This window comes from Oceanicaulis sp. (genome assembly GCF_965249665.1).
Classification (GTDB): Bacteria; Pseudomonadota; Alphaproteobacteria; order Caulobacterales; family Maricaulaceae; genus Oceanicaulis.
Genome location: NZ_OZ252247.1, coordinates 15,001 through 238,280, shown reverse-complemented (window position 1 = coordinate 238,280; position 223,280 = coordinate 15,001). Strand labels below are relative to the sequence as shown.

Annotated in this window: 229 protein-coding genes, 3 tRNA genes and 1 riboswitch (2 of these 233 only partly in view); of the genes, 144 read left to right on the top strand and 88 right to left on the bottom strand. The window is 62.7% G+C overall.

Features of this window, described 5'->3' with window-relative positions:
- Positions 1–1,022: the 3' portion of an EAL domain-containing protein gene (locus tag ACP154_RS01230; RefSeq protein ID WP_421857560.1), read on the top strand. 139 nt of this gene lie to the left of the window's left edge; only the last 1,022 of its 1,161 coding nucleotides appear in the window; its start codon lies off the left edge, out of view; its stop codon occupies positions 1,020–1,022.
- A gap of 251 nt (positions 1,023–1,273) precedes the next feature.
- Here ACP154_RS01230 and ACP154_RS01225 read toward each other — a convergent pair whose 3' ends face one another.
- Positions 1,274–1,858, bottom strand: a complete 585-nt coding sequence (locus ACP154_RS01225; protein WP_107711305.1) for a YqgE/AlgH family protein — start codon at positions 1,856–1,858, stop codon at positions 1,274–1,276.
- Positions 1,859–1,980: 122 nt separating this feature from the next.
- On the opposite strand from ACP154_RS01225, the gene ACP154_RS01220 reads away from it, so the two are divergent.
- Positions 1,981–2,463 carry a peroxiredoxin gene (locus ACP154_RS01220; RefSeq protein ID WP_421857562.1) on the top strand — a complete coding sequence of 161 codons (483 nt, stop codon included), beginning with the start codon at positions 1,981–1,983 and terminating at the stop codon, positions 2,461–2,463.
- A 50-nt stretch (positions 2,464–2,513) separates the two neighbouring features.
- Here ACP154_RS01220 and rnhA read toward each other — a convergent pair whose 3' ends face one another.
- Genes rnhA through ispH form a run of 3 tightly spaced genes read right to left on the bottom strand, consistent with a single transcriptional unit; the run spans position 2,514 to position 4,371 of the window.
- On the bottom strand, positions 2,514–2,960 hold the full coding sequence (gene rnhA / locus ACP154_RS01215) for a ribonuclease HI (RefSeq protein WP_421857564.1): 447 nt from the start codon (positions 2,958–2,960) through the stop codon (positions 2,514–2,516).
- A 16-nt stretch (positions 2,961–2,976) separates the two neighbouring features.
- The gene (locus ACP154_RS01210; protein WP_421857566.1) at positions 2,977–3,405 is read right to left on the bottom strand and encodes a DUF1801 domain-containing protein; all 429 of its coding nucleotides are present in this window, start codon (positions 3,403–3,405) and stop codon (positions 2,977–2,979) included.
- A gap of 21 nt (positions 3,406–3,426) precedes the next feature.
- A complete protein-coding gene (gene ispH / locus ACP154_RS01205; protein WP_421857568.1) occupies positions 3,427–4,371 on the bottom strand; it encodes a 4-hydroxy-3-methylbut-2-enyl diphosphate reductase in 945 nt (314 codons plus the stop codon).
- A 99-nt stretch (positions 4,372–4,470) separates the two neighbouring features.
- Between ispH and ACP154_RS01200 the strand changes: the two genes are divergently transcribed.
- Positions 4,471–5,094, top strand: a complete 624-nt coding sequence (locus ACP154_RS01200) for a hypothetical protein (protein WP_107711300.1) — start codon at positions 4,471–4,473, stop codon at positions 5,092–5,094.
- Positions 5,095–5,109: 15 nt separating this feature from the next.
- Positions 5,110–6,873: an arginine--tRNA ligase gene (gene argS, locus ACP154_RS01195; protein WP_421857570.1), complete on the top strand. Its 1,764-nt coding sequence runs from the start codon at positions 5,110–5,112 to the stop codon at positions 6,871–6,873.
- A 7-nt stretch (positions 6,874–6,880) separates the two neighbouring features.
- Here argS and ACP154_RS01190 read toward each other — a convergent pair whose 3' ends face one another.
- Entirely contained in the window at positions 6,881–8,914 is a 2,034-nt protein-coding gene (locus ACP154_RS01190) for a winged helix-turn-helix domain-containing protein (protein WP_421857573.1), read from the bottom strand.
- Between the two features lie 230 nt (positions 8,915–9,144).
- Between ACP154_RS01190 and ACP154_RS01185 the strand changes: the two genes are divergently transcribed.
- From ACP154_RS01185 to ACP154_RS01150, 8 genes are all read left to right on the top strand, one after another.
- Entirely contained in the window at positions 9,145–9,468 is a 324-nt protein-coding gene (locus ACP154_RS01185) for a UrcA family protein (RefSeq protein WP_107711297.1), read from the top strand.
- Positions 9,469–9,791: 323 nt separating this feature from the next.
- A riboswitch (glycine riboswitch) is annotated at positions 9,792–9,882 on the top strand.
- A 173-nt stretch (positions 9,883–10,055) separates the two neighbouring features.
- Positions 10,056–11,150: a glycine cleavage system aminomethyltransferase GcvT gene (gene gcvT / locus ACP154_RS01180; protein WP_421857576.1), complete on the top strand. Its 1,095-nt coding sequence runs from the start codon at positions 10,056–10,058 to the stop codon at positions 11,148–11,150.
- A gap of 33 nt (positions 11,151–11,183) precedes the next feature.
- Positions 11,184–11,549, top strand: coding sequence for a glycine cleavage system protein GcvH (gene gcvH, locus ACP154_RS01175; RefSeq protein ID WP_107711295.1), 366 nt, complete (start codon positions 11,184–11,186; stop codon positions 11,547–11,549).
- A 9-nt stretch (positions 11,550–11,558) separates the two neighbouring features.
- Entirely contained in the window at positions 11,559–12,206 is a 648-nt protein-coding gene (locus ACP154_RS01170; protein WP_421857579.1) for an FMN-binding negative transcriptional regulator, read from the top strand.
- Between the two features lie 4 nt (positions 12,207–12,210).
- Entirely contained in the window at positions 12,211–13,557 is a 1,347-nt protein-coding gene (gene gcvPA / locus ACP154_RS01165) for an aminomethyl-transferring glycine dehydrogenase subunit GcvPA (protein WP_421857581.1), read from the top strand.
- 2 nt (positions 13,558–13,559) lie between these two features.
- Positions 13,560–15,140, top strand: a complete 1,581-nt coding sequence (gene gcvPB / locus ACP154_RS01160; RefSeq protein ID WP_421857584.1) for an aminomethyl-transferring glycine dehydrogenase subunit GcvPB — start codon at positions 13,560–13,562, stop codon at positions 15,138–15,140.
- 142 nt (positions 15,141–15,282) lie between these two features.
- On the top strand, positions 15,283–15,606 hold the full coding sequence (locus ACP154_RS01155) for a hypothetical protein (protein ID WP_133723753.1): 324 nt from the start codon (positions 15,283–15,285) through the stop codon (positions 15,604–15,606).
- Between the two features lie 5 nt (positions 15,607–15,611).
- Complete coding sequence (locus ACP154_RS01150) at positions 15,612–16,079, top strand: GNAT family N-acetyltransferase (RefSeq protein ID WP_421857587.1); 468 nt, start codon at positions 15,612–15,614, stop codon at positions 16,077–16,079.
- Between the two features lie 26 nt (positions 16,080–16,105).
- Here ACP154_RS01150 and ACP154_RS01145 read toward each other — a convergent pair whose 3' ends face one another.
- From ACP154_RS01145 to ACP154_RS01100, 10 genes are all read right to left on the bottom strand, one after another.
- Positions 16,106–16,909 carry a carbon-nitrogen hydrolase family protein gene (locus ACP154_RS01145; RefSeq protein ID WP_107711289.1) on the bottom strand — a complete coding sequence of 268 codons (804 nt, stop codon included), beginning with the start codon at positions 16,907–16,909 and terminating at the stop codon, positions 16,106–16,108.
- Between the two features lie 82 nt (positions 16,910–16,991).
- Positions 16,992–17,486 carry a F0F1 ATP synthase subunit B gene (locus tag ACP154_RS01140; RefSeq protein ID WP_107711288.1) on the bottom strand — a complete coding sequence of 165 codons (495 nt, stop codon included), beginning with the start codon at positions 17,484–17,486 and terminating at the stop codon, positions 16,992–16,994.
- 3 nt (positions 17,487–17,489) lie between these two features.
- Positions 17,490–18,035, bottom strand: a complete 546-nt coding sequence (locus ACP154_RS01135) for a F0F1 ATP synthase subunit B' (protein ID WP_107711287.1) — start codon at positions 18,033–18,035, stop codon at positions 17,490–17,492.
- A 138-nt stretch (positions 18,036–18,173) separates the two neighbouring features.
- A complete protein-coding gene (locus ACP154_RS01130; protein ID WP_009803216.1) occupies positions 18,174–18,401 on the bottom strand; it encodes a F0F1 ATP synthase subunit C in 228 nt (75 codons plus the stop codon).
- 58 nt (positions 18,402–18,459) lie between these two features.
- Positions 18,460–19,236 carry a F0F1 ATP synthase subunit A gene (locus ACP154_RS01125; protein ID WP_107711286.1) on the bottom strand — a complete coding sequence of 259 codons (777 nt, stop codon included), beginning with the start codon at positions 19,234–19,236 and terminating at the stop codon, positions 18,460–18,462.
- A gap of 65 nt (positions 19,237–19,301) precedes the next feature.
- Positions 19,302–19,619 (bottom strand): AtpZ/AtpI family protein, encoded by a 318-nt coding sequence (locus ACP154_RS01120; protein WP_421857592.1) that lies wholly within the window; start codon positions 19,617–19,619, stop codon positions 19,302–19,304.
- Positions 19,620–19,739: 120 nt separating this feature from the next.
- Positions 19,740–23,177: a chromosome segregation protein SMC gene (gene smc, locus ACP154_RS01115; RefSeq protein WP_421857595.1), complete on the bottom strand. Its 3,438-nt coding sequence runs from the start codon at positions 23,175–23,177 to the stop codon at positions 19,740–19,742.
- Between the two features lie 137 nt (positions 23,178–23,314).
- Positions 23,315–24,037, bottom strand: coding sequence for a thioredoxin domain-containing protein (locus ACP154_RS01110; protein ID WP_421857597.1), 723 nt, complete (start codon positions 24,035–24,037; stop codon positions 23,315–23,317).
- 75 nt (positions 24,038–24,112) lie between these two features.
- On the bottom strand, positions 24,113–24,820 hold the full coding sequence (locus ACP154_RS01105; RefSeq protein WP_421861425.1) for a thioredoxin domain-containing protein: 708 nt from the start codon (positions 24,818–24,820) through the stop codon (positions 24,113–24,115).
- 27 nt (positions 24,821–24,847) lie between these two features.
- Positions 24,848–25,420 carry a DciA family protein gene (locus ACP154_RS01100; RefSeq protein WP_421857599.1) on the bottom strand — a complete coding sequence of 191 codons (573 nt, stop codon included), beginning with the start codon at positions 25,418–25,420 and terminating at the stop codon, positions 24,848–24,850.
- A 92-nt stretch (positions 25,421–25,512) separates the two neighbouring features.
- On the opposite strand from ACP154_RS01100, the gene mutY reads away from it, so the two are divergent.
- Positions 25,513–26,565: an A/G-specific adenine glycosylase gene (gene mutY, locus ACP154_RS01095; protein WP_421861428.1), complete on the top strand. Its 1,053-nt coding sequence runs from the start codon at positions 25,513–25,515 to the stop codon at positions 26,563–26,565.
- 109 nt (positions 26,566–26,674) lie between these two features.
- On the opposite strand, the gene ACP154_RS01090 is transcribed toward mutY, so the two are convergent.
- The 3 genes from ACP154_RS01090 to ACP154_RS01080 all read right to left on the bottom strand — a co-directional run bounded on the left by ACP154_RS01090 (position 26,675) and on the right by ACP154_RS01080 (position 29,605).
- Entirely contained in the window at positions 26,675–27,703 is a 1,029-nt protein-coding gene (locus ACP154_RS01090) for a site-specific DNA-methyltransferase (RefSeq protein ID WP_421861430.1), read from the bottom strand.
- Positions 27,704–27,852: 149 nt separating this feature from the next.
- Positions 27,853–28,449 carry a ribonuclease HII gene (locus ACP154_RS01085; protein ID WP_421857601.1) on the bottom strand — a complete coding sequence of 199 codons (597 nt, stop codon included), beginning with the start codon at positions 28,447–28,449 and terminating at the stop codon, positions 27,853–27,855.
- 16 nt (positions 28,450–28,465) lie between these two features.
- Positions 28,466–29,605 (bottom strand): PA0069 family radical SAM protein, encoded by a 1,140-nt coding sequence (locus ACP154_RS01080; RefSeq protein WP_421857604.1) that lies wholly within the window; start codon positions 29,603–29,605, stop codon positions 28,466–28,468.
- A 53-nt stretch (positions 29,606–29,658) separates the two neighbouring features.
- On the opposite strand from ACP154_RS01080, the gene ACP154_RS01075 reads away from it, so the two are divergent.
- The 4 genes from ACP154_RS01075 to ACP154_RS01060 all read left to right on the top strand — a co-directional run bounded on the left by ACP154_RS01075 (position 29,659) and on the right by ACP154_RS01060 (position 31,631).
- On the top strand, positions 29,659–30,360 hold the full coding sequence (locus ACP154_RS01075; protein WP_421857606.1) for a glycosyltransferase: 702 nt from the start codon (positions 29,659–29,661) through the stop codon (positions 30,358–30,360).
- A complete protein-coding gene (locus tag ACP154_RS01070) occupies positions 30,357–30,944 on the top strand; it encodes a TIGR04282 family arsenosugar biosynthesis glycosyltransferase (protein WP_421857608.1) in 588 nt (195 codons plus the stop codon). The genes ACP154_RS01075 and ACP154_RS01070 overlap by 4 nt, the downstream gene beginning before the upstream one ends.
- Before the next feature lie 99 nt (positions 30,945–31,043).
- The gene (locus tag ACP154_RS01065) at positions 31,044–31,232 is read left to right on the top strand and encodes a type II toxin-antitoxin system HicA family toxin (protein WP_421861433.1); all 189 of its coding nucleotides are present in this window, start codon (positions 31,044–31,046) and stop codon (positions 31,230–31,232) included.
- A 9-nt stretch (positions 31,233–31,241) separates the two neighbouring features.
- Positions 31,242–31,631, top strand: a complete 390-nt coding sequence (locus ACP154_RS01060) for a type II toxin-antitoxin system HicB family antitoxin (RefSeq protein ID WP_421857611.1) — start codon at positions 31,242–31,244, stop codon at positions 31,629–31,631.
- Positions 31,632–31,637: 6 nt separating this feature from the next.
- Here ACP154_RS01060 and ACP154_RS01055 read toward each other — a convergent pair whose 3' ends face one another.
- Complete coding sequence (locus ACP154_RS01055) at positions 31,638–32,435, bottom strand: uracil-DNA glycosylase (protein ID WP_421857613.1); 798 nt, start codon at positions 32,433–32,435, stop codon at positions 31,638–31,640.
- Positions 32,436–32,564: 129 nt separating this feature from the next.
- On the opposite strand from ACP154_RS01055, the gene ACP154_RS01050 reads away from it, so the two are divergent.
- From ACP154_RS01050 to ACP154_RS01035, 4 genes are read left to right on the top strand one after another with little or no spacing between them, the layout of a single operon-like run.
- Positions 32,565–34,238 (top strand): electron transfer flavoprotein-ubiquinone oxidoreductase, encoded by a 1,674-nt coding sequence (locus tag ACP154_RS01050; RefSeq protein WP_421857615.1) that lies wholly within the window; start codon positions 32,565–32,567, stop codon positions 34,236–34,238.
- A 22-nt stretch (positions 34,239–34,260) separates the two neighbouring features.
- On the top strand, positions 34,261–35,955 hold the full coding sequence (locus ACP154_RS01045) for a tetratricopeptide repeat protein (RefSeq protein WP_421857618.1): 1,695 nt from the start codon (positions 34,261–34,263) through the stop codon (positions 35,953–35,955).
- Positions 35,956–35,965: 10 nt separating this feature from the next.
- On the top strand, positions 35,966–36,844 hold the full coding sequence (locus tag ACP154_RS01040) for a 4-(cytidine 5'-diphospho)-2-C-methyl-D-erythritol kinase (protein ID WP_421857620.1): 879 nt from the start codon (positions 35,966–35,968) through the stop codon (positions 36,842–36,844).
- The gene (locus tag ACP154_RS01035) at positions 36,841–37,851 is read left to right on the top strand and encodes a hypothetical protein (RefSeq protein WP_421857623.1); all 1,011 of its coding nucleotides are present in this window, start codon (positions 36,841–36,843) and stop codon (positions 37,849–37,851) included. Before ACP154_RS01040 ends, ACP154_RS01035 begins: the two co-directional genes overlap by 4 nt.
- Before the next feature lie 138 nt (positions 37,852–37,989).
- On the opposite strand, the gene ACP154_RS01030 is transcribed toward ACP154_RS01035, so the two are convergent.
- Positions 37,990–39,114, bottom strand: a complete 1,125-nt coding sequence (locus ACP154_RS01030) for a M14 family metallopeptidase (RefSeq protein ID WP_421857625.1) — start codon at positions 39,112–39,114, stop codon at positions 37,990–37,992.
- Positions 39,115–39,171: 57 nt separating this feature from the next.
- On the bottom strand, positions 39,172–40,107 hold the full coding sequence (locus tag ACP154_RS01025) for a polyprenyl synthetase family protein (protein WP_421861435.1): 936 nt from the start codon (positions 40,105–40,107) through the stop codon (positions 39,172–39,174).
- 214 nt (positions 40,108–40,321) lie between these two features.
- Between ACP154_RS01025 and ACP154_RS01020 the strand changes: the two genes are divergently transcribed.
- From ACP154_RS01020 to ACP154_RS00985, 8 genes are all read left to right on the top strand, one after another.
- A complete protein-coding gene (locus ACP154_RS01020) occupies positions 40,322–40,543 on the top strand; it encodes a DUF2007 domain-containing protein (protein WP_421857627.1) in 222 nt (73 codons plus the stop codon).
- Positions 40,540–41,271, top strand: a complete 732-nt coding sequence (locus ACP154_RS01015; protein ID WP_421857629.1) for a tRNA1(Val) (adenine(37)-N6)-methyltransferase — start codon at positions 40,540–40,542, stop codon at positions 41,269–41,271. The genes ACP154_RS01020 and ACP154_RS01015 overlap by 4 nt, the downstream gene beginning before the upstream one ends.
- A gap of 39 nt (positions 41,272–41,310) precedes the next feature.
- Positions 41,311–42,156, top strand: a complete 846-nt coding sequence (locus ACP154_RS01010; protein ID WP_421857632.1) for a S49 family peptidase — start codon at positions 41,311–41,313, stop codon at positions 42,154–42,156.
- 404 nt (positions 42,157–42,560) lie between these two features.
- The gene (locus tag ACP154_RS01005) at positions 42,561–43,451 is read left to right on the top strand and encodes a glycine--tRNA ligase subunit alpha (protein WP_421857635.1); all 891 of its coding nucleotides are present in this window, start codon (positions 42,561–42,563) and stop codon (positions 43,449–43,451) included.
- Positions 43,448–44,050, top strand: coding sequence for a glutathione S-transferase family protein (locus tag ACP154_RS01000; RefSeq protein WP_421857638.1), 603 nt, complete (start codon positions 43,448–43,450; stop codon positions 44,048–44,050). The genes ACP154_RS01005 and ACP154_RS01000 overlap by 4 nt, the downstream gene beginning before the upstream one ends.
- 27 nt (positions 44,051–44,077) lie before the next feature.
- On the top strand, positions 44,078–46,366 hold the full coding sequence (glyS, locus tag ACP154_RS00995) for a glycine--tRNA ligase subunit beta (RefSeq protein ID WP_421857641.1): 2,289 nt from the start codon (positions 44,078–44,080) through the stop codon (positions 46,364–46,366).
- A gap of 53 nt (positions 46,367–46,419) precedes the next feature.
- Positions 46,420–49,086 (top strand): pyruvate, phosphate dikinase, encoded by a 2,667-nt coding sequence (gene ppdK / locus ACP154_RS00990; RefSeq protein WP_421857643.1) that lies wholly within the window; start codon positions 46,420–46,422, stop codon positions 49,084–49,086.
- 190 nt (positions 49,087–49,276) lie between these two features.
- On the top strand, positions 49,277–50,056 hold the full coding sequence (locus ACP154_RS00985; protein WP_421857646.1) for a cell wall hydrolase: 780 nt from the start codon (positions 49,277–49,279) through the stop codon (positions 50,054–50,056).
- 54 nt (positions 50,057–50,110) lie between these two features.
- Here ACP154_RS00985 and nadC read toward each other — a convergent pair whose 3' ends face one another.
- The 6 genes from nadC to ACP154_RS00955 form a co-directional block, all read right to left on the bottom strand.
- Positions 50,111–50,956 carry a carboxylating nicotinate-nucleotide diphosphorylase gene (gene nadC / locus ACP154_RS00980; RefSeq protein ID WP_421857648.1) on the bottom strand — a complete coding sequence of 282 codons (846 nt, stop codon included), beginning with the start codon at positions 50,954–50,956 and terminating at the stop codon, positions 50,111–50,113.
- A 3-nt stretch (positions 50,957–50,959) separates the two neighbouring features.
- Entirely contained in the window at positions 50,960–52,492 is a 1,533-nt protein-coding gene (locus tag ACP154_RS00975) for an L-aspartate oxidase (RefSeq protein WP_421857650.1), read from the bottom strand.
- Positions 52,480–53,505, bottom strand: a complete 1,026-nt coding sequence (locus ACP154_RS00970) for a hypothetical protein (RefSeq protein WP_421857652.1) — start codon at positions 53,503–53,505, stop codon at positions 52,480–52,482. Before ACP154_RS00970 ends, ACP154_RS00975 begins: the two co-directional genes overlap by 13 nt.
- 54 nt (positions 53,506–53,559) lie before the next feature.
- Positions 53,560–54,693, bottom strand: a complete 1,134-nt coding sequence (gene nadA, locus ACP154_RS00965; protein WP_421857655.1) for a quinolinate synthase NadA — start codon at positions 54,691–54,693, stop codon at positions 53,560–53,562.
- Positions 54,694–54,906: 213 nt separating this feature from the next.
- Positions 54,907–55,890 (bottom strand): NrtR DNA-binding winged helix domain-containing protein, encoded by a 984-nt coding sequence (locus ACP154_RS00960; protein WP_107711259.1) that lies wholly within the window; start codon positions 55,888–55,890, stop codon positions 54,907–54,909.
- The gene (locus ACP154_RS00955; RefSeq protein WP_421857658.1) at positions 55,887–56,462 is read right to left on the bottom strand and encodes a YfbR-like 5'-deoxynucleotidase; all 576 of its coding nucleotides are present in this window, start codon (positions 56,460–56,462) and stop codon (positions 55,887–55,889) included. Before ACP154_RS00955 ends, ACP154_RS00960 begins: the two co-directional genes overlap by 4 nt.
- A gap of 177 nt (positions 56,463–56,639) precedes the next feature.
- On the opposite strand from ACP154_RS00955, the gene ACP154_RS00950 reads away from it, so the two are divergent.
- From ACP154_RS00950 to ACP154_RS00940, 3 genes are all read left to right on the top strand, one after another.
- Positions 56,640–57,473, top strand: coding sequence for a universal stress protein (locus ACP154_RS00950; protein ID WP_421857660.1), 834 nt, complete (start codon positions 56,640–56,642; stop codon positions 57,471–57,473).
- A 33-nt stretch (positions 57,474–57,506) separates the two neighbouring features.
- Complete coding sequence (locus ACP154_RS00945; protein ID WP_421857663.1) at positions 57,507–57,887, top strand: hypothetical protein; 381 nt, start codon at positions 57,507–57,509, stop codon at positions 57,885–57,887.
- 219 nt (positions 57,888–58,106) lie between these two features.
- A complete protein-coding gene (locus ACP154_RS00940; protein ID WP_421857666.1) occupies positions 58,107–59,318 on the top strand; it encodes an ammonium transporter in 1,212 nt (403 codons plus the stop codon).
- Positions 59,319–59,411: 93 nt separating this feature from the next.
- Here ACP154_RS00940 and ACP154_RS00935 read toward each other — a convergent pair whose 3' ends face one another.
- From ACP154_RS00935 to ACP154_RS00920, 4 genes are all read right to left on the bottom strand, one after another.
- Positions 59,412–60,473, bottom strand: a complete 1,062-nt coding sequence (locus tag ACP154_RS00935; RefSeq protein WP_421857669.1) for a hypothetical protein — start codon at positions 60,471–60,473, stop codon at positions 59,412–59,414.
- 1 nt (position 60,474) lies between these two features.
- Positions 60,475–61,620, bottom strand: coding sequence for a beta-ketoacyl-ACP synthase III (locus ACP154_RS00930; protein ID WP_424993761.1), 1,146 nt, complete (start codon positions 61,618–61,620; stop codon positions 60,475–60,477).
- A gap of 91 nt (positions 61,621–61,711) precedes the next feature.
- Complete coding sequence (locus ACP154_RS00925; protein WP_421857675.1) at positions 61,712–62,278, bottom strand: DNA-3-methyladenine glycosylase I; 567 nt, start codon at positions 62,276–62,278, stop codon at positions 61,712–61,714.
- Positions 62,279–62,313: 35 nt separating this feature from the next.
- Positions 62,314–63,144 carry a YgfZ/GcvT domain-containing protein gene (locus ACP154_RS00920; RefSeq protein ID WP_421857677.1) on the bottom strand — a complete coding sequence of 277 codons (831 nt, stop codon included), beginning with the start codon at positions 63,142–63,144 and terminating at the stop codon, positions 62,314–62,316.
- Between the two features lie 89 nt (positions 63,145–63,233).
- Between ACP154_RS00920 and ACP154_RS00915 the strand changes: the two genes are divergently transcribed.
- The gene (locus ACP154_RS00915; RefSeq protein WP_421857680.1) at positions 63,234–64,196 is read left to right on the top strand and encodes a glycosyltransferase family 9 protein; all 963 of its coding nucleotides are present in this window, start codon (positions 63,234–63,236) and stop codon (positions 64,194–64,196) included.
- A gap of 6 nt (positions 64,197–64,202) precedes the next feature.
- Here ACP154_RS00915 and ACP154_RS00910 read toward each other — a convergent pair whose 3' ends face one another.
- The 3 genes from ACP154_RS00910 to ACP154_RS00900 form a co-directional block, all read right to left on the bottom strand.
- A complete protein-coding gene (locus tag ACP154_RS00910; protein ID WP_421857683.1) occupies positions 64,203–64,595 on the bottom strand; it encodes a TIGR02301 family protein in 393 nt (130 codons plus the stop codon).
- 50 nt (positions 64,596–64,645) lie between these two features.
- The gene (locus ACP154_RS00905; RefSeq protein WP_424993760.1) at positions 64,646–66,325 is read right to left on the bottom strand and encodes a methyl-accepting chemotaxis protein; all 1,680 of its coding nucleotides are present in this window, start codon (positions 66,323–66,325) and stop codon (positions 64,646–64,648) included.
- Between the two features lie 680 nt (positions 66,326–67,005).
- Positions 67,006–67,416: an NUDIX hydrolase gene (locus ACP154_RS00900; RefSeq protein ID WP_421857689.1), complete on the bottom strand. Its 411-nt coding sequence runs from the start codon at positions 67,414–67,416 to the stop codon at positions 67,006–67,008.
- 36 nt (positions 67,417–67,452) lie between these two features.
- On the opposite strand from ACP154_RS00900, the gene ACP154_RS00895 reads away from it, so the two are divergent.
- A complete protein-coding gene (locus ACP154_RS00895) occupies positions 67,453–68,109 on the top strand; it encodes an SOS response-associated peptidase (RefSeq protein WP_421857692.1) in 657 nt (218 codons plus the stop codon).
- Positions 68,110–68,111: 2 nt separating this feature from the next.
- On the opposite strand, the gene ACP154_RS00890 is transcribed toward ACP154_RS00895, so the two are convergent.
- From ACP154_RS00890 to ACP154_RS00850, 9 genes are all read right to left on the bottom strand, one after another.
- Positions 68,112–69,146, bottom strand: a complete 1,035-nt coding sequence (locus ACP154_RS00890; protein ID WP_421857694.1) for a patatin-like phospholipase family protein — start codon at positions 69,144–69,146, stop codon at positions 68,112–68,114.
- A gap of 2 nt (positions 69,147–69,148) precedes the next feature.
- Positions 69,149–69,949 (bottom strand): 3-hydroxybutyrate dehydrogenase, encoded by an 801-nt coding sequence (locus ACP154_RS00885; RefSeq protein ID WP_421857696.1) that lies wholly within the window; start codon positions 69,947–69,949, stop codon positions 69,149–69,151.
- Positions 69,950–70,059: 110 nt separating this feature from the next.
- Positions 70,060–70,833 carry a peroxide stress protein YaaA gene (gene yaaA, locus ACP154_RS00880; protein WP_421857699.1) on the bottom strand — a complete coding sequence of 258 codons (774 nt, stop codon included), beginning with the start codon at positions 70,831–70,833 and terminating at the stop codon, positions 70,060–70,062.
- Positions 70,834–70,915: 82 nt separating this feature from the next.
- Positions 70,916–72,316: an FAD-binding oxidoreductase gene (locus ACP154_RS00875; protein WP_421857701.1), complete on the bottom strand. Its 1,401-nt coding sequence runs from the start codon at positions 72,314–72,316 to the stop codon at positions 70,916–70,918.
- A 59-nt stretch (positions 72,317–72,375) separates the two neighbouring features.
- The gene (locus ACP154_RS00870) at positions 72,376–72,699 is read right to left on the bottom strand and encodes a GrlR family regulatory protein (RefSeq protein ID WP_107711242.1); all 324 of its coding nucleotides are present in this window, start codon (positions 72,697–72,699) and stop codon (positions 72,376–72,378) included.
- Between the two features lie 49 nt (positions 72,700–72,748).
- Positions 72,749–73,732: an L-threonylcarbamoyladenylate synthase gene (locus tag ACP154_RS00865; RefSeq protein ID WP_421857704.1), complete on the bottom strand. Its 984-nt coding sequence runs from the start codon at positions 73,730–73,732 to the stop codon at positions 72,749–72,751.
- A gap of 40 nt (positions 73,733–73,772) precedes the next feature.
- Positions 73,773–74,324, bottom strand: a complete 552-nt coding sequence (locus ACP154_RS00860) for a YceI family protein (RefSeq protein WP_421857706.1) — start codon at positions 74,322–74,324, stop codon at positions 73,773–73,775.
- 105 nt (positions 74,325–74,429) lie between these two features.
- Entirely contained in the window at positions 74,430–75,035 is a 606-nt protein-coding gene (locus tag ACP154_RS00855) for a cytochrome b (RefSeq protein ID WP_421857708.1), read from the bottom strand.
- A gap of 3 nt (positions 75,036–75,038) precedes the next feature.
- Positions 75,039–75,653: a YceI family protein gene (locus ACP154_RS00850; RefSeq protein WP_421857711.1), complete on the bottom strand. Its 615-nt coding sequence runs from the start codon at positions 75,651–75,653 to the stop codon at positions 75,039–75,041.
- A gap of 144 nt (positions 75,654–75,797) precedes the next feature.
- Here ACP154_RS00850 and ACP154_RS00845 point away from each other — a divergent pair, with 144 nt between their 5' ends.
- Positions 75,798–77,582 carry an acyl-CoA dehydrogenase gene (locus ACP154_RS00845; protein ID WP_421857713.1) on the top strand — a complete coding sequence of 595 codons (1,785 nt, stop codon included), beginning with the start codon at positions 75,798–75,800 and terminating at the stop codon, positions 77,580–77,582.
- A 3-nt stretch (positions 77,583–77,585) separates the two neighbouring features.
- On the opposite strand, the gene ACP154_RS00840 is transcribed toward ACP154_RS00845, so the two are convergent.
- The gene (locus tag ACP154_RS00840) at positions 77,586–77,963 is read right to left on the bottom strand and encodes a DUF4870 family protein (protein ID WP_421857715.1); all 378 of its coding nucleotides are present in this window, start codon (positions 77,961–77,963) and stop codon (positions 77,586–77,588) included.
- Positions 77,964–78,180: 217 nt separating this feature from the next.
- On the opposite strand from ACP154_RS00840, the gene ACP154_RS00835 reads away from it, so the two are divergent.
- The 8 genes from ACP154_RS00835 to dxs all read left to right on the top strand — a co-directional run bounded on the left by ACP154_RS00835 (position 78,181) and on the right by dxs (position 84,667).
- Entirely contained in the window at positions 78,181–78,534 is a 354-nt protein-coding gene (locus ACP154_RS00835) for a YbjQ family protein (protein WP_022701742.1), read from the top strand.
- Positions 78,531–79,286 carry a signal peptidase I gene (lepB, locus tag ACP154_RS00830; protein WP_107711236.1) on the top strand — a complete coding sequence of 252 codons (756 nt, stop codon included), beginning with the start codon at positions 78,531–78,533 and terminating at the stop codon, positions 79,284–79,286. Before ACP154_RS00835 ends, lepB begins: the two co-directional genes overlap by 4 nt.
- A 91-nt stretch (positions 79,287–79,377) precedes the next feature.
- A complete protein-coding gene (locus ACP154_RS00825) occupies positions 79,378–80,250 on the top strand; it encodes an SDR family oxidoreductase (protein WP_421857718.1) in 873 nt (290 codons plus the stop codon).
- Positions 80,251–80,562: 312 nt separating this feature from the next.
- Entirely contained in the window at positions 80,563–81,150 is a 588-nt protein-coding gene (locus ACP154_RS00820) for a histidine phosphatase family protein (protein WP_421857720.1), read from the top strand.
- Between the two features lie 75 nt (positions 81,151–81,225).
- Positions 81,226–81,474, top strand: a complete 249-nt coding sequence (locus ACP154_RS00815; protein ID WP_421857723.1) for an exodeoxyribonuclease VII small subunit — start codon at positions 81,226–81,228, stop codon at positions 81,472–81,474.
- A gap of 4 nt (positions 81,475–81,478) precedes the next feature.
- A complete protein-coding gene (locus ACP154_RS00810; RefSeq protein ID WP_133723699.1) occupies positions 81,479–81,835 on the top strand; it encodes a tRNA-binding protein in 357 nt (118 codons plus the stop codon).
- The gene (locus ACP154_RS00805; RefSeq protein WP_133723698.1) at positions 81,832–82,722 is read left to right on the top strand and encodes a polyprenyl synthetase family protein; all 891 of its coding nucleotides are present in this window, start codon (positions 81,832–81,834) and stop codon (positions 82,720–82,722) included. The genes ACP154_RS00810 and ACP154_RS00805 overlap by 4 nt, the downstream gene beginning before the upstream one ends.
- A 37-nt stretch (positions 82,723–82,759) precedes the next feature.
- Positions 82,760–84,667, top strand: coding sequence for a 1-deoxy-D-xylulose-5-phosphate synthase (gene dxs, locus ACP154_RS00800; protein WP_421857727.1), 1,908 nt, complete (start codon positions 82,760–82,762; stop codon positions 84,665–84,667).
- Here the strand turns inward: dxs and ACP154_RS00795 are convergent.
- Together ACP154_RS00795 and ACP154_RS00790 are read right to left on the bottom strand one after the other, a co-directional pair.
- Positions 84,664–86,049 (bottom strand): S41 family peptidase, encoded by a 1,386-nt coding sequence (locus ACP154_RS00795; RefSeq protein WP_421857730.1) that lies wholly within the window; start codon positions 86,047–86,049, stop codon positions 84,664–84,666. The genes dxs and ACP154_RS00795 overlap by 4 nt on opposite strands.
- Before the next feature lie 62 nt (positions 86,050–86,111).
- Positions 86,112–86,699 (bottom strand): TetR/AcrR family transcriptional regulator, encoded by a 588-nt coding sequence (locus ACP154_RS00790; protein WP_421857732.1) that lies wholly within the window; start codon positions 86,697–86,699, stop codon positions 86,112–86,114.
- Between the two features lie 101 nt (positions 86,700–86,800).
- On the opposite strand from ACP154_RS00790, the gene ACP154_RS00785 reads away from it, so the two are divergent.
- On the top strand, positions 86,801–87,538 hold the full coding sequence (locus ACP154_RS00785; RefSeq protein ID WP_421857735.1) for a TlyA family RNA methyltransferase: 738 nt from the start codon (positions 86,801–86,803) through the stop codon (positions 87,536–87,538).
- Here ACP154_RS00785 and ACP154_RS00780 read toward each other — a convergent pair.
- On the bottom strand, positions 87,532–88,347 hold the full coding sequence (locus ACP154_RS00780) for a hypothetical protein (RefSeq protein WP_421857738.1): 816 nt from the start codon (positions 88,345–88,347) through the stop codon (positions 87,532–87,534). The two genes, ACP154_RS00785 and ACP154_RS00780, sit on opposite strands and share 7 nt — an antisense overlap.
- 283 nt (positions 88,348–88,630) lie before the next feature.
- Positions 88,631–89,758, bottom strand: a complete 1,128-nt coding sequence (locus ACP154_RS00775; protein ID WP_421857740.1) for a hypothetical protein — start codon at positions 89,756–89,758, stop codon at positions 88,631–88,633.
- A 164-nt stretch (positions 89,759–89,922) separates the two neighbouring features.
- Between ACP154_RS00775 and ACP154_RS00770 the strand changes: the two genes are divergently transcribed.
- Positions 89,923–91,194: a class I SAM-dependent RNA methyltransferase gene (locus ACP154_RS00770; RefSeq protein ID WP_421857743.1), complete on the top strand. Its 1,272-nt coding sequence runs from the start codon at positions 89,923–89,925 to the stop codon at positions 91,192–91,194.
- A 57-nt stretch (positions 91,195–91,251) separates the two neighbouring features.
- Here ACP154_RS00770 and aroC read toward each other — a convergent pair whose 3' ends face one another.
- Together aroC and ACP154_RS00760 are read right to left on the bottom strand one after the other, a co-directional pair.
- Positions 91,252–92,394, bottom strand: coding sequence for a chorismate synthase (gene aroC, locus ACP154_RS00765; RefSeq protein ID WP_421857746.1), 1,143 nt, complete (start codon positions 92,392–92,394; stop codon positions 91,252–91,254).
- Positions 92,395–92,455: 61 nt separating this feature from the next.
- Entirely contained in the window at positions 92,456–93,049 is a 594-nt protein-coding gene (locus ACP154_RS00760) for a DnaJ domain-containing protein (RefSeq protein WP_421857749.1), read from the bottom strand.
- A 103-nt stretch (positions 93,050–93,152) separates the two neighbouring features.
- Between ACP154_RS00760 and pdxH the strand changes: the two genes are divergently transcribed.
- Together pdxH and ACP154_RS00750 are read left to right on the top strand one after the other, a co-directional pair.
- Positions 93,153–93,821 (top strand): pyridoxamine 5'-phosphate oxidase, encoded by a 669-nt coding sequence (pdxH, locus tag ACP154_RS00755; RefSeq protein ID WP_421857752.1) that lies wholly within the window; start codon positions 93,153–93,155, stop codon positions 93,819–93,821.
- 63 nt (positions 93,822–93,884) lie between these two features.
- Entirely contained in the window at positions 93,885–94,706 is an 822-nt protein-coding gene (locus tag ACP154_RS00750; protein ID WP_421857754.1) for a DUF1499 domain-containing protein, read from the top strand.
- Between the two features lie 12 nt (positions 94,707–94,718).
- Here ACP154_RS00750 and ACP154_RS00745 read toward each other — a convergent pair whose 3' ends face one another.
- Positions 94,719–95,618 carry an MBL fold metallo-hydrolase gene (locus ACP154_RS00745; protein ID WP_421857757.1) on the bottom strand — a complete coding sequence of 300 codons (900 nt, stop codon included), beginning with the start codon at positions 95,616–95,618 and terminating at the stop codon, positions 94,719–94,721.
- The gene (locus tag ACP154_RS00740; RefSeq protein ID WP_421857759.1) at positions 95,615–96,550 is read right to left on the bottom strand and encodes a hypothetical protein; all 936 of its coding nucleotides are present in this window, start codon (positions 96,548–96,550) and stop codon (positions 95,615–95,617) included. Before ACP154_RS00740 ends, ACP154_RS00745 begins: the two co-directional genes overlap by 4 nt.
- Positions 96,551–96,672: 122 nt before the next feature.
- Between ACP154_RS00740 and ACP154_RS00735 the strand changes: the two genes are divergently transcribed.
- The 3 genes from ACP154_RS00735 (at position 96,673) to ACP154_RS00725 (ending at position 98,854) form a co-directional block, all read left to right on the top strand.
- Positions 96,673–96,885 (top strand): hypothetical protein, encoded by a 213-nt coding sequence (locus ACP154_RS00735; RefSeq protein WP_421857762.1) that lies wholly within the window; start codon positions 96,673–96,675, stop codon positions 96,883–96,885.
- A 131-nt stretch (positions 96,886–97,016) separates the two neighbouring features.
- A complete protein-coding gene (locus ACP154_RS00730; RefSeq protein WP_107711218.1) occupies positions 97,017–97,949 on the top strand; it encodes an ABC transporter permease subunit in 933 nt (310 codons plus the stop codon).
- Positions 97,949–98,854, top strand: a complete 906-nt coding sequence (locus ACP154_RS00725; RefSeq protein ID WP_107711217.1) for an ABC transporter permease subunit — start codon at positions 97,949–97,951, stop codon at positions 98,852–98,854. Before ACP154_RS00730 ends, ACP154_RS00725 begins: the two co-directional genes overlap by 1 nt.
- Positions 98,855–98,922: 68 nt before the next feature.
- On the opposite strand, the gene ACP154_RS00720 is transcribed toward ACP154_RS00725, so the two are convergent.
- Positions 98,923–99,540 carry a hypothetical protein gene (locus tag ACP154_RS00720; protein ID WP_421857767.1) on the bottom strand — a complete coding sequence of 206 codons (618 nt, stop codon included), beginning with the start codon at positions 99,538–99,540 and terminating at the stop codon, positions 98,923–98,925.
- A gap of 198 nt (positions 99,541–99,738) precedes the next feature.
- Between ACP154_RS00720 and ACP154_RS00715 the strand changes: the two genes are divergently transcribed.
- Positions 99,739–101,358, top strand: a complete 1,620-nt coding sequence (locus ACP154_RS00715; protein ID WP_421857770.1) for a peptide ABC transporter substrate-binding protein — start codon at positions 99,739–99,741, stop codon at positions 101,356–101,358.
- A 24-nt stretch (positions 101,359–101,382) separates the two neighbouring features.
- Positions 101,383–102,744: a DUF3667 domain-containing protein gene (locus ACP154_RS00710; RefSeq protein ID WP_421857772.1), complete on the top strand. Its 1,362-nt coding sequence runs from the start codon at positions 101,383–101,385 to the stop codon at positions 102,742–102,744.
- Here ACP154_RS00710 and ACP154_RS00705 read toward each other — a convergent pair.
- Together ACP154_RS00705 and ACP154_RS00700 are read right to left on the bottom strand one after the other, a co-directional pair.
- Positions 102,741–104,531 (bottom strand): S49 family peptidase, encoded by a 1,791-nt coding sequence (locus ACP154_RS00705; protein ID WP_421857775.1) that lies wholly within the window; start codon positions 104,529–104,531, stop codon positions 102,741–102,743. The two genes, ACP154_RS00710 and ACP154_RS00705, sit on opposite strands and share 4 nt — an antisense overlap.
- Positions 104,532–104,737: 206 nt before the next feature.
- A tRNA-Pro gene (locus ACP154_RS00700) sits at positions 104,738–104,814 on the bottom strand.
- Positions 104,815–104,966: 152 nt separating this feature from the next.
- Between ACP154_RS00700 and ACP154_RS00695 the strand changes: the two genes are divergently transcribed.
- The 9 genes from ACP154_RS00695 (at position 104,967) to ACP154_RS00655 (ending at position 112,259) form a co-directional block, all read left to right on the top strand.
- Positions 104,967–105,041: transfer RNA gene (locus ACP154_RS00695), tRNA-Gln, on the top strand.
- A gap of 572 nt (positions 105,042–105,613) precedes the next feature.
- Positions 105,614–106,375 carry a DUF3450 domain-containing protein gene (locus ACP154_RS00690; protein ID WP_421857778.1) on the top strand — a complete coding sequence of 254 codons (762 nt, stop codon included), beginning with the start codon at positions 105,614–105,616 and terminating at the stop codon, positions 106,373–106,375.
- Between the two features lie 22 nt (positions 106,376–106,397).
- A complete protein-coding gene (locus ACP154_RS00685; RefSeq protein ID WP_421857780.1) occupies positions 106,398–107,795 on the top strand; it encodes a MotA/TolQ/ExbB proton channel family protein in 1,398 nt (465 codons plus the stop codon).
- A gap of 12 nt (positions 107,796–107,807) precedes the next feature.
- Positions 107,808–108,329: a MotA/TolQ/ExbB proton channel family protein gene (locus ACP154_RS00680; protein WP_133723682.1), complete on the top strand. Its 522-nt coding sequence runs from the start codon at positions 107,808–107,810 to the stop codon at positions 108,327–108,329.
- Positions 108,330–108,332: 3 nt separating this feature from the next.
- Entirely contained in the window at positions 108,333–108,743 is a 411-nt protein-coding gene (locus tag ACP154_RS00675; protein ID WP_107711210.1) for an ExbD/TolR family protein, read from the top strand.
- Positions 108,744–108,767: 24 nt separating this feature from the next.
- Positions 108,768–109,172 carry an ExbD/TolR family protein gene (locus ACP154_RS00670; protein WP_107711209.1) on the top strand — a complete coding sequence of 135 codons (405 nt, stop codon included), beginning with the start codon at positions 108,768–108,770 and terminating at the stop codon, positions 109,170–109,172.
- A 9-nt stretch (positions 109,173–109,181) separates the two neighbouring features.
- Positions 109,182–109,799: an energy transducer TonB gene (locus ACP154_RS00665; protein WP_421857784.1), complete on the top strand. Its 618-nt coding sequence runs from the start codon at positions 109,182–109,184 to the stop codon at positions 109,797–109,799.
- Positions 109,800–109,859: 60 nt separating this feature from the next.
- A complete protein-coding gene (locus ACP154_RS00660) occupies positions 109,860–111,389 on the top strand; it encodes a tetratricopeptide repeat protein (protein ID WP_421857787.1) in 1,530 nt (509 codons plus the stop codon).
- Between the two features lie 210 nt (positions 111,390–111,599).
- Complete coding sequence (locus ACP154_RS00655; protein ID WP_421857790.1) at positions 111,600–112,259, top strand: TonB family protein; 660 nt, start codon at positions 111,600–111,602, stop codon at positions 112,257–112,259.
- A gap of 90 nt (positions 112,260–112,349) precedes the next feature.
- Here ACP154_RS00655 and ACP154_RS00650 read toward each other — a convergent pair whose 3' ends face one another.
- Complete coding sequence (locus ACP154_RS00650) at positions 112,350–114,647, bottom strand: S9 family peptidase (RefSeq protein ID WP_421857793.1); 2,298 nt, start codon at positions 114,645–114,647, stop codon at positions 112,350–112,352.
- Between the two features lie 117 nt (positions 114,648–114,764).
- The gene (locus ACP154_RS00645) at positions 114,765–116,021 is read right to left on the bottom strand and encodes an MFS transporter (protein WP_421857796.1); all 1,257 of its coding nucleotides are present in this window, start codon (positions 116,019–116,021) and stop codon (positions 114,765–114,767) included.
- A 210-nt stretch (positions 116,022–116,231) separates the two neighbouring features.
- Here ACP154_RS00645 and ACP154_RS00640 point away from each other — a divergent pair, with 210 nt between their 5' ends.
- The 16 genes from ACP154_RS00640 to ACP154_RS00565 all read left to right on the top strand — a co-directional run bounded on the left by ACP154_RS00640 (position 116,232) and on the right by ACP154_RS00565 (position 128,136).
- Positions 116,232–117,326, top strand: coding sequence for a DUF2336 domain-containing protein (locus tag ACP154_RS00640; RefSeq protein WP_133723676.1), 1,095 nt, complete (start codon positions 116,232–116,234; stop codon positions 117,324–117,326).
- Between the two features lie 75 nt (positions 117,327–117,401).
- Positions 117,402–118,382, top strand: a complete 981-nt coding sequence (locus ACP154_RS00635) for a sodium-dependent bicarbonate transport family permease (protein ID WP_421857799.1) — start codon at positions 117,402–117,404, stop codon at positions 118,380–118,382.
- A 3-nt stretch (positions 118,383–118,385) separates the two neighbouring features.
- Entirely contained in the window at positions 118,386–118,694 is a 309-nt protein-coding gene (locus ACP154_RS00630) for a DUF190 domain-containing protein (protein WP_028284779.1), read from the top strand.
- A gap of 109 nt (positions 118,695–118,803) precedes the next feature.
- Complete coding sequence (locus ACP154_RS00625) at positions 118,804–119,331, top strand: Na+/H+ antiporter subunit E (protein ID WP_421857801.1); 528 nt, start codon at positions 118,804–118,806, stop codon at positions 119,329–119,331.
- Positions 119,328–119,651, top strand: coding sequence for a monovalent cation/H+ antiporter complex subunit F (locus ACP154_RS00620; RefSeq protein WP_107711202.1), 324 nt, complete (start codon positions 119,328–119,330; stop codon positions 119,649–119,651). Before ACP154_RS00625 ends, ACP154_RS00620 begins: the two co-directional genes overlap by 4 nt.
- A complete protein-coding gene (gene mnhG, locus ACP154_RS00615; RefSeq protein WP_107711201.1) occupies positions 119,651–120,013 on the top strand; it encodes a monovalent cation/H(+) antiporter subunit G in 363 nt (120 codons plus the stop codon). The genes ACP154_RS00620 and mnhG overlap by 1 nt, the downstream gene beginning before the upstream one ends.
- The gene (locus tag ACP154_RS00610; RefSeq protein WP_421857804.1) at positions 120,010–120,567 is read left to right on the top strand and encodes a DUF4040 domain-containing protein; all 558 of its coding nucleotides are present in this window, start codon (positions 120,010–120,012) and stop codon (positions 120,565–120,567) included. Before mnhG ends, ACP154_RS00610 begins: the two co-directional genes overlap by 4 nt.
- Positions 120,568–120,571: 4 nt before the next feature.
- Positions 120,572–121,018: a Na(+)/H(+) antiporter subunit B gene (locus ACP154_RS00605; RefSeq protein ID WP_107711199.1), complete on the top strand. Its 447-nt coding sequence runs from the start codon at positions 120,572–120,574 to the stop codon at positions 121,016–121,018.
- A 3-nt stretch (positions 121,019–121,021) separates the two neighbouring features.
- Positions 121,022–121,426, top strand: a complete 405-nt coding sequence (locus tag ACP154_RS00600; protein ID WP_421857807.1) for a cation:proton antiporter subunit C — start codon at positions 121,022–121,024, stop codon at positions 121,424–121,426.
- Positions 121,427–121,429: 3 nt separating this feature from the next.
- On the top strand, positions 121,430–122,956 hold the full coding sequence (locus ACP154_RS00595; RefSeq protein WP_421857810.1) for a monovalent cation/H+ antiporter subunit D family protein: 1,527 nt from the start codon (positions 121,430–121,432) through the stop codon (positions 122,954–122,956).
- Positions 122,953–124,422 carry a proton-conducting transporter membrane subunit gene (locus ACP154_RS00590; protein ID WP_107711196.1) on the top strand — a complete coding sequence of 490 codons (1,470 nt, stop codon included), beginning with the start codon at positions 122,953–122,955 and terminating at the stop codon, positions 124,420–124,422. The genes ACP154_RS00595 and ACP154_RS00590 overlap by 4 nt, the downstream gene beginning before the upstream one ends.
- Complete coding sequence (locus ACP154_RS00585; protein ID WP_421857813.1) at positions 124,419–124,736, top strand: hypothetical protein; 318 nt, start codon at positions 124,419–124,421, stop codon at positions 124,734–124,736. The genes ACP154_RS00590 and ACP154_RS00585 overlap by 4 nt, the downstream gene beginning before the upstream one ends.
- Complete coding sequence (locus ACP154_RS00580; protein WP_421857815.1) at positions 124,729–126,453, top strand: Na(+)/H(+) antiporter subunit D; 1,725 nt, start codon at positions 124,729–124,731, stop codon at positions 126,451–126,453. The genes ACP154_RS00585 and ACP154_RS00580 overlap by 8 nt, the downstream gene beginning before the upstream one ends.
- Positions 126,454–126,582: 129 nt before the next feature.
- Positions 126,583–126,933, top strand: a complete 351-nt coding sequence (locus ACP154_RS00575; RefSeq protein ID WP_022701794.1) for a helix-turn-helix domain-containing protein — start codon at positions 126,583–126,585, stop codon at positions 126,931–126,933.
- Complete coding sequence (locus ACP154_RS00570; RefSeq protein WP_421857818.1) at positions 126,930–127,703, top strand: DUF6456 domain-containing protein; 774 nt, start codon at positions 126,930–126,932, stop codon at positions 127,701–127,703. The genes ACP154_RS00575 and ACP154_RS00570 overlap by 4 nt, the downstream gene beginning before the upstream one ends.
- Positions 127,704–127,737: 34 nt before the next feature.
- The gene (locus ACP154_RS00565; protein ID WP_421857821.1) at positions 127,738–128,136 is read left to right on the top strand and encodes a VOC family protein; all 399 of its coding nucleotides are present in this window, start codon (positions 127,738–127,740) and stop codon (positions 128,134–128,136) included.
- Here ACP154_RS00565 and ACP154_RS00560 read toward each other — a convergent pair.
- The 3 genes from ACP154_RS00560 to ACP154_RS00550 form a co-directional block, all read right to left on the bottom strand.
- Complete coding sequence (locus ACP154_RS00560) at positions 128,133–128,552, bottom strand: SufE family protein (protein ID WP_421857824.1); 420 nt, start codon at positions 128,550–128,552, stop codon at positions 128,133–128,135. The genes ACP154_RS00565 and ACP154_RS00560 overlap by 4 nt on opposite strands.
- A 50-nt stretch (positions 128,553–128,602) precedes the next feature.
- Positions 128,603–129,004 (bottom strand): hypothetical protein, encoded by a 402-nt coding sequence (locus tag ACP154_RS00555; protein WP_421857827.1) that lies wholly within the window; start codon positions 129,002–129,004, stop codon positions 128,603–128,605.
- A gap of 155 nt (positions 129,005–129,159) precedes the next feature.
- Positions 129,160–130,158 carry a hypothetical protein gene (locus ACP154_RS00550; RefSeq protein ID WP_421857830.1) on the bottom strand — a complete coding sequence of 333 codons (999 nt, stop codon included), beginning with the start codon at positions 130,156–130,158 and terminating at the stop codon, positions 129,160–129,162.
- A 156-nt stretch (positions 130,159–130,314) separates the two neighbouring features.
- On the opposite strand from ACP154_RS00550, the gene ACP154_RS00545 reads away from it, so the two are divergent.
- Complete coding sequence (locus tag ACP154_RS00545) at positions 130,315–132,081, top strand: sensor histidine kinase (protein WP_421857833.1); 1,767 nt, start codon at positions 130,315–130,317, stop codon at positions 132,079–132,081.
- A 36-nt stretch (positions 132,082–132,117) separates the two neighbouring features.
- Here ACP154_RS00545 and ACP154_RS00540 read toward each other — a convergent pair whose 3' ends face one another.
- Entirely contained in the window at positions 132,118–133,032 is a 915-nt protein-coding gene (locus ACP154_RS00540; RefSeq protein WP_421857835.1) for a hypothetical protein, read from the bottom strand.
- 9 nt (positions 133,033–133,041) lie between these two features.
- Positions 133,042–134,571: a cellulose biosynthesis cyclic di-GMP-binding regulatory protein BcsB gene (locus ACP154_RS00535; RefSeq protein WP_146160012.1), complete on the bottom strand. Its 1,530-nt coding sequence runs from the start codon at positions 134,569–134,571 to the stop codon at positions 133,042–133,044.
- Between the two features lie 106 nt (positions 134,572–134,677).
- On the opposite strand from ACP154_RS00535, the gene ACP154_RS00530 reads away from it, so the two are divergent.
- The 5 genes from ACP154_RS00530 (at position 134,678) to ACP154_RS00510 (ending at position 140,469) form a co-directional block, all read left to right on the top strand.
- Positions 134,678–135,016, top strand: coding sequence for a DUF1491 family protein (locus ACP154_RS00530; RefSeq protein ID WP_421857837.1), 339 nt, complete (start codon positions 134,678–134,680; stop codon positions 135,014–135,016).
- 64 nt (positions 135,017–135,080) lie between these two features.
- Complete coding sequence (locus tag ACP154_RS00525; RefSeq protein WP_146160011.1) at positions 135,081–135,485, top strand: hypothetical protein; 405 nt, start codon at positions 135,081–135,083, stop codon at positions 135,483–135,485.
- Positions 135,486–135,550: 65 nt separating this feature from the next.
- The gene (locus ACP154_RS00520; protein WP_421857839.1) at positions 135,551–137,149 is read left to right on the top strand and encodes a peptide chain release factor 3; all 1,599 of its coding nucleotides are present in this window, start codon (positions 135,551–135,553) and stop codon (positions 137,147–137,149) included.
- Positions 137,149–138,402 carry a mechanosensitive ion channel family protein gene (locus ACP154_RS00515; RefSeq protein WP_421857841.1) on the top strand — a complete coding sequence of 418 codons (1,254 nt, stop codon included), beginning with the start codon at positions 137,149–137,151 and terminating at the stop codon, positions 138,400–138,402. The genes ACP154_RS00520 and ACP154_RS00515 overlap by 1 nt, the downstream gene beginning before the upstream one ends.
- Positions 138,403–138,519: 117 nt before the next feature.
- On the top strand, positions 138,520–140,469 hold the full coding sequence (locus tag ACP154_RS00510) for a calcineurin-like phosphoesterase C-terminal domain-containing protein (RefSeq protein ID WP_421857844.1): 1,950 nt from the start codon (positions 138,520–138,522) through the stop codon (positions 140,467–140,469).
- 28 nt (positions 140,470–140,497) lie between these two features.
- On the opposite strand, the gene ACP154_RS00505 is transcribed toward ACP154_RS00510, so the two are convergent.
- Positions 140,498–141,583 (bottom strand): DUF2336 domain-containing protein, encoded by a 1,086-nt coding sequence (locus tag ACP154_RS00505; RefSeq protein WP_107711180.1) that lies wholly within the window; start codon positions 141,581–141,583, stop codon positions 140,498–140,500.
- A gap of 91 nt (positions 141,584–141,674) precedes the next feature.
- Positions 141,675–142,082, bottom strand: a complete 408-nt coding sequence (locus tag ACP154_RS00500) for a PAN domain-containing protein (RefSeq protein ID WP_421857847.1) — start codon at positions 142,080–142,082, stop codon at positions 141,675–141,677.
- A 94-nt stretch (positions 142,083–142,176) separates the two neighbouring features.
- Here ACP154_RS00500 and ACP154_RS00495 point away from each other — a divergent pair, with 94 nt between their 5' ends.
- Positions 142,177–143,055 (top strand): ion transporter, encoded by an 879-nt coding sequence (locus tag ACP154_RS00495; RefSeq protein WP_421857849.1) that lies wholly within the window; start codon positions 142,177–142,179, stop codon positions 143,053–143,055.
- Here ACP154_RS00495 and ACP154_RS00490 read toward each other — a convergent pair.
- Complete coding sequence (locus ACP154_RS00490) at positions 143,001–144,926, bottom strand: transglycosylase domain-containing protein (RefSeq protein ID WP_421857852.1); 1,926 nt, start codon at positions 144,924–144,926, stop codon at positions 143,001–143,003. The genes ACP154_RS00495 and ACP154_RS00490 overlap by 55 nt on opposite strands.
- 116 nt (positions 144,927–145,042) lie before the next feature.
- On the opposite strand from ACP154_RS00490, the gene ACP154_RS00485 reads away from it, so the two are divergent.
- The 11 genes from ACP154_RS00485 (at position 145,043) to ACP154_RS00435 (ending at position 153,224) form a co-directional block, all read left to right on the top strand.
- Positions 145,043–145,504 (top strand): YcgN family cysteine cluster protein, encoded by a 462-nt coding sequence (locus ACP154_RS00485; protein ID WP_133723655.1) that lies wholly within the window; start codon positions 145,043–145,045, stop codon positions 145,502–145,504.
- A 119-nt stretch (positions 145,505–145,623) separates the two neighbouring features.
- Positions 145,624–146,139 (top strand): hypothetical protein, encoded by a 516-nt coding sequence (locus tag ACP154_RS00480; protein ID WP_421857855.1) that lies wholly within the window; start codon positions 145,624–145,626, stop codon positions 146,137–146,139.
- On the top strand, positions 146,048–147,328 hold the full coding sequence (locus ACP154_RS00475) for a DNA-packaging protein (RefSeq protein ID WP_421861438.1): 1,281 nt from the start codon (positions 146,048–146,050) through the stop codon (positions 147,326–147,328). The genes ACP154_RS00480 and ACP154_RS00475 overlap by 92 nt, the downstream gene beginning before the upstream one ends.
- 18 nt (positions 147,329–147,346) lie before the next feature.
- The gene (locus ACP154_RS00470) at positions 147,347–148,498 is read left to right on the top strand and encodes a phage portal protein (RefSeq protein WP_421857858.1); all 1,152 of its coding nucleotides are present in this window, start codon (positions 147,347–147,349) and stop codon (positions 148,496–148,498) included.
- Positions 148,495–148,749: a hypothetical protein gene (locus tag ACP154_RS00465; protein ID WP_107711174.1), complete on the top strand. Its 255-nt coding sequence runs from the start codon at positions 148,495–148,497 to the stop codon at positions 148,747–148,749. The genes ACP154_RS00470 and ACP154_RS00465 overlap by 4 nt, the downstream gene beginning before the upstream one ends.
- A gap of 35 nt (positions 148,750–148,784) precedes the next feature.
- Positions 148,785–149,252 (top strand): HK97 family phage prohead protease, encoded by a 468-nt coding sequence (locus ACP154_RS00460; RefSeq protein WP_421857861.1) that lies wholly within the window; start codon positions 148,785–148,787, stop codon positions 149,250–149,252.
- Between the two features lie 55 nt (positions 149,253–149,307).
- Complete coding sequence (locus ACP154_RS00455) at positions 149,308–150,495, top strand: phage major capsid protein (RefSeq protein WP_421857864.1); 1,188 nt, start codon at positions 149,308–149,310, stop codon at positions 150,493–150,495.
- A gap of 75 nt (positions 150,496–150,570) precedes the next feature.
- Positions 150,571–151,158, top strand: coding sequence for a head-tail connector protein (locus ACP154_RS00450; protein WP_421857867.1), 588 nt, complete (start codon positions 150,571–150,573; stop codon positions 151,156–151,158).
- Positions 151,155–151,559: a DUF3168 domain-containing protein gene (locus ACP154_RS00445; protein ID WP_421857869.1), complete on the top strand. Its 405-nt coding sequence runs from the start codon at positions 151,155–151,157 to the stop codon at positions 151,557–151,559. The genes ACP154_RS00450 and ACP154_RS00445 overlap by 4 nt, the downstream gene beginning before the upstream one ends.
- A 520-nt stretch (positions 151,560–152,079) precedes the next feature.
- Positions 152,080–152,712 (top strand): DUF4760 domain-containing protein, encoded by a 633-nt coding sequence (locus ACP154_RS00440; protein ID WP_421857873.1) that lies wholly within the window; start codon positions 152,080–152,082, stop codon positions 152,710–152,712.
- Between the two features lie 95 nt (positions 152,713–152,807).
- Entirely contained in the window at positions 152,808–153,224 is a 417-nt protein-coding gene (locus ACP154_RS00435) for a phage major tail protein, TP901-1 family (RefSeq protein WP_421857875.1), read from the top strand.
- On the opposite strand, the gene ACP154_RS00430 is transcribed toward ACP154_RS00435, so the two are convergent.
- A complete protein-coding gene (locus ACP154_RS00430) occupies positions 153,213–153,416 on the bottom strand; it encodes a hypothetical protein (RefSeq protein ID WP_421857878.1) in 204 nt (67 codons plus the stop codon). The genes ACP154_RS00435 and ACP154_RS00430 overlap by 12 nt on opposite strands.
- A gap of 57 nt (positions 153,417–153,473) precedes the next feature.
- Here ACP154_RS00430 and ACP154_RS00425 point away from each other — a divergent pair, with 57 nt between their 5' ends.
- From ACP154_RS00425 to ACP154_RS00320, 22 genes are all read left to right on the top strand, one after another.
- Positions 153,474–153,761 carry a GTA-gp10 family protein gene (locus ACP154_RS00425; protein WP_421857880.1) on the top strand — a complete coding sequence of 96 codons (288 nt, stop codon included), beginning with the start codon at positions 153,474–153,476 and terminating at the stop codon, positions 153,759–153,761.
- Positions 153,758–153,952, top strand: a complete 195-nt coding sequence (locus ACP154_RS00420; RefSeq protein WP_421857882.1) for a phage tail assembly chaperone — start codon at positions 153,758–153,760, stop codon at positions 153,950–153,952. Before ACP154_RS00425 ends, ACP154_RS00420 begins: the two co-directional genes overlap by 4 nt.
- Positions 153,949–154,494 (top strand): phage tail tape measure C-terminal domain-containing protein, encoded by a 546-nt coding sequence (locus ACP154_RS00415; RefSeq protein ID WP_421857884.1) that lies wholly within the window; start codon positions 153,949–153,951, stop codon positions 154,492–154,494. The genes ACP154_RS00420 and ACP154_RS00415 overlap by 4 nt, the downstream gene beginning before the upstream one ends.
- A complete protein-coding gene (locus ACP154_RS00410) occupies positions 154,491–155,108 on the top strand; it encodes a phage distal tail protein, Rcc01695 family (RefSeq protein WP_421857887.1) in 618 nt (205 codons plus the stop codon). Before ACP154_RS00415 ends, ACP154_RS00410 begins: the two co-directional genes overlap by 4 nt.
- Positions 155,109–155,166: 58 nt before the next feature.
- Positions 155,167–155,718, top strand: a complete 552-nt coding sequence (locus tag ACP154_RS00405; protein ID WP_421857890.1) for an SRPBCC domain-containing protein — start codon at positions 155,167–155,169, stop codon at positions 155,716–155,718.
- Positions 155,719–155,784: 66 nt separating this feature from the next.
- Positions 155,785–156,654, top strand: a complete 870-nt coding sequence (locus ACP154_RS00400) for a DUF2163 domain-containing protein (protein WP_421857893.1) — start codon at positions 155,785–155,787, stop codon at positions 156,652–156,654.
- Positions 156,647–157,084 (top strand): NlpC/P60 family protein, encoded by a 438-nt coding sequence (locus ACP154_RS00395; protein ID WP_421857896.1) that lies wholly within the window; start codon positions 156,647–156,649, stop codon positions 157,082–157,084. The genes ACP154_RS00400 and ACP154_RS00395 overlap by 8 nt, the downstream gene beginning before the upstream one ends.
- Positions 157,085–157,096: 12 nt before the next feature.
- Entirely contained in the window at positions 157,097–160,906 is a 3,810-nt protein-coding gene (locus ACP154_RS00390; RefSeq protein ID WP_421857898.1) for a baseplate multidomain protein megatron, read from the top strand.
- A gap of 79 nt (positions 160,907–160,985) precedes the next feature.
- Positions 160,986–161,885, top strand: coding sequence for a DnaJ C-terminal domain-containing protein (locus ACP154_RS00385; protein ID WP_421857900.1), 900 nt, complete (start codon positions 160,986–160,988; stop codon positions 161,883–161,885).
- Between the two features lie 68 nt (positions 161,886–161,953).
- Complete coding sequence (locus tag ACP154_RS00380; protein ID WP_421857903.1) at positions 161,954–162,241, top strand: PepSY domain-containing protein; 288 nt, start codon at positions 161,954–161,956, stop codon at positions 162,239–162,241.
- A gap of 15 nt (positions 162,242–162,256) precedes the next feature.
- Positions 162,257–162,943, top strand: coding sequence for a response regulator transcription factor (locus ACP154_RS00375; protein WP_107711158.1), 687 nt, complete (start codon positions 162,257–162,259; stop codon positions 162,941–162,943).
- Positions 162,940–164,340 carry a sensor histidine kinase gene (locus tag ACP154_RS00370; protein ID WP_421857906.1) on the top strand — a complete coding sequence of 467 codons (1,401 nt, stop codon included), beginning with the start codon at positions 162,940–162,942 and terminating at the stop codon, positions 164,338–164,340. Before ACP154_RS00375 ends, ACP154_RS00370 begins: the two co-directional genes overlap by 4 nt.
- 107 nt (positions 164,341–164,447) lie before the next feature.
- Positions 164,448–165,728 carry a hypothetical protein gene (locus tag ACP154_RS00365; protein WP_421857909.1) on the top strand — a complete coding sequence of 427 codons (1,281 nt, stop codon included), beginning with the start codon at positions 164,448–164,450 and terminating at the stop codon, positions 165,726–165,728.
- Positions 165,729–165,770: 42 nt separating this feature from the next.
- The gene (locus tag ACP154_RS00360; protein ID WP_421857912.1) at positions 165,771–166,421 is read left to right on the top strand and encodes a DUF938 domain-containing protein; all 651 of its coding nucleotides are present in this window, start codon (positions 165,771–165,773) and stop codon (positions 166,419–166,421) included.
- Positions 166,418–167,377 (top strand): hypothetical protein, encoded by a 960-nt coding sequence (locus tag ACP154_RS00355; protein WP_421857915.1) that lies wholly within the window; start codon positions 166,418–166,420, stop codon positions 167,375–167,377. Before ACP154_RS00360 ends, ACP154_RS00355 begins: the two co-directional genes overlap by 4 nt.
- Positions 167,374–167,874: a cytochrome c maturation protein CcmE gene (ccmE, locus tag ACP154_RS00350; protein WP_107711153.1), complete on the top strand. Its 501-nt coding sequence runs from the start codon at positions 167,374–167,376 to the stop codon at positions 167,872–167,874. Before ACP154_RS00355 ends, ccmE begins: the two co-directional genes overlap by 4 nt.
- Positions 167,871–169,838 (top strand): heme lyase CcmF/NrfE family subunit, encoded by a 1,968-nt coding sequence (locus tag ACP154_RS00345; RefSeq protein WP_421857917.1) that lies wholly within the window; start codon positions 167,871–167,873, stop codon positions 169,836–169,838. The genes ccmE and ACP154_RS00345 overlap by 4 nt, the downstream gene beginning before the upstream one ends.
- Positions 169,838–170,209: a cytochrome c-type biogenesis protein gene (locus ACP154_RS00340; protein WP_421857920.1), complete on the top strand. Its 372-nt coding sequence runs from the start codon at positions 169,838–169,840 to the stop codon at positions 170,207–170,209. Before ACP154_RS00345 ends, ACP154_RS00340 begins: the two co-directional genes overlap by 1 nt.
- A gap of 71 nt (positions 170,210–170,280) precedes the next feature.
- Positions 170,281–171,486, top strand: coding sequence for an alpha/beta fold hydrolase (locus ACP154_RS00335; RefSeq protein ID WP_421857922.1), 1,206 nt, complete (start codon positions 170,281–170,283; stop codon positions 171,484–171,486).
- 135 nt (positions 171,487–171,621) lie between these two features.
- Complete coding sequence (locus ACP154_RS00330; protein WP_421857925.1) at positions 171,622–173,100, top strand: Do family serine endopeptidase; 1,479 nt, start codon at positions 171,622–171,624, stop codon at positions 173,098–173,100.
- 59 nt (positions 173,101–173,159) lie between these two features.
- Complete coding sequence (locus tag ACP154_RS00325) at positions 173,160–173,831, top strand: response regulator transcription factor (protein ID WP_107713545.1); 672 nt, start codon at positions 173,160–173,162, stop codon at positions 173,829–173,831.
- 167 nt (positions 173,832–173,998) lie between these two features.
- Positions 173,999–175,285, top strand: a complete 1,287-nt coding sequence (locus ACP154_RS00320; protein ID WP_107711148.1) for a sensor histidine kinase — start codon at positions 173,999–174,001, stop codon at positions 175,283–175,285.
- Here ACP154_RS00320 and ACP154_RS00315 read toward each other — a convergent pair.
- Positions 175,251–175,823 carry a hypothetical protein gene (locus ACP154_RS00315; RefSeq protein ID WP_421857928.1) on the bottom strand — a complete coding sequence of 191 codons (573 nt, stop codon included), beginning with the start codon at positions 175,821–175,823 and terminating at the stop codon, positions 175,251–175,253. The two genes, ACP154_RS00320 and ACP154_RS00315, sit on opposite strands and share 35 nt — an antisense overlap.
- 90 nt (positions 175,824–175,913) lie before the next feature.
- On the opposite strand from ACP154_RS00315, the gene ACP154_RS00310 reads away from it, so the two are divergent.
- The 5 genes from ACP154_RS00310 to ACP154_RS00290 all read left to right on the top strand — a co-directional run bounded on the left by ACP154_RS00310 (position 175,914) and on the right by ACP154_RS00290 (position 181,117).
- Positions 175,914–178,793: a bifunctional [glutamine synthetase] adenylyltransferase/[glutamine synthetase]-adenylyl-L-tyrosine phosphorylase gene (locus tag ACP154_RS00310; protein ID WP_421857931.1), complete on the top strand. Its 2,880-nt coding sequence runs from the start codon at positions 175,914–175,916 to the stop codon at positions 178,791–178,793.
- A 73-nt stretch (positions 178,794–178,866) separates the two neighbouring features.
- Complete coding sequence (locus ACP154_RS00305; RefSeq protein WP_421857933.1) at positions 178,867–179,451, top strand: EF-hand domain-containing protein; 585 nt, start codon at positions 178,867–178,869, stop codon at positions 179,449–179,451.
- Between the two features lie 24 nt (positions 179,452–179,475).
- The gene (locus ACP154_RS00300; RefSeq protein ID WP_424993759.1) at positions 179,476–180,129 is read left to right on the top strand and encodes an RNA polymerase sigma factor; all 654 of its coding nucleotides are present in this window, start codon (positions 179,476–179,478) and stop codon (positions 180,127–180,129) included.
- Positions 180,126–180,545, top strand: coding sequence for a hypothetical protein (locus ACP154_RS00295; RefSeq protein WP_421857936.1), 420 nt, complete (start codon positions 180,126–180,128; stop codon positions 180,543–180,545). The genes ACP154_RS00300 and ACP154_RS00295 overlap by 4 nt, the downstream gene beginning before the upstream one ends.
- Positions 180,542–181,117: a periplasmic heavy metal sensor gene (locus ACP154_RS00290; RefSeq protein ID WP_421857938.1), complete on the top strand. Its 576-nt coding sequence runs from the start codon at positions 180,542–180,544 to the stop codon at positions 181,115–181,117. The genes ACP154_RS00295 and ACP154_RS00290 overlap by 4 nt, the downstream gene beginning before the upstream one ends.
- 25 nt (positions 181,118–181,142) lie before the next feature.
- On the opposite strand, the gene ACP154_RS00285 is transcribed toward ACP154_RS00290, so the two are convergent.
- The 4 genes from ACP154_RS00285 to ACP154_RS00270 form a co-directional block, all read right to left on the bottom strand.
- On the bottom strand, positions 181,143–183,656 hold the full coding sequence (locus tag ACP154_RS00285; RefSeq protein ID WP_107711142.1) for an ATP-binding protein: 2,514 nt from the start codon (positions 183,654–183,656) through the stop codon (positions 181,143–181,145).
- A gap of 76 nt (positions 183,657–183,732) precedes the next feature.
- Positions 183,733–184,305 carry a response regulator gene (locus ACP154_RS00280; RefSeq protein WP_421857940.1) on the bottom strand — a complete coding sequence of 191 codons (573 nt, stop codon included), beginning with the start codon at positions 184,303–184,305 and terminating at the stop codon, positions 183,733–183,735.
- A 73-nt stretch (positions 184,306–184,378) separates the two neighbouring features.
- Complete coding sequence (locus ACP154_RS00275) at positions 184,379–184,927, bottom strand: hypothetical protein (protein WP_421857942.1); 549 nt, start codon at positions 184,925–184,927, stop codon at positions 184,379–184,381.
- 61 nt (positions 184,928–184,988) lie between these two features.
- Positions 184,989–185,138: a hypothetical protein gene (locus tag ACP154_RS00270; RefSeq protein WP_421857945.1), complete on the bottom strand. Its 150-nt coding sequence runs from the start codon at positions 185,136–185,138 to the stop codon at positions 184,989–184,991.
- A 23-nt stretch (positions 185,139–185,161) separates the two neighbouring features.
- On the opposite strand from ACP154_RS00270, the gene pyrC reads away from it, so the two are divergent.
- Positions 185,162–186,205, top strand: coding sequence for a dihydroorotase (gene pyrC, locus ACP154_RS00265; protein WP_421857948.1), 1,044 nt, complete (start codon positions 185,162–185,164; stop codon positions 186,203–186,205).
- 84 nt (positions 186,206–186,289) lie between these two features.
- Here pyrC and ACP154_RS00260 read toward each other — a convergent pair whose 3' ends face one another.
- Together ACP154_RS00260 and ACP154_RS00255 are read right to left on the bottom strand one after the other, a co-directional pair.
- Complete coding sequence (locus tag ACP154_RS00260; RefSeq protein ID WP_107711138.1) at positions 186,290–187,345, bottom strand: NAD(P)-dependent alcohol dehydrogenase; 1,056 nt, start codon at positions 187,343–187,345, stop codon at positions 186,290–186,292.
- 123 nt (positions 187,346–187,468) lie between these two features.
- The gene (locus ACP154_RS00255) at positions 187,469–188,935 is read right to left on the bottom strand and encodes an aldehyde dehydrogenase family protein (RefSeq protein WP_421857952.1); all 1,467 of its coding nucleotides are present in this window, start codon (positions 188,933–188,935) and stop codon (positions 187,469–187,471) included.
- 197 nt (positions 188,936–189,132) lie between these two features.
- On the opposite strand from ACP154_RS00255, the gene dusA reads away from it, so the two are divergent.
- Complete coding sequence (gene dusA / locus ACP154_RS00250; protein WP_421857955.1) at positions 189,133–190,131, top strand: tRNA dihydrouridine(20/20a) synthase DusA; 999 nt, start codon at positions 189,133–189,135, stop codon at positions 190,129–190,131.
- An 86-nt stretch (positions 190,132–190,217) separates the two neighbouring features.
- Positions 190,218–191,036, top strand: a complete 819-nt coding sequence (locus tag ACP154_RS00245) for a sulfite exporter TauE/SafE family protein (protein WP_421857957.1) — start codon at positions 190,218–190,220, stop codon at positions 191,034–191,036.
- On the opposite strand, the gene ACP154_RS00240 is transcribed toward ACP154_RS00245, so the two are convergent.
- Entirely contained in the window at positions 191,037–191,276 is a 240-nt protein-coding gene (locus ACP154_RS00240) for a DUF1289 domain-containing protein (RefSeq protein WP_421857960.1), read from the bottom strand.
- 88 nt (positions 191,277–191,364) lie between these two features.
- Here ACP154_RS00240 and ACP154_RS00235 point away from each other — a divergent pair, with 88 nt between their 5' ends.
- Positions 191,365–192,645 (top strand): NupC/NupG family nucleoside CNT transporter, encoded by a 1,281-nt coding sequence (locus tag ACP154_RS00235; protein WP_421857963.1) that lies wholly within the window; start codon positions 191,365–191,367, stop codon positions 192,643–192,645.
- Positions 192,646–192,719: 74 nt separating this feature from the next.
- Here the strand turns inward: ACP154_RS00235 and ACP154_RS00230 are convergent, their stop codons facing one another.
- Complete coding sequence (locus tag ACP154_RS00230; protein ID WP_421857966.1) at positions 192,720–193,442, bottom strand: acyltransferase; 723 nt, start codon at positions 193,440–193,442, stop codon at positions 192,720–192,722.
- A gap of 23 nt (positions 193,443–193,465) precedes the next feature.
- Here ACP154_RS00230 and ACP154_RS00225 point away from each other — a divergent pair, with 23 nt between their 5' ends.
- The 4 genes from ACP154_RS00225 to ACP154_RS00210 all read left to right on the top strand — a co-directional run bounded on the left by ACP154_RS00225 (position 193,466) and on the right by ACP154_RS00210 (position 197,284).
- Complete coding sequence (locus tag ACP154_RS00225; RefSeq protein WP_107711133.1) at positions 193,466–193,738, top strand: DUF3253 domain-containing protein; 273 nt, start codon at positions 193,466–193,468, stop codon at positions 193,736–193,738.
- Positions 193,731–194,327, top strand: coding sequence for a uracil-DNA glycosylase family protein (locus tag ACP154_RS00220; RefSeq protein WP_421857969.1), 597 nt, complete (start codon positions 193,731–193,733; stop codon positions 194,325–194,327). The genes ACP154_RS00225 and ACP154_RS00220 overlap by 8 nt, the downstream gene beginning before the upstream one ends.
- A gap of 161 nt (positions 194,328–194,488) precedes the next feature.
- On the top strand, positions 194,489–195,556 hold the full coding sequence (locus tag ACP154_RS00215; protein ID WP_107711131.1) for a Glu/Leu/Phe/Val dehydrogenase dimerization domain-containing protein: 1,068 nt from the start codon (positions 194,489–194,491) through the stop codon (positions 195,554–195,556).
- 138 nt (positions 195,557–195,694) lie between these two features.
- Positions 195,695–197,284, top strand: a complete 1,590-nt coding sequence (locus tag ACP154_RS00210) for an ABC-F family ATP-binding cassette domain-containing protein (protein ID WP_421857972.1) — start codon at positions 195,695–195,697, stop codon at positions 197,282–197,284.
- On the opposite strand, the gene ACP154_RS00205 is transcribed toward ACP154_RS00210, so the two are convergent.
- The 4 genes from ACP154_RS00205 to ACP154_RS00190 all read right to left on the bottom strand — a co-directional run bounded on the left by ACP154_RS00205 (position 197,259) and on the right by ACP154_RS00190 (position 201,240).
- Positions 197,259–198,353, bottom strand: coding sequence for an ABC transporter ATP-binding protein (locus ACP154_RS00205; RefSeq protein WP_421857975.1), 1,095 nt, complete (start codon positions 198,351–198,353; stop codon positions 197,259–197,261). The two genes, ACP154_RS00210 and ACP154_RS00205, sit on opposite strands and share 26 nt — an antisense overlap.
- Entirely contained in the window at positions 198,350–199,939 is a 1,590-nt protein-coding gene (locus ACP154_RS00200; protein WP_421857978.1) for an ABC transporter permease, read from the bottom strand. The genes ACP154_RS00205 and ACP154_RS00200 overlap by 4 nt, the downstream gene beginning before the upstream one ends.
- Positions 199,936–200,985 (bottom strand): extracellular solute-binding protein, encoded by a 1,050-nt coding sequence (locus ACP154_RS00195; RefSeq protein WP_421857981.1) that lies wholly within the window; start codon positions 200,983–200,985, stop codon positions 199,936–199,938. The genes ACP154_RS00200 and ACP154_RS00195 overlap by 4 nt, the downstream gene beginning before the upstream one ends.
- Positions 200,986–201,165: 180 nt before the next feature.
- Positions 201,166–201,240: transfer RNA gene (locus tag ACP154_RS00190), tRNA-Val, on the bottom strand.
- A gap of 293 nt (positions 201,241–201,533) precedes the next feature.
- Between ACP154_RS00190 and ACP154_RS00185 the strand changes: the two genes are divergently transcribed.
- Positions 201,534–201,752: a phosphoglycolate phosphatase gene (locus tag ACP154_RS00185; RefSeq protein WP_022701867.1), complete on the top strand. Its 219-nt coding sequence runs from the start codon at positions 201,534–201,536 to the stop codon at positions 201,750–201,752.
- On the opposite strand, the gene ACP154_RS00180 is transcribed toward ACP154_RS00185, so the two are convergent.
- Positions 201,749–202,444 carry an HAD hydrolase-like protein gene (locus ACP154_RS00180; protein ID WP_421857984.1) on the bottom strand — a complete coding sequence of 232 codons (696 nt, stop codon included), beginning with the start codon at positions 202,442–202,444 and terminating at the stop codon, positions 201,749–201,751. The genes ACP154_RS00185 and ACP154_RS00180 overlap by 4 nt on opposite strands.
- A 148-nt stretch (positions 202,445–202,592) precedes the next feature.
- Between ACP154_RS00180 and glmU the strand changes: the two genes are divergently transcribed.
- From glmU to rpiA, 3 genes are read left to right on the top strand one after another with little or no spacing between them, the layout of a single operon-like run.
- Positions 202,593–203,951 (top strand): bifunctional UDP-N-acetylglucosamine diphosphorylase/glucosamine-1-phosphate N-acetyltransferase GlmU, encoded by a 1,359-nt coding sequence (gene glmU / locus ACP154_RS00175; protein WP_421857986.1) that lies wholly within the window; start codon positions 202,593–202,595, stop codon positions 203,949–203,951.
- Between the two features lie 2 nt (positions 203,952–203,953).
- The gene (locus ACP154_RS00170) at positions 203,954–205,429 is read left to right on the top strand and encodes an NAD-dependent succinate-semialdehyde dehydrogenase (protein WP_133723603.1); all 1,476 of its coding nucleotides are present in this window, start codon (positions 203,954–203,956) and stop codon (positions 205,427–205,429) included.
- Positions 205,426–206,133 carry a ribose-5-phosphate isomerase RpiA gene (rpiA, locus tag ACP154_RS00165; protein ID WP_421857989.1) on the top strand — a complete coding sequence of 236 codons (708 nt, stop codon included), beginning with the start codon at positions 205,426–205,428 and terminating at the stop codon, positions 206,131–206,133. The genes ACP154_RS00170 and rpiA overlap by 4 nt, the downstream gene beginning before the upstream one ends.
- A 4-nt stretch (positions 206,134–206,137) precedes the next feature.
- Here the strand turns inward: rpiA and ACP154_RS00160 are convergent, their stop codons facing one another.
- Entirely contained in the window at positions 206,138–206,764 is a 627-nt protein-coding gene (locus ACP154_RS00160; RefSeq protein ID WP_421857991.1) for a nitroreductase family protein, read from the bottom strand.
- Positions 206,765–206,889: 125 nt separating this feature from the next.
- Here ACP154_RS00160 and ACP154_RS00155 point away from each other — a divergent pair, with 125 nt between their 5' ends.
- From ACP154_RS00155 to ACP154_RS00120, 8 genes are all read left to right on the top strand, one after another.
- A complete protein-coding gene (locus tag ACP154_RS00155) occupies positions 206,890–207,624 on the top strand; it encodes a TetR/AcrR family transcriptional regulator (RefSeq protein WP_107711122.1) in 735 nt (244 codons plus the stop codon).
- A gap of 97 nt (positions 207,625–207,721) precedes the next feature.
- Positions 207,722–208,858 carry an efflux RND transporter periplasmic adaptor subunit gene (locus tag ACP154_RS00150; protein ID WP_421857994.1) on the top strand — a complete coding sequence of 379 codons (1,137 nt, stop codon included), beginning with the start codon at positions 207,722–207,724 and terminating at the stop codon, positions 208,856–208,858.
- A 4-nt stretch (positions 208,859–208,862) separates the two neighbouring features.
- Complete coding sequence (locus tag ACP154_RS00145; RefSeq protein WP_421857996.1) at positions 208,863–211,967, top strand: efflux RND transporter permease subunit; 3,105 nt, start codon at positions 208,863–208,865, stop codon at positions 211,965–211,967.
- Positions 211,964–212,572, top strand: a complete 609-nt coding sequence (locus ACP154_RS00140) for an NUDIX domain-containing protein (protein WP_421857998.1) — start codon at positions 211,964–211,966, stop codon at positions 212,570–212,572. Before ACP154_RS00145 ends, ACP154_RS00140 begins: the two co-directional genes overlap by 4 nt.
- A gap of 34 nt (positions 212,573–212,606) precedes the next feature.
- Positions 212,607–213,434 (top strand): serine O-acetyltransferase, encoded by an 828-nt coding sequence (cysE, locus tag ACP154_RS00135; protein WP_107711118.1) that lies wholly within the window; start codon positions 212,607–212,609, stop codon positions 213,432–213,434.
- Between the two features lie 82 nt (positions 213,435–213,516).
- The gene (locus ACP154_RS00130) at positions 213,517–213,744 is read left to right on the top strand and encodes a DUF3126 family protein (protein WP_421858002.1); all 228 of its coding nucleotides are present in this window, start codon (positions 213,517–213,519) and stop codon (positions 213,742–213,744) included.
- A gap of 31 nt (positions 213,745–213,775) precedes the next feature.
- Positions 213,776–214,558 carry an ATP-binding cassette domain-containing protein gene (locus ACP154_RS00125; protein ID WP_421858004.1) on the top strand — a complete coding sequence of 261 codons (783 nt, stop codon included), beginning with the start codon at positions 213,776–213,778 and terminating at the stop codon, positions 214,556–214,558.
- Positions 214,551–216,107 (top strand): ABC transporter permease/substrate-binding protein, encoded by a 1,557-nt coding sequence (locus ACP154_RS00120; RefSeq protein ID WP_421858006.1) that lies wholly within the window; start codon positions 214,551–214,553, stop codon positions 216,105–216,107. Before ACP154_RS00125 ends, ACP154_RS00120 begins: the two co-directional genes overlap by 8 nt.
- Before the next feature lie 56 nt (positions 216,108–216,163).
- Here the strand turns inward: ACP154_RS00120 and ACP154_RS00115 are convergent, their stop codons facing one another.
- A complete protein-coding gene (locus tag ACP154_RS00115) occupies positions 216,164–216,919 on the bottom strand; it encodes a PhoH family protein (protein WP_421858008.1) in 756 nt (251 codons plus the stop codon).
- Positions 216,920–217,250: 331 nt separating this feature from the next.
- On the opposite strand from ACP154_RS00115, the gene ACP154_RS00110 reads away from it, so the two are divergent.
- Entirely contained in the window at positions 217,251–217,778 is a 528-nt protein-coding gene (locus ACP154_RS00110) for a gamma carbonic anhydrase family protein (RefSeq protein ID WP_421858010.1), read from the top strand.
- A gap of 81 nt (positions 217,779–217,859) precedes the next feature.
- Here the strand turns inward: ACP154_RS00110 and ACP154_RS00105 are convergent, their stop codons facing one another.
- From ACP154_RS00105 to ACP154_RS00095, 3 genes are all read right to left on the bottom strand, one after another.
- Entirely contained in the window at positions 217,860–218,384 is a 525-nt protein-coding gene (locus tag ACP154_RS00105; RefSeq protein WP_107711113.1) for a DUF4339 domain-containing protein, read from the bottom strand.
- A 138-nt stretch (positions 218,385–218,522) separates the two neighbouring features.
- Complete coding sequence (locus tag ACP154_RS00100; RefSeq protein WP_107711112.1) at positions 218,523–219,137, bottom strand: PilZ domain-containing protein; 615 nt, start codon at positions 219,135–219,137, stop codon at positions 218,523–218,525.
- Positions 219,138–219,192: 55 nt separating this feature from the next.
- On the bottom strand, positions 219,193–219,777 hold the full coding sequence (locus ACP154_RS00095) for a PAS domain-containing protein (protein WP_421858013.1): 585 nt from the start codon (positions 219,775–219,777) through the stop codon (positions 219,193–219,195).
- Between the two features lie 172 nt (positions 219,778–219,949).
- On the opposite strand from ACP154_RS00095, the gene ACP154_RS00090 reads away from it, so the two are divergent.
- Positions 219,950–220,852 (top strand): hypothetical protein, encoded by a 903-nt coding sequence (locus ACP154_RS00090; RefSeq protein WP_421858015.1) that lies wholly within the window; start codon positions 219,950–219,952, stop codon positions 220,850–220,852.
- Positions 220,853–220,996: 144 nt separating this feature from the next.
- Here the strand turns inward: ACP154_RS00090 and hfaD are convergent, their stop codons facing one another.
- The 3 genes in view from hfaD to hfaA are tightly spaced (each overlapping or abutting the next) and all read right to left on the bottom strand, a layout consistent with a single transcriptional unit that may run on beyond the window.
- Entirely contained in the window at positions 220,997–222,235 is a 1,239-nt protein-coding gene (hfaD, locus tag ACP154_RS00085; protein WP_421858017.1) for a holdfast anchor protein HfaD, read from the bottom strand.
- Positions 222,150–223,139, bottom strand: coding sequence for a holdfast anchoring protein HfaB (hfaB, locus tag ACP154_RS00080; protein WP_107711109.1), 990 nt, complete (start codon positions 223,137–223,139; stop codon positions 222,150–222,152). The genes hfaD and hfaB overlap by 86 nt, the downstream gene beginning before the upstream one ends.
- Positions 223,129–223,280 carry the 3' end of a holdfast anchoring protein HfaA gene (hfaA, locus tag ACP154_RS00075; RefSeq protein WP_421858020.1) on the bottom strand. Its footprint extends 316 nt past the window's final position, so only the last 152 of its 468 coding nucleotides appear in the window; its start codon lies off the right edge, out of view; its stop codon occupies positions 223,129–223,131. Before hfaA ends, hfaB begins: the two co-directional genes overlap by 11 nt.

The following is a 223,280-nucleotide window of genomic DNA, read 5'->3' as shown; positions in this document are numbered from 1 at the left end:
CCGAGGGCGGCTTCCACCAGCTTCGAAACAGATTGGCGCCGGCGGACCAGCCGCGCCTCGATATTCTTAGGCGCGCCGGCCCCTGTGATGTGCGCCTGCGATTGCTCGGGGATGATCATCAGGTGCGCTATGTGCGGCTGATCGGGCAGGGCGATGGGTTGAACTGGCGGGGTCTGATGCTGCCGGCGGGCGGCTCGGCGGGGGTTCGCGCTGACTTGGATATGGAGACCGCATTGGCGGAGGCGCTGCAGGCCGGAGAGGTCTGCGCCTTTTACCAGCCTGTGGTCGACCTCACGACGCGCGCCTTGGCGGGGTTTGAAGCGCTCGCGCGCTGGGACCGCCCCGGCGTGGGCATATTGGGCGCTGAAGAGTTCATGCCGCTGGCGCAAGCGCATGGCTATATCGAAGCGGTGGGAGAGAGCGTTCGCGCCCTGGCGGCGCTGGATCTGTCCGCCTGGCATGCCGCCTATAGCGGCGCTCTGGACCTGTTCGTCACCGCCAACGCCACCGCGGCGGAAGTCAGCGCGCCTGATTTCGCGGATCGTCTGTTGGAGGCGGTGAACGCGGCGCAATTGCCTGCGGGCGGCTTCAAGCTTGAAGTCAGTGAAACCGATGTGATGGTGGATCCCGACGCCGCCGAACGCACGCTGAACGCTGTGCGCGAGCAGGGGGTGCCGATTGTTCTGGATGATTTCGGGACCGGATATTCATCGCTGGCGCGGCTCGACCGGTTCGCCTTTGACGTGGTCAAACTCGACCAGTATTTCATCCGCGCTGCGCTGACGGACGGCTCCGCCCGGTCCATCATCTCATCGGTGGTCCGGATTGCGGACAGTTATGGCATGCTGGTGGTCGCGGAAGGCGTGGAGAGCGAAGCGGCTCAGGCGCTCTGTCGTGATCTGGGCTGTGATTACGGTCAGGGGTTCTTGTACGCTCAGGCGCTCGCCCCGCAAGATGCGGCTCAGGCTGTCACAGAAGGGCTGAAAACCCGCTTTCATCCCGCCCGAAGCCTGCAAGGCTGAGCGTCTAGAAATGCCACAGCGCCCCGACAGAGCCTGAGGTCAGGGAGAGCGGAAACAACACCACGGCCAAGCCCAGGACACCCAGCACAAAGGCTTTGGCAACAGTATTGCGAGCCCGGGTGAAGCGAATATATCGCTTGCGGTGTCTTTGCAGGGACATGCGATAACCAAAACACGTCAGAGGGGAATTATTCGCCCATTGAAGGCTATTCCGCCATCAAGTCAACGGTGAATATGGCGATGAGCGATGATTACGCGTTGCCGCTGGTCGCGGTCAGAAATTCCGGTGTCACGCCCAATTTGCTGAGCGCGCGCGCCCATTTGTCTTCGGGCGTGTCGTCGAAGATCAGGCTGTGGTCTGCATCCGCCACCAGCCAGGCGTTCAGGCTGATTTCGTCTTCAAGCTGGCCCGCGGCCCAGCCCGCATAGCCGAGCGCCATCAAGGCCCGCGCCGGCGCGGCGTCAGAGGCCAGGGCGTTGAGAATCTCTTGGGTGGCGGTCAGCCCCAGATTGTCGCCCACCTGCTCGGTCGCGGGTCCGCAAGCCACATCCAGCGTATGCAGAACGAACCCGCGATCACGGTCCACAGGCCCGCCTTCCAGGACAGGGGCGTCGGTCGCCTGCGCGCCGCCCGCAACGTCCAGCTGGTCGAGAAGATCCGGCAGGCGGAACCCGGTCATCGGGCGATTGAGGATAATCCCCATAGCGGTCTCAGAATCATGCGCGCACATATAGATCACTGTGCGGTCAAACCGGGGATCGCCGATCAAAGGGCTGGCGATCAACAGCTTTCCGCCCAGATATCCAGATTGGGTATGAGGCTGTGGCGCGTCCATGGACATAGCTTTTCCCCAAGTGAGGCGATTGTCCAGCCCTGGCCGCGCTCGCGCTGTCTTGTCGCGAGGCGGGGGGCGGCTTAAGTCTTGCCAGTGTTCACAGTCCTTTTCGGAGCCTCCCCATGACCCTCAAAGTCGGCGACACCCTGCCTGACGTCACCTTCATGACCATGACCGCAGACGGCCCTCAGCCGATGAGCACGGATGACGTGTTCGCTGGCAAGCGTGTGGCGCTGTTCGCCGTGCCGGGCGCTTACACCCCGACCTGTTCCGCCAAACACCTGCCGGGCTTCATCGAGAAAGCGTCCGAGCTTCAGGGCAAGGGCGTTGACCGGATCGCCTGCACGTCGGTCAATGACGTTTTCGTCATGGGGGCCTGGGGCAAGGATCAGGGCGCGGGCGACTCTGTGCTGATGCTCGCAGACGGCAATGGCGATTTTGCTTCGGCGCTCGGTCTTGAGATGGACGGTTCGGCGTTCGGCATGGGAAAGCGCTCCCAACGCTATGCGCTGGTGGTCAACGACAAGGTGATTGAACACCTCTTCGTGGACGAGCCGGGCAATTTCGAAGTGTCATCCGCCGAGCACGTGCTGAGCGCGCTTTAAGGCAATCAGTTTTTCAAACCCCGGCCGGCGCAGCGCCAGGCCGGGTTTTGTTAGTCTGACAGGGTCGAGATTGCGTCGCGCGCCAGTTGATCGGCGCGTTCGTTCTCGGGATGGCCCGCATGCCCCTTCACCCACTCCCATTGCACGTCATGTTTTGAGGCGATGGCGTCGAGCCGTTTCCACAGATCATCATTCTTGACCGGTTTCTTGGCGGCGGTTTTCCAGCCATTGCGTTTCCAGCCATGTATCCATTTGGTTACCCCGTCGCGCACATAGGTGCTGTCGGTGACCAGCCGCACTCTGGACGGGGCTTTCTTCAGCGCCTCGAGCGACGCGATCGCCGCCATCAGCTCCATGCGATTATTGGTGGTGTCGGCTTCCGCGCCTGACAATTCCTTCTCATGGCCGTTCCAGTGCAGGATCGCGCCCCAGCCGCCGGGGCCGGGATTGCCTGAACAGGCGCCGTCGGTATGGATGAGAATGGTGTTGTCGACCAAGGCGTCCTCGCGAACTCTAGCTGGGCGTGACGGGCCATGTGCGGCCCAGATCCTCTAGCCCGGCTTGAATGAGTTCGCTCAGAACGTCCAGATCAACATCGCCAAGCTTTGACACATACAGACAGCTTTTGCCCATCTTGTGTTTGCCCAGCCGGTTCAGCAGGGATGCGTAATCGGCATAGCCGGGCATGATGTAGATGGAGAGGTTCGCCTTGCGCGGGCTGAAGCCTGTGGCGAGGAAATCGCCTTCGCGACCGCTGTCATAGCGATAATGATAAGACCCATAGCCGATCATGCTCGGCCCCCACATCACCGGCGACCAGCCGGTGACGCGTTGGAACAGGGCGTTAAGCGCGCGTCCGTCCTCACGGCGACGTTCTGGCTCCACAGCGCCGAGAAATGCATCGACGTCAGCGGAGGTGGGCTGGGTCTTGTTCTGGGTCATCTGCGCCTCCAGGCGGAGAGCTTACGCCACTTCCTTGGGCAGTTTGAAGACCACGTTTTCCTCCGCCACCCGGACCTCGCGGATATGCAAGGTGTAGCGGCGGGCGAGGGCTGACAGCAAACCCTCTACAAGCTCCTCGGGCGCGCTGGCCCCGGCGGAGACGCCCAGGCGCTCCACGCCGTCGAGCCAGGTCCAGTCGATCTCTTCAGCTTTCTGAACCAGATGGGCGGCTTTTGCGCCAGCGCGTTCGGCCACTTCCACCAACCGCACCGAGTTGGATGAGTTGGGCGCCCCGACGACCAGCACCAGATCCGCGCCTTCGCCGATCGCCTTCACCGCCGCCTGGCGGTTGGTGGTGGCGTAGCAGATGTCTTCCCTGTGCGGCGCGGCGATCTTCGGGAAGCGCTTTTGCAAGGCGGCGACAATTTCGGCGGTGTCGTCGACCGACAATGTGGTCTGGGTGACGAAGGCGATATTGTCTGGGTCTTTCGGCTCGAAGCGTTCGGCGTCTTCCACGGTCTCGATCAAATGCATCACGCCTTCGGGCAGCTGGCCCATGGTGCCGATCACCTCGGGGTGGCCGGCATGGCCGATCAGCAGGATTTCCTGACCGGATTTGTGGTGACGCTGCGCCTCCACATGCACCTTGCTGACCAGCGGACAGGTGGCGTCCACATACAGCATCTCGCGGCGAGCCGCCTCGGCCGGGACGCGTTGGGGCACGCCATGCGCTGAAAACACGACGGGGCGGTCATCGGGGCATTCATCGAGTTCCTTGACGAACACCGCGCCCATGGCCTCCAACCGGTTGACCACATGTTTGTTGTGAACAATCTCATGGCGCACGAAAACCGGGGCGCCATAACGCTCGAGCGCTTTCTCCACAATCTGAATCGCCCGGTCCACACCGGCGCAAAAACCGCGGGGAGAGGCCAGCTGGACGGTCAAAACGGGTTTGTCGATCATGGATTTCCTCTGCGGGGAAAGGCGGCGGGGCGTTGCCCTGTCCGCGCGCGCGTCGTACAGACTGCTCTAGCAGACACCGTGCGCCCCGCGAAGGGGGGCATGCCGTCCTCTGAGATGGTTCGCCATCCGAACGCCTTGAGGTTATTCATGCGCCTGTCCGTTCTGAGCCTGTCCGTCGCTGCTCTGGTCCTGTCCGGGTGCTCCACCCTGCGTGACACCATTGCGGAGCCGGACCCCAATCCGGGGCCCTGCCCGAACGCGCTGGCGCTGTATGACGCCCACCGACTGGTGGAGATCAATGGCGAAACAGCCATTTTTGAGAATGTGGGGTTCACGGGCGAAATTCTCAATGTTGCGAGCAATTGCCGCTACACCGACCGCAATGCTGACCCGATCGAGATGGAAATGGCGGTTCGTCTGGGCTTCGGACGCGGTCCTGCGGCCCAGGGCATGACCCACACTTATGAAATGTTCGTCGCCGTCACCCGAACCGACCGCGTCGTGATCGATCGTCAGGTCTATCCGATCACCGTGACCTTCGAGCCGGGCGAGGATCGGGTGGAAGTGATCGAGGAGTTCAATTCCATCTCCATTCCGCGCGTGTCGCCGACCACGTCAGGCTCCAACTTCGAAATTCTGGTGGGGTTTGAACTCACTGACGAACAGCTGGACTTCAATCGCAGCGGCTTGCGCTTCCGTGTCCGGGCCGGGCAAGACGACTAACATATTCGAGACGTTATGACTTCGATTGTCGAACAATTGACCAGCGCCGTTGGCGCTGCGTTCGAGGCCGTTGGCCTTTCAGCCGATCTGGGAACGGTGTTTGAATCCGACCGCCCCGATCTTGCCCCCTATCAGTGCAATGGCGCCATGGCGGCGGCCAAGCAGGCCCGGAAAGCGCCGCGCGCCGTCGCAGAAGACGTGAAAGCTGAGCTCGACGCCCAGCACCCGGAGCTTGAGATTGAGATCGCCGGGCCGGGCTTTCTCAACATCACGCCGGCAAGCCCTGTCTACGCGATCCGCGCCAATGGACTGGCTGAGGATGAGCGTGTGGGTGGTCGTCAGAGCGCAGCCCCCAAGCGGGTGATGATTGATTTCGGCGGTCCCAATGTGGCCAAGCCCATGCATGTGGGCCATTTGCGGTCATCGGTGATCGGCGACAGCCTGCAACGCCTGATGCGCTTTCGTGGTCATGACGTCACCTCCGATATTCACCTTGGCGACTGGGGCCTGCAGATGGGCCATCTGGTCACGGAGTTGCAGGACGAGCAGCCCGGCCTTGTCTATTACGACGCCGAGTTCACGGGTCCATATCCCGATGAGCCGCCGGTGACGATTGATGATCTGGCGCGTCTCTATCCGCAAGCCTCCGCCAAGGCCAAGGACGACCCTGAACGCAATGCGCGCTCGCGCAAGGCGACTGCAGAATTGCAGGCCGGGCGTCCGGGCTATCGGGCTTTGCTGCGCCATTTCATTACGGTGTCGATTGCGGCGCTGAAAGAGGATTTCGGCGCGCTGGGCGTGCATTTCGACCTGTGGAAGGGCGAAAGCGACGTCAATGACCTGATTTCGGGTCTGGTTGAAGACTTCAAGGCGCGCGGCGTGGCTGAAGAGAGCGACGGCGCCTGGATTGTGCGCGTCGCCCGTGAAGACGACAAGAAAGAGCTGGCCCCGCTGATCCTGGTCTCCAGCCAGGGTTCGGCGCTGTATGCGACAACCGACCTCGCAACCATTCTGGACCGCAAGCAACAGCACAATCCCCAGCTGACGCTTTACGTCGTCGATCTGGGCCAGTCTGACCATTTCGAGCAGGTTTTTCGCGCCGCTTACAAGGCCGGCCTCGCGGAAGAAGGCGCGCTGGAGCATGTGAAGTTCGGCACGGTGAACGGGACAGACGGCAAGCGTCTGCGCACCCGGGCAGGCGGTACATTCCGTTTGGCGGACCTTATCGGTGAAGCGCGCGAGCGGGCGCGGGCGCGTCTTAACGAGGCCGGGCTGGGCGCGCAGCTGACCGAAGACGAATTTGAAGCCGTGGCGCGCGCCGTCGGCAACGCCGCGATCAAGTTCTCTGATCTGCAGAATGTGCGCACCACCAATTATATCTTTGATCTCGATCGCTTTGTCAGCTTCGAAGGCAAAACCGGGCCCTATCTTCAGTACCAGGCCGTGCGGATCAAATCGCTGTTGAAGAAGGCGGGCGAGCAGGGGGTTGAACCTGGTGCTGTGACGATCTCGGACCCCGCCGAGGCGGCGCTGATCCGGCGTCTGGACGCGTTTGACAGCGCACTTGGCCGGGCCGAACGCGACCGGGCGCCGAACGTCTTGTGTGAGCACGCTTTTGGTCTGGCGCAGGCGTTTTCAGGCTTTTACGCCGCCTGTCCGATCCTGCCGGAAAAGGACGAAGCCATTCGCGCGTCGCGGCTGACGCTCGCGGGAACCACGCTCAAACAGCTCGAGATCGTTCTGGGCTTGATCGGGATCGACGTGCCCGAGCGGATGTAAAAGCACGTCAGGCCGGCGGGCATCGTACAGCGGGCGGTGAGGGTTGCGTCAGTCGTCCGCCAGCCTCCACCAGAGCTGCGGACAGGTGCTCAAAGCGCGCCGGGTCAAAAGACGGATCGTTCAATAACAGGGTGCGCAATCTCGCTGGCGGCGAACCGGGGGCGTCGAGTTCAAGCAAGCGGTCATAGGCGGCGTCGTCATCGCCCAAGGCGCGGTAAGCGTGCCAAGCTATGATGAATGAGCGGGGATGGTTCGTCATTTCCGCGGCGATCGGGAGGGCGTCCTCACGATTTCCATCCGCGCAGAGCTGATTGAGCCGTATGCCCATCTGGGCGATCCGGCCAACCTGGCTGGTTTCAAGCCGAGCCGCGACTTCCCGCGCCTCATCGACCGCGTCGACATAAAGGAACGCCCAATGGGCCTCCACCAAAGCGACGCCAAAGAAGGGGTGGTTGGCCAGGGTTTCGCGCGCAAGGGTCGCCGCAAATTCGAAGTCACGCGATTTGCGAGCATGCTGGATCAGCAGGCTTCGGTTTTGCGCATCTTCAACTGGGATAATCTGTGCCAGTCGTCGTATGACCTGTTGCGCTTCTTCGTGTCGGCCCAGCATCACAAGCGTGTTGCTGTGCTGGAAGTTGGCGTCAATATCGTACGGGCGTTCTGTCAGATAGGTATCAAGCGCCTCTCGCGCAGCATCCAGTTCAAACAATTCAAGATCTCGCGATGCCCGATAGGACGCCGCTTCAATCGGGTCGCGAGCGGCTGCGATGGCGGCATCCATACGCGCCGCATATTCCTGTCTGTAAGCCTCTCCGCTCAGGGCGTCTTCGCGCATCACCAGAGACGGTGTATTGGAATATTTGAACACGAGCGCAGAGGCTGCATGGGCCTGAGCGAAGTCCGGATCGATGGACCGCGCCCGGTCGAGCAAAGGCTGCGCCCGGGCCCAGGACTCAGAGCGCCCGGTCTGCCAGAACTCCGCCATAAGGGCCTTCCCGCGCATATACGCTTCGTAGGCGGCGATGGATTCCGTCCCCACTGAGGCCATGCGCACCAGCGTATCGGGATCAAGCGCCGTATCGAGCGTGTTCGCCACGGCTGTCGCGATATCAGACTGAAGGCTGAGTAGATGATTGAAGTCGCGGTCATAGCTCTGGGACCAGACCCGGGCTCCGTCATCCGCGCTGACAAGCGAGACCGTGACGCGGACCTGATCGCCTGCAATGCGCACTGTGCCTTCCAGAATGTTCGCTACACCCAGATGATGGGCGATGTCTTGCAGGTCTTCGCTGTCCTGGGTCGCAGAAATCGTCGCACGCCTTGAGGCGACACGCAGGTCTGAAACTCGGGTCAGGGCGCCGGTCAGTTCTTCTGACAAGGCGTCTGCGAACCAGGCTGTGTCATCTTCTGCGCTCAGGTTTTCAAACTCGAGCACCGCTACCGAGCGGTTGGCCGCGAGTGCCGTCGGCTCGCGCTCGCTCACCAGGAGCATCGTTGACACGAGGATTACAAGGCCGAGGCCGATCAGTCCCAAAACGGGGAGCACTGCTGTCTGGAACCGCCAGTGCGGTCGGTCATAAACGGGCGGATCCGTCTCCGCGCTGGCCGCGTCTGGGTTTGGCGCTCTCAGGTGTGCGCTGCTCGTGCGAGGTAGAGTTGACCCGACATCCTGTGGGACGTCTGTCAGCACATCTGAGATAAAGCGATAGCCCCGCCCATGTTCGGTTTTGATCCAGAGCGGGCGTTTTGCGTTGTCGTCCAGCGCCAGCCTCAAATCGCGGACAGCCGTCGTGAGCACCGCGTCTGAAACTGCGCGGCCCTCCCAGACCAATTCGATCAGTTTGTCCTTGGACAGGAGCTGCATGGGATGGCGCATGAGCGTGTGAAGCAGGGTGAAACTGCGACCGCCGAGCTCGAGCCTCTCGCCCTCAAGCTCGACCTCCATGCGCACAGGATCAAGACGCAGACGTCCATCGCCTGCCAGAAGCACGCCGGAGTTCGGATCGCTGCTGGTCAAATCCGTGTCTGAAGTCTCGTTCACCGTCGGCCCCCTCTGACAAGCCTGGTGTGATTGTACCGGATCTTTACGCTATTGCACCCGTATTCCGCTTCAGAAAATCAAAAAATATTCAATTAAAACAGCCTCCTATTCTTTTTCATGAATGGCTCAGAAACGGCTCAGGATTTGGGTTCGGGCTCGGCGCAATCTGTCTGTCGTTAGCCCGGCCATCCGCTGGCTCCGTTCAGGTCTTCATCTTAGGAGAGATCAAAATGACCGCACTTAAAACGCTTGTCGCCGCCGCCGCCGCTGCTTGCGCGTTCTCGGCCGCCTCTCACGCCCAGACCTTCAACTTTGACTATGATCGTTGGATGCTGTCTTCGCCGGAAGGCCGCGAAATGGTTCTGGACCGGCTCGCAAATCAGGTCGAGCGCTACTGTAATGCGCACGACGCTCGCGGGCTTCTGGCTGTCCGGATCGCCCGCGATTGCCAGATGCGCACTACGGCTCAGGCGCTTGAGCAAATGAATGATCCGCGCGTTTTCGCCCTGCATCAGGAGCGGATGCGTCGTCAGCACGTGATCGAACGGACCTAGTCCAGACGCGCTTTCAGCGCGTCCGGTCTCCCCGCGACGCGTTGCGTGGGCCGCAGCTCCTCTCTTCAAAGACCCGCCCTTAGGTCAGAGGAGGTGTGGCCCACTTTCGGCTCCTGCAGGGCCTGTCTGCCCCCGATTGGAAAGACGTAAGGTCAAGCCAAACCATGAATTGCGGCCCGCCCCATGGCGGGCCGTTTCATATGCAGCCGCCCGAGCCCATGCCATGCTGCAGCGCGCAATCGTGATTGACTCATTTTCGTCAAACGCTAGGTTTGCGCGTCGGTGCAGACCCGCCGGGAGGCGCGCTGCAGCGGGGATACATGAGGTCACTTGCGGGAGAGACCGGCCGAAGACGCCGGCGCCGAAGGCGCAACCGCCCCGGAAACGCTCAGGCTAACGGACCGCAAGCCTAAGACCTAACGCTGGAAAGCGGGCGCTGAGCACCAGGCGTCCCACCGAAGGAGCAATGCGCGCGCCTGCCTGCCCTGGCGCGACGCGGGAATCTCTCAGGTCTTCAAGACAGCGGGGGCGATTCGGAGCCGGCATGAGCCGCGCGACGCCCGCAACCCGCATGCTTGAGGCCAGACATGACCGACACGCTCAACCGCACGCCGCTTTATGATCTTCACATCGAACTGGGCGCCAAAATGGTGCCGTTCGCGGGCTATGAGATGCCGGTCCAATATGACGGTGTCATGGCCGAGCATAATCATACGCGCGAAGCGGCGGGCCTGTTTGACGTCTCTCACATGGGTCAGGCGCGCCTGATCGGTGACGAGGCCGCGCTCGAAGCGCTGATCACCGCCGACCTCTCCGCCCTGCAACCGGGCGAGCAGAAATACACGCTGCTTCTGAACGCTGAAGGCGGCGTGAAGGATGACCTGATGGTCTCTCGCCCGGATGGCGAAGGGCTGTTTCTGGTGGTGAACGCCGCGTGCAAACGCTCTGATTTTGACTACATCATCGACGCGACCAAAGGCGTCGCCGAGCTCGTTGAGCTAGATGGCCGCGCGCTTCTGGCGCTGCAGGGGCCGCAGGCCGGCGCCGTGATGGCGGATCTGTGCCCGGACGCCGCAAAACTGGTCTTCATGCAGGCGGGCTGGTTTGAAATAGACGGTCTGCGCCTGATGATCTCACGCTCGGGTTATACGGGCGAAGACGGGTTTGAAATCTCCGTCGCCAACGAACACGCCAGCGATTTCGCCCGCAAGCTCCTCAGTGATGAGCGCGTGAAGCCCATTGGCCTGGGCGCGCGTGATTCCCTGCGTCTGGAAGCGGGCCTATGCCTTTACGGCCATGACATGGATGAGACCACCTCGCCCATCGAGGCGGGCCTGATTTGGGCGGTCGCCAAGTCGCGGCGCGAACGCGCTGACTTTCCTGGCGCCGCGCGTATTCTCAAGGATATCGCCGATAAACCCGCCAAAAAACGCGTGGGCCTGGCGCTGAAAGATCGCGCCCCGGCGCGCGAAGGCACCGAGATCGCTGTCAATGGCGAGATTGTCGGCGTGGTGACCTCGGGCGGGTTTGGCCCGACCGTCGGCGCGCCCATCGCCATGGGTTTTGTGCGCACCGATCTGTCGGCGCCCGGCACACAGGTTGATTTGATGGTGCGCGGCAAGGCGCGCCCGGCCGAAGTGGTGAAAACGCCCTTCGCGCCGCATCGTTTTTATCGCGGTTGATCCCGCACGATTTCGCTCTGGAGGAGACGTCTGATGAGCACCCGATTTACCAAAGACCATGAATGGATCCGCGTTGACGGCGAAGAGGGCGTGGTGGGCATCACCGCTTACGCTGCTGAACAGCTGGGCGATGTGGTGTTTGTCGAGCTGCCCGAAGTGGGGAAGACCGTGTCCGCCGGCGATGAACTGGCCGTGGTGGAGAGCGTGAAAGCCGCATCCGAAGTCTATGCGCCGGTGTCGGGCGAGGTCATCGCCGTCAACGACGTGCTGGAGGGCGAGCCCGCCAAGGTCAATGAAGCGCCGGACGGTGAAGGCTGGTTTGTGAAGCTCAAGCTGTCTGACAAAGCCCAGCTGGACGCCATGATGGATGACGCGGCCTACGCCGAACACATCAGTTAAGGACGGCGGATGCACCCGGCTCAGGCTTTCAAGATCGCAACGCAGGACCGGGCGCTGGACTATGTTCGCGCTTATCCCTTCTCGGTTCTGACGGTCTGGGACGGCGGACGCCTTTGGACAGCGCAGTTGCCTCTGATCCCGGTCAGCGGTGAGGGGGGCGAGCTGATCGCCTTTGAAGGGCATATCGCGCGGTCCAATGTCCTGGCGCAGTCTCTGTCAGGACGCACTGAAGCCGCGCCAGGCCAGGCTGTGTTTTGCGGACCGGACGCCTATGTTTCTCCAAACGCATACCCGTCAAAGGCCAGTGATGGCCGGGCGGTGCCGACTTGGAACTATATCGCCGTGGAGGCGGAGGGGACGTTAAGGCTGAAAGCTCCCTCTCAGACCCGCGCCATTCTGGAGCGTCAGACAGAGGTGTTCGAGGCAGGCGAGGCGAAGCCTTGGTCTCTGGGCGAAGCGGATGCGGCGTATCTGGATCGGCTGGAAGCGGCGATCATCGGGCTGAGACTGGATGTGACGCGCTTTGAAGGCACGGAAAAGCTCAGTCAGGACAAGGCTGAGATGGATTTTGGCGGCGTACTGAGCGCGCTTGAAGCGCGTCAGGAGCCGGGCGCGGCCGCCCTGGCCGCTCGGATGAAGACACTGGATAGAGGCTAACGCCATGCGATACCTGCCCCTGACCGATGAAGACCGGGCGACAATGCTCGAGACGATCGGTGTGGATTCTGTCGACGCCCTGTTTGAAGACGTGCCCCAGAAGGTGCGCCTGGACGGGCCGGTCGATCTGCCGCTCCACAAGAGCGAGATGGAGGTCGAGCGCCTTCTGACAAAGATGTCGCGCAAGAATATCGCGGCCTCCGAAGCGCCGTTCTTTGTCGGCGCAGGCGCGTACAAGCACCATATTCCCGCCAGCGTCGATCATCTGATCCAACGCTCTGAATATCTCACCAGCTACACGCCGTATCAGCCCGAAATCAGCCAGGGCACGCTGCAGACCCTGTTTGAGTTCCAGACCCAGGTTGCGCTTCTGACGGGCATGGAGGTGGCGAACGCCTCCATGTATGACGGCTCGACCGCGTGCGGCGAAGCGGTGCTGATGGCCTGCCGGATCACCAAGCGCTCCAAGGCGATCCTCAGCGGCAATCTGCATCCTCACTATGCGGCTGCGACCCATACGCTGGCCAAGTATATGGATATCGAGATCCGCGATGATGCGGCCAAGCCCGGCGGGCTCGATGATATCGCCGCCGATATTACCGATGATGTGGCGTGCGTGGTGGTGCAGAACCCCGACGTGTTCGGCCAGGTCCATGATCTTGAGCCCATCGCCAAGGCGGCTCATGAAAAGGGCGCGCTGCTGATTGCGGTGTTCACCGAAGCCGTGTCGCTGGGCCTGATGAAAACGCCCGGCGCCATGGGCGCGGACATCGTGGTCGGCGAAGGCCAGTCCATTGGCGTCGGCCTGCAGTTCGGCGGCCCGCATGTGGGCCTGTTCGCCTGCCGCGGCGATCGCAATTTCATCCGCAACCTGCCCGGCCGTCTGGCGGGGGAAACCGTGGATGCGGACGGACGCCGGGGCTATGTGCTGACGCTGTCCACGCGCGAACAGCATATCCGCCGCGACAAGGCGACGTCGAACATCTGCACCAATTCCGGCCTGATGACCCTGGCCTGGACGATCCATATGTCGCTTCTGGGCGATACCGGGCTTCGCACCATGGCGCAGCTCAGCCATGAGAAAGCGTGTGAGCTGGCCGATCGGTTGAGCGCGATGTCCGGCGTGGAGCTGGTCACGGACGCCTTCTTCAACGAGTTCACCCTCCGCCTGCCCAAAAACGCAGCCGAGGTTGTGGAAGCGCTGGCGGAGAAGGGCGTGCTGGGCGGAGTGCCCGCCAGCCGGCTCTATCCGGGCAAAGGCTATGACGATCTGCTGATCGTCGCAGCCACTGAAACCAACACCGATAGCGATCTCGACGCATTCGAAGCGGCTCTGAAAGAGGTGCTGTAATCATGGCGATGAATACTCAAGGCCGTCCCTCCCGTCCGCTGCACACGCCTGATCCAGGCGCGTATGACGACACGTTCTCAGGCTCCAAAGGGCTCGATCAGGCCGAACCGCTGATCTTCGAGCGGCAAACCTATGACAAGACCGGCGTCGATTTCGAGACGCCCAAGGGCAAGCCGTCGCGTCTGGGCGCGCTGGAGCGCAAGGACGATCTGGGGCTTCCGGGCCTCTCCGAGCCTGAAGCCATGCGCCATTATGTGCGCCTGAGCCGGAAGAATTACGCCATCGATATCGGGCTCTATCCGCTGGGTTCGTGCACGATGAAGCACAATCCGCGTCTGAACGAGAAGCTGGCCCGCCTTCCGGGGTTCTCCGACATTCACCCGCTGCAGCCGCAATCCACCGTGCAAGGCGCGTTCGAGCTGATTGGTGATCTCGCCCATTGGCTGATGACGCTGACCAACATGCCCACCGTCGCGATGAGCCCGAAAGCGGGCGCCCATGGCGAGCTGTGCGGCATGATGGCGATCCGCGCGGCGCTGGACGCGCGCGGCGAAAGCCATCGCCGGCGCGTGCTGGTGCCTGAGAGCGCACACGGCACCAATCCGGCCACGGCTGTGCAGTGCGGCTTTCACGTGGACGAGATCCCGGCCAATGCGACCGGCCGCGTGGACATGGAGGCGTTCAAGGCCAAGCTCGGGGATGATGTGGCGGCGATCATGCTGACCAATCCCAATACGTGTGGCCTGTTTGAAAGCGATATTCGCGAGATCGCCGACCTGATGCATGAGGCGGGCGGCTATTTCTATTGTGACGGCGCGAACTTCAACGCCATTTCTGGCCGGGTGCGCCCGGGCGATCTGGGCGTCGACGCCATGCACTTCAACCTGCACAAGACCTATTCCACGCCCCATGGCGGCGGCGGTCCGGGGTCCGGTCCGACCGTTTTGTCTGAAGCGCTGGCGAAATTCGCGCCGCTGCCCTTCGTCATCAAGGATGGCGATGGCTGGCGCATGGTCGAGGACGAAGAAGACGCCAAGGCCCAGGGCGCAGACCCGTTCGGCCGCATGGTCGCCTTCCATGGCCAGATGGGCATGTTCACCCGCGCCATGAGCTATATCCTCAGCCATGGCGCAGATGGCCTGAAAATGGCCAGCGAGGATGCGGTGCTGAACGCCAACTACGTGCTGGCGCGTCTCAAGAACGTCATGACGCCGTCCTATGACGGTCTGTGCATGCACGAAGCGCTGTTTGACGATCGCTTCCTGAAAGACACTGGCGTCACCACGCTCGACTTTGCGAAAGCCATGATCGATGAGGGCTATCACCCCATGACCATGTATTTCCCGCTGGTCGTGCATGGCGCCATGCTGATTGAGCCCACCGAGTCTGAATCCAAGGCGAGCGTGGACCGGTTCTGCGACACGCTGGAAGCGCTGGCCGGCGCCGCCAAGGCGGGGGAAACCGAGCGTTTCACCGCCGCGCCGCGGTTTGCGCCCGCCAAGCGCCTAGATGAAACCCGGGCGGCTCGTCAGCCCGTCCTGCGCTGGACGCCGCCCTCTCCAGACGCGCAAGCGGCGGAGTAAAGGGGACGGCGATATGAGGGCATTGCGCCACACTGCCCTGAAATCGTCACGTCCAGCTGCAAGAATATGAGGGTCGCCATCCGGTATGGGTTGAACCGGATGGCGGCCGCCTCGACATTAGCGTACGAGGTATGGATTGAGCGTGGAAAACGACAAGGTAAAACCCAAGGTGGCGATGAACGACACTCCGAATGGCTGGGCGCGGAACGGCGTCAATGGTGTGACCAGCGTGCTGCTGGTTGTGCTGAGAGCCATTGCGGTCGCCTTGGCCATCTTCTTGCTGGCGATTTCCATCCCGCTGTTTTTCCTGCCCATTCCGCTTGGTCTGCCGCTGGCGATCATTGGTTTGATCCTGTTGGCGATGACGTCAAAGCGCGCGCATGCCTTCATCACCGACTGGCTGAAACGCCATCCGGGCGTGTGGGAACGGGTCAAGCACATCTTCGATCGGTTCCACAAGGATTAGAACCGATGGGCTTTACCGGCTTGCGGCTGGTGAGGTCGCTAGACGATTTTCCAGTGTCCCCCAAGGCCGCGCCTGACCTCGTCATACGGCCTCTCGATTTTGATACCGAAACCAACGCCGCCAGAGCCTTGCTCAATCATGCCTATCGCGGCGGCGAGGGGGAGCGTCTGGACGCGGACGACTGGCGTCAGTCGATCCAGAGCGACGCAGAATTTGATCCTGACCTTTGCCTGCAGGCGCGCGACGCACGCTCCGAAGCGCTCGTGGGCGTCATACAGGCGTGGTCAACCGGATTCATCAAGGATCTGGCAGTTGATGACGCCTGGCGCGCACAGGGCGTGGGTGCAGCGTTACTGGCCGAGATCAGCGTGCGATTGCGGGCGAGGGGGATCAAACAGGTCAGCCTCAAGGTCGTACCGGGCAATCTGGGCGCTATCGCCTTCTACGAAGCCTTGGGGTTTGAACGCGGCTGACGCCAAGTCCTGACCGCGTCCACTAGTCAGCCTGACCCTGAACCAGGTTCCACTTTCATCATACCTGTTATCAGATCAGTGCGGGCCTGATCGATCACCCAGTTTGAAACCTCGCTGAGATTAATCGAGGCCGTGGCCACGCCGATCTCCTCAGGGTGCGTCTGCGCTATTACACCCCCTTTCGGCGAGAGGATCGCTGAGGGGCAGAGTTGTGTATCTGAAGCCGCATTGGCACCCAGTACGAAGCGTTGGGTCTCCGCCGCGCGGCTGATCAAATGTGCCCGCCAGACGGCGTCTCCCGTCGAGCTATCAATGGCGTTATTGGGATAGGCGATAATCTGGGCGCCTTTCGTGGCCAGTATACGCCATTGTTCTGGATAGCGGATTTCCCGACACATCTGGATGCCAAGCCGTATGGCTCCAGCCCTTGTCTGTACGTCAAATACGGGCAAGGCTTCACCGGACTTGAAAATGCCTTGCTCGCTGACCGCCAGATTGACTTTGTCGTAATGCTGAGAGGGCTTGTTCGGCTGAAGGAGAAAACTGCGATTACGCCAGTGACCCTCGTCTTGCACGCAAGCCCCTACGACCAGAGAGACGCCCGTTCGATCTACAATCCGTTGAGTGTTCTCTAAGGCGCATTGCGTCGCTTCAGAGTTCAGGCGTTTGATCAAGCTTGGTGCGTTGACATAGCCTGACAAAGTCCCCTCGGGTGCGACGGCGAGACCGCCTTCAGGCAGGCGCTCCATCATATCCCTGAGGCGCTTGACCGTGGCTTCAAGGTCGAAACCGGTGTTGAGTTGAATGATCGCGCAAGACAGCTGGGACATGTCGTGATCCTAGCGGATCATCAGACACAAAAAAGCCCGCGAGATCCTCGCGGGCTTTTGTCATTCGATCTGCCGAGGCTGACTAGTTCAGCTGGTCCTTAAGAGCGGCCGTATCGGCTTTCAGAAGAGCGTTGCGCTGGGTCTTGGTCAGCTTCTTGGAGAGGAGCTGCTGCGCGGCCTCGATCGCCAGATCGGCGGCCAGGGCTTTGACTTCCTTGGCGGCCTGGGCTTCAGCCTGAGCGATGCGCTGTTCCGCCATGGCGGTGCGGCGCTCGACGCGCTGGGCGATCTCGGTCTTGGCGTTGTCGCGCAGATAGTCCGCTTCCGCCTTGGCCTGCTTGATGATCGCTTCAGCTTCAGCCGCAGCTTCCGTCTGCTTGCGCTCATAGGTGGCCATCAGCTCCTGCGCTTCTTCACGCAGGCGACGCGCTTCATCGAGTTCCTTGCGGATCAGATCGGCGCGGTCATCGAGCGCTTTGCCGATCATTTTCGGCGCGCCCACAAAGATGATCACGACGAAGAACAGGATCAGGCCGACAAACGCCCAGAAGCTGGTGTCAGACAGGAGGTAGTTCATCACTTACTCCTTCACCGCTGCGACGGCTTTGGCGGCGTCGTCTTCAGACACCTCAAGGCCGGCCAGGTGTTCGACGGCGACCGCAGCGGCCCCGGCCGCAATGGAGCGCACTTCGCCAAGAGCCGCGTCGCGAGAGGCGCGAATGCGGGTCTCGGACTCATCAAGCTTGGCGTCCAGCTCAGCGTCCGCCTTGCGAATGGCGTCAGCGACTTCAGCGTCAGCGGAGGCTTTCGCCTCGGCCGCCACTGCATGCGCCTTGGCGCGAGCGTCCGCCAGGGATTTTTCATAGGCGCGAACGGTCTCGTCAGCCTGCGCTTTAAGCTGCGCGGCGGTGTCGAGATCGTCAGCAATGCGATCGCGGCGTTCTTCAATCGCCCCGCCGATACGGGGCAGGACAAAGCGGCTCAGCAGGACGTACAGGACGAAAAAGCTGATCGCCAGCCAGAACAGCTGCGATGCGAAATAGGTCGGGTCGAAGGGCGGGAACGCGGCTTCCGCTGCGGCTCCGGCGCCTTCGGCGTATTCAGATTGGGACTCCGGCGCCAGCACGGCGGCCTCCCTTGCGCAAAGGCTAAACTAGCCCGAGCTTACCGTAAGCTCGTAGCCTGTAAAACGCTCCAAGCCGGAATGACGCAACGATGTATCGTGCGCCTTCCGGCCGGAACGAGGACTGCTTGGTCTGTGGTCTTAGACCACGAACAGCAGCAGCAGCGCGATGAGCAGCGAGAAGATGCCCAGCGCTTCAGTCACGGCGAAGCCAAAGATCAGGTTACCGAACTGGCCTTGCGCGGCGGACGGGTTGCGCAGGGCGCCAGCCAGGAAGCTGGAGAAGATGTTGCCCACGCCCAGAGCGGCGCCCAGCATGCCGAAGGTGGCCAGGCCAGCGCCAATGTATTTCGCGGCTTCCGCTTCCATGTTGATACTCCTCGTAGGTGGTCGGTGCGGATGGATAGGTAAGGTCTTGTCGAACGCCCTAGTGACCAGGGTGCAATGCGTCCGAAAGGTAGATGCAGGTCAGAACGGCGAACACATAGGCCTGGAGGAACGCCACCAGGAATTCCAACGCGGTCAACGCCACGACCATGATCAGCGGAGCGACAGCGCCAAGAATGCCCAGCGCACCCACAGATCCCAGCATGATGATAAAGCCGGCGAACACTTTCAGCAGAATGTGTCCAGCCAGCATGTTGGCGAACAGACGAACCCCGAGAGTCACCGGACGCGACAGGAACGAGATGATCTCGATCGGGGTCAGAAGAATGTAAAGCGGCCACGGCACGCCGGAGGGGAAGAACAGCGAGAAGAATTTCAGGCCGTGCTTGAAGACGCCATAGCCGATCACGATCGCCATCACCACGAGCGCCAGCGCGAAGGTGACGATGATGTGGGAGGTGAAGGTGAAGCCGTGGAAGCCCGGAGCCGGGAAGTAAGGCAGCATGCCCAGCATGTTGCCCATCAGGATGAAGGCGAACAGGGTGAACACGAAGGGGAAGAATTTCAGGCCCGCATCGCCCGCCGTGGAGCGGATCATCCCGGCCACGAATTCATAGAGCAGCTCGGCGACCGATTGAGACCGGCCCGGCACCAGTGCGCGCTTTGACATGGCCAAAGACAAAAGCCCGGCCACCATCACCACGGACACAACCATGAAGTAGCTGGAGTTCGTGAATGAGAGATTCCAGCCACCGATGGAGAAATCGGCGATTGAATGGATCTCGAACTGTTTGATCGGGTTCGTCGCGTCAGCCACACCCGGCCCCTTGTGCTACGGCGCGCGCGCCGCGTTTCTAACTTCAAACCCGTGCGCCGGAGGCCTCAGGACGAGGCGTCGTCGCTCTGGTTCATGCTCTGCGCAGCGCGAACTACATTTAAAGTGCCCGCTGCGAAACCCAATATTACACCTGTCAGCAGGCCCCAAGGGGTCCAGTTGAAGAACTGATCGGTCAAATAACCCAGACCAGCCCCCACGAGAACCCCTCCTGCGAACTCCGTTCCGTAGCGAACGCCCTGACCCCAGCCGGAGGCTTTGGTCTCAGCTTCCTTCACCCGACGCGCCTCAAGCTTCGCGTTCAAACGCTGCTCAAAGTCGTGGGGATCGGGTGCGTTCTGGTTCGGTTCGTCTCGATGAGCCATGATGACAGACGGCTGCCAGAAGGTAGTCCCGGCAGGCGCGCGCACCCTATAAGCGGTCCCAGACCCTGTCAAGCAAGGTTGCGGACAAGTTAACGCGCTGATTTTTAAGAGGCTTCGCTATTATTCCGCAGCCAGCATCTCTTCAGCCGAGCTCAGATTGACCGAGACGAGCTGTGAGACGCCCCTTTCGCCCATGGTGACGCCGAACAGACGGTTCATCCGGCTCATGGTCACCGCATTGTGGGTGATGACCAGAAAGCGCGTTTCGGTCATGGTCCGCATCTGTTCGAGCATGGCGCAATAGCGATCCACATTGGCGTCGTCGAGCGGCGCATCCACCTCATCGAGCACGCAGACGGGCGCCGGGCTCACCAGGAAAACGGCAAAGATCAGCGCGGTGGCGGTCAGCGCCTGCTCGCCGCCGCTCATCAGGCTCATCGTCTCCATTTTCTTGCCGGGCGGGCAGGCGAAAATCTCAAGCCCGGCTTCCAAAGGATCATCGTTCTCTGTCAGTCGCAGCTCCGCCGCGCCGCCGCCGAACAGGGTCTCAAAGAGCGTGCGGAAATGCCCGTCGACCACTTCAAAGGCGTCCAGTAACCGCGCCCGGCCTTCGCGCGACAGGGTGTCGACCGCTTTACGCAGACGCGCGACCGCTTCCAGCAAATCGTCGCGTTCCCTGGACAGACGCGTGCGTTCAGCATCCAGCTCGCGCGCTTCTTCATCCGCGCGCAAATTGACCGCGCCCAGACGCTCGCGCGTCAGCCGGGCCTCATCCAGGCGCCGCTCCAGCTCATCAGACGACAGCTCTGCAAATTCACTGCCCGACGCGCGACGCTCCAGTACGGCTGGTGCTTCGCCGGTGGCGTCTTCAAGGCGCTCTACGGTTTCGGTCAGTCGTTCTTCGGCGGCGGTCAGACGGGCGGCGGCGGCGGCGCGGGCTTCACGGGCGTTCGCGCTGATCTTTTCCGCCTCCCGTAAGGCGGCGTCGGCTTCGCGCTGTAATGATTCGGCGTTCAGAACCGCGTCGCGCGCGGTTGCGGCTTTTGATTCCGCTTCAGTCAACGCCTCCAGAATGGCGTCGCGCTGGCCTTCCAGCGTTTCAGGTTGGCTGGAGGCGGTTTCAAGCGCGGCTTCTGTGTCGGCGATCTGGGTTTTCAGCGCCTCGACCTGGTCAGACGACCGGGTATGGCGACGATCCCAGTCGGCGGCTTCCCGCTCCAGAGAGGCGATGCGGTGCCGACGCCCTTGCGCTTCGCGTTTCACTGATTCGAGCGCCGCGCGGGCATCGGCGGCTTTGCCGCGGGCGCGATCAGCGCGCGCGCGAGCTGCGGTTAGCGCCTCTTGGCCGTCATCCACCTGCGCACTCTCGGCCTGGGCGTGCTGGGCTGTGAGATGCAGCTTACGGGCGGTTTCAAGTCGGCTTTGCGCGCGCCCGACCGATTCTACCAGGCCGGCGCGCCGCGCTTCGGCGCGCGCCGCCTGGGCGCGGGCGGCGGACAGAGCCTGCTCGGCGTCCCGGCGCTGGTTTTCAGCCTGTTTGAGGGTGGTGCGCGCCGCGTTCAAGGCTGCATCCGCGTTCAGACGGGCTTGCTGCGCCTCTTCAGCGAGGGTTTGAGAGCGTTCAGCGCCCCGGCGCGCGGTCTCAAGCTGGGGCGTCAGTTCAGAGAGCCGGTTGCGGGTTTCCAGACGGACAGCAGCGGCGGACGGCGCACCCGCCTCGCTGGCGAAGCCGTCCCAGCGGCGCAGGGCGCCCTCCAGCGTCACCAGCCTTTGTCCGGGCGACAGCCGAGCCGCCATCACATCCAGCGCTTGAGGTTCAACGACGCCCACGGCTTTCAGGCGCGGCTGCAAGGCTGCGGGGGCCTCCACATGATCAAGCAAGGGCGATGCGCCTTCAGGCAGGGCGGACGGGTCAATATCCGCGCCTTGCCAACGCCGGGCGGCGCTGGCGCTCAGGCTCGCTTCCAGATCGTCGCCGAGCGCAGCCGCCAGCGCTTGTTCATAGCCCGCCGCTGCGCGCACCTGATTGAGCGCCCGGTCTTCAGCGTCTGTTGTGTCCAGAAGGCGCTCAAGTCCTGTAATTTCGCGCTCAAGCGCTCGCGCATCAGCCTGGGCCAGCTGCACCTTTTCGCGCGCGATCTGGGCGCTTTCGCGCGCTGACTCCGCCTGCGCTTCAAGCTCGGTGATCTGGTCGGCCAAGGCTTCCACGTCGCCGATCGCGTGATCCACAGCGCCCTGAAGGCCCTCAAGATCAGGACCCACCGCCTCATCAAACCGGTCAAGCGTGGCTTTGGCGTTATCCGCTTCAGCTTCCAGCGTCCGGACCTGGCGTTCCGCCTGGTCCAGCTCGCGCTGAGCGCCGTCACGCTTGGCTTTGATCTGGGCGACCGTGCTGGCGGCGGCGTCGAGCGCGTGTTCCGCCTTGGCGCGGTCCTTGTCCGCATCATTCAGCACCGCTTCGGCGCGGGTCTGGGCGTCCGCGTCATGGGCGGCCTGGTCGCGCGCCTGTTTGAGCTGGCCGTGAAGGCGCTCGCGGGCGGTGCGCGCTTCATCCAGCAGCTCGGCTTCGCGGCTCTGGGTCTGTCTCAGTTCCACAAGGCGCGCCTGGTTACGCTCAATGGCGGCACGGGCGGCCTCGATATCACGGTCCAGCTGGTCACGCGCGCGTTCGGTATGACGCAAGGCTGCTGCGGCTTCGGCCTCAGCCTCGCGCAGGGGCTGAACCGCGCTTTGCGCTTTTTCAGCTTCCACCATCGCGCCCGCAGATGCACGCAAGGCCAACTCGGCCTCGGCGTCGGTGTCTTTCAGGCGAGCGCGTGCGGTTTCGACCGCTTCGCCTGCTTCTTTCCAGCGCCGCATCCACAAGAGCGCTTCAAAATTGCGGATGGTCTGGGACAGGTCGCGATAGCGGCCTGCCTGCTTGGCCTGACGCTGAAGCGCAGAATGGCGGCTGTCGAGATCCTCGACGATCTCCAGCAGACGGTCGAGATTGGTTTCGGCGGCGTTCAGCTTGAGTTGCGCTTCACGGCGACGGGCGCGGAGACCGGCGACACCTGCGGCTTCTTCGAGCACGCGGCGGCGGTTTTCGGGTTTGGCGTTGATCAGCTCGCTGATCTGACCTTGCCGGACCAGGGCGGGCGAGTTTGCGCCTGTACCGGCGTCGGCGAACAGAAGCTGGACGTCCTTCGCGCGGACGTCCTCGTCATTGATCGTATAGCCCGAGCCCTTTCCCCGCGTGATCCGCCGAACGACCTCCAGCGTGTCATGCTCGTTAAAGCGAGCGGGGGCGCGCCGGTCGGAATTGTCGACGACCAGGGTGACTTCAGCGTGGTTGCGGGCGGGGCGGCTGTCGGTGCCGGAGAAGATCACATCTTCCATACCGCCGCCGCGCAGAGATTTCGCCGATGTGGCGCCCATCACCCAGCGCAGGGCTTCAAGCAGGTTGGACTTGCCGCAGCCATTGGGACCGATAATACCGGTCAGCCCGGCGTCGATCCGCAGCTCGGTCGGGTCAACAAACGATTTGAAGCCGGCCAGGCGCAGCTGGGTGAACTTCAACCTCAGACCTCCACTGGCGCTGGACGCCGGTTTTCCGGTCTGTCAGTCGCCGCCATCCCTGCCGAAACCTGTTTCGGCTCAAACCCTTCGCAGGCGATCTGAGGGGAGACCGCCTGCAAAAGGTCTGCGCGGGAAGGCTAGCCTTCCGCACGCGCCTTGAATAGGGCGATGATTCGGTCCCAGGTGTCTCGATCAATCTGAGCGGGGATTTCGCCCTGATCATCGGTCAGGATTTCGCCGTCGACGGCGTAGACCTGGCCTTCAGCGCCGCTCTGAATGTCAAGCGTCTGACCGTTGACGATAAAAGAGGGCGTTGACGTGATGCCGTCGCGGACGGCCTGCATATTGGCCTCTTCCACGGCTTCAAGGTTTTCCTGATTGGTCATGCAGGCTCGAAATTCCTCGTCCGAGAATCCGGCTGTGCGAGCGATGGTCTGGAACTGACCTTGCGCATTGCCTTGCTGCATGGCGCTGAACAAAGCGCGTTGCTGTTCAAACAACAAATCGATCACGTCCAGATACTGATCTTCGGGCGCGCAGCGGGCCAGCATGAAGCCGGCGCGCGCCAGATTGGGCTGACCGGTGATCATTTCGCGGAAGACAAAGCGCACATCACCGCGCTCCACCCCGTCGTCAATGGCGGCCTTGCCCTGTTCATGAAACGCGCCGCAGCCCCCGCAAGACGTCGAGGCGTATTCGATGATCGTGACCGGCGCATCGGCCGCCCCGACGGCGCGATCGCCTTCGCGTTCAAAAGAGGAGCGCCCATCCGGGGCGTCGCCGCCCGAGCAAGCGGTCAGCATCACAGCGCCGGCGACAGCGGCGGCGAGGGTGAGGGCGCGGCGGGTGATAGTCGTCACGGGCATAACTCCAATCGGTGTGTCTGGCCGGGCCCTTAGGGCGCCGGGGTCTGCGTTGGCGGCAGGTTAGCGGTCTCAGCCGCCTTTATACAGGGCGATGATGCGGCGGAAGGTGTCGGTCGCAAGATTGGCCGGGATTTCGCCCTCGGAATCCGTCAGCGGCGCGCCGTTCACTGTGTAGACATAACCGGCTTCGCCTTGCTCGGCGATCAACCGGTCGCCATTGATGATGAAATACGGGGTGGAGCGCACACCGTCTTCCGCCGCGATGCGGTTGGCGGTCTGCACGGACGCGATCGCCTCTTCATTGGAGAAGCAGGCGCTGACATCCTCCGGGCTGAATCCAAACCCGGCGGCGATCTCTTCATAGCGCGTCTGGGCCGTCCCCTCCTGCATGGCGGCGAAAATCGATCCCATATTGGCGAACAGGGTGTCGATCACCTCAAAATATTGCTCATCCGGCGCACAATAGGCCAATGCAAAGCCCGCCACGGCGATATTGGGCTGGCCGGTGATCACTTCGCGGAAGACAAAGCGCACATCGCCCGCCTCAATCGCGTCTCGGACAGCGGTGAACCCAGCCTGCTGAAAATCGGCGCAATGGCCGCAGGCGACCGAGCCGTATTCGATGAAGGTGATGGGGGCGTCCGCGTCACCCTTTACATGGTCGGTGTCTCGCACCTGACCGGCTTGTGCTTCGGTGAGGGAGGTGGCGTTCTGCGCCATTGCGCCCCCGGAGAAGAGCAGGGCGGCGGCGAGCGCGGTCAGGCCGCGGCGGGTCATGGACAACACAGGCGTCTCCAATTCGCATCAGTCGCTAGAGGATGTAGGCGGCAAGCGCACGCCTTCACGGCGTTCAATCTCTTTGCGCCAGTTTTCCAGCGTTTCATCAAGGGTCAGCGCCCGTTTTGACTCAGCTTTGACCTTCACAATCCGGTCAGGCCGGGATTTGGGCTTTTTGGGTTCGGGGTTGAGCGGCCCCTGGATGATCTTGAGCTTTTGCGGTTTCTTGCCCGAATACGTCGCCACCCGCGCCAGGATTTGCGCCGATTGCGCCTCGACCAGCGCCGCCGCCGGTCCGCGCGCGCGGATCACCAGGGCGCCGGCCTGGTATTTTTCAGGCCGGGTGAACTGGGCCAGCTGCGGGCCGACAATCTCGCTCCATTGCGCGTCAAGCTCGTGCCGGGTGGGGCCGGAAAACTGTTTCGCCAGCGGTTTGATCAGCGCATTCACGGCGCGGCCGGCGGTGGGCGGCGGCTTGATGGCGGCGCGCCCGCGATGGGCTTTCATCCACTCCGTCGCCTCCGCTTCGTCGCGCGGATCGCCGGTGCGACGGGCGATGAGATGCCGGTTAGGCGTTGACGTGCGGGGCGGTCGCTTCATGGTGCGCACCATCGCGCCCGCAGCCGCCGCTGGCAAGCATGAGAGAACACGCCGTGCCCGAGTTTGAAATCCCGGACCTGCCCGCAGCGCCCATGCGGGCCGCCTTGCTGGACTGGTATGACCGTGAAGGCCGCAGCCTGCCCTGGCGCATCCGGCCTGAAGACCGGGCGGCGGGCGCTGCCGCCGACCCTTATGCGATCTGGCTATCAGAAATCATGCTGCAGCAGACCACCGTGCCGCACGCCACGCCCTATTGGGAGCGGTTCCTGAAGCGCTGGCCCCAGGTGAGCGATCTGGCGGCCGCCCCGCGCGAGGAGGTGCTGGCGGCCTGGGCGGGGCTTGGCTATTACGCCCGCGCCCGCAATCTTCACGCCTGCGCTCAAGTCGTCGCGTTCGAGCTGGATGGCGCATTTCCCTCTGACCTGAAGGCGTTGATGGCGCTGCCCGGCGTGGGGGATTACACCGCCAACGCCATTCGCGCGGCCGCCTTTGACCAACCCGCCAGCGTCGTGGACGGCAATGTGGAGCGGGTGCTCACACGTTTGGTGCGGATGCAAACGCCGCTGCCGAAAGCCAAGCCTCAGATCAAGGCGATCGCCGCAGCGCTGGCTTCGCCCGAACGCCCCGGCGATTACGCCCAGGCGATCATGGATCTGGGGGCGACGGTGTGTTCGCCGAAATCGCCGGACTGCGCCGCCTGTCCCTGGTCGGGCTGTTGCGCCGCACGGGCCGAAGGCGACCAGACGCGCTATCCGCTGAAAGAGAAGAAAAAGCCCAAGCCCGTGCGTCGCGGCGCCTGTTTTCATGTGCTGCGCGACGGCGCCCTCTGGCTGCGTCGCCGACCCGAAACCGGGCTTTTAGGCGCCATGATGGAAGTGCCGGGGACGGGCTGGAGCGACACTGCGCCGTCAGACGCGGAGCTAGAGAGCTTTGCTCCCTTCAAATCGGACTGGCGAAACGCCGGACAGGTGCGCCATGTCTTCACCCATTTCGCGCTGGAGCTTGATGTGCTGTGCGCCAGTGCGCCTGACGGCTGGGATCCGGCTGAGGGCGTCTGGTCGCCGGTGCGCGATCTTAAAGACGCAGGGCTGCCCTCAGTGATGATGAAGGCGGCGAAGCTGGGGCTGGAGACGCGGCTGTTATAGCGCTTGAGAGCTCTGGGTCCCCGGGTCAAGCCCGAGGACCGAAACGCAAGTGCTCAACCTCTCAGCCTTCGGCCTTCGGACTTGATCCGGAGGCCCATTACGTTGCGCCCTAAACCTGCAGCTCCGCGCGGATGCGGGCGCGCAGCACGTCGATCGGAGCGAGGGCGCCGCCCTGGCGCACATGCCAGAAGGTCCAGCCATTGCACGACGGCGCACCCTGCACATGGGCGCCCATCTGGTGGATCGAACCGGCCTGACCGCCCGCGATCACCGTGCCGTCGGCGCGCACTTGCGCGGTGCGTCGACCTTGCGAGCAGTAGAGCGTATCGCCGGGCTTCAGAAGGCCGGCCTCGACCAGGGATCCAAACGCAATTCGCGGCAAGGCGCGCTTGGACTGGGTGACTTGCAGCGCGTCTTCGCTGGTCGGGTTGATCGCCGCGATCCGCTTGCGCGCCACGTCGGCATAGGTCTGGTCCGCTTCAATGCCGATATAATGACGGCCGAGTTTCTTCGCGACCGCACCCGTGGTGCCGGTGCCGAAGAAAGGATCAAGCACCAGATCGCCGGGATTGGAGGTGGCCAGCAGCACCCGGTGCAGCAGGCTTTCAGGCTTCTGGGTCGGATGGGCTTTCTTGCCCTCCTTGTTTTTCAAGCGTTCACCGCCTGCGCAGATCGGCAAGGTCCAGTCAGAGCGCATCTGCACGCCGTCATTCAGCGCCTTCATCGCGGCGTAGTTGAAGGTCGGCTTGGCGTCCTTGGTCTTGGACGCCCAGATCAGGGTTTCATGGGCGTTCGTGAAGCGCGTGCCCTTGAAGTTCGGCATCGGGTTGGATTTGCGCCAGATCACGTCATTGCGGATCCAGAAGCCCATATCCTGCAAGAAGGACCCGACGCGGAAAATATTGTGATAGCTGCCGATGGTCCACATGGCGCCATTGGGTTTCAAGACCCGTCGGGCTTCTTCCAGCCAGGCGCAGGAGAACAGATCATAGGCGTCAAAATCGCCGATCTGGTCCCAGTCATTGTCGACCGCATCCACCTTGGAGTTATCGGGCCGGTGCAGATCACCGCCCAGCTGCAGATTGTAGGGCGGATCAGCGAAGATCAGATCCACGCTCTCGTCAGGGAGCGTCTTCATCACGTCGGCGCAATCGCCTTCCAGGATGGTATCGACAGGAATTTTGTTATTTGGAATGACTGACACCTCAATCGCCCTTCTGTTCGCAACAGCGCTGATTCCCTGAGGGGTGAATCGTTTCGGCTTACCCGATGGTTAAGGCCGATTCATTATGTGCCGCGCCAAACGCCGCGCGCCTGTCTGGCCGACTGTACAGGGGCATAGCTTAACCGATGGATGGGCGTGGGTCCCAGATTTTCGAGCGCGGCTTTATGACTTGGGCTGGGATAGCCTTTGTGTCCCGCCAAGCCAAAGCCGGGAAAGCGGTTTTCTGATTCGATCAGAATTTGGTCGCGCAAGGTCTTGGCGATGATCGAGGCTGCGCCGATGCACGCCTCAAGGCCGTCGCCGCCCACAATCGCCCGCGCCGGAGATTTTAATCCGTCCGGCACGCGATTTCCGTCGATCAGGATTTCATCGGGGATAACATTGAGGCCCTCAACCGCGCGGACCATGGCCGCCATTGTGGCGTGCAACACATTCAGCCGGTCAATCTCGACCGGTTCAGCAATCCCCACACCTACCAGCGCTTCGGCGCGTATGATCGCGGCCAGGGCGGTGCGGCGCTTCTCCGAGAGCTTTTTGGAATCGTCGAGCTGATCCATCGCGGAGAAATCATCAGGCAGGATCACGGCCGCGCACACCACCGGTCCCGCCAGAGGCCCGCGTCCGGCTTCATCGACGCCGGCGATAAGGGGGAGGGGCATTCTGTTTTCACTCCACTCAGAACAGGCTGAGCTGATCTTCGGTGTCGAGGGGGCGCTCGAACAGGTCGCAGCGCAGTTTGACCCGGTCTTTCTCAAGACCATAGCGGCGCACCCCGGCGCGGAAGCGTTTGGAGATCATGTCCGCGATCGGGCCTTCGCCGCGCCCCCGGATATGAAAGTCAGAACTGTAATCAGCGCCGCCGCGCGTATCGCGCACCATATTCATGACCTTCTCGGCCGCGTCGGGTTTGATTTTCTTGAGCCAGTCATAAAACAGATCGCGCACCTCCAGCGGCAAGCGCAACAGCACATAGCCTGCGGTTTGCGCGCCAGCGCTTGCGGAGGCCTTCAAAAGCGCTTCGATCTCGTGATCGGTGAGGCCGGGAATGACCGGCGCGGTCATCACCGTCATGGGCACGCCGGCCTTTGACAAGGCTTCCATCGCTTCAAGGCGGCGTTTGGGGGTTGCGGCCCGCGGCTCCATCGCGCGGGCGAGCTTGTGATCGAGCGTGGTGAGGGAAATGGCCGCTTTGACCAGCCCCAGTTCCGCCAGCTCGGACAGGATGTCGAGATCGCGGGTGATGGCGGCGGATTTGGTAATCAGGCTGACGGGATGCTTGAAGCGCCGGCAGACTTCAAGGATCGAACGCGTCAGACGCAATTGCCGTTCGATCGGTTGGTAAGCATCTGTGTTCGCGCCGATCACAATGGGTTCAACCTGGTAGCCGGGCTTGCGAAATTGCTGGTCTAACAGACGTGCGGCGCCCGCCTTGAAAAACAGCACGCTTTCAAAATCGACGCCGGCGGAATACCCCCAATAGGCGTGGCTGGGCCGCGCATAGCAATAGATGCAACCATGCTCGCACCCCCTGTACGGATTGATCGACCGGTTGAACGAGATGTCCGGGCTGTCATTGGTGGCGATGATGGTGCGGCTATTGTCCTTGATCAGCGTCGTGCGGATTTGCTTGGGAGCGGGGTCGGCCTCGCTCCAGCCATCATCAAAGGGTTCGCGGGTGTCGCGCTCGAACCGCCCCGATGCATTGGAGGTTGCGGCGCGGCCGCGCGGTTGCAGCGGCTCGGGAAGGGGGCTCATGCCCCGGGCGGGAACAAAGCGTGCGGTCATGGACTGACGGTGACCCATGAAACGGAACATAGCAAGAACATTTTCATGTTGACTCAAACCGCCCGTCGGAGTTTCTCACCCTCATGAGTCAGATCATCACCATCCTCCCCGCCTTGAACGCCGCCGCCCCTCTTGAGCGCACGCTGCAGAGCCTGACCGAGGCCGAACGCGCGGGGCTGTCGGCGGGGTGGGTGCTGGCCGATGGCGGATCGGTGGACGGCACGGTGCAGCTCGCCCGCCGCGCCGGATGCCAGGTGGTGACGGGCGCCAAAGGCCGCGGCGCGCAGCTGGCGCAGGGCGCAGCTTTGGCGCGGCGTCAGATCGGGCCGTCGGACTGGATGCTCTTTTTGCACGCCGACACCCGCTTGTCGCCGGGCTGGTCTACTGAAGTCGAGAGCTTCATGGCGGCCAACGCGCACCGCGACCGGGCGGCGTATTGTCGTTTTACACTTGATGACATGTCCCATCGCGCCCGGCGGCTCGAGCGCGCGGTCAGCTGGCGGTGCAAGACGTTCGGCCTGCCCTATGGCGATCAGGGGCTTTTGATCCGCGCTGATTTTTATGACCGCCTGGGCGGATACAAGCCCTGGCCCCTGTTTGAAGACGTGGATCTGGTGCGGCGGATCGGCAAGCACAGGCTCTGGCCGCTCACCGCGCGAGCGGAGACCAGCGCCGAGAAGTTCCGGGCGGAGGGGTATCGCCGCCGCTCCTTGAAAAATCTTGTTTTGCTGGCGCGGTATTATCTGGGCGCGAAGCCTGCTGATCTTGCGAGAGCCTATCGATGACGCTGCGTCCCGTTTTGGTGGTTTTCGTGAAGGCGCCGGTGATCGGCGGCGCCAAGACCCGCCTCGCCAAAGGCATTGGCAAGGTGGAGGCCTGGCGTCGGCATCGGGCGATGAGTGCAGCTGTGTTGCACAGCTTGCAGGATCCGCGCTGGGAGACCGTCATCACGCTTAGCCCCGATCGCGCGCTCACGCGTCGTTATCCTGCTGTCTGGCCTGATCATCTCCCCCGCGCTGTGCAGGGCGGCGGCGATCTTGGCGCGCGTCAGGCGCGGGTCTTCGCCCGCCGGGCGCCGGTCTGTGTCATCGGGTCGGATGCGCCGCAAATCACCCGCGCCGACATCGCCGCGGCTTTCTCAGGGCTGAAACGCCATGACGCCGTGATCGGCCCGGCGGAGGATGGCGGCTATTGGCTGCTGGCGCTGAACGGCCCGGCGCCGGACGGGCTGTTTGATGGCATGCGCTGGTCCCATGAAGAGACGCGCAGCGATCTGGTGCGGCAGTTGGAGCTCCATGGGCTCTTGCGTGTCAGAATGCTCAGACCCCTGCGCGATGTGGACGAGGCGTCGGATTTACAAAGAGCCTGAATACCGGAGATCAGACGAAGTCTTTGTTGGGGCGCATAATAATGCGCCATTGAGTTGACTGAGCGGGAGTGGGCGCATTATTATGCGCTTGTAGTGGATATGGATCTTGAGCGGGACAGCAGAAAGATCATTAGGCGTCTTGAACAAGACGGTTTTGAGCGAATAGGCGCCAAGGGATCGCATGCCAAATATCGCAAAGGCGATCGCACCGTGATTGTTCCGCACCCGAAAAAAGATCTGCCGCTTGGAACTGTGCGCTCGATTTACCGACAGGCCGGCTGGTTATAGGAGGCTGTGATGCGTTACTTCATTGGCGTCGTGCAAAAGGACCCAGATAGCGCATACGGGATCGAGTTTCCCGATGTGCCGGGCTGCTTCTCTGCTGCGGACGATCTCGATGATTTATCACGTAACGCCAGCGAAGCATTGGCTTTCTGGTTCGAGGACGCTCCCATGGCCGAACCGCGGGATCTGGACGCTTTGCGGCAAGATCCTGACGTAGCTCAAGCCATGGCGTCTGGGGCGTTCTTGCTGGCGGTGCCGTTGATTGCGATGACAGGGCGCACGGTGAAGGCGAATGTGACCCTTGATGCAGGGTTATTGAAAGCCATTGACGCGGTCGCCAAAAGTCGCCGTGTGACCCGGTCGGCTCTTATCGCGGACGCCTTGCGACGTGAGCTGGTTTAGCGCGACCTACAAAGACGCTAGCTTCGCCTTCAGGCTCAGCAGATCCTGCCAGCTTTTCGCTTTCTCCTGCGGGCGGCGCAGCAGGAAGGCGGGGTGATACATGGGCAGGGCCGGAATCACCGTGCCGTCGCCGAGCGTGTAATCATGCCAGCGCCCGCGCAGCGTCATGATGCCATCTTTGCACCGCAGCAGGCTTTGTGCGGCGATGCCGCCGGCAAAGACCAAGGCTTTGGGCTTCACCAGTTCGATATGGCGCTCGGTAAAGGGACGGCAGACCTCGATCTCGGAATCGGTGGGTTTGCGATTGCCCGGCGGTCGCCAATACACCACATTGGTGATGCAGGCGCGGGCTTCATCCAGCCCGATGGCTTTGAGCATCTTGTCGAGCAAATGACCGGCCGGCCCTGTAAAGGGAACGCCGTCGCGATCCTCCTCCCGGCCCGGCGCTTCGCCGATCACCATGATCTCGCCTTCGGGGTTGCCGCGAGCGAACACCAGCTGGGTGGCGGTGGCTTTCAGCGGGCAGCCGTCAAAGGTCTCAAGCGCCTGTTTAAGCGCGTCCACGGACTGCGCCGCTTGCGCCAGGGCGCGACCATCCTGGGTCGGCGCCGCGCCAAAGCCCGCCTGACGCGCCTGGGCGCCGGTGGCGCGCGCTTCAGGCGCGGCGGGCGGCGGCGCAATAGAGGAGGACGCAGCCGCTTTGGGCGCGGGCAGCGGAGGCAACGCCTCGACGCCCGACTGCTCCCACCATCCGATCAGGCTCTGCAGAGCACGGACGTCTTCGGGGGAGAGGGGCGCGGTCATTGAACGTGATTTTCCAGTATGGACTGTGTGAGGCTTCACCCTAGCTCATAACGCAAGCCTGGGTTAAGACGAAAGAGAATGCGGCGCCAGCGAATGAGCGTTGCAGGGGCTGAGACTTGAGGAGACGACATGGCCGACGGGTCGATTGAGCGCGAATCCATGGAATACGATGTGGTCATCGCAGGGGCTGGCCCAGCCGGTCTTGCGGCGGCGATTCGTTTGAAACAACGCTGCGAAGAAACCGGACAGGATCTGTCCATCGCCGTCCTTGAAAAAGGATCGGAAGTCGGCGCGCACATCCTCTCAGGCGTCGTGTTTGACCCCAAGGCGCTTGATGAGCTGCTGCCAGACTGGCGCGATGACCCAAGCCAGCCGTTTGACACGGAAGTCACCGAAGACGTCTTCATGGCGCTGGGCGAGGCGGGTTCCGCCACGATTCCCGGTTTCGGCATGCCGCCCTTCATGCACAATCATGGCTGCTATGTGGGCTCTTTGGCCAATATGTGCCGCTGGCTGGCTGAAAAAGCGGAAGCCATGGGCGTCGAAATCTATCCCGGCTTCCCCGCTGACAAGTTCATCGAGGAAGATGGCGTCGTCAAAGGCGTGATCACCGGCGATATGGGCGTGGCGCGCGATGGCGGTCACAAGGACATGTACCAGCCCGGCATGGAGCTGCGCGGCAAGTACACCTTGATTGGCGAAGGCGCGCGCGGTTCGTTGTCCAAGCAGCTGATCGAGAAGTATGGCCTGAGCGAAGATCGCGACCCGCAGAAATTCGGCATCGGCATGAAAGAGCTCTGGCGCGTCAAGCCGGAGAACTTCCGCAAAGGCCGGGTGCAGCACACCATGGGCTGGCCGCTGGACAATTCCACGGGCGGCGGCTCCTTCCTCTATCATTTCGGCGACAATCTGGTGTCGGTCGGCTTCGTGGTTCACCTGAACTACAAGAACCCGCATCTGTTCCCGTTCGGCGAATTCCAGCGCTTCAAGACCCATCCCGATATTGCGCCGATCTTTGAAGGCGCGGAGCGTCTGTCCTATGGCGCACGGGCGATCACCGAGGGCGGCTATCAGTCCGTGCCCAAGCTGACCTTCCCGGGCGGCGCGCTGATCGGCTGTTCAGCCGGTTTCGTGAACGTGCCGCGCATCAAGGGCAGCCATAACGCCATGAAGACCGGCATGATGGCCGCCGAAGCCGCGTTCGACGCGCTGGCCGAAGGTCGGCAAGGCGATGAGCTTACCGCTTATGCTGACGCGTACGATGCATCCTGGGTGAAAAAAGAGCTCAAGACCGTTCGCAACGCCAAACCGCTCTGGACGAAGTTCGGTACGGTTCTCGGTGTGGCGCTGGGCGGCCTGGACATGTGGACGAACTATCTGTTCGGCTTTTCGATCTTTGGCACGCTGAGCCATGGCGGCACCGACGCGGAAGCGACCAAACCCGCTGATAAATGTAAGACAATCGATTATCCGAAGCCCGATGGCGTTCTGACCTTTGATCGTCTGTCTTCGGTGTTCATCTCAAACACCAACCATGAGGAGGATCAGCCGATCCACCTCAAAGTGAAGGATCCGGCGCTGCAAAAATCGTCAGAGTATGATGTGTATGGCGGCCCGTCTGCACGTTACTGCCCGGCGGCGGTCTATGAATGGGTGACCCCGGATGGCGGTGGCGAGCCGACCTTCGTGATCAATGCGCAGAACTGCGTCCACTGCAAAACCTGCGACATCAAGGATCCGAACCAGAACATCAACTGGACCACGCCCGAAGGCGGCGGCGGTCCCAACTATCCGAACATGTAAGGGCGGGGCGAAGATGCGCCCCATGACCGGCTCTCGCGCCGCGTTGACCTCGTTCCTGGCCTTGGGCCTGGGATTGAGTGTGAGCGCGTGCGCCAGCCTGCCGCATGCCGGCTTTGGTCAGGAGGAGCGCTCGGTTTACGGCTCCTATCTGGCGGCGCGCTATGCCGGATCGGCGCGTGATCTGGAAGCGTCGTCAGAGCTTTACGCCCAGGCGCTGAACAAGGCGCCGGACTCCTCCCTGATCTCGCAGCGTGCCTTTTTCGCCGCCCTGGTGGCGGGAGATTTCGAACGCGCCGATCAGGTGGCCGAACAGGCCGCCACTGACCCCGAGACCGCGCAGATCGCCGACCTCTATTGGCGCGCGCTGACCTTGGGGCGCGGTCGCGAAGCGGTTGAGCTGGAGACCAATGTCGTCGGTGTGTTTTCAAACCTCGTGACGACTATTTTGCAAGACTGGGACGCTATCGCGCGTGGCGAGGACGTGTCTTGGGCGCAAAGCGAGATGCGTCTGAACGCGTCGCAAAGTCCTTCTGCCGAGCACTGGCTGCACCGCGCTCTGGTTCTGGAGCGTCTGGGTCAGGCGCATGCGGCGGACGCGGCTTATCAGAACGCCCGCGCCGGCATGCCGGGTCTGATCTCGTTCAATACTTTGATGTATGGGGCGTTTCTGGAGCGGCAGGGACGTTCGGAAGAAGCGCGCGCGCTGTACGAGAGCGCCCTGGAGGTCCGATCTGTCGAGCGTCCTGATGTCGAAGCGGCTCTGGCGCGGGTGGATCGCGGGGGTCGTCCGCCCCGTATGCTGCGCCCGCGTGAAGCGGCCGCACGGGCGCTATTCCCGCCAGCCTCAATCGTCAGCAATCGCGCGGGCGGCGAATTCACCGTGATGTTCCTGCGGGTGATCCAGCGTCTGGACCCCGCTTTTCACTATAACACCCTGACCATCGCGCAAATGCTCGACAGCCTCGACCTGCAAGAGGCGGCCTTGGCTGAATACGCCAAAATCCAGGACGGCCCGTTATCTGAAGGCGTTCAGATGAACCGCATTTGGCTGCAATTCCGGATGCAGGAGGATGAGAGCCTGGTCGATGAGGCGCGTGCGCTTGTCGAGCAGAGCCCGTCCATTCCACACCAGCTCTTGCTGGCGGATATGTTGCGGGTGACCGATCGCTGCAGCGACGCCATACCCATTTACGCGAATGTGATCGAGCAGGCGCGCGAAGAGCGTGGCGAGGCGGATTGGCGATATCTGTTCTATCAGGCGGCCTGCACCGAAATCGTTGAGGGTTGGGACCGGGCGGAGCCTTTGTTCGAGCGCACGCTGGAGCGCGCGCCGGACGAACCGCTGGTGCTCAACCATCTGGGCTATAATCTGATTGTGAAGGGTGAGCAGCTCGAGCGCGGCCTGCGTTTGGTCCAGCGGGCCGTTTCGCTGGACCCTTCCAATGGCGCGATTGTGGATTCGCTGGGCTGGGGGCATTACAAGCTCGGCAATCTCACCGATGCGATCTACTGGCTGGAACGTGCAGTGACCCTGAGCCCTGACAGCGCCACCAATAACTGGCATCTGGGCGACGCTTACGCCGCCGCCGGGCGTCAGCTGGAGGCGGAGTTCCAATGGCGCCGCGCGCTGGAACTGGATCTGGATGATGATGAGCGCGCTCTGATCGAGCGTCGGCTGGAGCTGGGACTGGACGCCGGGCCGCCCGATCTGCCATGAGAGCGGCGTCATGACAGACGCAGCTACAGATTTCGCCCCCGCCAAAGTCAATCTCAGCCTGCGCGTCGGTCCGCCGCGCGCTGACGGCTACCATCCGCTCGACTCCCTTGTGGTGTTCGCGGATTGGGGGGATGCGCTGACGGCGCTGCCTTCTGACATGCTGACGCTTTCTTTGACCGGACCGGGTGCGGAGGGACTGCAGTCTGATCCGCAAAACCTTGTGTTGAAAGCCGCTTACGCCCTGCGCGCGGCCGCCGACCAGCCCGAGCTGGGCGCGCATCTGACGCTGGAGAAGCATTTGCCGGTCGCGGCGGGGCTTGGCGGGGGATCGTCGGACGCCGCCGCCGCCCTGCGCATTCTCAACCGGGTCTGGGATCTGGGCTTTTCACTCAAACAACTCGCCGAGATCGGCACGGTGGTCGGTGCGGACGTTTCCGCCTGTGTGCACGCCCGTCCCTTGCGGATGCAAGGTATCGGCGAACGCGTCACGCCGCTGATCGCCTGGCCGGCGCTTCATGGCGTGATCGTGCATCCCGGTGCGCCGGTCCCGACCGGCCCGGTGTTCAAGGCCTATGACGCACTATCGCCGCAGCCCCTGTCTGCGGGGGCGCCCATGCTGGCGGGCGATCTGGAGACAGCGCTGAACCGTCTGGCGCTGGATGGCAATGACCTTGAGGCGCCCGCGATCACGCACTGCCCGGTTATCGAGAGCGCGCTGGACGCGCTGAAGCGCCAACCCGGCGCGCGCCTTGTGCGCATGTCAGGGTCCGGGGCGAGCTGTTATGCGCTGTTCGAAACGCCGGATTTGGCGCAGAGCGCCGCGCGTCTGATCGCCAATGAGCACCCGGACTGGACAAGCCGCGCTGTCGTGTTTGGAGGCGCAGCGTGAGCGACTCCCTGATCGCCATGGCGCTCAGCGCCGCTATGGTCAGCTTTGTCGTTTCTGTGCTGGTTTTAAAAGGCGGCGTGCTCGATTTTCCGAACGCCCGCTCCAGTCACAAGACTCCGACGCCGCGCGGCGGGGGCTTGGGCGTTCTGGCGGGCGTGGGCGCCGGGGCGCTGGCAGCCAGCGCGTTTCCACTGGGCGCCTCGGCGCTGGGGGGCGTTCTGATGGTGACGGCGCTCTTCGGCCTGTTGGGGTTTCTTGATGACCTCTTCGTGCTCGACGAACGACTCAAACTGGTCTCCTTCATCGTTTTCTGTGCGGCGATGGTGTCCGCGGCCGGACCCGTCACCCGTATTGGCCTGACCTATGAGCTGGGCTTTGCGCTGCCCTTGCTAGTGGGCTGGGTCGGCTCGGCGCTGTTTGTGTTCGTGGTGGTCAACGCCGCCAATTTCATGGACGGCTCAGATGGCATTCTCGCTGCAGTGATGATCCCCGCCGGATTTGCGTTGTGCGTCGCCGGCTTGGCTGCTGGCGTGATGACCAGCGTCATCTCAGGCGTGCTACTGGCCGCCAGCCTGTCAGGGTTCGTGGTGCTGAACTGGCCGCCCGCGAAGCTTTTTGCGGGCGATGTGGGCGCGCTGGGCGCGGGGGCGCTTTACGCAGGCGGGGCGCTGGCGCTCGTCAATCACGGCTTTTCCGGCACGCTCTGGCTGGCGCCTTTGTTCGTACTGGTGTTTTTGGCGGACGTGCTGTTGACGCTTTTGCGCCGGGCGCGCCATGGCCGGTTTTCGCTCTCAGCCCACCGCGAGCACGCCTATCAGCGCCTGATTGATGCAGGCTGGAGCCATCAGGCCATCGCGCTCGTCTATGGCGGTCTGACCGCCCTGATCGGGCTGACGGGCCTTGTCGCCGCACAGTTCATGGACGCCGCCGTGCCGCTAGTCTTCGCGATCTGGGTGGTGGTCCTAAGCGCGCTTCACGTCTCGGTCGGGCGAGTCGTGGGGCGATAAGTCGCTTGCTCCAAGCCTGTCATCCCGGACGCGAAGCGATCCGGGATCTGGCGTAAACACTCTGTCCTGATCACTCAGACGCCGTCACCAGATCCCGGCTCAAGGCCGGGATGACAAAACGGGATAACTGGTTGGGGGCTAAAGCCGATCGAGCATGGCGCGAATGGCGTCGAGCTGGCTGGCGCCGAGCTTCATCGAGCGCTCGGCCGACCAGCCATAGATCTCGTCTGGCGTGATGGCGCTGTCCTTGAACGGCATTTCCAGAGTCATGGCGAGGCAGCCGAAATGATGGCGCATCCAGTGAGTGGCGATCGACAGATCCGCTTCTCCCGGCGCATCGACATCATAGCCGAACTCGGTCTGGAAATCGGGGTTGAAGCGTTTCAGCTCTGATTTGTAGCCGTCGAGCTTGGCCTGATCCTCTTGCGTCCAGCCCGGCACGCCTTCCGCGCCGGCGATGAAGTTATAGGGCAGGCCCTCATCGCCATGCATGTCGAGGAAGAAATCCACGCCGGTCTTTTCCATCGCGTCGAGCACACATTTGACCTCTGGAGAGTTCTCGGCGCTCGCCTTGTCCCATTCGCGGTTGAGATTCACCCCCTTGGCGTTCGTGCGCAAATGGCCGCGGAAGGAGCCGTCCGGGTTCATGTTCGGCACGATATGGAAGACGGCTTTCGACAGAAGATCGCGCGCCACCGGATCAGTGTCATCCAGCAGGCGTTCCAGAAGGCCCTCGGCCGCCCATTCGGCCATGCTTTCGCCCGGGTGCTGGCGGGCGGTGATCCACAGAGTTTTCTTTCCCGCGCCCGGCTCGCCCACGATCAGGCGGTCGATGTCGCGGCCATCAAGGGTTTCCCCGATCACATCGAGCGTCACCCGCGGATCAGCCTGGCAGGCGGCGATCAGGGCGTCATGACGGGCCATGGAATAGGGCGCGAAATAAGCAATCCAGACCGCATCGGCATCGGGGGTGAGCGTCAGGATCAGCTGGCCGTCGGCATAGTGCGTTTCGATCCGCTCCCAGTGCTCACGGTCTTCGGACGCAACGGCCTGATACCCGTCCCAGCCGTCCAGATACGCTGCGCCGCCCGCGTTCTCGATCACCATGCGGCAGGTCTGACCTTTCGCGCCGGACAGGCGGAAATGGAACCATTGATAGAAGTCCGAGCCTTGATCCTTCTTGATCTCAAGGCGGATGTCCTTGGGGTCAGAAGCGGACTTCACAACGATATTGCCTGAATCAAACTGGCTGGAGATGCGCATGGCGGACCTCTTTCTGGGGAAGATGTGAAAAGGGCGGCTCTGCGCCGCCCTCAAGGATCAGTATGCGCGTTCCACAACGAACTCGGGCAGGGCGGCCAGCGCCTCTGTCCATTCGTTTCGAGGCGCGATGTTGAGCGCGTTGACCGCGTTCGCGGCATGCTTGCGAGCGGCTTCCAGCGTGGCGTCGAGGGCGCCGTGCTTTTTGAGGATGTCGAGCGCTTCGTCGAAATCGGCGTCTGACTGCTCGCCATCGCTGATCACGCGTTTCCAGAAAGCGCGTTCTTGATCATCCGCCGCTTCCAGCGCCAGCGCGACGGGCAGGGTGATCTTGCCTTCACGGAAATCATCGCCGGTGTTTTTGCCCAGCTCGTCCGCCATGCCGCCATAATCAAGCGCGTCATCGACGAGCTGGAAGGCGAGGCCCAGCTCGCGGCCATAGGTCTCAAGCCCGTCCTCGACCGCCTTCTCCGAGCCGTTCAGAATCGGCGCCACCTGAGCAGCGGCCGAGAACAGCGCCGCGGTCTTGGCGTCGATGATGCTCATATATTCGTTGCGGCTGATGTCGATATTGCGCACAGCGGCCAGCTGGCGGACTTCGCCTTCCGCGATCACCGACGCGGCGCGGCTGAGCACATGCAGCGCATCCATGGAGCCCGCATCGACCATCATCATGAAAGAGCGCGCGAACAGGAAATCGCCGACCAGAACCGAATGGGCGTTGCCCCAGACAGCGTTGGCGGGCGCCTTGCCGCGGCGCAGCTCGCTTTCATCCACCACATCATCATGCAGCAGTGTGGCCGAATGGATGTATTCCACCGCCGCAGCGAGGGAGACATGGCCCGCGCCCTCATAGCCCAGCATGCGCGCAGCGGTGACAGTGATCAGCGGCCGGATGCGCTTGCCGCCTGCAGCGACCAGATAGTCCGCTGTTTGCGGGATCGAATGGGTGGCGCTGGCCATACGTTCTTCGATCACGGCCTCAACAGCGGCCATGTCATCACTGGCGAGCGTCGCCAGCCGGATCACCGGATTGACCGGCTGTTCCTGAATGTCTGCCTGAGGGAGTCCGTTCACCCCGAGCCCCTTGATGTTCTCGTTCAGCGCGCCGCACAATAGGTGGCGCCCCATGACGCGGCAAGCACATGACGCTGTGCGAACGCATTGGATGGTTCATTATGCCTCAACACCATATAGGGCGGAGACCCAAATGATCGAAGTGCTGGCGACAAACGATCCCGTGAAACTGAGCTTCGCCCAGGCGATTCTCAAGGAGGCGGGGATTGAAGCAGTGACGCTGGACGAGCAGACCTCCTCGACCTTTGGCGGGGCGCTGCCCTGGATCAAGCGTCGGATTCTGGTCCGAGAGCACGATGCCGACCGCGCCAAGTCCATACTGCTTGATGCGCTCAAGGACGATGCGGAACAGTGACCCGTGAGCCCGACGCCTTTCTGGGCGGCAAGATCAGATTGCATCAGCTCGAAGACGGCTATCGCGCCGGCATGGACGCGGCGGTGCTGGCGTCCGCGCTTGGACTGAAGCCGGGCCAGCGCGCGCTGGAATTTGGCTGCGGCGCGGGGGCGGCGCTTCTGAGCGCAGCAGCGCTCTATCCAGAGGCGCATCTGACCGGGATCGAGCGGGATTGTGAAGCCGCCGCCCTGGCGCAGAGCAATATCGTGTTGAACGGGTTTGAAGACAGGGTCTCGGTGACTGAAGGCGATGCGCTGGGCTTCAAGGCTGCGCGCGAACTGGACGCGGTGTTCTTCAATCCGCCCTTTTTTGACGACCCGGCGGCCTTGCGCGCGCCCAAGAACGGCAAAACGCCCGCCTGGATGTCGGACGCCGGGCTTGAGGCTTGGATGGAGGCCGGGCTCAAACGGCTTAAATCAGGCGGCGTGCTGACGGTGATCCAGCGCGCCGACCGGCTCGATGATCTGCTTCTCGCGCTGAAAGGGCGGGCGGGCGCGGTGGTGATCCTGCCTGTTCAGGCGCGCGCCGCAGAGCCCGCCAAGCGCGTCCTGGTGCAAGCGATCAAGACCGGCAAGGGGCCGCTTCAACTTCTCCCGCCCCTGAGCTTGCATGAAACCGGCGGCCCTGGCTTCACGCCAGAAGCTGACGCCATTTTCCGCGGCGAGCGCCGCCTTGCCTTGCGCCGCTAAAACCCCCAACTGTTGTCTATCTGGTTGGAGAGACAAAGAATGTCAGCAAAAGACACCCTGAGTGCGGCCTGGACGAAGGCGCAAAAGATCGTCCGTCAGCTTCTGGGACAGGACACGCCGCTGGTGCCGGTGATCCGCCTGGAAGGCATGATCATGTCGGGCGGACGCAACGCCAATGCGCTGAATTTGCAGCGCGTGGAAAAGCAGATCGAGCGCGCCTTCTCGATCAAGGATGCGCCCGCCGTGGCTTTGCTGATCAATTCTCCCGGCGGCAGCCCGGTGCAGTCGCGCCTGATCCATGAACGCATCCGGGCGCTGGCGGTTGAGAAAGAGAAACCGGTCTTGGCGTTCTGCGAAGATGTGGCGGCGTCGGGCGGATACTTTCTGGCGGTGTCGGGCGATGAGATCTTCGTCGATCCCGCCACGATCATCGGCTCGATCGGGGTGATCAACGCCAGTTTCGGCTTTACCGAAGCCATGGACAAGCTGGGCGTGGAGCGCCGGGTGAAGACCGCCGGCGAGAGCAAGCTGATCGCCGATCCTTTCTCGCCTGAGACCGATGACCAGAAAGCGCGCATGGAGCGCCTTCTGAACACGGTGCACACCCAGTTCATCGACCTGGTCAAAGCGCGCCGTGGCGAGAAACTCAAACCCCAAAAGGACGAGGCGCTCTTTGACGGCTCGGTCTTCACCGGAACCGAAGCGATCGAAAACGGCATTGCGGACGAAATCGGTGATCTGCGCAGCGTTTTGAAACTGCGTTTCGGCAAGGACACGCGCATCAAGGTCTTCTCTCCCGCAAGTCAGGGGCCGCTCAGCCGCCTGTTCGGGGTCGCCCTGGACGGTGTGGAGCTCCGCGCCGCCTGGGCGCGCTTTGGGCTCTAGCCATGCTGGAGCTGACCCTTCTTCTGGCGGCGGGCGCAGTGGCAGCCTTCATCTTTCTCACCTAGCCCGCCAAAGCCCGCCGCGACAAGACCGCGGAAGCGGCCGCGGAAGCCGTACGCCGCAAGCTCGAGCGCGACGGGCGGTAAAGCCTCCTCTTTCCCGGCGAAGGCCGGGACCCAGAGATCTTCGAGCGCTGCAAATCCGGCTCTGGATCCCCGCCTTCGCGGGGAAAGAGACATGAATCCACAGATGCCATCCCTCGCGCCGTGCGACATTCCAATCACCGCATCCACCGCCCCTCTTGCTTGATCGGGGGCGCTGGCGGGCCTAGTGTCGCGCGCGATTTCAAGTCTGGGGGCTTGCGCCCCTGTCCCATATCTTTTGACGACCGGACCCGCTGCGCGATGACCGCTTCCAAAGCCCCCAGTTTTCAGGACTTGATCCTGACCCTTCAACGCTATTGGGCGGATCAGGGCTGCGCCATTCTGCAGCCTTATGACACCGAGGTGGGCGCGGGCACGCTGCACCCGGCGACGACGCTGCGATCCTTGGGCGCCAAGCCCTGGCGGGCGGCCTATGTGCAGCCCTCGCGCCGTCCGGCCGATGGCCGCTATGGCGAGAACCCGAACCGCTTGCAGCACTATTACCAGTTTCAGGTGCTTCTGAAGCCGAGCCCGGCCAATCTGCAAGAGCTCTATCTGGGCTCGCTCGACGCCATCGGCATTGATCGCAAGCTCCATGATGTGCGCTTTGTCGAGGATGACTGGGAGAACCCCACCGTGGGCGCCTGGGGGCTGGGCTGGGAAGTCTGGTGCGACGGCATGGAAGTGAGCCAGTTCACCTACTTCCAGCAGGTTGGCGGCATCGATGTAGAGCTCGTCTCCGGCGAGCTGACCTATGGGCTCGAACGCCTCGCCATGTATGTGCAGGGCGTCGAGAACGTCTATGACCTCGATTTCAACGGCGTCGGCATGAGCTATGGCGACGTGTTTCTGGAGAACGAGCGCCAGCAATCGGCCTTCAATTTCGAGCATGCCGATGTGGACATGCTGATCAAATGGTTCGCCGACGCCGAAACCCAGTGTCAGGCCCTTCTTGATCTGGACACCCCGCTGCCGCTGCCCGCTTATGACTGGTGCCTGAAGGCGTCGCACCTCTTCAATCTGGTGGATGCGCGCGGCGCGATTTCGGTGGCCGAGCGCGCCAGCTGGATCGCGCGGGTGCGCGAACTGGCCAAGGGCTGCGCGAGCGCCTGGGTGAGACTTGAAAAACAACGCGAGGAGACGGCGGCATGACCGTGCATCTGTACTACAACCCGCAATCGCGGGCGGTGATGACGCTGTGGCTTCTGGAAGAGCTGGGCGTCTCCTACGACCTCAAACCGGTCGATTATGAAGACGGCTCCATGCGGTCTGAAACCTTCCTCGCGCTTAATCCGATGGGCAAGATTCCGGTGATCGTCGACGGCGAGACCGTGGTCACCGAGACCGTCGCCATCGCGCTCTATCTGGCGGACAAGTTCAAGGACAATGCTGATCTGGCGCCGGGGATCGATGACCCACGCCGCGGCGAATATCTGCGTTGGATGGTGTTTCAGGCGGCGTCTGTCGAGCCGGCCATGTTCCAGGCGAACATGAAGTTCGAGACCAATGAGCGCTCGGCGGGTTGGGGCAGTGTGGAGCTGGTGGCGCGGGTTCTGGAGAACCGGTTCTCTCTGGCGAACCCTTATCTGTTTGGCGAGCAGTTCACCGCCGCTGACGTGGTTCTGGGCGGCACGGTGAACTGGGCGCTTCAGTTCGGCATGTTCCCGAAAACCCCGGCCATGACCGCCTACGCCCAGCGACTGTCCGAACGGCCCGCCTTCCAGCGCGCCTTCGCCACCCAGAATTCCTGATTTAGACTTTCGAGCACGCATCTCCCCATGGCCCAGTTTCTGTTTGAGATCTTCTGCGAGGAAATCCCCGCGCGCATGCAGGCGCGCGCTGAGGACGACCTTAAACGCCTGATGTCTGAGCGCCTGAAAGAGGCGGGCCTGAAGTGGGACAGCCTTGATGCCTTTTCAGGCCCGCGCCGTCTGGGGCTGGTGATTGAAGGCTTGCCGCTGAAGACCGAGGATGTGCGCGAGGAGCGCAAGGGTCCGCGCACCGATGCGCCGGAAAAGGCGCTTGAAGGCTTTATGCGCGGCGCCGGGATCACAAGCCTTGATCAATGCAAGATCGAAGAGGGCAAGAAGGGCAGCTTCTACATCGCCGTCATCGAGAAGCCGGGGCGTGAGACCGCCGAGGTGATTGCCGAGGCGATCCCGGAGATCCTCAAGAGCTTCCCCTGGCCCAAATCCATGAAATTCGGTCAGGACGAAACGGCGCAACGCTGGGTGCGCCCGCTGCGCTCGCTGATCTGCCTGCTCGATGGCGACGTGATCGACACGGAAGTCTTCGGCATCAAATCGGGCAAGACCACCGATGGCCACCGCGTCCACGGCTCTGGCCCGTTCTCGGTGACAGATTTCGCCGATTACGAAGCCAAGCTGCGCCAGAACGGCGTGATCCTGCGACGGGATGAGCGCAAACAGCTGGTGCTTGAGGGCGCCCGGCGTGTCTGTGAGGACGCAGGGCTTGAGCTGATCGAAGATCAGGGGCTTCTGGAAGAGGTGACGGGGCTGGTGGAGCATCCAGCGCCGATCCTAGGCGATATGGACCCGGATTTCCTGGACCTGCCGCCCGAAGTCATCGCGCTGACCATGAAGACGCACCAGAAATACTTCGCGGTGCGTGATCCCAAATCCGGTAAGCTGACCAGCAAATTCGTGGTTCTGGCCAATCAGGACGCGCCTGATGGCGGCAAGGCGATCGCGGCGGGCAATGCCCGCGTGCTCTCCGCCCGTCTGTCAGACGCCCGCCATTTCTGGGATCTCGATCGCAAGACCGGGCTTGAGGCGATGGCGCCTGAGCTCTCCAAGGTCACCTTCCACGAAAAGCTGGGGACGGTGGCCGACAAGGTCGAGCGCGTGGCCAAGCTGGCGCGAGAGCTGGCGCCGGTCGTGGGCGCCGATGCGGACATGGCCGAGAAAGCCGCGCGTCTGGCGAAAGCCGATCTCGTCAGCCAGATGGTCTATGAATTCCCCGAGCTTCAGGGCGCGATGGGCCGCTATTACGCGCTGGATAAAATCTCTGAATCCCCGGCCGAGCGCAGCGAGAGCCGGGGCCTCGGTGGTCAAACTGCACAAGGTCCCGGCTCGGCTTCGCCGTCCGGGAATTCAAGTGTGTTTGACGGTCTGTCAAAGGACCAGATCGAACAGATCGCCGACTCCATCAAGGACCATTACAAGCCGCAAGGCCCGTCCGATGATGTGCCGACCGCGCCGGTCAGCGCCGCCGTCGCGCTGGCGGACAAGCTCGATACCCTGGTGGGCTTTTGGGCGATTGATGAAAAACCGACCGGTTCCAAAGACCCGTTCGCCCTGCGCCGCGCCGCGCTGGGCGTGATCCGGATCTTGCTGGATGGGGATGTGTCTCTGAAGATTTCCAGCGCGTTTCTGCGCGCAGGTGAGCTCTTAGATGAGCAACTTGGCGGTGCTCTCAGCCAGAATAATCAACTGTATCCGGGCAACGTTTCTGCCGGGCTGGAGTCTTTCTTCCAAGAGCGACTAAAGGTCCACCTCAAGGATGAGGGCGTGAAGCACGACATGATCGATGCTCTGTTTGAGCAGCAATCTGACGGCGTCATGATCGACTCTGTCGACCTCGTGCGCGTCACGAAAAAAGCGCGTGCGCTGCAGGCCTTCATGAACACCGAGAACGGTCAGGCGCTGCTGCAGGGGTATCGCCGGGCGGCGAACATTCTGGCGGCGGAAGAGAAGAAGGGCTTTGATCTGGCCTCGGCCCGCGCCGAAGCCGTTGAAGGCTCTGACGTGGACACTGACGCCGCGCTGATGATCGCCATCGCCAAGACCGCAGAGGCCGCTGAAGAGCGTGCTTTGATCGCGGCCATTGAAGGGGCGGACGAAGTGGCGTCGGTTGCTCTCAATACGGAAGACTTTGAAGGCGCCATGTCGGCGCTGTCGCAGCTGCGCGAACCGGTCGACGCCTTCTTCGAGGCGGTTGTCGTGAATGACAAAGACGATATGGTGCGTCGCAATAGATTGTTGCTGTTGTCGCGGATTCGCGCGGCGGCTGATCAAGTGGCGGATTTCTCACGGTTGGAAGGGTAGGCGCGGGGGCGTCTGCTCTTTTCTCCGTTTTGACGATCAGGAAGGTGAGCCCCATGACGAAATGGGTCTATGCATTCGGCGGCGGTTCTGCAGACGGCGACCGCGAGGATCGCAATCTTCTGGGCGGCAAGGGCGCGAACCTGGCGGAAATGGCCAAGCTCGGCCTGCCGGTGCCTCCGGGCTTCACGCTCACCACGGCAGTGTGCACCGCGTTTTACGAGAATGATCGCAGTTATCCGTCCGATCTCAATGATCAGGTGGAAGACGCGCTGGCGGCGTTGGAAGCCAAGGTCGACAAAAAGTTCGGCGATCCGTCCAACCCGCTTCTGGTGTCGGTGCGCTCGGGCGCCCGCGCCTCCATGCCGGGCATGATGGATACGGTCCTGAATCTCGGGCTCAACGACGAGACCACCGAAGGCCTCGCCAAGCTTTCAGGCGATCGCCGCTTTGCGCTCGACAGCTATCGCCGCTTCATCACCATGTATTCCGATGTGGTGCTGGGCGTGCCGCACTCCACGTTTGAAGAGATCCTTGAGACCTTCAAGGAAGAGCGCGACTATTCGCTGGACACCGAAATTTCCGCGGAAGAGTGGGAAGAAGTGATCGCCGAGTACAAGGCCGCAGTAAAGCGCGCGCTCGATTTTCCCTTCCCCACCGATCCGCGCGACCAGCTGTGGGGCGCGATCGGGGCGGTGTTCGGCTCCTGGATGAATGACCGCGCCAACACCTATCGCCGCATGTACGACATCCCCTCCAGCTGGGGCACGGCGGTGAATATCCAGGCCATGGTGTTTGGCAATATGGGCGATACGTCGGCGACCGGCGTCGCCTTCACCCGCGATCCGTCGACGGGTGAAAAAGGCTATTACGGCGAGTTTCTGATCAATGCGCAGGGCGAGGACGTGGTGGCGGGAATCCGTACGCCGCAATGCCTGACCGAAGCCATGCGCATCAAGATGAACGATCATCTGCCGTCCATGGAAACGGCCATGCCGGACGTGTTCGCCCAGCTGACCGAGGTGTTCGACAATCTCGAAACCCATTATCGCGACATGCAGGACATCGAGTTCACGGTCGAGCAGGGCCGGCTGTGGATGCTGCAGACCCGCAACGGCAAGCGCACCACCAAGGCGGCGCTGAAGATCGCTGTGGACATGGTGGCTGAAAAGCTGATCAGCGAGGACGAGGCCGTCCTGCGCGTTGATCCGACCCAGCTTGACCAGCTGCTGCACCCCACCATCGATGAAAGCTATACCCGCGACGTGCTGGCCAAGGGCCTGCCCGCCAGCCCCGGCGCGGCCTCGGGCGCGGTGGTGTTTGACGCGGACGAAGCGGAAACCCGCGCGGCGCAAGGCGAGAAAGTCATCCTGGTGCGCGTGGAGACGAGCCCGGAAGACATTCACGGCATGCACGCCGCTCAGGCCATCGTCACCGCCCGCGGCGGCATGACCAGCCACGCCGCCGTTGTGGCGCGCGGCATGGGCCGGCCGTGCGTGTCCGGCGCGGGCGAGATCCGCATCGATACCGAAGCCTTGACCTTCACCACCCGCGGCCGGGTCATCAAGGATGGCGACACCATCACCGTGGACGGCGCTACTGGCGAAGTGCTGATGGGCGAAGCGCCGATGATCAAACCGGAAATGACAGGCGATTTCGCGGCGCTGATGGAATGGGCGGACAAGGCGCGCCGCATGACGGTGCGCACCAACGCCGAAACCCCCGCCGACGTTCAGACCGCCAAGGAGTTCGGCGCCGAAGGCATCGGCCTGTGCCGCACCGAGCACATGTTCTTTGACGCTGACCGGATCGCCGCCGTGCGCGAGATGATCCTAGCTGAAGACCAGATGGGCCGCGTCGCCGCGCTGGCGAAAATCCTGCCCATGCAGCGTGATGATTTCGCGCAAATCTTCCGCATCATGGAAGATCGCCCCTGTACGATCCGCCTCCTGGATCCGCCGCTACATGAGTTCCTGCCGCACACCGAAGAGGATGTGCACGCGGTCGCCGAGGCCACCGGTCTGCCGGTGGAAGGGCTGTGGCAGCGCGCCAAGGATTTGTCGGAATCCAACCCCATGCTGGGCCATCGCGGCTGCCGCCTTGGCATCACCTTCCCTGAAATCTACGAGATGCAGGCGCGCGCGATCTTTGAAGCGCAGGCGCTGGTGGAGAAGGAAACCGGCGTCAAACCGGTCGCCGAGGTGATGATCCCGCTGGTCGCGACCGCAAAAGAGCTCGAAATCCTCAAAGTGCGGGTGGAAGCGGTCGCCGATGACGTGGATCGCGAAACCGGCGTCAAGCCGCAATACCTGATCGGCACCATGATCGAATTGCCCCGCGCCGCTTTGCGCGCCGGCGATATCGCCAAGCATGGCGAGTTCTTCTCGTTCGGCACCAATGATCTCACCCAGACCACGTTCGGCCTGTCGCGTGACGACGCCGGCAAATTCCTGGGCGATTATCTGGAGGCGGGCATTTTCGAGAAAGATCCGTTCGTTTCGCTCGATCAGGACGGTGTGGGCGATCTGGTGAAAATCGCCGCCGAACGCGGCCGCGCCGCCCGTCCCGGTTTGAAACTGGGGATTTGCGGCGAGCATGGCGGCGATCCCGCTTCGATCCATTTCTGCGAATCAGCCGGGCTCGATTACGTCTCGTGTTCGCCCTATCGCGTCCCGATCGCCCGCCTGGCGGCGGCGCAGGCGGCGCTAAAAGCTCAGGCCTGAACCGGCGCATAAGTCATTGCAGAATAAAGCCGGGCCCGTCCTTTCTCTTGAAGGGGCGGAGCCTTGCCTTATTTCAGACATAGCAGATCTGTATTGACCCCGCCTTCGTCCAGGCCCACCACTGTTAGCATGTGGGCAACCAAGTCCGATGCTATGGTCTTGTTCTTGCGGGTGACGAGACGCCTGATAGATGGCGACGGCCCTGGAGTTTGACAGTTTGACGGTTTCGACACTTCTGCTTCGCGCAAAAAGCGCTCTGGCCGGGTTCGGTGTCATCGCGGCCTTCGCCGTGATCGCGGCCGGTGTCAGCCTGGCGCCCGAGCGCGCCCAACAACAGGATGAAGCGGGCGATTTGCGCGAACTGGCGCTTGAGTTTCTCGACTTTGAGCAATCGCGTTCGCCGCAACTGGACGACGCCCCGTTCAGTTTCGCATCGTTTGAAATTGATTCAGACGCTGATCAGGGCGCCGTCCTGGTCCAGCGTGCGATCGAGCGCGTCAGCGCGTTTGATCTCAATGAACTGGACGCCGCCCGCAACGCAGCGCGTGAGCGCCGCTGCCTGGCCGAGGCGATCTATTACGAAGCGCGCAGCGAAACCCTGGCCGGTCAGATGGCTGTCGCTGAAGTGGTGATCAATCGCAGCCGCCACCGCGCATATCCCAACTCAATCTGCGGCGTCGTCTATCAAGGCGCTGAGCGGCGCACGGGCTGCCAGTTCACCTTCACCTGCGACGGCTCGATGATCTCGGCGCCTTACGGTCGGGGCTGGGATCGGGCGCAGAATGTCGCCGATCATGCATTGATGGGTTTCGCCCGTCCGGTGACCAATCGCGCCACGCACTATCATACCACAGCCGTGGATCCGCACTGGAATGATTCCCTGGTGCGCACGCGCCGCATCGGGTCGCACATTTTTTATCGCTTCCCCAACCGGTCAGAGCGCCGCTTGCTGGCGGAACGCGAAGCCTGATGCACAAAGGCCGCCCGATGGGCGGCCTTTTTTCTATTGGGCGATGTTGTCAGCCTAACCTTCATCCAGCCCCAGGTCGAAATTGGGGGCGGAATGGGTGAGGGCGCCCACGCTGATCACATCCACGCCTGTGTCGGCAATGGCGTGAACCGTATCGAGAGTGACCCCGCCAGAGGCTTCCAGAATGGCGCGGCCATCGGTGAGCAACACCGCGGCGCGCAGGTCTTCCAGGCTGAAATTATCCAACAATACGCTCTCCGCGCCGGCAGACAGCGCCTGTTCGAGCTGATCGAGCCGGTCCACTTCCACCGCAATGCGGGTCATGTGTCCGGCGAAGGCGCGGGCGCGCTTGACCGCCTCGTCCACGCCGCCGCAGACCGCCACATGATTGTCCTTGATCAATATCGCATCGTCGAGGCCATAGCGATGAAAGGCGCCGCCGCCTGCGCGGACAGCCTGCAGCTCGACCGCGCGCAGGCCCGGCGTGGTTTTGCGGGTATGGGCGATCACCGCGCCGGTATCAGCGACAGCGGCGACATATTGACGGGTCAGGCTTGCGATTCCGCTCATACGGCCCAGAAAATTCAGCGCCGGACGTTCTGCGGTCAAAATGCCGAGCGCCGGGCCGTCCACGATGGCGACCACATCGCCGGGCTCCAGCACGTCGCCATCATGTTTGCGCCAGGTCACCGAAATCTCGGGGTCCACCAGATCAAAACAGGCGTCAGCGGGCTGCTGGCCAGCCAGCACGCCAGGGGCGCGGCTCTTGATGACGAAATTGGCGTTCTTGTCCGCGGGAATAGTGGCGAGCGAAGTGACGTCGCCGCGACCGCCCAGATCTTCGTCGAGCGCAGTGGTGACAAGCGCGTGGATCAAATGGCGCGGCAGACGAGGGATCATGGCTCAGGCGGCTCCGGCTTGGCGGGGTTTCACGCTCGCAATGGAGATATCATCCAGGCGCAGACGCGTCGGTTGGGCGAGGGCCTGGCGCGCGGGGAAGTCCGTACGGCAATGCCCGCCGCGGCTTTCTTTGCGCTGCAGCGCGCCGACGGTCAGAAAGCGGGCGGCGATCAGGGCGGGTGCGGATCCGTGTTTGGCCTGCAGCGCGTCAATCAGGCTGAGAAGTTGGCTCAACCCTTCATCGTCGCGGATCACGCCCGCTTGGGCGCTGATAGCGGCGCGCAGACTTTGCAAGGCGTCGTCAGGCAGGGCGGGCGGCGCTTCGGCGTCACCCGCTGATGTCGCGCGCGCGGGCGCACGCTTGATGGCTGTCGCTGTGCGGTGGCCGAAGACCAGCCCGTCCAGAAGCGAGTTGGAGGCCAGACGGTTCGCGCCGTGAACGCCGGTGCAAGCGCATTCGCCCACCGCCCACAGGCCCGGAACGCCTGTCGATCCATCGAGATCGGTTTCGATCCCGCCCATATGATAGTGCGCGGCCGGGGCGACCGGGATCGGGTCTGTGCGCGGATCAACGCCGCCGCTCAGGCATGCCTTGAACACGGCCGGGAAGTGATCGGGGAAGGCGGCGCCGATCGCGGCGCGGGCATCAAGAAATGCGCCCTTGCCGGACAGGTTTTGCGCGTGGACGGCGCGGGCGACTACATCGCGCGGCGCCAGGTCCGCCAGCTCATGCACGTCCGGCATGAAGCGATGACCGTTGCGGTCAACCAGAACCGCGCCATCCCCGCGCAACGCTTCGGTGGCCAGCGGCGCGGGGTCGCGGCCAATATCAATGGCGGTGGGGTGAAACTGGACAAACTCGGGATCGCGGATCACCGCGCCCAGCGCCGCCGCCATCGCCATGGCCTGGCCCTGGCTGGTCCAGGGCGTGGTGGTGACCGCATAGAGCCCGCCGATGGAGCCGGTGGCGAGCACGGTCTGGCGCGCCTTGATCGGATGAAGCGCGCCCTCGGGATCGCGCGCCAGCACGCCCGCGCATCCGGCGGTTTGATCGGGCAGCAAGGCCTCGGCCCGCCAGCCATCGCGGATTTCGATATGGTCCGCCTCGCGCACAGCCTTGATCAGGGCGGCCAGAATGCCGGCCCCCGCCTGATCGCCTTTCATGCGCGCGACTCGCGCCACGCTATGGGCGGCCTCGCGCGACAGGGACCAGCCGCCATCCTGGGTGCGTTCAAACCCGGCGCCCAGATCATAGAGCGCACAGACTTCGCTGGCCCCGGCGCTCGCCAGCACCATGGCGGCGGTCTCATCCACCAGTCCGTCGCCCGCCATCACCGTGTCGCGCGCATGCAACGCCGCGCTGTCATCAGGCCCAAGCGCCGCCGCCACCCCGCCCTGCGCCCAGCCGGTCGAGGAGCCGTCCCCCAGGGGAGAACCTGTCAGCAGCACCACAGGATGGGGCGCAGCCTTCAAGGCCGTCCACAACCCGGCGATCCCGGCGCCGACAATGAGGATGGGGTGGGTCACCATGTCCATGGATCTGGTCCCATAACTGGATGATGCTTAAGCCAGAGGCAGAGATAGTCGGTGCTATGGCGCATCGTGTCGTTTAGCGCGATGGGCCATGATGTGGAGCAGTCCTCGGCCAGACACACACACCCTACGTATAAGTCATCGACAAGAGGCATCTCAGTTCTGAAAACCTGGAATTGCCGGTGTTCAACGTCAGGCATGTGATTGAGCGGAGATGTCTCGGCGCCAGTCAGAAAGCTTGACCAATCATTCGGGCTGGCGATTGCGCGCAGCGTAAGTGTTCTAAACAGCGCATTGGCATTTTCGATGGAGAACTCGGTAAGCCCGATTTCAAACTGTGCCGCCCAATAACTTTCCTCGTCTTGTTCCATGGCGCTGAGCCATTGCCGCATAACATCTGTCAGAGGGGATGTCAGGGCTGCATTGTCAACGGAAACAAGGCGGTGTGTTGGTGATGCTTCGGAAATGACCTGATCAACATCACTGAGGCGCTCAAGGACGTGCACCTTTTCCAGAAGCAGGTCTCGGGATCCAGTGCCTGCGCAGCTCGGTGTAGTCCGATAATCGGTAGTCTCTGGTCTCGCGACTAGAATATAAATTTGAGCCTCGGATAGTCGGCAAGAGTCGAGAACTCGTCCTGTCACTTCGATGTCTGACGCTCGGATGGTCCAGACGCGTTCGGCAGGGTCTGCAAAGCTCTCAAATTGGAGCCTGTAGCCACTATATTCTCCGGTTGCGTCCTGAATGTCAGGAAACAGGTAGCCAAGATAACCATTCATTTCGTGCCAGCGAAAATGCCCTTGAACCGTCACCCACTCGCAATGCAGGGAGCCGTCGTCACGTGACGCTGCTATCTCATCAAAGGTTAGCTCTAGCGGAATTTCGACAGAGCTTCGGGGATTAGCATCCAAACACAAATCTTCCTCGGCGCGCTCTTCTGAAAAAGAAGTCGCGGCAATAAAGGCGGCTGTAGTGCCGATGATTGTAACAATCCCGATGACTGCAAGGTGTTTCACGTCATGTCACCACAGATAAAAAAACGCCCGCCGGAGCGGGCGCTTTTTTCACGATCAGATCGCCACATAGGGCACAGCGACCGCCGCTTTTCCGGTGTCAAAGCTGGGCGGGTTCTCAGCCTTGGGCAGGTCCAGCATGGCTTGCAGGCTGGCCTTGGCTTTCTCCGCGATCAGCGGATCGACCTCGACCTCGTGCTTCATGTCGCGCAGCGCTTCGTAGATGTTGGTCAGGCTGATGCGCTTCATGTGCGGGCACAGATTGCACGGCTTGATGAACTGAACGCCGGGGTTCTCGACAGAGACATTGTCGCTCATCGAGCATTCGGTGATCAGGATCGCCTTTTTCGGCGATTTCTCTTTCACATAATTGGCCATCGCCCCGGTGGAGCCGGCGAAATCGGCGGCGGCCATGACTTCGGGCGGGCATTCAGGGTGGGTGATGATCACCGCGTCCGGGTGCGCGTCGCGCAGATCCTGAATGTCCTCGGGCGTGAACTGCTCGTGCACTTCGCACTCGCCCTGCCAGGTCAGGATCTTGATATCGGTCTGGGCGGCGACGTTTTTCGCCAGATACTGATCGGGGATCATGATGACCGTATCGGTGTTCCACTGCTGGGCGACCGCCTCGACCACCTGAACCGCGTTCGAGCTGGTGCAGCAGATATCCGAATAGGCCTTCACTTCAGCCGACGTGTTCACATAGGTGACGATCGGATAGTCGGGATACGCCGCCTTGATCGCCTGCACGTCTGCGCCGGTGATGGAGCTCGCGAGCGAGCAGCCGGCCTCCATGTCGGGGATCAGCACGGTCTTGTTGGGCGACAGGATCTTGGCGGTTTCGGCCATAAAGTGCACGCCTGCCTGCAAGATCACGTCTTCCTTGGCGTCGGCGGCGACCTGCGCCAGTTTCAGGGAATCGCCGGTAATATCGCCCACGCAGTTGAAGATTTCCGGCGTCATATAATTGTGCGCCAGAATGGTCGCGCCGCGCAGCGCTTTGAGCTGATTGATGGCGTCGATCAGCGGCGCAAAGGCAGGCCATTCCATCGGGGTGACCACGTCTTTGACGCGGGCATAGAGATGATCGGTGCGCGCCTTGACGGCGTCGTCATACACAAGCGCGCTCGCCTCGGGCCAAAGGCGCTCGGATGCGTCAGTCCCGGTCTCGGTCCAGCTCATTCCGTCCATGGTCATCTCCCTTGAGCCCCGGTTATGTGCAGACTTATGCTCGATATGAGCATTTCCGGGGCCTTAAACGACGGCGATCACGGTGAGTGTCGCCGACCTTTTGCTCTCTATGAGCCTAAGTAGGGACTTATATACGCCGATGAAAGGGGGGAGCAAGTTGAAACTTACATGACGAGGCCGCCGCTCACCTTATGGTGAACGCCCGGATAAGCCTCAGCTCTCTTTCGCCCGCGGAATGCTCAGGCCCAGCGCCGTTCCGGCGGTCAGGTTTTCACGGGCGAAGCGATACAGCTCGGCGGGGCGACCGCCGGTCTGGCTCTCCACCCGGCCCGTGCCCGCCACGAACCCGGCGCGGTCGAGCGCGCGGCGGAAATTCTGTTTGTGCAAGGGAAAGCCCGACACAGATTCCACCACCCGCTGCAGATCTGACAGGGTGAAGCTGTCGCCCATCAGCTCAAACACGACCGCGCGATATTTGATCTTGCCGCGCAGGCGGCTCAGCGCAGTGGCGAGGATGCGGCGATGGTCGGACGCCATGGCGACGCCCATGCCATCCGGCGCGGTGTTCGCCTCGCCGCGATCACGACCGGCTTCAGCGACCAGCCCGGCTTCATAAAGCAGCTCATAGCGATCAAGCGCCCGTTCCTCGTTCCACAGCGCGCCGTCGAGGCCAAAGGTGACGCGCACCCGGTCAAAGCGCGCCGCGCGGCGGCCCGGCGCCGCGGCTTCGTCACACCAGGAGCGCAGGGCGGGCTCGATCACTTGCGTCAGGATGGTCGGGCGGCCCGCGCGATGGTCTTCCCAGGGGAAAAACCGCGTCCAGCTGTCCCAATGCGCATCGGTGTTGTTCAGGGGGCGGGCGTCGGGCGTCAGGCCCAGATAGCCCACAGACAGAACGCGCGCGTCCTGCGCCCCGGCGAGCGCCGCGAGCGGCGCTTCGCGGCCGCGGTCGCCGAAGGTGTAAAGCTGTTCTACATAGCCCAGCTCAAACCCGGTCTGGCCGCGCACCCATTCACGCAGGCCAATCTCGAAAGTGCGGTGGGCGCTGGGATCAAACGGACCGAAAGGCAAAGCGGGCTCGCCGCCCTCTACACTTTCTGTGACCAGCACTTTCAGCTCGCCTTCGGAGGCGGCGAAAATCACCGCGTTCAGGCCCACCACCAGCGGCTGGATCGCGGTGTTGAGATCGGGTCTCATCGTCCCAGCTCCTGTTCGGTTTCAGCGTGCAGCGCGCGAAAGCGCTCCAGGAACAGGATTTGCGCCTGTTTCACCGGTAGCGGGTCAATCTCGACCTTCGCATCAACCGGCGGGCGGCCAAACAGCTTGCGGCCTTCTTCCACCGAGAAGCCGGCGATCTGGACCGCCTCGTGATAGGCGCAGATCCGATCGGCGCGCTTGATCGTGGACTTGATGGCTTTGGGCAGTTCGGGGGGCAGGCCGTAACGCATGTGGATCGCCCCTTCCAGCCGGGCTTCAAACGCCTTGTAATCATAGCCCAAAGCCGCCTTGAAGGGCGAGATCATATCGCCGATCACATACTCTGCTGCGTCATGAAGCAGGGCGGCGAGCCGCCATTTCGCGGGCCAGTCCGGCTCCAGCACGCCGCACAAATGCTCAACAACAACCGAATGCTCAGCCACGGAAAACGCATGATCGCCCATGGTCTGACCGTTCCAGCGCGCCACCCGCGCCAGGCCCTGGGCGATGTCGTCGATCTCCACATCAAAAGGCGAGGGGTCAAGCAGGTCCAGCCGACGCCCGGACAACATGCGTTGCCAGGCCCTGACGGGCTTGTCGGCTGCGGGTTTGCCGCTCGAGTGTCCTGACCGCGCCACTTTGTCCCGCTCCTTACCGCTTGCAACCGGTTTCCGTCCTAGCGTGAAACAGCGTAAGTTCAAGCCAAGCTGCTGAACACTGGCGGCCTCATGACGATGTGGGAGGATTGTATGAAGCCCGAACGTATTCTGGTCGCCCTTCAAGGCTCTGACAGCGACGCCAATTCGCTGAAGGCCGCTTGCCAGCTTGCGCCTCTGTTCGACGCTGACATTCGCGGGCTTTTCGTTGAACCTGATCCCGCCGCTTACATGCTGTGGACCGGTCCGGGCGCCGCAGGGGCGTCTGTGGTGTCCTCCGCCATCGACACTGTGCGCGAGGAGGCCGCCAAGGCGTCTGTGGAGGCGCAACGCCAGTTTGATGAGGCGATCAGCGCCCATGACCTTAAAGACGCGAGCTTCAAGCGCATTATCGACAGCCCGTCCGAGGCCGCCGAACAGGCGCGTCTGGTGCGTTTGCTGGTGACCTGCCCGCGCGCGGCCGCAGGCAAGGGCTCGCTGGCGGACTTCACCGCTGCGTGCCTGGTTGAGGAAGGTTGCCCCATCTATGTGCCGCGGGGCGGGGCGATCCCGCCCAAATCCATTTGCATCGCCTGGGACGGCTCCAAGGAAGCGGCGCGAGCTGCGTTCGCAGCGGCGCCCCTGTTCAAGAAAGGGGTGGGTGTGACCATCCTGCATAGCGCCCGCAATCTGGACTATCACGACCGGGCCGCATCCGCGCCCAATCGTCTGTCTCACTGGCTCACCGCACGCGGCGTAGACGCGCAATCGCGCGAGATTGACGGCAAGAGCGGTCTGGGCGACGGATTGCTTGAAGCGGCGGCCCAGGCCGACTTGCTGGTGGCGGGCGCTTATGGGCATTCGAGGATTGCGCAATTCATGTTTGGCGGCGTCACCCGGCATTTGCTGACGGCGCAGGACGGTCCGTCCTTGCTGATGGCGCACTGATCTACAAAGACAAAGACGAAACTGGAGACTTTGATGGCTTTAACCCGTCTGACCCTGCGGCTGAGCCGCAATCCGGAAGCCGGATTTCCCGAAGGCGATGATTCACAAGGCTATGTGATCACCGCGCCGTTAAACAAAGACGGCAAGCTCGACGCGGCTCTTTGGCGCGATCACAAGAAAGCCTGCACCGTGATCCGGTTTTCTCCGGACGAGGCGGACAAGGCGGATGGCTGGCTGACCCATCGCGGTTCAAACTGGTTTTTCCATTATGATGAAGAACATGAAGGCCCGGACGAGCCGGTCTACAAGCTGGGCGATCATACGCTGCGGCTGGGCGATTATGTCACCATCCACGAAGCGGATGGCGAAGACTTGGTCCACAAGATCACTGAAGCGACGCAGGTCAACGGCTAGCCCGTTCTTCACCTGCTGAGATGAAACCCCGGCGCTGCAGACGCCGGGGTTTTTTTTATGGGCACATGACTCAAGGCTTCTGCTCGAAATCAAGGCAAGCGCGCTCAAAGAGCGAGCGCTTATAATCTGCTGCATTGCAAAAACACGCTGAGGCGCTGACAGCAGCGCGCACTCCGGCGCAGGCTTTGTCCGTGCAATCGGGCGAAGAGGAGCGCGGGTATGGATCAGGTTGAGTTTGCAGGCGGCGATGTAGCGTGGATACTCACAGCGTGCGCGCTGGTGCTGATGATGACCTTGCCAGGGCTGGCGCTGTTTTATGGCGGCATGGTGCGCCGCCAGAACGTGCTCTCCACGCTGATGCAGTCTTTGGGCGCGGCGATGGTGGTCTCCCTGGTCTGGGTGATCGCAGGGTATTCCTTCGCGTTTTCCGGCGACGGCGCCCTGTTTGGCGGCTTCGGCAAAGTGTTCCTGAACGGGCTGACGCTCGACAGCGAGGCGGCGGGCCTGCCTGAAGCGGTCTTCATCCTGTTTCAGATGACGTTTGCGATCATCACCGTGGCGATCATCGCCGGGGGCGCCGCAGAGCGTCTCAGCTTCAAGGCCTGGATGGTGTTCGCGCCGGTCTGGCTTCTGGTGGTTTATGCGCCCATCGCGCATTGGGTCTGGGGCGAAGGGTTTTTGTATGACGCAGGCGTGCTGGATTTCGCGGGAGGGGCCGTGGTCCACATCAACGCCGGTGTAGCGGGTCTGGTGCTGGCGCTTAAGCTGGGCCCGCGGCGCGGCTGGCCCAAAGAGGGTCAGCCGCCCCATAATCTGGTGCTGACGGTGATCGGCGCGGGTCTTCTGTGGGTGGGCTGGTTTGGCTTTAACGGCGGCTCTGCGCTGGGCGCGAACGCTCTCGCCGCTCATGCCGCGCTGGTGACGCAAATCGCCGCCGCCGCCGCCGCGCTGACCTGGGCGCTGATGGAATGGATCCTGCGCGGCAAACCCTCGGTCCTGGGCGCGGCTTCAGGCGCCATCGCGGGGCTGGTGGGCATTACGCCGGCGGCGGGTTTTGTCGAGCCCTACGCAGCGTTCCTGATCGGGGTGCTGACGGCGGGCGCAGCCTATTGGGGCGTCACGGGACTGAAGAAGCTTGGCAAGTATGACGACAGCCTGGACGCCTTTGGCCTGCATGGCGTGGGCGGCCTCGCCGGCGCGATCCTGACCGGCGTCTTCGCCTCTTCCGCCATCGGCGGCACGCCGGGTGCTGTGGAGGGCAATGTCATGCTGGTCTTCACCCAGACTTGGGGCGCGCTGGCCGCAGCCGCCTGGTGCGGCGTCGCCACCTTCGCCATCCTGTGGCTGATGGAACGGGTGATGAAGCTGCGCGTTGAGCAAGAAGACGAGGTGACCGGCCTTGATGTGGCGCTTCATGGGGAGAGCGCCTGACACAGAGTTTCGCTCACCCCAGACGGTAAGCGATCCGACTATCCTCCCTGACTGGTCCCGCTTCGGCCTTGCGCCCAAGCGGGATCTTTTTTGTCAGATCATCAGAAGCGTGCGGACAAAGGCGGTCAGCGCCTTCACCGAGGTCGTCTCTTCATTGGAATGATAGTTATAAGTGGGCAGCTGCAAGGTGGCGCCCGCATAAACGCCCTGGCTGTTCGCGGTGATCTTGCCCAGCTCGGTCAGGCCCATGGATTTGAGCGGCAGCTCGCGCCGGGCGCGGGCGTCGTTCTCTCGGGTGATGAAACTGTCCTTGAAGATCATCGGCGCGCCGGCGCGGCTGGCGGCGTTTTCAAGCCGTGAGATCGTCGCGTCATGAAAACTCGCCGTGGCGTCGCGACGGCGCAGAATGACCGCGCCCGCCATGGCGGCGGCGCCGTCATCAAACGGGGAAGTGTCGCAGACGATCAGGTCTTTGGTGGGCGGCAGGCCGCCCGCGCTGGCCCAATCGAGGAAATGGGTGGCGGAGCGCCCGATCTCTTCCTCGGCGGTGACAATGATCGTCCCGTTCAGCCCGAATTCTGCGGCGATGCGCAGGGCGGCGAGGGAGACGGGATTATCAAGTTGGCCCGCCACAAAGCCTGACTTGTTGGGCGTCACGTCCCGCGCCAGCGCCACGGGCGTGCCGCCGGGCAGGGGCGGCATGCCGATAATGTCCAGCACCAGGCGCTCCTGCGGGTCCAGGTATGCGCCTGTGATCACGCCATAGGCCAGGCGTCCGCCCGACTTGCGATCATAGGCGAAGACCTCCTCGCCCTCATAACGCTTGGAGACGATTTCCGTGAAGCTTTCGCTGGCTTTGGCGCCGTCGGCGTATTTGGTGTTTTTCACGGCGTGGGCGGCGTAGATAGCCGCGCCGTCTTCGGCGATCACTGCGCCATGACGGTCCGCATGCGCCAGATAGACCGGTCCGGGCTCGCCCAGCTTGATCACGCACAGGTTTTGCGGACGATCGACCGTGCAGCCCAGGGCAGTGAAATCACGCGCCAGATGGTCAAGGAACGGCGTTTCGTGCCCGACCACAGACGGGAAGTCGAGGTATTCGTGGGTTTTCGCCAGAACGCGGGCGAACAGCGCGGTATCGGCGGGAAGGTTCACTTCAAAGCCGCTCCACAAAGACCGTGCCGGCGGAATAACCGGCGCCGAACGAACAGATCACACCCTTCTCGCCCGCGTCGAAATCGTCGGAATGCTTGTGAAAGGCGATGATGGAGCCGGCCGAGGAGGTGTTGGCGTATTCGTCCAGAATGGTCGGCGCGTCTTCACCGCCCGCTTCGCGGCCGAACACCTTTTTGGCGATCATGAGGTTCATGTTGATGTTGGCCTGGTGCAGCCAGACCCGGCGCATATCATCCGCTTCAAGCCCCAGCTCGCCCATATGGGTGCGGATCATGTCCGACACCATCGGCACGACTTCCTTGAACACCTTGCGGCCTTCCTGGATGAACAGCTTGTCGTCCTTGGGCGCGAGCAGGTCTTCGCGAGACGCGTCGCCTGTGGCGCGTTCAGTGCGGTTCAGGAAGCCGAAATTATTGCGAATATTGTTGGAGAACTTGGTCTTCAGCTTGGTGCCCAGAATGCGCCAGCCGCCATCCCCGAGGTCTTCACGCTCCAGCAAGATGGCGGTCGCCACATCGCCGAAAATGAAATGGCTGTCGCGATCGCACCAGTTCAGATGCGCCGAGCAGATTTCCGGATTCACCACCAGAATGGCGCGCGCATGACCCGCCGCGATCTGGTCCGCGGCGGTCTGGATGCCGAAGGTCGCCGACGAACAGGCCACATTCATGTCAAAGCCGAAGCCGTCTTCAATCCCGAGCGCGTCCTGGATTTCCACGGCGACGGCGGGATAGCCGCGTTGCAGTTTGGAAGCAGCGACGATCACCCCATCCACATCAGCGGCGGACTTGCCCGCGCGCTTCAGCGCATCCTCGCAGGCCTTGACGCCGATCTCGGCCAGGATCGAGATTTCGGTGTTGGCGCGGGCCGGGATGAAGGGCTTCATCCGGCGGGTGTCCAGTACGCCTTCCTTGTCGATGACGAAGCGCGACTTGATCCCAGAGGCTTTTTCCACGAACCCGGCTGAGGACGGAGAGAGGGGTTCGGTCAGTCCCGCCTCAATATCGGACGCATGCCCTTCATTGTATTGCGCGACATAGGCGTTGAAGCTTTTGACCAACTCCTCATTTGAGATGGAGTTGTCTGGCGTCCACAAGCCAGTGGAACGAATTACGGCCGCGGTCATGAAAAGCTCCGACGCAAGATTCTTTAGTAGAAGGTGCGCAACTTAGCCGCACCAAGCGCTCAGCGCCAACCGCTTCCACGCAGCCTTGGCGCTAATTCGTAACCTCCGGGTGGCGGTGACAGGTCACAAGATGGTCATTGACCATCCCCACCGCCTCCATGAAGGCGTAGACGATCACGGGCCCGCAAAACTTAAAGCCCCGGTTTTTCAGATCTTTTGAGAGGGTCTGGCTCAATTCGGTCTGGGTTGGGACCTCGCTTTGGGTTCTGAACCGGTTGATATGCGGGGCGCCATCCATAAAGCCCCACAGATAATCAGAAAAATCTTCACCCCGTTCCGCCATCTCCAGATAGGCCTGCGCATTGCCGATGGCGGCTTTTATTTTCGAGCGTGACCGGATGATTCCGGGATTGCCGAGCAGGCGCTCCATATCCGCGTCGTCATAGCGTGCGATGCGTTCAGGGTCGAAGCCGTGAAACGCTTCTCGCAAGGTGTCGCGCTTGCGCAAAATGGTGATCCAGGCGAGCCCGGCCTGAAAACCATCCAGAATGAGCTTTTCCCACAGGGCGCGCGACTCCCATTCCGGCACGCCCCATTCGGTGTCGTGATAGTGCGTGTACAGCGGATCGGTTCCGCACCACGGGCAACGCTCGGTCATGGAGGGGCCTTCCAGCTAGAATGCAGGTCTGCGTTTCAGAGCGCGTCGAGGTCGTCGATCACCTGCACCGGGGCGCCGCCCAGCGTCAGGGGGGCGCCGTCCGCCAGTGCGTCTTTCAGTCGGTCGACCCGCAGCCGGGCCAGCGCGCATCCGGGCGCCGCCGAGCTGACCGCGCCGAGCGAGACGTCGCCCGCCTGAACCGGATCGCCGGGCTGGGCTTGCGTGTTGGAGGACAGGCGCAAGGTGCGTTTGCGCACGCCGCCTTTGCGGTGCATGCGGCTGGCGACCTCCTGGCCGACAAAACAGCCCTTCTTGTAATCAATCCCGCCCAGCAGATCATGGTTCACATCGGTGGAGAAGACTTCGGAGGGACCGAAATCGGCGCTCATTTCAGGCGCGCCCGCTGTGATGCGTGCGGTGTGATAGGCGTCCAGATCGCTCGCGGGGCCGCCCGCCGGCGCGATAGCGCGCCAGCCTATGGCTGTGTGGCGCGGATCGGGACTGGCGGCCAGCGCCACGGTGCGCAATTCGGCCTCGCCTTCACCGCGGGCGGCGATCACTGACAGATCGTCACGCAGGTCGAGCGCAGCGTCCGAGCGCAAGCGGTACAGCGTGAACCGCTTGAGCAAAGCCTCTGCTTCACTGGCGGGCACATCGAAAAAAAGCCCGCCCTCGCCATCGTCAAAGATGATCAGGTCGGCCAGCACCTTGCCCTGCGGTGTCAATAGCGCGGACAGCATGGCGCGCTCGGGCGTCACGCCTTCCGGGCCATGCGTGATCACGCGCTGGAGAAAACTGCGCGCGTCCGGACCGGTGATGGCGAGGACGGCGCGATCGGGCAGGGTGGTGAGATAGTCTTGGGTCATAGACGCTAGATGGGGCTGAAGCGGTCCCGCAATCAAGAGGGCGCCAGAGACTGGCGCTGCAGGCCGTGTCAGGCTAAGTGCGGAGCATCATGACGCGCATCCTGTTCATCACCGCCACCCGCATCGGCGACGCCATTCTCAATTCGGGCGTGCTGCAGCATCTCATCGACGCCCATGCCGACGCGCGCATCACTGTCGCGTGCGGGCCGCTGGCTGCGCCGCTGTTTCGTGCAGCGCCGGGGGTGGAGCGGGTCATTGTGATGACAAAGCAAAAAGGCGGCGGTCACTGGCTGTCGCTCTGGCGGCAAAGCGTGGGCCAGCGCTGGGATATTGTAGTGGACATGCGCGGGTCTTTGACGAGCTGGTTCCTCTGGGCCGGCCAGCGCTATGTCAAACGCCCCAATCCCAAATCCGGCGTGCGTCACCGGGTTGAGGAAGCTGCCGACGTACTCAGGCTTGAGACGGCGCCGGGAACACGACTCTGGCTTGATGCCGCCGCTCAGGCCCGCGCTGACGCCGAGTTGCCCGCAGACCGTCCTGTTCTGGCGCTCTCGCCCGCCGCTTCGGCTGTGTTCAAGGAATGGCCGACCGAACGGTTCTCTGAACTGGCGCTGCGCCTGACCGCGCCGGGCGGCGCGTTGCCGGGCGCAGCGATCGCTCTGTTCGGCGGCCCGGGCGATGAAGCGCGCGCGAAAGCGGTGGCGCAGGGCTTGGGCGAGCGGACCGTGATTGATCTGACTGGGCAGCTTGATCTGGTCGAGGCGGGGGCCTGTCTGAAGCGCGCGCGTCTTTTTGTGGGCAATGATAGCGGCCTGATGCATATGGCGGCGGCGGCCGGCGCGCCAACGCTGGGTCTGTTCGGCCCCACCGACGAGCGGCTCTATGCGCCGTGGGGCGAGGCCGCGCAAATCGTGCGCGCCGGTGACCGGTTTGACGAGCGCGAGCGTCGCGCCCTGGCGGACACCAGCACGCAGTCGCTGATGGGCGCTTTGCAGGTGGATCAGGTGGAGCGGGCGGCGCGTGAATTGCTCGCGCAGACCGAGCGTGTCTGAGCCGTTTTACTGCAGATAGGTGCGCCGCAATTGCTCGGAGAGCGTCTCGCCTTCTGCGGCGAGCGCCTGACGCACCATTTCTTCTTCCGCGCCGCAACGCGGCGTCCGACGTTCCTGAATGCGAAAGCCTTCATTGAAGCGATCCACCAGGCGTTGCCGGTAGGAGCCGCGAGTCGGCGCTTCATGCTCCAACAGCTCCAGCATGGCGTCGCGCCAGCCTTGGGAATTGCGGCCTTTGCAGGCGAAGTCGAGATAATGCATCTCTCCCATCACCCGGGCGAGGGACTCGACCGGATAGGGGTCCACATAGCTCGGCGGCCGGCGGATCGTCTGGGCGTCCGCCACAGACGCCATCGCGGCGCACAGGCCGAACACAAGGATGAGGGATCTCAACACCATGCCCTGTTCCTGAACGCGGAACAGGGCAAATTCAAGGCTTAAGAGCGTGTTTACGCCGCGCGGACGGTATCCAGGAAGCGCTCAACTTCGCTGCGCAGATGCTCTGAACTGGTCTTGAGCGTCTTCGCCGCTGTGTTCACTTCCTCTGAGACGGTGGTGGTTTGAGACACTGCGCCTTGAATGCCGGTGACGTCCACCGTCACGGTGCGTGTGCCTTGGGCGGCTTGCTGGGCGTTGCTGGAAATCTCGCCCGTCGCTGCAGTTTGCTCTTCCACTGCGGAGGCGAGCGCCTGTGTGGTCGTGTCGATCTCACGCACCTGGCTGATAATTTCGCGCGTGGCGTTAATGGCGTCGGTGGAGGTCCTTCCGATGTCGCTCAGACGGTCCGCGATCTCTTCTGTCAGTTTCTGGGTCTGTTCGGCCAGCGCTTTGACTTCGCTCGCGACGACAGCGAACCCTTTGCCCGCCTCCCCGGCCCGGGCAGCCTCGATCGTGGCGTTCAAGGCGAGCAGATTGGTCTGGTCCGCGACAGCGTTGATCGCCTGGACGATCTCGTCCGCGCCCGCCACAGCTTCATTCAGACGGTCGAGCTGCTGGCTGCTGATTGCGGCGCGTTCATTGGAAGCCTGCACGGCGTTGGAAGATGAGGTCACTTGGGTTGCGATTTCGCGGATAGAGGCGGTCAGCTCTTCGGCGGCGGACGCTACAGCCTCGACATTGCCGGACGCCTGCTCAGCGGCCGCTGCAACCGAAGAGGCGCGCTCATTGGTGTCATCCACGCTCTCGTTCAGCGTCTGTGATCGCGATTGCATGTTCACAGCTGCGTCGGACAGGGATTGAATCACTGAACCGACCTGGCTCTCAAACTGGTCCGCCAGCGCCATCATGGCGTCTTTGCGCTCGCGGGCGGTTCGTTCCTCAGCTGCGGCCTGTTCGGCCTGCAGTCGATCCATTTCCAACGCGTTATCTCTGAAGACAGTCAGCGCGCGCGCCATGTCGCCAAGTTCATCAGACCTCTCAACGCCTTTGATCTCAATCTGTTTATTGCCATCGGACAATTCCTGCATTGCTTGAACCGCACGCTTGATTGCCCCGGTGATGCTGCGGGCGAGGAAGAAGGCGAGAATAATAGCCAATACCACGCTGATGACTGCGGAGCCGAAGACTAGCACTTGTGTGCTCTGTGAGGATTCCTCTGCTTGCGCACCAAGGGTGTCCTGGCGGTCAACGGTTTCGAGCCTGCGAGTGTCTACAGCCTCAGCAAGCAGCGGCCCGATGCTGTCCATGCGGTCAAGCTCTGAATTGCGTGCATTGATGGCGTCTCTAATCGCATTGAATGCAACGGCAAAACGATTAACGCCAGTTAGGGATTCCTGCGTCAGGCTGCGACGTTGCGGATTTTCCAAGACGGTCAAAAGCGTGTTCAGCGCGTTCTGCACCGCATCGAGTTCGCTTATTGCTCGTACGGCTGACGCCTCTGCATTGTCAGTCAGAAAACGCTCGGCATAGAAGCGCGACAGCAACAGTTTTTCCTGCGCAAGCCCTGTAAAATAAGAGGCCTCAGCATCGCCATCGGCATAGGCGGATTCCATGACGTCTGACAGGCGCGCTCGGATCGCTGTACCCGTTTCAGCCAGAATCTCAAACTGTCGTTCGCGTTCAGCTTGATGCTGGACAGCGGCCATAAAAGCCGCCTGGTATTCACGCGCATGATCTGCAGCCTCTGGCATTCCGAGAGCGTCTAGATTTTGCACTGTGGTGTCTACGTACCCACTGAATTCGTCTGCCCTTTCAGGGTTTCCGCTCGTGCGCCATTGGAAACCGGCTATCCGCGCTTGCACCAATTCAAGTTTGATTGTGTTGAGTGAGAGGCTTTCAAGTGAAGCCCCGCGATAATCTGTAAAGATGCCGCCAAGTGTACGGCTGCCTAGCCCGCCTATAACCCCAACGATCAAAACGAGCGCAGTCAGTGAGAAAAATGCACCCACGAGCTGGTGTTTCAGGGATAGTTTCAGCATTGATTTATCCTTCTGGGGCTGACAGTTAGGCAGAAAGCCTCTTTCATAGGAAAGCCTGAACTCGCAATTTATTTGCAATGACTAGTTATAAACAGATTAATGAAGTGCTTCATAGATTTTGACAATATAATGAAGTTATACCTTAGTATAATAATGGGTATTAATATTGTTGAATTTTTACAAGCTTTGGGTTGTGGTGTGCTCAATGAGGGCCGTTTCGAACAAGAATTCAGTGCCCGTACGCCTGGAGCGGCAGCGCATGAAAACCCCATTTCCGCGTCTGCGCCGCATATCAGCGTTTCTGCGCCTACAGCTCCGGTATGGTTTCGCGCAGAGGGAAACGGGAGGGGCATGCAGCTCATGTCCGGCACCTCAGTAGGAACAGGGCGAATTCAAGGCTTAAGAGCGCGCCGCAGCGCGAAACTGTGTTGCAGTGCTGTGCGGGTGATGTCCCAGGATACTTTCTCGCTGGCTTTGGCGATGGGGAAGAAGGCCGCGTCCAGCGCGTCATCGCCGGCTTGCGGCTCGCCGGAGCGCCAGCGCGCGCTGTAATCGGCCATCACGTAATGGCCATGCGGGGTGATGGATTCAAAGACGTCGATCAGGCCTTCGATGGCGGCCTCGATCCCGGTTTCTTCCCTCAGCTCGCGCAGGGCGGCGTCGTGCAGGGTTTCGCCGAACTCCACCTTGCCGCCGGGAATGGACCAGCAGCCTTGATAGGGCGGATTGGCGCGCCGGATCAGCAGCACCTCGTCGGCGCGCCAGACCACCAGGCCAACGCTGATACGGGGCAGATCCTTCATGCTTGACCTCGCTGCATGCAGACGGGAGGAAAGGGTATGTGCGGTCGTTATGTCATGAGTTTGAGCCTGGTCCAGCTCGAAGCCCTGTTTGGTAAGCTGGATCGTTTGAATTATCCGCCCAGCTGGAATGCGGCGCCGACCCAGGCTTTGCCGATCATCCGTCTGGGGCGGCAGGCTGATTTTCGTCTGACCAATGTGCGCTGGGGGCTCGTGCCGCACTGGTCCAAAACCGGCCCAGATGGCTCAAAACCCCTGATCAACGCCCGCTCTGAAACTGCTGCTGACAAGCCCAGTTTTCGCCAGGCCTTGCAACGTCGTCGGGCGCTGGTCCCCGCAGACGGGTTTTATGAATGGTCAAAGGATGAGACCGGCGCCAAACAGCCCTGGTACATCACCCGCACCGACGGTCAGCCCATGGTGATGGCTGGGGTGTGGGAGCGCTGGGGCGAGGGCGCAGACCGGATCGACAGCTTCGCCATTCTCACGACGGCGGCCAGCCCTGACATCGCCCATATCCACCATCGCAGCCCGGTCTTCATCCCCGAGGGACGCTACGCCGACTGGCTGAACCCCGAGACTGATCCGCAGCCTTTTCTGAAGGCGCCGCCAGAAGGCGCGCTGACCTTGCGCAAGGCGTCGGTGCGGGTGAATGCGGTGCGGGAGAACGATGCGGGTCTGATCAAGCCCGAGTGAGGCTAATCGCCCAGAAACTCCTTGCGGACGTCCACACTTGAGTCGCGTCCCACCTTGTCGGCGCAGGTTTCCAGCCAGTTCTGCGCCGCTTCGCGGCCCCGGTCGCGCAGATCGGTGAGAAAGCCCCAGCTGGCGTCGTATTTGCTGGAGGCGGGAAACTGCGACAACGCATCGTCGGCGCGGATCGAATGCAGGCGGATATCGCTCAGCCGGGCCTTGCGCGGGTCCTTGAGCAGATCATCCTTGATCAGGCGCTTGACGAAGGCGATGGCGCGCAATTCAGCCAGCAGGCTGGCGTTAAAGGTGATCTCATTGACCCGGTTGAGGATGTCTTCGGCTGTTTTCGGCGTTCCGGCGCGCTCCACCGGATTGATGTGCACGATCAGAACGTCATGGGGCGCATCCGCGTAAATGAGCGGCCAGAGCGCCGGATTGCCGGTGAAACCGCCATCCCAGAACGGCTCGCCGTCTATGTCGACCGCCTGATGCAAAAAGGGCAGCGTGGCTGAGGCGCGAACCGCATCTCGTGTCACCTCCGCCCCGTTGAAAACACGGCTGCGCCCTGTGGTCACGCAGGTCGCCGCAATGAACAGCTGGATGTCCTGGCAGGCGTGAACAGCGTCAAAATCGATTTGCCGGTCCAGGATATGGCTGAGCGGATCATAGCCGAACGGGTTGGTGTCATAGGGGCTGGTCAGCCGGGTCAGGGCGTCCAGCCAGGGCGCGAATTTGAACAGGCCCGGCGCGCGCATGAAGCCGCCGCCGGCCCGGGACACGGCGCGCCAGAAATCCTCCAGCGCCTCGCGCGCGCCTTCAGCCCCGCCGCGCACCTGACCCATGGCCAGGGCGCAGGCGTTCATGGCGCCGGCGCTGGTCGCGCTGATGGCTTTGGCGGACAGGCGCCCGTCTTCCAATAGCGCATCCAGCACGCCCCATGTGAAAGCGCCATGCGCGCCGCCGCCTTGCAGCGCCAGCGAGACAGGGCGGGGGGTGTCCGACCGTTCGCGGGTCGACGAAGAGGAGGCCGACCCGGTCATCGCTATTTGGCGGTCCAGCCGCCATCAATGGTGATGGCGTTGCCGTTCACATTCGCCCCGTCATCACTGACCAGATAGAGGAGCGCGCCGACCAGCTCGTTATAGGTGACGAATTTCTTGGTGGGCTGGGCGGACAACATCACGTCGCGCACCACTTCTTCTTCGGAAATGCCGCGCGCCTTGGCGGTGTCGGCGATCTGGTTCTCCACCAGCGGCGTCTTCACATAGCCTGGATTGATGCAATTAACGGTGACGCCGTCTTCCGCGGTTTCCAGCGCCACGGTCTTGGTCAGCCCCATCATGCCGTGTTTTGCGGCGACATACGCGGCTTTGAACGGGCTGGCGCGCAGCGCGTGGGCCGAGGCGATGTTGACGATGCGTCCGCGGCCTTGCGCCTTCATGATCGGCACGGCGTGCTTGATGGTGTGAAAGGCGCTGGTCAGGTTGATGCCGATGATGGCGTCCCATTTGTCGGCGGGAAACTCCTCGATCGGGGCGACGTGTTGGATGCCGGCGCAATTGACCAGAATATCGAGACGCCCCAGTTCGCGCGCAGTGAAGGCGATCAGATCTGCGATCTCGTCAGGCTTGAGCATGTTGGCGCCGTGATAAAGCACGGTCACACCATAGCTGTCCTGAAGGCGCTGACGCTCTGTCTCGATGGTGTCAGCGTCGCCCAAGCCATTGAGAACAATGTCGGCGCCGTTTGCCGCCAGACCTTCAGCCATGGCAAGGCCGATGCCGGATGTAGAGCCGGTGATGACGGCGGCATGGCCTGACAGGTCCACACGGATCGAGCTCATGAACAGGTCTCCAGACACAGCGATTGCAGAGCTTCAACAGGTGATGAATTTCGCAGCCGCGTCAAGTCCGGATCGCTCCTGATAGACCGCGGACTGGCTTTGTCTCAGCTCTACTTGGGCGGTTGAGGGCGCGTGAACAGCAGCTTGTCTGGCGTCGAGCCCTCTGGCTCAAAGCGATAGCCTTCTTCGTTGAAGTCCTGCAGGCGCTGCGGATCTTCGATCCGGTTCTCGATGATCCAGCGCGCCATCAGGCCGCGCGCCTTCTTGGCGTAGACCATCAATGCGCGCAGCTGGCCGTCTTTTTCTTCCTTGAAATCGACGCTGATCACCGGAACGCCCAGTGATTTCAGCTTCGCCGCCTTGGAATACTCGTTGGACGCCAGATTGATCACGGTTTGAGACGGATGACCATTGAGATCGGATTTCAGTAGATCGGCGATATCCTCGCCCCAGAAGTCATAGAGATTGCCACCTTTGGGCGTCTTCAGGCGCGTGCCCATCTCAAGGCGATAGGGCTGGATCGTGTCGAGCGGCCGTAAAGCGCCATAAAGGCCCGACAGGATGCGAAGGCGCTGCTGCGCCCATTGCAGGTCCTCAGCGCTGAGGGACGGGGCGTCCAGACCCGAATAGACTTCGCCGTTAAACGCCATCGCCGCCGGGCGACCGTCCGTGCTGTCAGGATCAAACGCCTTGAACCGTTCACGATTAAGATCGGCCAGATCATCGCTGAGATGCATTAGCGATTTGATCTTGGATGCCGACAGTTTCGCGGTGGTCTTGGACAGCTCTTTCGTCCGCTCCATAAGGGCCGGGCGCGTTGCGGTCGGGGCGTGGCCCCGCTCTGAGAAATCGAGCTTCTTGGCGGGCGAAAGCAGAATCAGCATGGGCGTCTCCGTCGTCTATGAGGCAGAGATAGGTGCGGGACCCTTGCGGCGCCAATCAATTTAACCGGTCAGTGTCATAGGCTCAGTCTATACCCAGCATCACCCGCGGGTTCATGATGGCGTTGGGGTCGAGGGTTTGCTTTATGGAGCGCATCACAGCCATTTCGACTGGTTTGCGTTTGGCCAGCTCTGAGCGTTTGAGAATGCCCACGCCATGCTCGGCGCTGATCGAGCCGCCATGCTTGTCCACCAGATCATAGATCGCCTCTGTGACCGGAGCGCAGCGTGCAACAAACGCGTCGTCCGATCCGGGCGTCTTGCGGGCGACGTTAAAGTGTACATTGCCGTCGCCCACATGGCCAAAAGCGATGATCAGGGCGTCGTCCATCATGGCTTCGGCTTTTGCAGTCGCTTCTTCCATGAAGGCGGGCATGCGCGAGACCGGGACGGAGACATCGTGCTTGGCGGCCTTGCCATGAGCTTTTTCCGCTTCAGGAATCCCTTCGCGCAGCGCCCAGAATTCGGCCATTTGCGCTTCGGTCTGCGCCAGAGCGGCGTCCGAGACGAGGCCTTGTTCAAAGGCGCTTTCGAGCGCGCTTTCCAGAAGCGACTGGGCGCGGTCGATCTCGGGACTGACCAGTTCGATCAGCACCGTCCAGGCGGGGCCTGAGTCCAGCGGATGGCGTGCGCCAGGCAAATGATGGACGGCGAGATCCAGCCCGATCTTCGGCATCAGTTCGAAGGCTGCGACAGAGCCGGTGGCGTTTTTCATATGACCCAGCAGTTTGACCGCCTGAGCCGGGCTCTCGACAGCCGCAATAGCGACGGCGGTGGAGGCAGGCCGCGCGAACAGTTTCAGCGTCGCGGCGGTGACCACGCCCAGCGTGCCCTCCGCGCCAATGAACAGCTGTTTGAGGTCGTAGCCTGTGTTGTCCTTGCGCAGGCCCGACAGATCCGACAGCACACGGCCATCGGGAAGCACGGCTTCGAGGCCCAGCACCAGATCACGCATCATGCCATAGCGCAGCACGTGAACGCCGCCGGCGTTCGTGGAGATCAGGCCGCCGATCATCGCCGAGCCTTGCGCGCCCAGCGAGAGCGGGAACAGCTTGCCGGCGTCTCTGGCGGCGCCCTGCACGCTTTCGAGGATCGCGCCCGCCTCGCAAGTGAGCGAGTCATTGTCCGCGTCGAGGGCGCGAATGGCGTTCATGCGCTTTAAGGACAACACGACTTCGCCCTGAGGCGTTGAGCCCCCGACAAGACCGGTATTGCCGCTTTGCGGAATCACCGCCACGCCCGCCTCATTGCACATGGACAGGATGCGGCTCACTTCTGAGGTGGTGGAGGGTTTGAGCAGGAGCGGCGACGCGCCCTGATACCGCCCGCGCCAGTCGCGCACATGGGGGGCGAGTTCATCAGGGTCCTCGCTCCACGCTTTGGGATCGAGGGCGGCTTTCAGGGCGGTCAGGGTCTGTGTGCTCATAGGGGCAGTGTGCAACCGCCGCATTGGATAGAACAAGAGCCCAAAGACGTCTGCAGCGATTAATCCGCCGCTTTTTCCAGCACCGCCTCAAAGCGCATGGAGGGCGCGGCATCGGCGCGGCCCTGGAAGACATAGGCGTCGCCTTCGCGCTTTCCGGTCAGGGTCAGGGCGAATTTATCAAATTCACCAAAGACCGACAGGCGGGAGGGGTCGTGGTTTGTGACCACCATCTTCACCTGAAGCTCGCTTTCAGGCCCGGAGACGCTGCCGACATAATACATGCCCGAATCCCCGCCCAGAACGCGGCTGTCCTGGACAATGATGATGCCCTTGGCGTCATCAAGCGGGGTGCGGAAGGAGGCGATATAAAGACCGTTTTGCATGGCTCGCGTTTTATCATCCAGAGTCTGAACACAACCTTGAGCAGTTGTTCTAACGCTCCGCAGCTGCGCGTCTGAGGCGGTCGTTTATCGCCTCGCCCAATCCGGTTTCGGGGATGGGGGCGACGGCGATGCGATCGCTGACCCTGTCCAGCCAGCGCAGGCCAGTAAACAGGTTTGCAGCGGCTTCGACTAGGTCGCCGTCTGGGGAAAGGTCAAAAAATACAACATCATCGCCCTTTGGTTGCGTGCCAAGCCCCAAAAACGCTTCATTGGCGACAGGTTGGGTTGCGTTCAAGCGCACACTCGCGTTAGGCGCGTAGTGAGAGGTGAGCTGGCCGGGCGCTGTCGGCGCGCTGTGATTCGCTCGGGTTTGCTGCGCCAACACACCGCACACGGTTTCCAGATTTTCGCGCGATACCCCGCCGGGACGCAGGATCACGGGCTGGGCGGGGTCCAGCAGTGAGACAATGGTGCTCTCCACGCCCACCTTGCAGGGACCGCCGTCCAGGATCAGGTGAATGCGGCCGTTCAGGCTGTCCTTCACATGCTCGGCGGTGGTGGGGCTTATGGCGCCTGACGCATTGGCGCTGGGCGCCGCCAGCGGCGCATCTAGGCGCTGCACCAGCGTGCGAAGCGCCTCTGAGCGCGGCGTCCGCACCGCCAGAGAGTCCAGACCCGCCGCCGCCAGATCGCTGACCGGGGAGGGCGTTCGCTTGGGCCCGACCAGTGTAAGCGGGCCAGGCCAGAAGCGTTCCGCCAGCGCCAGACCCTGATCATCAAGTTTGATCAGGCTATGAGCGCGCTCAAGCGTATCCACATGGCAGATCAGCGGATTGAAGCTGGGCCGTCCCTTGGCTTCGTACACGCCCGCCACGGCTTTCGGATTGGTGGCGTCGCAGGCCAGCCCATACACGGTCTCGGTCGGCACGGCGACGCAGCCGCCCGCCTTGAGGATCCGCACGGCCTGATCCAGCGCATCTGGATCGTGCGCGGGCAAGACCGGGGTGTCAGGGGGCGGGCTGGGACGGGTCATGACGGTTAGGTAGCGTTCGTCAGCTGGCGGTGCAATCAAGCTAGTCTGCGCGCACAGCCTCGATATGCACCCGCACCTCAATCTGCGCAGCGGCGGCACCCCAATCCCGCGCGCCCACGCCGAAATCGCTGCGGGCGAGCGTGAAGCCGCCATCGGCGACTCCGCGACCGTCCGTGATGTTCAGAGTAAAGGTCAACGCTTGCTCCTGGGTGACGCCCTTGATGGAGAGCGTTCCAAGCGCGGTGTAGGTGCCGCCTTCACGGGTGATGGTGTCGGATACAAAGCGCATCTCGGGATGCGCCGACGGGTTCAATCCGGCTTGCCCGTCCATGTCAGACTGGCGATTCGGCGCATCAAGCTGGCCCGAGCCGGCTTGAACCACAGCTTCGATGCGGGCGTCAGAGAGGTCTTCAGGGTCCAAGCGGATATCGGCTGTAAAGTGTGGGAAATCGCCTCGGATCGTGGTTCCGAACACGTCAGTCTGCAGGCCGACAGAGCTCGAATCATAATCCACCACCCAGGCGTCAGACTGACCCAGTGCGGGCGCTGTCACCAGCAAGGCAAGCGGGGCGAGGGCGATAAAGGCGCGCATGTCCAAGTCTCCTGGGCCGATCCACATCTGCCCTTACACATACGTCGATCCCCCTGCACCACAAGCAGACGTCCGCGCACAGCTCTGCTTCCGAACAGGAAAGGGTCAGTCGCGCCCGGTCTGCGGCGGAATGTTCAGCCCCGGGATCATGCGGGTCAGGACACCGTCCCGGTCCAGAATATGGTGCTTGAGCGCGGCGCCGGCATGCAGCGCCAGCAAGATCAGGATCACCCAGCCTGAGGCGCCGTGGATCGACCCGGCGAGGGATTCAAAGCTGTCTGTTTGCGGCACCGGCAAATGAGGCAGCAGAAACCCATCCAGATTAAATAGCTTGGAAGGAAAGCTGGAGGCCGACGCCGTGATCCATCCCATGATCGGCGCGCCGATCATGACGCCGTAAAAGGCGATATGGGTGAATTGCGCGGCGAAACGCTCCCACGGTTTCATGCCTTCGGGCAGGGGCGGCGCCGTGTGGGTCAAACGCCAGGCCAGCCGCGCGAGCGACAGTAGGAGAATGATCAGACCGGCCGTCTTGTGCCAGTTATAAACGGACTGGGTCAGCGTCAGCGAGCCTGTGCCTTCAAACAGGGCGTGTCGCAAATCCTCCATCCACCAGCCCACAAACACCATGGACACCAGCATGACCGCGATCACCCAGTGCAGGATGATGGCGACAGTCGTATAGCGATGGGACGTGGTGGCGGCGGACATGGCTTACTCTCCTCGGTCGCGAAGGAATTCCGCTTCGATACGGATCACCACTGTATCGCCGATCAGATTGCCGGGAAGCCGTCCGACCCTGAAATCAGTGCGGTTAATTGTCATGTCCGCGCCAAATCCCAAGGCCTGGCGCGCTTCCAGCGGGTTGAAGACTCCGCCGTAAAACTGTGTTTCCAGAACGGCGGGTTGCGTCACGCCTTTCAGGGTCAGCTGGCCGTGAACGAGGCCGGTGTCCGGGCCGGTCACCTCGATATGGTCGGAGCGAAAGACGATCTGGGGATGGGCGTCGCAGTCAAACCAGCTTGCGCTGCATAACGTCTGGTCAAACGCAGGGTCGCCAGTGGAGATCGAGGCGGCGTCGATGATGGCGGTCAGCCGGGCGTTTTCCGGGCGGGCGGCGTCAAAGCTGAGCCGGGCGTCGATGGCGTCAAAGCGCCCCGTATACCAGGACAGACCCATATGCTGGATGCGCCAGAGCGCGCTGGCGTGAGCGGGATCGAGCGCCCACTCGCCAGGCGGCAAACGCGCCGGCTCCAGCGTGGGCGCAGAGACGCAGGCGCTGAGCAGGGTTGCGTAAAGCGTGAAGCTGAGCATGCGCAGCACTGTCATGGGCCAGTCTCCTCTGCTTGTGAGACTAGGCTGAAAGGGCGAGTGATGCGAGCCGCCTGATCAAATCCTATACCGGTGACTCCCGCTTTGCAGCAAACACGCTATGTTCGGACCAAATCATCCTGCTGGAAGGGAAGAGTCACCATGAGCTACCGCGCCCCGGTTCGCGATATCCGCTTCGCCCTGGAAGAAGTTGCAGCGCTGGACAGCGTGAAGGCGACGGGAGTGTTCCCGGAATTCTCCTCCGACCTGACGCCGGCCATTCTGGATGAGGCCGCCAAGCTCGCCAATGACGTGCTGGCGCCGCTGAACTGGAGCGGCGACCAGCAGGGCTGCACCCTGAAAGACGGCGTCGTGACGACGCCGGACGGGTTCAAGGATGCCTATGCGCAATATGTCGAAGGTGGCTGGCAGGGCCTGCAATTCCCCACCGATATGGGCGGCATGGGCCTGCCCAAGGCGCTGGGCTGCGCCTTGATGGAGATGCTGCAATCGTCCAACATGGCGTTCGGCCTGGGCCCGATGCTGTCGTTTGGCGCCATTGAATCCCTGATCGCCGTGGGCACGGACGAACAGCGCGATCTCTATCTCGCCAAGATCATGTCTGGCGAATGGACCGCCACGATGAATTTGACCGAGCCGGGCGCGGGCTCTGATGTGGGCGCGCTGCGCACCAAGGCCGAGCCCAATGGCGACGGATCCTGGGCGATTTCGGGTCAGAAAATCTACATCACCTGGGGCGAGCACGACTGCGCCGACAATATCATCCATCTGGTTCTCGCGCGCACGCCTGATGGTGCGGCGGGCACCAAGGGCATCTCGCTGTTCATCGTGCCGAAATTCCTCCCCGACGCGGACGGCAATCCGGGTGAGCGCAACACGCTTCAGGCCATCGGGCTGGAGCACAAGATGGGCATTCACGGCTCTCCCACCTGCACCATGGAATATGACGGCGCCAAAGGCTGGCTGCTGGGCGACGAGTTCAAGGGCATGGCGGCGATGTTCATCATGATGAACTCGGCGCGTCTGAATGTGGGCGTGCAGGGCGTCGGCATCGCCGAGCGCGCGTATCAGCAAGCCCTCGCCTACGCCCAGGACCGCAAACAGGGTCGCGCCATCAATATGGATGATCACGGCCCGCACGAGATCATTCATCATCCCGATGTGCGCCGCACGCTGGCGGTGATGAAGGCGAAGATCGAGGCGGGTCGCGCCATTTGTTATCACGCGGCGGTCGAGGCCGATCTGGGCGAGCATATGGACGACGCCGACGAGAAGGCCTGGTCCAAGCGCCGTGAAGATCTGATGATCCCGATCGCCAAGGCCTGGTGCACCGATATGGGTGTGGATGTCGCCTCCATGGGCGTTCAGGTTCACGGCGGCATGGGCTTCATTGAAGAAACCGGCGCAGCCCAGCATTTGCGCGATTCACGCATCGCCCCGATCTATGAAGGCACCAACGGCATCCAGGCGATCGACCTGGTCGGCCGCAAGCTGGCGCGCGATGGCGGGACCGCCATGTCCGAGCTGATCGAGGATGTGCGTCAGACCATCGAAGATTGCATCACCAGTTCGAATCCGGACTTGCCGGTGCTGGCGGAGGCCTTGAAACCGGCCTGCGACGCCCTGGAAGACGCCACCAAATGGATGCTTGACGCCAGCGACGCCGACCGCCTCGCCGGGGCCACCGCCTATCTGAAACTGGCAGGTGATGTGACCGGCGGCTGGCTGCTATGCGTGGGCGCCGTCGCGGCCCAGCGCAAGCTCAAGGAAGCGGATGGCGAGGAGAGCTACGCCCAGGCGCGCATCGCCATCGCCAATATCTTCGCCCAGACCACGCTGACAGGTGCGGCGGGCCTGCTGGGCGAGATCAAGCTGGGCTATGAGCCGGTGTTTGGTCCGGGTGAAGCCGTGCTGGCGAGCGCCTAGGCGCTAGATCCAGAAGCCTGTCGGGTCAGAGTGCGGGCGGCCGTCCACCAGACGGATCAGCCCCACCACCGACCGGACAGCCAGCCAGATATTGGCGATCAGCAAGATCAGGATGCCGATCAGGAAGATCCAGGTCAGCGCGCCCACGATCACCATGGCCAGCCAGTACCAGAAGGTGCGGATCTGAAACTGGAAGTGGTTTTGCACCAGCGGATCGGCGTTGTCCTTGCGCACATAGGCGAGGATGGCGGCGATCAGCACAGTCAGGCCGTTGCTGATTCCCACGAGCAGCAAAGCGTAGTTGATCACCGCCAGGATACGGTCCCCGTTCTGGTCGCGCACGCTGGTCGGAGCGTCGTCCGGGCTGTCGGTGGGGGCCATGTCTGATCTCCGGATACTGTATGCTGCTTGGTCTGTGACCTATATAGCTCAGCTCAGCCTCTGTTGTCGCGTCAAGTGAAGAGCGTGTCACCCACTGCCTTGTCAGGCGCCAATAAGCATTGTGAACTGATCGGTGCGAGTTAATCTTTAACTTTCTCCGTGTGATTGTGGCGCGAGCAATTTGCTGGGTTAACAGGTTTGTTTTGAAGGGCTTTCCATGAGCAACACCCCTGAACATCCCGCGACGCGCGCCCCCGTGCTTGTGACCATGGCCGACGATATTCCCGGCCATGAAGTCGAAGCCGTTATCGGGATCGCGCGCGGAAGCGTGGTTCGCGCACGGTTTTTTGGACGGGATTTTGTGGCCGGATTACGCAATCTGGTCGGGGGCGAAGTCAGCGAGTACACCAAGCTGATGGCCGAGGCGCGGGAACAAGCGCTGGGCCGGCTGGTCAGCCATGCCGAAGAGATGGGAGCGGATGCGGTCGTCACCTTCCGCTTTTCCACCGCAGCGGTCATGGAAGGCACGGCTGAAGTGCTTGCCTATGGAACGGCGGTAAAGCTGAAATGAATGAAAAAGTACGCCGTTTCGGCGGCAAGGCGGTCGCGGAAGTGGGGGAGACGATCCGCTTTCTAGGGGGCGTTGTCGCGGTTTGGTTCGTGTTGGTCACGTTCGTGTTCGCGGCGTTCCATATCCCGTCTGAAAGCATGCAGCCCGCCATCCAGGTGGGCGATCGCGTTCTGGTGTCGAAATTTGCGTACGGGTATTCACGTCATTCCTTGCCGCTGGGCCTGGGGTATCTGCTGCCGGACAGCTGGTCAGGTCGGGTGCTGGGCTCGACGCCCAAACGCGGCGATGTGGTCGTGGTCCGCGATCCCGCACAGGACATCAATCTGATCAAACGCGTCATCGGCCTTCCAGGTGACCGGATCGAGATGCGAGCAGGTCGCCTTTACATCAATGATGAGCTGGTGCCCCGTGATCCGGAAGGCGTGGTTCAGTACCGCGACCGCGCAGGCGAAACTGTCGAGGCCGCCGTCTATATCGAGACCCTGCCGGGCGGTGATGTCCACGAGATCTATGAGCGCTCCGATTCTGCCGCCCTTGATAATGTGGGTCCGTTCAATGTGCCGGAAAACCATCTCTTCTTGATGGGCGACAATCGCGACGCGTCGCTGGACAGCCGCGCCTCGCGCGGGATCGGTTATGTGCACCGCGATCTGGTGGTTGGCCGGGCCTGGACTGTGCTGTTCACCTTCGCTTCGTGCCGCCGCGAAGACGGCATGACCTGTCCGGGCTGGCGTGTCTGGCGCCCAATCTAGGCGTCAGCTTGCAAACTCTGTGGTTTCGGGTCTGTCCTTTCAGGTATAACGCTGTTATTCTCCCGCTTCATCCAGGAGCGGGAGAATTCGTATGAGCTTGACGGGAAAGACCCTTTTTATCACCGGCGCCAGCCGCGGCATTGGTCAGGCGATTGCTGAGCGCTGTGCGCGCGACGGCGCTAATATTGTCATCGCCGCCAAAACCGACCAACCCCATCCCAAGCTGGCGGGCACCATCTACACCGCCGCCGAAGCGGTTGAAAAAGCGGGCGGCAAGGCGCTGCCGCTGGTCTGCGACATCCGCGACGAAGCGAGCGTGGACGCCGCCGTCGCCAAGACGGTCGAGACCTTTGGCAGCATCGACATTGTGGTCAACAACGCTTCGGCCATTTTCCCGATGCCCACCAAAGACACCCCGATCAAGCGCTGGGATCTGATGCACCAGGTCAATGCGCGCGGGACCTTCCTGGTCACCCAGAAATGCCTGCCTTACCTTGAAAAGTCCGAGAACCCGCACATTATGGCTCTGTCCCCGCCGCTCGACATGCGTGAGCAATGGTTCGCCCCGCATGTGGCCTACACCTCGGCGAAATATGGCATGAGTCTGTGCATTCTGGGCTGGGCGGGCGAGTTCAAGGGCAAGATCGCCGCGAACGCCATCTGGCCGCGCACCGCCGTCGCCACCGCCGCCATCGCCAATGTTCTGGCGGGCGAAGAGGCGTTCAAGAACTGCCGCAAGCCCGACATCCTGGCCGAGACCGCCTATCGCGTGCTCACCAAGCCGGCGGCTGAGTTCACAGGCAATTTCCTGATTGATGACAGCTTCCTGGTCAGTGAAGGCGTCACCGACCTTGATCAGTTCGCCGTTGACCCGTCTCAGGAGCTTTTGCCGGACTTCTTCGTGCCCGAAGAGCCGAAAGCCCCTGCGGGCGTCAAGATCATGAGCATCGATCCAAGTCATTAAACACATTACGCCCCGGCGATGACCATCGCCGGGGCGCCAAGGGGCCGAATCATATTTGAGCCCAATATTCCGCCACCGAGACAGCTTGAACATCGTAGGTGACAGAGCGGCGTCATTTGTTGGCGACCGGTCTGTTCGCACACGCGTGCATCATCCCGGCTTGTCTCTGTGGGGGAGGGGGGGTACCACTCCCCTCACGCTTGACTCATGGGGGCTGACGCTCGCACGACGGGGGGCGTGGAGTTGACGTCACCATGCCTGGGCGAGGCAGGGATGACGCCGCGTTTACATCAAGATCGCTCAAGACCGTTCATGACCAGAGCCGACAGCCCGGACAAGCCGGGCCCCATCATCATCGCGAGACATGGCGAGCCTGACGCTGACCGTCGGGCGCGCATGGACTGGCGCGGCTATGTGGACTGGTGGGCGGCCTATGACCGCGCCGGGCTGAAACCCGGCCAGAGCGCGCCTGAAACCCTGGTTGAGCAGGCCGCGTTGGCGAAAACGCTTTATTCCTCCACATTGCCCCGCGCCATCGAAACGGCGCGCGCCGCGGTGGGAGATCGCCCGATCGAGCATGACGCCTTGTTCGTGGAAGCGCCCTTGCCGCCGCCCGCCCTGCCGCTGAAACTGCAGGCGCGGACCTGGGGCGTGTATGCGCGCTGTTCCTGGTGGCTGGGCTGCTCAGGCGACGGGGAAAGCCGACCGCAGGCCGAAGTGCGCGCGGCGGCGGCTGCGGAAAAGCTGGTTGAAGCCTCTCAGAGCGGCGCTGTGGCGCTGTTCGCCCATGGCTGGTTCAACCGCATGCTGCGTCCCGAACTCAAGCGCCAGGGCTGGACCTGCGTGCGTGACGGCGGGGACGGATACTGGTCCTGGCGTCGCTATGAGCTGAAACGCTAGCGCATTGGCGGCTTGATCCGACGCGATCTTTCGCGATTGTGGGGGCGTGACCTCCCCTATGAGAAGGCAGTAGCGATGACTGACGCCCCCACCGCCGAAATCGCCCAGATGAGCTTTGAAACCGCGCTCAGAGAGCTCGAGACCATCGTGGCTCAGCTTGAGCGGGGCGAGGTGGAGCTTGAACAGTCCATCGCCATGTATGAACGCGGCGCCGCGCTGAAAGCGCATTGCGAGGCGCGCCTGAAAGAGGCCCAGCTCAAAGTCGAGAAGATCGTTGTGGACGCTGACGGCGCGATCTCCGCCGAGCCGGCTGATCTGGACTGATCCCATGAGCGAAGGCCCCGCCCAGCCCGAAATCGCGCCTGAGGATTTCTTCAGGACGGATATCCGTCTGGGCACGATCGTGCGCGCCGAGCCGTTCCCGGAAGCGCGCAAGCCCGCGATCAAGCTGTGGGTCGATTTCGGCCCGGAGATCGGCGAGCGCAAAAGCTCCGCCCAGATCACCGACCATTATACGCCCGAGACGCTGGTGGGCCGACGGGTGCTCGGGGTGGTGAACTTCCCGCCGCGCCAGATCGGCCCGGTCCGCTCTGAAGTGCTGGTGCTGGGCGTGACCGATACGGACGGCGCCATCTTGCTCTTGAATGCAGACGGTGATGCGCCGAACGGAGCGCGGGTGTCATGAGCGCCTTTCTTGATCATCTCACCGAGACCGCCGACCGGGTGACGGTGGCGCTGGATGCGCTGCTGGCGCGTCCGGACGGGCCGGAGCAACGCGTTATTTCGGCCATGCGCTATGCGGCTTTGGGGCCGGGCAAGCGCTTGCGCCCCTTCTTGCTGATCGAAGCGGGCAATCTAGTGGGCGGCGATGAGCGGGCCTTGCTGCGCGCGGCCTGCGCCGTGGAATGCGTGCACGCCTATTCGCTGATCCATGATGACCTGCCCTGCATGGATGATGACGATCTGCGAAGAGGCCGTCCCACGGTGCATCGCGAGTATGACGAGGCGACCGCGGTGCTGGCGGGCGATGCTTTGCAAAGCCAGGCCTATGAGCTGCTGGCCGACCCTGAAACCCACGAACATGCCGCGGTGCGCGCCGAGTTGGTCCTGCGGCTGGCGAAGGCCGCCGGGCCGCGCGGCATGGTGGGCGGTCAGATGATCGACATGGCGGTGGAAGCGGGCGCGGAGACCGATATCGGGATCATCACCCGCTGCCAGCGGATGAAGACGGGGGCCCTGATCAGTTTCTGCGCCGAGGCGGGAGGCTTGATCGGGCATGCGGACCGTGCGCACCGGCTTGCGCTAGAAGGCTTCGCGCATGACCTCGGATTATGTTACCAGATCGTCGATGACCTTCTGGACGCGGAAGGGGATGAAAGCCTGACGGGCAAACGCACCGGCAAGGATGCTGGTCAAGGAAAAGCCAACTTCGTCTCCATATTGGGCGTCCCGGACGCCCGGGACCGGGCGGCGCGGCTGGCCGATCAGGCCAAGGCTCATCTCGATCCCTTCGGCAAGGACGCCGACATGCTGCGTAAGCTGATGGATTTTGTTTTGGCGCGGCAGTCCTGAAGCCTAGATGATAAGATAAGAACCAAGGACACGGCGCATGCCTGACACTCCGCATCTCGACCAGATCTCCTCTCCTGAGGATCTGAAAAACCGCAACCTCGACTTTCTCAAGGCCGTGGCGGACGAATTGCGGGCGGAAACCATCGACGCCGTGTCGGTGACGGGCGGGCATCTGGGCGCGGGGCTCGGCGTGGTCGAGATGACGGTCGCCCTGCATCATGTGTTTGATACGCCCAGCGACATCCTGATCTGGGATGTGGGCCATCAATGCTATCCGCACAAAATCCTGACCGGACGCCGCGACCGTATTCGCACCCTGCGTCAGGGCGGCGGCCTGTCTGGCTTCACCAAACGCTCTGAAAGCGCATACGACCCGTTCGGCGCCGCGCACGCCTCCACTTCGATCTCGGCGGGTCTGGGCTTTGCGGTAGGACGCGACCTCAAGCACGAAGAGGGCCGCAAGGTCGTCGCGGTGATCGGCGACGGCTCCATGTCCGCCGGCATGGCCTATGAGGCCATGAACAATGCTGGCGACATGAAGAAAGATCTCATTGTCATCCTCAATGACAATGACATGTCTATCGCCCCGCCTGTAGGCGCGATGAGCCATTATTTCGCGCGCCAGGTCAGCTCGAAGAGCTACAACTCCATCCGCAAGCTGGGCAAAGGCGTCGCCGAGGCGCTGGGCGTGAAGGAGCATGCGCGCCGGGCCGAGGAATATCTGCGCGGCATGGCCATGGGCGGCACATTGTTTGAGGAAATGGGCTTTCGTTATGTGGGCCCGATTGACGGTCATGACATGGACCAGCTGGTCGCCGTGCTGCGCAATGTGCGCGATGCGGGCGAGGGTCCGATCCTGATCCACGCCGTGACCCAGAAGGGCAAGGGCTATGCGCCCGCCGAGGCCGCCGACGACAAGTATCATGGCGTCGCCAAGTTCAACGTGGTCACCGGCGAGCAGCAAAAGAAAAAGGCGGCCTCGCCCAGCTATACAGGCGTTTTCGCCAATGCGCTGATCGAGCTGGCGGAGACCGATGACAAGATCTGCGCGGTCACCGGCGCCATGCCGGGCGGGACGGGCGTGGATAAATTCGCGGCGCGCTTCCCTGATCGCGCCTTCGACGTCGGCATCGCTGAACAGCATGCGGTGACGTTCGCGGCGGGTCTGGCGGCCGAAGGGCTCAAGCCCTATGCCGCGATCTATTCCACCTTCTTGCAACGCGGCTATGACCAGGTGGTCCACGATGTGGCGATCCAGTCCCTGCCGGTGCGCTTCGCCATTGATCGGGCGGGCCTTGTGGGCGCAGACGGCGCCACCCATGCCGGCTCGTTTGATGTAGGCTATATGGGCGCCTTGCCGGGCATGGTGGTGATGGCCGCCGCTGATGAGGCGGAGCTGGCGCGCATGGTCGCCACCGCCAATGAAATCGACGACCGCCCCAGCGCCTTCCGCTATCCGCGCGGCGAGGGGCTGGGCGTTGAAATCCCCAAAGAGCTTATCCCGCTTGAGATCGGCAAGGGCCGCATTGTGCGCGAAGGCGCTGGCGTCGCCATCCTGTCCTTCGGCGCCCGCCTCGGGGAAGTGCTCAAAAGCGCAGACGAGCTTGCGGCCTATGGCCTGAACCCGACCGTAGCCGATGCCCGCTTCGCCAAGCCGCTTGATCATGATCTGATCCGGGAACTCGCCCGCGAGCATGAGGTGCTGATCACCATCGAAGAGGGGGCGGTGGGCGGCTTCGGCGCGTTCGTGCTGCATTTCCTCGCCGAAGACGGCGCGCTCGATGCAGGGCTCAAGATCCGCACCATGACCTTGCCGGACGTGTTCCAGGACCAGGACAGCCCCTACGCCATGTATGAGACGGCGGGGCTGAACGCCAAGCACATCACCGCGAAAGTGCTCGACGCGCTGGGCCGGCAGGCTGAGGCGGCGGCGGCTTTGGCTTAACCGCCCTCGATCATCCCGACCACGCGCTCGATCGCGGCTCTATGGCCTGCGACAGGCGCGGCTTCGGGATAGATGTCGACCATGATGGCGGGCGGAAGGCCGCGGCCTTCAAACACGGCGCCTGACCCGTCTTCAAACACTTCGTTGGACAGTTCCAGATACCAGCCATTCGGCAGGGGTTTGGCGAGCGGGGTGCTGAACGCGCCGCGCGTCGTTCCGCCCACCTGAATCACATTGGGCAGCTGACGCAGCATCATCGTGGTGATCTCCCCACCCGACACCGTCACATCGCTGGTCATCACATAGACCGGGCCCGTAAAGCGCACGCCGTTATGGGGCGTGATCTCATAGTCTTCCGTCGCTTCGGGGGCGCCGGGAACGCTGACGCGATAACCGAGAAACGCCTCATCCGTGAAGCGGGCCGCAATGGCGCGGGTGACGGCGTCATAGCCGCCGCGATTATTGGACAGGTCCACGATCACCGCCTGATGGTCGGCGAAGCGGGTGAGGGCGTCGTCGAGTATGTCTGACAGCGCGGCCAGCTCGGCTTGTGACCACTCGATCGTGCCGGGCGTTTGCTCACGGGTGAACCCGCCCATGGTGAAGATCTCGATGTAGCCGATCGGCGCGCCGCTTTCGGGCGTGATCTCGCCCACGATCACCCGGTCGGCGATCAGCTCGGCGCCGGGGGCGAGCACGTCGTTGAAAAGCTGGTCGACAAGACCATTGAGCCAAGCGCCTTCGCCCATGCCGTTCCGGATCATCGGCAAGGTGGTTCCAAGGCCTGCCTGGGCGCGGCGTGGTTCACCCTCCACCAGCCCCACCATCTTGGTGTGAGAATCCTGAAGCGGCGCCAGAAGGTTCGCCAGCACATCCCACAGCGCCGCTTCGCCCATGCCGTCCTGCACATGAGGACGGGCCGCCGCGATTTGTGCATCCCAGTCCACGCCGCGCGCGTCAAAGAAGCTGTAATGCCGGTCCATCACGCTGGTGAAAACATCGAAGATCGCGGTTTCTGTGGTCAGGTCTTCTGCGCCGCAAGACGAAGGCAGGGCGTCCAGCCGCTCGAAAGAAGCCGAGGCGTCGCCCGGCAGGTAAGTGAGGCGGATGGACTGGCCGGTGCGCGACGGGCGAAACAGGCGGTATTCCACCTGGCCCATCATCGGGGTGCTCTCGTCGGGGGGCGGGCTGGCGTAACAGCCTGCTTGGGTGTCCTGCCAGCGGGTGATCCCGGTCTCGTTGATGTCGAGGATCCAGCCCTTTTCCCGGCTGTGCCAGACGCCTTGTGCCCGGACATCAAGCGTTCCGTCATTTGCGAAGATGGGCTGAGCGCTCTGGGCGCTGCTCAGAAGCGCGACAGCAAGACTGATCAAGAGAAACATCACGGGAGCCTCAAAGTGACCGTGGTCATCTTTTGGGGCGGTGGCCGTCCTTTGTCAAGCGATCAGGCGGCCGCCAGCGACAGAAGGGTGCAAATACGCTCGTGCAGCGCAGCCCCAAGGTCAAAGCTCTCACCAGTGTTCAACCATTGGCGGATCACGCCTGTCAGGGCGGAGACATAGAGGGCGGACAGGGCTTCGGCATCAATCCCGGAGCGGATTTCGCCCCGCGCTTGGGCGGCTTTGATCAGGGTGCTGGCCTGGGTCTGGACCCGAAGGTCGATCTCACGTTCACTGCGCTGGATGTCGTCTGACTGCGGCGCGTAGGCATGCTTGGCGCGCCAGAGCACGGGTTCGGACCGGGCGAAGCTCACAGCGTTTTGCGCCATGATCAGAAAGGACTGAAGCAGCGGCTGGTCCTGGCCAGACCCCGATTTGAGGTCGGCGTTCTGCATCGCGTCTTCATACCAGGCGGCCAGAACATGCGCCTTGGTGGGAAAGTGGTTGAAAAAGGTGCCCTTGGCGACACCCGCCGCCTTGCAGATGGCGGCGACGGAGGCGTCTTCATAGCCTGCTTCGCGGAACTGGGTCAGGGCGGCGTCATAGAGCGCCTGACGCACCTGGGCTTTCTTAGTGTCTCGTAATCCGGTCATCCCATAGATATGCCGCAATTCGTGACTGCGGTCATCCAGTCTGCTGATTTGGGTTTTGCGGCGCATTTGGATACAACCAGACGCCGGAGCACGAGGACGCAATGCGCGCAGACAAATACCTTGTAGAGCACGGCTATTTCGACACCCGCGCCAAGGCGCAGGCCGCGATTGCCGCGGGCAAGGTGATCGTTAATGGCGATGCGCTGCGCAAAGCCTCTCAGACTGTGCCTGAAGGCGCCGAGGTGCAGGCCGAGGCCGCCCATCCCTATGTCAGTCGCGCGGCGCTGAAACTGGTCAAAGGGCTGGACGTCTTCGGCGTTGATCCGGCGGGCCGGGTCTGTCTGGATGTGGGCGCCAGCACGGGCGGCTTCACCCAGGTTTTGCTCGAGCACGGCGCCCGGCGGGTCATCGCTGTGGATGTGGGCCGTGACCAGCTGGATGCGGCGCTGAAGAGCGATCCCCGCGTGCTCAGCCTTGAGGCGACCGACGCGCGGACCCTGACGCTTGATCAGATTGGGGGCGAGGCGCCGAGTCTTGTGGTGTGTGACGCCAGCTTCATCAGCCTTGAGAAAGTGCTCGCCCGTCCGCTGGAGCTCGCGGCGCCGGGGGCGGCGCTGATCGCGCTGTTCAAGCCTCAATTCGAGGTCGGCCCCAAGCATGTGGGCAAGGGCGGCGTTGTCAAAGACGAAGCGGCGGTGGAGCGCGCCAAAGACAACGCCCGCGCCTTCCTGGCGCGGGCGTCAATCCCGGTCAAAGGGGAGACCAGCAGTCCGATCCGGGGAGGGGATGGAAACTGCGAATATCTGTTCTACGGCGCCAAAGCCGTTCCGGATCAGTAGGTCGAGGCCGGACGCCAGACGCCATCCGCGCCCTGACACATCCAGGTCACGGATCCATTGCCCGACTGCATGTTCCGACATGCGTTGCCGCGCGGGGCGCCAGCGCTGGCGGTGTAGGTTCGGCTTTGAGAACCAGACTGTGCGGGCGGTTGGTAAGGCTGGTTCTGATAGGGCTGGGCCGGCTCGTCATAGCCATAGCTTTCCCCGCCCAGCAATTCGCCTTGCGGCGCGGACGAGCTGCGATAGCTTCGCTGGTCATAGCCCTGATCGTACCCCTGATCATACCCGCCCTGATAGCCGTTATGCTGGTAGCCTTGATCGGGATAGGCGTAACCGCCCTGATTATAGCCATAGCCGCCATAACCCGCGTTGCGCAGATGCTCGCAGCCATTGGAGCGGCCCGAAATGGCGGCGCCGGCGAGGGCGCCCAGACCAGCGCCGGCCAGAACCGCGCCGTCATTACCCTCTTCGTGGTAGCCGCGTCCGCGACGGCGGTCATAACGATCCCCCCGGCGATAGCCGCGCCCGTAATAGTCGCGATGGCGGTCACGGCCGCGGTAATGACGGTCCCGATCCCGGTCCTGACGGTCATCATGCACTTCTGCGCCGATCACCGCACCCAGAACACCGCCAATCACAGCGCCCGCCACCTGACGATTGCGCTGGGAGGCCACGCAGGCTTCATAGCTTTGCGGGGCCGAGGCGGTTGAGGGGGTGCGATAGGTCTGCGCGTGGGCGCCAGCAGCGGCCAGCGGCAGAAGCAGGGCGGCGCCCGTCAGGGCGGAGACTGCAAAACGCGAACGGATCATGAGGAAACCCTCCAGCTCAGACGCCGCAGCGCCGGTTTGTGACGTTGCAAGCACCCTACACGCTCCGCCATGAGCGCTAGATGAACGGGCTTGGTTTATTGTTCATAAAGGGAAAACAGCCCTCGGATGACAAAACGGGCCCGCCATAAAGCCATGGCGGACCCGTTCCTGTCCCCGGATCCCGTCCCCACAGGATCCAGGCGCCCCGACCCGGTTAGAGCGACCGGTCGAAACAGCGTTCAGGCGCGAGAGAGTGTGCTTGAACGCGAAATCATAAGCGCGGTTACTGGCGGCGCGCCACCTCCCACCGGCCATAGCTGTCCTGGCACATGCGGACGCGATCGTATGAGATCTGTCCGTTGGGCAGGAAGATTTCAGCATCCCCCCAACGACACTGACGCGGACCCCAGCGATGGTAATCGCCGGCGCGGACCACGCCGCGCACGCCGGAATAGGGGTTGGCCCAGTAATAGGGTTGATCAGTGACGAAGGCGGAGTGCAGGCCATAGCGATACTGGCCGCGGTCGCAGTCATTCAGCGATGCGCCAAGACCTGCGCCGATCAGACCACCCGCCAGATAGGCGCCGCCATCCCCGTCTCCCAGAGCGCCGCCAAACAGCGCGCCGATGAGGGCGCCGGCGATCAGCGCATCGCCATCGGTGCGGCAGAACTGGTCGGTATAATAGAATTGGTGGCTGTTATAATGACGATAGCGGTCATGATAGCGCCAGTTCCGGCCATAGGACGGACGGTGATGGACGGAGTAATGCACGACCCGGCGCGGCGGCGGGGTGTAGCGGTAATGACCGCGGCGGTCGTGATTGTAATAGCGGCGCTGGTCGCGACGATAATCCCGGCGCGCCTCACGACGGACCTCCCGGCGATACTCCCGGCGCGCCTCGCGGCGCACGTCGCGTCGGTATTCACGCCGTGCTTCCCGGCGGGCCTCACGACGGGCGTCTTGCCGTATTTCGCGCCGGACTTCACGGCGAGCTTCACGTCTGTCTTCTCTTCGGGCCTCACGGCGGGCGTCCCGACGGTCTTCGCGTCGCGCCTCACGCCGCTCTTCGCGCCGATCCTCGCGACGGGCTTCCCGACGCTCTTCGCGTCGCTCTTCCCGTCGAGCTTCGCGACGGCGTTCCTGACGGCCTTCTTCGCGATTGCCGCCGCGACCTCCGCGGGCGCCTTCTCGGCGCTCCCCACGATCACCACGGGCTTCGCGGCGTTGTTCACGTCGATCACCACGGGCTTCGCGGCGGCGTTCCTGGCGCGCCTCTCGGCGTTCCTGGCGTTCTTGCTCAAAGCTGGTGACAACGGCGTCCGCGGCATAGGCGGAGGGCGCGAGAAGCAGGCCCGGCGCCACGATGGCGGTCGACAACAGGCATGAAGCGGCGAGGGTTTTCAGGCGCATGAGCTGGGCCCTTTCCTTTGCGGCGGCGGGTTTCCCCGATCTGTAAACAAACCTTAAAAGCCACAAGCTGAGCGGGACATGAACGGCGTTGTCAGAAAAGTCGCCAGCGCTTGTCTTGCTCTGCGCGCTTGACCGCGCAGCCTGCGCCCGGCATTGGCTGGGATATGAACAGACGTCGCACACACGCCCCCAAACCCGTCCACGTTGAAACCCTGATTGCGGAGAGCCTCGGCGCGCGCGGAGACGCCGTGATGGACGGCCCTGTCTTTACGCCGGGATTGCTGGCCGGCGAAGCGGCGAAAGTTGAAGTTCAGGGCCAGCGCGGCCGTGTGCTCGAACGTCTGACGCACAGCCCGGACCGGGTCGACCCGTTCTGTCCGGTGGCTGAACGCTGCGGCGGGTGTTCCTTGCAGCACTTTGAAGAGAGCGCCTATCGCAGCTGGAAACGCCATCTCGTTGTGGACGCGCTTCACAAAGCCGACGTTCAGGCCGAGGTGCGCACGCTGGTGGACGCCCATGGCGAAGGCCGTCGTCGTTTGACCCTGCATGCGCAACGCTTTGGCGCCAAGCTGGTGGTGGGCTTCGCCGAGCGCGCAGGCGACAAGATCGCCGACATCAATGATTGCCCGGTGGCGACGCCGGGGCTGCGCGCCTCCATTCCGGGTCTTCGAAAGCTGGCCGAAGTGGCGACGCCCAAAAAAGGGCGCATCGATATTCATGCGCTGGATTGCCAGCCCGGCCTCGACATCTCCGTGCACGGGGTGAAGACGATCAGTCTGGCTCTGCGCGAAGCGGGCGCAGAGCTGGCGGGCCAGTATAACTGGACCCGCGTCACCATTGGCGATGATCCGCTGATCGAGTTTGCGCCGCCGGTCGTGAAATTCGGCGACACAAAAGTCACCCCGTCCCCGGGCGGCTTCTTGCAAGCCACCGCCGAGGGTGAGGCCGTGCTGGCGGGGCTGGTGGATGAAGCGGTCCAGAGCCTTGAAGGCAAGGGGCCGTTCAAGGCGGCGGACTTGTTTGCGGGCGCCGGCGCTTTCGCCCTGCGTCTGGCGCGGACCATGCCGGTGCTGGCGGTGGAAGGCGATAGCGGGTTGCTGCGCGCTCTGCAACGCGCCGCCCAGCGCACGCCGGGGCTGAAGCCCGTGGATGCGCGGGTGCGCGATCTGGCGCTGGAGCCGATCACCCCCAAAGAGCTGGAAGGCTTTTCGCTGGTCGTCATGGATCCGCCGCGTGCAGGCGCCAAGGCCCAGGCCGAACGGCTGTCAGACAGTCAGGTGCCTGTGATCGTTTCGATCTCTTGCAACCCCTCCACCTTCGCCCGCGATGCGGCGATTTTGATTGAAGGCGGCTATCGGATGGGCCCGGTCACCCCGGTCGACCAGTTCAAATGGACCGGCCATGTGGAGTCCGTGGCCGTGTTTCGGCGTAGATAAGCTGAATTCCCGGGCGAGCATCGCGAAGACCCGGGAACTCTGTCTGCGAACAGCGCCCTATCCTGATGGAGGCCCCGGCTCGGCGCTGCGCTTGGCCGGGGTTTCAAGGTTTGACCGATAAGCAGCCGCACGCAGTTTGTGATCGGCGAGCACCAGGGCGGCCATGGCTTCGGCTACGGGGACGCCGCGAATGCCGACGCACGGATCATGGCGGCCCTTGGTGACGACTTCGGTTTCCTCAAGGTCTTTATTGAGCGTCTGGCGCGGAATGCGGATCGAGGAGGTGGGCTTGATCGCCACGCGGATCACCACATCCTGACCGGTGGAAATGCCGCCCAGAACCCCGCCATTATTATTGCTCAGAAATTCAGGCTGACCGTCGGGACCCAGACGCATCTGGTCCGCTGCGTCTTCGCCGCGCATGGCGGCGGCTTCGAGCCCGGATCCGATCTCGACGGCTTTGGCGGCGTTGATCGACATCATGGCGCTCGCCATATCGGCATCCAGCTTGCCATAGACCGGCGCGCCCCAGCCTGCCGGCACGTTTGAGCACACCACTTCGATCAGGGCGCCGACCGAGCTGCCATCCTTGCGGATCTGGTCCATATCCGCTTCCCAGAGCTTGGCGGTTTCGGCGTCGGGGCAGAAGAAATCGTTCTCGCGCACCTGATCCCAGTCCCAGCGAGACCGATCGATCCTGCGCGCCCCGATCTGGACCAACGCGGCGCGGATATTGATGTCATCGCCCAGCACCTTGCGCGCCACAGCGCCGGCGGCGACGCGGGCGGCGGTTTCCCGCGCTGAGGAGCGCCCGCCGCCGCGATAATCGCGCACGCCGTATTTGGCGTCATAGGTGTAATCGGCGTGACCGGGCCGCCATGTATCGCGGATGTCGGAGTAATCCTTGGAGCGCTGATCGGTATTCTCGATCATCAGCGAGATCGGCGCCCCGGTGGTGACCTGACCGTGCGTGCGCTCGTCTTCAAACACGCCGGAGAGGATTTTCACTTCATCCGCTTCGCGCCGCTGGGTCACATGACGCGAAGTGCCAGGCTTTCTAAGATCCAGCCAGGGCTGGATGTCAGCTTCGGTCAAGGGGATCCCGGCGGGGCAGCCGTCAATGACGCAGCCCAGCGCAAGGCCGTGGCTTTCACCCCAGCTCGTGAAGCGGAACAGATGACCGAAGGAATTATGAGACATGGAAAAACGCCAGGCAGGAACCGTTACAAGCCCAGCAGTTTAAGCGCGCTTGGCGCTGGCGTCACGCGGCGTTGCTGCCGCCGCCGCGCACCCATTTGGCGAAACGCGCGGCAGGCGAGGCTTTGACGAAACGGTCACAGAACGCCTTCAAAAGATTGGTGTGTGCGTCGGCGTCGGCCTGAGCGTCCTCGACCTTGGTGTCTTCAAACTTCTTCTTCATCGCCGCCAGGCGCTTGAGTTCAGCTTCACCTTGCTGGTTGAGGTCGGCGTTGACCATCACGTCCTGAACCTTGATGTGAACCCGCCAGAGGGGGTCGCCGATCGGCACGACAACCGTGCCGTTCTTTACGGCGACGGGAATGCGGATCATTGCTTCGCGATCATGGATCTTGATGGTGCGAATGCCGCCCTTCCGCGCTTCTTCTGGCGTAATGACGATGTCATGACGGCGCGGCGCAAAGCGGCGCAGCACTTCATACGCCTTCAGCATGCGCTGGAGTTTGGCGACCGTCTTGGGATCATTATCCTTGGCGGTGTCGGGGTGAACCTCCTTGATGGTGTCGCGAAAGCGGTCACGGACGACGGAGAAATCCTCGTCGCCATCAAGGCCAAAAACCTTGTACGCCTTGACTATCGCTTCATGCGGTTCACTCATACTTGTCATATTACACGGGTTTTATTGTCGAATCGTTGACCTGGCTCCGAAGCTGACTAGGTGAGAGGTCTCAAAGCCCGTCGGGGCCATCTGGAGACGCCTTATGAGCGACAAGTCCGTCATTCCGCCCAGCCCCAGCCAGCAAGACTATGAAAAGTCCGAAGCCAACCCGCCCGAAGACATCTTCGCGCGTGAGGATCCCTTCGCTCTGTTCGAGCACTGGCTTGAAGACGCGAAGAAGAAAGAACCCAATGACCCGAACGCCGTCGCTTTGGCCACGGCGGACGCGGACGGCGCGCCGGATGTGCGCATGGTGTTGTTGAAGGGGTTCGATGCGCGCGGCTTTGTTTTTTACACCAACACGGACAGCATCAAGGGCTTGCAGCTTGGGGCCAACCCCAACGCGGCGATGTGCTTTCACTGGAAGAGCCTGCGCCGTCAGGTGCGCGTGCGCGGGCCGATTTCTCAGGTCAGCGATGAAGAGGCGGACGCGTATTTCAACTCGCGCGCCCGTGACAGCCGCATCGGCGCCTGGGCGTCCAAACAATCCCATGAACTGGAAAGCCGGTTCGCGCTGGAAAAGCGGGTCGCCCAGTATGCCGCCAAGTTCAATATCGGCGACATTCCACGGCCCAAGAACTGGACAGGCTTCCGCCTTCAGCCCCATCGCATCGAATTCTGGCGAGACCGCGCTTTCCGCCTGCATGACAGGATGGTGTTCGAACGGCCACAGGCGAGCGAAAGCTGGTCGGTGAGCCGACTCTATCCTTAAAACTGCAACGCACCCGGCTTACACTGCACGGGTGTCTTCTCTCAGGGCGATTGGGGCTTGGTCATGATTTCGGCATTCCGCACACTTCGGCATATTGTGATCGGCCTGACGGCGGCGCTGGCCATACTGACCCCGCTCTGGTTCGCCGCGGCGGGTTTTGGGACCCGGTTCGGCCTTTGGGATTACTCGTTCGGCCTGATCCAGATGACCTTCGGCTGGGGTCCCACCTTGTTGTTCGCCGCGCTGGGGGCGGGCGTTGTCAGTCTGATCCTGCTCATCGCCTATCGTATCGCCTTCGGCAAAGCCAATGCGCCGGGCGCAGGCGGTTGGATCGCAGCCGTGCTGGCGATCGCGGTCGGCGCTGGCGGATTGGGCTATGCCGCGTCAGTGCGCGAAATGGCGGGCCAGATCCCGCCCATCCACGATATCAGCACGGATACCCAGAACCCGCCGCAATTCTCCGCCGCTCTGATCGACCGGCGTGGGCCGGACGCCAATTCGGTCGATTACGCATCCAAGATTGATCCGCGCTCCGAACGTCCGCTTCCGGAGGTCCAGGCCGAAGCCTATCCCGACATCCAGCCCATCATTGTGAGCGTCGATCCCGAGCTTGCCTATCAGGCAGCGCTCAACACCGCCCGGGATATGGGCTGGAGAATAGGGACGGAGTCTGAAAGTGCAGGCCTGTTTGAGGCGACCGACACCACGTTCTGGTATGGCTTCAAGGATGATGTGGTGGTGCGGGTGACGGCCCTGGACGAGGGCGGGTCGCGCATAGACGCACGCTCGGTCAGCCGGGTCGGCGTTTCTGATCTGGGCGCCAACGCCGCGCGCCTCAGCCGGTTTGAAGAGCGCTTGCGTGCGTCGCTGGGCGAAGGCGCTTAAGCGCCAAGGGGCTCAGGCGAGGCTGTAGCGGGTGTCGAGCCCGGGAGCGCCTTCGCAGACCGCCTTGCCTTGTTCCACCAGATGAATCATGTGCGCCAGCACAGAATGCGCGGCGGCGGGATGCAGGCGCTTGTCCACATCCGCGTACATCACCGCGACCATCGCCTTGATCGTATCCTGACCGTTCTGAAGTTGAGCCAGCACTTGCGCTTCGCGGTTTTCACGGTGGGCGATATAGGCGTCCAAAAAGGGCTGCGGATCGGTGATCTGGGGGCCGTGGGTGGGCCAGATTGTCTCAAACTTCATCGCCTGAACGCGTTTGAGCTGCGCCAGATAATCTCGCATCGATCCGTCGGGCGGGCTGACCACTGAGGTGGACCAGCCCATCACATGGTCGCCGGAGAACAGGGCGTTCTCTTCGCCCAGCGCATAGCACACATGGTTGGAGGTATGGCCGGGCGTATGAAGCGCAGTCAGCGTCCAGTCGGGACCCTCAAATGTGGCGCCGTCCTCGATCTGAACATCGGGCTGAAAGCCCAGATCATCGCCGGCCTCCATGCGCACCTCGCCGCCTTCGGGCTCGGTCACGCGCGGCATGCGGCCATAGACCTGACAGCCATGTTTCTTCGCCAGCGTATGGGCGAGGGGGGAATGGTCGAGATGGTGATGGGTGACGAGGACATGGCTGACCCGTTCACCGTCGAGCGCGGCGTCGAGCGCTGCTTCATGCTCGGGCATGGCGGGTCCGGGATCCAGCACCGCCACTTCGCCCGTACCGATGATAAAGACGCCGGTGCCCGTGAAGGTGAAATTGCCCGGATTGGGCGCGATCACCCGGCGAATGCGAGGGCTCATCCGGTCGCAGCGTCCATATTCAAAGTCAAATTCGCGGACAAAGGGGATGGCGCTCATGACGAAGTCTCCACAGGGGTCAGGCGGGCGTCCACATAGGCGCGCAAGGCATGGGCCAGTTTGCGGGTCGCAGTCATCTGGTCTTTCAGGGGCAGGGCGATCGGCGGCCCCATATCGGTCTTGTTCACATCCACGATCCAGATCTCGCCCGTCCGGCGATCGCGCAGCACGTCCAGCCCGCCCCAGTCGAGCGCCATGGCTTGGCAGAACTGACGTATCAGGGCGCGCTCCTCGGCGCTGAAGACGGTATCGGGGTCGAGCAGACGCACTTGCGTATTATGATTGGCGAACCGGTCGGCGAGGGGGCGGCGCTTTAAGAACACCACGCTGAGTTCGCCATTCACGGTCGGGCAGCGCAAATCCTCGACGCAGCCGTCATCGGCGCTGTTATCAATCAGACGCTGATAGGCGATCCCGGCTTCAGGAGTGACCGGGCCGGTCAGACACCGGCCGTCATGGGCGCCGTTCAGCTCGGACTTGGCGACCATTTCAGCCGTCCAGGTTTGCGGATCGACCGCCAGCGCCCGGCCGCTGACCCGTTCAAAGACGCGTGCGACTTCGGATTTGGACGTGTCGGCGCAGGCGGCGTTGAGGTGCAGGCCAGCGCTCTCGCGGGCCGGAGAGACTGTTGTGAGGTCTTCAAAATGGAACTGAAGGTCGGCGTCTTCAGGCTTGTCCGCGATTCTCAGCCCCGCGAGCTGAACCACCGGCCAGATCAGATACCAGGGCCGCGGCCGATCGGGCGTGAACCAGATACGCGGTCCGTCAGCCGTGATGCGCCGCCGTTCCAATTCGATACGCGCGTGAAAGCCCATCCAGGACAGGGTTTCGGTCACGATCGCCAAATCAATGGGGATGCGGGCGCCGGTCTTGCGAACCTGCACCACATTGCCCTCAAGCTGGAAATCGCGCCACCACGCGGTCGTCGTCATTGCTCTGCCCATCCTCGATACGGTTACACGATACCTGCCCGTCGGTCTGGCGCAATTCACGCTCGATCACAGCGGCGCGCTTTTTGCGTCACACATTCGTGTACGCCAGTATGGGGAGCGTCATGTCTCGATTGAACGCGGCCAGCGTCTTTGTCAGCCGACGTCTCAGATTGCTGCTGATGGCGGCGGTGCTGATCGGGTGTCTGAAAGCGGGCCTGAGTGCTTCGCAAACGCAGTCGCAGACTGTCATGCAGCGCTCATCTCCGGTTCATGCGGTTGTGGATATCTCCTCTGAGATGCACGCTGAACGCGCTCAAAGTCCGGACAAAGACTGACCCATTTTGGGACAAAGCACCTAGAACTTGTTGAATTTGCGTCCAATTTGGGGCTCACTGCGGGTCGTCCTTGATCCTGTACTGTGTAACCCTCACAAAGCGGTCTTCATACAGATGTCAAAAAGCGCCCCATGATCGGTTATATCGCCCGCCGCATACTCGTCGCGATCCCCACACTGCTGGTGATCATCACGCTGGCGTTTTTCATGATGCGTTTCGCACCGGGCGGACCGTTCGATCTGGAACGTCCCATGCCGGAGCAGACTCGCCAGAATCTGCTGGCGAGCTACGGCATGGACCAGCCGGTGCCCAAGCAATATCTCGACTATCTGGTCGACCTGGCGCAATTCGATCTCGGCCCGTCGCTGAAATTCCGCGACAAGACCGTGTCTCAGATTATCGCTGAAGGTTTCCCGGTGTCTGCGACTGTGGGTCTCTTGTCCATGGGATTGGCGGTCTTTATCGGCACCCTGTTGGGATCGATCGCCGCGCTCAGGCAAAATACGGCTGTCGATTACGGGGTGGTTGGGTTCGCCACAGTGGGGATTGTCATTCCGCCCTTTGTGGTGGGGCCGATTCTGGCGCTGGTGATCGGGATTTATCTGGGCTGGTTACCCTCAGGGGGGCTTGATCCGCGACACGGCATGACGGTCGAACGCATGATCTTGCCGGTGATCACCCTGGCCCTGCCGCAGATCGCCATCATTTCGCGCCTTATGCGGGCGAGCATGATCGAAGTGATCCGCTCCAACTTCATCCGCACCGCCCGCGCCAAGGGGCTGAGCCCGTTCTCCGTGATAAGCCGTCACGCTCTGCGCGCCGCCATCTTGCCGCTGGTCAGCTATCTGGGGCCGGCCACCGCCGCCCTGCTGACGGGCTCTATCGTGATCGAGCAGGTCTTTTCCCTGCCGGGCGTCGGACGGCAGTTCGTCTTTGCAGCGCTTCAGCGCGACTACACCGTCGTGATGGGCGTGGTGATCCTGTACGCTGGCCTCATCATCGCGCTCAACCTGGTCGCGGATCTGCTGTACGCCGTGCTCAATCCTAAAGTGAAGTTCGACTGATGGTTCTCACCTCCACGCCACAAGAAAAAGCCGAGCTCATGGAGCAGAGCGCCGTGAAAGGCCGCTCACTCTGGGATGATGCGCGCACGCGCCTGTTGCGCAACAAGGCCGCCGTGGCGAGCCTGGTCGTGCTGGGTTTACTGGTTTTTCTGGCCCTGATCGGCCCGTTCTTGTGGGTGCATGACAGCACCTTCATCTATCGCGACAAGGTGCAGATCGCGCCGACCCTCACTGACCTGCACATTTTCGGAACGGACGCCCAGGGCCGTGACCTGTTCGCGCGGGTCCTGGTGGGCTTGCGCATGTCGTTGATGGTGGGCGTCGTGGCGACCTTCGTCTCCCTGATCATCGGGGTGACCTGGGGCGCAGTGGCCGGCTTTCTGGGCGGTCGGATCGATCAGCTGATGATGCGGGTCGTGGATGTGCTTTATTCGCTGCCCTTCATCTTCTTCGTGATCATCCTGATGGTGGTGTTTGGCCGGAACATCATCTTGATCTTTGTCGCCATCGGGGCTGTGGAATGGCTGACCATGGCGCGTATCGTGCGCGGCCAGACGATCTCGCTGAAGAATATGGAATTTGTTGAGGCCGCTCACGCCGCCGGCGTGTCGCAACTCTCGATCATCCGCCGCCATATCGTGCCGAATGTGCTGGGGCCGGTGGTGGTGTATGTGACGCTGACCATTCCGGTGGTGATCCTGGCGGAAAGCTTTTTGAGCTTCCTGGGCCTTGGCGTGCAAGAGCCGCTGACCTCGCTCGGCAATCTGATCTCCAACGGTGCGCGCGACATGGAGATCGCGCCCTGGACGCTGATCTTCCCGGCGCTGACCATGATGCTGACCCTGTTCTGCTTCAACTTCATCGGCGACGGCTTGCGGGACGCCATCGATCCGAAAGACCGGTAAGGCCTTTCAAGGCGGACACAAAAAAGCGGCGCTATTCAGCGCCGCTTTTTCTTTGCCAGTTGTCCGACTTATTGCACGCGTTCGGCGCGAAACCGGCGCCGTTCGTTATTGCTCAGGCTCATGAAGTGGGCGCCGAGCAGGCCGCTTTCGATGTCCGCGGTCAAACCCTCTCGCACAGCGCGGCTGGAAATGCGCGGCAAGCGCGTGGAATCGGTCTGGGCCCAGACCTGACCGTTTGCGAGCGTGACGCGCAGCTTGCCGCCCCGCATGGCGACCTCCGACACCGGAACGCCCACAAGGCTGTCCAGCGATCCTCTGGCGTTATACGTGGCGGTGGAGCCGTCCTCGAGCGTCTCGACTTCAGCCACTGCGTTCGACTCGTCAGAATCGCCCCGGCGCAACAGACCGCCCAGACGTCCGACGCTTGGCAGGTTCAGCCCGAAACTCTCGCGCTCCACTTCGCGCAAGGCGCGGCGCTCGACCACCACGATTCGACCTGTCTGTGTCGCTTGCGCAAAGGTGTTCAGATGTTCGTCCTGACAGGCCAGACGGGCCGCGTCATCGCTCAGAGCGCGGCAGGCCAGCAAACGATTGAGCGTATCTGACTCACTATGCGCCTCCTGCGCCAGGGCGGGCGCGCTCGCCGCCAACACCGCTATTGCAGCGGCAAGGGATCTCAGTTGCATGTCATACGTCCGATTTTCACTTGAATTCTCACCCATTTCCCTAGGAAATTAAGTTCAGGTCAACCATAACGCTTTCATCACCCGGTGAATTATCCGGGTTAAGCAGGTAGGCTCGCCATCGTTTATGAGAGATGATGGTGAGCGACGCCACACATAGCAGACAGACGCGACAACCGATCACTGGGGAGCCTGATCATAATGACAATCACTCGACGACTGAGCCTTCTTCTCGTGGCTGGCGCTTCGGCGCTGGCGCTGACAGCATGCGGGGGCGGCGGCGACAGCGCTGATAGTGACGGTGTGGTCTTTCATCGAGGCAACGGCGCCGAGCCGCTGACGCTGGATCCGCACAAAGCCTCGGGCACCTGGGAAAACAACATCATCGGCGACATGTTCATCGGTCTGTTCACCGAGAACGCGGCGGCCGAGCCCATTCCGGGCATGGCGACCGATTGGAGCGTCAGCGAAGACGGCCTTAGCTGGACCTTCACCCTGCGCGAAGCGGTGTGGAGTGATGGGGAACCGGTGACGGCGGAAGATTTCGAATTCGCCTTCCGCCGCATTCTGGATCCGGCGACCCTGGCGAACTATGCCTCGCTTCTGTATCCGATCCGCAATGCGCGTCAGGTCAATGCCGGCGAGTTGGCGCCTGAAGAGCTGGGCGTCACCGCGATCGACGCGCAAACCCTGCGCATCGATCTGGAATTCCCCGCCCCGTACTTGCCGGGCCTGCTGACCCATTACACCACTTTTCCTGTGCCAAAGCATGTGGTTGAGCAATATGGCGACGCCTGGGTCCAGCCGCAGAACATAGTGACGAACGGGCCGTACACATTGGTGAACTGGCGCGCGAACGATTTCGTCCTGTCTGAACGCAACGCGTTGTTCTGGGACAATGAAAATGTCTGCGTCGACGAAGTGTTCTATTACCCCACCGTGGACAATCCCGCCGCCGAGCGCCGGGTGCGCAATGGCGAGCTGGACCTGAACGTTGATTTCGCCGGCCAGAATCTCGACTTCCTGCGCCGTGAGATCCCCGACTATGTGCGGGTGCACCCCTATCTCGGCATCATCTATTTCGCCTTCAACACCACCGAAGCGCCGTTCGATGATCCGCGCGTGCGCAACGCCCTGTCGATGGCCGTGGACCGCGAGTTCATCGCCAATGACATTCTGCGCGCCGGCCAGATCCCGGCCTACAGCTTTGTGCCGCCGGGCGTGAACGCCTATCCTGGCGACGCGCGCATCAGCTGGGAAGACACCCCGGTGGAAGAGCGCCGCGAGATGGCGCGTGAGTTGCTGATCGAGGCGGGCTATGGCCCGGACAACCCCTTGCGGTTTGAATACGCCCACCGCACCACGGGCGACAACCCGCGCGTAGCGCCGGTGGTTCAGCAGGACTGGTCGCTGATCGCCGACTGGGTCCAGGCCGAAATCGTCGGCATCGAGACCCAGATCCATTACGCAAACTTGCGGGCGGGCGATTTCAGCCTCGGCGATGGCGGCTGGATCGGCGATTACAACGACGCTTACAACTTCCTGTTCCTGGGTGAGACGGATTCTGTGCCCATGAACTATTCGCGCTGGTCCAATCCCGAATTCGACGCGCTGGTTGAACAGGCCAACCGCACGCTGGACGAAGACCAACGCGGCGATCTGTTGTCGGACGCAGAGCAGATCCTGCTGGACGACAGTCCGTACATGCCCATCGTCTATTACGTGAACAAGGCGCTTGTGAGCCCGGACGTGACCGGTTGGGAAGACAACCTGTCCCACATCCACCGCACGCGTTATCTGTGCAAGGCTGACGCGGGCTAATCGCGGGCAGGGACGAGGCGAGGTGTGAGCGAGAATTTCGATCCGTCGGCGCAAGTCGTCGACGACCACGCCATCGCATTGGGTGTTGCGGCGGGCCGAGGATCGGCTCGCCGCCGTCCCTCTCGTCCCGCTGCGCTCCGCGCGGACACGCCCGAAGGCGTCTGCGCAAATTGCGAGACCAGGCTCAAGGGCCCGGTCTGCCATATGTGCGGGCAAGTGGACGATGAGTACCATCGCCCGGTCCATGGTCTTTTTACCGAAATAATTGAAGGCTTGATGGCCCTGGATGGTCGCGTGGCGCGCACGATACCGGCGCTGCTGCTGTTTCCAGGCCGGGTGACGCGGGCTTTCCTCAAGGGCAAGCGGATGCGGTATATGCCGCCCTTCCGCCTGTATATTATCGCCTCCCTCATCTTTTTTCTGCTCGTCCCCCTCAATTCTGGCCTGGATCAGGCCACGAGCGACATGCGTGAAGGCTGGAACAACGCCGGCTCTTATGCCGATGCAGCGCGCGAGATTGATGATGTGCGCGCTCGCATAGAATCGCAGGTTGAGGCGGGGGAAATGAGCGAGGAAGACGCGCTCATCGCTCTGAGCACGTTCGACATGCTGGGCCTGCCGACAGGCGGGGGAGGCACATCCGGAAACACGGAGATCCGCTTTCTGTCGCCTTTAGGCCTTAAAACCCCGGGGGGAGACCAGATCGAAGCGGCGCCAGACAAGATCCCGGACGCGGACTTTGTACTGCCGCAGCCCGATCCTGTCGGATTGAGCGTTGCGGAAAAGCTCGCCCAGCTCGACACGCCGAGGTCAGGCGCCGAGGGGGCGACTGACACCTCAGAGGCGGGCGCCAATCCGCTGGAGCTGAGCGTGAACGGCCAGCGGATCGAGCGCTTCTTCGTGCCGGAGGATTTCGGCGAAGCGGCGCCGGACACCATCTGGCCGGTGCAAGTGAGGCGATATCTCGGCCAGCGTTTCGCCCATGTGGCGGAAGACCCGAGCGACTGGCTTGAATCCGCTGCGGACTGGATTCCGCGGGTGATGTTCGTGATGGTGCCGGTCTACGCCCTGTTATTGGGGCTCGTCTATGTCTGGCGACGAGGCTTTTTCCTTTACGATCACATGATCGTATCGCTGCATTTCCATGCGGCCCTCTTTCTGGCCATGGCGATCCTCAGCAAGGCCGCTTTGCTGATCGGGCCGGGCTGGGCGGTCTTCGCCATGGTGATCTATTCAAACCTCTATCTCTACAAGCTGCACCGCGTGGTCTATGAGCGCGGCCGCTTCCAGTCCGTCATGCGCACCTTCACCCTGACCAGCCTCTATGGCGTAGTCCTGCTTCTGGGTGTGTTCGCCGTCTTCTTGCTTGGGGCGATTATCGGCTAGCGCGGCGTTTCCGTCGGCGCGGTCAGCTCCGCGCCCTGCGCCTGCAACCGCGCCTGCTGGCGTAACAGCGCCTGCGCTTGTGGACTGTGCAGCAGTTGGTTCAGCGCCTGCGCGCTTTGCACCGTGTCCAGGCTGACCCCGAACAGCGCCTGCAAGGCTTCAAGACCGTCAGGACGGGCCGGATACCGCTGCAATCGGATGCGCTGGCTCTCGCTCAGCCCCGCCAGGGCCCGCGCCGAGGCGAGGGCGGCGTCAAACCCGCCCAGCTCGTCCACCAGCCCCAGCTCCAGCGCTTGCGCGCCGGTCCAGATCCGGCCGCGAGCGATCTGCTGGATGCGCGCCAGAGGCATGTCGCGGCCTTCGGACACTTTCAGAGTGAAGTCCTCATACACATCTTCGGCCAGCCGGGCGTAATCGGCGGCTTGTGTCTCGGACCAGGACTGGGCGGGCGACTGGGCCAGCGTGAATTCGCCGCCCACATACAGCGGATCAAGATTGAGCCCCAATCGGCTGAGGGCCTCATCGGCCACCAGCTTGCCGCCATACATGCCGATCGAGCCGGTCAGGGTTGTGGCCTGGGCGATGATCCGGTCAGCCGGGGCGGCGATGTAATAGCCGCCCGACGCTGCGGTCGCCCCCATGGAGGCGATTACAGGCTTGCCCGCCTGACGCGCCCGCATCACCGCATCCCAGATCTGGTCGGAGGCGATCGCCGACCCGCCAGGTGAATCAATGCGCAAAATGATGGCGCGGACAGCGGTGTCGCTGGCGGCTGCGTCAATGGCGTCAGCCAGCGTGTCGCCGCCGATGACCGGCCCGCCCAGCCCGTTGTCGGATGCGCCGGTGATGATGCCGCCCTGCGCTTCAATCAGGGCGATGACCGGTGTTTGCGCCGGGGCCGGACTGGCGGGTTGTCTGTGATAGAGCGCGATGTCGACAAGTCGCGCATTGGGGCCGGCGCGCTCCAGCACACTCTGGCGTGCGGCGGCCACATGTCCCAACCGGTCCACCAGGCCCAGATCGAGCGCCTGCTCCGCAGAATAGGGCCCCGCCTCGACAAGCTCGCGCAAGCGCGCGGGGTCTGCGCCGCGTGCGCGGGCGATGGCGGTGAGCGCCGTGTCATGGATCGAGTCCAGCCAGCTGAGGGTGGCTTCGCGATGAGCCTCGGTGTAGCCGGTCTGGGTCAGGGTGTCGGCAGCGTTCTTGAATTCATGGAACTGGACGAATTGCGGCTGGACGCCGAACTGTTCGAACAATCCGCCCAGAAACAGGGTTTCTACGCTGAGGCCCACGGCGGTGAAGCTGGCGCTGTCCTGCATCCAGATCTCGTCCGCGCCGCCGACGGCGAAGTAGGGCAGCACCGACCCGCCTTCAAACCCCTGGGCGTGGGCGATCACGGGTTTGCCGGCTTCGGACACGCGCGCCAGCAAGGTATGAAGCTGTTCAGCCTGGGCTGCGGGTAGGCTGACTGTGTTGGCCCGTACGAAAACGGCGGCCACGCGCGAATCCGTGCGGGCGCGGTCCAGCGCCCGGGACAGCTCTACAATGGAAAGCGGTTCGGCGAAGGCGAACGGAGAGGCTGAGGGTTGGTCCAGGCGCGGCGTTCTAAGATCAAGCTCCAGCACCATGGCGGATCCCGGCAGGGCGGGAGCGTCTGACGGGCCGGCGGACTCAAGAGCCGCGCCGATCAGGCCGCCGATCAGGAAGATCAAAAACACCACGCACAGCACTGCGCCAGCGATCACGCCCGCGATGGACCCGAAAAATGATAGCCAGAATTGTTTCATCCGCATCGCGCAGCGTCGCCGCGCACCCCCTTGAACCCTAACAATGTCTTAAGGCGGCGGGCGGGGCAGGTCGATATCTGGTTTTATGTGCGGGGCCGGTTCGCGCTTGAGTGTGGCGGGGAAGCGACTCAAAGGCGCTCGGCGCAAACAAAAACGCGCCTTCCGGCTGGAGGGCGCGCATGTCCTGTAAACAGGGCGGGAATAACTGGTCGGAGTAGCAGGATTTGAACCTGCGACCCCTGCCTCCCGAAGACAGTGCTCTACCAGGCTGAGCTATACTCCGAACCGAGGGCGGGCTTATAGACCGAAGGGCCTGAAAAAGGCAATGACATCTTCACAGCTGGAATACAGCTGTCGAAAGTACAGCACAGGGCGTTGCATCCTGCGTCGGGCCGGGCTAATTACCGCGGCCCGTGACCCGAGTGGTCACCCGGTTGGGGCGTCGCCAAGTGGTAAGGCAGCGGTTTTTGGTACCGCCATTCCCAGGTTCGAATCCTGGCGCCCCAGCCATACTTCTCATACCAGATATGTAAGTATAACTCGCACATTCGGCGTGATACGGCGTGGCCTTGGCGCCACGCGCGGGCTCTTAACGGCTGTGATGCGATCAATTGCAGTTAATGGCGAAAGCGTTTCAGACGCGTCTACAAAATGGCGCAGCGGCCCGGCGCCGATGCTAAATCGCCCTTGATTCACAGGCTATTTCTGAAGATGCGGTAATGTGTGGCGTCGTCTTAAAACGATGATGCCTGAGCGTTAGAAGCGTAGCTCAGACCCGCCCGAGAGGGCATGGGTCGTGTTTGAGCGGTTGATCGGCCAACTCAGCCGGTGCTAGCGTTCGTCCAAACTATAGAGACGGCGGACCACGCCGCGTAACAAGGTGAGGGCGACATCGCTGATGTCGGTCTCGTTTACTTATTATTGGCCCTTGTCGATCAAGGGTCATCGCGCGGTGCGCCGCGGTATTTGTGTTTTTGGGGGGCCGATACCGTCGCGGAGACGATCGGTGCACCGACAAAGCGAGGGAAACGGAGCGCGCAGTCATTGTGATCGCGCCGGCTACTGTGAGGCAAAATATGTCCATGACGTTCAAAGGAATCCGCACGACGCTTGCGGCGAGCGCCGCCGCGCTCGTCGTCGCGGGCGCTGCGCATGCGCAGCTCGACCGGGCGCTTGAAGTGGCGCGTCAGTCCACTCAGGACGGCGCTCAGGCCCAAGAGCAGATCAACCGTCTGGCGGACGCCGCCGACAACGCGGAACGCGAATATCTGGCGGTTCGCGAACAGATCGAATCCCAGCGGGTCTTCATCGCTCAGCAGAACGTGTTCCTGCGCTCGCAGGAAAACGAGCTGGCCGGTCTGCAAAGCCAACTCGAGCGCGTGGGCAACATCGAACGCGATCTCGCGCCGATGATGCTGGAAATGTTCAACGCGCTTGAAGACTTCATCGCGGCCGACATGCCCTTCCGTATCGACCAGCGCACCCAGCGTCTGGACAATATTCGCGAAGTTCTGGGCGAGGCGGCTGTCTCTCCGGCTGAGAAATATCGTCTGCTGCTGAACGCTTTCGAGATTGAGTCCGCTTATGGCCGCTCGCTGAACGCTTACTCTGAAGAAGTCGTGGTCGACGGCGTTCCTCAGGAAGCCAACATCCTGCAGATCGGCCGTGTGGCCCTGATCCGTCAGATTGGCGGTGATCTCGCCATCATGACTCACGACAACCAGACCTGGCGTCCGGTTCCGTCGTCCATGTCGTCCAATGTTCAGCGCGCCTTCCGGATCGCGAACGAAGTGACCACCCCGGAAGTGTTCGAGGCCCCGCTGCCGGGCCCGACCGCGGGTTAATGTGAGACGGGAGAGCAAACCAATGAAACGCATTCTTACATCGATTGCGGCCGTCTCGCTGATCGCCGGTGCGGCGTCGGCTCCGGCCTTCGCACAAGCCGACCGCGAACCGGTCACCTCCATCAACCAGCTGCTTGAGCGCGTCCGTCAGGACAGCCGCGACGCCGCTGCGGAAAACCAGCGCCGTCTGCAGGAGTTCCGCTCCGAGCGCGACCGCCAGGCGTCCCTGCTGAGCCAGGCTCGCAACGAACTGGCGTCTCTGGAAGCCCAGTCCGAGCGTCTTCAGGCCGAGTTTGACGCCAATGACCAGCAGATCGCCGAGCTCGACGCCGAGCTGCGTGAAGCTCAAGGCGCTTTCGGCGAGCTGTTCGGCGCTGCGCGCCAGACCGCTGGCGAATTCGGTTCGATCATCGAATCCTCCATGGTGTCCGCCCAGTATCCGGGCCGCGCCGAGCCTCTGCAGGAACTGGCCCAGAGCCGCACCCTGCCGGAGCGCTTTGAACTGGACGCCATCTGGCAGACCATGATCAACGAGATGGAAGGCCAGGCGGAAGTCACGACCTTCAACGCGCGCGTGCTGGGTCTGAACGAAGGCAACCCGGTCCCCGTGACCCGCGTCGGTCCGTTCATCGCCATGGCGAATGACGGCGGCCCGCTCTTCGTGCAGTGGACTTCTGATGAGAACAACGCCGCAGCCGGCTATCGCCTGGCGAACCTGGAGCGTCAGCCCCCGGCCCGTCTGCTGAGCGCCGCCTCCAACCTGATCAACGCCGAGCCGGGCGAAATCGTCTCCGGTCCGGTCGATCCGTCCCGTGGCGGCCTGCTGCGCATCTATCGTGACGTGCCGAGCCTGTCTGAGCGCTTTGAGCAAGGCGGCATCGTTGCAAAAATCATCGCAGCTCTGCTGATCTTCTCGGCGGCCTTTGGTCTGTTCCGTCTGGTGAGCCTGCTGCTGGTCAACTCTGCGATCAACGCTCAGAAGCGTCGTTCGACCGCGTCCAGCTCCAACCCGCTGGGCCGTGTGATGCTGGCCTATGAGGAAGTCAAAGATCGTCCGACCGAAACCATCGAACTGAAAATCGACGAAGCCATTCTTCGCGAGACTCCGAAGTTCGAATTTGGTCTGAACTTCCTGAAGCTGGCGGCTGGCGTCGCTCCGCTGCTCGGCCTGCTGGGCACCGTGACCGGCATGATCCGGACCTTCACCCAAATCACGCTCTTCGGCACCGGCGACCCCACCATCATGGCAGGCGGTATTTCCGAAGCCCTGGTGACCACGGTGTCCGGTCTGATCGCGGCGATCCCGCTCTTGTTCATCCACTCCTTCGCTGCAAGCTTTGCGCGCGGCGCCCAGAGTGCTCTGGAAGAACAAGCGGCAGGCATTATCGCCCGTCACGCCGAAGAGAAATCCGCAGGTTAAGGAAACAGACCTATGGATATCTCAGGCGCCCTCACAGGTCTCCAGGAATTCCTGGAACGCGGTGGTCCGATCCTGACCTGGATCATGGCCCTGACCTTCGTGATGTGGGCGTTCATCCTGGAACGCATGGCGTATTTCGGTTTCGCGCACAAAGGTGCGGCGGACCGGGCGCGAAAGGAATGGGGCGCACGTAGCGACCACCATTCCTGGAACGCTTACGCCATCCGGGATCAGCTCATTAGCGAAGTGAAGGCCAAGGCCGACCAGAATGTGGAACTGATCAAGACGCTTGTCGCGGTCGCTCCTCTCTTTGGTCTGCTGGGCACGGTGACCGGGATGATCTCGGTGTTCGACGTCATGTCGATCTCCGGTTCATCCGATGCTCGCGCCATGTCGGCGGGGGTGGCTCGCGCCACCATCCCGACCATGGCGGGCATGGTTGCCTCCTTGTCCGGACTGCTTTTCTCCAACCAGATCGAGCGGATGGCCAAAACCAAGGTCCATCAACTCGCAGACGAGCTGGAGGTGGACTAGGCCATGCGTAGAAAAGTCAAACGCGGAAGCGATAACGCCGACGTCGATATGACGCCGATGTTGGATATCGTCTTCATCCTGCTCATCTTCTTTATCGTCACGGCGACCTTCCTGCAGGAGCAGGGGATTGATATGCGTCCCCCGCCCCCGTCTGAAAATGAGCCGACCGAGCCGAACCCGGTGATCCTGGTCCAGGTGAACGACCGCAATCAGGTCTTCGTCAACCAGGACCCCACCAGTGAACTTCGTGTGCTGGCGGCGGTGTCGCGGATCCGGGCTGAACAGCCTGACTCTGCGGTGCTGATCGAAGTGGCCGACGAAGCCCGGCACGGCACGATCGTCCTCATCTGGGACGAGATGAAGGCGAACAGCATTCCCGTTTCAATCACTCGCGCCGAAGGCGGCGAGGGGTAACGGACCGGGAGAGGAGACAAGCCAATGGCTCGCCGACAAAGCCGCGTGCTGCAAGATGACGAAGAAGTCCAGCTGGACATGACGCCGATGCTCGATGTCGTGTTCATCCTGCTCATCTTCTTCATCGTGACAGCCGTGTTCGTTAAGGAGCCGGGCGTCGAGATCCTGCGACCTGAAACTCAACTTCAGGACAGTGAGAAACCGACCCTGCTCGTGGCCGTAACGGCCAATGACGAAATCTATGTGGACGGAAATGTTTACGAGCTCGCGCAGCTTCGTAACGCGTTCGAACAACTCCGGGAGGAGAACCCCCGCGCCGAAGCCATGATCCAGGGTGATCTTGGTGCGCCGGCGGGGACGGTTCTCGACGTCCAGGAATTGCTCATGGACATGGACATTCCCGTCAAAGTCTCAACCGAGGAAGGATAGGGGGACGCGATGGCTAGTATAATCCGTCTTCTCGTCGGCGTACCGATCGCCGCCGTGATCACCTTCCTGCTGTTCATGCTGATGATGCGTCTGATCCTGACCGACGAAGTCGAGCTGGAAGAGGCGCGTGACGAGTTGGCGATCTCTATTTCGGAAGAAATTGAAGATCTCCAGGTCCGTCAGCGTGAAGTCACCATGGATGACGTGAACGACGTCGACCCTCCGCCCCCGCCGCCTCAGATCGAGCGGCAAGTGGCTGAGGCTCCGGCTGAGGACATGAACACCATCGCTGGTGAGATTCCTGAGTTCGACGCACCGGATCTGGGCAGCGGCGATGTCAGCTTTGACGTCTCCGACCGTGACGCCCAGCCGATGGTGCGCATCCCGCCGCAGTTTCCGCCTCGAGCGCAAGAGCGAGGCATTTCCGGGAACTGTGTCATGAGGTTTGACGTGACGCCGGATGGGACGCCGACGAACATTGAGGCGCTGAGTTGCACCAGCTCCCTGTTTGAACGCTCCAGCATTCGGGCCGTTGAACGTTGGCGGTATGAACCCAGGATCGAAAACGGCAATGCGGTCTGGCGTCGAGGCGTGCAAACGACCATCGACTATCAGATGGCTGAGTAGGCTGTGCGGCGCATCTCGCTCCTTAAACGAGCGGGGTGCGCCGACACCGGGAGAGTGACAATGACTCTGAACGAGACTTTCAACCCCGCCAGCTTGGTCCGGACTCTGGGCGTCGCCGCCATTTCCGGCCTTCTGGCCCTTGCGATCGCTGCGCCTTCAGAAGCGCAACGCCGTCGCGATAATGATGAAGAGCAAGTCGAAGGCCGGGTTCTGACGTCTGCGGTCGGTGAGCAAGTGCTTGCCTCTCAAGAATGTCAGGATGCGGACGATAACGCTTGTGTTCTGAGGATCATGAACGAGCTGGCGGCTCGCGATAACCTCAGCCCGTACGAGCGGTTTGTGGTTTTGCAGTTGCGCGCTCGCGCTTACTTCACCGCGGACCGTCTGGACTTGGCGATCCGCGACTTCGGGGCGGCGCTGGACACCGGCGCCACTACCACGGATGAAGAAATCGCGATCCGTTCCGCTTTGGGCCAGCTGTATCTGGTTCAGGAAAATGTCGACGAGGCCATCCGTCAGTTCGAGCTGGCCATCGCGGCCGGCGCCGAGCTGTCACCGAGCTTCGCCAAGACCGTGGCCCAGGCGTATCTGCAGGCTGATCGTCTGCGGGACGGCGTGCGTTACGCAGAAATTTACTACAACAACACACCAAACAAAGTTCAGCAGGATTTTGACCTGATGTTCTATTTCTACCGGGAGCTTGATCGCACCAGTGATCAGGCGCGGGTAGTGCGCGAGAACCTCTCAGTCTATCCTGGCGAACGGACGGCCTGGCAAAACCTGATTGCGCTTTATGCACAACAGGATGATTCCAGAAACGCGTTCGAAACGAACAAGCTGATGTATCTGAACGGTCTCTTCGAGGAAGAGAACGAGCTGATCCGTCTGGTGCAGTATTACAGCTTCCTGCAAAACCCGTTCCGCGGCGCGTCAATTCTCGAGCGTGAGATGAATGCGGGTCGTGTTGAGGTCAATCAGGAGCATCTGGAACTGCTGGCGAATATGTGGCGTCAGGCGTCCGAGTTTGACCGGGCCATTCCGGTGCTCGAGCGTCTCTCCCAGCTTCAGGGCGATGGTGAAACCGCTCTGCGCCTGGCTGAAGCGAACTTCCAGCTCAATGACTTTGCGGCTGCTGAAACCGCTCTGGTTACGGCGCTGGATCGCGGCGGTCTGAGCGATACGGGCAAAGCCTGGGAATTGCTGGGCACGGCGCGGTTCCGCCAGGGTGAACGCCAGGGCGCCATCCAGGCTTTCCGTGAAGGCGCCCGGTATCCGACCAGCCGGAGCAGTTCGAATGGCTGGATTCGCTGGATCACCGCTCAGATTGACGGTGAAGAGCGTCGCCGGGTTCAGCAAGAGCAGATCGTCATCGACGAATGCCGCCTGACCCTGGACGCCGAACGCCGTCAGATCGTTCTGACCGGCTCTGTGGATGAGGAAGGCCGCGTGCGGTTTGAATCCATCCCGGAACGCTGTGAAGCCTATTACAACGTGTATGGCGAGCAGATCCGTGAAGCTGGCATGTCCGATGCTGAAGCTGAAGCGGCTCAGGCCGAGCGCGAAGCCAACGCGGCCACCGCTGAGGGCTAGGCTTCTGCGGCAGACTGATTAAAAGCCCCGGCGTTCTTCGCCGGGGCTTTTTCTTTGTCTGCAGGGCTCTCCTGAGAGGACATCCGGTCGATCAGCCTCTCTTCTGGCGGGAAAATGTCCGGTTTTCGCCCTATTCGCCTTACACCCTGCCAAGGATGGCGGAGGCCACAGAGGCAAACCCGACCTCCGCGTTTCACGGGGAGGTTTGTTATGTCTGAAGTCCTAGTACAATCTGAGGCGCCCTCACCGCGCGCGGGTGCGCTCATATCAAGACTGGCGCGATGGACCACCGCTCTCAGCCTTGCAGTTCTGATCACCTTCGGCTTGTTCATGGTGATGCAGATCCTGATCCGGGTGGATGTCATTTCACTGCCGGACCCGCGTCCGGTTGAGGCGTTCACCCTGTCCGAATACGTGCCGGATGAGACGCCGACCCGCCGGTCGCCTCCTGCGCCGGAAATGGTCAGCCCGCCTCCGCCTGTCGCGTCGATCCAGACCGACCGTTCCAATCTGCCAGCGGAAGCCGGGCCGTCCTTCCGGACCGCTCCGGTTGCGACGCAGCCGGACATCACAGCATCACTTGAGGGCATGATCATCGCGCCGTCGCCTATCACTGTGCGCGTACCGCCCGCCTATCCTGTGCGGGAGCAGGAACGCGGGATCAGCGGGCGCTGCACCGTTCGTTATGACATTCTGGCGTCTGGTCGAACGGTCAACGCCCAGGCGACCCAGTGTGACAGCGTCGGTTTCGCGCGGGCCAGTCTTCAGGCGGTGGAGCGTTGGCGGCACCGCTCGATCCCCAATCAAGCCCCGAACCGGGTCGTCAATCGCGGCGTGGAAACGACGCTGGTGTTTGAGCTGGAAGGTTAGGGGGCGCTGTAACCGCCGCTGGTCAACCGTGAAAAAAAACGGCGCGGGACAAGATCCCGCGCCGTTCTCAATGCTTAGTCAGGCAAAAGCCTAGTCAGCGCTGTCAGGGGCCTCAGAGCCGGCCTCAGCGGCTTCCTGATCGGCCAGACCCACCGTCATGAGCGCGAAGGCGTATTCCTCGGCGCGTTCACGCAGGGAATCAAACCGGCCTGATGCGCCGCCATGACCCGCGCCCATATTGGTGCGCATCAGGGTCAGGCCGTCATCGGTGCGGCGGGTGCGCAGACGCGCCGCCCATTTTGCGGGCTCCCAATAGGTCACGCGCGGATCGGTGAGACCCGCCGTGGCCAGCACATGCGGGTAATCTTGCGCGCTCACCTGATCATAGGGGCTGTAGGACAGGATATAGTCATACGCCGCCTCATCGGTGATCGGGTTGCCCCATTCGGGCCATTCCGGCGGGGTCAGCGGCAGGCTTTCATCAGACATCGTGGTCAGCACATCCACGAACGGCACCGCGCCGATGGCGCCGGCGAACAGCTCCGGCGCCTGGTTGATCGTGGCGCCGACCAGCAGGCCGCCGGCGGAGCCGCCCATGGCGACCATCTGACCTTCAGACGTGTAACCCGCCTCGACCAGCGCGCGGCCGGAATCGACGAAATCGTTGAAGGTGTTGATTTTCTGATCGAGCTTGCCGTCCAGATACCATTGATAGCCCTTGGACATGCCGCCGCGGATATGGGCGATGGCGTAGACCATGCCGCGATCCACCAGAGACAGGCGCGAGGTTGAGAAGCTGGCCGGTATGGTGATGCCGTATGAGCCATAACCGTACAGCATCAGCGGCGCCGTGCCGTCGATCGGGGTGTCGCGATGATACAGGATCGTCACCGGCACGCTGGCGCCGTCACGGGCCGTGGCGTGGATGCGGCGCACCACATAATCATCCGCAGTGTGACCCGAAGGGACTTCCTGACGCTTGATCAAGGTGCGCTCACGCGCGCCCATGTCGTAATCATAGGTCTCTTCAGGCGTGGACGGGCTTTCATAGGAAAAGCGCATCATGTCGGTGGCGTATTCATAGCCGCCATCCATGCCCAGAGCGTAAGCTTCTTCGTCAAACGCGATCTCATGCTCCTCGCCAGAGCGCAGGTCGCGCACGATGATGCGGGGCAGGGCGTCTGAGCGCTCGGACCGGACCAGCCAGTTCTCAAAGCCCATCAGCCCGTTCACCAGCACGCCGGGGCGGTGCTCGATCAGCGGGGTCCAGTTCTCGCGGCGCGGGTCGTCCAGCGGGGCTTCCATGATCTGGAAATCAACCGCTCCGCCCAAATTGGTGCGCACGAAGAGGCGGCCGCCCGCTTCGGTCAGCGAGTATTCCACGCCCTGTTCGCGCTCTGACACCAGGATCGGCTCGGCGGCCGGATCATTGGCGTCAAACACGCGTGCTTCGGAGGTGGTGTGGTCGCCAGCGCCCAGAACGATCCAGCGATCGCCGTCAGTCTTGCTGACGCTCAGGAAATACCCCGGATCGGTTTCTTCGTAGATCAGTTCCGCTTCGGTGGAATCAAACGCCTGGCGATAGACCCGGCGCGGCCGGTTGTTCTCGTCGCGCCACACCCAGTAGATCGTCTGGCTGTCATTGCCCCAGACCATGGAGCCATAGCCCTCATCGGTCAGGGTTGCGATGTCTTCGCCGGTTTCAAGGTCGCGAATCTTGATCTCGTAGAATTCAGAGCCGGCGGTATCCACGGCATAGGCCAGATAGCGGTGATCGGGCGAATGCTGGACTGCGCCGAGGTCGAAATAGTCGATGCCGTCCGCTTCCGCGTCGCCGTCAAAGATGATGACTTCCTCTCCGGCCATTTCGCCGTTCTCGCCGGTCGCCTTGCGGGCGTAGACCGGGTACTGGCCGCCTTCGCGATAGCGCGCGTAATAATACCAGTCGCCATCGCGGGAGGCGGGGGATTCATCGTCTTCCTTGATGCGGCCGCGCATCTCGTTGTACAGGCGCTCCTCCAGCCCTGTCAGCGGCGCCATCACCTCGGTGTAATAGGCGTTCTCTGCTTCCAGATGCGCGCGAATGTCTGCGTCCAGCACGCTGGGATCGCGCATTACTTCCTGCCAGTTATCGTCACGAAGCCAGGCGAACTCGTCCGTGCGGGTCCGGCCCAGCTGCTCGATCTCGACCGGCCGCTCCTCCGGCGTCGGCGCTGCGATCTCCTGTGCGCGCGCGATCAGGTCCTGAGCGGGGGCTGAGGTGTCATTCATACTGTTTTCCGTCGTCGTGGCGGCGCTGTCGGCAGCCGGCTGGCTGCAGGCTGAAAGCGCAATAAGAGCCGCGCCTGCCAGCAGGGCGGCTTTCGATCCGTAATGAGATAAGGTCATGATGCTCCTGCACCAGAGGCGTGCTGCGTCTGGTTCCCCGAATGAAGTGGTGGGGCAGTGTTTCTCGCACCTGCAACGCTGTCCAGTCTTTCCAGCGGTAAAGAGCGAACAGAACCCTCAGCGCACCCGGCGCAGTGACAGGATGGGGGTGGTCAGCGCGATCACGATCAGCACCGAAAGCAGCCCCGCCATGGGGATCAGGGACGAGAGCCGCGGTCCGATCTCATACACCACAAAACCCATCACGAACGCGCCCAGCGGCATGCCGCCGAACATGCCCAGCTGATAGACGCTCATCACCCGCGCGATCATACGCGGCGGGGCGTTCTCCTGCACGACAGCGCGCGACAGCGAAATGCCGACGCCGCCCCCCAGGCCCCAGCTGAACACCAGGATGAAGAGCGCGTAGAGCGGCAGGGGCAGGGCCAGCAGCCCCATGGAGACCACCGTCACCATTTGCGCCAGCATCAGCATGCGTCCGGGGCGCTCGATATCACCGGCTTGCGAGAGCAGCACATTGGCGATGAAGGCGCCGATCCAGAAGGCGACGAGCAGGAGGGAGAGCAGGCCGTAGCCGCCGTCATACACATCGCGCACCAGCACGGGAATGATGACGAAGAAGCCGCCGCCCACCACCAGCAGGCCCAGCGCCAGCATGATCAGCGTCATCGGCGCCAGGATGGGTGAACGCACCACTTCCAGAACGCCGGTGCGCAGGCTGGTCCACAGACTTTCACCGCCTGTATTCTGCCGCGGCAGGCGCGGCATGAGCAGTGCAGCGCCCGCGCCGATCGCCAGCCCGCCCGCCTGAACGACGAATAAAGGCGCCGGTCCCAGCTGGCCCGCCAGCACGCCCGCGCCCATGCCGAAAATCTGGGCGGCGAATTGCACCAGCGAGGCCAGGATCACCGCTTTTTGCAAGGTGAAGTCACGGCGCCCCAGCCGCTGCGCGACCCGTGTCACGGAATTCACCGCGCTGTCGCGGGCGGGCATGACGAAGGCGCCCGCCACGCCCACCAACAAGGCGTAGACAATCATCACCCAATAGCTGAGCAGATTCTGAAACAGCAAGAGCGACATCAATCCAGCGCAGAGGCCGGCCAGAAGGTGAAATCCGCCCATCACCCAGCGCCGGTCCAGGCGCTCGGCCACCACGCCCGCCATGGGCAGCAAGAACAGCATGGGGGCGGTCAGCGCCGCCTGCGCCAGGCCAAGCCGGTACGGGCTTTCATTCAGCGTGTAGTTGATCACGCCGGGAAACAGCGTTGTCTGAAGGCCGAAGCTGAAAAACCAGCCTGCGACGGCGATCATGTAGACAGTGAAGGGGGGGAAACGCTGAAAGCGCCGGAATTTGCGAAGAGTGTTCTGCGCCACAGGCATACCTGTCGGTTGGGCGGGGGTGTCCCCGACATCTGCTATCAGGCCCTGGGGCGGATAATAATATAACCTTGTGCGTCAGATCGTTGATAAGGTCTTAAGCATCCTGCGCAACTTCCTCACAAGGTGCAAGGCGTCGATCTCGACGCTTCCTTAACGCCCTCGGGATCATGCTGTGGTGAGGCAGAGCAGGATGTGACTTCGACCATGGCGGAAGATTTGAGCCCCGCACCGCCGCGCCCCGCGACCCCGCGGGCGCGGGACCTGTTGACCCGGCGGCTGGCGGATATTGTCTGCCTGCCCTCCAGCCAGATCGCGCCGCAAGAGCGCTGGATGGTCGCGGACGTGCTCGATGAATTGCTGCGGGGGGCGGATGTGGCTTTGCGGGCGAAAGTCTCCAAGCGTCTGGCCCAGCAAAGCGAAGCGCCGCGGGCCTTGTTGCGGCGGCTGGCTCATGACGAGTTTGAAGTGGCCGAGCCCTTGCTGCGACGCTCCCAGGCGCTATCGGATTTTGACATGATGGACATCGCCCAGGGCTCGAGCGCGCTGCATCGGATGGAGTTGGCGCGCCGCGAGAGCGTGTCAGAAACCGTGGCGGCTGCTCTGGCGGCCGGCGGTGATATGGACGTCATCACCACCTTGCTGCGCAATGAGGGCGCCCGGCTCGCCAGTCAGACTGTGGAGGTCATAGTGCGAGTAGCGGCGGAACACGACGCTATCGCGCGCTTGTTGATCCGGCGTCCTGAATTGCGCCCCGCCCAGGCGCTCGCGCTGTTCTGGTCGGTGTCTCATGATCTGCGGCGTATGATTCTCGACCGTTTCGCCGCATCGCGTCAGATCCTGCAAGATGCGGCTGAGGATGTGTTTCCCCTGGCCGCGCGTGAAGCCGAACCTGATACTGCGGTTCAGGAAGCGCTGGCTTATATCGATCGTCGCCAGCGCGACCGCAGAGCGGCCGAAGTCACCCCATACGGCTCATTGGAAGGACTGATCGAGCGCGCCTCCCAGACCGGGTTCACCGAGGAATTGCGCGCGGAGGCGGCCGTACTCGCGAACATCCAGCGTGATCTGCTCAATCGCATGATTGATGATTTCGGCGGAGAGCCATTGGCGATTCTCGCCAAGGCGACGGGATTATCGCGTCAGCACCTCTCAGAACTGATTGAAGGCTCCGGGCGCACCGACGCGTTTAATCGGGTGCAGCAGGCGATTTTGGTCTTTGACACCATGAGCGTGGACAAGGCGCAAACCGTGTTGCGCTATTGGAACTGGGTGATCGCGCGTAGCGCCCGCGGCGATTGAGCGCCTGATCCAGGCGTCGCGATTTGCCGCGATAAGTCTTGAACCTGCGACAGAGTGCGTCTAGCTGTCGCAGCCATGCTGGATGTTCTTTCCCTCGCACTCGCGAACCTGACTTCGCCGGCCGTTCTGTTTTTTGCCCTGGGCGTGCTTGCCGGGGTGTTGCGGTCTGATCTCAACATTCCCCAGGCCGTGGCCAAGGGGCTGGCGCTCTATCTGATGATGGCGATCGGCTTCAAGGGCGGGGTGGAAGTCTCCAAGGCGGGGCTGACGACGGAATTGCTTCTGGCGGCGGGGGCGGGCGTTCTGCTCAGTTTCCTGATGCCGCTGATCGCTTTCGCCCTTTTGCGCGCCTTCACCAAACTTGACCGGACGACGGCGGCCGCCAGCGCCGCGCACTATGGTTCGATCTCGGTGGTGACGTTTGTGGCGGGGTCAGAATTCCTGCAGCTCTCAGGGCTGGTGTATTCAGGCCATATGGTCGCCGTGCTGGCGCTGATGGAGACCCCGGCGATCCTCACAGGCCTGCTGCTGGCAGGCGCGTCGAGCAAGGGACCGGACCCGAGCGCCCGTGGCGAGCTGATCCGCGAAGTGGCGCTGAACGGCTCGGTTGTGCTGCTGATGGGGGCCTTCTTCATTGGCTGGATTTCAGGTGAACCCGGCATGGTGCGGCTCGAGCCCTTCGTGGTCGATCTGTTCCAGGGCATTTTGTGTCTGTTCTTGCTGGATATGGGCATTATCGCCGCTCGGCGATTGTCCGGCGCGCGCAAGCTGGGCGTGAACGGCGCGCTGTTCGGGGTGGTCATGCCGCCCATTGGCGCGGCGGCGGCGCTGGGGCTGGCGCTGTTGACCGGCATGGGCGCGGGGGATGCAGCGGCTTTGATGATCCTGGGCGGCTCGGCCAGCTATATCGCCGTGCCTGCGGCCATGCGCATCGCGTTGCCGGATGCGGATCCGTCGGTCTATCTGACCTTGTCTCTGGCCATTACTTTCCCGTTCAATCTGGCGATCGGCATTCCGCTCTACACGGCGGTCGCTCAAGCGCTAATCGGAGGCTGACCCATGGCGCGCACAGTTCGTAAAAAACTCATCGCCATCGTCGAGACGCCTCATCTCAAGCGATTGATCGACTTGCTGCGCCAGTGCGGCGTGACCGGGTTTACGGTCATTGAGGGGCGCGAAGGCAGTGGTCTGGGCGGGGATTGGACCCGTGAGGATGTGCTGGACGCCACCGAGATGAAAATCGTGCTCTCGGTGATGAAGCCGGAGACCGCTGAAAAGGTCTTTGAGCAGGCCGAACCCTTCTTTGCGCGCTATCCCGGCATCATCTATGCGCACGATGTGGAAGTGGTTCGCGGCGAGCGCTTCTGAAGAAACTCCAGCAATTGTGACCGGTTTCGCTGGAAAACGCGGTGAGGGGTGGTCTAGAACCCCCCTCGACGCCGCCCAATGCAGGCGGCGAGAAGAGGGAGGGTGATCGGTGGCCTCAAGGCTGTTCTACGGCGTCTTGCTCACAGTCATACTGAGCGTGCTCTGGCTGTTACTGTCAGGCTATTGGTTCAAACCGATTCTGGTGGGCTTCGGCGTGCTGGCAGTCACGGTCGCGCTGGTCACGACCGCGCGGATGGGGTTGCTGGATGGGGAATCCGTCCCCTTCGCCCGCATGCCGCACTATCTCAAATACTGGAGCTGGCTCGGCGCAGAGATCTTCAAGGCGAATATCGCCGTCGTGCGCATCGCCATGGCGCCCGATCTGAACATCAAGCCGGTCATGACCCGCGTCGCGGTCAGCGCCAAGACCGACATGGCGCGCACCACCTACGCCAACTCGATCACCCTGACGCCGGGCACGGTCACCATTGAAGTCGAGGAAACCGGCTTTCTGGTTCACGCCCTGACCGAAGAATTCGCTGACCAGGACGCCTTCCGCGACATGGAGCGGCGGTCCATCGAAGCGGTTGAAGGGCGCAAGGCGCTGGTCAAACCGCGCGGAGAGGCCGGATCATGATCACACCCATTCTCGATTTCGGCATCGCCATCGTCCTGGCGATTTCCATGATCTTGATGATCACGCGACTCTTCATCGGTCCGACCCTGTATGACCGGGTGCTGGCGGTGAACTCGTTTGGCACCAAGACCGTGCTGTTCCTGGCGGTGTTCTCGCTGATGGTCGGACGCGGCGACGGTCTCGACATTGCGCTCCTGTATGCGTTGATCAACTTCATCGCCACCATCGCGATCCTGAAATTCTTCCGCTACCGCTCTCTGGATGTGGCTCTGTCGCAAATGGCGCTGCGTCGCGCCCTCGATGGCGAGGAGGACCACTGATGGATTATGCGTTCTGGATTGAGCTGGGCCTCGACATCCTCTCGGCCGCCTTCGTCATCACCGGCGCGGTCTTCGTGCTGGCGGGCGCCATCGGCGTCATCCGTCTGCCGGACTTCTATACGCGCATGCACGCCGCCGGCGTCACCGACACGCTGGGCGCCGAGCTGATCGTGATCGGCTTGATGGTGCAAGGCGGGTTCACCCTAATCACCGTGAAGCTGGCGCTTCTGGGCGTGTTCGTCTTCCTGACGAGCCCCACCGCCACCCACGCCGTGGCCAACGCCGCCTATAAATCCGGGCTGAAGCCGCTTTTGACGCGCTATCGCCCCCATGCCGGTTCTGACGATGGAGGGGCGGCATGAGCGCGTCTGACATCACCCAGTATTTTGACTACATCTTCATGGCGATGCTCATGTGTATCGGCATTGCCGTGATCCGCCTGCGCAATCTGTTCGCGGTGGTGATGCTGACGGGCGCTTATTCCCTGATCTCGGCGGCCTGGTTCGTGTCGCTGGATGCGGTGGATGTGGGCTTCACCGAAGCGGCTGTGGGCGCAGGCATCTCAACGGTCTTGCTTCTGGGCGCCATGCTTTTGACCTCCCGCGAGGCGGATGAGACGCCGCTGGTGCGCCATCTGGCGGCTTTGGCCGTGACGGTGGCTGCAGGCGTGGCGCTGTTTTACGCGCTGGGCGACATGCCGGTGTATGGCGACGCCAACAGTCCGGCGAACACTGGCGTCGGCATGGATTATGTGGATCTGACCGCTGAACAGGTCGTCATTCCCAATGTCGTCACAGCGGTGCTCGCCAGCTATCGAAGCTTTGACACCATGGGCGAGGTTTTCGTGGTGTTCGCCGCAGGCCTGGGCGTGGCCCTGTTGATCGGCCTGGGCGACTCCAAGCGGAAGAAGGGCTGATCTCATGATGTCGCCTCACGTTATTCTGCGCGTCGTCGCCAAGGTTCTGATCCCGATGATCATCGTGTACGGCTTTTACGTACACTTTCATGGCGAGTACTCGCCCGGCGGCGGGTTCCAGGCGGGCGTCGTGCTCGCCTCGGCGATCATCCTGTATGCGCTGATTTTCGGTCTGGACGCCGCGCGCAAGGTGTTTCCGCCATATTGGGCGCGGGTCGGCATGGCGCTGGGCGGGTTCATCTATGCGTCAGTGGGCTTCGTCTCGCTGATGATGGGCGGTCAGTTTCTGGAATACACCGTGTTCCATCCCGACATTGCTCACGGAACCGGCCAGCATATCGGCATCATCGCAGTGGAGATCGGCGTGGTGACCACTGTGACCTGCGTGATGATCGCGATCTTTTATGCGTTCGCTGGCCGCACCCCTGAAATCTCTGACGAGGACTGGTAAGACATGGTCGAAATCGTAGCGGAACGCTTCAACTTCGCCGTGATCATCATCCTGATGATGGTCGGTCTGTACGCGGTGATCGCAACAGGAAACCTGGTCAAGCGCCTGGTGGGCCTGTCTATTTTTCAGACCTCGGTCTTCTTGCTCTACATCAGCATCAGCAAGGTGTTCGGCGGCGCGCCGCCCATCTTTGACTATAAGGACCTGGTCTATGACCGGCTCGATCCGAACGCGGTCTACTCCAATCCCTTGCCTCACGTGCTGATCCTGACCGCCATTGTGGTGGGCGTGGCGACCTTGTCGGTCGGACTGGCCCTGGTGGTGCGCATTCGCGAGGCTTACGGCTCGATCGAAGACGATGCGATCGCTGAAGCTGATTATTCTCTGGAACTGGAAAAGGGCGTTTAAGCCGTGACGGTTGGTCAATTCCTCCCGGCCGCGCTTGCGGCCCATGCCCCGGTTTTGCTGGTGGCGATTCCGCTCATCCTGTCCGCGCCTGCTGCGGCGTTGAAATCTGGCCGCATCAGCTGGGGCATCGCCTTCGCCGGCTCTGTGGCGGCGCTGCTGTTCGCCATTGAGCTGTTCCTCGCCACGCGCGGCGAGGGGGCGGTCATCAGCTATGCGCTGGGCGCCTGGCAACCGCCGGTGGGTATCGAGTTTCGCGTCGACGCATTGAACTCGGCGCTTTTGCTGCTGCTCGCAGCCAGTGCGGTTCTGGCGCTGGTTTTCGCCTTCCCCAGTGTCGAGGACGAAATCGACAAGAACAAGAGCGCGCTGTTCTACTCAGCGTTTCTTGTGGTGTTGTCGGGCCTCGCCGGTGTGGCGACCACGGGCGACGCCTTCAACATGTTCGTCTTTCTGGAGATCTCCTCCATCCCCACCTATGCCTTGATCGCCATGGGCGCGAGCCATGATCGCCGCGCGCTGACCAGCGCGTTCAACTATCTGGTGATGGGCACGATCGGGGCGACCTTCTTCGTGATTGGCGTGGGCTTTCTCTATATGGCCGCCGGCACGCTCAACATGGCCGATCTCGCTGTGGCCTTGCCAGAGCTTCGCGGCAACCGGGTGGTGGAGATCGGCTTCGCCTTCATCCTGGTCGGTCTGGGCCTGAAAGCGGCGCTCTTCCCGCTGCATCTGTGGCTGCCGGGCGCCTACGCCTACGCACCCAGTTTCGTGACGGTCTTCCTGGCCGCCACGGCGACCAAGGTTGCTTTCTACGCCATCATCCGCTTTAGCTTTGACGTGTTCTCGGTGGGCAATGGCTTTGTGCTCAACAGCTTCACCTATGTGATTACGCCGCTGGCCATTGCGGGCATGATCATCGCATCGGCTCAGGCTCTGTTCCAAAGTGATGTACGCCGCTTGCTCGCCTACTCGTCGGTGGCCCAGGTGGGCTATATGATGCTGGGGCTCGGGCTTGGCACACAGGCGGGCGTGTCCGCCGGCGTGCTGCATCTGATCAACCACGCCATGATCAAGGGCGCCCTGTTCATGGCGCTCGGCGCCTTCGCGATCAGTTATGGCGTGCGCCGGATCGAGAATTTCAAGGGTTTGGGCCAGGCTCTGCCGGTGACGTCGGCGGCCTTCACCGTGGGCGCGCTGTCGCTGATCGGCGTGCCGTTTACGGTGGGCTTCATCTCGAAATTCTACCTCATCCAGGCGGCGTTGCAGAAAGGCTGGACCTTTGCGGTGGTCGCGATCCTGATCGCGTCTGTGCTGGCGGTGTTTTACTGCTACCGGGTGCTGGTCAATCTCTGGGTCGCGCCACGACCGGACGGCGCCAGCCATGCCGTGCAGCGCGTGCCGATGATGATAATGGCGCCGCTTCTGGTTCTGGCGCTGATGAACCTTGTGTTCGGCGTTTACGCCGAGCCGATCGTGAACATGGCTGAGGCGGCCGCCGCCGCAGCTATCAATGCCGGAGTCGCGCCGTGAGTTGGACCCCTGAACTCGCCCTCGCGCTCGCCCTGACCCTGCCTTTGATTGGCGGCGCCGCTGTTCTGGGCCTGGGCGCCAAGCCCAATCTGCGCGAAGCAGCGACCCTGATCACCGCTGTCGCGCTGGCCGTGGTGGTCGCCTATCTGGTCGAAGCGTCCGGATCGCGTCCCGAACTCGTGCTGTTTGAGCTGGCGCCGGGGCTGGAGCTGAAATTCAAGCTTGAACCCCTGGGCGCCATGTTCGCCATGGTGGCGAGCGGGTTGTGGATCATCAACTCGCTGTATTCCATCGCTTATATGCGCGGAAACAACGAGAAGGATCAGACGCGGTTCTATTTCTGCTTCACGATCTCCATCGCCGCGGCCATGGGCATCGCGTTGTCAGGCAATCTGCTGACGCTGTTCTTCTTTTATGAAGCGCTGAGCCTCGCCACCTATCCGCTGGTGGCGCACAAGGGCGACGCCAAGGCCAAGCGCGGCGCCTCGATCTATCTGGGCATTCTGCTGGCGACCTCGATCGGTCTGTTCCTGCCTGGCGTGTTTGCGGTCTACGCTTTCACCGGCACCACCGATTTCACTGTCGGGGGCATTCTGTCAGGCGTCGGCCCGATGGCGGGATCAGTCCTTCTGGTGCTGTTCGCCTTCGGCATCGGCAAGGCGGCGCTCATGCCGGTCCACCCCTGGCTGCCGAACGCCATGGTGGCCCCGACGCCCGTGTCTGCGCTTTTGCACGCCGTGGCCGTTGTGAAAGCGGGCGTGTTCTCGATCCTCAAAGTGGTCGTCTACATTTTTGGCGCTGACTATATGCAGACCCTGCCGGCGGCGGACGTGCTGGCCTGGGTGGCGGGCTTGTCCATTGTCATCGCCTCGGTGTTCGCCTTCACCAAGGATAATCTGAAAGCGCGGTTGGCCTATTCCACGGTCTCCCAGCTCAGCTACATCACCCTTGGGGCCATGCTCGCCAGCCCGCTGGCGCTGCTGGGCGCGGCGCTTCAGATCGTCATGCACGCCTATGGCAAGATCACCCTCTTCATGACGGCGGGCGGGATCTATACCGGCGCGAAAAAGTCTGAAATCTCCCAGCTCGACGGTCTTGGCCGCTATATGCCGGTCACCTTCGCGGCCTTCACCATCGGCGCTCTGTCGATCATTGGCGTACCGCCCTTTGGCGGGGTGTGGCCGAAAGTCTTCTTGATGGAGGGCGCCGCCGAGGGCGGTCAGCCCTGGCTGATCGTGATGCTGATCGGGTCGACGCTGCTCAATATCGGCTATCTGCTGCCCATCGTGATCCGTGGGTATTTCAAGCCCAGGCCTGAACCCAGCCCGATGCGCCCCGGTCAGCCGCCTGCGCTCGCCTGGATCGCGCCACTGCTGACGGCGGGCGGCACCATTGTGCTGTTCTTCGCCATCGGCCCGCTGATCGACTTCCTGTCGCCTGTGTTCACCACGGAGATGACGCCATGACCGCGCCCCGTGATCCCAAATCCGATATCCATCCGCTGGTGCGTCCGTTCACCGGGCTGACCAGCCCGCGGGCGGGGCTGATCACCATGATCGTGCTGGCCGTCCTTCTGGTGGCGGGCTTCGGCCTTGAAACCATCCTGTCTGAAGACGGCCTCTCCAAATACCCGGAGGTCTACGGCGCGTATGAGCTGCTGCCTTTGGCGGCAAGCGCTGTCGCCATTCTGGCGGGATGGGCGCTGGTCTGGCTGCTCAGCCGTCCGGGTGACTTCTATTCTCGCGCCGCTGGCGATGTGAAGGAGAGCGAGAATGACTGACGCCCTGTCATTTCTGAACGGCGTCTCGCCGGCCTGGTTCCTTATTCTCGCAGGTTTGCTGGCCTGGGCCTCGCCACGCTCCGAGCTGCGCAAAGCCTTGATGCTGCTGGGGCCTATCGGCGCTTTGTGCGCCTGGTTCGCCACGGGTGAGACCGGCGTTTATGGCGTGATCGATCTCGGCCCTGTGGTGCTGGAGACCTTCCGTCTCGATAATCTGTCGCGGGTCTGGGCGCTGGTCTTCATCCTGATCAGCTTCATCAATGGGGTGTACGCCCTGCATGACCGCAATCGCATGACCGATGGCGCTGCGTTGATCTATGCCGGCTCGGCCGTCGGCGCGGTGTTCGCGGGCGATCTTCTGACGCTGTTCTTCTTCTGGGAGCTCACGGCTCTGGCCTCAGCCCCGCTGATCTTCGCGGTCGGCACGCCTGAAGCGCAACGCGCAGGCCTGCGCTATCTGGCGATCCAGGTGCTGTCAGGCGTGGCGCTTCTGGGCGGCGCGACGATCTGGGCCAGCCAGACCGGCTCCTGGGCGTTTGACGCCATCGGGACCGAGAGCTGGGCAGGCGTCATCATGTTGCTGGCCTTTGGGCTGAAAGCGGGTTTCCCGCTGCTGCACATGTGGCTGCCGGACGCTTACCCCAAAGCCACCGGCGTGGGCTCGGTCGTCTTGTCCGCCTTCACCACCAAACTTGCGATCTACGCGCTGGCGCGCGGCTTTGCGGGCGAAGAGCTGCTGATCACGATCGGCCTTGTCATGGCGGTCTTCCCGATCATCTTCGCGATGACCAGCAATGACCTGCGCCAAACCCTCGCCTATGCGCTGATCAACCAGCTTGGCTTCATGGTCGTGGCGGTGGGCGTTGGCGGCGATCTGGGCCTGAACGGGGCTGCGGCGAACGCCTTTGTAGGCGTGATCTACATGGCGCTGTTGTTCATGGTTCTGGGCGCGGTGCTGCTGCGCACCGGCACGATGAAAGTCAGCGAGTTGGGCGGGCTTTACAAATCCATGCCCGTCACCGCGCTCTTTGCGATCATCGGCGCTTTGTCGGTGGTCGGCGCGCCGCTGTTTTCCGGTTTTGTCGCCAAGACCTTGATCCTGTCTGCGACCCATTACGCAGAATATGACTGGGCCTATACAATCCTCGTCTACGCCTCTGCGGGGGTGATGGAGCTGAGCGTTCTGAAAGTCGTCTACTTCACCTTCTTCGGGACCGATCGCGGGATCCGGGTGAAGGAAGCGCCGCAAACCATGCATCTGGGCATGGCGCTGGCGGCCTTCCTGTGCGTCTTCCTGGGCGTCAACTATCAAGCCCTGTACGGCATCTTGCCGTTCGACATGGAGTATTCGCCCTACAAGCTGTCGAGCGTGTTCGGTCAGGTCCAGCTGCTTCTGGGCGGGCTTCTGGTGTTCGCACTGGCGCTCTATTTCAAGCTGTTCCCGCTCAAGGGCGACCGCACCATCCTTGATGCAGACTGGCTCTATCGTCGCTTTGGCGACGCGTGCGCGCGATGGGGCGCCGCCATGGGGCAGCTGCTTGTAGACGCCATGGGCAAGGGGCTCGGCGCCTCCGTCACCCGGCTTCGCGGGCGATTGTTCAACCTGTTCAGCCCGGCGGGCGCGCTATCCAAGGAATTTCCATCCGGTCTGATGGCGCTTTGGACGGCGATCATGCTCGTAGGCGTTGTTCTGGTGGCGTACTTTTCCCCCAGTTAGGGTGATGAACGCAGTTACCCACAACTAGCGCAATAAGGGAATTCACGCTCCCTTAATAGGAATGTTATCCTCACCCTTCAGCTCGATCCTATACTTCACCGAAGGATCGATAAGGGAGGGGATAACCCGATGCGTACGAACACGCTTGTTCTGGACCAGGCGCGCGCCCGGCTCGCGCAACAGGCCGCCGCTTACGCCTTTGGCGTGCCGGTGGAGGAAATCAGCAGTCCGACACGGGGGCGGGCGCGCGCCGCGCTGGCGCGCCAGGCCGCCATCTATCTGACCCATGTTGCGTTCGAGCTGAGTTTGAACCGGGTGGCGGATGCGTTCGGGCGCGACCGCTCCACCGCCGCCCATGCCTGTCACCGGATCGAGGACGCCCGAGACGATCCCGCCTTTGATGCGGCGATGGAGGATCTCGAAGCCTGTTTGCGCTCGGCGCCGGGGCCCGACCTCATTCCTTTCGGCATGACCCAATGAGCGTCGCTACGCCCGGTTGGCTGCGGCGACTGGCGCGGCCCGGCGCCCAGCTGGCGCCCCGCAGCGGGGGGCGTTCGGGCTATGGCGTCTATGCCGGCGCCGACCGGCGCCGCCGACCCCTGGCGAGTGTCAGCGTCGCTGCTTTGGCGCAGGCGGTGTCTCAAGGCTGGGTGGCGCAGGACGAGGACGGCGCCTTTCTTCTAACGCAGACGGGACGGCGATGTCTCAAGGCGGGCGAGGCGGAGGCTGCCCGGCCCGCCCTGACCCTCGCCCGCCAGACGCTGCCCGATCCTGAGGGCGGGCTGAGGCTGCAGACCGTCAACCCGACTACGCTCGATGGCCCGCTGGCGCGCTATGCGCGACCTCAGAACAGTCGCCCCGCCTTGCTTGAGCCGGTGCATCTCAGCGCGGCCGAAAGCCTGATGCGAGATTATGAACGCTCCACCCTCTCTTCTCGCGTCACGCAAAGCTGGAGCGGTGTGCCTGGCGGGGGCGCTCGATCCGCGCCAAGGGACCGCAGCGAGGCGCCGATACAGCGCCTGAACGCGCAAGACCGGGTGATGGACGCGCTCGCTGCCGTCGGGCCGGGCCTTGATCACTGGCTGGTGGAAATCCTGATCCGTCAAAGCGCCATGACCGACGCCGAACGGCGCCTGAGCTGGCCGTCGCGCTCGGGCGCGCAAGCGCTAAAGCTGGCGCTCGACCGATTGGCGGTTCACTATCGGCTGAAGCCGGTCACGGCGGGGGCGGATCCGTTCAGCGCTCGCTGAGACGGTTTGACAGGCTCGGGCCGGGGAGGGCGCCATGCAGATGAAGACTCACGTGATGTTTCAGGGGCAGGCGGATGATGCGCTGGCGCTTTATAGATTGGTATTCAAAGCGTTAGAAGTTCGCGTGGAGGCGCGCTATGGCGCAGGCGACGCCCTGCCGGAGGGTGCGATCAAGCTGGCGACGGCTGAGTTCGCCGGTCACGCGCTGATTATCTTCAACAGCCCGCCTGTCCATGATTTCAGTTTTACGCCTGCGGTATCGCTCTACGTAGAGCTCGACACTGCAGAGGCGTTGGAGACAGCCTTCGAACAGCTGTCACAGGACGGACAGATCCTGATGCCCATCGGCGACTACGGGTTCAGCGCCCGATATGGCTGGCTCGTTGATCCGTATGGTTTGTCCTGGCAGCTCAGCCTTCCACACGCGGGTTAAACCCGGCTTTCCGCTTCGGCCTGAATGCGCTTGATCATCGACGCCAAGCCATTGGAGCGTTGAGGAGACAGGTGTTCGGCGAGTCCGATGCGGCCCAGAACCGCTTTGGGATCAATGGACAAAGCCTCTTGCGGGCTGCGGCCATCATAAAGACGGCTCAGGAGCGCCACCAGGCCTTTGACGATATGGGCGTCGGAATCCCCGCGCAGTTCCAGTGCGTGGTTCGGCCCATCATCAATCACCATCCATACCTGGCTGACACATCCTTTGACGCGCGTGTCGTCGGTGCGCTCGGCGTCGGGCAGGCCCGGCAGAGCCTGGCCCATCTCGATCAGATAGCGATAGCGTTCTTCCCAGTCGCCCAGGAAGTCAAACTCGTCCACGAGGGCGTCGATGTCAGCGGTAAGATCGGTCATGAGCGCTGAGGTAAAGCGCGCGCCGAGGCAGGGCAAGACCAGCGCCGCGTCTATCGCAGGTCAGAGGTCTCGCGGGTGACGTCCGCCAGAAGCGCGTCGAGGCTTTGCGCCGGTGCATCCTGGGGCAGGGCGCCGGGGGCGAGGGGCGCTTGGATCTGTTGATCGGCAGCCCAGGTCTGGGCGCGATCAGTGACAACGCCCATCACAAGCGAAGAAAAGCTCGCGAGTTGTTGGCCGACAGCGCAGGCTTCAGACTGGTCGTTACAGAACTCCCGCGTCTGCTGACCCGCCTGGCGGGACAAATCCCGGGACGTGTCCAGGGCGTCTGTGGCAATGATCAGCTCGCGGGTTTCACGCGCAAACGCTCCATCCGGCGCGGCGCTGAAGCCGGCGGGGATGAAAGCCGCCGTCACGGCGGTCCAGAAAATGGCGCGTAGCACGGTGCGGAGCATGCCAGCCTCGTCTCAACTTACTTCAGACAATGAAGCAATTCTGAGGCTAGAAAAATGTTCCCGAAAACACCAGCCGTTGTGCAATTAAGGGTAAAGTGTGTGTTAACGCTGAACACTTACCCTTAACTTCGGCTTACGTTACCGATCAAAGTGTCTCAATTTGACACGGCTTCATTCGGCGCTCGCGTCGCGGTCAGGCAATCCGCTACGTCATTGAGGGCATGCTCGGCGATGCAGAAGCTGTCTTCATACTTGAAATGACCCGCCGCCACGCACTGGGCGAGGTCCAGCCGCACCCAGGACATGCAGCGCTCCACCGCCGGGTCGTCGAGCAGCCGGTCCATAAAGGTCATGTCGCCGTCTTCAATGGCGTCCAGAGCCGCGAGCGACAGCATCCGGCCCACCCGGCGCTCATCAGGCTGGAGCTGGCTCTGGCCCACTTCCACGCTCAATTCGGGCAGATTCAGATCTACGGTTTCGGGCTGGGCGAACAAGGTGGTGGCCGACCCCATGGGGGCGGCGGCGGGCGCTTCGGGCGCGCGGAACTGGACATCGAGACGCTCAGACGCACTTTCCAGCGAGGATAAACGCTCCTGACGGTCACGCGCGCGAGTTTGCGCCCAGCGCTCGTGCTGCAGATCATAGGCCGCCTGACGATAACGGGCGCCGACTTCGCGGATTTCAGTGACATCGCCGTCAATCGCCTGGGCGACATCAAGCCCGGCGGTGTCGGCGCCCATAAAGCCGGTGACATACATGGGGTCATGGGTCAGGGCGGCGGCGGCGGTCTCTGTGCCGTAATAATCAGCGACGGCGCGCACGGCGTCGATGAATTCAGGATTACGTGCTGCGACGAGCGCAGCGTAGGCGATTTGCGCATTGACCAGCCGATCGCCGTCATAATAGCGCGACAGCGCATCCATGGTGGCGTCAAGATCCGCGCCCGACAAAAGCTCGCGCTCCCCAGCCAGCGTCACGTCAGAGCGATAAGCGGCATAGGTTTGCGCATTGAGCAGAACTTCGGGCTCGGTGGTGTCGGGCGTGGTTTGCGCAGCCTGAGGCGCCGGCAGCGTCAGCACGGGCCCGGACGGTTCCTGCGGCGCAGGCTCCTGAGTCGCTGACAACAGGGCGAAGCTGAGGGCGGCAAAAATCATGATGTCGTGATCCCGGCGAAAAACCTACTTTTGATCATGACCTAGTGCAGCGGTCGCGCCAAGGGGGCTCGCACTCTTTGGCGCGAATTCAGTAATTGTTAACGGCCCCAGACGAGCGTGCGGTTCTATTCTCATTTTGAGTCGAGATTCGCTTTCATGCGCGCACCCATCGCCCCCGTCGCCCGGTTTATGGATCAACAGGCTCCGCGCCTGATTCATGGCGGCTGGCTGGGCTTGGTCGCCTTGATCGGTCTGGGCGCGCAAAGCCCTCTGGCGCCATCAGATTGGGTGCTCGTCTCTGTGGCCGCCGCACCGGGTCTGCTGGGCCTGATGCTGGGCGGAAAGCGCAAGGCGCGTCTGGATGCGGTGCGCTTCATTCTGGCGCTGGCCTGGACGCTTCCCGGTTTCGCTGCGGCGCTGGCTGTGGGCTCGGCCCTGTCGCCGGCGGCTTTGGCGTTTCTGATTGGCCCGGCGGCTCTGTCTGCATCCGGCCTGCATAAAGATGTGCGCCTGAGCGCGACCATGAACACGCTCGCCTTCATCATGGTCGGACTGGCGAGCGTGTGGGGACCGCTCGCGTCGGGCTCCCAGGTTTTGACGGCGAGCCCGATGGCCGGGCTGGTCTTGGCGGTGTTCTTTGCGATTTGCGGCTTTTCGGCGCGGGTTCAGCTGGTGGGGCAGCTGGAACGGACGCAGACCAAGCTGGCGGCGCTGGAGCCGGCGGCGCAGGGCTTTGAAAACGCGCCCGCCGCCTTGCTGGCGCTGGACCGGACGGGCCGTATTGCAGCGGTGTCTCAACGCATGCGCGGCTATGCGCCGGGCGCGCCCCGCGATCTGGGCGGTTTGTGCGTCAAAGGCCTGGCGTTTGACGATGCAGGTCGCGCCCAGATCGATAAAGGACTTCAAACCGCTCTGCATGACGCCCAGGGCCTTGAAAGCGCTTTCACCTTCCCTGTGCGCTCCGCCCGCGGCGCCCGGCACGAGCTGGACGCACACGCCCTGGCCACGGACACCGGCTTTGTAATCCGGCTTGACCCGCCGCGCGCTGAAGTCGCGGAGGCGGAGACGCTGAGCTCGCAAGACCGCGCACGCCTGCAAGCTGAACGCGATGCGGCGCTGGCGGCCAGCCGGTCCAAGTCTGAATTCCTCGCAGCGGTCAGCCATGAGCTGCGCACGCCGCTCAACGCCATTATCGGCTTCTCCGACATCATCAAGCAGCGCCTCTTCGGACCGCTGCCGGCGCGTTACGCCGAATATGGCGATCTGATCCATGAAAGCGGCGAGCATCTTTTGGAGCTGATCGGCGACGTTCTGGACATGTCCAAGATTGAAGCGGACAAGTACGAGCTGAGCCCTGAAGAGTTTGACGCCCGTGACGTGGTCTCGATCTGCGCCAAGATGATTGGTCCGCGGGCCAAGGATCGCGGCATTGCTCTCTATTGCGAGCCGGGCGATTCAGATCTGGCGGTGAACGCAGATCGCAAGGCGATGCGTCAGATCCTGTTGAACCTGTTGTCGAACGCCGTGAAATTCACGCCCGAAGGCGGCGCCGTGGTGGTGATGGCGCGTCAGGACGGGGCGGATCTGGTGCTGGCGGTCGGCGATAGCGGCGTGGGTATCGCCGCTGACGAGCTTGATGAGCTGGGCACGCCCTATCACCAGACCCGTTCGGGCAAGGAAACTTCAGAGCGTGGCACCGGCCTCGGTTTGTCCCTGGTGCAGGCGCTGGCGGACATGCAAAACGGCGAAGTTCGCCTGCAAAGCGCGCCGGGCCAGGGCACCACGGTCACCGTGCGTTTGCCGGTGATGGCGCAAGCGAAGGCCGAAGTGACAGATTTCGTCCCGCTGGAAGTGCATCAGCGCATCGCCGCCGCGCAACAGGCTGGTGAAGTGATCATCCAGGCCAAGGACGGCGCAGCGTAAGCTGGCCAGGACGGTCGGCTTTCAAGTCTTTATGAGCTAGTTGGACGCGGTCGGGTCCGTCGCCGCCGGGCTTTGCGGCGCCATGCGCGGCAGGCGCATGAAGCCCATGGCGGCGTCCAGCGCCCCGATCTCCACCCAATAGCGGTCGATCACCACGCCTGTGGCGTCATAAAGATCGATGCGGGCGCCTTCGCGCGGCGCCAGGCTCGCCAGCTGCGAGACCAGAGTGTCGGGGAATTGAAACCCCATTGCTGGCGCACCTGCGGCGGGCGCCAGCTCTCCGGCGCGTTGCGCGCTGAGCGCTTCAGTGGCGAAGACGCGCACCAGCCGGTCCGAGGGCGCGCTCCAGGCGCTGACGGGGTCGTTATCGGGCGGGGGCAGCAAACCGCCCGCCGTCATATCCACCGGGTAAGGCTCCCGGCTGGTGTCGCGCAGGTAAGCTACGGCATAGGCGGGGCGCAAGGATGTGCGCAGGCTCAGCGCCAGGCCGGTTTCCTCGCCGTGCTGGAAAACGCCGAAATTGGCGTCGCCCTGACCGAGGCTCTGGACGATGCTCCACCGGGCGTAATCGTCAGAGACTCCGCCGCGCTGGGCGGTCCAGCCCTGCTCGCGGCCTTGAAAGCGCGCCTGGTCAAACCCCATCAGCCGCAACACTTCATCGCGATGACGCGTAACGCCGGGCAGGTCAAACGCGGCCTGACACGTGGTTTCAAACGCCTCGCTCTGGCGGTTTTCGAACTGGTTGAGCTGGGCGGGGCTGGCGCCTTGCAGCACGGCGTCATCCCGGCTGCGCTTGATGGCGGCGTTCAGAAGGTCGCGCTCCACCTGCGTGAAGACGGCGCAGGCCTCGTCCGCCGACCGCGCTTCAAGACGCAGTTCATAGGCGTCAAACGAGGCGTCGATATCAACAGCGGATTGCGCCGTCAGAAGGGTGAGGGATGCGAGCCACATCCCGCCATCTTAGGAGGCGCGTCTTGACGTCCGGTTTACATTGATGCTGCCCAGCAAAAGCAGCACAGCCAGCGAGAAGGCGCCCAGCGCCAGCCATTCGTCATGAGCACGCAGCTGACCGCTGATCCATTCCGCAGAAAAGCGCGGTGCGGCGGACGGGCCGAAATGGGTCACATTGCTGGCGTCCCACAGGGCGGCGCGGCCATCGAGTTCTGTCCACATTTCCGACCGCGCCAGTCGCTTGGCAGCGCGGGCGAAATCCGCGCCGTCTGGGGCGGTGAACAGGGCGACCTGACGGCCTTCGGGCGTGGCGAACAGGGCGGCGACACCGGTGATGCGCGCATCGCGCTCACTGGGATCCGCGGCGTAGGCGGTGGAGCCGTAATAGCGCCGGCGTTGCGGCGTGCGATTGGCGGCGGCGTTGGCGGCGGCGCGCACTTCACCGGGGGCCGCAGCCAGAAGGCGCGGATCCAGCGACGCCTGCGGCCCCAGGACCATCAGGTCATAGCGTTCGGGCGCTGCGTCGACATCATCGCCGAACCAGGCGTACAGCCAGGCCGAGCCCGAGGCGAGGCCCGCGCGCGCGATCACGGACAGGGCGGCGTTGCGCTGGTCTTCGTCAGAAGCGGCGATGACCACGGCGGCGCGCCCCCCCTGATCAAGACCAAAGGGCGCGCCAAGATTGGCGAGACCCGCGAGAGCGTCGCGATCCGCGCTGCCTGGCGCCGGGGGCACTTCAAGGCGGGGCGCGTTCAACGCTGCGGCCATGTCAAAGCGCACGGTGTGCGCCTGCATGGAGCGGGCGGCGAACAGGCGCGCCGAAGCGATCAGCGCCGCCGGGGAGGCGGCGGACAGGCGCACTTCGGACGGGCCGGTCAGATCAATGGCCGGCGCGCCGGAGCCGCGCACGAAAGCGGTGACCACCAGCTCGGCGACGTCAGAGTCGCTCACCAGGATCGGCGCTTCCCCCATGCGCAGGGCCAGGCCTTGGGCGATCAGGGCGGCGACGGCGAGTTCGTCATCTCCCGCGGCTCGCGCATCCACATGAACACGGCGCGGCGCGGCGAAGTCTGCGTTCAGTGCGGCTTCCACTTCTGAGAGAGCCGAATAGCCCAGGGGCGGAGCGGCGGAGATGCGCAAGCGGCTGGCCTGCGCAGACACGGTCCACCCGTCTTCACCTGGCTCCACAATGCGCAGGACCAGCGTGTTCTCGCCGGCGCGCAGATCATCGGAGTACAGGGCGAAACGGGCTTCAAAGGATTCCGCCCGCGGTTGCAGCACCACTGCGCGCGAGCGGTTCACAAACGCCTCGATCCGGCCGCCGGAGCGGGCGCTGTCGGGGATGGCGTTCATCAGAAGTTCGATCCCGGACGGGTCGGCGTTGGGAGCAATAGTGAAGGGGATGCGGATTTCACGATGGCCCGCGTCAAGCCGGAGATCGGCGCTGGCGCCCGTCAGCTCGGTCAGCAAGACTTCTTCAGAGCGTGCGGCTCGGTAATCCTGAGCCACAGCCTGCATCTGAACGGCGACAAGGCTCATGAGACCTATAAAACAAAGGCCCAGTGGACGAATTTGTGTCAGCATGAAACGTTCCCCTCGATTAACAGACTATTAAGCAATTGCTCTGCCAGCAAGTGAATTGACGATGACGGATCTGAGAGCGAGGTTTTGGGTGGACGCCTTGCGCTGGCGCGCGGAAAGCGCCGGCGCAAGCATTTATGTGGCCCATAAGGGGGATCCCGACGCGGGCGTTATCTTGTTGAAAACTCTGCTGCCAGAGCGGATGGCGCAGCTTTATGCACCGATGCGGAATTTCGAGGGCGAGCGGGTCTGGATGACGCCGCTGGGGTCAGATCCCGTCCCGGAACAAGACGCGGACGCCTATGCCCGGCGGCGTCTGGAGGATGATCCGGATCTGTGGCTGGTGGAGGTGGACGACCCGCATGGTCGACACTTCCTTAATGAGGCGATTGATAAATCTTAAGACCGTTCAGGCATGCTCAGAGAGAGTTGGAAAAACGCCGACGGGTTAATGCATAATGCTCTTCTTGTTCAACGATGCCCTCTATGATCTGGGTGACGCCAACCAGACTGCGCGCGAGCGCGGTGAGGCTTTGGGAATCAATGCGCTGACGCTGCGCAGCATGCGTATCGGGCAAGTCGTCAAAATGGTGCGTGAATGGGTGTGGGAGCGACCTGCGCTCGCCAAGTCCGACCCCGAGAGCGCCATGTTTCTGTCCAGTCTCGTCGCCTTGAAGACCAATGAAGCCAATGCGCTGCTGGCGGTGGCGCCGCAGACGGCCAAGTCGTCCGCCGAAGTTCAGGTTCGACTGGCATCTGTATCATTGGTGACCATGAAGCAATTGCTCGATTTGCAGGCGGAAGGGCGTCTGTCAGGGCAGACGGCGAACATGGCGGTCTGGTCTCAGGTTCCCGCGCGCATGCAGGCCTGACGCCTCGGCGCTTGCGTGCGCCCTGCGCCTCGGCTACCTCGCGGGTCTGAAGACTTTTGCAGGATATGCCGATGACCTCCGCCGCTGACGGCGCGCAATGGGCGCGCCGGCGCACATACGCCATCATTTCTCACCCGGACGCGGGTAAGACCACGCTCACCGAGACGCTGCTTCTTGAGGCCGGGGCCATTCGCCTGGCCGGACAGGTGCGTGCCCGCGGCGAAAATCGCCGCACCCAGTCAGACTGGATGAAGATTGAGCGCGAGCGCGGGATCTCGGTCTCCGCCTCGGTGATGACCTATGAATATCGCGATCTGATCTTCAACCTGCTCGATACGCCGGGCCACGAAGACTTTTCCGAAGACACCTATCGCACGCTCACGGCTGCGGACTGCGCCATCATGGTGCTGGACGCCGCCAAGGGCGTCGAGCCGCGCACCCTGAAACTGGTGGAGGTGTGCCGCCTGCGCGACATTCCGATCATCACCTTCATCAACAAGTTTGACCGTGAGGCGATGGAGCCCTTCGAGCTGCTTGATGACATCCAGGACAAGCTGGCCCTCGACGTCAGTCCGATGCAGTGGCCGTGCGGGTCCGGCAACCGCTTCAAGGGCGTCGCCGACTTCAAGACCCATGAGTTCGTGCTCTATAAGCGTCCGGATGACAGCGATGTCAGCCGCTCTGAACGCGTGCCGCTGGACGGTGAGGCGATCCACAAGGTCTTGACCGAGGACGAGCTGACCGAGGTGACAGAAGGCCTCGATATGGCGCGAGAGCTCTTGCCTGCATTTGACGCCAAAAGCTTTCAGGAGGGCCATCTCAGCCCGGTCTATTTCGGCTCGGCGCTGCGCCGGTTCGGCGTGCATGAGCTGCTGGACGCTCTGGCGGACCATGCGCCGGGCCCGCAACCGCAAGCCGCCGCCAAGGGCCCGCGCGAGGTGCTGGAGCCGGGCGACAAGGAAGTCGCCGGGTTTGTCTTCAAGGTGCAGGCGAATATGGACCCCAACCACCGCGACCGGGTGGCGTTTGTGCGTCTGAGTTCGGGCCAGTTCAAACGCGGCATGAAGCTCAAGACCGAAGGCGGCAAGACGCTGTCGGTTCACAACCCGATCCTGTTTTTCGCCTCAGACCGTGAGATCGCCGACGAGGCGTTTGCGGGCGATGTGATGGGCGTGCCCAACCATGGCGTGCTGCGGGTGGGCGACACCCTGTCGGAAAGCGGCAAATGGCGCGTGTCGGGCATTCCGAACTTCGCCCCGGAAATGCTGCGCCGGGCGCGTCTGAAAGACCCGCTCAAGGCCAAGCATCTCAAGAAGGCGCTCGAATCCCTCGCCGAAGAAGGCGTCACCCAGCTGTTCCGGCTGCAAGTGGGCGGTGAGTTCATCATCGGCGCGGTGGGGGCGCTGCAAATTGAGGTGATGGCCCAGCGTGTGGCCGATGAATACGGCATCGACGTGGTGTTTGAGGCGAGCCCCTATGATACGGCGCGCTGGATTTCGGGCTCGGACGCCGATCTCGAAGCCTTTATCGACCGCCACAAGACCGCCATCGCCGAAGATATCGACGGCGATCCGGTTTTCATGGCGAAATCGGCCTGGGAGGTGAATTACTCTCAGGAGAAATTCCCCAACATTACCTTCAGCGCCACCAAGGAGCGCAGCTGATGAGCGTACAGGCCGTCACCGAGCAATTGCCCGAACCTGTTCAGGCGTCCGTGTCAGAATTTTTCGCCTTGGCCGCTCAGGTCTGGGAGACGAGCTTTCTGGGGTTTTCCGTAGGGCAGGGGCTGAGCGCCATTGGCGTGCTGGCGGTCTCCATCGTTTTTCGGGGGCTGTTTTCCTCGGTGATCGTGGCGCGGGTGCGCAAGGCGGCCACCAAGACCGAAACCCAGCTGGACGACAAGCTGCTCGAAGCGCTCTACGGCCCGATCAAACTGATCCCGGTGATCATCGGCCTGTTCATCGCCATGGCGATATTGGGCCTCAACGTGGAAGGCGCGCCGATCAATGGTGACCGCGTGGTTCAGACCGCGATGGTGATCGCCCTGTTCTGGGGGCTCCATAATGCGGTCGAGCCCGTGGCGCTGTTGTTCTCGCCGCTACGTCGCGCGCTCAACCCGGTGATGATTGACTGGATGGCGAAGGCGCTGCGCATCCTGTTCATGATCATCGGCGTGGCGACGATCCTGTCGCTCTGGGACATTCCCGTCGCTGGCGTGATCGGCGGCCTGGGCCTTCTGGGCGTCGCGGTGGGGCTGGGGGCGCAGGATCTGTTCAAGAACCTGATCGCCGGCATTCTGATCCTGACTGAAAAGCGCTTTGTGCCCGGCGAGTGGATCAAGGTGGATGGCATTGTCGAAGGCACAGTGGAGCAGATCAATTTCCGCTCAACGCTTGTTCGCCGGTTCGACAAGGGACCGGTCTATGTACCGAACGCCTTTCTGTCTGATCAGGCGGTGACCAACTTCTCGCGCATGACCCATCGCCGGATCTCATGGATCATTGGGGTGGAGTACAAGACCACCACAGATCAGCTGGCCTATATCCGCGACGAAGTGCTCGACTGGGTGCTCAATCATCCTGAATTCGCCAAGCCGCCGGAAGTCTCCACCTTCATGCATGTGGACAAGTTCGGCCCGTCCTCGATCGACTTCTTCCTGTATTGCTTCACCACGACCACGAACTGGGGCGAATGGCTGCGCATCAAGGAAGAGCTGGCCTTCGCCATCAAGCGCATCGTGGAAGAGGCCGGAACCGGTTTCGCCTTCCCGTCCACCACCATCTATATCGACGATGGCGCCGAAGTGTTTGTGCCGCCGCAGGTGAAAAAGCACGAAGACCTCGACGCGCCTGACAAGCAGAACCGTCAGATCGCTCGCGGCGAAAACCATGATGGTGAATCGGGAACGGGCCGCTAGGGCGCAGCGGCGACGAAAACCGCAGACAAAGGCCCAGTCCGGCTATGGGAATTGTCATGGAGCCGTCAAGCTGACCTGATACTGCACTCCTCAACCTGCTTGATTGAGGAGTGCGTCATGTCCCGTTTCGCCCTGTCTGTCTGTGTCGTCGCCCTGTGGGCCAGCTTGAACACCCCGGCTCTGGCGCAGTCCTACATCGCAGCGCCGGAAGTCTTGGGACGCGCGGACGGCGACACGATCACCGGCGTGGTGTTTGAGGATATCGACCGCAACGGACAACGGGATCTGGGGGAGCCGGGCGTGGAGGGCGTGCGCATCTCCAATGGTCGTGACTGGGTGAGCACCAATGCCGCGGGTCAGTATGAGATCGCGATCCGGCCGGACATGAATCTGGCGATGGTTCAGCCCTCAGGCTGGCAGGCGCCGGTCGACCACCGTAATGTTCCGCAATATTTCTATATTCATAAGCCCGGCGGCACGGGTTATGAGATGCGCTATGGCGGCTTGCCGGACACCGGCCCTGCGCCGGCAGTTGTGAACTTTCCGATCATTCGCCGATCAGAGCAGACAGACGCGTTTACCTGTGCGGTGGTGGGCGACAGCCAGACCTACTCCAATCAGGAAGTGTCCTGGTTCCGCGACGGCGTGATCCAGGACCTCGCCGAGATGGATCTGAGCGATCAGGACTGCGTGCTGTATGTGGGCGATGTGGTCGGTGATGATCTGGGCCTGCTCGACCGCCTTCTGGAGGTGGGATCCGTTGTAGGCGCGCCTCAATGGCTGGTTCATGGCAACCATGATTTTGACTTTGACGCGCAGTCGGATGCGGATTCCGCCGATAGCTGGCGCCGGATTTATGGCCCCAATTATTTCGCCTTCGAAATCGGCGATGTGCTGTTTGTCGCGCTGGATAATGTGGTCTATCCGTGCGGACCGGACGATTACGCCCTAGGGCACGATTTCTGCGCCCCCGACGCCCGCCCGACCTATAATGGCCGCGTGACGGACGATCAGCTGGTCTGGCTGGAAGGGCTGATCGAGCGCACGCCCGAAGACATGTTGATCGTGCTCAGCCATCACATCCCCTTCGTCTCCTTTGTCGATTCAACGTCTAACAAGCACCAGACTGACAATCTCGATCGCATCCATGATCTGGTCTCCGGTCATCAGGCGCTTTCGCTCTCAGGGCATACGCACACCACGGAAAATCATGCGCCGGGCCAGATCTTTGACGGCTGGCGCGAGAATACGGGAACGGGGCCGCTACCCTTCCGCCATATCATCGCCGGGGCTGCGTCAGGCGCCTGGTATGCGGGAGATTTCAACGTGGACGGTAATCCGATGAGCCTGCAGCGCATGGGGGCTCCCACGGGCGTGATGATGCTGGCGTTTGACGGCGCCGAATATGCTGAGCGCTATGTCGGGGCCCGTATTGATGAAACGCGCGGCCAATGGGTGGGCGTGTCCACCCCGCCGCTGCGGGCCTGGTATGATGAGATCATGGCCTGGCGAGCCGAGGATCGCGACGAGGCCGATCCCGTGCCGCCTCTGTCCATCAATGATCTGCCCGATCCCAACATCGTCACCCCTGAGGAGTTGTCGGACGGGGTCTGGATCACCGCCAATGTCTGGATGGGGTCAGCGGAAACCGAGGTCGTCGGTCAGATCGCTGACGGCCCGGCGCTCAGCTTTGAGCGCACGCAAGAGGGTGCAGGCGAAGCCGCGCGCATCGGGTCTGAATGGGCCGATCCTTTCGCCGTGCAGCGCCAGTTATCGGTGGCGCGTTATGCGCTGCAGAGCCGGTCGGGCGATGCCCTAGCCCAAGGCGTGTCTCAATGGCAGGGGCGGCAGACCGGTCCTGCGGCGCCGCGACCGCAAAACGCCGTGGCGGATCGCAACATGCATTTGTGGCGCGCCCAGCTGCCGGCGGATCTGTCTCAGGGCGTGCACGCGATCACGGTGACGAGCACCGATCGCAATGGGCTGCAGTATGACGACATGATCATTTTGGAAGTGCGCGAAGCGCGTCCGCAGCCGACTTTCCGCTCCGAGCTCTGGCGGGACTAAGTCCTGAAACGCCGTCGTCTGAGGTGTCTCAGGCGGCGGCCGCCTGCTTGCGCAGCTTCCAGAACCGCAAGGCGCGTTCGGCCTGTTCAGGCTCCAGCGCTTCGTAAATGGCGCCGATTTCGCGCGCATCATTAAAGGCGTTGTTCGCCGCCTGGCTACGCAGCACGGCGAGGGTGACGAACAGCGCTTTTTCAATGCCGGACGCCTTGCAGATCAGGGCCAGCCCGTCCGGGCTCTTGTGCTCCAGCGCGCGCTTGGCGGTGTAGTAATCCACCCCCGTCAATTCAGCGAGGCCCAGGGCGCAATGCACGGGTTTCTTTTCGCGCAACAGGCTGACCAGCAAGGCCCCGTCGAGTTCCTTGCGGACTTGTTTGGAGGCGAGATAGCGGCGCGCGTCATTCAGCGCCTTGTCTTCGGCCATGCGCTTTTCAAGCCGGGCCTGAGAGGCGGCGAGCGCCGCTTCCAGAACACCGGGTTCAAGCTTTTCAAAGCGTTGGGATATCTTGTCGCGCAAGGTGCGGCTGACAACCACCATCAGGTCGTTCAGCAGGTCTGCGGGGGCGTCGGCGCGCTCCACAAGCGGCCCTTGCAGGGTTTCGCTGTCCTCGGCGCGGCGAGCCACTTCTTCATACGTGGTTCGAGAGAGCTGGGCGCCGTCATTACGGATCAGGGTGGCGACGGTGTCGTCATCGCCTTTCTCGACAATGGCGTGCGACAGACGTTCAGACACGCTCTCGCGTTTGGCGATGGCCTGGATATGCGCCTGACCGGTTTCGTGCACGATGGTGACCAGGTCTTCTTCGGTCAGCACGGATGAACGTGACAGGATGGGCGCGGCCACCTCGATTGCGTCTGCGGCCAATTGCCGGATGAGGCCCTTGGGAGCGAACGGGGTGTCTGCGAAGCGGTCCGCCAGCTCGGCGCGGGCGTCCTGGGCGGTCTCGTTGGCGAGGGTGCGCAGAATATCCTCGAACTGCCCCTGCGCCTGAGAATCGCCTGCGGGCGGCGCATCGAAGAACAAATCCGTCACCTCGCGCAGCAAATCGCGCCGGCGATCGGATGATTTTTCTTTCGCAAGTTCGGTCAGCTTGTGCAGCTTGGACGTAACCGACATCGAGGCCTCCGCAGTGAGCGGTTTATCTTGCTTGCATTCGAGTAAAGAAAGCGTGCCGCACCGTGGTTAACACCCGGTTCAGTTGTGTTTATTAACCGCCTGCCAGCTCTTGAGACCGACGCGGCGTTCGGGGAGCGTCCTCTTGAGAAAGCGCGCGACGTTCACGCCGGCTGGGCGGACGCTCTGCGCCGGTCTCGATCCGCGCCGCAAGCGCCGGCGACAGGCCGGTGATCGCACCGGGATCAAAATGACTGGGGCCCGCGATCGGATGCAGGTCACAGCGCGGCGCACGGTCGGCTTCGGGCTGGTGATAGGTCCAGGCCTGGCAGTTTGGCGTCAGGTCACAGGCGCTGATGCAGGCCTCCGCGCTTTGCGCGGCCGCGCCGTCCAGCCGCATCAACACGCCGCGTCGGGCCTGCGCCTCCAGGATCGCGCCTGACGGCAGGGCGGACGGGGCGGGGCTGGCGCTTTGCATCATCATGAGCAGGGCGATCATCATGGCTGCGATTATGCCGTCACGAGTTTGACAAACCGTTGCGCTGATCCTGTGGCGCGGCTAACCAAGCGGCTGATCTCCTGCTTTGAGGCCCGTGATGAGCGATGTGACCCCTGACGCGAGCAAGAACCCTGTGGCGCGGCTGCTCGACAGCGCGGCGTTTCGCAACACCATCACGACGCTGATTTTGATCAACGCCGCGATCCTGGGCCTGTTGACCTATCCGCTGCCAGACCACGTGGTTCAGGCGTTGACCTACGCCGATCATGCGATCATCGCCGCCTTCGTGATCGAGATCGTGCTGAAGGTCTTCGTGCATCGCCTGAACTTCTTCAAGTCAGGCTGGAACTGGTTTGATTTTCTGGTCGTGGCGATCTCGCTGGTGCCGGCGGCGGGCGCGTTCACCGTGCTTCGCGCGTTGCGGGTCTTGCGGCTGTTTCGCCTGTTCTCGGTCATTCCTGAGATGCGCTCGGTGGTCGAGGCGCTGGGCAAGGCCATCCCGGGCATGGGCGCGATCATGCTGGTGTTGGGGGTGATTTTCTATGTCGCCTCGGTGATGGGCGCGAAGCTGTTTTCAGGCACCCATCCGCAGTTTTTCGGCGATCTGGGCGGCTCGGCCTACACCCTGTTCCAGGTGATGACGCTGGAGAGCTGGTCCATGGGGATTGCTCGCCCTGTGATCGCCGAGCACCCCTATGCGTGGATCTTCTTCGTCGGCTTTGTGATCGTCACGAGCTTTGCAGTGCTCAACCTGTTTATCGCGGTGATCGTGGACTCCATGCAGTCCAAGCATTTTGACGCCGAGACCGAACGTCAGGCCGAAGCGCATGACGAGCGTGAAGTGCTGATCCACGAAGTGCGCGCCCTGCGTTCCGAACTCGCCGATCTGCGCGCCTTGATGGCCAAGGACGATGCGGCGGATCAGCCGTCTATGCCGTCCTTGAGCGATTCAAACCGCGCGGACAAAGCCGAGTAATACGCCGCCAGCCGCTCTTCTCGCGCGCCGCGCCGTTGCGGCGCGGGGGCGGATAGCGGCGCGGCGGACAGGCCCTCATGGGCTTCGCTCATAAAGCGGCGCCAGATCTCGGCAGGCAGCTGCCCTCCCGTAACGCCGTCTGTGGGCGTGTCGTCGTCATTGCCAACCCAGACGCCGGCGACCAGCTGACCCGTATAGCCCACAAACCAGGCGTCGCGGCTCATCTGGCTGGTGCCGGTCTTGCCTGCGGCGCGGCGGCCGGTGAGCTGGGCGCGCTGACCTGTGCCTTCAATCACCACGCCTTGCAGCAGCGTCGACATCCATTGCGCCTGTTCGCGTTCGATCACCTGTCGGCCTTCGGTCGGCTCCGGCGCCTGATAGAGAAGGTCGCCGCGCGAATTGCGCACCTCCAGCACTAGAACCGGTTCCGGGCGGCGGCCGTCATTGGCGAAAACCGCATAGACCCGCGTCATGTCGATCAGGCTGACTCCTGACGCGCCCAGAGACAGTGACGGGACGGCTTCAAGCCGGGTGGTGATCCCCAGGCGCTGGCCCATTTCTGCGACGGCGTCCGCGCCCACTGCTGCCCCCGCCTGGGCGGCGACAGTGTTGATCGAGCGCTTGAGCGCATCGGCAATAGTGATGCGGCCGCGATAATCGCCGCCATAATTTTCAGGACTCCAGCCCTCGATCTCGATGGGCTCGTCGTTAAACGCGGTGGCGGGCTCCATGCCCGCTTCGAACGCGGCGGCGAAGACCACAGGCTTGAACGCCGAGCCGGGCTGGCGGCGGGCCTGAACCGCGCGGTTGAACTGGCTGGCGGTGTAATCGCGGCCGCCCACCAGGGCGCGCACCCGACCCTGAGGGTCCATCGCCACCAGAGCGGCTTCGTCAGCATTGCGCGCTTCGGCCTGCAAATCCATCACCGCTGCGACGGCCCGTTCAGCGGCGCGCTGGGCCTGGATGGTCACACTGGTGCGGATCACCAGATCAGGCGTCGCCGCGGCGTCGCCCAGACGCATGCGCGCTTCAGCCACCGCCTGATCAAAGACATAGCCAAAGGCGCCGGGCTCAAAGCTTTCATCCCCCGCCGCCAGCTCTGCAGGATTTTCAAGCGCGGCCTCATAAGTGGTCTGATCAATGAAGCCGGCGTCCAGCATGCTGAATAGCACCGCCTCGGCGCGGGCGCGGGCGGCCGGCAGGTTCGAGGTGGGCGCCAGCCGCGAGGGCGCCTTGGGCAGCGCAGCCAGAAGCGCCGCTTCTGAAACAGACAGAGCGCTGGCGGGTTTGTTGAAATAGCGCTGGGCTGCGGCTTCCACGCCATAGGCCTGGTCTCCGAGATAGACCCGGTTGAGATACAGCTCGAGGATCTCCTGCTTGGTCAGATAACGCTCAAGCTCGGTGGCGATGCGGATTTCCTGCAGCTTGCGCCGTGCGGTGCGTTCGGGGCTGAGGATCAGGTTTTTCACCAGCTGCATCGTCAGCGTTGAGCCGCCCTGAACCAGCGAGCCCGCGCGCAGATTGGCCCACATGGCGCGCGCAAAACCGCGCTCGTCAAAGCCGTCATGCTCATAAAAGCGTCGATCCTCGATCGCCAGGAAGGCCTGGGGGACGTGGTCGGGCAGGTCATCAAGCCGTACGGGACGCGCATAGAGCGGCCCGCGCTGACCCAGAATGGCGCCGTTTTCCGCCAGCACTGTCACCGCCGCCTCGCGCCTGACGCTCCACAATTCCTGTGCGTTTGTTGGAACCGGCGGCAAGTCGTGGTAGGCCCAACGCCAGATTACAACCCCAAGGGCCAGACCCGCCAACAACACCAGTTGCACGGTGAGGAGCGCGATCAGACGCCAGTGGGCTTTCAGCCGGGTCATAAGGGAGGGCGATTGATCGGCGCGGAATGTGATGGCGGACCTCAATAGGGTTTCGCAGCCCGGTGCGGGCTTTGGGATATGTCTCAAAATCAGCCGATCACGGCTAAACTTTGGCCATGAGCGATAATCGACCCTTTTACGAACGCAAGTCGCTTTCTGAAATGAGCGACAGCGAATGGGAGTCGCTGTGCGATGGCTGCGGCAAGTGCTGTGTCGTCATACTGGGCGATGAGGATGACACAAACACGTTCTGGCGCACCAATGTGGGCTGCAAGCTGCTGGACCTGAAAACGGTGCGCTGCACCGATTACGCCAATCGCCAGACCCATGTGCCAGGCTGCGTCCGGCTGAGCGCAAAGAATATCGATCAGCTCAAATGGATGCCCGACACTTGCGCCTATCGCTTGCTCAATGAAGGCCAGAGTCTGCCGGACTGGCATCCGCTGAAGACCGGCGATCCTGAAAGCGTCGTGCGCGCCGGGCATTCGGTCAAAGGCACGCTTGTCAGCGAAAACGATGTCGATGAAGACGATTTGGAACACCATATCGTCAGCCGCCAGGACACAAAGCGGGGATAAAACCTCGCCTGTCCCTCATGCTTGAGCCGTTCGTCCCTGACGCTTCAAGGTGTTGGAAAAATCTGTGCGGCTTCAATCCGACCGAGGCGGGTATCGGCTAGTCTTCAGGCATGGTCGAAATGAACACGCAGACGCCCGGCCCGGCGCCGAGAGGAACGGGGGGCGGACGACGCTTTGACTGGATCGCCATTCATGAAGGCTGGCGGGCCGGGCAAAGCGCTGAACATCTGGCGGAAGCTTTCAAGCTGAAGCCGAAAACCATCACCGATAGATGCGGCTGGATTGACCAGCATTTCCCGTCCCCCGCGCCCGCGCGGATGATCGCGGAGCTGAACCGGCGTCTGGAAGCGGCGCTGGCGGCGCTCGATCAGGGCGAGGCGGGACAAGCCGAGCGGCAGGCGAAGACCATCGCCGCGCTGATCAAGGCGGGCCGCGATCTCAAACACTGGAGTGAAACCATGACCCAGACCGAGACGGGCGGGGCTCCCGCCAGGAAGACTGAGGAGCCGGCCGGTGACGAACGAGACTATTACGCCGAACTCGATCGCCGGCTCGATCGCCTCGCAGAACATCTCCGCGCGAAGGGCGTGGGTTCACAGCCAGACACAAGCGGAGGTGAAGCGCCTCGCGACTAGCTGGCGGTTCTGGGCGCGCACCGATCAGCTGCCGCCCGAGGGTGACTGGCGCACCTGGGTGTTTCTGGGCGGGCGCGGCGCGGGCAAGACCCGCGCCGGGGCCGAATGGATCAGGGCGCAGGTGAAAGCGGGCAAGCGCCGCATCGCGCTGGTGGCGCCCACTTTTTCTGATGTGCGCGAGGTGATGGTCTCCGGCCCGTCAGGTTTTCTCAATATCGGCGAGGAGGAGGACCGGCCCCGCTATGAAGCCAGCCGTCACCGGTTGGTCTGGCCGGATGGCGCGATGGCTTATGGCTTTTCATCCGAAGACCCGGACGGCTTGCGCGGGCCGCAATTTGACTGCGCCTGGGCGGATGAGTTCGCCGCCTGGTCTCGCCCGCAAGAGACGCTCGACATGCTGGGATTGGGGCTTCGGCTGGGCGAAGATCCGCAATTGATGATCACCACCACGCCGCGGCCTCTGCCAGCGCTGAAGGCGCTCTTGAAACAGGCGGGTGTGGTGATCAGCCACGCCCCGACCGATGCGAACGCGCCCAATCTGGCGCCGGGTTTCGTCGCCGCGATGACCGAGCGCTATGGAGCCAGCCGTCTGGCGCGTCAGGAGCTTGAGGGCGTGCTGATCGATGATCCTGAAGGGGCGCTGTGGACTCGCGGGTTGATCGATCAGGCTCTGGCGCTGTCAGAGTTTGAGCCCGAGCGCGTGGTGGTGGCGGTGGACCCGCCCGCCAGCGCGACCGGGGATGAATGCGGCATCGTTGCGGCAGGCGCTTGCGGTCAGGGTCGCGACACCCGGCTGGTGATCTTGAAAGACGCCAGCGTGCAGGCCCGCCCCGAAGACTGGGCGGCGCGGGTGGCGGAAACCTATGACGCCTTGGATGCAGACGCCGTCATCGCCGAGGCCAATCAGGGCGGCGACATGGTCCGCGCCGTCTTGCAGGCCGCAGCGCCCGATCTGCCGGTGCGGCTGGTTCACGCCAGCCGCGGCAAGCGGGCGAGGGCGGAACCGGTCGCAGCGCTCTATGCCCGCGGACACGTTCGACATGCCATGCGCATGCCGGCGCTCGAAGACCAGATGTGCGCCTTTGGCGCGCCGGGTCAGAGCGGTAGCCCGGACCGGGTGGATGCGCTCGTCTGGGCCGTCGCCGCGCTCACCCCGACCGCCGCCAACCCCAGGTTGCGGCGGCTTTAGTTCAAACAGGAGAACGCCATGCTCAAGCATTGGCTGGGTCTCGGTCGCAAGGCGGCCGGGCGAACCCTTGCGCTCGGATTCGGAACGGGGGCGAGCTGGAGCCCGCGCGGCTACGCCGCCTTCGCCACCGAAGGCTATGCCCGCAACGCCGTCGCGCATCGCTGCGTGCGGTTGATCGCGGAAGCGGTCTCCGCGACGCCTGTCAAGACCTCTGGCGAGGATCGCGCCAGCCAGGCCGCGATGGCGCTGATCCAAACGCCCAATCCCGACCAGTCCGGCGCGGAGTTGATGGACAGCTTGCAAAGCCATCTTCAGGTGGCGGGCGATGCCTATCTGCATCTTTCGGGCTTTGAAGCGGGAACGCCGGGGCTCTACGCGCTCAGGCCTGACCGGGTGCGGGTCATGACCGGCGCGAAGGGCTGGGCGGAAGGCTGGGAGTATCGCACCGCGTCTGGCGCACAGGTGTTTCAGCGCGATCGCGCCTCGGGCCGGTCGCCTGTCCTGCATCTGAAACTCTTTAACCCGACCGATGATCAATACGGCCTGTCGCCGATGGAGGCGGCGGCGCGGGCGGTGGATGTGCACGCCTCGGGCGGGGCCTGGGCGAAAGCGCTTCTGGATAACGCGGCGCGCCCGTCCGGCGCTCTGGTGATGAAAACCGGCTCAGAGGGGCCGGGGCGGTTGACGCCCGATCAGTTTGACCGGCTGAAATCCGAACTCGAAAGTCTTTACACCGGTCCCGACAATGCCGGTCGGCCCTTGCTATTGGAGGGCGGGCTCGACTGGAAGCCCATGGGCCATTCCCCCGCCGAGATGGATTTTATCCAGGCTAGGCGAGAGGCGGCGCGCGAAATCGCGCTGGCGTTTGGGGTGCCGCCCATGCTGCTGGGGCTGCCGGGCGATAACACCTATTCCAATTATCGCGAGGCCAATCAGGCCTTCTACCGCCAGACCGTGTTGCCGCTCGCGAAGAAAACCGCCGCCGCGCTCAATCGCTTTCTGGCGCCCTGGTTCGGGACCGATCCGAAGCTGTGTGTGGATGAAGACGGGCTTCCCGCCTTCACCGAAGAGCGCGCTGCACGCTGGGCGCAAATCTCCGGCGCGGACTTCCTGTCGCCCGATGAAAAGCGCGCGCTTCTGGGTCTTGCGCCGCAAGGAGGCATGTCATGAGCGATGCGTCGCATACGATCAGCCCCTGGCGGCTTGATCGCTCGATAACGCTGGGCGTCATTCTGGCGCTGACGCTGCAGACCGCGGGCGCCCTGATGTGGACCGGCGCCGCCAATGAGCGCCTCGATCAGCTGGAAACCCGCGCCGACGCCTCGGCCCCGGTGGCCGAACGTCTGGCGCGGCTGGAAGCGCATGCTGCGCATTCGCGCGCTGCGCTCGACCGTATCGAGCGGCGCCTCGAACAGGACTGAACCGTCCGCTTTTCACACTTTCAGGGGAGGCGCGCATGCAGGCGCTGAACGGCTCTGGCGAAACGCTGGAGGTGGCTGGCTATGCCAGCCTGTTTGATATCGAGGATCAAGGCGGTGATCTCGTCCGCGCGGGCGCCTTTGCAGAAGGGCTCAAAGCGCGAGGCCCCTCACGGGTGCGCATGCTGTTCCAGCATGACGCGGCGGAGCCTGTGGGTGTTTGGGACGAGATCGCCGAGGACGGACGCGGACTTTATGTCCGCGGCCGCATTCTTTCGACCGCCCCGCGTGGCAAGGCCGCCCTTGGGTTGGTGCGGGAGGGGGCGGTGGACGGCCTCTCCATCGGATTTCGCACACAGCGCTCCGCCTCCCGTCCGGGCGGCGGGCGCGATCTGCTTCAGCTCGATCTGTGGGAGGTGTCCATCGTCACCTTTCCCATGCTGGCCCAGGCGCGGCTTCGCGTCCTTGGGGCTTCTGAGGCGCGGCTCGCCGCGTCGGCGGCCTGACCGCTTTGACGATGCATCATGAACAGAAAGGATTTTCATGAGCCGGGAAACCAAGATGGCGGTGCCTTCCGCTGACACGCGCGTGGCCATGGCGGATATGCTGGCCGCGTTTGAGCATTTCAAACAGGCCAATGACGACCGCCTGGACGCGCTGGAATCCAAGACCGGCGCCGACCCGCTGATCACTGACAAGGTGAACCGTATCGACGCCGCATTGAGCGAGGCCCAATCCCGCCTCGATCGTCTCAGCCGGGAAGCTGCGCGGCCGGATCTCTCGGGCGCCGATGTGAAATCGGCGGGCTGGGGCGGCTTTCTGCGGACAGGCGAAACCCCTGCGCTTGATCAAAAAGCGCTGTCGGGCCAGACCGGCTCAACGGGCGGCCATGTGGCCCCGGCCGAGTTGGAAACGCGTATCGAACGCCTGATCCGAGAGGTCAGCCCGATCCGCTCCATCGCCACAGTGAAACAGACCCGCAGCCATACTTTCAAGAAACCCGTCAGCGCAGGCGGCACGGCCGGCGCCTGGGCGACGGAGACCGCGAGCCGACCTGAAACCGACGCGTCCTCGCTGGAGCTGTTAGAATTTCCCACCGCCGAGCTTTACGCCATGCCCGCCGCCACCCCGGCGATCCTCGATGACGCTTTGGTCGATCTTGAACAATGGCTGGCTGAAGAAGTGCGCGACGTCTTCGCGGAGGCCGAAGGCAAGGCGTTCGTCTCGGGCGACGGCGTCAACAAGCCGCGCGGTTTCCTCAGCTACACCATGGCCGAAGTCGGCACGGAGAGTTGGGGCGAAATGGGGTTCGTGTCGACCGGCGTGTCGGGCGGGTTCTCTGTCATCGATCCTGCCGACGCGCTGATTGATCTGATCTACGCGCCCAAGACCGCCTATCGCGCCAATGGCCGGTTTGTGATGAACCGCTCCACGGTCTCCGCCGTGCGCAAGTTCAAGGATGCGGATGGCCAATACATCTGGCAGCCCGCCCAAAGCGCGGGCCAGTCGGCGAGCCTCATGGGCTATCCCGTTACCGAGGCTGAGGACATGCCTGATATCGGCGCGAACAGCTTTTCCATTGCTTTTGGTGATTTCGAGCGCGGCTATCTGGTCGTCGATCGCCAGGGCGTTCAGGTGCTGCGCGATCCGTATTCGGCGAAACCCTATGTCCTGTTTTACACCACCCGCCGCGTCGGCGGCGGCGTGCAGGATTTCGACGCGATCAAGTGTCTGAAATTCGCGGCCTGATCCAAGTCTTCTCCCTCACCTTAAAGCCCCGGCCAAAGCGCCGGGGCTTTGCTTTTTAGAAAAGGAGGCGGCGCGATGTCTCTCACTCTTCTAAGCCCGCCCGGCTCGGAGCCCGTCAGTCTGGAGACGGCGAAATCCTGGCTGCGTGTGTCTCATTCAGACGACGACGCGCTGATCACGGATGCAATCATCGCCGCGCGCGAACATGTTGAAGCGCGAACCGGACTCGTGCTGATCACCCAGAGCTGGCGTGAGCGGCTGGATGACTGGCCGCGACAGCGCCTCAGCGCGTCAGGTCTGGCCGTCAGCCTCGCAAAGGCGCCGCTGCAAAGCGTTGAGGCTGTGCGCGGACGCGAGCGTGACGGGTCGCTCTCGGTCTGGGATTCGGCGGAATACCGCGTCGAGACCGGTGAGCCGGGACGTTTGGTGGCGATCCTGCCTTTCTCCTTGCCGCGCCCTGTGGTCAAGGCGGGCGGCATCGAGATTGAGTTCACCGCCGGGTATGGCGAGACGCCCGACGACGTGCCGGCGCCCTTGCGCGCGGCGATCCTGCATCTGGTCGCAGCGCGCTATGGCGCGGATCGGGGTGAGGGGGGCGAGACGCCGCCCACGCCCGAGATCGTGGACCGGCTTTTAGCCCCCTACACACGGGTGCGGTTATGAGCGCGGAAGCTGCGTTCCAGAGCGGAGTGTTGGCGCATTTGCGCAGCGATGCGGGCGTCACGGCCCAGCTGGAGGCGCGGATCTTTGATCAGCCAAAGTCGGGCGTGCGCTATCCGTTCCTGTATCTGGGGCGGGCGATAAGCGAGGCGGCGGACGCCAGTGAGGCCCGGCTGATTGATCTGCGCCAGACCCTTTTGATCCGCGGGCGACGTGATGACAGCGAAACGATCAAAAAGGCGCTGGGCGCGATCCGGGCGGCGTTGGATGCGGCGCCGCTGGAGCTGGAAGCCCCTTATAAGGCGATCCATCCGCGCCTGGTCTACGCCGACCTCTTCTCCACGTCAGACACCCGCATCGTGCAGGGGCTGGCGCGGGTTAGGGTGATGGTGCACCAAGTTTAAACCCATTAGCGCATCAGGGCGCAGGCAATTGCACGCCGGGTCAGAATCATCCCCAATTCAGTTCAGATCAGCTTTACGTCACCTCTGAGCTTGTTGGGCCTGATTTCCATGCCTACTTGATTGTTCTGGCGGAAAAGCTAATCTCGCAGCCGCTTTGTGAAGCGACAGAATGAAAGCTCTGAGGGCTTTTCATACCTGCGCCGTACACGACTGCATCGTAAGGGTTTATTTATCACGGCTCGTCATGATGACGCCGTGATTATGTAACACTGTGAACCTTGGCGCACGTTATGCGTTGCGTGAACAGGGAAGCAACTGGAGACAGATTATGTGCCGTTTGGGTGCGAATTTTGAAGGTACCAGCCGTATTGAGGGCACGAGCCGTGTCGAAGGTACGAGCCGTATTGTCAGTGTTTCCATGGGTGAAGGCACCAGCCGTTAGGCTTTCGAATATGCGTTCAAGCCCGGGAAATCCCGGGCTTTTTTGTATTCACCATAAAGTTCGCGTTTGGGGGGAATATTGGACGCGCTCATCAATTATTTCCGCGAAGTCTCAGCCTTCGGCCCGAATGCGGCGGACTGGTGGCTGGTCGGCATTGGTGGAGCGACGCTGTTTCTGCTGATCATCACGGCCGCGTTCGCCGGGATTCAGATCTGGCATTCCGGGCGGACGACGAAAAAGAACAATTCCTTCTTTCATATCGCCATCCAGACGCGCGATCATGACCTGATCCAGATGTTTGAGCAATTTCGCCTGGCGCGCCGGAAATTGCGCGACGGCCATATCGGGTCATTTGGCGTTGAACAGGTCGATGAGCGTGAAATTTCCTATGCCGGGAAAATGCTCATGGCGGAAGACGTCCTCAAGAAAGTCTTCAATTACTATGAGGCCACTGCGATTGGCATCAAGAACGGGGCCTTGAACGAGCCCATTCTCAAGGACTGGTGGCGGCGCAGCTATGTGCTCGATTTCATCGATTTCGCGCTTTACGTCTATCAACGGCGATTGAGAGACGGTGCTGAGAAGTTGTTCAGCGAATATGAACTACAGGCGATCAATTGGGCTGAAGACGACGAAAAACAGCAAATTGAAGACGCCCAAGCCAAGGCGCGGTCCTGGTGGCGTGAAGAACAGGCCAAAGCGCCGGACTGACCTGAAGACTGACGCGCTCAACAACGCACAAAGCCGCCCCCGAGGGCGGCTTTTTCATGCCTGGATTCAGGCGTTCAAATCCAAGGAGACACGCCATGACGGCGCAAGCGGGCAAGGATGTCTTGCTAAAAATCGGCGATGGCGGATCGCCGGAGAGTTTCACCACCCTCGCGGGGCTGAGGGCGAAAACCCTGTCATTGAACGCCCGTGCGGTTGAGGTGACCCATGCCGACAGTCCGGGTCGCTGGCGCGAGCTCCTGGACGGGGCCGGGGTGCGCAATGCAGCGATTTCGGGCGCGGGGATCTTCGTTGATAGCGCGGCGGACGAGACCGTGCGCGGGGTCTTCTTTGATCAGGCCAAGCGCAGCTTTCAGGTGATCGTGCCGGACTTTGGCGTCATCGAAGGCCCATTCCTGGTGACGGCGCTGGAGTATTCCGGCCGCCATGACGGTGAGGCTAGCTATTCGCTGTCGCTCGCGTCCGCAGGCGCGCTGAATTTTTCAGCCCTCTGAGTTGCGTTCATCGATCCGGCGCTGGCGCTGAATGTCCTCAAGCTCATTGAGGCAGGCGCGATAGGCGTCAGGATTGCGCAAGGTCTCGCACTCTTCCTCATAGCGTTCGTCGTAAACGTCCTGAAACAGGCTTTCACACCCGCACAGAACCAGCGACGAGGCGAGGGCGAAGCAGGCGATGAGGCGGCGCATGGGTGATCCCTTCACTTTGATCCGCGCCCACTCTAACGGCGCAGAAAGATTGCGCTCATGACAATTTTTCAATCTGGACAGGTGCGCGCCCATTTGGGCGAGGCGCCGGTCACGCTGCGTCTCAGCCTGGCAGCGCTGATGCAGATCGAAGAGGCGCTGGGCGTCTCAGGACTGGAAGCGCTATCAGAGCGGTTTCGCGCCATGTCAGCCCGGGATCTCAGCTGCGTTCTCAGCGCCTTGCTCTCTGCGGGCGGACATGAGGATGCAAAGGCGCTTGCGAACGCCGCCGCGCCCGCTGATGCAGCCCGGGCCGTGCTGTCCTGTTTTGAAGCGAACCTTAAATGACCGGGCGCTGGCCGGACTGGTTCGCGCTGGGCGTATTGCGTTTCGGACTCAGTCCAGACGCCTTCTGGACGCTGTCGCTGGCGGAATGGCGGGCGTTATGCGCGGCGCTGGGGCCGGAGGCTCCGCCGCCGCTGGGGCGTCAGACGCTCGACGCCTTGATCAAGGATTTTCCCGATGGAGTCTCTCAATGACCGACACTTTTGATCTGTCTGACCTTGCCGCTGACGCCAGTACAGCGCGACGCGAACTGGCCGAGACCGCGCGTGAGGGCGAAAGCGCGGCGCGGGCCTTGTCAGACGCGTTTGAAAGCGCAGGTCGCGATATCGCGTCCAGTCTCGAAGGGGCGGCGCGCTCGGGCGAGCTGAGCTTTTCAGACATGGCGGAACGGATCGCCCGAACCTTCGCCGAACTGGCGCTCGACCGGTTTGTCCTGCAGCCCTTGCCGGGACTTCTGGAGAGCGCTGCAGGGCAATTGGGCTCGCTTCTGGGCGGCGTGCTGGGCCAACGCGCCGAGGGCGGCCCTGTAATGGCGGGGGAGCGCTATCTGGTTGGCGAGCGCGGACCTGAAGTGTTCACGCCCGGCCAAGCCGGCGCGGTGTCGCCTGTTGGCGGCGCGCCGATCAACATCACCATCATCGCGCAAGGGCAAACGCTGGACGGGGTCAAACGCTCTGAAAGCCAGATCGCCGCGGCGGTGGCGCGCGCCGTCCACATGGGAGGGCGACGGTTATGAGCGCCTTTCATGATGTGCGCTTCCCGCTCTCGATCGGGCTGGCGGCGCGCGGCGGCCCTGAACGCCGCACCGAAATCGTGACGCTCAATTCAGGGCGTGAAGAACGCAATGCGGTCTGGCGCGATTCCAGACGGCGCTGGGATGCGGCGCCGGGCGTGCGGTCCCAGGCGGATCTGGCGCGGCTGGTCGCATTCTTTGAAGCCCGGCTTGGGCGATTGCATGCGTTTCGGTTCACCGACCCGTTTGATCATGGCTCGGCAGGGCCTGGCGCGGCGCCGGGGCCGCTCGATCAGGGAATTGGAACCGGCGACGGCGTATCGACCCGTTTTCAGCTGCGTAAAGCCTATGGCGATGGCGCCGGGCGGTGGGACCGCCCCATAACTTTGCCCCAGACCGATAGCGTCCGCGCGGCGGTGGACGGTGTTGAAACGCCGGTCAGCATCGCGCCAAGGGGCGAGATCGTCTTTGACGCGTCGCCGCCTGATGGCGCACTGATCACGGCGGGGTACCGCTTTGACGTGCCGACGCGGTTTGACGTCGATGCGCTTGAGGCGAGCCTGGAAACAGGCGCCGCGCTGATTGCGTCCATACCTTTGGTCGAGGTTCGGCTTTAGAACTGGACAGGCGATCTCCGTCACGCCCTGATACGCGCATTCAATCGGGGAGGAAAAGATGATCGCCATACTTGCCGCCGCCCTTCTGGCGCAATCATCGCCAGAGCTGACGCCGTTTGAGGCGCAAGGCTTTCGAACGCAGATCGTCGTGGACATCTCGGCGCCGCGCGAAGAGGTGTTTGACGCCGCCACGGGCGATGTTTCGCCCTGGTGGGATCACACATTCTGGCCGGGTCCAGCAGAGCTGGTGATCGAGCCGGAGGTCGGGGGCCTCTTCTATGAACGCTTTGAAGCGGGCGCGCCTGACGGTGTGGTGCATGCGCGCGTCATCTTCGTCAGGGCGCCAGAACAATTGCGGCTTGACGGCCCGTTGGGCCTGAGCGGTCGAGCGGTGCATCTGGTGTCGTCCTGGACGCTGGAAGAGGGCGCCAGTCCGAACGAAACCGTCTTTACGGTGGACCTCGCCATGACAGGCGAGCTGGATGAAGAGCTGGCGGGTATCGTGCGTTCGGTCTGGGTGCATTTTATCGAAGGGCGGCTCAAGCCTTTCATGGAGGCGGACTGTCACCTTACGCCCGAAACACCCTGCGCCGCGTTCGAGAGCGACTGACGCTTGCAACGGATTTGTGTGACACCGCCCCGGCTTTGAGCCGGGGCTTTTTTTGGGAGGTGCGTGATGATCGAGATTCCGCCCGAGCTGCAGGCGCGGCTGGATGCCGGGGTGACCACGCTAAGCTGGGCCTGGATCCTGACCCGGCGCGACGGCTCCCGCTATGGCTTCACCGATCATGACCAGACACTGGAAGTGGACGGCGTAAGTTGCGAGCCTGCATCAGGTTTCAGCGCTGGCGATCTTCGCAGTGAAACCGGAGCCTCCCCCGCACGCGGCGCCGTATTCGGCCAGCTCGATAGCGGCGTGATCACGACGGACGCCATCAAGGCGGGCGCCTGGGACGGCGCCGCTTTGGCGCTTTATCGGGTCGACTGGTCAGATCCGACGCTGACCTATCGCGCCTTCACCGGAGAGCTGGGCGAGATCCGCTATGGCGATCAGGGCTTTGAAGCGGAAGTTTCAGGCCTGTCCGCACGTCTGAACCGCACCCTTGGCCGGGTGTTTTCGCGCCAATGCGACGCCGAGCTGGGCGATGCGCGCTGTCAGGTCGATCTGTCTGAGCCGGGGCGACGCGTGAACGGCCTTTTGGCGGGGCGGATATCCAGACGCGCTTTACGCGTGGGCGGGCTGGACCCAGCGCCGGTTGACGCCCGGGATTTCGCTGAGGGCGTGCTGGCCTGGACCGCTCAACCAACCTGGCCAGACCAGCGCATTATCACCGCGCGCGCTGACGAGGCCGGCTTGGTGGTTGAACTCGACAGCGCAGCGCCTGTCGCCGAGGCGGGCGAGGCGCTCAGGCTGACAGTCGGATGCGACAAACGTTTTGAGACCTGCAAGACGCGCTTTTCCAACGCGGCGAACTTTCGCGGCTGTCCGCACATGCCCGGCAATGACGCCCTGATCCGCCCGGTGAGTTCGCGCGCAGATGACTGAGCTGGAACACCGGTCGCGCATCCTTTACGAAGCGCGAAGCTGGACCGGCACGCCCTATCATCATCAGATGAGTGTGAAGGGGGCGGGTTGTGATTGCCTGGGCCTGGTGCGCGGCGTGTGGCGTGCGTTTTACGGCGCCGAACCCCAATCCCTGCCGCCCTATACGCCGGACTGGGCGGACCGAAGCGCAGACGATTTACTCAGCGAGGCGGCGGCGCGCTGGCTGGTCGCGATTGATCCGGGCGTCGCTGCGCCGGGCGATGTGATGTTGTTTCACTACGCGCCGAACGGCCCGGCGCGCCATTGCGCGATCCTGAGCGCGCCTGATTGCATCCTGCACGCCTGGCGGGGCCAGCGCGTGTGCGAAACCGCCCTGGGCCCCTGGTGGCGAAGGCGGATCGCGGGCGCATACGCCTTCCCCTTTTGCTAAAGCGAGGATCTCATGGGTCAGCTTCTTCTGTCCGCCGCCCAGCAGGTCGGCGCGTCCTTCTTGCAAGCGGGGGTGGGGTCGCTTGTTGGCGCCATGTTCGCCAACGATCAGCAAGGCCCTCGACTTGATGGCTTCAGCGTCCAGACCTCGACCGAGGGCGCCTTCGTGCCGATCGTCTATGGCCGGATGCGCCTCGCCGGGCAGGTGATCTGGCTGGGGCCGGTCACGGAAACCGCCCGAACCCGCAGCACGGGCGGCGGTAAAGGCGGGCCGGAGATCACCGAATATGAGTATGCCGCAAGCTTCGCGGTCGCCTTGTGCGAGGGGCCGGTGTCCGGCGTGGGACGCATCTGGGCCAATGGCGAGCTGCTGGCCCATGACGCCGCAGTGATGCGGCTGCATGCGGGCGCGTCTGATCAGGCGCCGGATCCGCTGATCGAAGCGGTGGAGGGCGAGGCCCCCGCTTATCGCGGCCTCGCTTATGTGGTGTTTGAGGATTTCCCGCTCGACGCCTATGGCGCGCGCTTGCCCAATTTGAGCTTTGAAGTGCTGGGCGCGGGCGAAAATCAGAGCCATGAGCCGCAGCTGGAGCATCTGGTTCAGGGCGTGTGCCTGATCCCGGCCTCGGGCGAGTTCGTTTATGCGACGGAGCCGGTTTACCGCGAGGTTCGCGAAGGCGAGGAACGGGCTGAAAACGTCCACACCAGCCGTGCCTTCACCAATTTTGAGGCGGCTTTGGAGGATCTGGCCGCACGCCTGCCACAAGTCAGATCGGTGGCGCTGGTGACGAGCTGGTTCGGCGATGATCTGCGCTGCGGCGCATGCCGGATCCGGCCCGGCGTGGAAACGCGCGAGAAGACCACACGACCGCTGGACTGGTCTGTTGCTGGCTTGTCGCGGGCGGGTGCTCATCTGGTGTCCCGGCAGAATGACGCGCCCGTCTATGGCGGCACGCCGTCTGATGAGACCGTGATTCAAGCGATAAGGGCGCTCAAACAGCGCGGCTATCAGGTCACGCTTTATCCTTTCATCTTGATGGATATCCCGCAGACCTCGCGCGCCGACGACCCGTATGGCGCGCCCTATCAGGCCGCCTATCCCTGGCGCGGCCGGATTACTTGCACGCCAGCGCCGAGTTTGCCGGGCTCGCCCGATCAAAGCACGCAAGCGAGCGCGCAGGTGAGTGTTTTTTTTGGCGGCGCGCGCGCAACGGACTTTTCAGTTTCCGGCGACGCTGTGCGTTATGACGGCTCTGCTGAAGATTGGGGATTTAACCGCTTCATTCTGCACCACGCTGCGCTCGCCAAAGCGGCGGGCGGTGTGGAGAGCTTTCTGATCGGGTCGGAAATGGTCGCGCTCAATCAGGTGCGATCCAGCCGGACGAGCTATCCCGCTGTCACGCATCTGAAAGCCCTGGCGGGCGAGGTGCGCGCGCTTATGGGGCCGTCGGTCAAGCTGTCTTATGCGGCGGACTGGTCTGAATACTCAGGGCATGCGCCCCAGGACGGCAGCGGGGACCGCCTGTTTCATCTCGATCCGCTCTGGTCGGATCCCAATGTGGATTATGTAGGGCTCGACTGGTACGCGCCTTTGTCAGATTGGCGGGACGGGGAGAGTCATGCCGATGCGGCCTTCGGCTCGGTTCACGACCGCGCCTATCTGGGCGCCAATGTCGAAGGCGGTGAAGGCGGGGAGTGGTTTTATGCGTCGGACGCCGACCGTTTGAGCCAGACCCGGACGCCCATCGTGGATGGCGCGCACGGCGAAGACTGGATCTGGGCGTACAAGCGCCTTTCTGACTGGTGGTCCAACCCCCATCACGACCGGGTGGCCGGTGTGCGTGCGCCGGTGGCGACAGGCTGGACGCCGGGCGGCAAGCCGATCCGCTTTGTCGAGCTCGGCTGTCCGGCGGTGGACAAGGGGTCAAACCAGCCCAATGTCTTTCTTGATCCCAAGAGCGCGGAGAGCCGGGCGCCGCATTTTTCCACGGGTGCGCGTGATGATCTGATCCAGCGACGAGCGATTGAAACCGTGCTCGACTATTGGGCGCCGGGCCAGGGCCGCAATCCGGTCTCACCCGTCTATGGCGGTCCCATGCTGGACCTGGCCCGCAGCCATGTCTGGTGCTGGGACGCCCGGCCGTTTCCTGAATTCCCGGCCCGCACCGATATCTGGAGCGATGGCGGAAACTGGCGGCGCGGGCATTGGCTGACAGGCCGCGCCGGGCAGTCTTCCCTCAGCGCTGTGGTGAGCGATATCGCGCGCCGCGCCGGGCTGGATGCGCTGGATGCACGCCAGCTGGACGGCGTGCTGGCGGGTTATGTGGTCAATCGTCCGCAACGGGCCCGCGATGTGATCGCCAGCCTGGGTCATGTCTTCGGCTTTACGCTCGTGGACCGAAGCCAGGGCGCCGCCTGTCTGCCGCTGTCTCCGATCAGCGCGCCGGTCATGCTGGATTCCGATCTGTTGCCTGAAGGAGCAGACGGCGTCGTGTACACCCGCGCGGCGTTGGAAGACGCCCCCGCCGATGCGCAGCTCGTCATCATTGGCGATGAAGGCGACTATGACCCCGCCGCCGTCAGCGCGCGCGGCCTGGATCATGTGACCGACGGTCTCATCTCGGTTCAGGCGCCGCTCCTGGCCGATCGCAGTCTGGCGCAGGGCTGGGCGCGTGATCTTCTGGCGCGCGCCCGGACACAAGGGGAAAGACTGAACGCAGCCCTGCCGCCCTCGATGGCGCGGCTTGAAGCGGGTGATCCGGTGCAGATGAGCGGCGCTGACAGACCGCTCTGGCGGCTCGATGCGCTGGAGGGTGTTACATCACGCATAGCACAGCTTGGCCCAGCGCTGGGCGGGCTGGCGCCCGTGTCCGGCCCGGAGCCGCGAATCCCTGCGACGCGGGTCGCGGCGGGGCGTCCGCTGGTGCGATTGCTGGACCTGCCTCTCGGCGAGGATGAAGACGCGCCGCGCAACGGCCTTCTGGCGGCGGCCTGGAGCCAGCCTTGGGCGGGGGGAGTCCAGCTCTATGCGGGCGCTGATAGTGAGAGCGCAGAGCTCAGAGCGCGCATAACCACGCCTGCGCAAACCGGCGTTTTGCTGGACGCGCTGGCTGCGGGCCCCGAGGGACGCTGGCGTCAGGACGCTCGTCTCAGGGTCCGGTTCTATGAGGGGGCTTTTGAAAGTCGCTCACGTTTGTCGGTCCTGGCGGGCGCCAACCAGATCGCGGTTGAAACGCCAGACGGCTGGGAGGTGCTGGCGTTTGAAACCGCAACGCTCGAGCCGGACGGCGTCTGGCGCCTGACAGGGCTCTTGCGCGGCCTGGGCGGCTCGCCCGCGCCCGGCGCCTTGGCCGGCGCCAGTGTGGTGGTGCTTGATGGCGCTCTGGCCGTGCTGCCGGTGACGGATGCGGAGCGCGACGCCGAATTGTCTGTCATCGCTGCGCCTCAGGGCGCCCGGCGTAGCGATAGCCGCGCCCGCCAGCTTCAGACGGTGTATCGGGCGCGCGATTTGCGCCCGCTCTCTCCGGTGCATCTCAAACTGACCCGGACGCCACAAACGGTGACGCTGGACTGGATTCGCCGCACCCGGATCGGCGGCGACCGCTGGCAAGGGCTGGATGTGCCGCTGGGCGAGGCGCTGGAAGCCTATGACGTGGCGTTGCGTGACCTGAACGGCGCCGTCATCGCACATTGGTCGGCGTCTGCGCCGCAGCTTGTTCTGTCTGTGTCAGAGCTGCCGGCTGATCTGCTCGGGCACAGCTTCAGCGTCCGGCAAATCTCAGAACGATATGGCGCGGGGCTGGCGTCGGTCTTGCAGGTCTGAGGCGGAACGCACAGATGTGACCCGTCCGGGTGCGGCCCGGTGCTCGCCCGACCTGACAGAGACTGCTATCACAACGGCCATGATGACTGACCCTTATGCGATTCTGGGCGTGTCCCGCACGGCGAGCGCCGACGAAATCCGGCGCGCCTACCGCAAGCTGGCGAAAGCCTTGCACCCTGACACACGTCCGAATGACAAGGTGTCCGAAGACAAGTTCAAACAGGTCACCCAGGCCTTCAAGCTGTTATCCGACCCCGAACAGCGCGCCCGCTTTGATCAGGGCGAGATTGATGCGTCGGGGCAGGAACGCCCGGCCTATCATTTCCGCTCGCGCCCCGGCGGCGCGCCGGGCGAGCGCGGCCCCAGCGGCCGGTTCGAGGATCTGGGGGACATGTTCTCTGATCTGTTCACCGATTTTGGCGGGTCCCGCTCACGCGGTCAGCCGATGCGCGGCGCGGAGATCAAGGCGCGCCTGACTGTCAGCTTTGAAGACGCCATGCGCGGGGCGAAAAAGCGCGTGAGCTTGTCCAATGGCAAATCCCTGGAAGTGGGCGTGCCTGCAGGGGTTGAAAGCGGCAAGGTTCTGCGCCTGCGTGGCCAGGGTCATCCGGGTCGCGACGGCGGCCCGGCGGGGGATGCGCTGATCGAGATCGTGATCCAGGAACATCCCTGGTTTCGGCGAGAGGGCGACAATATCCGGCTCGACCTGCCGATTTCCCTGAAAGAAGCGCTGTTTGGCGGGACTGTGCGTGCGCCCACAATTGACGGCATGGTCGAGGTTCGCGTCCCGGCGGGCGCGAATTCTGGCGCTCAGCTGCGATTGCGCGGCAAGGGCGCGCCCAAGGGGGAGGGAGGGCGTGGCGACCAGATCATTCGTCTGGTCATCGACGTGCCGCTGAACGATCCTGATCTTGAAGCGTTTATCGAGGCGTGGACGCCGCCGACGGATTATCATCCACGAAAGCGTTTCATGTCATGATACCCCTCTTGCACGCTTCTGAACGCCGTTCAGCGTGCGTTCAGCCCGGATCCGTCATTAAGCCTGTCATGACACGAATTCTCACACTTCTCCTGACGCTCGTTTGCGCCACAGCCCTGTTAGGGACGCCCGCGCCGGCCTGGGCGCACAAGGTCGCGATCCATAATGCGGCGCAATCCATCGTGCCCATGTCGGTGGCGGTCTCCGCCGTGCGTCAGGCCTATCCCGGCGCTGAGGTCTTGTCCGGCCGGCTCGTGAATGGTGAGAATCCCTATTACATGATCCGGATACTGACCCGTGAGGGCAGGCGGCTTGATGTGCGCGTGGATGCGCGATCAGGCCGTGTGCGCCGATAACGGGAGGAGGCTGACATGCGAGCGCTTATCGTCGAAGACGACCCTGATCTGCGTCGACAACTGGCTGACGTGCTGACCCATTCGGGCTATGCCGTGGACACCGCGGCAGATGGCGAAGAGGGCCTGTTTCTGGGCGAGACCGAACCTTATGACGCCATTGTGCTCGATCTGGGCCTGCCAAAGCTGGACGGCGTGACGGTGCTGGAGCGCTGGCGCGAAGCAGGCATGGCCTCGCCGGTGCTGATCCTGACTGCGCGCGATCGCTGGAGCGAGAAAGTCGCCGGGTTTGACGCCGGGGCGGACGATTATCTCACCAAGCCCTTCCATCCCGAGGAATTGCTGGCGCGTTTGCGCGCTCTGACCCGCCGGGCGGCGGGCCACGCCACCTCGACCCTGATGTGCGGCGATCTGAGCCTGGACACCCGCGGCTCACGGGTCTTTCTGGGCGACTTGCTCATCAAGTTGACATCGCATGAGTTTCGGATGCTCAGCTATCTCATGCATCATCGCGACCGCGTCATTTCACGCACCGAGCTGGTAGAGCATATCTACGATCAGGATTTTGATCGCGACTCCAACACGATTGAAGTGTTCGTCGGTCGCCTGCGCAAGAAGATCGGCTCCAGCCGCATCGAAACGGTTCGGGGCTTGGGGTACCGCCTGGTAGATCCCGGCGAAACCAAGAGCTCGGCGGCTGAGTGAGCGAAGACGCCTCAGCACTGCGCCTTGTCACCCAAGGCTCCATGGTGCGCCGTCTGGTTTTGACGGCGCTGGGTTGGGCGCTTGTGCTGCTGGTTCTGGGCGCGGTGTCACTGACAGCGTTGTTTCGACAGACGGTTCTGAGTGACCTTGAGGACAGGTTGTCAGGCGTCGCGGACGCCTTGATCGCTTATGTGGAAGTCAGCGATTCGCTGAGCCTGCGTCTGGATGAAGACCTCATCGATCCGCGGTTCTCCCAGACGTTTTCAGGTCGCTATTGGCAGGTGTCGCTGGATGCTGCGGCTGACGTTGAGCCCTTGCGCTCGCAATCTTTGGCGGATGCGACGCTGACAGCGCCCGACAAGGCGCGTGCTGAAGCTCTCGACAATCCAGGTCGTCCCGTCAGCGCCGCGAGCAAAGGGCCCGATGGCGAACCCCTGCGCCTGGTGATCCGCGCTATTCTTGTCAATGAGGTTGAGGCTCCGCTTTTAGTGATCGCGGCTGAGGATCAAAGACCCGCAAACGCCCGCATCATGCGCTTCGGTCTGGCCTCGGCGGGGTTGTTTTTGCTGTTTACGATCGCGCTGGGTGTGGGGGTTTTCGTACAGGTGCGTGTGGGTCTCGCACCGGTTTTGCGCATGGGGCGCGCGGTGGCTGATGTGCGCGACGGGCGCAGTGAGCGCGTCAGCGGCGTGTATCCGGCAGAGCTGATCGCTCTGGGCGGCGAGTTGAACAAGCTGCTCGATCATTCCCAGGAAGTGGTGGAGCGTGCACGCACCCATGTGGGCAATCTGGCCCACGCCTTGAAGACGCCACTGACTGTGCTGTCCAATGAAGCGCGCGATCAGGACGGGGCGCTGGCCCGGCAGGTCGACCGCCAGACACGGCTGATGTCTGAACAGGTCGAGCACCATTTGCGTCGGGCGCGCGCCGCAGCGCATGCCCGCACGATCGGCGCCCGGGCGCCGGTGGAACGCACGCTCGACGATCTGGGGCGGACCTTGCAGAAAATCTACGGCCGCCAGGGGATCACGCTGGACTGGCGCTGCGAGGGCAAAATCGTCTTTCGCGGCGAGAAGCAAGATCTCGAGGAATTGCTAGGCAATCTTATCGACAACGCCTGTAAATGGGCGGCCAGCAAGGTCAGCATCCTCGCCAGGGTGCGCGAGGGCCAGCTCTATCTGTGTGTCGAGGATGACGGTCCGGGGCTGACGCCTGAACAAAGCCAGGCCGTGCTGGCGCGGGGCGTGCGCCTTGATGAACAAGCGCCGGGAACCGGGCTAGGGCTGGCGATCGTTGTGGATCTGGCGCGGGCGTATGACGGCGCGCTCGAGCTCGAAAGATCCAGCATGGGTGGGCTCAAAGCCTGTTTATGGTTACCTGCGCTTCTGGAAAGCTGACATTAACCGCGTTCAGTTATTTTTGAATCCAAAGTGTTTGACGTGGTGATGACATGGGGCCGCTCTCCGCGGAAAAAGTCGAAAAACTGTCTGTACTGCTGGCTCACATGTCTGTTGAGCGAGTGGACGGGCTCGTTGACCTTGCGCTGGAGCTTGATCCAGGCATGGCCCGGATGCTCGAATATTGCCGCTATGGCGCGGACGGCGCGGCCAGTCGCCTTTTCTTTCTCCCCCTGAAGGGCGTGATGGGTGACTCAACACGTATCCAGCCGTCCAAAGCGCTCATTCCTGAAAGCCTGCTGGCGCCGTTATGGAACTGGATCAGTGATCTTGATCCTGAAGCGGCTCAGGAAGCGATGGACGCTGCGTCATCCTTTACGGACAAACCCGTGGATGAACCGCTGGATGACACCCGTGTGCGTGTCGCAGCGAGCATCGTCAAAGCGCTCGATGAGCTTGAGCACGAACCCAAGGAGAGCAAGCGTCTGCGTCAGCAACTGGGCGTGACCCGGTTTGATGAAGTGCGCAGCATCGCCGGCATGCTCAACAGCGTTCCTGTGTTGCGTGAAGCGCTCGACGGATTGCCTGACGAGATCGAGGAGATGGGCGACGAGGTTTGCGCGGAATTGCGCGACCGATACGAGCAGGCGATCGAAGACACTCCGGAATCGGGCGTCTGGGTGCTCTTGATGATCATGGCCAAGGTTCACAAACCCTGGCGCATGCTGCGGATATTTGAGCGGATTGCGCGGCGCGAAGATGACTTCCTGCTGACCCATACCGACATGTCAAGCATAGGCGACGCCCTGCTGAGTGATGCGGAGTTTTATCTCAAAGGGTTTCAATCCGCGCCCCGGACAGAAACCGAGATGGAGGTCGCTGTTCAAGCCGTCACCCAGTTTGCCGCTGTGACCGTCGGGATGACGCGCGAGATTGGCATTCGTAAGGACGGCGCCTGGGGGCAGAGACTTTTCGAACTGAGAAACGCCGCCAGCCAGCAGATGGAGCGCATCCACGAAGAGGCGCGGCGTATTTTTGAATTGGCTTTGCCGGAAACCGGGCCCAGACGGCGGTCGCGTGAAATACCCCACCCGGGCGAGCCCGCATTCGACCAGGCCGAGATAGTCTGTTCCTTCCTGTATCGCGTGAAGGATGACGCCGCCCGCGCCGCCGTTGGCAATGCGCACGCCTTGTTGCTTGAAGAGTTCAAGGACGCCACTGAGAAACTGGGTGAAGGCATTCTCGCCAGACTGCGGCGCAATGTCTCTGATGACGAAGAAGCTGACCTGGCTCGATTGCGCGAAGTCACGCGTATTCTGGATATTCTGGGCATGAGATCGACCGGAGAGGTCCTCCTGCGCCGAGCCGCCGCAGCCCAAGCCGCCTAATGCGCCTTCAAAGCGGGCGGGGGACAGTCTATCTACCCCTGCATGACCGATAAAACTGCTCCCATCGCATTGGAAGACCGTGACCAGAACGGCGCGCGTCTGAGCTCGCCCAGCGCCGCACGCAATCGCGGCCCGATCACGACAGCGCTGAGCGCACGTTTGCCAGAAGGCGCGCGTGTGCTTGAGATCGCCAGCGGCACGGGTGAACACGCTCTGGCCCTGGTGACCCATCGTCCCGATTTGATCTGGACGCCGAGTGATCCCGATCCGCAATCTCGCGCCAGCGCTGACGCCTGGGCCGCAGACGCCCATGGCCGGATGCAGCCTGCGCTGGACCTTGATGTCTGCGCAGCAAACTGGTGGGAAACAGTAGAGCCCGTGGACGCGATGTACTGCGCCAACATGATACATATTGCGCCCTGGGAAGCCGCTCAGGGGTTGTTTGCAGGCGCCGCTCAGTTGTTGATTGAAAAAGGCGCGCTGCATCTTTACGGGCCTTATCAGGAAGGCGAGGCGACGGCGCCGTCCAATCTCGACTTCGACGCGAGCTTGAAACAGCGCGACCCAAGATGGGGCGTTCGAGCGCTCGCCGATGTGGACACACTGGCTGGCGCATATGGCTTCGTTCGAACCGAACGCGTCGATATGCCCTCCAACAATCTACTGCTGACCTTCCAGCGAGGCGCCGCATGATCGGCTTCATTCTGATCAGCGCCATAATCGGCGCACTTGCCGCCTGGCGTCTGGCCATGCCGTTTTTCAAGGCGTCGGCGAGTGGAACAGCCAACCGGATTCTGGCGCTTGCGGCGGTCCCGATCGTGCTTCTGGGCGCGCTGGGACTGTATTTTGTCAACGGTGAGCCCGATGCGCCCGGCGCGCCCTATAGCGAAGTTGCGGCGCGTCTGAATGCGACAAATCCCGAAGACCTCACACCGGAAGAGCAAGAGGCGCGTTTGCGCGCCATCTTGCGCGAAGACCGTGAGAATTTGCAGGCTTTGACCTTGCTCGGCCGGTTTCTGGCGCGCACCGAGCGCGAACTGGAAGCGGTGACGTTTTTCACGCGGGCGCTGCAGATTGAAGAGGACCCGCGCATCCTATCCGATCTGGGCCAGGCGCTGGTCGTGCTTAACGACGGTCAGGTCACGCCCGAAGCGGAACGCGCGTTTGACGCGGCCTACGCTCTGGATCCGACATTGCCGGAACCGGCGTTCTTTCTGGGCGCGGCTTATTATGCGCGTGGAGACCGCAATGAAGCCGCGCGCGTCTGGTCTGACATCATAACCCGTCTGGATGCCGGTGACCCGTTCCGCGCCGCCATCGCGGCGCGCGCCGCGGATCTGTTGTCACGGCCCCGGGGCGGGCCAGGCTCAGACGGCGCCGCGCCCTTTGCAGACGCCATCGCGGCAGGCGCTGCGCCCGATGATCTGGCGAGCATGATGGTCGACCGTCTTGAGATGCAGCTTGAAGATGATCCTGACGACTTGTCAGGCTGGCTCACACTGGCGCGCGCGCGTTGGATGCAGGACGAGCCCGAGGCCGGAGCCGCGGCGCTGGAGCGCGCCCGGACCCAATTTGAGAACAATCCCGGCGCGCTGGCCTTGATTGCAGCCATGCAAAGCGCATTTTCCGGCGAGGAGACGAACGGATGAGAAAAGCCCAGCGACGACTGATGATCACGCTCGCTGCCGGTGTGGTCCTTGTGGGCGCGGCGGCGCTGGCGATGACCGCCATGCGCGACGCCATGGTGTTTTTCTATTCTCCCGCCATGGTCGCTGAAAACCCTCCGCAAGCAGGCCAGCGTGTGCGTGTGGGCGGGTTAGTGCTTGATGGATCGGTGGAGCGCCCCGCACGCGGCGGTGCGAACTTCACCATTACTGACGGGGCTGGCGAAATTCGCATCGCTTATGGCGGATCGCTACCGGATCTGTTCCGTGAAGGTCAGGGCATTGTCGCCGAGGGTGCATTCAGCCCTGAAGGCCAGTTCACCGCCGACACCGTGCTCGCCAAGCACGACGAATCCTACATGCCGCCTGAAGTCGCCGCGGCTTTGCGTGAATCGGGCATGTGGCACGAAGAAACCGGTGACCATTCCGGCTATACTGGTGCGAGCGGCTATGGCGATGCAGAGACGGAGCAGCCGTCATGATCGCCGAACTTGGTCGTTATCTCATCGCGTTGGCGTTGCTGGCGAGCTTCGTGCAGATGCTTGCCGCCTGGCGGGGCGCGGATCAGGGCGGGCGCGGGGCTTATGCTGAAGCCGGGCGCGTGGCTTCAGAAATCGGGATGCTGGCTGCAGGCGCGGCAATGATCTTGTTGATCGCAAGTTTTTTGCGGTCTGATTTCTCGATCGCCTATGTGGCCGCCAATTCTTCGGTCGACAAACCCCTGGCCTACAAGATCGCCGCCAGTTGGGGCGGACACGAAGGCTCGATGCTGTTGTGGTGTCTGATGCTGTCTGTGTTCGGCTATGGTTTGGCGCAACGCGGGCCTCAAGAGCCGGGATTGCGCGCGCGGGCTGTGAGCTTTCAGGGCCTGTTGCAGACCCTGTTCTACGCTTTTCTCGCCTTTGCCTCTAACCCGTTTGAGCGTGTGTTTCCGGTCCCGCTTCAGGGCGCTGAACTGAACCCGATCCTGCAAGACCCCTTGCTCGTGATCCACCCGCCCATGCTCTATGTGGGCTATGTGGGGCTGTCGACGGCCTTCGCCATCGCGGCGGCGGGCCTGATGCAGAAAACGCCGGGGCGGGCTCTGGCGACGGCGCTCCGCCCCTGGGCGCTGGGCGCCTGGACGGCGTTGACCGCCGGCATCGCACTGGGCGCGTTCTGGGCGTATTACGAGCTTGGCTGGGGCGGCTGGTGGTTCTGGGACCCGGTCGAGAACGCCAGCTTCATGCCCTGGCTTCTGGGCGCAGCGTTGATCCACTCCTCCATCGCCACTGAGAAGCGCGGGGCGTTTCCGGGTTGGACCGTGTTTCTCGCGCTGTTGGCGTATATCCTTTCAATCCTCGGCGCTTTCCTGGTGCGTTCGGGCGTGATCACCTCGGTGCACGCGTTTGCGCTGGACCCTGAACGCGGCGTCTGGATTCTGGGCATGCTGGGCGTGTCCGCTGTGGCTGGCTTCCTGTTGTTTGCACTGCGGGCCGGATCGCTGGGCGAGGGCGACGGCTTTGAGCCCACCAGCAAGGAAGCGCTGATCGGCGCCAATAACCTGCTGCTCGCAGCCACCTCGGGCGTGGTCCTTGTGGGCACGCTTTATCCCATGTTGCTGGAGTTGATGGGCGGGCCGACAATCTCGGTAGGTGCGCCGTATTTCAATGCTGCGGCGACGCCGCTCTTGCTAATCGCGGCTTTGCTGATGCCTGTCGCGCCCTTCCTGCCCTGGGCCAATGGCGGGCTGAAAAATGCTGTGTCGCAAATGCGGGCCGCATTGATGCTCATCCCCGTGGCGGCGATCATAGTGGCGTTTCTGATGGCGGGCGCCAGCCCGCTGGCGGTTCTAGGCGGCGCGATTGGAATCTGGGCTATTTCCGGTGCGGTGATGGATCTGGGCCAATCGCTGCCGGTGGCCATGGCGCGAGGCCAGAAGCTCATGGTGACAGGTCGGGTTCTGGCCCATGCCGGGGTCGGGTTTATCGCCTTGGGGGCAGCGGCGGACGCATCGCGACCGCCCGACCAGAATCTGGCGTTGGCGCCTGGAGAAAGCATCACCATAGCCGGACGCACCCTGACGCTGGATGGCGTGCGCCGGGCGGACGGACCGAATTATATGGCGGATCGGGCGCGTCTTGTGATCGATGGCGGCGAGGGCGGCGTCATGGAGCCAGAGCGGCGCTTTTACGCCGGCGCCAACCAGACGACGCGCGAAGTGGCGCTTAATTCCTCCATCGCAGGCGATCTTTACGCCTCGGTGGGAGAGGCGCGGATGCGCGAAGACGGGACCACCGCCTTTGAAACCCGTATTGCGTTCCACCCGCTGGTCTGGTCGCTCTCTTTGGGCGCCATCCTGATCGTGCTGGGCGGCGTCCTGGCTTTGGTTGGTCGCTTGCGCGCCCGCGCCACGCTGCGCGTCCAACCTGACGCCGCGTCTCAATCCGCAATGGAGGCGTCGTGATGAAGGCGTTGATCCTGGCCGCAGCGCTTGCGGCGCAGACCGCTGCGACAGGGCTGCCTGCGGATGAAGAAGCCCGCGCCCAGGCACTGATGCGCGAAGTGCGCTGCATGGTCTGCGCGGGCGAGTCGATCCTGGACTCCAACGCCGGACAGGCGCAGGACATGCGCCGCTTCGTGCGTGAGCAGGTCGCCCTGGGTGCAGATGATGACCGGGTGCGAGAAGCGCTGGTGGAGCGGTTCGGCTATGCCGTGCTGATGCGCCCGCCTGTGGATACCAGCACAGCGATCCTTTGGGCGACACCGGTGCTGTTATTGCTGCTGGGCGGCGGTTTGCTGGTCACATCCATGCGAAAACGACCCTCGAAAACGTGAGCGTCTCCGCCTTGATCAGATCACCAAGAGGGGCCACCTCTCCGTGATCCGGATCACAAGAAGAGGCAGGCATGGCGCAATCAGAGAAAGTCACCTTCGCGGGCGCCTATGGCGACACGCTGGCCGCGCGGCTGGAGCGTCCTGACGGCGCCGTGCGCGCCTATGCTCTGTTCGCGCACTGCTTTTCTTGCTCCAAAGATGTCCACGCGGCTCAGCGTATCGCCCGCCGCCTCACCCAACACGGCTATGCGGTCCTGCGCTTTGACTTCACCGGTCTTGGCCAGTCCGAAGGTGAGTTCTCCAACACCAATTTCAGCTCCAATGTGGCGGATTTGGTGAAGGCGGCGGATTTCCTGCGTGAGCAGTATGAAGCGCCGAGCCTGCTGATCGGGCACTCGCTTGGCGGCGCGGCCGTGATCGCGGCGGCCCCGCAAATACCTGAAACAACAGCCGTGGCGACGCTCAATGCACCGGCGGACGCCGACCATGTGCGTCACCAGTTCACCGCTGATGATGTGGATGAAATCGAGAGTAACGGCTCTGCGACAGTGTCGCTCGCGGGCCGCTCCTTCACCATCAAGAAGCAATTCCTGCAAGATATCGGCGAGCACAAGCTCGAAGACATTGTCGGGACCATGAAGGCGGCGCTGTTGATCGCGCATTCCCCGGTGGACGAAACCGTCGGGATTGAAAACGCGACACGCCTGTTCGTAGCGGCGCGGCACCCCAAAAGCTTTGTCAGCCTCGATAACGCCGACCATCTGCTCAGCCGCGAGCAAGACGCGAATTACGCGGCAGATATGATCGCGGGATGGGCCAGTCGTTATGCGCCGCCCGCCAAGGTCGGTCCGCCGCCACGACTTGCGGGTGACGATACGGCGGTTGTTGAAGAAACAGGACTTGGCGGCTTTCACAGCTGGGCGGTGACGGGCGCGCACGCCTTCATCGTTGACGAGCCTGAAAAGCTGGGCGGGCTGAATGGCGGGCCGGCGCCCTATGACATGTTGTCTGCGGCGTTGGCGGCTTGCACCACCATGACGTTGCGGATGTACGCCAACCATAAAAAGATCGAGTTGGGCCGCATCCGGACGCGCGTGCGCCACAGCAAGGTGAAGTCGGACGGCCCTTCAGATCTTTTTGAGCGCCAGATCGTCGTGGAAGGGCTGGACGATGAGGCCTTGCAGCTGAAATTGCTCGAGATCGCCAATAAATGCCCGGTGCACCGCACGCTGGAGCACGGCGCTCAGGTGAAAAGTCACTATAATTCAGACGCCTAGACTCTGGTTTTTTAAATTACGAAACCGTAAGGTTGCCGTAATGGTCTGGTCAGCCGCACCCTGTCATCAAACCCTTGTTCCCATGGATCGGCGCAGGCCGGTTCCGACACGCGTAAAGGACTGTGATTGTCTGCCATGAAACTCACCAAACGTTTGATCCTGTCCGCCACCGTCGCCGCTTTGTCGCTGGGCGCCGCCACGACGGCGGTCGTCAGCGCCCAGGAGGCGCCGTCCGCCTATGCCTATGGCGCGCCCAATGGCGCGCCGATGAGCTTCGCCAGCCTGATCGAACAGGTCAGCCCGGCGGTGGTCTCCATTGAGGCTGAAGGCAGCGTGGACGCGAGCGCTGCGCCGGACATGTCCCAGCTGCCGCCACAATTTCGCGAATTCTTCGAGCGGTTTGGCGGCATGCCGGAACAACCGCGCGAACGCCGCGCTCAAGGCTCGGGCTTCTTCATTTCTGCTGACGGCTATGTGGTCACCAATAACCATGTGATCGCGGATGCGGACACTATTCGTGTGGTTTTGACCGATGGCCGGTCTCTGGTCGCAGAGGTGGTGGGAACTGACGTCGCGACCGATCTGGCGCTGCTGCGCGTTGAGGAAGAAGACGAACCCTTCGCTTATGTCGAGCTGGACCGCGATCTGGACATACGGGTGGGCGACTGGGTCGTCGCCGTTGGCAATCCGTTCGGTCTGGGCGGCACGGCGACTGCCGGGATTATTTCAGCCACCGGGCGGCAGATGGGCGCCAGCCAAGCCTACACAGACTTCCTTCAGATCGACGCGCCGATCAATCGCGGCAATTCGGGTGGTCCGGCGTTTGATCTTGATGGTCAGGTGGTGGGCGTGAACTCCGCCATCATCAGCCCCACCGGCGGCAATGTGGGCATCGGCTTCGCCATTCCCTCAGACCTCGCTGCGACCGTGATTGACCAGCTGATTGAAAACGGCGAAGTGCGCCGCGGCTATCTGGGTATTTCTCCGGCGGTTCTGACCGATGATCTCAAGGACGCCATGGGGCTCGACGCAGATCTTGAAGGCGTTCTGATCAATCAGGTTCTCGACGATACGCCGGCGCAAGCCGCCGGTCTTGAGAACGGCGACATCATTTTGCAGATCAATGGCGAAGCGGTGGATGATCCGCGTGAGCTGACGCGCCGCGTCGGCGCCTTCGCGCCGGGCGAGCGGGTCGCATTCCGCATCTTGCGCGACGAGCGCGAGCGTACGATCCGTGTTGAACTGACCGAACGACCGGAAAACGCCGCGCCGCAAGCGGGCGCAGAACGTGAAACGGGCGCCGCAGCCCAGTTCGGTCTGGCGTTGAGCGCCCCGACCGAGGCGGAATCCGAGCAGCTCGAGCTGGACGGTCGCGGCCTTCTGGTTCAGGGCGTGCGCCCGGGCTCTGAAGCGGCGGAAAAGGGTTTGCGTCCTGGTGACGTCATCCTGGAAGCCGGCGGACGCGATCTGGTCGGCCTGTCTGATTTTGAAGCTGCTGTCGAGGATGCGCGTGCGCGGGATCGCCGGGCGCTTCTGGTTTTTGTGGTCTCCCAGAACGGACAGCGGCGCTATGCCGCCCTCGAAATGCCGTCTGACGAGAGCGACGAAGAATAACAATGACATCAGGCGCCGGGTCGGGAAGCCCGGCGCCTGATCTGGTTCGGGAGAGTGAGATGCGAATTCTGATCGTCGAAGACGACCGCGAGGTCGCCGGCAATATTGCGAAAATGTTGCGTGAATCCGGCCATGTGGTCGATGCGGCTCATGACGGCGAGGACGGTCTCGCCATGGCGCGGGACGGCGCCTTCGATGTTTTGATCGTGGACCGGATGATGCCCCGCCGCGACGGACTTTCGATGATCTCCATCCTGCGCGAAGAAGGCGACAAGACGCCTGCGCTCGTCCTGTCCGCCATGGGCGAGGTGGATGACCGTGTGGCCGGCCTGACGGCGGGCGGCGACGATTACCTGGTCAAACCTTATGCGCCATCGGAGTTGAAAGCGCGTGTGGACGCGTTGGCGCGTCGCCGTGATCCTGAAGCGCTCAAGACCCGGCTTCAGGTTGGGGATCTGGAGATGGATCTTCTGGCGCGCACCGTGAAGCGCGGCGAGGAAGCGATCCAGCTGCAGCCGCGTGAGTTTCGCCTGCTCGAATTTCTCATGCGTCACGCCGATCAGGTCGTGACCCGCACCATGCTGCTTGAAAAGGTCTGGGACTATCATTTCGACCCTCAGACCAACGTCATCGACGTGCATATTTCTCGCTTGCGGTCGAAAATCGACAAGCCTTTTGACACCTCGATGCTGCACACAGTGCGCGGAGCAGGCTATCGTCTGTCGAGCTGAGACAGACAGGCGGACGAACACTGAATACCAAGCACAATAAAGGCTGGCGGGCGCCTGCATTTCTGCGGACGACCGCTTTCCGCCTCACGCTGCTGTCCGCGGCGCTTTTTGCGCTGTCGAGCTTCGTCATCCTGGCGCTGGTCTACGCCGCTTCCGTCAGCGCGGCCATGCGCCGAGCGGATGCGTCAGTGTCCGCCGAGGTCGCCGAGATCCAGCAGCTCTATCAAGAACGCGGCTATCAAGGCGCCTATCGCTATCTGGTGCAGCGGTCTGTGGGCGGCGGCGAGTTCTTCTACATGCTGCTCGACCCGCAGGGCCAGCAGCTGGTGGGCAATATCTACGGCCTGCCCGAAGCGCCCACGGATCCGCAGGGGCGGGTGCGGTTCACCTATGACCGTCAGCCCGTGGAAGGGGTGAATGACCGCGCCGAGGAGGGCCGCGATGCGCGCGGTCAGATCGTCGAGCTGGGCGATGGCTATCAGCTTTTCGTTGGTCTCGACGTGGAAGAAGAAAACCGCTTCGTCGCCAACACGCTCAACTCGGTTCTGATCGCTTCAGGTCTGTCGCTGGCGCTGGGAATCGTGTCCGGCGCCGTGGTCAGTCGGCGCTTCGCCCGGCGCCTGGACGGCATCAACGCCGCGGCGCGGGCCGTGATGACCGGGCGTCTCGAGACCCGCGCCCCGCGGACCTATTCCGGTGATGAGCTGGATGAGCTCTCGCTAAATTTCAACGACATGCTCGACCGGGTGGAAAACCTGATGCACCGCATGCGCACCGCCGGCGATTCCATCGCCCATGATTTGCGCTTGCCGCTGACCCGCATGCGCGGCCGCATTGAATCCGCCCTTGTGGAGGAAGGCGATGTTGAGGCGCGCGAAGCGGCGCTGATGCAGGCCGTCAGCGATGTGGACGAGCTGTTGAAGACCTTCAACGCTGTCCTGTCGCTGTCGCGTCTTCAGACGGGCGAGCGCCGGCGCGCTTTTGAAGCTGTCGATCTCAGCGCGCTCATGGAAGACATGTGCGAGCTCTACGAGCCGGTGTGTGAAGATGCGGGCACCGATTTCAAATGCGAGTGCGAGCCGGGACTCACGGTGATGGGCGACCGCGAGCTGATCGCCCAGTCCATGGCGAACCTGATTGATAACGCCATCAAATACACGCCTGACGGCGGCGCGATTGCGCTGCGCGGCCGCAAGACGGGCGAGGGGCGGGTTGAAATCTCCGTCACCGATACCGGTCCCGGTATTCCAGTGGAAGACCGCGAGCGGGTGCTGGAGCGCTTTGTGCGTCTTGATCGCTCCCGCAACCAGCCCGGCGTCGGGCTAGGCCTGTCTTTGGTCAACGCCATTGCGGAAGTGCATGGCGGTGTCCTGAGTCTCGATGACGGCCCCGGCGCCGTGGACGGCTCCGGCCCGGGCCTCAGGATCGCTCTGACGTTTTCGAAGCGGAAATAGGCTCGGCCTTGTCATGGCCTGCGGTGCGCAGGGTCTGGAACTTGCGCAGGACGGATTTCAGACGAAACCCGAAAAAGAGCAGGAAAAACCCGATGAAAGTCTGAATAGATGCTTCTACTAGGCTGGGTGAGAAATATGCCCGACTCCGTATTGGGTTGGGGTTGTCTATGTTGGCCGCTGCATGGTGGGCTAGATGCAATACTATGTTTATAATTTGAGGGGCGCTATCTATTATTGTTATTGCCCCTAGAATACACAATGCTATTAGAACAATATCTTGAGCGTCGATAATTACAGTATCTTTGTTCTGTGCGTCTTGTGATATTCTTTTTGCAATAGGTGCTGAAAAAGCCCAAATTAATGAAGCGAGCATAATCTGGAAGACTGAAGTCGCCGGCCTTATAATTAAAAGTAGGCCGAATTCTGGTGATTGATTTAGAAAATATTGGGTCAGCCCTTGTAGAAGAGGGGGGAGTGCCGATACCGCAAAAAACAAGGCGAGCAGGCGGATTGCCGCCACACAGAGATTTCTGATCATGGATTCCCCTCCTGCAAGAATCGGACGGTAGGGGAAGCCGAACCGTCTCGCAATCTTGCAGCAGCCCGCAACGCTCTGCACTCTGCGACCATGACTGCGCCGCTCACAGATCGTCTCACCAAGACCCTGCCCAATATCGCCCCGGACCGCGCCCGGCGGGCACGCGAGCGCATTGGCGCGGCGGCGTTTGACGCCTGGGGCGAGGGGGCGGTCTTTCTCGACAGCGTGTTCGCCGCGGCGCCCTATCTGGCGCGGACAGCGGCGCGGCGTCCTGACACGCTGCTTCAGCTTGCCACGACCCCTCCTGAAACCCTGATCGAACGTTTGTGCGAGACGGCGCGCGACGCAGCGGCGCTTGAAGACGAAGCCGAAGTGAGGGCGGTGCTGCGCCGGGCCAAGCTCGATTTGCATCTGGTCACGGCGCTGGCGGATCTCTCAGGCGCGTTTAGTCTGAAACAGGTGATGGCGGCGCTCACGGACTTCGCCGACGCCGCCGTTCAGGCGAGCCTGGCCTGCGCCGTGCGCAGTTATGGGGTCGCGGTCAACGATCCGCTCAATCCCTTGCCGGGCTATTTCGTACTCACCCTGGGCAAGCACGGTACACGCAGCCTGAATTTCTCCTCCGACATTGATCTTGTGATCGCCTATGAGCCCGAGATCATCGAGCTGCCTGAGGGTAAGGACCCGCTCAAGCTGTTCTCACGCATCGCACAGAAACTCAGCGCGATCATGCAGGACGTGACCGCGGACGGTTATGTGTTCCGCGTCGATTTGCGGCTGCGCCCGGATCCGGGATCAACGCCCGTCGCGGTCAGCGCGGACATGGCGCGCTATTATTTCGAAGCGCTGGGGCAGAACTGGGAGCGGGCGGCCTACGCCAAGGCGCGGGTCTGCGCCGGCGACCGGGCGGCGGGCGAGGGGTTCTTGAAAGACCTCACCCCCTTCATCTGGCGGCGGACCATGGATTTCGCGGCGGTGGAGGATATCCGCGCCCTCGCCAAACAGATCCAGGCCGTGGGCAAGCGCGCCGAAGTACGCGCGGCCGGCCATGACGTGAAGCTGGGGCGTGGCGGCATTCGCGAGATCGAGTTCTACGCCCAGTGTCTGCAACTGGTGTTCGGCGGGCGGATGCCCGCTGTACGCGCACCCGCAACCATGGACGCCTTGTCGGCGCTGTCCGCGCACGACCTTATGGTGTCAGACGAAGCCGAGGCCCTGATTGCTTATTACATCGCCCTGCGCGATACGGAGCATCGCATTCAGATGCTCGAAGACGAGCAGACCCAGACTCTGCCGCTGCAGGCCGAGATGCGGCGGGCGGTGGCGGCGCTCTCGGGTGCGGACGACCTGTCAGAGTTTGACGCGCGCATGACCGCGCTGTTCGGCGCCGTGCATGCAGCCTTCTCCGCCCAGTTTGATGACGGCGACAGCCTGGCGACGGAGGCGGGCAGTCTGGTCCTGACCGGGGTTGAACCCACGCCGGACACCCGGGACACTCTGGACCGGCTGGGCTTTTCTCAACCGGATCGAGTGTGGGAACGGCTCGCGGGCTGGGCGGCGGGGCGGGCGCGCGCAGCGCGGACCGAACGCGCCCGGCGTTTGTTTTCGCGATTTGCGCCGCGCCTGATCGAGGCGCTGGCGGCGACAGGTGACCCTGACGCCGCCTTCACCCGCTTCTCGATTTTCTTTGAAGGCTTGCCGAGCGGCGTGCAGCCCTTGTCGCTGCTGGTGAACCAGCCCGAGCTTGCGCGGGAGCTGATCGCCATGCTGGGGCTGGCCCCGCGTCTGGCGGAGGTGCTGGCGCGCCGTCCGGCGCTTCTGGACAGTCTGCTTGATCCGGCTTTCACGCGCCCTTTGAGCGAAGACCCGCCCGCGTACCGGATCAAGCGGTTTTCAGGGCTGGAGACGCTGGACTATGAGCAGGCGCTCAATGCCGCCCGTCGTCTGGCGCGTGAAGAGAAGCTGCGAATTGGCGGTCAGTTATTGCTGGGCCGGGCCCGCGCGCAGGACGCTGGCCAGGCGTATGCGGATCTGGCGGATGCGTCTCTGGGCGCTATGGCGCAGGCGGCGCTCTTGGAAATGATCACGCGGCACGGCCCGCCGCCCGGCGCTTGGGCGGTGTTGGGCTTGGGAAAGCTGGGCGGGCGGGAGCTGTCGGCGACGTCTGATCTCGACATCATGCTCGTCTACGAACCGAGCGCAGAGCAATCGCAAGGGCCGCGCCCCCTGGGCGCGCAAACCTGGTTCATCCGATTCACACAGCGTCTGGTCTCGGCGCTGACAGCGCCGACCGAGGAAGGCGAGCTGTATGAGGTGGATCTGGCCTTGCGTCCCTCAGGCTCGGCGGGGCCGGCAGCAGTGAGCCTGTCGCGCTTTGAAGACTATTATCAGACGTCTGAAGCCTGGACCTGGGAGCGCATGGCGCTGACCCGCAGCCGGATCGTGGTCGACGGCGGTCTGGCGGCGCGACTGGATCGCGCCATTACCGCCGTGATAGAGACGGCGGGGCCTGCGGACACGCTGAAATCAGACGCGGCGAATATGCGCGCGCGCCTTGAGCGCGATAAGCCCGCACACTCTGCGTGGGACATGAAAATGCGGGCGGGCGGGCTGATCGATATTGAGTTCATCGCCCAGATTGGTCAGCTGGTTTTGAACAAACGTCTCGGCGCGGACACCCAAGGGGCTTTGGACCGGCTGGTGGAGGCGCAATGGCTGGACAGGGCGGACGGAGAGGCGCTCAAATCAGCGCATGAGCTCAATGCCGACCTGACCCAGATCCTGCGCGCCGCGCACGGCGCCGCCTTTGATCCGGACAAGGCGAGCGAGCCGTTCGCTCAGCGCTTGTGTCAGGCGGCGCATTGCGATGACCTGGACTGCACGGCGGACGCGTTGAATATCGCGGCGGCTCGCGTGCGCACCCTGTTCGAGCGTTATATCGGTGAGGTGACATTCACCGCGACGGAATAAAGCCATGCCATGCGTACCACAGGTATCAGCGAGGGAGAGACCACGCCCCGCTTGGAGACAGGAGATTGGTACGATGAAGAGATTGATAAGCGCCGCAGCCCTTGTGCTGGTTCTGGGATCTGGCGCGGCCCTGGCTCAACCCACGGGATATGACGGGCCAGGCGCCCGCGGCTACGGGCATGCTGAGCGCGGCGCGCATCACCGCGGCCATGGCGGTCGCGGCATGCGGGGCCTGATGCTGCTGCAGGTCGCTGACCTGAACGGCGACAACACCGTTACGCGCGCTGAACTGGAACAGCTCCAGACTGAGGCGTTTTCCTACCGGGACCGCAATGGCGACGGCTTCCTGGATCAGGCGGATGCATCCCCGGCCCGCCAGCGCATGATGGCGCTGCGAGAAGCCCGCGCGGATGCGCGCGAGGAGCGCCCGCGTCGCGAAGGCGGCCGCAACCGGGGTCGTGAAGGGAGAATGGAGGCGTTTGACGCTGATCAGGATGGCCGCATCTCGCGCGTAGAATTCCTGGCGCAGCCTCAAGGGATGTTTGATCGTCTGGATGCAAACTCTGACGGATCGATCACGCCTGACGAACTCGACGCGCATCTGCAAGAGCGGGCGGATCGGCGAGACGAACGCCGTGCGCGCTGGTGGCGCGATTAGCCTGCTCGAACGAAAGCTGCGCGCGTGTCCCGCCCCCTCCTGAAAGTGATTGAAGGTTCTCCTCGCAGGACGGGGGGAGGTGAGGAGGCGCGCGCCGCTGATGCAGAGCTGGCGCTCGGCGTCGCTCGGGGCGAGGCCGACGCCATTCGGGCCTTGACCCAGCGTTGCTTGCCTAGGGTGCATGCTGTGGCGGCGCGCTTGTTGAGTGATCGTTCTGAAGCTGAGGATGTGGCGCAAGAGACCTTCTTGAAGGTCTGGCGCAAGATCGGTCTCTACGATCCTGAGCGCGCAAGGCTTGAAACCTGGGTGACCCGGATCGCCATGAATGCGAGTTATGATCGCCTGCGCAAGAAGCGTGATAGCCAGTTCAATGGTGATGCGCCCGAACTCATTGATGACGCGGTCAGTGCAGATGCGAGGCTGACCGGCGAGGACGCCCTGACGCGGGTGAGGGCGGCGGTCGCTGCTTTGCCAGAGCGTCAGAAGCTGGCGCTGGAATTGTGCCATTTTCAGGAGCGGACCAATATCGAGGCCGCCCAGATGATGGACGTCAGCGTCGAGGCCGTGGAATCGCTGCTGGCGCGCGCCCGCCGGAGCCTGAAAAAGACATTGGCGCGTGATCGTGAAGAACTGATCCGGGACGCTGCTGGATTACAGGGATCGGGAAGAGAGCTATGAGCAAAGATATCATGATGACCCCGGACCGGTTTTCTGAACTTGCGGACGCTTATGGCGGAACGCTGGAGCGCTGGCCCTGTAATGTGCAAGTTGCGGCCCGCGCGTTCTGCGATGCCGAGCCTGCATTTGCGCAGGCCTGTCTGGAGGAGGCGTCTGCGCTTGATGCTTTGCTTGATCTGGACGCTGGCGTGCTTCCGGCTCCAGCGCTTTATGAAACCATCGCAGTATCGGGTTTGCGCCGCGCCTATGCGCCGCCGCGCTGGGCGGGGGTCGCGGCCGCATTGGCGTTGATGTTCGGCGCGGGCACAGGCTGGATCGGTTCCCAGATGAACGCTCAACCCGTTGACGATGTAATTTACGCCAACGCTTTCTCTGTGCTGTCAGAGACGCAAACCTTGTTTGAGGACGCCTCATGAGCCGGATCAATCTCTGGATCGCCTTGCTGCTGGTCTCTGTTTTGCTGAACGGGGTCCTGATCGGCGCTGGCGCGCATCGCTGGTTGAGCGATGACGGCGCCGGACGCGTGTCCATCCGCGCGAACGCCGCCGATGCGGCGAGCGTGCGCGGCTTTGAACCGCGCAATTTCTTCCGCGCGCTTCCGGAAGACTATCGCAGGCCTGTGTTTGAACAGATGGAGGGATCCCGCGAGGAGGTTTTCGCCCTGATGCGGGATCTGGGCGAAAAGCGCCGCGCCGTGCGCGTTGTGCTGACTGCTGAGCCGTTTGACCCGGACGCCGCCCAGCAGGCGCTGCGCGAAGCGCGTGAGGCGCGCGCCCGGCTCGAGCAACGCACCGAAGCCCTGATCCTGGATGCGGCGGACACTTTGCCGGCGGATATTCGCCGTGCGGCGTTCGAGCGGGCTTTGACCCGACCCGCAGATCGTGATCATGGCCGGCGTCATCTTCACCGTCATGAGGGGGATCGGGACGACAGGGAGCGCCGCGGGCCGGACGCGCCGTCGTCAAATGACGGACCGGATTTCGATTGATCTTCGGCTTTAGTCATCCAGACGATCAGGCTTCCGCCGTCGCATCGGCGACCTGCACGCTTTGCTCTATCGGATGCGCCGGCAGGGTGAAGGAGACCGTGGTGCCTTCGCCCAGCTTGGAGTCGATCCGCAGCGCGCCGCCATGCAACTCGATCAGTGATTTTGAGAGCGCCAGGCCCAGACCGGAGCCCTGGTGCTTTTTGGAGTGCTGGCTCTCGATCTGTTCAAAGGGACGCCCTACGCGCAACAGATCGTCTTCAGCGATGCCGATGCCGGTATCTGACACTTGCATCACCACGCCGTCCGCCGCCTGAAAGCCGCGCAGCTTCACCTTGCCGCCTTCTGGGGTGAATTTCACGGCATTGGACATCAGGTTGAGAAGGACCTGTTTGAGGGCGCGCGGATCAGCGGAGATTTCCGGCAACACATCGCCTTCAACGGTCAGCTGAATGGATTTCTCTTCAGCGCGGGCGCGCATGATGCGCACGCATTGCTCGATGACGTCTGATGGCAAAAGGGGTTCGGGCTGGAGCTGCATCTTGCCCGCCTCGATCTTGGACATGTCCAGAATGTCGTTGATCAGCGACAGCAGATGCTGCCCCGAGCTCAGAATGTCGCCCACATAATCCTGATAGCGTTCATGGCCCAAGGGGCCGAACATCTCCGCAGCCATGATCTCGGAAAACCCGTTAATGGCGTTCAGAGGCGTGCGCAGCTCATGGCTCATATTGGCCAGGAATTCAGACTTGGAGCGGTTGGCTTCCTCGGCGCGGATTTTTTCCTGCTCGTAATTGGCGGCCAGCTCTTGCACGCGCTCCTGGGAGCGACGCAGGTTCTCGACTGTGCGCCGCATTTCGCGGTCATTTTCCTTCAGCGCGCTTTGCTGCTCCTTGAGCGCGGTGATGTCCGCGCCGACGCTCACGAGGCCGCCATCGGCGGTGCGCCGCTCGGCATAATGGATCCAGCGGCGGTCTTTCAGCTCAAGATCATAGTCATCTTGGCCGTCATCGGAGGCGTGCGCCATTTTGATGGCGGGCGCGGCGGCGGCTTCTACCTGTTCATAACTGGCTCCGATGCGCAAATCGCTCTCGGAGAATCCGAAAAAGTCGCGAAATTTGCGGTTCCAGAGCACCAGGCGTCCGCGCGCATCCCACAGCACGAAGCTCTCGCTCATGGATTCCAGGGCGGCGCGCAATCGCGATTCAGCGGCTGCGACCCGAGCCTGGGCCCCTTTGCGCTCGGTTATGTCGATAGCGACGCCGATGATGCGACGGGTCTGCGGCAGCAGGCGTCCGCGCAATTGCAGCCAGACGGGCAGACCCGCAGCCCGCACTTCCAGGTCAACATCTTGTGCATTGGCGGCGCCGCGCAGCGCAGCGCGCACTTTCGGACGGTCTTCCTTGCCCAGAAGCAACAGGAGTTCGGGGCCGGACATGGCCTCGCCTCGCGCGCGGCCGATCAGCTGAGCGAAGGAATCCGTCAGCACGACTTCATCCGTATCGAGGTCCCAATCCCAGACGCCGCAGCGGGCGCCCTCGATGGCGAGGTGCAGCCGGCCTTCGGAATCAGTCAGTTTCGCCTGGGTGTCGCCCAGCCGGCCCATCTGGTTGCGCAGCACGATCGACAAGGCGATCGCTGTTCCCAGCGGCGCCAGGAACAACAGAAGATGGAACAGCAAGGTGCTGTTCCAGGCGCTGTGGTTGATGCCGTCCGGACCGAGGCTCAGCGCTTGCAAGGGTGCGCCGGTAATGGCGGCGGCGCCCAGAATGCGGTCCTCATCGCCCAGTCGTGCGCCGCGCATGGCGCCGCCATTGCGCGCCATGGCTGATACGGTGGCGGGGTCGAGACCCAGCCGCTCGGCGGCGAACGGAGCGCCGGTGAACGGCGTCGCCGGGTTCAGCGCCAGCAGTCGACCTTCGGCGTCCGTCAGCATCGCCACATCATCGCGGTTCCAGCGCGGCAGCAATTCCTGAGGCGTCAGGCTTGCGACCAATGCCCCCACGGACCCGTCAGACAGCGGCGCCGGAGCGGTGAGCACAAGCGGCGGTGTCTGCCCCGGTCTCGCTGCGAGCCCTGTGGACGCCTGCAAGGCCGCGTTCGCCGCTTCGCGCAACATGTCAGGGTCCGCAGCGCCGGCGGCGATCAGGCGTCCGTCAGGCGTCAGCAGCGCCGCAGCGTCCACCCAGGCGGCCTCGATCAGATTGTCGAGCCCGGCCTGGGCGCCGGCGTCAAGACTCGCCGGACTCATCACTTCGAGCTGGGACGCGGCCATGGCCAACGCGCCCCGCACTTCTGACAAGCGTCCCGACACACGTTCGGCGATGAAGGCGGCGGTGCGCGCCTGAGAGGCTTCGGCCTCGGCCCGTGCAGCGGTCCATTCCTGGTGCAGCTTTACCAGGATGACGCATCCAAACACTAGGGAGAAGGCGATGACGGCTAGTGTCGTAGGCCATAACGACGCTTTCGCTTCAGCATCGACCGAAGCGGTGGAGCGGTCGCGTGCAGCGCCGCGAGCGGACTGTTGGCCGACACGAATCATCCTTAGCAAACTAAGGTGTTCTGCGGGCGTTCGTCCAGCGCCGTAAATGACGTGTTAAGAGGGGGCGCCGGGCCGATCAGGCCATCAGCTGGTCAATGGCGCCCTGATCGTTTTCATCACCGGATTCAGAGACATCAACCCCTTCATCGGCATCAGGTTTCGCTGAGCCGACAGAGCGGCGTTCAGGGCCGTTGTAATCCTCGTGCTTGCGGCGGCGATCGGGGCCCAAATAGTTCGCGGTCTTCACGAAGGGGCGGGGATTGTTCACCACCGCCACGATCTTTTCCCACATCTGCCGAGCGGTGACGGGCTTGGCGCAGATCTCGGTGACACCGGCGTCGCGGGCGGCCATGATGCGGGAGCGTTCGGTGTGGGCGGTCAGCAAGATGATCGGCACGAAAGGGTTTTTCATGTCCGCGCCGCGGCGGACCATCTGAATGAACTCCAGCCCATCCAGAAGCGGCATCTGATAATCCACGATTATCAGGTCGATAGGCTCATGACGCGCAATTTCGAACGCTTCCACGGCGTCGCGCGACTCATGGGTGCGGGAAATGCCGAAGCCAAGCAGCATCGAGCGGACAATGCTGATCATGTGAGCATTGTCGTCGATGATCAGGGTGTTCACATTGCCCATACGGGGCGTCATGGCCGCAGCTCCATTGGTTCAGCGCGTCTGTCTGAATCCTGTTCAGCCTAGGGCGTATGCTGTTGCCGTGTGGTTAATCCACTGACAAACCATCCGGCTGATTGGTGTCGGGGCGAGCGTTCACGGCCCGAATTAATTCCGCCGCTGTTTTGGCGAGGTTGATGGTCTGGCTGGAGGCGTCCGGATCATCCTGAGCCGAGCGCACCAGGCGTTCGGCCAGGGCAAATAGACTGGGAGCATGAACGATCAAGCGCGCCTGATGCTCGATCCGGCCCGGATCGCGATCATATTCAGCGCCCGGCACGCGCCAGCCGCCCCAATTCTGAGAGTCGGTGACGACCACAGGATAGCTTCCCGGCTGGGGATGGTGCGCGCATTCCTCAGCGGTTTGCCCCTTATTGCGCGCGCGCATCAGCCGCCAATGGCCGACCTGGGAGTCCTCGACCGCTTCTGCGCTCAGTTCGTCCGTTGTGAAATCTCGCCCAAGCCCGCAGTCATAAAGCACTTTTACAGGTTCTTCGACGTCTCGCACCCAATGGGGTTTGACCTTCTCGATCACCGCCCATGTGCCAACCGGTTTGACGTAAACCCGCTGGTGTTTGTGAAACTCAGCTTTCGCCATGTCATACTCCCTATGCGGGAAGAATGTCATGTTGGTCTCAAAGCCGGGTTAAACTCCTTGGTTAATCGCCCTTGCAAAGCTTGATGGGTGTGGCGCCGCCTGGCGGTTTATCCTGGCAGATCATCGCCGGAGCCGCGCTTGCACTCTGTTGATGCCCTAAGCGATCAATTTTTCCTGCAAGCGCATCGGCGCTGATGATTGCGCTTTGCATGATGGCGGCCTAAATCCGTGGCCATGACCCAGAACACGCTGACCCTTCGCAAGCCCGACGACTGGCATGTGCATCTGCGCGATGGCGCCATGCTTGACTTCGTCGCCGATTTCACCGCCCGCCAGTTTGCCCGCGCGATCGTCATGCCCAATCTGACGCCGCCGGTCACAACGGTGGATCAGGCGCGCGCCTATCGCGATCGCATCAACGCAGCGGTGCCCGCAGAGCGCGGTTTCACCCCCCTGATGACGGCCTATCTGACCGACACGGTCAGCGCGGACGAGATCGAGCGTGGCTTCAAGGAAGGCGTCTTCACCGCCGCCAAACTCTACCCTCAGAACGCCACCACCAATTCCGCTCACGGCGTCAGCGATATCGCCAATATCTACCCAGTGCTCGAGCGGATGGAAAAGATCGGCATGCCGCTCTTGGTGCATGGCGAGGTCGTCAGCCCCGATATCGATATCTTTGACCGCGAGGCGGTGTTCCTGGAGACCGTTCTGGGGCCGCTCAACAAAGACATGCCGGGCCTGCGCGTTGTGCTCGAGCACATCACCACCGAGCAGTCCGTTGAGTTCGTGAAGGCTGGCGGGGACAACATCGCCGCCACCATTACCGCGCACCATTTGCGCATTGATCGCAATGACATGCTGGTGGGCGGCATCCGGCCTCACGCCTATTGTCTGCCCGTGGCCAAGCGCCGCTTGCACAAGCTCGCCCTGCGCAAAGCGGCGATTTCGGGTGATCCGAAATTCTTTCTCGGGACCGACACGGCGCCCCATGAGCGCCACGCCAAGGAAAGCGCCTGCGGCTGCGCCGGCATTTTCAGCGCGCCCGTGGCGATCGAAAGCTATGCACAGACGTTTGAAGAGGAAGGAGCGCTGGACAAGCTGGAAGGTTTCGCCAGCGAGTTCGGCCCAGCCTTTTATCGCATGCCGCTCAATGAGGGCCGGGTCACTCTCAAACGCCAGCCCACATTGATCCCTGAGCGTCTGGAGCGCGGTGACCTGGACGTGGTGCCGTTTCACGCCGGGGAAGAGATGCACTGGCGCCTGGTTGAGGACTGAATGTTCGAGACGGGCTTGCGAGCTCAACAAAAAAACGCCGCCCTGCACCGTGCAGGGCGGCGTTTTTTTAGGACTGAGCGAGTCTTAGGCGGCCGGCGCCTCGACACTGCTCATGTCAATAACGAACCGATAGCGCACATCGGCTTTTTCCATGCGATCAAACGCGGTGTTGATCTCTTCCAGCTTGATCATTTCGCACTCGGGCAGGATGTTCATCCGGCCACAGAAATCGAGCATTTCCTGTGTTTCCGCGATACCGCCGATCAGCGAGGCTGCGATGCGGCGGCGGCCCATCAGCATGGCCGGCGTGGCGAACTCCTCCATGGGGCCGACCTGACCGACGAGCGTCAGCGTGCCGTCCACATCCAGAAGCGGGATGTACGGGCTGACATCATGCTTGACCGGGACTGTATCAATAATCAGGTCCAGTGAGCCGCGGGCCGCCTTCATGGCGTCCTTGTCAGTGGAGATCAGCACGGTGTCCGCGCCCAGCTTGAGGGCGTCTTGTTCCTTGCTGGGAGAGCGGCTCAGCACCGTCACATGGGCGCCCATGGCGACAGCCAGCTTGATCGCCATATGGCCCAGTCCGCCCATGCCGACAACGCCAACCCGGCTGCCCGGTCCCACATTCCACGTACGCAGCGGCGAATAGGTTGTGATGCCCGCGCACAAGAGCGGCGCAGCGCGCGACAGGTCGAGCCCATCGGGCATGGCGAGCACGAACTCTTCACGCACCACGATATGCTTGGAATAGCCGCCCTGGGTCGGCTCGCCTGTGATCCGGTCCTTGGAATCATAGGTGGCGGTCATGCCGTTCCGGCAGAATTGCTCTTCACCATGATCGCATTGATCGCAGTCCTGACAGCTGTCGACCATGCAGCCCACAGCCACATTGTCTCCAACAGCGTGTTCCGTGACATCGGGACCGATGGCGATGACCTTGCCAACAATCTCGTGGCCCGGCACCACCGGATAATCCACTTTGCCCCAATCGCCGCGCGCAGTGTGCAGATCAGAATGGCAGACGCCGCAATACGTGATCTCGATGGCGACATCATTGCCGCGCAGCTCGCGGCGTTCGAAATCATAGGGCGCGAGTGGCTTGTCGGCGGAATAAGCGGCGTATCCGGTGGTTTTCACGGGTCTCTCCTGAGACTGGCTTCTCTAGATCTGCCACAGATGTAAGGCCAAGCATTTGTATCGCAAGCGATATAAAGTAACGCTTGGCCCTGTCTCTGCAGTCTTTGGGAGGGTCTGTCCGCCTTAAAACGGCAGCGGGCGCTCTGCATGTTGCACCGTGATCCAGTGGTCTGTGGTGAATTCCTCAATCGCCCAATCGCCGTTGAAGCGGCCGAGCCCGGAATTCTTTTCGCCGCCAAACGGGGCGTTCGCCTCGTCATTGACAGAGTGATCATTGATATGGGTCATGCCCGTATCCATCCGGCGGGCGAAGGCGGCGGCCCGTTCTGTGTTCGAGGAGTGCACGGCGCCGGACAAGCCGTACTCGGTGGCGTTGGCGAGTTCGAGCGCATGGTCTTCGTCGCGTGCCTTGAGGATGCCGGCGATGGGACCGAAAATCTCGTTATAAGCCAGCTCCATTTCCATGGTGACATCTGCAAAGACATGCGGCGGCACGACCTGACCCTTGATGTCGCCCTCGACCAACACTCTGGCGCTGGACTGTTTCGCCTGAGCGATCTTGTCTTTCAGCCCGTCTACCTGGCTTTCATTGATGATCGGGCCGACCGCCGTGTCAGCGTCTGAGGGGTCGCCGTATTTCAGACCCCGGACCTGCTCGGCGAACTTGTCCACAAACGCGTCATAGAGACTTGCATCCACGATGATGCGATTGACCGCGATGCAGATCTGTCCCTGATGCAGAAACTTGCCCGCCACCGCAGAGTTCACGGCGCGATCAAGGTCCGCGTCGTCAAGCACGACAAAGGCGTTATTGCCGCCAAGCTCCAGCGCCAGCCGCTTCAGTTCATCGCTGGCGGCTACTTTCCCTGCGATGCCTTTGCCGACGGGGGTGGAGCCTGTGAAGGAAATCAGCTTCGGGACGGAATGCTCGACAAAAGCGTCGCCAATGTCAGAGCCCTTGCCGATCACGACGTTGAGCAGGCCTTTGGGCAAACCGGCTTCTTCAAAGATCTTCGCAAGTAAAAGCCCGCCCGAGACAGGCGTATCTGACGCGGGCTTGAGCACCACCGCATTACCCAGCGCGAGAGCCGGCGCTACGGAGCGTTGCGCCAGATGCAGTGGGAAATTCCAAGGCGAGATGACGCCGACGACTCCAAGCGGCTTACGATAGACCCGGCTTTCCTTTCCGGGCGTATTGGACGCCAGAATCCGGCCTTCAACGCGGAGCGGAAAGCTCGCCGCTTCTTCAGTGATGTTGCGGGCAGTGGACCATTCTGATTCAGCTTTGATGCGGGTGGAGCCGCTTTCCTTGATCAGCCAGTCAACGATTTCATCCTTCCTGTCTTCAAAAATCGATACGGCTTTGCGCAAGACTGCGATCCGCTCAGCGGGCAGTGTTTCGGCCCAGCTTTTTTGAGCATCTTTGGCGGATTGGTAGGCCGCATTCAGGTCAGCTTCGCTGGCCGCAACGATCTGTGTCAGAACGTCACCGGTGAACGGGTCCTTGTTATCCAGTGTTTCGCCCGCGCCGCCCTTGCGCCACTCGCCCGCGATGAATTGACGGTCCAGATCGGTGTAAGCGTCGGTCATGTGAAATCCTTGCTATGGGGGAGGGCGCTTCGTCTGTCGCCGTCTGACGTGGCTTTTAGGTGTTGAGCGTAAGCGCCATGACAGGGTGTCGTTTTGAAACGCCTGGGGCGCTTAAGGGTTTCACCGCCACTGAGATTCGCCGCCCGCGTGACAGGCGGATTTGCGATTTTGCCCGTCTGGCCTTACATCCCCCGCCCATGACAGACAGCGCAGCACGCCTCGATCGCCGCTTCACCGTGGCGCCCATGATGGACTGGACAGACCGGCATTGCCGCGCCTTCCACCGCGTCCTCACACGCCGGTCTGTGCTCTATACCGAGATGGCGGTGGATCAGGCGTTGATCCATGGCGATGTGCCGCGTCTGATCGGCTTTGATGCGTCCGAGCATCCGGTGGCGATCCAGCTGGGCGGCAGCGATCCTGAGATTTTGGCGAAAGCATCCAGGATCGCTGAAAGCTATGGCTATCTTGAAATCAATCTCAATGTGGGGTGCCCGTCCGACCGGGTGCAATCGGGCAAGTTCGGCGCCTGTCTGATGCGTGAGCCGGAGCTGGTGCGCGATTGCCTGATCGCCATGCGCGAGGCGGTGTCGGTCCCCGTCACGGTCAAGCACCGGCTAGGCGTGGATGATCAGGATCCGGAGAAAACCCTGTTCGGATTTGTCGAGACGGTGTGCGAAAGCGGGGTGACAACCTTCATCGTCCACGCGCGCAAGGCCTGGCTGAAAGGGCTGAGTCCCAAGGAAAACCGCGATGTGCCGCCGCTCGATTACGATCTGGTGCGGCGTCTGAAGGCCGAGCATGCTGATCTTGAAATCCTGCTCAATGGCGGGCTGGAAAGCCTCGAGCACGGGCTCGAGGAGATGCACGGCACGGACGGGATCATGCTGGGTCGGGCGGCGTATCACACGCCGTGGACGCTGGCCGAGGTGGATACGCGCGTTTATGGCGAAACGTGCAATCCGTGTGCGACGCCGTTTGACGCCGTCCAAGCCTATCGGCCCTATGTGGAAGCGCAGCTCGCGAGCGGCGTCAAACTGCACGCGATCACCCGGCATATGCTGGGCCTGTTCGCGGGACGCCCTGGCGCGCGTAAATGGCGTCAGGTTTTGTCTGAGCGTGCCAACCGGCCCGGCGCGGGCTGGGAGGTGCTTGAGGATGCGCTGGCGGCAATGACAGCATACGCCGCTGAATAAGCCCCTTTCTATGCTGTATGTTGCAGCGCGACATGAAACCGGGCCATGTTGGGCCAAGTCACTGGTCCTTCTGAAAGGCTCGCTCCATGGACGCCTCTCTCATACCCTTCATCCTTGCCCTGCTGGCCGTTGGCGCCTTCGCCGGGCTGATCGCGGGCCTGTTCGGCATTGGCGGCGGCATCATCATGGTGCCTGCGCTCTATTACGTGCTGACCGGGCTCGGGTATGAGGCGCACGCCATGCACGCCGCGGTCGGCACCTCTTTGATGGTGATCGTGGCGACATCGCTGCGCTCGGTCGCAGCGCACGCCCAGAAAGGCGCGGTGGATTTTGCTGTGCTAAAGAGCTGGACGCCCTTCATCGTGCTTGGCGCCTTGCTGGGCTCCGCCGTGGCCGACCTGGCGCCGGGGCGGGCGCTGACGGGGCTGTTCGGCGCCGTGGCGTTGCTGCTCTCGGCGCAATTCTTCTTCGGGCGTCCGGACTGGAAACTGGCCGATGACCTGCCCGGCCAGCCGATGAAGACGGTTTTGGGCATGCTGATCGGCATTCTGTCGTCCCTGATGGGCATCGGCGGGGGCGTGTTTGGCGTCACGCTGATGACGCTCCACGGCAAGACGATCCATACGGCTGTGGCCACCGCTGCGGGCTTTGGGGTCGCCATCGGTCTGCCGGGCGCCATCGGCTTTATGGTGGCGGGGCTGGATGAGCCGGGCCGGGCGCCGTTCTCACTGGGCTATGTGAACATGGCCGCCTTTGTCACGCTCGCCGCGTCAGCGGTGTTCCTGGCGCCGGTGGGCGCCAATCTGGCGCACAGTCTGAACCCCAAGCGCCTCAAGCAATTCTTCGCCGTCGGGCTGCTGATCATGTCGCTGAACATGCTGCGCGAAGCGATCTTTGTGGGCTAGCTAGCCACCGGCCTGTCGCGAAGCGCGATACGCCGCTTCACGGGTTTTGAGCTCGGCTTTCACAGACAAGCGCTCCTCATGGCTCATCAGGGTCCAGCGGCCCAGCTCGTCCAGGGTGCGGAAACAGCCCACGCAGATCGCCTGGTTCGGGTCGACCACGCAGACGCGTTTGCAGGGGCTCCAGATCGGGTCAGTCATGGGGCGCAAACTGGCGCGTTCGGGCTTCTGCTGCAAGCGCACTAGTGTTTCTTTAAGAAAACGGTATTTTGGCGAACCTGTGACAAACGCCCGACGCGGCGTGAGCCGTCATTAGGGGATACCATCCGAGATGATTGAAGATCTGGGTCTGCAGCTGCGCAGCCTCATCGGCGTGTTCGTGTTTCTGGCGATCGCCTGGGTGTTGGGGCCGCGCAAGACGCCGCCTGTGGTGCTGATTATCGGCGGGGTGGCGGTGCAGTTCGCCATCGCCATTTTGCTGTTCAGCTTTGCGCCCACGCGCGCTTTCCTGTCCTCGCTGACGACCGTGGTGGAGGTGCTGCAAGCGGCCACCACTCAAGGCACGAGTTTCGTGTTCGGCTATCTGGGCGGCGGCGATAATCCCTATGTTATCCGGGAAGGCATGGAGGGGCTGACTTTCACCTTCGCCTTCCAGGCTCTGCCCATGGTGATCGTGCTGTCCGCGATCTCGGCGGTGTTGTGGCGCTGGCGCATTCTGGAGTTTGCCGTGCGCGGCTTCGCCAGCCTGTTCCGCCGCATCCTTAATCTGTCCGGCGCCGCCTCTCTGGGCGCAGCGGCGAACATTTTCCTCGGGATGACGGAAAGCCCGGTGCTGATCCGACCGCGCCTGCCGGCGATCTCTCGCTCGGACTTGTTTTTGATCATGACGGTGGGCTTTTCCACCGTCGCAGGCTCGGTGATGGCCATCTATGTGAACCAGTTGAACGCCGTGCTGGATGACGCCGCCGGTCACATCCTGACCGCCTCGCTGATTTCCGTGCCCGCCGCCGCCGTGCTGGCGCGCCTGATGCACCCGCAGGACGAAACCGCCGAGCAGGCTGAGAAAGAACGCATCCCGGTCCAGCTCTATCACTCCACCATGGACGCGCTGACCACCGGCGTTTCAGACGGCGTGAAGCTGTTTGTGAACATCATCGCCATGCTGTTGGTGTTCACCGCCATCGTGGCGCTGGTGAACTTTATGCTGGGAGGTCTGCCGGACTTCATGGGCGAGCCGATCACCGTTCAGCGCGTCCTGGGCTTCATTTTCTCGCCGCTGGTCTGGATCGCCGGTTTGCCGTGGAGCGAAGCGCAGGCGGGCGGCACCGTGATGGGCTTCAAGACAGCCCTCAACGAGATTTTCGCCTATGACGCTTTGGCCGCGAACGCCGATCAGCTCAGCCCGCGCTCGCGCCTGATCATGACCTATGCGGCGTGCGGCTTTGCGAACTTTTCCTCGGTGGGCATTCTGGTGGGTGGCCTGATCGCCGTGGCTCCGAGCCGCCGCGAGGACATTCTCCAGCTCGCTCCGCGCGCGCTGATCTCGGGCACGCTCGCCACTCTGATGACCGGCGCCGTGATCGGCGCCCTGCCGATGAGCCTGTTCAGCTAGGCTATGGCGCACGCCCACACGAAAACGGCCCCGGAATTCCGGGGCCGTTTTTGTTTTGGGGGAGGGCCTGACGCCTAATCCCCTCGGCGCGGGAAGACCTTGCTCCTGAGCCAGCCCAGCGTGGAATTGCCGCTGAGCTGCTCGCGATAGGCGGCTTTCATGAACCGGTCGAGGCCGTCCGCGTCGCCCAGCATCTCCATCCGGGTCTTGAACGGGCCGTCCGGGTCTAGCGTCTTGAGGGGTTTGGCCGGCGCGCCGGCGACCACGGTGTTGGCGGGCACGTCCTTGGTGACTACCGAGCGTGCGCCGATGACGGCGTTGTCGCCAATGGTGACGCCCTTGCCGACAAACGCGCCGTCGCCGATCCAGACATTCCTGCCGATGATCACCGGGGCGCTGGGCGGACGCGGGGTGATGCGGTCGTACAGGCCGTGCCAGTCGCTGTCGGTGATGGTGACGGACTTGGCCAGCAGGGCGCCGTCGCCGATCACGATTTTCTGGGCGGCCAGGATGCGGATATTGCCCGCGAAGAAACAGCAATCGCCGATTTTGATTTCACCAGGCGCATCCTGGGGAGACCAGACGGTGAAGCTGACGGGCTGGTCGCTACGGCTGACGATATGGATGGCCCGGCCCGCATGGACGTTGGGGCCGAACACTTCCACATTCCACGGCCGCACGACTTTGGCGTGCGTCCCGAGGCTCTCGAAATGCGGCTTCAGAAAGCGCCGGACCCACCAGTTTTCATACTGCTCCCAAAGATCGTGCATCCAGTAAGGGCGGTGGTCATGACGCATGGTTTTGGAGTATCCAGCCAAGAATGAGTGAAGACGTTATCGAAACCGCGATTCTGTCCCTGGTCGAGGCGCGAGGGCCGGAAAAGAGCATCTGCCCGTCCGAGGCGGCCCGTGAAGTCTTTCCTGAAGACTTCCAAAAACGCATGCGCCATGTGCGCAATGCGGCGATCCATCTGGCCCGTCAGGGCAAGGTGGTGATCCTGCGCAAGGGCAAGCCGGTCGATCCTGAAAACTTCAAGGGTGTTTATCGGCTGGCCAAGGCGCCTGACGCGCCGGCCCCTGACAGCGATGGCTGAGGATTTCGACCAGCTAAAGGCGCAGATTCGCGCCTGCCGGGTCTGCCAGCCCTATCTCGATCACCCCGTGCGCCCCGTAGTGCGCGGAAAGGCGAGCGCCGTCATCCGCATCATCGGACAGGCGCCGGGCACGCGAGTGCAAGCCAGCGGCAGGCCTTTCACTGATCCCAGCGGGGATCGTTTGCGCGATTGGATGGGGGTGAGCGAGGCCGAGTTCTATGACGAACGCGCCATCGCGATCACCCCCATGGGCTTTTGTTTTCCAGGCCTTGACGCCAAGGGCGGAGACAAGCCGCCTCGTCGCGAATGTCCGCCGCTCTGGCAAGACCGGGCGAGTGCTGCGCTTGTCGACGTGAAGCTGACTTTGCTGGTCGGCGCCTACGCCCAGCGCTGGCATCTGGGCGCGGGCGCGTCGAAAACCCTGACTGAAACCGTAAAGCAGTGGCGACTGCATCTGCCTGATTATGTTGCACTGCCGCATCCCAGCTGGCGAAACACCGGATGGTTGAAACGTAACCCATGGTTTGAGAACGAGGTTTTGCCTGAGCTAAAAGCTCGCGTGCGCAAAATGCTGAACAGCCTAAATTGACCGTACATTTACCTAAGTAAAACGGGCACTTGCACTGGGTTGTCTCAAAGAGTATCGAAGCGGCGCACACGCTGGCCAAAGGCTGATTGCGACCGCCAATGAAGCGGCGTCGCCCCGCCAGCGGATTTTATTCGTATCGCGACAGGAAGGACTCCCCGCTCATGAGCCTGTTCGAGCACACAGCGTTTGATAATCACGAGAAGGTTCTGTTCGCCACGGATCCGGCGACAGGGCTGAAGGCCATCCTGGCGGTGCACTCCACCGCACGCGGCCCGGCCGTGGGCGGTTGCCGCATGTGGTCTTATCCGTCTTCTGCCGAGGCGGTGACCGACGTGCTGCGCCTGTCCCAGGGCATGAGCTACAAGAACATCATGGCGGACCTGCCCATTGGCGGCGGCAAATCCGTGATCATGCGCCCCGAAGGCGATTTCGACCGCGAGGCTTTGTTTGAAGCTTTTGGCCGTGCGCTGGAAAGCCTCAATGGCCAGTACATCTCCGCTGAGGATGTGGGCGTGTCGCCGGACGACATGGTCGCTGCGCGTCGCACCACGCGCCATGTTGTGGGCCTGCCCGACGGCACGGGTGATCCGTCGCCGGTCACCGCCAAGGGCGTGTTCATGGGCATTCAGGCCGCTGCGGCCCGCGGTCTGGGCTCTGAAGACCTCAATGGCGTGAAAATCGCCGTGCAAGGCGCGACCGGCCATGTGGGCGCTTATCTGTGCCGTCATCTGGCCGAAGCCGGCGCCGAACTGCATCTGGCAGACATTCGCGCCGCCGAGCTGCACGCGCTCGCCAAGGAGCTGGGCGCGACCGTGGTTGAAGATCCTAACGCCATCTACGACGTGGATGCGGACATCTTCACCCCGTGTGCTCTGGGCGCGATCATCAACCCTGAAACCATTGACCGCCTGAAGGTCAAAGTGGTGGCGGGCGCCGCCAACAACCAGCTGGAAACCCGCGACATGGGCGCCGAGCTGCAAAAACGCGGCATCTTCTACGCCCCTGATTACGTCATCAATGCCGGCGGCATCATCAATGTGATGGGCGAGCTGGACGCGCGCTTTGACGCCAAATGGGTTGAAGGCAAGCTTGTGACCCTGAAAGCGACGCTCGGGGAGATCATGGATACGGCCGCTCGCGAGGATCGTCCGGCGAACATTGTCGCTGACGAGCTGGCGCGCCAACGCCTGGCTGACGCCGCAGAACAGAAAGCGCTTGCGGCCGAATAAGCGCGCTTTCTGTCCTGGAAGATACTTGAATTGTGAAGCGGCGGCCTGTAAGCAGGCCGCCGTTTTGCATTGAAGGATCAAGGCCCATGAAGCTCCAGACCCGTTCCGCCCCTTGCGCAACCTTGTCTGGAGTCCGTCATGTCCGCCTTGTTATCTGCAAACTCACTCACCCTTCGCACGCCTGATCATCACCTCCTGTTAGAGGACTTCACGCTGAGCTTTGGCTGTGAGGTCACGGGCGTGGTTGGCCTGAACGGGGCGGGAAAATCAACCTTGCTCAAGGTGCTTGCTGGCGCGTTGCCCCCTTCGAGCGGTCAGGTGCTGGCTCATGGCCGTGTCGGCTGGCTTGAACAGTCAGGTCCGGACGCTGTCGGGAATCTGGCGACAGGCCTTGGCGTCAGTGAAGACCTGGCCCGTCTGTCCCGTATTCTGGCCGGTGAGGGCGATGAGGCCGACTTCGCCCTTGCAGACTGGACGCTGGACGCGCGTGTGACGGCGGCTCTGGAGACAGCGGGGCTTGGCGCCATGCCTCTAGATACGCCGCTCGCATCGCTTTCAGGCGGCCAGCGCGCGCGTCTGGCGTTGGCGCGGGCGATGCTGGACGCGCCTGATGTTCTGCTCATGGACGAACCCACCAACAATCTCGACGTCGAGGGCCGGGACGCGGTGCATCAGATCATGGCGGACTGGCCGGGCGCGCTCGTGATCGTCAGCCATGATCGCGCGCTCCTGGAGCGTGTGGACCGGATTGTCGCCCTGGAAGGGCCGGGCTGGTCTGTGTTTGGCGGGGGCTGGTCGGAGTTCGCCGCTCATCGCGACGCGGCGCGAGCGCGGGCGGAGGCTGAACATGAGCGCGCTGAAGCGAGTGCGCGTCAGGTCAAACGCGCCGCTCTTGAGGCGCAGGCGCGATTGGAGCGCCGGGCGCGATCAGGGAAAAGCCAGCGCATAGATGGCAGCAACGCCAAAGTGCTGCTGGACGCCAGGAAAGCGCGCAGTGAAAGCACGGCGGCGCGTCTGGCCGCCGTCCGGGACAAACGGGTTTCGGACGCCGAGGCGAAGCTCGAGGCGGTGCGTGACCAGCGTCACCGCAGCTCGAAGCTCAATATCCGGGCTCAGGGCGCCGACAGTCCGCAAGGCCGCACGGTATTGGCGTTTGACGGCGTCAGTTTCAGTTATGACGAAACTCCGCTGATTGATCGCTTGAGCTTTACGATCACGGGCGGGATGCGTCTGGCGCTCTCGGGCCCCAACGGGGCGGGCAAGACGACCGTGTTGAGACTGGCGCAAGGGCTGGTGACGCCGCGCGCAGGCGAGATCCGGCGGACGACGGGGCGAATAGCGCGGCTGGACCAGACCGTGAGCGATCTCGATCCGGGCCTGAGCGTGGTCGAAGCGCTGCGGGCGCGGGATCCGAACCTGTCGGTCAACGCCGCCTATGCCGCGCTGGCGCAATTGGGTCTGCGCAACGTCCAAGCCGACAAATCTGTGTCAGTTCTGAGCGGCGGGGAGAGGCTGCGGGCCGGGCTGGCGGGCGTTATGGGCGGCGTCCCGCCCGAGCTGATCTTGCTGGACGAGCCCACCAATCATCTCGATATCGAGGCGGTGGAAGCGCTGGAGGACGCGCTGAAAAGATTTGAGGGCGCGATCCTGGCCGTCAGCCATGACAAGGCGTTTCTGGAGGCGATTAATCTCGACCAAACGCTCAGTCTTGATCGGGGTCGGCTTTGACCAGATGGGCGAAGGCGGGCTCGACGCTGAGCCTGACGGCGTCGCCGACCCGGTGGTTTTCTTTCAGGCTGGCGCGGGCCTCCAGCATCTGACCGGTCTCGAGCCGGCAGATCAGGCGCGCATAGCCCGAACTGACCCGGCGCTGGGTGATCATCGCCAGGGCGCCGTCGGCGTCCGCCCGGCCCAGTTTGACGCCTTCAGGACGGACCAGAAGCAAGGCCGGGTCGCTGTCAGAGAGATCGTGCGCGGGATATTGGCCCAGCACTGTGTGCGCGGCGCCGTCACGTATATCCGCTTCAAACACGCCCACATCGCCCAAAAGGCGCGCAGCGGTGAGCGAATTGGGTTTCATGTACAGCGTGTCCGGCGCGCCCGTCTGGATGATCCGGCCTTCATTCATCAAGGCGATGGAATCCGCCAGCTCGAGCGCTTCTTCCGCGTCATGGGTAACGATCAGGGTCGCCGCTTCCGACTGGCGCAACGCATCGGCTGTGGCTCCGCGCAGCTCAGAGCGCAGACGGCGGTCGAGCCCGGAGAACGGCTCGTCCAGCAACATCACATCGGGCTTGATCGCCAGCGCGCGCGCCAGCGCCACACGCTGCTGCTCGCCGCCTGACAGCTCATGGGGGTAGGCCTTGGCGCGATGGCTCAGCTCGACTGCTTCAAGGCGGTTGAGGGCGATCTGGCGGCGCTCGGCTTTCGAGCCCTCACGCAGACCGAACGCCACATTGTCGAGCGCGGTCAGATGCGGGAACAACGCATAATCCTGAAACACCACGCCGCAGCGCCGGTCTTCAGGCGGTTTGTGCAGGCCTTGGGCGCTCCACAGATGGTTCTCAAACCGGATTTCACCGGAATCCAGCGGCTCCAGACCGGCGATGGCGCGCAACAAAGTGGACTTGCCGGAGCCTGAAGGCCCCAAAAGCGCCGTCACCCGCCCGCAGGTCAAGGTCAGCTCCACCCCATCCACGGCAGGCCGGCCCGGCGCGAACCGCACCAGGGCGCCGGAGACTTCCAGCAGGCGATCATCAAGTTTGACGGCGGTCATGTCAGGCGGGCTCACAGTCATCGGGCGGCTTCCTGCCGGGTGATGCGGCGGGCGATCCAGATCATCGGCGGCAGGGCGATCAAAGTGATCAATAGCGCAGGCAGAGCCGCTTCGCCCAGTCGTTCATCAGACGCGTAATTGTGTGCGATCACCGCCAGCGTGTCATAGTTGAACGGTCGCAGGATCATGGTGGCGGGCAATTCCTTGAGCACTTCGACGAACACCAGAAGGGCGGCCAGAAGCGATCCAGACATTACCAGAGGGCGATGCACGCGCCAGGCGGTCTCACCCGGACCGGCCCCCAAAGTGCGTGCGGCCATGTCCAATGTGGGCGTGACCCGTTGCAAGGCGCTCTCGGACGGTCCGATGGCCGCTGCTGCAAAGCGTGATTGATACGCAAAGATCAGGGCGATCACCCCGCCAGAGAGCAGAATAGGAAACTGTGCGCCGGTGATCGCTGTCCAGCCGCTGTCGAGGCCGGATTGCAGGCCGCCCAACAGCACCAGAACCCCCAGGGCGGCGACCGAGCCGGGTACGGCGTATCCCAGCCCCGCCAGACGCGCCGCAGCGACGGCCGCAGGCTTTCGGCTGCGTAGGGCGTAGGCGCAGGCCAGTCCCAGAACCGCAGCCGCCAGTCCGGAGGCCAGGGCGAGGGTCAGCGAATGGGTCGCCGCCTGGATGAGGTCGCGCGCGACCGGGGCGTGCAGGGCGCGATAGCCGAGACGCGCCAGAGGAATGATCAGGCCAATCAGGACGGGGGTCAGGCAGGCCAGTATGACCAGTGCGGCTCGCGTCGGATCGAGATCCATGCGCCGGGGCGGGCGCCGACGCCCGGAGGCGGTGGTCTGGCGTGCGCGGTGGCGCTGGCTGCGTTCCAGCGCGAACAATACAAACGCTATCATCACAAGGATCAGCGCCAGACGCGCCGCGTCGGCGATGGCGCCTTCGCCCGCCCAGGCACGGATCAGGCCCACAGACAGGGTCGGTGCGCCCAGATGCACCACCGCGCCATAATCGGCGAGGCTTTCCATCACCACCAGCGCCAGCCCGGCGGCGATGGCGGGGCGGGCCATGGGAATGGCGGCGCGCAGAAAGGCTTCACGCGGCTTGGCGCCCAGGGTGCGGGCGGCTTCATAGGCGTCAGCGGACTGACCCGCGAAGGCTTCTCGCGCCAGAAGATACACGTAGGGGTAAAGGGCGAACCCGAAGATCAGTCCGGCGCCGATCGGGCCGCGCACCGTGGGCAACCAGTCGGCGGGGCCGCCGGGTTGGGTCAGGTCATACCAGGCATACGCGGAAGCATAAGCGGGAGCCGCAAGGGGTAGGGCCAGCAACCATTCAAAGACCGAACGCGCAAAAAAACGATACCGCGACACCAGCCAGGCCAGCGGTACGCCGATCAGGCCCGCGCTCAGCGCCGCGACACCCGTCACCAGAGCCGTATGTCCCAGATAGGCGGGCAGGCGCGTGCGCGCGATGTGCGCCATGTAATCGGTCCAGGGGCCAAAAACGCCAAGCGCCGCGACCGCCAGAAGCGGTGCGGCGCAGATCAGAGCGGCGATGATGGCGGGCCTGACCGGATTAAACTGGGCGCGTCCTGCGATCACGGCCAGCCGACACGGTCGAAGATTCGCTGGGCTTCACCGGCGTTTTCGCCAAGTGCATCTACGTTCACATCATCTGATTCATAGTCGCCAAACGCGTCCAGAACGTCATTGTCATAAGCGACGCTCGCGATGACCGGATATTCGTTGGTCAGCTCGGCGAAAGCGCGCTGGGAGTCTTCTGTCAGAAGATAGCGAAGAAACGCGATGGCGTTTTCACGATGCGGCGCATTGGCGGCCAGGCCAGCGCCCGACACATTGACGTGGGCGCCGCCGTCTTCAAGGTCGGCGAAGATGACGCCGATCTGGTTTGCGACGTCCTGGTCGCCGGGGTCCTCAGAGCGCATCAGTCGGGCGAGATAATAGTGGTTCACGATCGCCACATCGCACTCGCGCGCGGCCACGGCGCGGATCTGGTCGGTGTCGCCGCCCTGCGGGGGGCGGGCCAGATTGCTGACAACGCCTTCAGCCCAGGCCTCTGCGGCCTCTGCGCCTTGCTGGGCTATCATGGCTGCGAGCAAAGACTGGTTATAGACATTGTTGGACGAACGCACGCAGATGCGTCCCGCCCATTCCGGTGTCGACAGATCGCTGAACGTACTGATCAGGGACGGATCCACGCGATCTTTGGCGTAGGCGATGACGCGGACCCGGCTGGCGAAGCCGAACCAGTCGCCATCAGGCTGACGCAGATTGGCGGGAACGGCCTCAAGGGTCTCTGCAAGCTCAGGGGCTGGCTGGAACAGGCCTGCTTCATCGGCACGCCAGAGGCGGCCTGCATCCACCGTGATCACGACGTCGGCCTGGGAGCGGTCGCCATCGGCGCGCACGCGCTCGATCAGCAAATCTCCTGGCGCTTCAATGACATTGACCGCTATGCCGGTTTCTTCTGTGAAGCCGGCATAGATCGCATCGTCAGACGAATAATGGCGGGCGGTGTAGACATTGACGACATCGCCGTCAGCGGACCCTGACGGGCTGCAAGCGCCCAGGACTGTCAAGCTGACCAGTCCGGCAAGAAGGCTTGAGCAGGCTGAGGCGAATTTCATGACGTGTCCTTGGTGCTGGGATCGGGCGATAGAGCGGCCTGTAAGGTCCGGGGAAGCCTTTCACTGCCATTTCTGAGAACGTTTCGCAAGTGCGGCGGCCAGCCGCAGTTTCAGATTCTGACGCCAAACAGCAAAAACCCCGACTCGATCGAGCCGGGGTTCGCGCCTCTTCAGGCATATTGGTGGGCGATACTAGGATCGAACTAGTGACCCCTTCGGTGTGAACGAAGTGCTCTACCGCTGAGCTAATCGCCCTCAAGAGGCGCGGGTTTTATGCCGGGGACTCAACAGGGTCAAGCGTGCGGGCGCAGGAAACGCAGACTTGATGCAGAACGGGCGCAGCCGGGCTTCTGCTAAGTGACAGAAATTCCTCGGTTGCATAATTTTTTTTCGAAAAAATGGTCCGTCATACTTTCGTCAAGAAGAAATATCACTTATAGACCCGCGTCTCGCTGCAAGGCTGTCTCAGTCTGCAGCTAACAAATCCAAATGATAATGAACCCTACGCACGCGAGCTGCTGCGCGTGTTTGAAGGAGGTTTCTCCCCCATGGCCACCAATGACTTCTGCACCCGTGAAGGTGCGCTCCGCCTCAAAGAACGTATCGAAGCATACTGGAAAGAGCGCGGCTACGACGTGAACATCGAACTGACCGAAGCCGGCTTCATGCCGGCCATGCGTTCGGCGCGCACCGATGTGCGGTCCAACATGGTCAACGGCATGCCGCGTCCGGCGAACGATCGCTCCTCCGAGCGTCGCAGCGCCTAAGCGCCTTTACGTGTGACGATCAACTCGGCCAACAGGTCGGGCAACACGCCATACGCATCAAAAAGCCGGTCCGCACCCAGCGTGCGGGCCGGCTTTTCGCTATAACCGCCCTCGAAAATCACGCATCCCGCGCCCGCCGCTCTAGCCGCCTGCGCGTCGGGCTCTGAATCCCCCACAAGCACGCAAGCATGATCGATGGGCTCTCCGCCCATGGCGACGATCAGGTGCGAGGCGTCAGGCTTCTTCGCGGGGGCGTCTTCCGGCCCGATCACTCTTTCGAATCGGCTCCGCATGTTCAAAGCGTCCAGCAAGGGAATCGCCAATTGCGTGGGCTTGTTGGTGCACACCGACAGACGCGCCCCGGCCTCGGTCAGCGAATCAAGCACCGCTTCGACCCCCTCAAAGGGGCGTGAGTGCCGCGCGATGTCGGCTCTATAGGCGTCCATGAACACCTCGAGCCGGTCTTCCACCAGGTCTTCATGGGGCTCGGGACGCCCCTCCCGGACGAAAGCGCGGCGGATGAGCGCCCGGGCGCCGCGCCCGACCATGGCGCGAACGGCCTCGACCGGGACTGGATCAAAGCCCAGAGGCGTGACGCTTTCATTGAGGGCTCGCACCAGATCTGGCGCCGTGTCCACCAGGGTTCCGTCAAGGTCAAAGGCGATCCGGGCGCCGTTCAGAGTGGTGTGCATGGGCTCTCACATTGGGTTTCAGATACATCAGCGAATGTGACGCGTCTGTGCGGTCGCGTCTTGCAGCTTGATAGGCTATAGCGCTCAGACGTGAAAAACGCTGCAGATTCCGCACCTCGCGGACCTTTGTCATTTTGGAGCCCGGCTCATGTCTTCTCGTCCCCGCGCCGCCATCATTCTCGCCGCCGGTCATGGCAAGCGCATGAAATCTGAGATGGCCAAGCCGCTCCACGCCATAGCCGGGCGCTCTATGCTCGATTGGTCGCTGGCGCTGGCGGATGCGGTGAAGGCGGAGCGCAAAGTGGTGGTTTGGGGTGCGCATGCGCCGGCTGTGAAGGCCCAAGCCGAAGCGGCGGGCGCCGAGACAGCCCTGCAAGACCCGCCCCAGGGCACCGGCCACGCCGTGCAGCAGGCGCAAGACGCGCTGGGAAGCTTTGATGGCGATGTGATCGTGCTCTACGCCGATACGCCGCTGATCCAGCCTGAAACCGTTGAGCGGGTGTTTGATGCGCTTGGTGACGGCGCGGCGGTATCGGTTCTGGGATTCGAGCCGGACGCGCCGGGCGGTTATGGCCGTCTGATCGAGAACGCCTCAGGCGGGCTTGAGGCGATTGTCGAGGCCAAGGACGCCAGCGAAGAAGAGCTGAAGGTGCATCTGTGCAATTCCGGCGTCCTGGCGATGCCCGCCGCACTCATGTTTGAGCTGTTGGGCGAAGTGACGAACGAGAACGCCAGCGGTGAATATTACCTCACCGATCTTGTGGGGCTGGCGCGCGGGCGTGGCCTGCCTGCAAAAGCGGTGAAAGCGGATGCAGATGAAGTGCTGGGCGTGAACTCGCGCGTGGACCTCGCCGATGCAGAAGCCGCCTTTCAGGCGCGCGCCCGGCACAGCGCCATGGTCGAGGGGGTGACCCTGATCGCGCCCGAGACCGTCTTTTTCAGCCATGACACGGTGATTGAGAACGATGTGGTGATCGAGCCTCATGTGGTGTTCGGCCCCGGCGTGAGGGTCAAATCCGGCGCCCGAATTCGCGCATATTCCCATCTGGAAGGCGCTGAAGTCCATGGCGGCTGCGAGGTCGGCCCCTATGCCCGCCTGCGTCCGGGCGCCGAGCTGAAAACCGGCGCCAAGGTCGGCAATTTCGTCGAAGTGAAAAAAGCGGTGCTGGGGGAGGGCGCAAAAGCGAACCACCTCTCCTATATCGGGGATGCGACGGTCGGTGCGAAGGCCAATATCGGCGCGGGTACGATCACTTGTAATTATGACGGCTTTCTCAAGCATCAGACGGTGATCGGAGCGGGCGCGTTTATTGGCTCTAACTCGTCACTGGTGGCGCCGGTCAGTATCGGCGAAGGCGCCATGACCGGGTCGGGCAGTGTGATCACCGATAGTGTGCCGGACGATGCATTGGCGGTGTCACGCGCCAAGCAGATGAATAAAGAGGGGTGGGCGGCGCGCTTCAGACGCGCGATGTCGGCCAAAAAAGACAAGATCAAGAAGGGATAGCCATGACCGAGCTTTTAGATCGCCTCAAGGACAAGGCTCTGTTCAAGACCCAGTCCTTCATCAATGGCGCCTGGGTCGAGGGCAAGCCCTGGATCGAGGTGACCAGCCCCTCAAACCGGGCCGTGCTGGCGCAGATGACCGATGTGGGCGCCCAGGGCGCGGAAGACGCCATCGCCGCCGCCGCCGAAGCGTTCAAGACCTGGAAGACCACTTCGGTGTTCGAACGAACGGCGTTGGTCAAGAAATGGCATGACCTGATCCTTGAGCACGCCGACGATCTGGGACATCTAATCACGGCGGAAATGGGCAAGCCCTTTCCTGAAGCGCGCGGCGAAGTGGTCTACGGCGCTGGCTTTGTGGACTGGTCGGCGGAAGAGGCCAAACGCGCCCATGGCGAAACCATCCAGACCCCGTTCCCTGGGTCGCGCGGCTGGACGATCCATCAGCCCATCGGGGTTGTCGCTTGCATCACGCCATGGAATTTCCCCTCGGCGATGATCACCCGCAAATGCGCCCCGGCGCTGGCGGCGGGGTGCACCGTAGTGGTCAAACCGGCGCCGGAAACACCGCTGTCTGCGCTGGCGCTGGCGGAGCTGGCGAAACGTGCGGGAATTCCTGATGGCGTGTTCAATGTGATCACTGGCGACGCCCCGGCCATCGGCGATGTGTTCACCCAGTCTGAAACCGTGCGCATGGTCGGGTTCACAGGCTCGACACCCGTCGGCAAGCTCTTGATGAAGCAGGCGTCCAGCACCGTGAAGCGCGTGGCGCTGGAGCTGGGCGGCAACGCGCCCTTCCTGATCATGGATGATGCGGACATCGAAAAAGCGGCGGACGGCGTCATCGCGTCAAAATTCCGCGCATCGGGGCAGACCTGCGTGTCCGCTAACCGGATCATCGCTCATGCTCCCATCGCCGATAAACTGATCGCGGCGCTGAAAACTCGCATTGAAGCGATCAAGGTGGGCGACGGATTGACGGAAGGCGTGACGGTCGGTCCGCTGATCCATGACGAGGCCGTGGCCCGCGTCGACAAGCTGGTTGAGAACGCGAGAGAGCGCGGCGCGGTCATCCACACCGGCGGCAAATCATTGGCGGATGAGCTGGGCGGCTCGTTCTATGCGCCAACCCTGATCGAGGGCGGCACGGATTTCGAGCTGGAGCTGGCGTGTTTTGAAATCTTCGGCCCGGTCTGCGCAGTCTATCGCGTGGAAACTGAGGACGAGATGATCGAGCTGGCCAACTCAACGCCGTTTGGCTTGGCGGCTTATCTCTACACCCGCGATGTGGGCCGGGTGCACCGCATTTCCGAAGCGCTTGATTTTGGCATGATCGGCGTCAACGCACCGATGGTGGGCTCACCCGCCACACCGTTCGGCGGCGTCAAGGAATCCGGCATCGGCCGCGAGGGCGGCAAATGGGGTGTTGAAGAGTTCACCGAGCTGAAATTCGTGCTGCTGTCTGGAGTGGATCAATGAGCGCGGTCGAGGACAAGACACGGGCCGCCGAAGCGGCGCTTGAGTTCATCGAAGACGGCATGACGCTGGGCCTGGGCTCGGGGTCGACCGCAGACATTTTTGTGCGGCTGCTGGGCGCGGCGCTGGAAAGCGGTTCGCTGACCAATATCAAGGGCGTGCCTACGTCTGAAAACACCGCGCGGGTCGCACGCGAAGCGGGCGTGCCGCTGATCGAAGTGGATCAGGCCGACAAGATCGACGTCACGGTGGACGGCGCCGACGAGGTGGATGGCCGTTTCCGGCTGATCAAGGGCGGCGGCGGTTGCCTGCTGCGCGAGAAGATCATCGCCCATGCCTCCGACCTCATGGTCGTGGTGGTGGATGAGACCAAGCTGGTTGAGTCGCTGGGCGCCTACGCCCTGCCCGTAGAGGTGGATCCGTTCGGTTTCACCATCACCGCCAAGAAAGTCTATGACGCGTTGACGGCGGCTGGCGTGGTGCGACCAGATGTGAAGCTGCGCTGCCGGGGCGATGGCAATGACCCGTTCGTCACCGATGGCGGCCATTACATTCTTGATTGCGCGTGTAAGGCCCTGGCGGATCCCGAACAGGTCGCGGCGCGCCTGAACGCCATTCCCGGTGTGATGGAACACGGCCTGTTCATCAATCTCGCTCGCGCCGTCATCGTCGGCGAGCAAGAGGGCGCGAGGGTGCTGGAACTTTAGGGCGTCACCCTTCCCAACGGCTGACCCGCGGGGCTTTGCGGGGGCGCTCGACGGCCTCGACCTGGGGCGTGCCCACATAGATGAAACCCGCCACGCGTTCCCCGGGCTGCAGACCCAGTGCGGCTTTCATGGGTTTGTCATAGGCGTACCATTCGGTCAGCCATTGCGCGCCGAAGCCCATGGCGCCCGCCGCTATGAGCAGGTTCTGACAGGCCGCGCCAGCGGACAGGACCTGCTCCCATTCAGGAATTTTGTGAGTCTCGTCCGTGTCTGACACTACGGCGATCACCAGCGGCGCGCGTTCAAAGCGCGTGCGCTCCAACTCCAGTCTTTCGGCCGGCGCGTCCGGTTCGAGATCCCGAAAACGCGCTTCAAGTTTTTCACTGAATACGGTGCGTGCTTCGCCTTCAAACACGATGAAACGCCAGGGAAACAGCTTGCCATGATCTGGCGTGCGCGCGCCAATCCGGATCAGCGTCTCGATCTGCTCTGCGCTGGGACCGGGCTCGCCCAGATCTTTGGCCAGGGTTGAGCGTCGTCGCGCCAGACGGGTCAGCATCTCCGCATTCTGAGCGGGCGCGGTCAGGCTGTCGCCAGGATTGGGGAAGTCGGGGGAGGGGAAAGACGCCATTATCTGCCTTCGGATCGTAAGTGGATTTTGACCGTATACGTGAAACGCCGTTATACGTTGTAGCCTAGCACGTCCGGATCAAGTCGGCGCCTGTCCGATGCAGGCCTGGACCGGTCGGGCGAACGATGAAAGTTGGGGATTTGACAATCAACGCCGTTAGTGAAGACGCGCTCAGCCCGGCGGAACGCCGCCGCCGCAAAGTGCGCGATGCGATCATCCATGCCGCCGAAACGATCTTTACCGAAGAGGGAGAGGCGGGGCTGTCGATGCGCCGCATCGCCGAGCGCATCGATTACTCGCCTGCGGCGCTCTACAAATATTTTGATTCCAAGGAAGCCCTGTTCCGCGAAATCCGTGAAAGCTTTTTCGAGCGCCTGCATGACCGGATGAAAGCGGTGAGCGAAGTGGTGGATGACGGACCCATGTTGGGGACCGCCTGCATCCGCGCCTATGTTGAGACAGGTCTTGAACAGCCCGGTCATTACAAGCTGGCCTTCTCGTCTTTCCCCGATATCGACGATCACCCCGAAGAAACCCATGCCTACGCGGCGGCGGAGTTTCTCAATCAGATGATCTCGCAAAGCATGGAGCGGGGCTGGTTTCGGTCGTTAGACCTCAAACTGGCCGCGAAATCAGTTTGGGCGGCGACACATGGCCTGACCCAGTTGGCGGTGGCGATCCCGCATTTTCCCTGTGCTCTGCCGGTGTTCAGCGATGAAGACCGTACGCCCCCCGAGCTGACGGACGAGTTCGTTCGCGCGGAGCTTGACCGGCTGATCTGCTTCCATGCGGAGATGATTTTACGGGGGCTCGGCACGGATCGACTCGTCCAGCGTCTGGAAGCCGGAGAGCGGTTCTAGAAAAAAATATAAAAAATCGGGTAAGTGAACGCTGTTAGCTTTTCAAACAGCGTTTGGCGACCTATATGCCTACGCGCACAGTACAGGATTATCTGACATGACGCGCGTAAAATCTGGGTCCGGGAAGAGATTTGCGCTGACAGTCGCCGCCATAGCGGTGTTTGTCGTAGTCGCCGTCATCGGCGTCAGCACTCTGCGCGGCGCGGGCGCCAGCTCAGATGATGACGGGCGGCAGATTGAAACAATACCTGTCGCTGCCTCCCCTGTTCGTTATGAAGACCAGACCCGGATCAAAGCCTATTTTCCCGGCCTGATCACAGCGCAGCGGCAAAGTGCGCTGGGATTTCCCTCGGGCGGGCAGATCGCCGAAATACTTGTTGATGTGGGTGATCGTGTCGAGACGGGGCAGTCCCTGGCGCGGCTTGATACGCGCGCCTTGAACGCTCAGCTTCAGGCGGCCCGCGCGGACATTCGTGTGGCTCAGGCGCAATCTGAATTGGCTGAGGTGACGTTGAGCCGACAGCAAAGCCTGGTTGAGCGAGGCCATGTGTCTGGCCAAGCCCTTGATGAAGCGCAAGCGTCATATGACGCCGCTCTGGCGCGCATACAATCGGCACAGGCGGTTCGCGATGCCCTGGACGTTCAGATTGAGCTCGCCACTCTGACCGCGCCATTCTCCGGTGTCATTACGGATCGCAGCTTTGATGAGGGCGCCTCGGTCGGCGCGGGCGCGCCTGTCCTGACCTTGGTCGAAAGCGCTGCGCTGGAGCTGCGCGTGGGTTTGCCGTTTGAAGATGCGGCCCGACTGGGAGTCGGTGAAACCTATGAAGTTGAACTCAATTCAGGTGAGCGCCTGTCTGTGACCCTACGCGCGATCACCCAGGTGATCGAGACGCGAGAGCGGACGGTCAGCGCCGTCTTCGATGTGCCGGTCAGCGCGCAAGTCTCAAGCGGCAGCGTTGCACGCCTGGTGCTGGATCATACGCTGTCCGAGCGAGGGTTCTGGGCGTCTGCAGGGGCGCTGACGGAAGGTCGCCGCGGCATGTGGTCCATCTATGCGCTCGCGCCTGCGGGCGATCGTTTCGTCCTCGAGCCGCTGCCGGTGGAAGTCCTCCATTCGGAAGGAGACCGGGTCTATTTGCGCGGGGCTGTCGAAGACGGCCAGCACGTTCTTACAACAGGCGTCCACCGGGTTGCGCCGGGCCAGCCTGTTCGGCCGGCAAGCGAGGGCTGAGCGTATGGCCACCTTGTTTTTCCGCCTGCCGCGGCTGACCTTTTTGGCGATTTTCCTCACTCTTGCGGCGGGACTGGCGGCGCTCGGGGTGATGGGACGCCAGGAAGACCCGTCGCTGACAGAACGCTTCGGTGTTGTGGTCGCAAGCTTTCCCGGCGCAGACGCCGAGCGTATGGAAGCGCTGATCGTGGAGCCGATCGAAGCGGCGCTGATGGAGCTTGTGGAGCTGGATGAAGTGGACTCCACCATTCGCTCCAATATCGCTCTTGTTAGCGTCAATGTCCGCGAAGACCTGAGCCCCGCCATGGTTGAGCAAGCCTGGACGAAAGTGCGCGACCAGGTCTCTGCCGTTGAAGCCAGCCTGCCCGACGGTGTGCTGCCCCTTCGGGTGGAGCGCCAGTATATGGGCGCAGCAACGCTGGTGGTGTCCTTAAGCTGGCCTGATGGCTCGGAAGCCGGGCTCGGCGTCTTGTCACGCCTGGCGGAGGATCTGGCGGACCGCATTCGCAGCGTGCCAGGCACCGACGAAACCGATATTTTTGGCGCCCCTCAGGAAGAGGTGCGCGTCACGCTGGACCCTGAGGCCGCGGCGGCGCTGGGCGTCACGGCCGCAGATATCGCCGGCATTCTGGCGCGATCGGACTCAAAAGCGCCCGCGGGCCGCATGGCGGGACCGGCGCTAGATGTGAATGTGGATGTGGCGGGCGCGTTCGAGACGCTGGATCGAGTGCGAGAGGTGCCTGTGACGCAAGGTGCGCAGGGATTTTTGCGGCTGTCCGACATCGCCAATGTGGAACGCACGCTCCGAACGCCCAACGCGAGCGAAAGCTATTATAACGGGCGCCGGACCATCCTCGTGGCGGGCTATCTCGAGCCAGAGCTTCAGGTCGACGCCTGGGATGCGCGCGCGCAAGCCGTCGTCGCCGAATTCGCCGCCGCCAATCCCGGCGTCGAGGTCGAGATCCTGATGGCCCAGTCTGAATACGTGGTGGATCGGCTGTCCGGACTGGCGCGCAATCTGGGTGTTTCGGCCCTGATCGTGTTCGTCGTCTTGTTCTTCATGATGGGCTGGCGCAGCGCCTTCATTGTCGGATCCGCCCTGCCGCTCACCGTTCTGCTGGTGATGGTGCTGATCAATTTTTACGGCGAGCCCTTGCACCAGATGTCGGTGACGGGCCTCGTCGTAGCACTGGGACTGTTGATCGATAACGCCATCGTGGTGGTGGATGATTACCGCCTGTTGCGCGCCCGCGGTCTTGAGCGACTGGCGGCGGTGGACAAGGCGGTCAAAACGCTGTTCGGGCCGCTTTTGGCGTCGACTCTCACGACGATTTTCGCGTTCGGTCCTATCGCCCTGATGCCGGGCACGGCTGGTGAGTTCATCTCGATGATCGGCATTTCGGTCATCTTCGCCGTAGCTTCCAGCTTCGTACTGGCCTTCACGGTCATTCTGGCGATGGCCGCCTGGTTTGATGATGGCCGCGCCGGAGAAGAGAACGCCCCGTTCTGGCGCGACGGCTTGCGCGCCCGACCGCTGTCCAAAGCGTATCGCAGCGTTCTGAATGCGGTGATCGCGCAGCCCTGGCTCGGCGTGGCGTTGGGGCTGGTCTTTCCCATCGCCGGATTCGCCGCCGCCAGCACTTTGCCAGGCCAGTTCTTTCCGCCGACCGAGCGCGATATGTTCCAGGTGCGGCTGGTCCTGCCGCCCGCCAGTTCGATTGACCAGACCCGCGACCGGGTGATGGAAGCGACCGACCTCATTCTCTCTTATGACGGGGTGGAAGATGTGGTCTGGGTGCTCGGCGAGGCCAGCCCGCGTGTTTATTACAATATGTTTGGGTCCGAGGAAGGGCGGCCAAACTTCGCTCAAGGCTTCGTCCGCGCGACTGACGCCCGCACATCGCGCCGCGTGGTGCAGACGCTTCAGGCTGACGTCCGTGAGCAATTTCCCAATGATCAGTTCCTCGCCTTGCCGTTTGAGCAAGGGCCGCCCGCGCCGGCGCCGATCGTCATCGGCGTCATTGGCCCGGACCTGGCGGTGCTTGACCAGCTGGGCGATGATATCCGGCGCATCCTCGGGTCGACGCCGGGCGTGACTTACACCCAGGCGGAGCTGGCGCTGGGCGAGCCCATTGTGCGCCTCAATGTCGATGAAGCCGCCGCCAGCCTGTTCGGCGTTCGGCTGGGGGATCTGGCGGACCGCGTCCGGGCCGATGTTGACGGCGTGGTTGGCGGATCCGTGCTGGAAGGCGTGGAGGAATTACCCGTTCGAGTCGTCGCCCCGCAAGACCGGCGCGCCTCCGCGGCGTTAATCTCCGCTGTGCCTGTGCCGACCGCTGATGAGTCCGGCCGATCCACCCCTGTGGGCGCGTTCGGAGCGGTGTCTCTTGAGCCTGAGACCTCTGTGATCACGCGCACGGATGGCGAGCGGGTGAATGAGATTTATGGCTATCTCTCCCCATATGTGCTGCCCGCCTCCACGCTCGCCGAGTTTCAAGCGCGGTATGAGGCGCAAGGCCAGCCCTTGCCTCCGGGATACCGGCTTGTCATAGGCGGGGAAGCGGAAAACCAGGGCGAGGCGATGGCCAATCTGATGTCTACCGCCATTCCCTTGCTGATCTTGATGGTCGCTGCGGTCGTCCTGGCGTTCAACTCATTCCGCTATGCAGGCGTGATCTTCTGCGTCGGTTTCCTGTCTGTAGGGCTCGCCATGTTTGGCGTGTGGATGTTCGGAACGCCGCTGGGCTTTAACGCTATTGTCGGGTCTTTGGGACTGGTGGGGCTGGCGATCAACGGTTCCATCGTGGTGCTCTCAGCACTGAAGGCCAACGCGAAGGCCCGTCAGGGAGACGCTGACGCCGTACGGGAGACCGTGGTGGACGCCACACGGCACATCGTTGCGACGACGCTGACCACCATTGGCGGGTTCGCGCCCTTGCTGGTCCAGGGCGATGCGTTCTGGCTTCCGTTCGCGGCGGCCGTTGCAGGCGGTGTGGCGGGCTCCGCGCTTTTGGCGTTGATCTTCGCGCCGGCGGCGTTCGTATTGCTGTCCCGGTTTGAAACCCGTGACGAACCCAAGGCCGAGACACGGTTAGAGCCCGCCTCATGACAGAGCGTAAACGCGGCCCCTGGACGATTCTCAACGAGCGTCTGGGCTATGAGAATCCATGGATGCAAGTGCGGGAATTTGACGTGTTGCGTCCTGATGGCGCGCCAGGGCTTTATGGTGTTGTAGAGCCCAGAAACGCCGCTATCGGCGTGCTGCCCGTATTTGAGAATGGCGACACGGTATTGGTGGGTCAGTACCGTTTCGCGCTGGACGCCTATTCGTGGGAATTGCCGGAGGGCGGCGGAGCGGTGGGCGCTGACCCGCTTGTCGCCGCCAAACGGGAGCTGACCGAAGAGACGGGGCTTAGCGCGTCGCAGTGGTGCGAACTGATTGAATTTGATGTGTCAAATTCGATCACAAATGAGCGCGCCCAAAGCTATATCGCATGGGGTCTTGAAGCAGGGCAGCCGAACCGCGAGGGCAGCGAGGCTGACATGCAGATGCGGCGTTTGCCCTTGCGCGAGGCGCTGTCCATGGCCACTTCTGGCGCTATTCGGGACGGGTTCTCCCTGATCATGCTGATGACTGCGGTTGAAAAGGCCCGTCTTGGCGCTCTTGACCCTGACCTCTCCCGGTCCATCCTGTCCGGGCTTGATAAAGCCTGAGACGCCTGCCTTGCGACCCTCACAGGAGCCGCCCATGACCATCGCGCAAACCCAGACTTTCGCGGAGACGCCGCTTGCGGGCTCTGTCTGGAACCGGCTGCGACTGGAAGCCGCCTCGGCTGCGGCGGAAGAGCCGATGCTGGCGAGTTTTCTGAACGCGGCGATTCTGCGTCATGACGGTCTGACAGAAGCGCTCGCGCACCGGGTGGCGTCGAAGATGAGCGACTCCCAGCTGGACGCGTTACAGGTCCACGATGTGGCCAAGGCGGCGCTGGAAGCCGAACAGGACCTGGTCGAGCAGGCCGCCGCCGATATGCTGGCGGTGGACGAGCGCGATCCAGCCTGCCGCTCGCTCTTGCAGCCCTTCTTGTATTTCAAGGGCTTTCATTCTCTGCTGTGCTACCGCATCGCACACCGCCTTTGGCGGGAAGGGCGCGATACGCTGGCGTTTCATATGCAAAGCCGGATGTCGGAACGTTTTGGCGTCGACGTGCATCCTGCCGCCCAGCTGGGGCGTGGCATCATGATCGACCACGCCACGTCCGTGGTGATCGGCGAGACGGCGGTGGTGGGCGATAATGTTTCGATCCTGCACGAAGTCACGCTGGGCGGCACGGGCGCGGATAGCGGTGATCGTCATCCCAAGATCGGCAATGGCGTGCTGATTGGCGCCGGCGCCAAGGTGCTGGGCGATATCGCCGTCGGCGCAGAAGCGCGGATCGCAGCCGGCTCGGTCGTCTTGTCTGACGTACCGTCGCGCTGCACCGTGGCGGGGGTTCCCGCCAAGCCCGTGGGCGGGCGGTGCGCCGAGCCGTCGCGCACCATGGACCAGACCTTCTCGGCCAATGGCGACGACAGCTAGTCCTGCGCCCTTTGTGTTGCCCTGAGCGGGGAGAACGCTAGGGTGCGCCAGACTCATCGATCCATGAACAAGAGGTAGTGCCGTGTCCGCGCCCGTTTTTACCGCTGCTGAAGCGAAAAAAGTCGAAACCTTTCTGCGCAGCAAGCTGAACCCGAAACTGGCGGTCCGCCTGCGCCAGCGCGCGGACGAATGCGCGGAAATCTACATCGAATCCGAATTGCTGGGTGTGGTGTCCAAGAATGTGGAAGAGGGCGAAACCTCTTACTCGTTCGAAATCGTCATTCTCGACATTGACCTTGAAGGGGTCTGATCAGTCGCTCTGACTGGCGATATCACCTCCTGTGATCCTGAGCGTCGACCAGCTTGAAAAGACCTATCGCGGCGGCGTCAAAGCCGTCCGCGATGTCAGCTTCGACGTGGATGCGGGAGAGCTGCTGGCCCTGGTTGGCGAATCCGGCTGCGGCAAGACCACGACGCTCAAATGCATCAATCGACTGCTGGAGCCGAGCGCCGGTCGGGTCTTGGTGGAAGATGAGGATGCGGCCGGCCTTGATCCTGTGAGCTTGCGGCGCCGGATCGGCTGGGTGATGCAGGGCGACGGCCTGTTTCCGCATATGAGCGTGGGCGACAATGTCGCCGTCACGCTGAGGCTCCTCGATTGGACGCCGCAGCACATAACGCAACGTGTCGACGAAATGCTGGAATTGGTCCGGCTGGACCCGGCGCAGTTCCGTGATCGGCGTCCCGGCACGCTGTCGGGCGGTCAACGCCAGCGAGTGGGCGTGGCGCGCGCGCTGGCGGCGGGCTCCAACCTCGTCTTGATGGACGAACCCTTTGGCGCTCTGGACCCCATTACCCGCGATGCTTTGCGCCGTGACTTCATCGACTTGCAGAAACGGATGGGGTTTGCCGCGGTCATGGTGACCCATGACATGGCCGAAGCGCTTTTGATGGCGGACAGGATCGCGGTCATGCATGACGGCGCAATCGTCCAGTCCGGCTCACCCCAGGCGCTGCTGAACGCGCCCGGTCACGCAATCGTCAGGACGATGCTGGAAAGCCCGCTTCATGAAGCGGACGCCGTGCAGGCCTTGAAGTCCGAGGCGGAGCGCGGTGATGTTTGAGGCTCTGCCCAATCTGATTGAAAACTTGCCCGCTTATTTGGGCGGTCATATGCGATTGTCTGTTGTTGCGATCGTAACGGCGCTCATCGTGTCCTTGCCGCTCGGGATCGTCGCGGCGCGCAATCCCGCCATCGCACGTCCGGCGCTGGGCGTGGCGAGCGTGCTTCAAACCATTCCTGCGCTCGCTTTGCTGGCGCTGATGGTGCCTGTGCTGGGCGGAATGATCGGGTTTCTGCCCGCTTTCATCGCGCTGACGCTGTATGGCGTTCTGCCGATCTTGCGCAACACCATTGTCGGGCTTCAGGGCGTGCACGTGACCGTGCGCGAAGCGGCGCGGGGCGTCGGGATGTCGCCGGCGCAAAGTCTGGTGCAGGTCGAGTTGCCGCTGGCGGCGCCAGCCATTATCGCCGGGATCCGCACCGCCACAGTCTGGGTTGTCGGAGCGGCGACGCTGGCGACGCCTGTCGGTGCGACGAGCTTGGGCAATTACATATTTTCCGGACTGCAAACGCGCACCTGGGCGGCGGTCATCTTCGGCTGTTTGTGCTCGGCCGGTCTGGCCTTGCTGCTGGACCAGCTGATCGCGGCCATCGAACGCGCGTTGAAGATAGGCAAGCCCCGCAGTGCGATTGGGGCGGCGTTGGCGACGGTTCTCATTCCGGCTTTGGCCCTTGGCGCCGCTACACTTATTAATACCCGCCCAGGTGATGGAGTGAGCGCAGAGAGGGCGCGCGCTGAAAGCGGGCTCAGCGAGCTGCCCGTGGTGGTGGGCGCGAAAAGCTTCACTGAGCAATACATTCTCGCCGAAGTCATTGAATCCCGGCTACGCGCGGCGGGCGCGCAGACAGAACGCCGTGACAATCTGGGCTCTACGGTGGTGTTTGACGCGCTGCGCTCGGGCGAGATTGACGTCTATGTGGATTACACCGGGACGCTGTGGGCCAACGCGATGGGCGAGGATGCGCCAATTGGTCGGCATCTGATGAACGCAGCAGTGACGAGCTGGCTCTATGAAAGCGCAGGCATCGTCTCTCTAGGTCGGCTCGGATTTGAAAACGCTTATGGATTCGCGGTCACCCGCACATTCGCAGCGGCCAATGATCTTGAAACCATTTCAGATCTGGCCCGATTGCCATCGCAGTCGATTGGCGCGGACCCTGAATTCTTCGCACGACCTGAATGGGAACGGACGCGCAGCCTTTACGGGCTGGGAGCGGGCGTTGAGCAGCGCAGCATGGATTCCACCTTCATGTATGACGCGGTCCAGAATGGAGCGGTCGACGTGATCACAGCCTATACCTCAGACGGGCGCGTGCTGGCGTATGACCTGGTCGTGCTTGAAGATCCGCTTGGCGCCTTGCCGCCTTATGACGCTGTAATCCTGTTGTCAGCCGATGCGGCGCAGCGTCCCGCAATCGCCCGTGCCCTGGCGCCGCTTCTGGGCTCGGTCGACGCGGATTTGATGCGTCAGGCCAATGCCGTTGTGGAGGTTGAGCGCCGGTCCGTGGGTGAGGCCGCCCAGCTGATTCTGGATGCAACACAGCCCTGAAATGTGAAACGGCCCCGCGCAGGCGCGAGGCCGTTCACTCGGGTCCAGCTCTGTCCTTAGAGAACCGTCAGCATGCTCGCCACGAGCGGGTGACGCACAATGTCTTCCTTCTGCAGGCGGACCACGCCGATATTGTCCACTTCTTCAAGCTTGTCGGCGATGGTGGCCAGGCCTGACATTTCAGGCAAAAGATCAGTCTGGGCCGGGTCGCCGGTCACCACCATGGTGGAGTTCCATCCAAGGCGGGTCAGCAGCATTTTGAGCTGGGCATAGGTGCAGTTCTGCGCCTCGTCCACCACCACGAAGGCGTTGTTCAGCGTACGGCCGCGCATATAGCCGATCGGAGCGATCTCGATCAGGCCTTCCGCCATGAGCGCCTTCAGGCGTTTGGGGCTGAGCCGGTCCGCCAGCGCGTCATAGAGCGGACGCAGATAAGGCGCGAGCTTCTCTTCCATGGCCCCGGGCAGGAAACCGATCGATTCGCCGGCTTCCACAGCTGGGCGCGACAGGACGATGCGGCCGACTTCGCCGTTCTCAAGCGCTTCCACGCCCTTGGCGACCGCGAGATAGGTCTTGCCCGTCCCCGCGGGGCCCAGAGCCATCACGAGATTGTGGGCCTCAATAGCCTCCATGAGCTCGGCCTGGTTTTTCGAGCGCGGTTTGACGTTCTTGGTGTAGCTCTGATCGCGCATCGGCTCCTTGTCATCCGGGGACCAGCTGGTCCCGGGGAAGAGCGAGCGAACTTTCTCTTCCTCATAGGCGTCAGCATTGAATTGTCCGGCTTGGCGGCGTTTGGTGGCTCGTCTGCCCATGTCAGGCCCTCCAGAAGACAAGAAAAAACCCCTCACGCGGCAGCGGAGGGGTCATCAAAGCGGTTGAAATGAAGGCTGAGGACTCAGACGATTCCGACGCGCTGGGCGGCGGGGTCATCTGATCTTGCGGTGGCGCGTACGCCATGGCGACCTCCTTCACACATCCGGCGCCTTGCGGCGCGTGCGAAGCGAATCGAAACCTTGATCTCGAATCGCATGCACAGTGTGATGTTGGACGCCTAACGAAGTATGAGTCCATAGGTCTCATGACCGACATAAATATGTTTTCAGACCGCAATATATTGCGGCGCAACACCTGGGGAGGCCCTATATGGCCCTGTACAGCCTGGACAATGTAAGCCCGGAAATCAGCGATGACGGCGCCTGGGTCGCGCCCGATGCGGCTTTGATTGGTCGTGTCAAACTCCTGCCTCGGGCCTCGGTCTGGTTCGGCGCTGTGGTGCGCGGCGATAATGAGCTGATCACGATCGGCGTGGAGTCCAATGTGCAGGACGGTTCGGTCATGCACACCGACATGGGTTTTCCGCTCACCCTGGGTAAAGGCGTCACCGTGGGGCACAAGGCCATGCTGCATGGCTGTACCGTGGGCGATTACTCGCTGATCGGGATCGGCGCGACGATTCTCAACGGCGCCAAGATTGGCAAGAACTGCATCATCGGCGCACACGCCCTGATCACCGAAGGCAAGGAGATTCCGGACGGCTCGGTCGTGATGGGCGCGCCGGGCAAGGTGGTCAAAGAGATTGGTGAAGGGGTGGCCGAGATGCTCAAAGCCAGCGCCGATCATTACGCCGATAACGCGGCGCGTTACGCCCAGGGGCTGAAGCCTGTCGGATAGCCTGAATCAAAACGGCGCCGCAGAAGACTCTGCGGCGCCGATAGCATCAGTTCTGTGATGGTCTGCAATGAGCTTCCAGGTTCAATCCCGGCGGCCCCAGAGATCGCGGATGCGTTGATCGGCGTTGCGGCCCAGATTGAACCAGGCGCTGCGATCGCGTGAAGCGTCCACCACAAGCAGCTTGTCATCGCGCGCCAGCAGATGGCTCAATTCATTGCGCAGATGTGCTGCGCTCGCGGCGCCGCGCAGCAGCCAGACGCCAGGGGTGATGGCTTCCACATCCCCGAAATCTTTCAGAGCAGCTTCAAACCCGCCGCGGCTGTCAGAGTTGAGATCGGCGACAATGACAAAATTTGACGTGCGCGCATCACTGGGCGCAGGGCGTCGTTCACCAGGCGCGCGCCTGGCTTCGTCCAGCCAGGCTTTGAGTTGCGGCACGTCGCGCGCATCGCGAAATTCACCATCGCGTTGTTCTGATACGGTGGAGTGCACCGCCACACGGCCTTCGCCGACGAAGGCTCGCATTTGCGCTCCCGTGTAAGGCCCGTAGACACGGCCTTCCACTTTCACAAACCAGGACATGGCGATTCCGTCGTCGCGCGGCATCAAAATTTCTCCCGGCCAATAGGCCCTATTGCCTGAGGCGTCATCCTCTATCAGGCAAGAAACGGGCCGTTCCCCTCGGTATATGGTGTCTCAAGATGACGCTGTCATGCGTCCTCTGTGAAAAACCACCCGGAGCCCTCAACTCCGATCGGCAGGAGGATCGAACGCTACTGCGAAGCCATTGTCCAGCCATCGTGCGACATGACCTTGCATATCGCCCACCCGAACAGCCTCTCCGAGGCGCGGGCGTTCAAGGCAGGCGAAGGCGGCGCCGCTGATCGAGACGTCGATCACATCCGCCTGGATCACCACGCCGTCACGGAGCCTGATCTTGGCCCGTCCGCGTCCAGGTTTGCGAGGCGCGGTGCGGTCTTCATCCAGCCCCAGGCGTTGCATATTGAAACGCCAGGTAATGGCGTCGGCCAGCCGGTCGCGTTTGCGCTGGGAGCCTTGCAGCCGAACGATGAAGCCGGACCGTCCCGCACGCAAAACCTCGCCTTCCATCCGGCCCAGACCGTCAAACAGCAAGACGACGCGTTCGCCCTTTTCAGGCGGGGTTTTGCTGGAGATTCGAGCGCCGCCAGGCGAGACATCGACAAGCGTGCAGCTGAACTCACCTGCGCTAGGCGACAAACCGCGACCGGTCAGCGACAGGCGCACACGACGATGACGGCGGCGCTCTTCAGCGCCGCGCGCGGCAATCTTGATTTTCCGGCGGTCCAGCCGGGCGCTCAAATCAACCGGTCGCGTCATATCACCCTCGACTCATACGAGAAGTTAGGGCGTGCACACTTAATATTTCGCTAGTTTAGCTGTCGTTCGCCACGCGCAGACCTGCTGCTTCAAAACTGGGTGCGGTGAATGCGGAAAAATGCGGATCCGGGCATTGCGCCGGATGCAGCGCCTGTAGCCGGTGTCTTACAATGGGGCGGCTGTTGGCGGGACGCGGGGTCAGGGGCTGATAGAGGCCGAGCACGCGATCGAGCCATCCTTCCGGGCCCTTGAGCGGCAATAGCGCGATCTCGACCGAGGTTTGCTCGCTATCAAGGCTGACAGCTTCTGTCACGAGACTGGCCGGGGCAGGGGTCGACAGCGCTCCTTCCAACAAGGCCGAGACATGCGCCCGGTCATGGCCCTGCCAGAGCGACAGGAAGTTTTGATCGCGAAACTCGCGTTGATGCATCCGGCATAAACCGGTGCCCGCCAAGCGAAACACATGGTGACCCTGATCCATTCGGCGCAACAAGAACAGGTTCGCCAATAACGATCCCAGATCCTCCGGAGCGATATCAGCGCGCTGCGGCGCAGATTCGCCGCGTCGGCGGGCTTCCCAATAGGCCAGCAATGTCTTTGTGTTGGGGTGCTTCACGCGCCGTCCCTCTTTCTTCGTCATTTCGGGCGTCCCTCTCCGAGCCTTGATCAGGCGCGGCGCCGAACTTGACGGCACAGTTTGCAAGGGGCTTGCCAAACCCCTGAGACAGGCGGTTTTTCCATGTTGATAAGCGCGGCGCCTGTTTTCGGCCTCGGTCTTGCAACTCGAAGCGAGAATGAGAACGGAGACCGCCATGCGCGTTTCAACACGATACGCTTCCGCACTGGCCGCCCTGGCGGCGAGCCTTCTGGCGTCCGCGGCGATGACGGCGCCGGCGTTGGCTGTGACTATGACCGGCTCTGGCGCCGGCGATCCGTGTTGCGCCCCGCCGCCTCCGCCACCTCCCTGTTGCACGCATCCGGGTGGTCCGGTGATTGGCGCGCCCAGCATCAATATCGGCGCGCCCAGCGTTCATGTGGGCGGCACGACCGTCAATGTGGGCGGCGTTCATGTGAACACTTCGGTCAACGTCAATGTCAGCGCGACAGCGAGCGCTGGCGCGACGGCGACTTCGTCTGCAGGATCGGGCGCCACCATCTATTATGGCGGCGGCGGATATTTCAGCCGGGGCGCGGCTCCGGCGGCGAGCATGGTTTCAGGCCTGCGTCTGGCTGGTGAAAGCGAATACGAGAGCTATGAAGAAGAGCGCTCGCGCTGGGTCGAGGAATGGCGACTTGTCCGCGCGTATTGCATGGACGACAGCGGCAATCCGCATCCCGCTTCGCGTCCGGACCCTGATGAACGCGTGACGCCAGACTTTGACGGCGAGATCTTCCGCTGCGTTGCGGGCACCGCGCTTCAGGCGACCCTGGGCTGGCGCGAGGCGGGCGAAGACCGTTTCGACGGCGTTTCTATTCAATGTCAGAAGGGCGAGGCTCTGCGCTATGGTCGGGGCGGCGAGCTGTTCTGCGCCCCGCAAGAGCATCGCCGCAATTGTAATGAGAGATCGCTGCTGCGCCTGCATGGTCCGGGCGTTAAGCTGATCTGGTATCGTTATGAAGAGCATTATACCGAGACTGTCGAACGCCGCAGCGAACGGTATGAGCGCAGCTCCATGACCTTGATGCTGGATGGCGGCGTGGGCGGATACCACTAAGCCTTTAGCCGTTGCCGAATGATCAAAACCCCGAAGGGTCCACCTTCGGGGTTTTTTGTGTGAGCTGGACCGCTTGATCCTGGAGAAGAAAAAGGCCGCCCCAGTGATCAGGCGGCCAGTCAGTTGGGTATGTCTTTTATTGATTTAGTTCCCGCGGGTCTGTGTCGCGAAGGTGGCTGCATTGCCCACGGCGGTCGCAGAACTGGTGAGTGTGCGAATTTGGCCGTTATGCACGGTGGCGGCGCTGGCGGTGACGGCGCCGGAATTGATCTGGTTGATGTCGCCCGTCACGCCCACCGGGCAAGAGGCGCAGACATAGGCTGATTGCGCATTGCCGATGGCGGTGGCGTTCAAAACAGAGCCCAGTCCCGCACCGGAGCCGCCATCATACCCGCCCACCATGGACACGCTGGCGACCACATCGCCGGAATTGGTCTGCTGGACGCCTGAATAGGTGTTCGCGCCTATCGTCGAGGTCAGGACCGAATTACCGACAGCGTTTGCGGATCCCGTCGCGTAGCCATTGGCGAAATCGCCGGCCAGGATCACGGTTTCAGAGCGGGCTTCACCGGAGTTGAACTGGACGCCGCCCACCTGGCTATCGCCATAATCGTTCTGGAAAGTGGCGGTGTTGCCTGCCGCTTGCGACGCCGCCGTCACGCCATAATCCGCATTACCGACCTCCGCATACGCGGTTGAGGTGGTTGACCCTGTTTGGGACTGATCGAGCGTCAGCACTGACTCTTCGTCCTCGGCGGTGGAGAGCAGGCTGTTGCCCGCAGCAACGGCGCCGACAACACTGGTTTCGATCTCTGCGCCTGCGGCGTCCACACGCGCTTCGGCGCTGGAGTTCGCGGCGCTTGCCTGGCGAATCGACAGGGTCTGACCGCCTTCCGCACTCGTCTGGATCGCATTGACCGCGCTCGAGGCCGTTTGCACGGTATGAGCGGCGTAGTCAGAGATGCGCAAAGCCGACAGGGCGCTGACCTGTCCTGCTTGGGCGGTTTGCTCAAGATCCATCGCCAGAGCGCCATCCTCGACTTGGGCCGTCAGGGCGTTGCCCTGAGCGGTGGCCGTGCTGATGACGCTGGCCCACACCCCGTTCGCGCTTAACAGCGAGCTGGCGCTGACCGAGCCGTCCAGAGTTTGTGAACCCGAGATCTCGCTATCGCCAGACAGGGCGCCTGTGCCGGAGTTGCCTTGCGCCACAGCCGTAGAGACCATGTCCCGCACGCCGTCCGCACTCTGAGTGTCTTCACTAGAGACCGGGCCGGTCTGGTCCTGGTCGAGCTCGACCTTATTGATAGGTTCCGCGAAGCTGGCTGCGGATATCAACGTCGCGGCGCTGGTGCCCGCGATCAACACTCGTGCGAGCCTGGACATAGGGAGCCTCCGTGGGGGCGTAAGCGGTGTTCAGCTGAACGCCGCCGGTAATGTTGGACGGGCCGATCGGGTCGTTGAAGGAGCAAACTTGCTCTGGCGCGACCTGGTAAAGCTGTGACGAGATCTCCAGCACAGCGCGCTCGACGACCGAACGCACGGCGAGCTGGATCGGCTCCAGCGAGCGGCCGCCCGCTGACGCATCCAGCACCACATCGCCAAAGAAGGCGAAAACGCCGGCGGACAATTCGCGACCGATGATCTGTTTCTGGTAGGAAACCACGTCGACCACTTCCAGCGTCCGCGAATCGATGAGACGCAGGTCGAGCCCCACATTCATCACATACATGCGGCGCGAGAACAGGCCGGACGGATCTGAGTCCACAGAATCCCCCGCCAGAACGTCCTGACCGTTCGAGCGGATATTGGCGTTGAGCTCGGTGATGCCGCCCACCAGATAATAGTCAGAGCCAGGAATTGAGCCGGCGTAAATCTGGCGATAGCCGTCCTGCTCGGCTGCGTCGCCGATCAACTGATTGTTGGCGTAGCGCAATTCGAGTTCGGCGACCGACGTATCAAAACGCTCCACCAGTCGCGCGCCAGCCTTGGCGAAAGCGCTGATGGCCATCAAGGATGCGCCTTGAGTCACGCGCGTGCCGCCTTCCGGGTTCATCTGGCCGGTATAGTCGGCAATCCGGCCCACCGCGACACGCGGCGCGGCCTGGCCATGCTGGCGCGCATAACCGGACAAACAGACCAGAGCATCAGAATAGGGGGTCGGATTCGGGGTCACCGGCGCACCGCCTGTCGGAGTGGCGTATAGCCCGTCAGATCCTGGCGTCGAGGTGGCGCAGGCTGTCAGCGTCAAGGCGGACGCAGCCGCGGCGAGGAGGCGCTTAACGATCATTGGCGGACGCTCCTTGAGTGGACTGAGACTCCGCGGTTGCGGCGACCGCGCCCGCATTGGCGGTGATGTCGCCGGTATTGGTCTGGCGATTGTTGATCACCACGGTGTTGTAATTGCCGTTCACGACCACATTGAGCTGGT

Coding starts and splice junctions, on each gene's coding strand:
- ACP154_RS01225 (WP_107711305.1), bottom strand. CDS start 1,858: ATGGACGCGCCACAGCCTCATACCCAATCTGGATATCTGGGCGGAAAG.
- ACP154_RS01220 (WP_421857562.1), top strand. CDS start 1,981: ATGACCCTCAAAGTCGGCGACACCCTGCCTGACGTCACCTTCATGACC.
- ACP154_RS01210 (WP_421857566.1), bottom strand. CDS start 3,405: ATGACCCAGAACAAGACCCAGCCCACCTCCGCTGACGTCGATGCATTT.
- ispH (WP_421857568.1), bottom strand. CDS start 4,371: ATGATCGACAAACCCGTTTTGACCGTCCAGCTGGCCTCTCCCCGCGGT.
- ACP154_RS01200 (WP_107711300.1), top strand. CDS start 4,471: ATGCCGTCCTCTGAGATGGTTCGCCATCCGAACGCCTTGAGGTTATTC.
- argS (WP_421857570.1), top strand. CDS start 5,110: ATGACTTCGATTGTCGAACAATTGACCAGCGCCGTTGGCGCTGCGTTC.
- ACP154_RS01185 (WP_107711297.1), top strand. CDS start 9,145: ATGACCGCACTTAAAACGCTTGTCGCCGCCGCCGCCGCTGCTTGCGCG.
- gcvT (WP_421857576.1), top strand. CDS start 10,056: ATGACCGACACGCTCAACCGCACGCCGCTTTATGATCTTCACATCGAA.
- gcvH (WP_107711295.1), top strand. CDS start 11,184: ATGAGCACCCGATTTACCAAAGACCATGAATGGATCCGCGTTGACGGC.
- ACP154_RS01170 (WP_421857579.1), top strand. CDS start 11,559: ATGCACCCGGCTCAGGCTTTCAAGATCGCAACGCAGGACCGGGCGCTG.
- gcvPA (WP_421857581.1), top strand. CDS start 12,211: ATGCGATACCTGCCCCTGACCGATGAAGACCGGGCGACAATGCTCGAG.
- gcvPB (WP_421857584.1), top strand. CDS start 13,560: ATGGCGATGAATACTCAAGGCCGTCCCTCCCGTCCGCTGCACACGCCT.
- ACP154_RS01150 (WP_421857587.1), top strand. CDS start 15,612: ATGGGCTTTACCGGCTTGCGGCTGGTGAGGTCGCTAGACGATTTTCCA.
- ACP154_RS01145 (WP_107711289.1), bottom strand. CDS start 16,909: ATGTCCCAGCTGTCTTGCGCGATCATTCAACTCAACACCGGTTTCGAC.
- ACP154_RS01140 (WP_107711288.1), bottom strand. CDS start 17,486: ATGAACTACCTCCTGTCTGACACCAGCTTCTGGGCGTTTGTCGGCCTG.
- ACP154_RS01130 (WP_009803216.1), bottom strand. CDS start 18,401: ATGGAAGCGGAAGCCGCGAAATACATTGGCGCTGGCCTGGCCACCTTC.
- ACP154_RS01120 (WP_421857592.1), bottom strand. CDS start 19,619: ATGGCTCATCGAGACGAACCGAACCAGAACGCACCCGATCCCCACGAC.
- ACP154_RS01105 (WP_421861425.1), bottom strand. CDS start 24,820: ATGACCCGCCGCGGCCTGACCGCGCTCGCCGCCGCCCTGCTCTTCTCC.
- ACP154_RS01100 (WP_421857599.1), bottom strand. CDS start 25,420: ATGAAGCGACCGCCCCGCACGTCAACGCCTAACCGGCATCTCATCGCC.
- mutY (WP_421861428.1), top strand. CDS start 25,513: ATGCGGGCCGCCTTGCTGGACTGGTATGACCGTGAAGGCCGCAGCCTG.
- ACP154_RS01090 (WP_421861430.1), bottom strand. CDS start 27,703: ATGAAGACGCTCCCTGACGAGAGCGTGGATCTGATCTTCGCTGATCCG.
- ACP154_RS01085 (WP_421857601.1), bottom strand. CDS start 28,449: ATGCCCCTCCCCCTTATCGCCGGCGTCGATGAAGCCGGACGCGGGCCT.
- ACP154_RS01080 (WP_421857604.1), bottom strand. CDS start 29,605: ATGTTCCGTTTCATGGGTCACCGTCAGTCCATGACCGCACGCTTTGTT.
- ACP154_RS01075 (WP_421857606.1), top strand. CDS start 29,659: ATGAGTCAGATCATCACCATCCTCCCCGCCTTGAACGCCGCCGCCCCT.
- ACP154_RS01070 (WP_421857608.1), top strand. CDS start 30,357: ATGACGCTGCGTCCCGTTTTGGTGGTTTTCGTGAAGGCGCCGGTGATC.
- ACP154_RS01065 (WP_421861433.1), top strand. CDS start 31,044: ATGGATCTTGAGCGGGACAGCAGAAAGATCATTAGGCGTCTTGAACAA.
- ACP154_RS01060 (WP_421857611.1), top strand. CDS start 31,242: ATGCGTTACTTCATTGGCGTCGTGCAAAAGGACCCAGATAGCGCATAC.
- ACP154_RS01055 (WP_421857613.1), bottom strand. CDS start 32,435: ATGACCGCGCCCCTCTCCCCCGAAGACGTCCGTGCTCTGCAGAGCCTG.
- ACP154_RS01050 (WP_421857615.1), top strand. CDS start 32,565: ATGGCCGACGGGTCGATTGAGCGCGAATCCATGGAATACGATGTGGTC.
- ACP154_RS01045 (WP_421857618.1), top strand. CDS start 34,261: ATGACCGGCTCTCGCGCCGCGTTGACCTCGTTCCTGGCCTTGGGCCTG.
- ACP154_RS01040 (WP_421857620.1), top strand. CDS start 35,966: ATGACAGACGCAGCTACAGATTTCGCCCCCGCCAAAGTCAATCTCAGC.
- ACP154_RS01030 (WP_421857625.1), bottom strand. CDS start 39,114: ATGCGCATCTCCAGCCAGTTTGATTCAGGCAATATCGTTGTGAAGTCC.
- ACP154_RS01025 (WP_421861435.1), bottom strand. CDS start 40,107: ATGGCCGCTGTTGAGGCCGTGATCGAAGAACGTATGGCCAGCGCCACC.
- ACP154_RS01020 (WP_421857627.1), top strand. CDS start 40,322: ATGATCGAAGTGCTGGCGACAAACGATCCCGTGAAACTGAGCTTCGCC.
- ACP154_RS01010 (WP_421857632.1), top strand. CDS start 41,311: ATGTCAGCAAAAGACACCCTGAGTGCGGCCTGGACGAAGGCGCAAAAG.
- ACP154_RS01005 (WP_421857635.1), top strand. CDS start 42,561: ATGACCGCTTCCAAAGCCCCCAGTTTTCAGGACTTGATCCTGACCCTT.
- ACP154_RS01000 (WP_421857638.1), top strand. CDS start 43,448: ATGACCGTGCATCTGTACTACAACCCGCAATCGCGGGCGGTGATGACG.
- glyS (WP_421857641.1), top strand. CDS start 44,078: ATGGCCCAGTTTCTGTTTGAGATCTTCTGCGAGGAAATCCCCGCGCGC.
- ppdK (WP_421857643.1), top strand. CDS start 46,420: ATGACGAAATGGGTCTATGCATTCGGCGGCGGTTCTGCAGACGGCGAC.
- ACP154_RS00985 (WP_421857646.1), top strand. CDS start 49,277: ATGGCGACGGCCCTGGAGTTTGACAGTTTGACGGTTTCGACACTTCTG.
- nadC (WP_421857648.1), bottom strand. CDS start 50,956: ATGATCCCTCGTCTGCCGCGCCATTTGATCCACGCGCTTGTCACCACT.
- ACP154_RS00975 (WP_421857650.1), bottom strand. CDS start 52,492: ATGGACATGGTGACCCACCCCATCCTCATTGTCGGCGCCGGGATCGCC.
- nadA (WP_421857655.1), bottom strand. CDS start 54,693: ATGGACGGAATGAGCTGGACCGAGACCGGGACTGACGCATCCGAGCGC.
- ACP154_RS00960 (WP_107711259.1), bottom strand. CDS start 55,890: ATGAGACCCGATCTCAACACCGCGATCCAGCCGCTGGTGGTGGGCCTG.
- ACP154_RS00955 (WP_421857658.1), bottom strand. CDS start 56,462: ATGTTGTCCGGGCGTCGGCTGGACCTGCTTGACCCCTCGCCTTTTGAT.
- ACP154_RS00950 (WP_421857660.1), top strand. CDS start 56,640: ATGAAGCCCGAACGTATTCTGGTCGCCCTTCAAGGCTCTGACAGCGAC.
- ACP154_RS00945 (WP_421857663.1), top strand. CDS start 57,507: ATGGCTTTAACCCGTCTGACCCTGCGGCTGAGCCGCAATCCGGAAGCC.
- ACP154_RS00940 (WP_421857666.1), top strand. CDS start 58,107: ATGGATCAGGTTGAGTTTGCAGGCGGCGATGTAGCGTGGATACTCACA.
- ACP154_RS00930 (WP_424993761.1), bottom strand. CDS start 61,620: ATGACCGCGGCCGTAATTCGTTCCACTGGCTTGTGGACGCCAGACAAC.
- ACP154_RS00925 (WP_421857675.1), bottom strand. CDS start 62,278: ATGACCGAGCGTTGCCCGTGGTGCGGAACCGATCCGCTGTACACGCAC.
- ACP154_RS00920 (WP_421857677.1), bottom strand. CDS start 63,144: ATGACCCAAGACTATCTCACCACCCTGCCCGATCGCGCCGTCCTCGCC.
- ACP154_RS00915 (WP_421857680.1), top strand. CDS start 63,234: ATGACGCGCATCCTGTTCATCACCGCCACCCGCATCGGCGACGCCATT.
- ACP154_RS00910 (WP_421857683.1), bottom strand. CDS start 64,595: ATGGTGTTGAGATCCCTCATCCTTGTGTTCGGCCTGTGCGCCGCGATG.
- ACP154_RS00905 (WP_424993760.1), bottom strand. CDS start 66,325: ATGCCAGAGGCTGCAGATCATGCGCGTGAATACCAGGCGGCTTTTATG.
- ACP154_RS00900 (WP_421857689.1), bottom strand. CDS start 67,416: ATGAAGGATCTGCCCCGTATCAGCGTTGGCCTGGTGGTCTGGCGCGCC.
- ACP154_RS00895 (WP_421857692.1), top strand. CDS start 67,453: ATGTGCGGTCGTTATGTCATGAGTTTGAGCCTGGTCCAGCTCGAAGCC.
- ACP154_RS00890 (WP_421857694.1), bottom strand. CDS start 69,146: ATGACCGGGTCGGCCTCCTCTTCGTCGACCCGCGAACGGTCGGACACC.
- ACP154_RS00885 (WP_421857696.1), bottom strand. CDS start 69,949: ATGAGCTCGATCCGTGTGGACCTGTCAGGCCATGCCGCCGTCATCACC.
- yaaA (WP_421857699.1), bottom strand. CDS start 70,833: ATGCTGATTCTGCTTTCGCCCGCCAAGAAGCTCGATTTCTCAGAGCGG.
- ACP154_RS00875 (WP_421857701.1), bottom strand. CDS start 72,316: ATGAGCACACAGACCCTGACCGCCCTGAAAGCCGCCCTCGATCCCAAA.
- ACP154_RS00870 (WP_107711242.1), bottom strand. CDS start 72,699: ATGCAAAACGGTCTTTATATCGCCTCCTTCCGCACCCCGCTTGATGAC.
- ACP154_RS00865 (WP_421857704.1), bottom strand. CDS start 73,732: ATGACCCGTCCCAGCCCGCCCCCTGACACCCCGGTCTTGCCCGCGCAC.
- ACP154_RS00860 (WP_421857706.1), bottom strand. CDS start 74,324: ATGCGCGCCTTTATCGCCCTCGCCCCGCTTGCCTTGCTGGTGACAGCG.
- ACP154_RS00855 (WP_421857708.1), bottom strand. CDS start 75,035: ATGTCCGCCGCCACCACGTCCCATCGCTATACGACTGTCGCCATCATC.
- ACP154_RS00850 (WP_421857711.1), bottom strand. CDS start 75,653: ATGACAGTGCTGCGCATGCTCAGCTTCACGCTTTACGCAACCCTGCTC.
- ACP154_RS00845 (WP_421857713.1), top strand. CDS start 75,798: ATGAGCTACCGCGCCCCGGTTCGCGATATCCGCTTCGCCCTGGAAGAA.
- ACP154_RS00840 (WP_421857715.1), bottom strand. CDS start 77,963: ATGGCCCCCACCGACAGCCCGGACGACGCTCCGACCAGCGTGCGCGAC.
- ACP154_RS00835 (WP_022701742.1), top strand. CDS start 78,181: ATGAGCAACACCCCTGAACATCCCGCGACGCGCGCCCCCGTGCTTGTG.
- lepB (WP_107711236.1), top strand. CDS start 78,531: ATGAATGAAAAAGTACGCCGTTTCGGCGGCAAGGCGGTCGCGGAAGTG.
- ACP154_RS00825 (WP_421857718.1), top strand. CDS start 79,378: ATGAGCTTGACGGGAAAGACCCTTTTTATCACCGGCGCCAGCCGCGGC.
- ACP154_RS00820 (WP_421857720.1), top strand. CDS start 80,563: ATGACCAGAGCCGACAGCCCGGACAAGCCGGGCCCCATCATCATCGCG.
- ACP154_RS00815 (WP_421857723.1), top strand. CDS start 81,226: ATGACTGACGCCCCCACCGCCGAAATCGCCCAGATGAGCTTTGAAACC.
- ACP154_RS00810 (WP_133723699.1), top strand. CDS start 81,479: ATGAGCGAAGGCCCCGCCCAGCCCGAAATCGCGCCTGAGGATTTCTTC.
- ACP154_RS00805 (WP_133723698.1), top strand. CDS start 81,832: ATGAGCGCCTTTCTTGATCATCTCACCGAGACCGCCGACCGGGTGACG.
- dxs (WP_421857727.1), top strand. CDS start 82,760: ATGCCTGACACTCCGCATCTCGACCAGATCTCCTCTCCTGAGGATCTG.
- ACP154_RS00795 (WP_421857730.1), bottom strand. CDS start 86,049: ATGTTTCTCTTGATCAGTCTTGCTGTCGCGCTTCTGAGCAGCGCCCAG.
- ACP154_RS00790 (WP_421857732.1), bottom strand. CDS start 86,699: ATGACCGGATTACGAGACACTAAGAAAGCCCAGGTGCGTCAGGCGCTC.
- ACP154_RS00785 (WP_421857735.1), top strand. CDS start 86,801: ATGCGCGCAGACAAATACCTTGTAGAGCACGGCTATTTCGACACCCGC.
- ACP154_RS00780 (WP_421857738.1), bottom strand. CDS start 88,347: ATGATCCGTTCGCGTTTTGCAGTCTCCGCCCTGACGGGCGCCGCCCTG.
- ACP154_RS00775 (WP_421857740.1), bottom strand. CDS start 89,758: ATGCGCCTGAAAACCCTCGCCGCTTCATGCCTGTTGTCGACCGCCATC.
- ACP154_RS00770 (WP_421857743.1), top strand. CDS start 89,923: ATGAACAGACGTCGCACACACGCCCCCAAACCCGTCCACGTTGAAACC.
- aroC (WP_421857746.1), bottom strand. CDS start 92,394: ATGTCTCATAATTCCTTCGGTCATCTGTTCCGCTTCACGAGCTGGGGT.
- ACP154_RS00760 (WP_421857749.1), bottom strand. CDS start 93,049: ATGAGTGAACCGCATGAAGCGATAGTCAAGGCGTACAAGGTTTTTGGC.
- pdxH (WP_421857752.1), top strand. CDS start 93,153: ATGAGCGACAAGTCCGTCATTCCGCCCAGCCCCAGCCAGCAAGACTAT.
- ACP154_RS00750 (WP_421857754.1), top strand. CDS start 93,885: ATGATTTCGGCATTCCGCACACTTCGGCATATTGTGATCGGCCTGACG.
- ACP154_RS00745 (WP_421857757.1), bottom strand. CDS start 95,618: ATGAGCGCCATCCCCTTTGTCCGCGAATTTGACTTTGAATATGGACGC.
- ACP154_RS00740 (WP_421857759.1), bottom strand. CDS start 96,550: ATGACGACGACCGCGTGGTGGCGCGATTTCCAGCTTGAGGGCAATGTG.
- ACP154_RS00735 (WP_421857762.1), top strand. CDS start 96,673: ATGTCTCGATTGAACGCGGCCAGCGTCTTTGTCAGCCGACGTCTCAGA.
- ACP154_RS00730 (WP_107711218.1), top strand. CDS start 97,017: ATGATCGGTTATATCGCCCGCCGCATACTCGTCGCGATCCCCACACTG.
- ACP154_RS00725 (WP_107711217.1), top strand. CDS start 97,949: ATGGTTCTCACCTCCACGCCACAAGAAAAAGCCGAGCTCATGGAGCAG.
- ACP154_RS00720 (WP_421857767.1), bottom strand. CDS start 99,540: ATGCAACTGAGATCCCTTGCCGCTGCAATAGCGGTGTTGGCGGCGAGC.
- ACP154_RS00715 (WP_421857770.1), top strand. CDS start 99,739: ATGACAATCACTCGACGACTGAGCCTTCTTCTCGTGGCTGGCGCTTCG.
- ACP154_RS00705 (WP_421857775.1), bottom strand. CDS start 104,531: ATGAAACAATTCTGGCTATCATTTTTCGGGTCCATCGCGGGCGTGATC.
- ACP154_RS00690 (WP_421857778.1), top strand. CDS start 105,614: ATGACGTTCAAAGGAATCCGCACGACGCTTGCGGCGAGCGCCGCCGCG.
- ACP154_RS00685 (WP_421857780.1), top strand. CDS start 106,398: ATGAAACGCATTCTTACATCGATTGCGGCCGTCTCGCTGATCGCCGGT.
- ACP154_RS00680 (WP_133723682.1), top strand. CDS start 107,808: ATGGATATCTCAGGCGCCCTCACAGGTCTCCAGGAATTCCTGGAACGC.
- ACP154_RS00675 (WP_107711210.1), top strand. CDS start 108,333: ATGCGTAGAAAAGTCAAACGCGGAAGCGATAACGCCGACGTCGATATG.
- ACP154_RS00670 (WP_107711209.1), top strand. CDS start 108,768: ATGGCTCGCCGACAAAGCCGCGTGCTGCAAGATGACGAAGAAGTCCAG.
- ACP154_RS00665 (WP_421857784.1), top strand. CDS start 109,182: ATGGCTAGTATAATCCGTCTTCTCGTCGGCGTACCGATCGCCGCCGTG.
- ACP154_RS00660 (WP_421857787.1), top strand. CDS start 109,860: ATGACTCTGAACGAGACTTTCAACCCCGCCAGCTTGGTCCGGACTCTG.
- ACP154_RS00655 (WP_421857790.1), top strand. CDS start 111,600: ATGTCTGAAGTCCTAGTACAATCTGAGGCGCCCTCACCGCGCGCGGGT.
- ACP154_RS00650 (WP_421857793.1), bottom strand. CDS start 114,647: ATGACCTTATCTCATTACGGATCGAAAGCCGCCCTGCTGGCAGGCGCG.
- ACP154_RS00640 (WP_133723676.1), top strand. CDS start 116,232: ATGGCGGAAGATTTGAGCCCCGCACCGCCGCGCCCCGCGACCCCGCGG.
- ACP154_RS00635 (WP_421857799.1), top strand. CDS start 117,402: ATGCTGGATGTTCTTTCCCTCGCACTCGCGAACCTGACTTCGCCGGCC.
- ACP154_RS00630 (WP_028284779.1), top strand. CDS start 118,386: ATGGCGCGCACAGTTCGTAAAAAACTCATCGCCATCGTCGAGACGCCT.
- ACP154_RS00620 (WP_107711202.1), top strand. CDS start 119,328: ATGATCACACCCATTCTCGATTTCGGCATCGCCATCGTCCTGGCGATT.
- mnhG (WP_107711201.1), top strand. CDS start 119,651: ATGGATTATGCGTTCTGGATTGAGCTGGGCCTCGACATCCTCTCGGCC.
- ACP154_RS00610 (WP_421857804.1), top strand. CDS start 120,010: ATGAGCGCGTCTGACATCACCCAGTATTTTGACTACATCTTCATGGCG.
- ACP154_RS00605 (WP_107711199.1), top strand. CDS start 120,572: ATGATGTCGCCTCACGTTATTCTGCGCGTCGTCGCCAAGGTTCTGATC.
- ACP154_RS00600 (WP_421857807.1), top strand. CDS start 121,022: ATGGTCGAAATCGTAGCGGAACGCTTCAACTTCGCCGTGATCATCATC.
- ACP154_RS00585 (WP_421857813.1), top strand. CDS start 124,419: ATGACCGCGCCCCGTGATCCCAAATCCGATATCCATCCGCTGGTGCGT.
- ACP154_RS00580 (WP_421857815.1), top strand. CDS start 124,729: ATGACTGACGCCCTGTCATTTCTGAACGGCGTCTCGCCGGCCTGGTTC.
- ACP154_RS00575 (WP_022701794.1), top strand. CDS start 126,583: ATGCGTACGAACACGCTTGTTCTGGACCAGGCGCGCGCCCGGCTCGCG.
- ACP154_RS00570 (WP_421857818.1), top strand. CDS start 126,930: ATGAGCGTCGCTACGCCCGGTTGGCTGCGGCGACTGGCGCGGCCCGGC.
- ACP154_RS00565 (WP_421857821.1), top strand. CDS start 127,738: ATGCAGATGAAGACTCACGTGATGTTTCAGGGGCAGGCGGATGATGCG.
- ACP154_RS00560 (WP_421857824.1), bottom strand. CDS start 128,552: ATGACCGATCTTACCGCTGACATCGACGCCCTCGTGGACGAGTTTGAC.
- ACP154_RS00555 (WP_421857827.1), bottom strand. CDS start 129,004: ATGCTCCGCACCGTGCTACGCGCCATTTTCTGGACCGCCGTGACGGCG.
- ACP154_RS00550 (WP_421857830.1), bottom strand. CDS start 130,158: ATGATTTTTGCCGCCCTCAGCTTCGCCCTGTTGTCAGCGACTCAGGAG.
- ACP154_RS00545 (WP_421857833.1), top strand. CDS start 130,315: ATGCGCGCACCCATCGCCCCCGTCGCCCGGTTTATGGATCAACAGGCT.
- ACP154_RS00540 (WP_421857835.1), bottom strand. CDS start 133,032: ATGTGGCTCGCATCCCTCACCCTTCTGACGGCGCAATCCGCTGTTGAT.
- ACP154_RS00535 (WP_146160012.1), bottom strand. CDS start 134,571: ATGAGCCTTGTCGCCGTTCAGATGCAGGCTGTGGCTCAGGATTACCGA.
- ACP154_RS00530 (WP_421857837.1), top strand. CDS start 134,678: ATGACGGATCTGAGAGCGAGGTTTTGGGTGGACGCCTTGCGCTGGCGC.
- ACP154_RS00520 (WP_421857839.1), top strand. CDS start 135,551: ATGCCGATGACCTCCGCCGCTGACGGCGCGCAATGGGCGCGCCGGCGC.
- ACP154_RS00515 (WP_421857841.1), top strand. CDS start 137,149: ATGAGCGTACAGGCCGTCACCGAGCAATTGCCCGAACCTGTTCAGGCG.
- ACP154_RS00510 (WP_421857844.1), top strand. CDS start 138,520: ATGTCCCGTTTCGCCCTGTCTGTCTGTGTCGTCGCCCTGTGGGCCAGC.
- ACP154_RS00505 (WP_107711180.1), bottom strand. CDS start 141,583: ATGTCGGTTACGTCCAAGCTGCACAAGCTGACCGAACTTGCGAAAGAA.
- ACP154_RS00500 (WP_421857847.1), bottom strand. CDS start 142,082: ATGATGATCGCCCTGCTCATGATGATGCAAAGCGCCAGCCCCGCCCCG.
- ACP154_RS00495 (WP_421857849.1), top strand. CDS start 142,177: ATGAGCGATGTGACCCCTGACGCGAGCAAGAACCCTGTGGCGCGGCTG.
- ACP154_RS00490 (WP_421857852.1), bottom strand. CDS start 144,926: ATGACCCGGCTGAAAGCCCACTGGCGTCTGATCGCGCTCCTCACCGTG.
- ACP154_RS00485 (WP_133723655.1), top strand. CDS start 145,043: ATGAGCGATAATCGACCCTTTTACGAACGCAAGTCGCTTTCTGAAATG.
- ACP154_RS00480 (WP_421857855.1), top strand. CDS start 145,624: ATGAACACGCAGACGCCCGGCCCGGCGCCGAGAGGAACGGGGGGCGGA.
- ACP154_RS00470 (WP_421857858.1), top strand. CDS start 147,347: ATGCTCAAGCATTGGCTGGGTCTCGGTCGCAAGGCGGCCGGGCGAACC.
- ACP154_RS00465 (WP_107711174.1), top strand. CDS start 148,495: ATGAGCGATGCGTCGCATACGATCAGCCCCTGGCGGCTTGATCGCTCG.
- ACP154_RS00460 (WP_421857861.1), top strand. CDS start 148,785: ATGCAGGCGCTGAACGGCTCTGGCGAAACGCTGGAGGTGGCTGGCTAT.
- ACP154_RS00455 (WP_421857864.1), top strand. CDS start 149,308: ATGGCGGTGCCTTCCGCTGACACGCGCGTGGCCATGGCGGATATGCTG.
- ACP154_RS00450 (WP_421857867.1), top strand. CDS start 150,571: ATGTCTCTCACTCTTCTAAGCCCGCCCGGCTCGGAGCCCGTCAGTCTG.
- ACP154_RS00445 (WP_421857869.1), top strand. CDS start 151,155: ATGAGCGCGGAAGCTGCGTTCCAGAGCGGAGTGTTGGCGCATTTGCGC.
- ACP154_RS00435 (WP_421857875.1), top strand. CDS start 152,808: ATGACGGCGCAAGCGGGCAAGGATGTCTTGCTAAAAATCGGCGATGGC.
- ACP154_RS00430 (WP_421857878.1), bottom strand. CDS start 153,416: ATGCGCCGCCTCATCGCCTGCTTCGCCCTCGCCTCGTCGCTGGTTCTG.
- ACP154_RS00425 (WP_421857880.1), top strand. CDS start 153,474: ATGACAATTTTTCAATCTGGACAGGTGCGCGCCCATTTGGGCGAGGCG.
- ACP154_RS00420 (WP_421857882.1), top strand. CDS start 153,758: ATGACCGGGCGCTGGCCGGACTGGTTCGCGCTGGGCGTATTGCGTTTC.
- ACP154_RS00415 (WP_421857884.1), top strand. CDS start 153,949: ATGACCGACACTTTTGATCTGTCTGACCTTGCCGCTGACGCCAGTACA.
- ACP154_RS00410 (WP_421857887.1), top strand. CDS start 154,491: ATGAGCGCCTTTCATGATGTGCGCTTCCCGCTCTCGATCGGGCTGGCG.
- ACP154_RS00405 (WP_421857890.1), top strand. CDS start 155,167: ATGATCGCCATACTTGCCGCCGCCCTTCTGGCGCAATCATCGCCAGAG.
- ACP154_RS00400 (WP_421857893.1), top strand. CDS start 155,785: ATGATCGAGATTCCGCCCGAGCTGCAGGCGCGGCTGGATGCCGGGGTG.
- ACP154_RS00395 (WP_421857896.1), top strand. CDS start 156,647: ATGACTGAGCTGGAACACCGGTCGCGCATCCTTTACGAAGCGCGAAGC.
- ACP154_RS00390 (WP_421857898.1), top strand. CDS start 157,097: ATGGGTCAGCTTCTTCTGTCCGCCGCCCAGCAGGTCGGCGCGTCCTTC.
- ACP154_RS00385 (WP_421857900.1), top strand. CDS start 160,986: ATGATGACTGACCCTTATGCGATTCTGGGCGTGTCCCGCACGGCGAGC.
- ACP154_RS00380 (WP_421857903.1), top strand. CDS start 161,954: ATGACACGAATTCTCACACTTCTCCTGACGCTCGTTTGCGCCACAGCC.
- ACP154_RS00375 (WP_107711158.1), top strand. CDS start 162,257: ATGCGAGCGCTTATCGTCGAAGACGACCCTGATCTGCGTCGACAACTG.
- ACP154_RS00365 (WP_421857909.1), top strand. CDS start 164,448: ATGTCTGTTGAGCGAGTGGACGGGCTCGTTGACCTTGCGCTGGAGCTT.
- ACP154_RS00360 (WP_421857912.1), top strand. CDS start 165,771: ATGACCGATAAAACTGCTCCCATCGCATTGGAAGACCGTGACCAGAAC.
- ACP154_RS00355 (WP_421857915.1), top strand. CDS start 166,418: ATGATCGGCTTCATTCTGATCAGCGCCATAATCGGCGCACTTGCCGCC.
- ccmE (WP_107711153.1), top strand. CDS start 167,374: ATGAGAAAAGCCCAGCGACGACTGATGATCACGCTCGCTGCCGGTGTG.
- ACP154_RS00345 (WP_421857917.1), top strand. CDS start 167,871: ATGATCGCCGAACTTGGTCGTTATCTCATCGCGTTGGCGTTGCTGGCG.
- ACP154_RS00340 (WP_421857920.1), top strand. CDS start 169,838: ATGAAGGCGTTGATCCTGGCCGCAGCGCTTGCGGCGCAGACCGCTGCG.
- ACP154_RS00335 (WP_421857922.1), top strand. CDS start 170,281: ATGGCGCAATCAGAGAAAGTCACCTTCGCGGGCGCCTATGGCGACACG.
- ACP154_RS00330 (WP_421857925.1), top strand. CDS start 171,622: ATGAAACTCACCAAACGTTTGATCCTGTCCGCCACCGTCGCCGCTTTG.
- ACP154_RS00325 (WP_107713545.1), top strand. CDS start 173,160: ATGCGAATTCTGATCGTCGAAGACGACCGCGAGGTCGCCGGCAATATT.
- ACP154_RS00320 (WP_107711148.1), top strand. CDS start 173,999: ATGCGCCGAGCGGATGCGTCAGTGTCCGCCGAGGTCGCCGAGATCCAG.
- ACP154_RS00315 (WP_421857928.1), bottom strand. CDS start 175,823: ATGATCAGAAATCTCTGTGTGGCGGCAATCCGCCTGCTCGCCTTGTTT.
- ACP154_RS00310 (WP_421857931.1), top strand. CDS start 175,914: ATGACTGCGCCGCTCACAGATCGTCTCACCAAGACCCTGCCCAATATC.
- ACP154_RS00305 (WP_421857933.1), top strand. CDS start 178,867: ATGAAGAGATTGATAAGCGCCGCAGCCCTTGTGCTGGTTCTGGGATCT.
- ACP154_RS00295 (WP_421857936.1), top strand. CDS start 180,126: ATGAGCAAAGATATCATGATGACCCCGGACCGGTTTTCTGAACTTGCG.
- ACP154_RS00290 (WP_421857938.1), top strand. CDS start 180,542: ATGAGCCGGATCAATCTCTGGATCGCCTTGCTGCTGGTCTCTGTTTTG.
- ACP154_RS00285 (WP_107711142.1), bottom strand. CDS start 183,656: ATGATTCGTGTCGGCCAACAGTCCGCTCGCGGCGCTGCACGCGACCGC.
- ACP154_RS00280 (WP_421857940.1), bottom strand. CDS start 184,305: ATGACGCCCCGTATGGGCAATGTGAACACCCTGATCATCGACGACAAT.
- ACP154_RS00275 (WP_421857942.1), bottom strand. CDS start 184,927: ATGGCGAAAGCTGAGTTTCACAAACACCAGCGGGTTTACGTCAAACCG.
- ACP154_RS00270 (WP_421857945.1), bottom strand. CDS start 185,138: ATGCAAAGCGCAATCATCAGCGCCGATGCGCTTGCAGGAAAAATTGAT.
- pyrC (WP_421857948.1), top strand. CDS start 185,162: ATGACCCAGAACACGCTGACCCTTCGCAAGCCCGACGACTGGCATGTG.
- ACP154_RS00255 (WP_421857952.1), bottom strand. CDS start 188,935: ATGACCGACGCTTACACCGATCTGGACCGTCAATTCATCGCGGGCGAG.
- dusA (WP_421857955.1), top strand. CDS start 189,133: ATGACAGACAGCGCAGCACGCCTCGATCGCCGCTTCACCGTGGCGCCC.
- ACP154_RS00245 (WP_421857957.1), top strand. CDS start 190,218: ATGGACGCCTCTCTCATACCCTTCATCCTTGCCCTGCTGGCCGTTGGC.
- ACP154_RS00235 (WP_421857963.1), top strand. CDS start 191,365: ATGATTGAAGATCTGGGTCTGCAGCTGCGCAGCCTCATCGGCGTGTTC.
- ACP154_RS00230 (WP_421857966.1), bottom strand. CDS start 193,442: ATGCGTCATGACCACCGCCCTTACTGGATGCACGATCTTTGGGAGCAG.
- ACP154_RS00225 (WP_107711133.1), top strand. CDS start 193,466: ATGAGTGAAGACGTTATCGAAACCGCGATTCTGTCCCTGGTCGAGGCG.
- ACP154_RS00220 (WP_421857969.1), top strand. CDS start 193,731: ATGGCTGAGGATTTCGACCAGCTAAAGGCGCAGATTCGCGCCTGCCGG.
- ACP154_RS00215 (WP_107711131.1), top strand. CDS start 194,489: ATGAGCCTGTTCGAGCACACAGCGTTTGATAATCACGAGAAGGTTCTG.
- ACP154_RS00210 (WP_421857972.1), top strand. CDS start 195,695: ATGTCCGCCTTGTTATCTGCAAACTCACTCACCCTTCGCACGCCTGAT.
- ACP154_RS00205 (WP_421857975.1), bottom strand. CDS start 198,353: ATGACTGTGAGCCCGCCTGACATGACCGCCGTCAAACTTGATGATCGC.
- ACP154_RS00195 (WP_421857981.1), bottom strand. CDS start 200,985: ATGAAATTCGCCTCAGCCTGCTCAAGCCTTCTTGCCGGACTGGTCAGC.
- ACP154_RS00185 (WP_022701867.1), top strand. CDS start 201,534: ATGGCCACCAATGACTTCTGCACCCGTGAAGGTGCGCTCCGCCTCAAA.
- ACP154_RS00180 (WP_421857984.1), bottom strand. CDS start 202,444: ATGCACACCACTCTGAACGGCGCCCGGATCGCCTTTGACCTTGACGGA.
- glmU (WP_421857986.1), top strand. CDS start 202,593: ATGTCTTCTCGTCCCCGCGCCGCCATCATTCTCGCCGCCGGTCATGGC.
- ACP154_RS00170 (WP_133723603.1), top strand. CDS start 203,954: ATGACCGAGCTTTTAGATCGCCTCAAGGACAAGGCTCTGTTCAAGACC.
- rpiA (WP_421857989.1), top strand. CDS start 205,426: ATGAGCGCGGTCGAGGACAAGACACGGGCCGCCGAAGCGGCGCTTGAG.
- ACP154_RS00160 (WP_421857991.1), bottom strand. CDS start 206,764: ATGGCGTCTTTCCCCTCCCCCGACTTCCCCAATCCTGGCGACAGCCTG.
- ACP154_RS00155 (WP_107711122.1), top strand. CDS start 206,890: ATGAAAGTTGGGGATTTGACAATCAACGCCGTTAGTGAAGACGCGCTC.
- ACP154_RS00150 (WP_421857994.1), top strand. CDS start 207,722: ATGACGCGCGTAAAATCTGGGTCCGGGAAGAGATTTGCGCTGACAGTC.
- ACP154_RS00145 (WP_421857996.1), top strand. CDS start 208,863: ATGGCCACCTTGTTTTTCCGCCTGCCGCGGCTGACCTTTTTGGCGATT.
- ACP154_RS00140 (WP_421857998.1), top strand. CDS start 211,964: ATGACAGAGCGTAAACGCGGCCCCTGGACGATTCTCAACGAGCGTCTG.
- cysE (WP_107711118.1), top strand. CDS start 212,607: ATGACCATCGCGCAAACCCAGACTTTCGCGGAGACGCCGCTTGCGGGC.
- ACP154_RS00120 (WP_421858006.1), top strand. CDS start 214,551: ATGTTTGAGGCTCTGCCCAATCTGATTGAAAACTTGCCCGCTTATTTG.
- ACP154_RS00115 (WP_421858008.1), bottom strand. CDS start 216,919: ATGGGCAGACGAGCCACCAAACGCCGCCAAGCCGGACAATTCAATGCT.
- ACP154_RS00110 (WP_421858010.1), top strand. CDS start 217,251: ATGGCCCTGTACAGCCTGGACAATGTAAGCCCGGAAATCAGCGATGAC.
- ACP154_RS00105 (WP_107711113.1), bottom strand. CDS start 218,384: ATGCCGCGCGACGACGGAATCGCCATGTCCTGGTTTGTGAAAGTGGAA.
- ACP154_RS00100 (WP_107711112.1), bottom strand. CDS start 219,137: ATGACGCGACCGGTTGATTTGAGCGCCCGGCTGGACCGCCGGAAAATC.
- ACP154_RS00095 (WP_421858013.1), bottom strand. CDS start 219,777: ATGACGAAGAAAGAGGGACGGCGCGTGAAGCACCCCAACACAAAGACA.
- ACP154_RS00090 (WP_421858015.1), top strand. CDS start 219,950: ATGCGCGTTTCAACACGATACGCTTCCGCACTGGCCGCCCTGGCGGCG.
- hfaD (WP_421858017.1), bottom strand. CDS start 222,235: ATGTCCAGGCTCGCACGAGTGTTGATCGCGGGCACCAGCGCCGCGACG.
- hfaB (WP_107711109.1), bottom strand. CDS start 223,139: ATGATCGTTAAGCGCCTCCTCGCCGCGGCTGCGTCCGCCTTGACGCTG.